Source organism: Sphaerisporangium sp. NPDC005288 (assembly GCF_040607475.1).
Taxonomy (GTDB): Bacteria; Actinomycetota; Actinomycetes; order Streptosporangiales; family Streptosporangiaceae; genus Sphaerisporangium; species Sphaerisporangium rhizosphaerae.
On the sequence record NZ_JBEXGT010000013.1, the window covers coordinates 15,329 to 189,823 of the forward strand.

Annotated in this window: 154 protein-coding genes, 2 tRNA genes and 1 pseudogene; 92 read left to right on the forward strand and 65 right to left on the reverse strand. The window is 70.7% G+C overall.

The features are described from left to right. Nucleotides 1–776: 776 nt before the first annotated feature. From ABZU32_RS14490 to ABZU32_RS14500, 3 genes are all read left to right on the forward strand, one after another. Nucleotides 777–1,802, forward strand: coding sequence for an alcohol dehydrogenase catalytic domain-containing protein (locus ABZU32_RS14490; RefSeq protein ID WP_354921923.1), 1,026 nt, complete (start codon nt 777–779; stop codon nt 1,800–1,802). 140 nt (nt 1,803–1,942) lie between these two features. Continuing rightward, nucleotides 1,943–2,455 (forward strand): DinB family protein, encoded by a 513-nt coding sequence (locus tag ABZU32_RS14495; RefSeq protein WP_354921926.1) that lies wholly within the window; start codon nt 1,943–1,945, stop codon nt 2,453–2,455. 71 nt (nt 2,456–2,526) lie between these two features. Continuing rightward, nucleotides 2,527–3,345, forward strand: coding sequence for a MerR family transcriptional regulator (locus ABZU32_RS14500; protein ID WP_354921928.1), 819 nt, complete (start codon nt 2,527–2,529; stop codon nt 3,343–3,345). A 103-nt stretch (nt 3,346–3,448) separates the two neighbouring features. Here the strand turns inward: ABZU32_RS14500 and ABZU32_RS14505 are convergent, their stop codons facing one another. After that, nucleotides 3,449–3,718: a type B 50S ribosomal protein L31 gene (locus ABZU32_RS14505; protein ID WP_354921931.1), complete on the reverse strand. Its 270-nt coding sequence runs from the start codon at nt 3,716–3,718 to the stop codon at nt 3,449–3,451. Nucleotides 3,719–3,968: 250 nt separating this feature from the next. On the opposite strand from ABZU32_RS14505, the gene ABZU32_RS14510 reads away from it, so the two are divergent. The 4 genes from ABZU32_RS14510 to ABZU32_RS14525 all read left to right on the forward strand — a co-directional run bounded on the left by ABZU32_RS14510 (nt 3,969) and on the right by ABZU32_RS14525 (nt 6,730). Beyond that, nucleotides 3,969–5,027, forward strand: coding sequence for an LLM class flavin-dependent oxidoreductase (locus ABZU32_RS14510; RefSeq protein ID WP_354921934.1), 1,059 nt, complete (start codon nt 3,969–3,971; stop codon nt 5,025–5,027). Between the two features lie 70 nt (nt 5,028–5,097). After that, a complete protein-coding gene (locus ABZU32_RS14515; protein ID WP_354921937.1) occupies nt 5,098–5,502 on the forward strand; it encodes a metalloregulator ArsR/SmtB family transcription factor in 405 nt (134 codons plus the stop codon). Further along, the gene (locus ABZU32_RS14520; RefSeq protein WP_354921941.1) at nt 5,499–5,957 is read left to right on the forward strand and encodes an SRPBCC domain-containing protein; all 459 of its coding nucleotides are present in this window, start codon (nt 5,499–5,501) and stop codon (nt 5,955–5,957) included. Before ABZU32_RS14515 ends, ABZU32_RS14520 begins: the two co-directional genes overlap by 4 nt. Then, entirely contained in the window at nt 5,948–6,730 is a 783-nt protein-coding gene (locus ABZU32_RS14525; protein ID WP_354921945.1) for an alpha/beta hydrolase, read from the forward strand. The genes ABZU32_RS14520 and ABZU32_RS14525 overlap by 10 nt, the downstream gene beginning before the upstream one ends. A 95-nt stretch (nt 6,731–6,825) precedes the next feature. On the opposite strand, the gene ABZU32_RS14530 is transcribed toward ABZU32_RS14525, so the two are convergent. Continuing rightward, entirely contained in the window at nt 6,826–7,503 is a 678-nt protein-coding gene (locus ABZU32_RS14530) for an NAD(P)-binding domain-containing protein (protein ID WP_354838602.1), read from the reverse strand. 197 nt (nt 7,504–7,700) lie between these two features. Between ABZU32_RS14530 and ABZU32_RS14535 the strand changes: the two genes are divergently transcribed. After that, the gene (locus ABZU32_RS14535) at nt 7,701–7,985 is read left to right on the forward strand and encodes a hypothetical protein (RefSeq protein ID WP_354838605.1); all 285 of its coding nucleotides are present in this window, start codon (nt 7,701–7,703) and stop codon (nt 7,983–7,985) included. 173 nt (nt 7,986–8,158) lie between these two features. On the opposite strand, the gene ABZU32_RS14540 is transcribed toward ABZU32_RS14535, so the two are convergent. Then, a complete protein-coding gene (locus ABZU32_RS14540) occupies nt 8,159–9,385 on the reverse strand; it encodes a family 16 glycosylhydrolase (RefSeq protein ID WP_354921948.1) in 1,227 nt (408 codons plus the stop codon). Between the two features lie 503 nt (nt 9,386–9,888). Between ABZU32_RS14540 and ABZU32_RS14545 the strand changes: the two genes are divergently transcribed. Together ABZU32_RS14545 and ABZU32_RS14550 are read left to right on the forward strand one after the other, a co-directional pair. Then, a complete protein-coding gene (locus ABZU32_RS14545) occupies nt 9,889–10,485 on the forward strand; it encodes a dihydrofolate reductase family protein (protein ID WP_354921951.1) in 597 nt (198 codons plus the stop codon). Nucleotides 10,486–10,625: 140 nt separating this feature from the next. Next, complete coding sequence (locus ABZU32_RS14550) at nt 10,626–11,378, forward strand: NAD(P)H-binding protein (RefSeq protein WP_354921954.1); 753 nt, start codon at nt 10,626–10,628, stop codon at nt 11,376–11,378. 281 nt (nt 11,379–11,659) lie between these two features. Here ABZU32_RS14550 and ABZU32_RS14555 read toward each other — a convergent pair whose 3' ends face one another. Continuing rightward, nucleotides 11,660–11,887: a hypothetical protein gene (locus ABZU32_RS14555; RefSeq protein WP_354838617.1), complete on the reverse strand. Its 228-nt coding sequence runs from the start codon at nt 11,885–11,887 to the stop codon at nt 11,660–11,662. A gap of 272 nt (nt 11,888–12,159) precedes the next feature. Between ABZU32_RS14555 and ABZU32_RS14560 the strand changes: the two genes are divergently transcribed. Next, nucleotides 12,160–12,447: a hypothetical protein gene (locus ABZU32_RS14560; RefSeq protein ID WP_354921957.1), complete on the forward strand. Its 288-nt coding sequence runs from the start codon at nt 12,160–12,162 to the stop codon at nt 12,445–12,447. 157 nt (nt 12,448–12,604) lie between these two features. Here ABZU32_RS14560 and ABZU32_RS14565 read toward each other — a convergent pair whose 3' ends face one another. Continuing rightward, on the reverse strand, nt 12,605–15,895 hold the full coding sequence (locus ABZU32_RS14565) for a S8 family serine peptidase (RefSeq protein WP_354921960.1): 3,291 nt from the start codon (nt 15,893–15,895) through the stop codon (nt 12,605–12,607). A 99-nt stretch (nt 15,896–15,994) separates the two neighbouring features. On the opposite strand from ABZU32_RS14565, the gene ABZU32_RS14570 reads away from it, so the two are divergent. Continuing rightward, nucleotides 15,995–17,107: a helix-turn-helix domain-containing protein gene (locus tag ABZU32_RS14570; RefSeq protein ID WP_354921963.1), complete on the forward strand. Its 1,113-nt coding sequence runs from the start codon at nt 15,995–15,997 to the stop codon at nt 17,105–17,107. A 76-nt stretch (nt 17,108–17,183) separates the two neighbouring features. Here the strand turns inward: ABZU32_RS14570 and ABZU32_RS14575 are convergent, their stop codons facing one another. Continuing rightward, nucleotides 17,184–17,753: a WHG domain-containing protein gene (locus ABZU32_RS14575; protein ID WP_354921966.1), complete on the reverse strand. Its 570-nt coding sequence runs from the start codon at nt 17,751–17,753 to the stop codon at nt 17,184–17,186. A 74-nt stretch (nt 17,754–17,827) separates the two neighbouring features. Here ABZU32_RS14575 and ABZU32_RS14580 point away from each other — a divergent pair, with 74 nt between their 5' ends. Next, nucleotides 17,828–18,325 carry an FBP domain-containing protein gene (locus ABZU32_RS14580; protein WP_354921969.1) on the forward strand — a complete coding sequence of 166 codons (498 nt, stop codon included), beginning with the start codon at nt 17,828–17,830 and terminating at the stop codon, nt 18,323–18,325. A 37-nt stretch (nt 18,326–18,362) separates the two neighbouring features. On the opposite strand, the gene ABZU32_RS14585 is transcribed toward ABZU32_RS14580, so the two are convergent. After that, nucleotides 18,363–18,671, reverse strand: coding sequence for a muconolactone Delta-isomerase family protein (locus tag ABZU32_RS14585; RefSeq protein WP_354838641.1), 309 nt, complete (start codon nt 18,669–18,671; stop codon nt 18,363–18,365). A gap of 528 nt (nt 18,672–19,199) precedes the next feature. After that, nucleotides 19,200–19,484: a hypothetical protein gene (locus ABZU32_RS14590; RefSeq protein WP_354921972.1), complete on the reverse strand. Its 285-nt coding sequence runs from the start codon at nt 19,482–19,484 to the stop codon at nt 19,200–19,202. Nucleotides 19,485–19,745: 261 nt separating this feature from the next. Here ABZU32_RS14590 and ABZU32_RS14595 point away from each other — a divergent pair, with 261 nt between their 5' ends. Beyond that, nucleotides 19,746–20,972 (forward strand): hypothetical protein, encoded by a 1,227-nt coding sequence (locus tag ABZU32_RS14595; RefSeq protein ID WP_354921974.1) that lies wholly within the window; start codon nt 19,746–19,748, stop codon nt 20,970–20,972. Nucleotides 20,973–21,051: 79 nt separating this feature from the next. Here the strand turns inward: ABZU32_RS14595 and ABZU32_RS14600 are convergent, their stop codons facing one another. Continuing rightward, nucleotides 21,052–22,377 carry an aminotransferase class V-fold PLP-dependent enzyme gene (locus ABZU32_RS14600; RefSeq protein ID WP_354921977.1) on the reverse strand — a complete coding sequence of 442 codons (1,326 nt, stop codon included), beginning with the start codon at nt 22,375–22,377 and terminating at the stop codon, nt 21,052–21,054. A 265-nt stretch (nt 22,378–22,642) separates the two neighbouring features. Between ABZU32_RS14600 and ABZU32_RS14605 the strand changes: the two genes are divergently transcribed. From ABZU32_RS14605 to ABZU32_RS14615, 3 genes are all read left to right on the forward strand, one after another. Further along, the gene (locus tag ABZU32_RS14605; RefSeq protein ID WP_354921980.1) at nt 22,643–23,062 is read left to right on the forward strand and encodes a hypothetical protein; all 420 of its coding nucleotides are present in this window, start codon (nt 22,643–22,645) and stop codon (nt 23,060–23,062) included. A 93-nt stretch (nt 23,063–23,155) separates the two neighbouring features. Next, entirely contained in the window at nt 23,156–24,253 is a 1,098-nt protein-coding gene (locus ABZU32_RS14610; RefSeq protein WP_354921983.1) for a PLP-dependent cysteine synthase family protein, read from the forward strand. Beyond that, nucleotides 24,250–25,506 (forward strand): MFS transporter, encoded by a 1,257-nt coding sequence (locus ABZU32_RS14615; protein ID WP_354921986.1) that lies wholly within the window; start codon nt 24,250–24,252, stop codon nt 25,504–25,506. Before ABZU32_RS14610 ends, ABZU32_RS14615 begins: the two co-directional genes overlap by 4 nt. Before the next feature lie 17 nt (nt 25,507–25,523). Here the strand turns inward: ABZU32_RS14615 and ABZU32_RS14620 are convergent, their stop codons facing one another. The 4 genes from ABZU32_RS14620 to ABZU32_RS14635 all read right to left on the reverse strand — a co-directional run bounded on the left by ABZU32_RS14620 (nt 25,524) and on the right by ABZU32_RS14635 (nt 30,670). Beyond that, on the reverse strand, nt 25,524–27,140 hold the full coding sequence (locus tag ABZU32_RS14620) for a glycosyltransferase family 39 protein (RefSeq protein ID WP_354921989.1): 1,617 nt from the start codon (nt 27,138–27,140) through the stop codon (nt 25,524–25,526). Between the two features lie 333 nt (nt 27,141–27,473). Further along, a complete protein-coding gene (locus tag ABZU32_RS14625) occupies nt 27,474–28,826 on the reverse strand; it encodes a nitrilase-related carbon-nitrogen hydrolase (RefSeq protein ID WP_354921991.1) in 1,353 nt (450 codons plus the stop codon). A 36-nt stretch (nt 28,827–28,862) separates the two neighbouring features. Further along, nucleotides 28,863–29,549, reverse strand: coding sequence for a response regulator transcription factor (locus tag ABZU32_RS14630; protein ID WP_354921994.1), 687 nt, complete (start codon nt 29,547–29,549; stop codon nt 28,863–28,865). 5 nt (nt 29,550–29,554) lie between these two features. Next, on the reverse strand, nt 29,555–30,670 hold the full coding sequence (locus tag ABZU32_RS14635; protein ID WP_354921997.1) for a sensor histidine kinase: 1,116 nt from the start codon (nt 30,668–30,670) through the stop codon (nt 29,555–29,557). A gap of 120 nt (nt 30,671–30,790) precedes the next feature. On the opposite strand from ABZU32_RS14635, the gene ABZU32_RS14640 reads away from it, so the two are divergent. Continuing rightward, nucleotides 30,791–31,870 carry a hypothetical protein gene (locus tag ABZU32_RS14640; protein ID WP_354922000.1) on the forward strand — a complete coding sequence of 360 codons (1,080 nt, stop codon included), beginning with the start codon at nt 30,791–30,793 and terminating at the stop codon, nt 31,868–31,870. 6 nt (nt 31,871–31,876) lie between these two features. On the opposite strand, the gene ABZU32_RS14645 is transcribed toward ABZU32_RS14640, so the two are convergent. Beyond that, on the reverse strand, nt 31,877–32,284 hold the full coding sequence (locus ABZU32_RS14645) for a DUF6010 family protein (protein WP_354922002.1): 408 nt from the start codon (nt 32,282–32,284) through the stop codon (nt 31,877–31,879). A 293-nt stretch (nt 32,285–32,577) separates the two neighbouring features. Between ABZU32_RS14645 and ABZU32_RS14650 the strand changes: the two genes are divergently transcribed. The 3 genes from ABZU32_RS14650 (at nt 32,578) to ABZU32_RS14660 (ending at nt 35,531) form a co-directional block, all read left to right on the forward strand. Further along, a complete protein-coding gene (locus tag ABZU32_RS14650) occupies nt 32,578–33,516 on the forward strand; it encodes an AraC family transcriptional regulator (RefSeq protein WP_354922005.1) in 939 nt (312 codons plus the stop codon). A 113-nt stretch (nt 33,517–33,629) separates the two neighbouring features. Next, a complete protein-coding gene (locus tag ABZU32_RS14655) occupies nt 33,630–34,292 on the forward strand; it encodes a hypothetical protein (protein ID WP_354922008.1) in 663 nt (220 codons plus the stop codon). 438 nt (nt 34,293–34,730) lie between these two features. Further along, entirely contained in the window at nt 34,731–35,531 is an 801-nt protein-coding gene (locus ABZU32_RS14660; RefSeq protein ID WP_354922011.1) for a phosphotransferase, read from the forward strand. Between the two features lie 299 nt (nt 35,532–35,830). Here the strand turns inward: ABZU32_RS14660 and ABZU32_RS14665 are convergent, their stop codons facing one another. From ABZU32_RS14665 to ABZU32_RS14675, 3 genes are all read right to left on the reverse strand, one after another. Then, a complete protein-coding gene (locus tag ABZU32_RS14665; protein WP_354922014.1) occupies nt 35,831–36,304 on the reverse strand; it encodes a DUF5990 family protein in 474 nt (157 codons plus the stop codon). 183 nt (nt 36,305–36,487) lie between these two features. Further along, the gene (locus tag ABZU32_RS14670; protein ID WP_354922017.1) at nt 36,488–37,600 is read right to left on the reverse strand and encodes a hypothetical protein; all 1,113 of its coding nucleotides are present in this window, start codon (nt 37,598–37,600) and stop codon (nt 36,488–36,490) included. Continuing rightward, nucleotides 37,597–38,166 (reverse strand): sigma-70 family RNA polymerase sigma factor, encoded by a 570-nt coding sequence (locus ABZU32_RS14675; RefSeq protein WP_354922020.1) that lies wholly within the window; start codon nt 38,164–38,166, stop codon nt 37,597–37,599. Before ABZU32_RS14675 ends, ABZU32_RS14670 begins: the two co-directional genes overlap by 4 nt. Nucleotides 38,167–39,042: 876 nt before the next feature. Here ABZU32_RS14675 and ABZU32_RS14680 point away from each other — a divergent pair. The 10 genes and pseudogenes from ABZU32_RS14680 to ABZU32_RS14725 all read left to right on the forward strand — a co-directional run bounded on the left by ABZU32_RS14680 (nt 39,043) and on the right by ABZU32_RS14725 (nt 52,119). Beyond that, nucleotides 39,043–39,273 (forward strand): HIT family protein, encoded by a 231-nt coding sequence (locus ABZU32_RS14680; protein ID WP_354922023.1) that lies wholly within the window; start codon nt 39,043–39,045, stop codon nt 39,271–39,273. An 814-nt stretch (nt 39,274–40,087) separates the two neighbouring features. Further along, nucleotides 40,088–40,393, forward strand: coding sequence for a hypothetical protein (locus tag ABZU32_RS14685; RefSeq protein ID WP_354922026.1), 306 nt, complete (start codon nt 40,088–40,090; stop codon nt 40,391–40,393). A gap of 458 nt (nt 40,394–40,851) precedes the next feature. Continuing rightward, nucleotides 40,852–43,005, forward strand: coding sequence for a SpoIIE family protein phosphatase (locus ABZU32_RS14690; protein WP_354922029.1), 2,154 nt, complete (start codon nt 40,852–40,854; stop codon nt 43,003–43,005). A 345-nt stretch (nt 43,006–43,350) separates the two neighbouring features. Beyond that, the gene (locus tag ABZU32_RS14695; RefSeq protein WP_354922032.1) at nt 43,351–43,779 is read left to right on the forward strand and encodes a hypothetical protein; all 429 of its coding nucleotides are present in this window, start codon (nt 43,351–43,353) and stop codon (nt 43,777–43,779) included. A gap of 516 nt (nt 43,780–44,295) precedes the next feature. Then, nucleotides 44,296–44,466: pseudogene (locus ABZU32_RS14700) on the forward strand (IS481 family transposase); the annotation flags it as partial. A 329-nt stretch (nt 44,467–44,795) separates the two neighbouring features. Continuing rightward, nucleotides 44,796–45,161 carry a helix-turn-helix domain-containing protein gene (locus ABZU32_RS14705; RefSeq protein WP_354922035.1) on the forward strand — a complete coding sequence of 122 codons (366 nt, stop codon included), beginning with the start codon at nt 44,796–44,798 and terminating at the stop codon, nt 45,159–45,161. A 209-nt stretch (nt 45,162–45,370) separates the two neighbouring features. Continuing rightward, the gene (locus ABZU32_RS14710) at nt 45,371–49,228 is read left to right on the forward strand and encodes a ThuA domain-containing protein (RefSeq protein ID WP_354922038.1); all 3,858 of its coding nucleotides are present in this window, start codon (nt 45,371–45,373) and stop codon (nt 49,226–49,228) included. 37 nt (nt 49,229–49,265) lie between these two features. Then, nucleotides 49,266–51,302 carry a ThuA domain-containing protein gene (locus ABZU32_RS14715; RefSeq protein ID WP_354922041.1) on the forward strand — a complete coding sequence of 679 codons (2,037 nt, stop codon included), beginning with the start codon at nt 49,266–49,268 and terminating at the stop codon, nt 51,300–51,302. A 176-nt stretch (nt 51,303–51,478) separates the two neighbouring features. Continuing rightward, nucleotides 51,479–51,991, forward strand: a complete 513-nt coding sequence (locus tag ABZU32_RS14720) for an ROK family protein (RefSeq protein ID WP_354922228.1) — start codon at nt 51,479–51,481, stop codon at nt 51,989–51,991. Next, the gene (locus ABZU32_RS14725) at nt 51,970–52,119 is read left to right on the forward strand and encodes a helix-turn-helix transcriptional regulator (protein ID WP_354922231.1); all 150 of its coding nucleotides are present in this window, start codon (nt 51,970–51,972) and stop codon (nt 52,117–52,119) included. The genes ABZU32_RS14720 and ABZU32_RS14725 overlap by 22 nt, the downstream gene beginning before the upstream one ends. A 216-nt stretch (nt 52,120–52,335) precedes the next feature. Here the strand turns inward: ABZU32_RS14725 and ABZU32_RS14730 are convergent, their stop codons facing one another. Next, nucleotides 52,336–52,848, reverse strand: a complete 513-nt coding sequence (locus tag ABZU32_RS14730) for a hypothetical protein (RefSeq protein ID WP_354922044.1) — start codon at nt 52,846–52,848, stop codon at nt 52,336–52,338. Nucleotides 52,849–54,570: 1,722 nt separating this feature from the next. Between ABZU32_RS14730 and ABZU32_RS14735 the strand changes: the two genes are divergently transcribed. Beyond that, nucleotides 54,571–55,209 carry a hypothetical protein gene (locus ABZU32_RS14735; protein WP_354922047.1) on the forward strand — a complete coding sequence of 213 codons (639 nt, stop codon included), beginning with the start codon at nt 54,571–54,573 and terminating at the stop codon, nt 55,207–55,209. Between the two features lie 339 nt (nt 55,210–55,548). Further along, nucleotides 55,549–56,049 carry a tyrosine-type recombinase/integrase gene (locus ABZU32_RS14740; RefSeq protein ID WP_354922050.1) on the forward strand — a complete coding sequence of 167 codons (501 nt, stop codon included), beginning with the start codon at nt 55,549–55,551 and terminating at the stop codon, nt 56,047–56,049. A gap of 251 nt (nt 56,050–56,300) precedes the next feature. Here ABZU32_RS14740 and ABZU32_RS14745 read toward each other — a convergent pair whose 3' ends face one another. From ABZU32_RS14745 to ABZU32_RS14755, 3 genes are all read right to left on the reverse strand, one after another. After that, nucleotides 56,301–56,546, reverse strand: a complete 246-nt coding sequence (locus tag ABZU32_RS14745) for a hypothetical protein (protein WP_354922053.1) — start codon at nt 56,544–56,546, stop codon at nt 56,301–56,303. After that, the gene (locus ABZU32_RS14750; protein WP_354922056.1) at nt 56,547–56,834 is read right to left on the reverse strand and encodes a DUF6247 family protein; all 288 of its coding nucleotides are present in this window, start codon (nt 56,832–56,834) and stop codon (nt 56,547–56,549) included. A gap of 131 nt (nt 56,835–56,965) precedes the next feature. After that, nucleotides 56,966–57,039 (reverse strand) — tRNA-Gly (locus ABZU32_RS14755). A 124-nt stretch (nt 57,040–57,163) separates the two neighbouring features. Here ABZU32_RS14755 and dcd point away from each other — a divergent pair. The 3 genes from dcd to ABZU32_RS14770 all read left to right on the forward strand — a co-directional run bounded on the left by dcd (nt 57,164) and on the right by ABZU32_RS14770 (nt 59,708). Beyond that, complete coding sequence (dcd, locus tag ABZU32_RS14760) at nt 57,164–57,739, forward strand: dCTP deaminase (protein WP_354852249.1); 576 nt, start codon at nt 57,164–57,166, stop codon at nt 57,737–57,739. Between the two features lie 352 nt (nt 57,740–58,091). Further along, nucleotides 58,092–58,709 (forward strand): DUF47 family protein, encoded by a 618-nt coding sequence (locus ABZU32_RS14765; protein WP_354852251.1) that lies wholly within the window; start codon nt 58,092–58,094, stop codon nt 58,707–58,709. After that, the gene (locus ABZU32_RS14770) at nt 58,710–59,708 is read left to right on the forward strand and encodes an inorganic phosphate transporter (protein WP_354922058.1); all 999 of its coding nucleotides are present in this window, start codon (nt 58,710–58,712) and stop codon (nt 59,706–59,708) included. A 16-nt stretch (nt 59,709–59,724) separates the two neighbouring features. Here ABZU32_RS14770 and ABZU32_RS14775 read toward each other — a convergent pair whose 3' ends face one another. Together ABZU32_RS14775 and mshD are read right to left on the reverse strand one after the other, a co-directional pair. Then, nucleotides 59,725–63,477 (reverse strand): tetratricopeptide repeat protein, encoded by a 3,753-nt coding sequence (locus tag ABZU32_RS14775; protein ID WP_354922061.1) that lies wholly within the window; start codon nt 63,475–63,477, stop codon nt 59,725–59,727. Between the two features lie 168 nt (nt 63,478–63,645). Beyond that, nucleotides 63,646–64,659: a mycothiol synthase gene (gene mshD / locus ABZU32_RS14780; RefSeq protein WP_354922064.1), complete on the reverse strand. Its 1,014-nt coding sequence runs from the start codon at nt 64,657–64,659 to the stop codon at nt 63,646–63,648. Between the two features lie 100 nt (nt 64,660–64,759). On the opposite strand from mshD, the gene ABZU32_RS14785 reads away from it, so the two are divergent. Continuing rightward, a complete protein-coding gene (locus ABZU32_RS14785; RefSeq protein ID WP_354852258.1) occupies nt 64,760–66,472 on the forward strand; it encodes a bifunctional metallophosphatase/5'-nucleotidase in 1,713 nt (570 codons plus the stop codon). 219 nt (nt 66,473–66,691) lie between these two features. Here ABZU32_RS14785 and ABZU32_RS14790 read toward each other — a convergent pair whose 3' ends face one another. After that, nucleotides 66,692–67,411: a response regulator transcription factor gene (locus tag ABZU32_RS14790; protein WP_354852260.1), complete on the reverse strand. Its 720-nt coding sequence runs from the start codon at nt 67,409–67,411 to the stop codon at nt 66,692–66,694. A gap of 295 nt (nt 67,412–67,706) precedes the next feature. Here ABZU32_RS14790 and ABZU32_RS14795 point away from each other — a divergent pair, with 295 nt between their 5' ends. The 10 genes from ABZU32_RS14795 (at nt 67,707) to ABZU32_RS14840 (ending at nt 74,247) form a co-directional block, all read left to right on the forward strand. Then, nucleotides 67,707–67,964 carry a MoaD/ThiS family protein gene (locus ABZU32_RS14795; RefSeq protein ID WP_354852262.1) on the forward strand — a complete coding sequence of 86 codons (258 nt, stop codon included), beginning with the start codon at nt 67,707–67,709 and terminating at the stop codon, nt 67,962–67,964. Nucleotides 67,965–68,180: 216 nt separating this feature from the next. Further along, nucleotides 68,181–68,858 carry a DUF2993 domain-containing protein gene (locus tag ABZU32_RS14800; protein WP_354922067.1) on the forward strand — a complete coding sequence of 226 codons (678 nt, stop codon included), beginning with the start codon at nt 68,181–68,183 and terminating at the stop codon, nt 68,856–68,858. A gap of 31 nt (nt 68,859–68,889) precedes the next feature. Next, nucleotides 68,890–69,402 (forward strand): sigma-70 family RNA polymerase sigma factor, encoded by a 513-nt coding sequence (locus tag ABZU32_RS14805; RefSeq protein WP_354852265.1) that lies wholly within the window; start codon nt 68,890–68,892, stop codon nt 69,400–69,402. Beyond that, complete coding sequence (locus ABZU32_RS14810; RefSeq protein WP_354922070.1) at nt 69,399–70,217, forward strand: zf-HC2 domain-containing protein; 819 nt, start codon at nt 69,399–69,401, stop codon at nt 70,215–70,217. Before ABZU32_RS14805 ends, ABZU32_RS14810 begins: the two co-directional genes overlap by 4 nt. Before the next feature lie 384 nt (nt 70,218–70,601). Next, nucleotides 70,602–70,931, forward strand: a complete 330-nt coding sequence (locus ABZU32_RS14815) for a thioredoxin family protein (RefSeq protein ID WP_354852414.1) — start codon at nt 70,602–70,604, stop codon at nt 70,929–70,931. Nucleotides 70,932–70,963: 32 nt separating this feature from the next. Then, on the forward strand, nt 70,964–71,047 hold the full coding sequence (locus ABZU32_RS14820; RefSeq protein WP_352231756.1) for a putative leader peptide: 84 nt from the start codon (nt 70,964–70,966) through the stop codon (nt 71,045–71,047). Nucleotides 71,048–71,133: 86 nt separating this feature from the next. Continuing rightward, the gene (locus ABZU32_RS14825) at nt 71,134–71,544 is read left to right on the forward strand and encodes a DUF4395 domain-containing protein (protein ID WP_354852268.1); all 411 of its coding nucleotides are present in this window, start codon (nt 71,134–71,136) and stop codon (nt 71,542–71,544) included. 15 nt (nt 71,545–71,559) lie between these two features. After that, nucleotides 71,560–72,399 carry a sulfurtransferase gene (locus ABZU32_RS14830; RefSeq protein WP_354852270.1) on the forward strand — a complete coding sequence of 280 codons (840 nt, stop codon included), beginning with the start codon at nt 71,560–71,562 and terminating at the stop codon, nt 72,397–72,399. After that, nucleotides 72,396–72,698: a DUF1416 domain-containing protein gene (locus ABZU32_RS14835; protein ID WP_354852272.1), complete on the forward strand. Its 303-nt coding sequence runs from the start codon at nt 72,396–72,398 to the stop codon at nt 72,696–72,698. Before ABZU32_RS14830 ends, ABZU32_RS14835 begins: the two co-directional genes overlap by 4 nt. 211 nt (nt 72,699–72,909) lie before the next feature. Further along, nucleotides 72,910–74,247, forward strand: coding sequence for a hypothetical protein (locus ABZU32_RS14840; RefSeq protein WP_354922073.1), 1,338 nt, complete (start codon nt 72,910–72,912; stop codon nt 74,245–74,247). On the opposite strand, the gene ABZU32_RS14845 is transcribed toward ABZU32_RS14840, so the two are convergent. The 3 genes from ABZU32_RS14845 to ABZU32_RS14855 form a co-directional block, all read right to left on the reverse strand. Further along, a complete protein-coding gene (locus ABZU32_RS14845; protein ID WP_354922076.1) occupies nt 74,192–75,127 on the reverse strand; it encodes a hypothetical protein in 936 nt (311 codons plus the stop codon). The two genes, ABZU32_RS14840 and ABZU32_RS14845, sit on opposite strands and share 56 nt — an antisense overlap. Continuing rightward, nucleotides 75,124–75,684: a hypothetical protein gene (locus ABZU32_RS14850; protein ID WP_354922078.1), complete on the reverse strand. Its 561-nt coding sequence runs from the start codon at nt 75,682–75,684 to the stop codon at nt 75,124–75,126. Before ABZU32_RS14850 ends, ABZU32_RS14845 begins: the two co-directional genes overlap by 4 nt. Nucleotides 75,685–75,788: 104 nt before the next feature. Continuing rightward, nucleotides 75,789–76,514, reverse strand: coding sequence for a hypothetical protein (locus ABZU32_RS14855; RefSeq protein ID WP_354922081.1), 726 nt, complete (start codon nt 76,512–76,514; stop codon nt 75,789–75,791). Nucleotides 76,515–76,743: 229 nt separating this feature from the next. Between ABZU32_RS14855 and ABZU32_RS14860 the strand changes: the two genes are divergently transcribed. After that, nucleotides 76,744–78,099, forward strand: a complete 1,356-nt coding sequence (locus ABZU32_RS14860) for a hypothetical protein (protein WP_354922084.1) — start codon at nt 76,744–76,746, stop codon at nt 78,097–78,099. Here ABZU32_RS14860 and ABZU32_RS14865 read toward each other — a convergent pair. Genes ABZU32_RS14865 through ABZU32_RS14875 form a run of 3 tightly spaced genes read right to left on the reverse strand, consistent with a single transcriptional unit; the run spans nt 78,066 to nt 80,631 of the window. Beyond that, nucleotides 78,066–79,220, reverse strand: a complete 1,155-nt coding sequence (locus tag ABZU32_RS14865) for a hypothetical protein (RefSeq protein WP_354922087.1) — start codon at nt 79,218–79,220, stop codon at nt 78,066–78,068. The two genes, ABZU32_RS14860 and ABZU32_RS14865, sit on opposite strands and share 34 nt — an antisense overlap. Continuing rightward, the gene (locus ABZU32_RS14870) at nt 79,217–79,963 is read right to left on the reverse strand and encodes a hypothetical protein (protein WP_354922090.1); all 747 of its coding nucleotides are present in this window, start codon (nt 79,961–79,963) and stop codon (nt 79,217–79,219) included. Before ABZU32_RS14870 ends, ABZU32_RS14865 begins: the two co-directional genes overlap by 4 nt. After that, a complete protein-coding gene (locus tag ABZU32_RS14875; RefSeq protein WP_354922093.1) occupies nt 79,963–80,631 on the reverse strand; it encodes a hypothetical protein in 669 nt (222 codons plus the stop codon). The genes ABZU32_RS14870 and ABZU32_RS14875 overlap by 1 nt, the downstream gene beginning before the upstream one ends. Before the next feature lie 204 nt (nt 80,632–80,835). Between ABZU32_RS14875 and ABZU32_RS14880 the strand changes: the two genes are divergently transcribed. The 4 genes from ABZU32_RS14880 to ABZU32_RS14895 all read left to right on the forward strand — a co-directional run bounded on the left by ABZU32_RS14880 (nt 80,836) and on the right by ABZU32_RS14895 (nt 87,965). Then, on the forward strand, nt 80,836–82,779 hold the full coding sequence (locus ABZU32_RS14880; RefSeq protein WP_354922096.1) for a hypothetical protein: 1,944 nt from the start codon (nt 80,836–80,838) through the stop codon (nt 82,777–82,779). 93 nt (nt 82,780–82,872) lie between these two features. Beyond that, the gene (locus ABZU32_RS14885) at nt 82,873–85,956 is read left to right on the forward strand and encodes an ATP-binding protein (protein WP_354922099.1); all 3,084 of its coding nucleotides are present in this window, start codon (nt 82,873–82,875) and stop codon (nt 85,954–85,956) included. A 76-nt stretch (nt 85,957–86,032) separates the two neighbouring features. Continuing rightward, nucleotides 86,033–87,262 carry a MurT ligase domain-containing protein gene (locus tag ABZU32_RS14890; RefSeq protein ID WP_354852291.1) on the forward strand — a complete coding sequence of 410 codons (1,230 nt, stop codon included), beginning with the start codon at nt 86,033–86,035 and terminating at the stop codon, nt 87,260–87,262. Further along, nucleotides 87,252–87,965, forward strand: a complete 714-nt coding sequence (locus tag ABZU32_RS14895; RefSeq protein WP_354852292.1) for a glutamine amidotransferase — start codon at nt 87,252–87,254, stop codon at nt 87,963–87,965. Before ABZU32_RS14890 ends, ABZU32_RS14895 begins: the two co-directional genes overlap by 11 nt. A gap of 11 nt (nt 87,966–87,976) precedes the next feature. Here ABZU32_RS14895 and ABZU32_RS14900 read toward each other — a convergent pair whose 3' ends face one another. Continuing rightward, on the reverse strand, nt 87,977–88,339 hold the full coding sequence (locus ABZU32_RS14900; RefSeq protein WP_354852294.1) for a DsrE family protein: 363 nt from the start codon (nt 88,337–88,339) through the stop codon (nt 87,977–87,979). Between the two features lie 100 nt (nt 88,340–88,439). Here ABZU32_RS14900 and ABZU32_RS14905 point away from each other — a divergent pair, with 100 nt between their 5' ends. From ABZU32_RS14905 to ABZU32_RS14925, 5 genes are all read left to right on the forward strand, one after another. Beyond that, nucleotides 88,440–88,928 (forward strand): FABP family protein, encoded by a 489-nt coding sequence (locus ABZU32_RS14905; protein WP_354852295.1) that lies wholly within the window; start codon nt 88,440–88,442, stop codon nt 88,926–88,928. A gap of 415 nt (nt 88,929–89,343) precedes the next feature. After that, nucleotides 89,344–89,757 carry a Fur family transcriptional regulator gene (locus ABZU32_RS14910; protein WP_354852296.1) on the forward strand — a complete coding sequence of 138 codons (414 nt, stop codon included), beginning with the start codon at nt 89,344–89,346 and terminating at the stop codon, nt 89,755–89,757. Between the two features lie 38 nt (nt 89,758–89,795). Then, nucleotides 89,796–90,860: a folate-binding protein gene (locus ABZU32_RS14915; protein WP_354852298.1), complete on the forward strand. Its 1,065-nt coding sequence runs from the start codon at nt 89,796–89,798 to the stop codon at nt 90,858–90,860. Between the two features lie 450 nt (nt 90,861–91,310). Then, nucleotides 91,311–91,874 (forward strand): DUF3887 domain-containing protein, encoded by a 564-nt coding sequence (locus tag ABZU32_RS14920; protein WP_354922102.1) that lies wholly within the window; start codon nt 91,311–91,313, stop codon nt 91,872–91,874. Nucleotides 91,875–91,927: 53 nt separating this feature from the next. Then, the gene (locus ABZU32_RS14925; protein WP_354922233.1) at nt 91,928–92,866 is read left to right on the forward strand and encodes a CPBP family intramembrane glutamic endopeptidase; all 939 of its coding nucleotides are present in this window, start codon (nt 91,928–91,930) and stop codon (nt 92,864–92,866) included. A 167-nt stretch (nt 92,867–93,033) separates the two neighbouring features. On the opposite strand, the gene dtd is transcribed toward ABZU32_RS14925, so the two are convergent. Further along, complete coding sequence (gene dtd / locus ABZU32_RS14930) at nt 93,034–93,459, reverse strand: D-aminoacyl-tRNA deacylase (protein ID WP_354852300.1); 426 nt, start codon at nt 93,457–93,459, stop codon at nt 93,034–93,036. Between the two features lie 277 nt (nt 93,460–93,736). On the opposite strand from dtd, the gene ABZU32_RS14935 reads away from it, so the two are divergent. After that, entirely contained in the window at nt 93,737–94,693 is a 957-nt protein-coding gene (locus ABZU32_RS14935) for an asparaginase (RefSeq protein ID WP_354922105.1), read from the forward strand. Nucleotides 94,694–94,751: 58 nt separating this feature from the next. On the opposite strand, the gene ABZU32_RS14940 is transcribed toward ABZU32_RS14935, so the two are convergent. The 7 genes from ABZU32_RS14940 to ABZU32_RS14970 all read right to left on the reverse strand — a co-directional run bounded on the left by ABZU32_RS14940 (nt 94,752) and on the right by ABZU32_RS14970 (nt 101,525). Beyond that, nucleotides 94,752–96,380, reverse strand: coding sequence for a DUF2207 domain-containing protein (locus ABZU32_RS14940; protein WP_354922108.1), 1,629 nt, complete (start codon nt 96,378–96,380; stop codon nt 94,752–94,754). Nucleotides 96,381–96,482: 102 nt separating this feature from the next. Next, complete coding sequence (locus ABZU32_RS14945; RefSeq protein WP_354852305.1) at nt 96,483–96,824, reverse strand: DUF2516 family protein; 342 nt, start codon at nt 96,822–96,824, stop codon at nt 96,483–96,485. A gap of 132 nt (nt 96,825–96,956) precedes the next feature. Then, on the reverse strand, nt 96,957–97,403 hold the full coding sequence (locus ABZU32_RS14950; RefSeq protein ID WP_354852307.1) for a hypothetical protein: 447 nt from the start codon (nt 97,401–97,403) through the stop codon (nt 96,957–96,959). 3 nt (nt 97,404–97,406) lie between these two features. Then, complete coding sequence (locus ABZU32_RS14955; RefSeq protein ID WP_354922111.1) at nt 97,407–97,889, reverse strand: helix-turn-helix domain-containing protein; 483 nt, start codon at nt 97,887–97,889, stop codon at nt 97,407–97,409. 69 nt (nt 97,890–97,958) lie between these two features. Next, the gene (locus tag ABZU32_RS14960) at nt 97,959–98,885 is read right to left on the reverse strand and encodes a M56 family metallopeptidase (protein WP_354852311.1); all 927 of its coding nucleotides are present in this window, start codon (nt 98,883–98,885) and stop codon (nt 97,959–97,961) included. Continuing rightward, nucleotides 98,882–99,241, reverse strand: coding sequence for a BlaI/MecI/CopY family transcriptional regulator (locus tag ABZU32_RS14965; protein ID WP_354852313.1), 360 nt, complete (start codon nt 99,239–99,241; stop codon nt 98,882–98,884). Before ABZU32_RS14965 ends, ABZU32_RS14960 begins: the two co-directional genes overlap by 4 nt. Nucleotides 99,242–99,314: 73 nt before the next feature. Continuing rightward, on the reverse strand, nt 99,315–101,525 hold the full coding sequence (locus tag ABZU32_RS14970) for a transglycosylase domain-containing protein (protein WP_354922114.1): 2,211 nt from the start codon (nt 101,523–101,525) through the stop codon (nt 99,315–99,317). Between the two features lie 142 nt (nt 101,526–101,667). Here ABZU32_RS14970 and ABZU32_RS14975 point away from each other — a divergent pair, with 142 nt between their 5' ends. Then, on the forward strand, nt 101,668–102,186 hold the full coding sequence (locus ABZU32_RS14975) for an O-acetyl-ADP-ribose deacetylase (RefSeq protein WP_354852317.1): 519 nt from the start codon (nt 101,668–101,670) through the stop codon (nt 102,184–102,186). A 66-nt stretch (nt 102,187–102,252) separates the two neighbouring features. Here the strand turns inward: ABZU32_RS14975 and ABZU32_RS14980 are convergent, their stop codons facing one another. Continuing rightward, nucleotides 102,253–103,095 (reverse strand): class I SAM-dependent methyltransferase, encoded by an 843-nt coding sequence (locus tag ABZU32_RS14980; RefSeq protein ID WP_354922117.1) that lies wholly within the window; start codon nt 103,093–103,095, stop codon nt 102,253–102,255. 330 nt (nt 103,096–103,425) lie between these two features. Then, complete coding sequence (locus ABZU32_RS14985) at nt 103,426–104,166, reverse strand: SDR family NAD(P)-dependent oxidoreductase (RefSeq protein WP_354852321.1); 741 nt, start codon at nt 104,164–104,166, stop codon at nt 103,426–103,428. 194 nt (nt 104,167–104,360) lie between these two features. Between ABZU32_RS14985 and mshA the strand changes: the two genes are divergently transcribed. The 3 genes from mshA (at nt 104,361) to ABZU32_RS15000 (ending at nt 107,168) form a co-directional block, all read left to right on the forward strand. After that, entirely contained in the window at nt 104,361–105,650 is a 1,290-nt protein-coding gene (mshA, locus tag ABZU32_RS14990; protein ID WP_354922120.1) for a D-inositol-3-phosphate glycosyltransferase, read from the forward strand. A gap of 84 nt (nt 105,651–105,734) precedes the next feature. Further along, nucleotides 105,735–106,259 carry a YbjN domain-containing protein gene (locus ABZU32_RS14995; RefSeq protein ID WP_354852325.1) on the forward strand — a complete coding sequence of 175 codons (525 nt, stop codon included), beginning with the start codon at nt 105,735–105,737 and terminating at the stop codon, nt 106,257–106,259. 159 nt (nt 106,260–106,418) lie between these two features. Continuing rightward, on the forward strand, nt 106,419–107,168 hold the full coding sequence (locus tag ABZU32_RS15000; protein ID WP_354922123.1) for a phosphoglyceromutase: 750 nt from the start codon (nt 106,419–106,421) through the stop codon (nt 107,166–107,168). Nucleotides 107,169–107,373: 205 nt separating this feature from the next. Here ABZU32_RS15000 and phoU read toward each other — a convergent pair whose 3' ends face one another. Continuing rightward, the gene (gene phoU, locus ABZU32_RS15005) at nt 107,374–108,033 is read right to left on the reverse strand and encodes a phosphate signaling complex protein PhoU (protein WP_354852329.1); all 660 of its coding nucleotides are present in this window, start codon (nt 108,031–108,033) and stop codon (nt 107,374–107,376) included. 106 nt (nt 108,034–108,139) lie between these two features. Here phoU and ABZU32_RS15010 point away from each other — a divergent pair, with 106 nt between their 5' ends. Next, a complete protein-coding gene (locus tag ABZU32_RS15010) occupies nt 108,140–109,321 on the forward strand; it encodes an ATP-binding protein (RefSeq protein ID WP_354852419.1) in 1,182 nt (393 codons plus the stop codon). Next, nucleotides 109,318–110,007, forward strand: a complete 690-nt coding sequence (locus ABZU32_RS15015; RefSeq protein ID WP_354852330.1) for a response regulator transcription factor — start codon at nt 109,318–109,320, stop codon at nt 110,005–110,007. Before ABZU32_RS15010 ends, ABZU32_RS15015 begins: the two co-directional genes overlap by 4 nt. Before the next feature lie 63 nt (nt 110,008–110,070). On the opposite strand, the gene ABZU32_RS15020 is transcribed toward ABZU32_RS15015, so the two are convergent. Next, nucleotides 110,071–110,697 (reverse strand): copper chaperone PCu(A)C, encoded by a 627-nt coding sequence (locus ABZU32_RS15020; RefSeq protein ID WP_354852332.1) that lies wholly within the window; start codon nt 110,695–110,697, stop codon nt 110,071–110,073. Nucleotides 110,698–110,960: 263 nt separating this feature from the next. Here ABZU32_RS15020 and ABZU32_RS15025 point away from each other — a divergent pair, with 263 nt between their 5' ends. From ABZU32_RS15025 to ABZU32_RS15035, 3 genes are all read left to right on the forward strand, one after another. Beyond that, a complete protein-coding gene (locus tag ABZU32_RS15025) occupies nt 110,961–111,443 on the forward strand; it encodes a CarD family transcriptional regulator (RefSeq protein WP_184978896.1) in 483 nt (160 codons plus the stop codon). Nucleotides 111,444–111,460: 17 nt separating this feature from the next. Continuing rightward, the gene (gene ispF, locus ABZU32_RS15030; protein WP_354922127.1) at nt 111,461–111,919 is read left to right on the forward strand and encodes a 2-C-methyl-D-erythritol 2,4-cyclodiphosphate synthase; all 459 of its coding nucleotides are present in this window, start codon (nt 111,461–111,463) and stop codon (nt 111,917–111,919) included. A 252-nt stretch (nt 111,920–112,171) separates the two neighbouring features. Then, a complete protein-coding gene (locus ABZU32_RS15035; RefSeq protein WP_354852336.1) occupies nt 112,172–112,441 on the forward strand; it encodes a GlsB/YeaQ/YmgE family stress response membrane protein in 270 nt (89 codons plus the stop codon). A gap of 715 nt (nt 112,442–113,156) precedes the next feature. Here the strand turns inward: ABZU32_RS15035 and ABZU32_RS15040 are convergent. Further along, a complete protein-coding gene (locus ABZU32_RS15040) occupies nt 113,157–114,917 on the reverse strand; it encodes a DUF2637 domain-containing protein (RefSeq protein ID WP_354922130.1) in 1,761 nt (586 codons plus the stop codon). A 515-nt stretch (nt 114,918–115,432) separates the two neighbouring features. Between ABZU32_RS15040 and cysS the strand changes: the two genes are divergently transcribed. From cysS to ABZU32_RS15060, 4 genes are all read left to right on the forward strand, one after another. Then, complete coding sequence (cysS, locus tag ABZU32_RS15045) at nt 115,433–116,830, forward strand: cysteine--tRNA ligase (RefSeq protein ID WP_354922133.1); 1,398 nt, start codon at nt 115,433–115,435, stop codon at nt 116,828–116,830. 21 nt (nt 116,831–116,851) lie between these two features. Next, nucleotides 116,852–117,832 carry a 23S rRNA (guanosine(2251)-2'-O)-methyltransferase RlmB gene (gene rlmB, locus ABZU32_RS15050; RefSeq protein WP_354922136.1) on the forward strand — a complete coding sequence of 327 codons (981 nt, stop codon included), beginning with the start codon at nt 116,852–116,854 and terminating at the stop codon, nt 117,830–117,832. Between the two features lie 86 nt (nt 117,833–117,918). Continuing rightward, a tRNA-Thr gene (locus ABZU32_RS15055) sits at nt 117,919–117,991 on the forward strand. Nucleotides 117,992–118,865: 874 nt separating this feature from the next. Beyond that, on the forward strand, nt 118,866–121,598 hold the full coding sequence (locus ABZU32_RS15060) for an RICIN domain-containing protein (protein ID WP_354922139.1): 2,733 nt from the start codon (nt 118,866–118,868) through the stop codon (nt 121,596–121,598). Between the two features lie 774 nt (nt 121,599–122,372). Here the strand turns inward: ABZU32_RS15060 and ABZU32_RS15065 are convergent. The 7 genes from ABZU32_RS15065 to ABZU32_RS15095 form a co-directional block, all read right to left on the reverse strand. After that, complete coding sequence (locus ABZU32_RS15065; RefSeq protein ID WP_354922142.1) at nt 122,373–122,984, reverse strand: hypothetical protein; 612 nt, start codon at nt 122,982–122,984, stop codon at nt 122,373–122,375. A 166-nt stretch (nt 122,985–123,150) separates the two neighbouring features. Continuing rightward, nucleotides 123,151–127,500 (reverse strand): AAA family ATPase, encoded by a 4,350-nt coding sequence (locus ABZU32_RS15070; protein ID WP_354922145.1) that lies wholly within the window; start codon nt 127,498–127,500, stop codon nt 123,151–123,153. After that, the gene (locus ABZU32_RS15075; RefSeq protein WP_354922148.1) at nt 127,497–127,904 is read right to left on the reverse strand and encodes a hypothetical protein; all 408 of its coding nucleotides are present in this window, start codon (nt 127,902–127,904) and stop codon (nt 127,497–127,499) included. The genes ABZU32_RS15070 and ABZU32_RS15075 overlap by 4 nt, the downstream gene beginning before the upstream one ends. A gap of 242 nt (nt 127,905–128,146) precedes the next feature. Beyond that, nucleotides 128,147–128,587 carry an ATP-binding protein gene (locus ABZU32_RS15080; RefSeq protein ID WP_354922151.1) on the reverse strand — a complete coding sequence of 147 codons (441 nt, stop codon included), beginning with the start codon at nt 128,585–128,587 and terminating at the stop codon, nt 128,147–128,149. A 118-nt stretch (nt 128,588–128,705) separates the two neighbouring features. Continuing rightward, nucleotides 128,706–129,554 (reverse strand): helix-turn-helix transcriptional regulator, encoded by an 849-nt coding sequence (locus tag ABZU32_RS15085; protein WP_354922154.1) that lies wholly within the window; start codon nt 129,552–129,554, stop codon nt 128,706–128,708. Nucleotides 129,555–129,567: 13 nt separating this feature from the next. Beyond that, nucleotides 129,568–130,077 (reverse strand): DUF6879 family protein, encoded by a 510-nt coding sequence (locus ABZU32_RS15090; protein ID WP_354852359.1) that lies wholly within the window; start codon nt 130,075–130,077, stop codon nt 129,568–129,570. Further along, nucleotides 130,055–130,297, reverse strand: a complete 243-nt coding sequence (locus ABZU32_RS15095; protein ID WP_354852361.1) for a hypothetical protein — start codon at nt 130,295–130,297, stop codon at nt 130,055–130,057. Before ABZU32_RS15095 ends, ABZU32_RS15090 begins: the two co-directional genes overlap by 23 nt. 194 nt (nt 130,298–130,491) lie before the next feature. Between ABZU32_RS15095 and ABZU32_RS15100 the strand changes: the two genes are divergently transcribed. Both ABZU32_RS15100 and rph read left to right on the forward strand, forming a co-directional pair. Then, nucleotides 130,492–131,748 (forward strand): glycosyltransferase 87 family protein, encoded by a 1,257-nt coding sequence (locus ABZU32_RS15100; protein ID WP_354922157.1) that lies wholly within the window; start codon nt 130,492–130,494, stop codon nt 131,746–131,748. A gap of 316 nt (nt 131,749–132,064) precedes the next feature. After that, on the forward strand, nt 132,065–134,665 hold the full coding sequence (rph, locus tag ABZU32_RS15105; protein WP_354922160.1) for a rifamycin-inactivating phosphotransferase: 2,601 nt from the start codon (nt 132,065–132,067) through the stop codon (nt 134,663–134,665). Nucleotides 134,666–134,700: 35 nt separating this feature from the next. Here rph and ABZU32_RS15110 read toward each other — a convergent pair whose 3' ends face one another. Beyond that, nucleotides 134,701–136,572 carry an AfsR/SARP family transcriptional regulator gene (locus tag ABZU32_RS15110; protein ID WP_354922163.1) on the reverse strand — a complete coding sequence of 624 codons (1,872 nt, stop codon included), beginning with the start codon at nt 136,570–136,572 and terminating at the stop codon, nt 134,701–134,703. Between the two features lie 712 nt (nt 136,573–137,284). Here ABZU32_RS15110 and ABZU32_RS15115 point away from each other — a divergent pair. Continuing rightward, nucleotides 137,285–137,545, forward strand: a complete 261-nt coding sequence (locus tag ABZU32_RS15115) for a GlsB/YeaQ/YmgE family stress response membrane protein (protein ID WP_354922166.1) — start codon at nt 137,285–137,287, stop codon at nt 137,543–137,545. A gap of 179 nt (nt 137,546–137,724) precedes the next feature. Here the strand turns inward: ABZU32_RS15115 and ABZU32_RS15120 are convergent, their stop codons facing one another. Then, nucleotides 137,725–138,963 (reverse strand): YbfB/YjiJ family MFS transporter, encoded by a 1,239-nt coding sequence (locus ABZU32_RS15120; protein ID WP_354922170.1) that lies wholly within the window; start codon nt 138,961–138,963, stop codon nt 137,725–137,727. 322 nt (nt 138,964–139,285) lie between these two features. Here ABZU32_RS15120 and ABZU32_RS15125 point away from each other — a divergent pair, with 322 nt between their 5' ends. Both ABZU32_RS15125 and ABZU32_RS15130 read left to right on the forward strand, forming a co-directional pair. Further along, nucleotides 139,286–140,212 carry a LysR family transcriptional regulator gene (locus ABZU32_RS15125; protein WP_354922173.1) on the forward strand — a complete coding sequence of 309 codons (927 nt, stop codon included), beginning with the start codon at nt 139,286–139,288 and terminating at the stop codon, nt 140,210–140,212. 127 nt (nt 140,213–140,339) lie between these two features. Next, nucleotides 140,340–140,711 (forward strand): SgcJ/EcaC family oxidoreductase, encoded by a 372-nt coding sequence (locus ABZU32_RS15130; protein ID WP_354922176.1) that lies wholly within the window; start codon nt 140,340–140,342, stop codon nt 140,709–140,711. 59 nt (nt 140,712–140,770) lie between these two features. Here the strand turns inward: ABZU32_RS15130 and ABZU32_RS15135 are convergent, their stop codons facing one another. Then, nucleotides 140,771–141,760, reverse strand: a complete 990-nt coding sequence (locus tag ABZU32_RS15135; protein WP_354922179.1) for a S66 peptidase family protein — start codon at nt 141,758–141,760, stop codon at nt 140,771–140,773. Nucleotides 141,761–141,879: 119 nt separating this feature from the next. Between ABZU32_RS15135 and ABZU32_RS15140 the strand changes: the two genes are divergently transcribed. Continuing rightward, nucleotides 141,880–142,671 carry a maleylpyruvate isomerase family mycothiol-dependent enzyme gene (locus ABZU32_RS15140; RefSeq protein WP_354922182.1) on the forward strand — a complete coding sequence of 264 codons (792 nt, stop codon included), beginning with the start codon at nt 141,880–141,882 and terminating at the stop codon, nt 142,669–142,671. A 113-nt stretch (nt 142,672–142,784) separates the two neighbouring features. On the opposite strand, the gene ABZU32_RS15145 is transcribed toward ABZU32_RS15140, so the two are convergent. Together ABZU32_RS15145 and ABZU32_RS15150 are read right to left on the reverse strand one after the other, a co-directional pair. Next, a complete protein-coding gene (locus ABZU32_RS15145) occupies nt 142,785–145,082 on the reverse strand; it encodes an ATP-binding domain-containing protein (protein ID WP_354922185.1) in 2,298 nt (765 codons plus the stop codon). A gap of 156 nt (nt 145,083–145,238) precedes the next feature. Continuing rightward, nucleotides 145,239–145,613 (reverse strand): STAS domain-containing protein, encoded by a 375-nt coding sequence (locus ABZU32_RS15150; protein WP_354852378.1) that lies wholly within the window; start codon nt 145,611–145,613, stop codon nt 145,239–145,241. A 169-nt stretch (nt 145,614–145,782) separates the two neighbouring features. On the opposite strand from ABZU32_RS15150, the gene ABZU32_RS15155 reads away from it, so the two are divergent. From ABZU32_RS15155 to ABZU32_RS15195, 9 genes are all read left to right on the forward strand, one after another. Further along, nucleotides 145,783–147,564: a glycosyltransferase family 2 protein gene (locus tag ABZU32_RS15155; RefSeq protein ID WP_354922188.1), complete on the forward strand. Its 1,782-nt coding sequence runs from the start codon at nt 145,783–145,785 to the stop codon at nt 147,562–147,564. 272 nt (nt 147,565–147,836) lie between these two features. Next, nucleotides 147,837–148,895: an energy-coupling factor ABC transporter permease gene (locus ABZU32_RS15160; protein WP_354922190.1), complete on the forward strand. Its 1,059-nt coding sequence runs from the start codon at nt 147,837–147,839 to the stop codon at nt 148,893–148,895. Continuing rightward, a complete protein-coding gene (gene cbiQ, locus ABZU32_RS15165) occupies nt 148,895–149,659 on the forward strand; it encodes a cobalt ECF transporter T component CbiQ (protein ID WP_354852384.1) in 765 nt (254 codons plus the stop codon). The genes ABZU32_RS15160 and cbiQ overlap by 1 nt, the downstream gene beginning before the upstream one ends. Next, nucleotides 149,656–150,408: an ABC transporter ATP-binding protein gene (locus ABZU32_RS15170; RefSeq protein ID WP_354922193.1), complete on the forward strand. Its 753-nt coding sequence runs from the start codon at nt 149,656–149,658 to the stop codon at nt 150,406–150,408. Before cbiQ ends, ABZU32_RS15170 begins: the two co-directional genes overlap by 4 nt. Before the next feature lie 85 nt (nt 150,409–150,493). Continuing rightward, the gene (locus ABZU32_RS15175) at nt 150,494–150,835 is read left to right on the forward strand and encodes an STAS domain-containing protein (protein WP_354852388.1); all 342 of its coding nucleotides are present in this window, start codon (nt 150,494–150,496) and stop codon (nt 150,833–150,835) included. Nucleotides 150,836–150,883: 48 nt separating this feature from the next. Beyond that, nucleotides 150,884–151,657 (forward strand): SDR family NAD(P)-dependent oxidoreductase, encoded by a 774-nt coding sequence (locus ABZU32_RS15180; RefSeq protein ID WP_354922196.1) that lies wholly within the window; start codon nt 150,884–150,886, stop codon nt 151,655–151,657. Nucleotides 151,658–151,688: 31 nt separating this feature from the next. Beyond that, a complete protein-coding gene (locus tag ABZU32_RS15185; protein WP_354852390.1) occupies nt 151,689–152,453 on the forward strand; it encodes a crotonase/enoyl-CoA hydratase family protein in 765 nt (254 codons plus the stop codon). A gap of 180 nt (nt 152,454–152,633) precedes the next feature. Further along, nucleotides 152,634–153,275, forward strand: coding sequence for a rhomboid family intramembrane serine protease (locus tag ABZU32_RS15190; RefSeq protein WP_354852392.1), 642 nt, complete (start codon nt 152,634–152,636; stop codon nt 153,273–153,275). A 105-nt stretch (nt 153,276–153,380) separates the two neighbouring features. Then, entirely contained in the window at nt 153,381–153,791 is a 411-nt protein-coding gene (locus tag ABZU32_RS15195) for a BlaI/MecI/CopY family transcriptional regulator (RefSeq protein ID WP_354852394.1), read from the forward strand. 21 nt (nt 153,792–153,812) lie between these two features. On the opposite strand, the gene serC is transcribed toward ABZU32_RS15195, so the two are convergent. Continuing rightward, nucleotides 153,813–154,931, reverse strand: coding sequence for a phosphoserine transaminase (gene serC / locus ABZU32_RS15200; protein ID WP_354852396.1), 1,119 nt, complete (start codon nt 154,929–154,931; stop codon nt 153,813–153,815). Between the two features lie 210 nt (nt 154,932–155,141). After that, nucleotides 155,142–156,248 (reverse strand): citrate synthase 2, encoded by a 1,107-nt coding sequence (locus tag ABZU32_RS15205; protein WP_354852398.1) that lies wholly within the window; start codon nt 156,246–156,248, stop codon nt 155,142–155,144. Between the two features lie 170 nt (nt 156,249–156,418). On the opposite strand from ABZU32_RS15205, the gene pdxH reads away from it, so the two are divergent. The 4 genes from pdxH to ABZU32_RS15225 all read left to right on the forward strand — a co-directional run bounded on the left by pdxH (nt 156,419) and on the right by ABZU32_RS15225 (nt 161,856). Then, nucleotides 156,419–157,075 carry a pyridoxamine 5'-phosphate oxidase gene (gene pdxH / locus ABZU32_RS15210; RefSeq protein WP_354922199.1) on the forward strand — a complete coding sequence of 219 codons (657 nt, stop codon included), beginning with the start codon at nt 156,419–156,421 and terminating at the stop codon, nt 157,073–157,075. Between the two features lie 96 nt (nt 157,076–157,171). Then, on the forward strand, nt 157,172–158,434 hold the full coding sequence (locus ABZU32_RS15215) for an MFS transporter (protein WP_354922202.1): 1,263 nt from the start codon (nt 157,172–157,174) through the stop codon (nt 158,432–158,434). A gap of 320 nt (nt 158,435–158,754) precedes the next feature. Further along, nucleotides 158,755–159,459, forward strand: a complete 705-nt coding sequence (locus ABZU32_RS15220; RefSeq protein ID WP_354852403.1) for a metal-dependent transcriptional regulator — start codon at nt 158,755–158,757, stop codon at nt 159,457–159,459. A gap of 168 nt (nt 159,460–159,627) precedes the next feature. After that, the gene (locus tag ABZU32_RS15225; protein WP_354852404.1) at nt 159,628–161,856 is read left to right on the forward strand and encodes a SpoIIE family protein phosphatase; all 2,229 of its coding nucleotides are present in this window, start codon (nt 159,628–159,630) and stop codon (nt 161,854–161,856) included. A gap of 90 nt (nt 161,857–161,946) precedes the next feature. Here ABZU32_RS15225 and ABZU32_RS15230 read toward each other — a convergent pair whose 3' ends face one another. Both ABZU32_RS15230 and ABZU32_RS15235 read right to left on the reverse strand, forming a co-directional pair. Then, nucleotides 161,947–163,011: a mannosyltransferase family protein gene (locus ABZU32_RS15230; protein ID WP_354922205.1), complete on the reverse strand. Its 1,065-nt coding sequence runs from the start codon at nt 163,009–163,011 to the stop codon at nt 161,947–161,949. 341 nt (nt 163,012–163,352) lie between these two features. Further along, a complete protein-coding gene (locus ABZU32_RS15235; protein ID WP_354922208.1) occupies nt 163,353–164,009 on the reverse strand; it encodes a TMEM175 family protein in 657 nt (218 codons plus the stop codon). Between the two features lie 166 nt (nt 164,010–164,175). Between ABZU32_RS15235 and ABZU32_RS15240 the strand changes: the two genes are divergently transcribed. Together ABZU32_RS15240 and ABZU32_RS15245 are read left to right on the forward strand one after the other, a co-directional pair. Continuing rightward, entirely contained in the window at nt 164,176–164,346 is a 171-nt protein-coding gene (locus ABZU32_RS15240) for a hypothetical protein (protein ID WP_354852421.1), read from the forward strand. Nucleotides 164,347–164,551: 205 nt separating this feature from the next. Continuing rightward, the gene (locus tag ABZU32_RS15245) at nt 164,552–167,725 is read left to right on the forward strand and encodes a tetratricopeptide repeat protein (protein ID WP_354922211.1); all 3,174 of its coding nucleotides are present in this window, start codon (nt 164,552–164,554) and stop codon (nt 167,723–167,725) included. A 149-nt stretch (nt 167,726–167,874) separates the two neighbouring features. On the opposite strand, the gene ABZU32_RS15250 is transcribed toward ABZU32_RS15245, so the two are convergent. From ABZU32_RS15250 to kdpB, 5 genes are all read right to left on the reverse strand, one after another. Next, nucleotides 167,875–168,651 (reverse strand): alpha/beta fold hydrolase, encoded by a 777-nt coding sequence (locus ABZU32_RS15250; protein ID WP_354922214.1) that lies wholly within the window; start codon nt 168,649–168,651, stop codon nt 167,875–167,877. Between the two features lie 48 nt (nt 168,652–168,699). After that, a complete protein-coding gene (locus ABZU32_RS15255) occupies nt 168,700–169,368 on the reverse strand; it encodes a response regulator (protein WP_354852408.1) in 669 nt (222 codons plus the stop codon). Next, a complete protein-coding gene (locus ABZU32_RS15260; RefSeq protein ID WP_354922217.1) occupies nt 169,365–171,938 on the reverse strand; it encodes a DUF4118 domain-containing protein in 2,574 nt (857 codons plus the stop codon). Before ABZU32_RS15260 ends, ABZU32_RS15255 begins: the two co-directional genes overlap by 4 nt. 13 nt (nt 171,939–171,951) lie before the next feature. Beyond that, on the reverse strand, nt 171,952–172,809 hold the full coding sequence (locus ABZU32_RS15265) for a potassium-transporting ATPase subunit C (protein WP_354922220.1): 858 nt from the start codon (nt 172,807–172,809) through the stop codon (nt 171,952–171,954). After that, nucleotides 172,810–174,495, reverse strand: a 1,686-nt coding sequence (kdpB, locus tag ABZU32_RS15270; protein WP_354922222.1) for a potassium-transporting ATPase subunit KdpB, incomplete at its 5' end; no start/stop codon positions are given.

The following is a 174,495-nucleotide window of genomic DNA, read 5'->3' on the forward strand; positions in this document are numbered from 1 at the left end:
ACGTTGGTACCGCTTACTCGTCACTGCCTGACTGCTGTGGCAGCGCGTCCACGGCCGGGACCCTTCTACCGCTCGGCCCTGGCACGTCCGACCTTCTGCCCTTTCACTACCGCAGCTGCGCCGCCCACGGCCGGGACCCTTCACCTGCTGCTGGCCCTAGCACGTCCGACGTTGGTACCGCTTACTCGTCACTGCCTGACTGCTGTGGCAGCGCGTCCACGGCCGGGACCCTTCTACCGCTCGGCCCTGGCACGTCCGACCTTCTGCCCGTCTTTACTGCGTCGTCTTCGTCATCCAGCTATCCACGCCCGTCCGGGCAGCTCGTCGTGATGCCTACGTCCTGCTCTGCCCTCGTGGATCCGTTCCTTGCGATGCCAAGAACTTACCGCCACCGGCCACGGATGTCTACTTCAGCCACTACAGATTTTCGGTGCCGGGGATGTGAGCCTTCACGTCGCCAGGAGCTCGGCGACGGCCGGCTCGACGCTGTCACGCAGCTCAAAGTGGTCCAGCAGGCCGATGCGGCGCACCAACTGCCGCAGACCGTGGGGGACGCCCACCAACACCAGTTGGCCGGTGGCGGTGTCGAGGACGCGTTGGCGGGTGAGGACCAGTACCGATCTACGCCGACGGTTACCGCTCCCCCGGCGGTGCCGTCGACCAGGCCGCCCGGATCCTCGCCGAGGCCCGTGAGTTGCCGGCCCTGGCGGGACGGTTGACGCGGTTAAGACGACCGGTCATATTGGAACGGCACACCCTTCGAGAGGAATCACGACATGTCCACTTACCGTGCGGTTCAGGTGTCCGGAGCAGGGAACGGCGACTGGGCCCTGGTCGAGCGTGAGCTGACCGATCCGCTGCCAGGGCAGGTGCGTCTGCGGGTCGAGGCCTGCGGCATCTGCCACTCCGACGCCCTCGCGTTCACCGGCGTCATGCGGCCGGACCCCTCGGCCCCGATCGTGCCGGGCCACGAGGTCGTCGGCGTCATCGACGCCGTCGGCGCGGGAGTGACCAGGTGGCACGCCGGCGACCGGGTCGGCGTCGGCTTCCTGAACGGCCACTGCGGCGAGTGCGACTTCTGCCGCCGCGGTGACTTCGTCAACTGCGCCGACCAGCCCCTGACCGGGACCTCCGTGGACGGCGGGTACGCCGAGGTCGCCTACGCCAGGGCGAGCGGGCTCGTGCGCATCCCCGACGGGATGGCCCCCGCCGACGCGGCTCCGCTCCTGTGCGCCGGCCTCACCGTCTACCAGGGCCTGCGGCAGGCGGGCGCCCGCCCCGGCGCGCTGGTGGCGGTCTTCGGCATCGGTGGCCTCGGGCACCTGGGCCTCCAGTACGCCGACAAGCTCGGTTACCGCACCGTCGCCATCGCCCGTGGCACCGACAGGGCCGAGCTGGCGGCGCGGCTGGGCGCCCGGCACTACATCGACGCCACCGCCGAGGACCCCGCCGAGGCGCTGCGCGGGCTGGGCGGCGCGGCGGCCATCATCGCGACCGTGCCCGACGGCCGTGCGATGTCGCCGCTGGTCACCGGGCTGGCGCCGCATGGGCGACTGGTCGTCCTCGGCGCCGGGATGGAGGCGATGTCCGTGCTGCCCGGCGACCTGCTCTTCGGTCAGCGGTCGATCGTCGGAAGCCTCGTCGGCACCCCGATCGAGAACGAGGACAACCTGGCCTTCGTCCGGGAGCACGGCATCGCTTCCATGAACGAGGTCATGCCGCTGTCGGAGGCGCCCAAGGCCTTCGAGCGCATGATGTCGGGAAAGGCGCGCTTCCGCGTCGTGCTGGACACGCGGGCGTAGGCACGCCCTGGACGCGCGGGCGTAGGCACGCCGGCTGAGGCACGCCGGTGCGCGGCCTGCGCATCGCCGGCGGGGTCGCCCGCGAGCCCCTCCGAATATGCGATGCGGCCGTGGTGAGGCGTCGGGTAGCGTCGGCGGGCGTGACTCCTCCCCGCGTTCGCCCTCCGTTCGTCGCCGACGAGCGCACGCAGCTCGTCGGCTGGCTCGACCTGCAGCGTGCCATCGTCCACTACAAGTGCGAAGGGCTGTCCGAGGCCGACGCCCACCGCCAGGTCCTGCCGTCCTCGCCGCTGATGACGGTGGCGGGCCTGGTGTCCCACCTGCGGTGGACCGAGCACTGCTGGTTCGAGGTGCTGTTCCTCGGCGGTCCCGCCGAGGGGCCGCAGATGGCCGGCGAGCAGGAGGACGCCGACATGATGGTCGAGGGGGTGCCCCTCGCGCGGCTGCTGGACGACTACGCCCGCCAGTGCGCGCGGTCGAACGAGATCATCGCCGCGCACTCCCTGGACGAGCCCGGCCGGCACCCCGACTTCACCTCGGCCGCCGCGAGCCTGCGCTGGATGGTCATCCACATGGTCGAGGAGACCGCCCGGCACGCCGGCCATCTGGACACCATCCGCGAGATCCTCGACGGCGAGACCGGCTACTACTGACCTTCGTCCGCTCGTCCCGCCAGGCGTCCCGTTGACCCTGACACGGTGTGAGGCCATAGACCGGAGGGGTCATGTACACCATCGGAGACTTCGCCCGTCTCGGCCGGGTGTCGGTACGGATGCTTCGGCACTATGACGTGCTCGGACTGCTCCGGCCGGCGCGGGTCGACCAGGTCACCGGCTACCGCTACTACGAGGCGGGGCAGCTGTCGCGGCTCAACCGGCTGATCGCGCTCAAGGATCTCGGCCTCACCCTGCACGAGGTGGGGCGGATCCTCGCGGAGAAGGTCGGCACCGACGAACTGCACGGCATGCTGCGGCTGCGCCGCGCGCAGTTGGAGGCCCAGGTGGCCGACGACATGGCGCGGCTGGTCAGGGTCGAGGCGAGGCTCCGGATGATCGAAACGGAGGGCGTCATGCCCGCAGACATCGTGATCAAGAGTGTGCCCGCGGTCCGCGTCGCCGAGCTGAGCGCCACGGCCGACGGCTTCGAGTCCGACAAGATCGGCTCGGTGGTCCAGCCGCTGTACCGCGACCTGTGCGACCGGGTGGAGGCGGCCGGGCTGGTCTTCACCGGTCCGGCGATCGCCTACTACGAGCCGGTGCCCGAGGGGGTGCGCGTGCATGCCGGAGTCCAGGTGAACCTCCAGCCGGGCGGGACCTACGACTTCGACGTCGTCGACCTGCCGGCGCTCGAGCGGGCGGCCACCCTGATCCACGAGGGCGGCATGGAGAGCGTCGACGTCTCCTACCAGCAGCTCGCCCGGTGGATCGAGGACAGCGGCCACCGCGGCTCCGGCGTCGCGCGCGAGGTGTACCTCAACTACGGCGAGGGCGACCCGGCCGGCTGGGTGACCGAGCTCCAGGAGGCCGTGACCCGTGCCGAGTAGCCACCGCCCCCTCGCGGCGTCCCCTTCGGACGCCGCGAGGAGGTACGGCGGCGAGCGGTGGCCTCGGCATGGCGGCCCGTGAGGCCGGGGCCGTCGCAGGTCCTCACGCGGCGGGCTGCCCGGCCCTGGAGGACCTGCCGTAGCGCTGGTTGAAGCGCTCGACGCGGCCGGCGGTGTCCAGGATGCGGCCGCGGCCGGTGTAGAAGGGGTGGCTGGCGGAGGAGACGTCGACGTCGACCACCGGGTAGGTGGCGCCGTCCTCCCACGTGACGGTCTTGTCGCTCGCCGCGGTGGACCGGGTGAGGAACAAGTAGTTCGCGCTCGCGTCGCGGAACACGACGGGGCGGTAAACGGGGTGGATGCCCTTCTTCACGGGGTCATCGCTCCTCTCGGCGCAGGTCGTGCTCGCGCGCGACCGGCTCGTACTTGGTCGGGGTGAGGGGTCTTCGCCCTCACGAGTATGAAAACCATTGCCAATACCCCGATATTCCCGCCCATCCGACCGGCCCGCCCGAGCGGGACCGCGTCCACGGTGCCCACGGTGCCGCCGTGGCCGCGCGCCGGAATGCCCGGAGCCGGCCCACGGTTCGGCCTACTGCTCACGCAGTGGAGGAAGGCAAGGGATGTCCGAACAACTTGAGTTCGCCGTCGACACGTTCGGGGACGTGACCGCCGACGCGGACGGGAACCGGCTGCCGTACGCGCAGGTGATCCGCAACCTCGTCGAGGAGGCCGTGCTCGCCGACGGCGTCGGGATCGACGCGATCGGCATCGGGGAGCACCATCGCGACGACTTCGCCGTCTCGGCGCCCGAGATCGTGCTGGCGACGATCGCCGGCCGGACCGAGCGCATCCGCCTCGGCACCGCGGTGACCGTGCTCAGCTCAGACGATCCGGTGCGGGTGTTCGAGAGGTTCGCCACCCTTGACGCGGTGTCCCGCGGCCGAGCCGAGATCATCCTCGGCCGCGGGTCCTTCACCGAGTCCTTCCCGCTGTTCGGCTACGACCTCGCGCAGTACGAGGAACTGTTCGAGGAGAAGCTCGACCTGCTCTCCCACCTGCTGGAAGAGGGCCCGGTCACCTGGCGGGGCCGGCTGCGGGCGGGGCTCGAGAACCAGCACGTGTACCCGAAGACGGAGTCCGGCCGGCTGCGCACCTGGATCGGCGTCGGCGGCAGCCCCGAGTCGGTGATCCGCGCCGCGCGCTACCGGATGCCGCTCATGCTCGCGATCATCGGTGGCCCGCCCGCCCGCTTCGCGCCGTTCACCGACCTGTACCAGCGCGCCCTCGACCAGCTCAAGGCGCCGAAGTCGCCGATCGGGGTGCACTCGCCCGGCCATATCGCCGAGACCGACCGGCAGGCGCGCGACGAACTGTGGCCCCACTACCAGCGCATGCACGACCGCATCGGCCGTGAGCGCGGCTGGGGACCGACCACCCGCGCACGGTTCGAGTCCGAGGCCGACGAGGGCTCGCTGTACGTCGGATCGCCCGACACGGTGGCGGCGAAGATCGCCGGCACCGTGCGCACGCTGGGCGTCGACCGCTTCGAGCTCAAGTACAGCTCCGGGACGCTCCCGCACGAGAAGCTGATGACCACTCTTCGCCTCTACGGCGAGGAGGTCGTGCCCCGGGTGCGCGCGCTCCTTTCCGACACCCCCGCCGCCACGCCCGCCGGGTGAGGTCGGCTCCGCCGCGAACTCTGACAACCAGAAGGTTGTAAAACTTTCTGGTTGTGAGTAGGGTCGGGGCATGACAGTCGTCGAAGACGAGATGAGCCTGGTGTTCGCGGCCCTGGCCGATCCCACCAGGCGTGCCATCCTGGAGCGCCTGGCCCATGGTGAGGCGGCCGTGAACCAGCTGGCCGAGCCGTTCGCGATGTCGCAGCAGGCGATCTCCAAGCATCTGAAGGTGCTCGAACGCGCGCGCCTGATCTCGCGCACCCGCAGCGCGCAGTCGCGGCCGTGCGTCCTTCGGACCGAGCACCTGGACGCGGCGGCCGGCTGGATCGCGCGTCACCGGCAGATCTGGGCCGACCGCCACGACCGCCTCGGCGACCACCTCGCCGCCCTGCGGGACGCACGCCGCGATGGCGAGGAGACCGCGCGGGCCGTCCCGCTGGACGCGCGGAGCGACGGCGAGGGGACGGCGCGGTGAGCGAGACCGGTGAGCTGACCTACCGGCGTGTGCACCACGCGACGCCGGAACTGCTGTTCGACTGCATGACCACGCCCGAGCACCTCACCCACTTCTGGGGTCCGGCCGGGACGACGACCCCCATCGACGGCATCGTCGCCGATCCGCGCCCCGGTGGGATCTTCCAGACCACCATGGTCAACGACGCCGACGGCGGCACGTACACGATGCGCGCCGTCTACGTCGAAGTCCGCCGCCCCGACCTGCTGGAGTGGGTGGAACCCGGAGTCGAGGGCGGCATGCGCACCACCATCACCTTCGTCGACCTGCACGACGGGCGCACCGAGGTGATCACCCACCAGACCAACGTGCCGGCCGCCTACCTCGACGCCGCGGCGCGGGCCGGGTTCGCCACCAGCCTCGACCGGTTCGACGCCTACCTGGCCGGGCTCGGAAGGAGCACGGAATGCCGGTAGTCACCTCCGCCGACGGGACCGAGATCGTCTACGAGCGCGCCGGCGAGGGGCCCGCGCTGGTCCTGGTCGACGGCGCCATGTGCCACCGCGCCGCCGGGCCGATGCGGCCGCTCGCCGCGCTGCTGCGCGACCGCTTCACCGTCCACGCCTACGACCGCCGTGGCCGTGGCGAGAGCTCCGACACCCCGCCCTACGCCGTCGCCCGCGAGGTCGAGGACCTCCAGGCCGTCATCGCGCGGGCCGGCGGCCGGGCGTTCGTCTACGGCATCTCCTCCGGCGCGGCCCTCGCCCTGGCCGCCGCCGCGGCCGGCTCCGGCATCGCCAGGCTGGCGCTGTACGAGCCACCGTTCATGGCCGAGGTCGAGACCGGCCCCCACTCCAAGGAGTACACCGAACGGCTGCGCGAACTGCTCGACGCGGGCCGCCGGGGCGACGCCGTCGCGCTGTTCATGACGCGGGTCGGCGTGCCCGCCGCCGTCGTCGCGGGCATGCGGGAGCAGTCGTCCTGGGCCGCGTTCGAGGCGATCGCCCCGACGCTGGCCTACGACGACGCGGTGCTCACCGGCGGCGTCGTTCCCCGCGACCTGGCCCGGGCGATCGCCGTTCCGTCCCTGGTGCTCGCCGGGGACGCCGGCCCCGCGCCGCTGCGGCAGGCGGCGCGGGCCACGGCGGAGGCGCTGCCGAACGCGGAGTACCGCACCCTCCCCGGTCAGACCCACGATGTCGCGCCAGAGGCGCTCACGCCGGTGCTGACGGCGTTCTTCGGCGGGTGATCCCACGCGGTCGGCACCTGGCGGCACCTGGCGGCACCTGGCGGCACCTGGCGGCACCTGGCGGCACCTGGCGGCACCTGGCGGCGCGGCGCTGGTCAGCGCCGGGCGGCGGCCACGGCCTCGCGCAGGGTGGCCGCGGTGACCCGCACGCCCGGACCGCTGAAGTCGTGGCTCTCCCCGGCGTAGGGCACGCCGTAGGCGGGGGTGCCGGGCTGCAGGCGCCAGCTCTCGGCCAGCGTCCCCGCGTCCAGGGTGTCGTACCCGATGCGGTCGAGGAACGCGGCGACCTCGTCCTTGGCCGCCTGGTCGTCGCCCGCGATCGCCAGGGCGCTGCGGTCGGCCGCGCCGGCGGGCCGGGCGAGCTCGCCCAGGTGCCGGAAGCTGATGTTGTTGAACGTCTTGACCACCCGTGACGCGGGCAGATGCCGCTGCAGCAGCTCGCTGGAGGTGGCCGACGCGTCGTCCAGCTCGGGGATGTTCCCGTCCCGCTGGGGATAGTAGTTGTCGGTGTCCATGACGGTCTTGCCGGCGAGCGGCTCGACCGGGACGTCGAGATAGGCCCGCAGCGGGACGCTGACGACCACCAGGTCGCCGGCCGCCGCCGCCTCGGCGGGGGTCGCCGCCCTGGCCTTCGGTCCCAGTTCGGCGACCAGGTCCTTCAACGTCTCCGGCCCCCGCGAGTTGCTCAGCACCACGTCGTAGCCGGCCGCCACCGAAAGCCGGGCGACCGTGCCGCCGATGTATCCGCTGCCGATGAATCCGATAGTCGTCATGTGCGACTGCAACCCCCGCTCCCCACCGGGCATTCCTCGTCGCCACGGCGCCGCTTCGCCGCCATGCCGTGGCTCGGAGGAGTCCTGGGGCCGCTCGCGTCAGTGGCGTGAGCCGAGCTCATATCGGGTGCTGCGCGGAGTCCGGTGTATGGGACAGTTGGCCGCAATGATCCTCACGCGGATTCTGGAGCGTAGCCATGGCGGCGGAGTTCGAGCTCGGCGATCACATCCTGGTGCTGGACGGCCGCGTCCTGGAGATCTTCCGCAGGGACGCGTCCGAGAGCATGCGCTACCACGTGGCGTTCGTCGGCGTGGACGCCCAGCCGAAGGGGGAGGGGTTCAAGGTCCGGCTCGGCGCCCGGCGGCATGACGACACGATTCTCGGCGGACTGAGCCTGAAGATGGACCGGGAGCAGTTCCAGCGTTTCAGCGCCTTCATGGCCTTGGCCATCGCTGCCCGCGACCAGGTGGACGCCCCCTGAGCGATCCGGCGCGGCCGCGTCGCGGCACACCGGTGTCCGGGCGCGACAAGGGGGTGCCGACCGGACCGAGGCGGACGGCGCCCCAGACGTCGGGCGCGTGAACGGCGCGGCAAAGGCCGGCAGCGGGGTGCTGCCGGCCTTTCCGTGCTCGGTCTGCGTTCCGGGTGGGAGGGTCAGGCGCGGGTCCACTTCTGGTTGGAGGCGCCGGTGCAGTCCCACAGCTGGAGCAGCGCGCCGTTGGCGGTGTTGCGGTCGACGACGTCCACGCATCTGCCGGAGGCCGGGTTGACCAGGTCGCCGGCCGAGTTGAGCGTGAAGCGCTGGGCGGCGGTGCCGTTGCAGGTGTAGAGCTGAATGCGGGTGCCGTTGGCGGTCCCGGCCGCCGCCGCGTCCATGCACTTGCCCATCGCGCGCATCGTGCCGTCGCCGTTGGCCGACCACTGCTGGGCGGCCGTGCCGTTGCAGTCGTAGGTCTGCAGCGCGGCGGCGTCGACCGGGTTGGCGCCGGGGATGTCGATGCATCGGCCGCTCAGGCCGGACTTCAGCGCGGTGCCGGTCCCGGGGTTGTCGTTGGTCCACGCGGAGACGCGGACGTAGTCGACCAGCATCGTCTGCGGGAAGCTGGTGCTGCCGTCCGGGTTGCCCGGCCAGTAGCCGCCCACCGCCACGTTGAGGATCATGAAGAAGGGGTGGTCGTAGACCCACCGGTTGCCGTTGAGGTTGGCCGGGGTGACGCGGAAGTACTCCGAGCCGTCGAGGTACCAGACGATCAGGTTGGGCGACCAGTCGACGCGGTAGTTGTGGAAGGCGTCGCCGAGCGGGGCGCCGATCGTGCGGCCGCCTCCGATGCCGCCGCTGCCGGAGTAGCCGGGGCCGTGGACGGTGCCGTGGACGGTGTTCGGCTCCTTGCCGATGTTCTCCATGATGTCGATCTCGCCGGTGTTCGGCCAGTCGCCGCCGCCGAGCATCCAGAACGCCGGCCAGATGCCCTGGCCCTTGGGAATCTTGATGCTGGCCTCGAAGCGGCCGTACGCCTGACTGAACTTGTCGGCGGTCAGGATGCGGCCCGAGGTGTACTGGCAGGTGCCGTAATGGCACTGCAGGTTGGACGGGTTCTCCTTGCGGGCGGTGATGGCGAGGTGGCCCTGCCCGTCCTGGTACACGTTGCGGGTGGAGTTGGTGTAGTACTCCAGCTCGTTGTTGCCCCAGCCGCCGCCGCCGGTGTCGAACTTCCACTTGGAGCCGTCGATGGACGACCCCGAGGCGCCGTTGAACTCGTCGGACCAGGTGACAGGGCCGATGGCGGCTTCGGCCCTTCCGCTGCCCGTGACGGTGACCAGGCCGCTGGTCAGGGTGACCAGCACGGCTGCGGCCATGAGGAGAAGCCGGGGTTTGCGCATGGAGACCTCCGGTCGTGTGGTCCTTGCCAGGCACGGACTTCCGGTCGCGCGGGGGCACGGCGCGGGGGAGCGCGATGGGGCTCCCCGGTCTTGCCGGAAGTTCTTTTAGACCTTGAATCAAGAGGATGTAACACCGCTGTCACAACCCTTGTCAATAGGAAAGTTTATTTCTGGTTTATGATCGCGCCGCCGCCCGGCCCGCCCGCCGGACGGCTCATCGCGCACTGCCTGAACCGCCGCGTACCGCCTCAGCCGTGCGCCACACCGACAAATTAGACTTCCTTGACAAGAATATTTGTCGCGCGTAGCGTGCGGGCCATGTGGGACAGCACCGTGAACGGGAGACCGGCCGCAGCCGAGGTCGGCCGCGATCCCGTCATGGTCCGGCCGTCGGCCGGGGGAGAAGAGCTCGGCGCGGCGGCCATGCCGCCCGCCGCGGCCGGCCCGTCCCGGCACGAGACCGACCACCACCTCGGCACCGTACCCACGAAGGAGCGAGTCCCATGCGCATCGTGATCATCGAGTTCATGAGCCTGGACGGCGTCGTGCAGGCGCCGGGCGGCCCCGAGGAGGACACCGACGGCGGTTTCGCCCACGGTGGCTGGTCGCATCCGTTCTTCGACAACGACGTGGTGGGCGGCGCCTTCGACGAGACCCTGGGCAGGGCCGAGGCCCTGCTGTACGGGCGGCGGACGTGGCAGTCGATGGCCGCCGCCTGGCCCGAGCGGGCTGGTGACCCCTTCGCCGACCGGATGAACGCCATCCCCAAGTACGTTGTGTCGGAGACGCTGGGCGACGACAAGCTGACCTGGGACAACACCACGCGCATCCCCGGCGGCGAGGCCGTCGCCCGCATCCGCGAGCTGCGCGGCACCGACGGCGGCGACCTGCTGGTCATGGGGAGCCCCACGCTCGCGCGCACTCTCATGCACGAGGGCCTGGTCGACGAGCTCCGCCTGGTGATCATGCCGGTGCTCCTCGGCGGCGGCAAGACGATCTTCCCGGACGACGGTGGCAAGCGCACGCTGGAGCTGGTCACGACGACCACCAGCCGCACCGGCGTCCAGGTGTGCACCTACCGCGCGCTCGCCGAGGCCTAGCCCCGCGCCCGCCCTCGACCGACGAGACGAAGGACCCATCCCGCGGCCGGTGTGCCGCGGGCCGGCGGGGCGGAAAAGCAGTGGCATCGTGGCACGGGCGGGGAGTTCACTTGGGGCCACCGTTTCCCAGAAGGAGTCCCATGATCGCCGTTTCGGCCGCCTCCGGTGCGCTCGGCCGCCTCGTCATCGACCATCTGCGGCCTCGGTCGGAGGTGACGGCGGTGGTGCGCGACCCTGGCAGGGCTCCCGAAGGCGTCCCGGTGCGGCGCGGCGACTACGACGACCCGGCGAGCCTGCGCGAGGCGTTCAAGGGAGTCACGCGCCTGCTCCTGATCTCCTCCCCGGAACTGGACCCCGCCCGCAGGATCAGGCAGCACCTAGCCGCCGTGGCCGCCGCCGAGGAGGCGGGCGTCGACGCCGTCGCCTTCACCAGCTTCCTCGGGGCGGGCACCGTCGCCACCGGCATGACCGAGGCCTACCATGCCACCGAGCAGGCCATACGCGCGAGCGGGCTGGCGTACACGATCTTGCGACACCCCTTCTACAGCGATGCCTTCGTCCCGCGCGTCACCAACGGGGAGATCACCGGCAGCACCGGTGGGCGCGGCCTGAACACGGCCTTCCGGTCCGACCTCGCGGAGGCGGCGGCGAACGTCCTGACCGGCGAGGGACATCTGGGCCGGGCCTACGACTTCACCGGTCCTTTGTGGACTCATCCCGAGGTGGCCGAGGCGGCCGGAGTGCCCTACCGCGAGGTGCCCGACGCCGGCCCGGGCCCGATGAGCTGGATCAACGCCCAGGTGCGGGCGGGCGCGCTGGAACTGCAGACCGCCGACCTCGAACGGGTGCTCGGGCGGCCCGCCGAGACGGTCCTTTCCCGCGTCCTGTCCTGACGGTGACCGCGGGGTTCGGCCTGCCGCGGTCCGCCGTCTCCAGGAGACCGGCCAGGGGACCGCGAGCAGGACGACGGCGATGAGCGGATCGGCAGTGAGCACATGGTGCGGATGAGCACCACTGCGGGCATGACGGCGGGCATCGTGCCGACGGCATGCTGGCGCCTGCTCGTGGCCCCGCGCCGCTACGACCGGGACCGAGGAAGGCAGGACCGGGCCGGGACCGCCGGCGTGGACGCATCCGCATCGTGATGCTTCCCCGCCCGCGGCGGCCTCAGGACTCAGAGTTTGTACAGCTTGTTGAAGGGTGTGGTAATTCGTTCCTGCCGTGATCCGAAATCGACGATCACGGCGACCTCGTCTTCCACACCGATGACGACGCCAAGACCATAGCGATCATGGGTCACCCGGTCGTTCACGCTGAACCGCTCGACCGGTGGCGTGGGAGGCGGGGGCTTGAAGGGACTGGTGGGCAGGTGGCGACGGGGCACGCCGCTAGCTTGGTTCATCTCCTCCAGTATGTGCCGCCTGGGGGAACGCTCGCGACCGAAGAGCCACAAGTACCTCAAACGATCAAGATGCGGATGGCGGCCAGGGGCCCGGTTCGCGGGCCGGAACGACAGCGCCACGATCGTCGCCGACCGAGGTGGCGTCCGTGATCACGATCTGACATCGGCCGGTCCGCGCCCCACCGGCGCGGCATCGCGCCGCTTCCGACGCGCGTCCCCCGGTCCGTTCGCGTCTCCGCCCGCGGGCCGCCGAAATAGTTGACACGACATACATGTCGTTGTCGCTGCTGGTCCGGGTCCCCGGGCAGCCGCCGCTGCTCATGGTCGGCGATCTCACCTACGACGATCACCTGCTGCACGAAGGGCAGGTGCCGGGCGTCGGAAGCAGGCGGGAGAACGGCACGTGGCTGCTGCGGCCGCGAGCAGAGGGCGGCACCGTGGTGACCCACGGGTTCCAGCACCAGGGGCCCCTCGCGCGCGCTCTGAGCAGGGCGTATCGCGGTGTCGCCGAGCTACGGCTCGACCGCCTCTCCCAGCGGGCCGAACACCCGGGCCGCTGACGACCTCGGTGCCGGGGCCACGCGGACCTCCGGCCGGGGGAGACGGCATGTCTCCACCCGGCCGGAGATTCTCCTGGTGATGGGCGTCCACCTCGGCGCGTGGCCGGCCTGGTGATCGGCTACCTGCCTCCAGGCGGCACGGCGAGGTGTCCGGGGGTCACTTGATCTCGTAGGCCCGCACGACGGTCTCGCTGAAGGCGTTGCCGCCGGTGTCGGCGGCCTTGACCCGCAGGGAGGCGAACCCGCCCCGCGCTCCGGACGGAGTCCAGGTCTCGGCCGACCAGCCGTCCTTGCCCGAGGGGTGCACCAGCGTCGGCAGCCAGGTGCGGCCGTCGTCGTAGGAGACCTCCACGGTCAGGGTGCTCACCTTCAGGTCGGCCGAGCCGGCCTGGCGCTGTACTTGCAGCGGGATGCGCGTGTGCCCCACGGCCGCGCGGTTGCGCTCGTCCAGCTCGGGGTTGATCTTGACGGCCAGCAGCGGCAGCAGATCCCGCTCGCCCGCCTCGGGCGTCTTGGACCTGAACCGCCACTCGGCGCTGACCCGCGTGGACACCTTGGTCATGGCCGGGTCGCGGTCGGCGGTCATCGTGAGGCGGTAGTCGGCCTTCTTCCCGTCGGCGGGCAGTTCGACGTTCCCGGGCAGGTAGTCGGAGGCGAAGATCTCCTTGCCGTCGCGGTAGAGCTTGGCCCGCGGGGCGATGTAGCTGCCGTAGGAGTGGCGTTCGGGCACGCCGTCCTCGAACAGCGCGGCGGAGACCTGCAGCAGGTCGCCCTCGCGCCAGGAGTAGTCCCCGTCGGGGTTCAGGGAGGCCCCGAAGACGCCGGTGTTCCAGCGGTCGGTGGTCTTCTGGCCGGCGCGGTAGACGGTGGTCCGGCCGAAGAAGAACTGGTCGAGGTTGTCCCAGCCGTCGTCGGCCGGCTTGTACTGGACGAAGGAGGGGTACCAGCCGGTGTCGCCGGGCGTGTAGTACTCGGTCCGGCGGAACGGGAGCGGGAACCGGGAGACCTCGCCGTACGGCATCCAGGCCAGCGTGGTCCCGTACACCGCGGGCAGGGCGAAGTGCTCGCCGAACTTGCCGTCCCGCTGGGCGGCGTAGGTGGAGGTGACCTCCGCGAGGTCGCGGCGGCGCGGTCGGTAGCCGGGATCGGCGGGGATGCGCGGCTCGGCCTTCATCAGGTGGTAGAAGTACGGGCTGTCGTCGTAGCTCCCGTCGCCCTTCGGCCTGGCCCACTGGGTCCAGCGGTAGTAGGCGAACTTCTTGCTCGCCGTGCGCGTGGTGGGGATGGCCTTGACGCCTTCGACGTGGTCGGCTCCCCACAGGCCGCCGAGGTCGACGTCCACGCCGAAGGGCTGCAGGCCGTCGACGAGCTGGAGCATGCCGAGCATGCCGATCGCGAGCCGTGCCGTCGGCTCGTCGGTGCGCACGTCCACCGGCTTGGATTTGCGGGCGTCGGAGGCGAACGTGCGGTCGCCGTCGAGGGTGAACTCCGGGTCCGCGGCCATCACCACGGCGCCGTCCTGGTCGGCCATGAGGGTGACGACCGTGTACCGGTGCCCCTTCTCCAGCCTCAGGTCCAGCGCGCCGGTGGAGACGTCGTAGTTGCGCTGCTCCTTGGCGTCGATGTCGATGACGCCGGCCAGGGCGATGCCGGCGGGCTCGCCGTCGGAGCCGGTGAAGGTGAGCTTGAGCCCGCGCTTCTCCGGTTCGACCTGCACGCCGATGCCGGTGCGCACCGAGGTCCCGGCGCCGGTGGCGATGACCGTGCCGCTGAACATGCCGGTCGCGCCCGGTTCGGCGGTCACCTGGACCTGCGCGGTGCCGTGCGCGGGGACGTTCACGGTGGTGGCGCCGAGCTCGAACGGCGTGACCGCCTTGCCGTGGCCGTCCTTGGCCGTCACGGCGAGGTCGAGCCGGACGTCGGCGTCGCCGTCGTTGCGGTAGGTGAGCGTGCGCCGGACGGGGCCGGCGTGGGGCAGCTCGATCAGGCCCATGCTCAGCGAGGCGGGCTCGGTGGTGATCCGCTGGTCCACGGCGCGGGCGACGTCCACCCGGCCGGAGCCCTGGACGTAGGCGCCGAGCTCGTCGCCGGGAGCGGTGGAGGCCATCAGCGCGGCCTTGATCTGGTCGGCCTTCCAGTCCGGGTGCATGCCGGCGACGATCGCCGCCGCGCCCGTGACGTGCGGAGTGGCCATGGACGTGCCGCTCATCTCGGCGTACGACTCGTTGTCGACCGGGGCGCCGGTGTAGGTGTCCGCGGCCCGGGCGGCGACGATGCCGACGCCGGGCGCGATCAGATCGGGCTTGACGGCGGCGTCGCCGGGCCGGGGGCCGGTGCTGCTGAACTGCGCGACGGTGTCGTCGTCGCGGAAGGAGGCGCCGACCGACAGCGCGCGGTCGGCGCTGCTGGGCGAGCCGAGCGTCTGGGGGCCGTCGTTGCCGGTCGCGATGACGAACAGCGTGCCGTACTTCTCCGACAGCGCGTTGACGGCCTGCTCCGCCGGGTCCAGCCCGGGAGCGTCGGGTTCGCCCAGGCTGAGGTTGACGACGCGGGCGCCCTTCTCGGCCGCCCAGGTCATGCCCTCGATGATGCCCGAGTCCGGGCAGTTGCCGGTCTGGTCGCAGACCTTGCCGATCAGCAGCTTCGCGTCGGGGGCGACGCCCTTGTACCTGCCGCCCGAGGCGGCGCCGGAACCGGCGATCGTGGAGGCGACGTGGGTGCCGTGGCCGTGCAGGTCGCGGACGTCGGGCTCGGCGGTGAAGTTCTCGGTCCCGGCGACCAGGCCCGAGAGGTCGGCGTGGCCGGGGTCGTAGCCGGTGTCCAGCACCGCGACGGTGACGTCCTTGCCGGTGTGGCCGGCCGCCCATGCCTGGGGCGCGCCGATGTGCGGGACGCTGACGTCCAGGGACACCTTGGCCTTGCCGTCCAGCCAGATCTTCTCCGGCGCCGCCGCCGTCCTGGCCTGGGCGGTCAGGGACTTCCACAACGCGCCGGCGGCGGCGTGCGGTTCGCTCTGCGCCATGCCGTTGATGGCCGGGAGCGGGCGCCCGCCCGCGACGCGCAGCGCGGCAGCGTCACCGGCGTAGGTCACGATGAGCGGCAGGGCCTGGCTGGCGGCGTCGTCGTAGCCGAACTCGGCGAGCCGGGTGACGTTGAACAGCCGGGGGTCCAGCCGGCCGGCGGCCAGCAGGGGCATCGCGTCCATGGGGACGACGCTGAGCCCGTCCTGGCTCCGGCGCCGGGTGAAGGTGATCTTCTCCCTGCCGGGGCCCGGCTTGACGCTGAGCTGCTCCTGCTTGTCGGGCAGGGTGCGCAGCGTGATCTTGTCGCCGGTGAGGAGGGTGATCGTCTTGGGCGGGCCGGCCTTGGCGGCGGCCTGCGTCTTGGGGGAGGCGGCGGGGGCGGGCGTCGGGGTGGGGGCGGCCTGGGCCGGCGATGCGGCCGTCACCAGGGCCGTTATCACAACGCCGAGAAAGGCGGTTCTTTGAAGCACGACCCGATTTCTAACTGTTTGAGAATTTTGGTGACAAGGTGATCCTCTGGCCTATTGCGGCAGCCGCCGGAACTGGCCAAGATCGGACGCGTGCTCGATGACGGCCCGGCGCTGGAGGTTGTGGGGATCAGCGCGTTCGATGAGCGGATCTACCACGGCGTGCTCGCCTCGCCCGGCATCACGGTGCAGGAGCTGGTCATGCGCAGCGGCGAGAGCTCCAGCCGCATCCAGTCCTCGCTGCGAAGGCTGCGCGCCAAGGGCATGGTCAGCCGCCTGTGGGGGCGCTCGCCCCGCTGGACGGCGACCAATCCCGGGACGGCGATCCGCTCGCTGGTGCGCGGCCTGCAGAGCGAGCTGGACCGGCTCACCGACACGGCCGACACGCTGGAGGCCGCCTTCCGCACCGTCGGCCAGGACCCGGCCGAAGGCGGCCAGTTCGAGGTCCTCGCCGGTCCCGAGGAGACCGCCCGGTGGTACGTCCGGCTGCAGCAGGAGGCCAAGCAGGAGGTGCTGACCTTCGACCGGCCGCCCTACGTGCTGGACTACCGCAACACCCTGGAGGGCGAGCGCCTGCGCGCCGGCGTCCGCTACCGGGCCGTCTACGCGCGGGAGGCGTTCCTGCACGCCGGAGCGCTCGACGAGCTGGACGAGCAGCTCAGGGCGGGCGAGGACGCGCGCATTCTGCCCGAGCTGCCGTTCAAGATGGTGCTCGTCGACCGCCGGGCGGCGATCATGCCGTTGCACCTGGACCCGCCGCTGAGCCGCAGCGTGCTGATCAGGGGCTCCACCATGGTCGTGGCCCTGGTCGAGCTGTTCGAGCGCGTGTGGCGCGAGGCGGTCCCGGTGTACCCGCGGCCCGCGGCCCGCGACCGCGCCGCCGAATCGACCGGCGGCCCCGAGTCGCCCGGCGGCCCCGAATCGACCGGCGCTCGCGAGTCGGCCCGCGCCACCGGCCCGGAAGAGGAGCTGGAGGGGGAGGAGCTCGGCCTCGCGGACCGCCGGCTGCTGGCGCTGCTGTCGGCCGGGCTCAAGGACGACGCCATCGCCCGCCAGCTCGGCACCAGCCCGCGCAGCCTCCGCCGCCGTCTGCGCCACCTGTTCGACGAGCTGGACGCCGAGACCCGCTTCCAGGCCGGCGCCCAGGCCGGCCGCCGCGGCCTGGTCTGACCTCCCCGGCGACGGCGTCCCTCGGGGACGCCGGCCGCGGGGCACCCGGAGCCGCGGACGATGGGCCCGGCGGTCGTCAGGCGGGGGGCCAGTTCCTGAGGACGGCGTCGAGGGCGTCGAGCGTCCTTGCCCACGAGGCGTCCGCCGCGCGCGGACTGTGGCGGAACCCGCCCGCGGTCTCCAGGCTCACGTACCCGTGGAAGGTGCTGTGCAGCATGCGCACCGCGTCCGTCTGGTCGGGTTCCGGCAGGTCGTACCCGCGCAGGATCGCCCGGGTCATGTCCGAGTGCCGGCCCGCGGCGCTGGTGACCGCGGTCTCCCAGTCGAGCTCGATCTGGGCGGCGGCGTACCGTCCGGGATGTTCTTTGGCGTAGCTTCGGTAGGCGTTGGCGAAGGCCACCAGCGCCTCCTTGCCCGCGCGGCCGGCCAGCGCGCGTGCGGCCCTTTCCGCGAGCTCGCCGAGGGCCAGCAACGCCACCCTGACCCGCAGGTCCTGGGCGTCCTTGACGTGCGCGTACAGGGCCGCGGGCTTGACGCCGAACCCGCGCGCGAGCGCCGAGACGGTCACGTTGTGGAAGCCGATCTCGTCGGCCAGGTCCGCCGCCGCGCGTGTCAGGCGTTCCGCGGTCACTCCCGCGCGTGCCATGCGCCACCCTTCTCGCTTACTTACAACCTTTAAGCATTTGCCTACCTCTACAAGGAAAGCTAGCCTCACCTCTCATGAGACCGGTAACCGAAGACGACATCCGCGCGTCGTTCGTCAACTGCTCCAAGGGAGAGGCCAAGCGCGCCAACCTTCCCAAGGATCTCGCGGACCTGCCCTGGGAAGACCTCGACTTCCTGGGATGGCGAGATCCGGGCGCGCCCGAACGCGCCTACGTGGTCGCCGAACGCGACGGCGGACTCGTGGGCATCGCGCTGCGGGTGACCTCCGGCGGGCTTCGCAACTTCACCCAGCGCAGCATGTGCTCGCTGTGCCTGACCACGCAGACCGGCGGCGGCGTCGGGCTGATGACCGCGCGCCGGACCGGCGAGGCGGGGCGCCAGGGCAACTCGGTGGGGCAGTACCTGTGCGGCGACCTGGCCTGCTCCCTCTACACGCGGGGCAAGAAGCAGACCGCGGGGAGCGGGGTCATCGAGGAGTCCCTGACCGTGGAGGAGAAGGTCGCCCGCACGCGGGCCAACCTGCACTCCTTCCTGGACAAGGTGGTCGCGTGACGGCGGCCGGAGACTCGTCCGCACGGCCCGCCGAAGCTCACACCCGGTAGCCCTTCTTCACGTCCTCGACGAAGCCGAGGTAGTCCCGCAGGGGCCAGACCTGCTCGTACTCCAGGTACTCCCGCATCGGGAGCCGCCCGAGCGCGGTCCGGTCCAGCTCCTCGGCGTCGGGAGAGTCGACGATCGCGATCAGCCGTTTCTGCGCGGCGACCTTCCAGATGCCCACGCAGAACCCGGACTCGATCGACTTCAGGACGTGTTCTGCCTCGTCGACCTCGATGTCCCACAGTTCGTCGAGGTGGATCCTGCCTTCGTGGTTCCACTTCATCTGGACGTAGAAGAGCATGGAGTCTCCTGTCACTCGGGAGCATGACGGTGGCCCCGGTGCCGGGCCGGTCGGCCGCGCGGCGGGACGCCCGCGCCGGGACCTCCCGCCGCGAGCGATTCGGCGAGGTCGGTCATGCCCGAAGGCCGGTAGGGCGCCGGCGCCGGGCGAGGACTCCGGCGACGTGCTCATGGCCATGCCACAGTGCGTCGTACGGTGGGCGATCGTTGGTGAGCCCGCAGGGTGCCGAGCCGTGGAACCTTCCTGCCGCCAGTCTTGCCGCGGCCCCGCCCAGGGCACAAAGCTTCGCCCCACATCAGTCCCGATTACGTTATGTCCGGATATGTCTCACTGTGCGACGCGCCACCGGTTACCACGCCACCAGACCTCCGGTCGGGCCCTCCACGACCGGAAGAAGCCGTTCGCCGTGCCACGACCCGCTCGAGCGATGCCCGTGGACCAGGCCGGCGGGCACCTTCCCGTCGGCCGGCCACCAAGCCCTCTGGGTGGGCGTCGTCGGACGAACCGGCCTGACCCCGGGGTCGCCGTTCAGCGGTGGTCGGGTCGTTCGAACGTCTCGAACTGGAGATCCGCCTGCTGCGTGAACTCCAGGTACCGCTTGGCCTTGTCCACGCAGTCAGGGCAGATCGGTTCCTTGACCGACCTGGCCGTCGCCTCCGGCGTCGGTTCGCGAAAGCTCCCCAGAACCGTCATACCGGGAGGGAGCCCGGTATCAGGGTCGATCATCACCGTCATGACCCTCGCGGGGTGGAAACCGAAGGTGCGCTTGCACGCGTAGCACCTGCCGATCGTCGAGAGCCCCTCGTCCGCCATATGCCCTCCCTCCCCAGCACCGTACATGCCTGAGATGCCGGTCTTCCTGTGGATCAGCACACCCGCTGGACGGCCCTGGACCTGGGTGAGCAAACGCATGCTTGACGATCAGCGTGATCCGCGATCTCTTAGGTGGAGCGGCCGGGTCTGACGGAGATCTTGACGCCGTCGGCACGGCATGTTGTGATGCGAATGCCCGTCATTTCATGCTGGTTTAATGGGAAATGGGGAGTTGTGAGGGTTCTCCGGCGTGTGGCAGCCATGGCCGCGCTCCTGATCGGCACGGTCGGCATCCAGGTGATCAATGGCGGAACGGCGCAGGCGGCTCTGCCCACCGCCGCCGTCGCGCTCGGCGACAGCTTCATCAGCGGGGAGGGCGCGGGGAACTACCAGCCCGTCGCCGACGCCTCCGGGACGGCACAGGGCTTCCCCGGCTGGTCGGCCGCCAACAGCAACGCCTACTTCTGTCACCGGTCGGCGAACGCCTCGCTGTTCAAGGCGTCACTCTCCGGCATCCAGGACCGCTTCAACCTCGCGTGCTCCGGGGGACAGCCCGCCGACATCGCCAATCCCGGAAGCGCCCGCGCCAAGGGCCGTTCCGTCGCCTCGCAACTCGACCAGTTGCGCGCCGTCGCCCAGACCCACGACATCGACGTCGTCCTCATCGGCCTCGGCTCCAACAACAGCCAGTTCACCTTCGGCGACGTGGCGGAGCTGTGCGCCAACCGCTTCATCGCCGACGCCTGGACGGGCTGGTGGGAGTTCTGGGCGTACCTGAACGGCGACGTGCCGCAGGAGCCCTGCACCGTCTCGGACCTGGCCACCGACGCCGAGGTCGCGGCCGCGACCACCGAGACCACCGCCGCCCTGCGCCAGGTCCTCGACACCCTCGACCAGGTCGACGCCGACGGCGTCCACCAGGTGGTCCTGCAGACCTACACCAACCCGCTGCCGCTCGACGTGGCCTCGCAGTACTGGGACGAGGACGACCGCACCGACACCCGCGACAAGTTCCGCGCCCTCGGCGCCGAGCGGTACGCCGCCGGCTGCCCGATCCACCGCGCGAGCCTCGCCCCCGGGCACGTGTTCTCCCAGAACCTCGCCTCTCTGGTCAAGAACGCCTACACCACGCTGGCCGCCGAGCGCCCGGCGGCCGACCTGCGCGTGCTGGACGTCCAGAAGGCCTTCGACGGGGCCCGGCTCTGCGAGAACCCCGGCAGCCCCACCGGCGCGCTCGCCACGCCGCTCCGCGTGCAGGACGGGCCGTCCGGCACGCCCGTCACCAGCCTGTCCGGCTGGGACAAGATCGGCATCCAGCGGCTGGCGAACACCTGCGTCACCTACTTCCAGACCTGCCAGGAGTCGTGGCATCCCAACGCCGCGGGCCACGTGGTCCTCGGCCAGTGCCTGACCGGTGCCCTCACCGCCGCCCCCCGCACGGTCGTCACCTGCGCCCGCAACTCCAACGGCACGCTCACCATCTCCTGACGTCTCCTCGGCCTCCTGACGTCCCCTCGACGGCGCGCGTCCCCTCTGCGGGGGTGCGCGCCGTCCTGCGCGCGGCCTGTCACGGAGGCCGGCGCACGGCCGGCGGAAGGCGGTGCAGGGCCGCGGCGAGGCGGTCGAGGTGGCCGGGGGTGGTGAACAGGGCGGGAGTGACGCGCACGCAGGCGCCCGCCGTCACGCCGCCGCGCTGCACGGTGAAGATCCGGTGCCTGCTCATGAGGTGGTCGGCGATGGCCGTGTTGTCGCCGGCGCGGGTACGTCCGGCGAGGCGGAAGGCGGTGATCGCGCCGTACATGCCGGGCTCGTCGGGGGTGAGGATCTGCATGTCCGGAATGTCGCGCACCTGGCGCACCCAGCGGTCGCGCAGGTACCTCAACCGGGCCTGCTTGTTGGCCCCGCCCAGGGCGTCGTGGAAGTCCAGGGCGGCGCCGACGGTGAGGATCGGCGCGACGTCCATGGTGCCGGAGTGGACGCGCGAGCGGAGGTCGCCGGCGGGGTAGGTCTCGTCGGCGAAGGCGAGGTCGATGTCGGCAAGGCGGTGCCCGCGGACGTACATGAAGCCCGACCCGAGAGGGGCGCCCATCCATTTGTGCAGCGAGAACACCGCGAAGTCGGCGTCGAGGTCGTCGACGGTGAACTCGAGCTGGCCGAAGGAGTGGGCGGCGTCGACGATCACGTCGATGCCGCGCCGGCGGGCCATGCCACAGATCTCGCGCACCGGCACGACCAGGCCGGTGCGGTTGTTCATGTGGCTGAGCAGCAGCAGCCGCACCTTGGGACGCTCACTGAGCGCCCGCTCGTAGGCGTCCAGCACCGCCCCACGGGTCGCCGGTTCGGGGATGACGATGCGCTCGACGCGCACGCCGCGCCGGTCGGCCAGCCAGTTCATGGCGTACTGGGCGCTGTGGTAGTCGAGGTCGGCGTACATGACGGCGTCTCCCGGCCGCAGCCGGTTGTACCCCGCGATGAGGTTCTGCAGGGCCTCGGTGCCCCCGCGGGTCAGGGCGATCTCTTCGGGCGCGGCGCCCACGGCCTGGGCGACGCGCTGCCGGACCTGGTCGGCCTGTGCCTTGTAGGCGGTGCGCAGCAGGTGGGAGTTGCGCTCGTTGAGCAGATCGACGTTGCGGTGGTAGGCCAGCCGTACCGGCTCGGGCATGATCCCGTAGTAGCCGTTCTCCAGGTTGACGAACTCGGTGCTCACCCGGAACTGGGCCGCGACGCCTCCCCAGAACGCCTCATCGGTGGCCAACTCGTCGGGCGTCACTCCGGCGGGCACGGCCGGGAGCCCGACAGCGGCCGGCCGGTCCATGCGAGTCGCGCGGTGGACCGGCGGGGTGGCGGCCAGGGCGCCGAGTCCCGCGACCATCTCACGCCGGGAAAGGATCATCGACTTCTCCACGCGCGTCAGCGGCCGGCGGCCGTCCGGCGAATCCCGCCGCGGGTGCGGATAGGCCTTTTCAGTCTGCGTGAGGCCGTTCACCGAGGGCGGCATTCGACACCGCGTCGGCGTGGCGAGTCCATATGAGCCGTGCCGCCACAAACAGCCGAGAGTGATGTGAGGGTAACAGGCGCTGCGGCGGAAAATCCGTTTTGCGAAAGGCGGTGAATCGTCTGGGCGCGGCCTGCCCCGCAGGCGGGCATCATCGGCGGTGATGTTCGCGATACCAGTGAGGCGTGGTGACAGACCGGCCGCGGCGGGAGCCGGCCGGCTGGTGATGAGCGCGGCGCTCATGCTCGTCATGATCACCTCCCTGGTGTTCGCCCATGGCGGGGCCTGCGCGGCCGTGATCATGTCGGAGTCCGACGGGCACGTCCTGCACGAGACCGTCACGGTGCTGGAGATGTCCCCGGACGCCGACTGCCGGCATCACGACCTGCCACCCGGACATCGCCACGGCACCGAGCAAGAATGCTCGGCCACGGATCCTCCCAGCGTCCAGGTGCCCTCCGCCGCCCAGGCGGTGCTCGCGATCGCCGCCCATCGCCGCGGCCGGCGCGTGAACCTGACGCGGTGCGCCACCGCACCGCTTCCGACCCCCGATCGGGTGAATATCCGCGTGATGCGCATATAGACGGCGCACCTGCCTCACCGCCGTCGGTTCAGCCGGGTGTGGCGGAATGCCGCCATGCCCCCGAAGTCGCATCGATTCACATCGGGGATTCACATGTCATCGCAGACGACCATCGCACGTCGAAACAGCGCGCCGTCCTCGGCGTATTCGTCACTCGGTCTGGCCGTGGGGAACACCCCGCTGACCTTCGTTCCGAACCCCTCCGACCCCGGCACGGGGTTCTGGGCCAAGCTGGAGGGCTTCAACCCTGGCGGGATCAAGGACCGGCCGGCGCTGCACATGATCCGTCGTGCGCGGGCTCGGGGCGAGCTGCGGCCGGGCGCGACGATCGTGGAGTCGACCAGCGGAACGCTGGGGCTGGGCCTGGCCCTGGCCGGCATCGTCTACTCCCACCCGGTCGTCCTGGTGGGCGACCCGGGCATGGAGCCGCTCATGCGGCGCCTGCTGGCCTCCTACGGCGTCCGGCTGGAGATCGTGGCCGAGCCGCATCCCACCGGCGGCTGGCAGCAGGCGCGCCGCGACCACGTCACCCGCCTGCTGGAACGAATCCCGCACGCCTGGTGTCCCGACCAGTACGGCAACCCGGACAACGTCGACGCCTACGCGGGGCTGGCGCACGAACTGCTCGCCCAACTGCCCCACATCGACGCGCTGGTGTGCTCGGTGGGCACCGGCGGCCACAGCGCCGGGATCTCCAAGGTGCTGCGCCGGCACTTCCCCGAACTCGACCTGGTCGGCGTCGACACGGTCGGCTCGACCATCTTCGGCCAGCCCGCCCGCCCGCGCCTGATGCGGGGCCTTGGGTCGAGCATCCACCCGCGCAACGTCGCCTACGACTCCTTCAGCGAGGTGCACTGGGTGAACGCCGCCGAAGCGGTGTGGAGCTGCCGCGCGCTGGCCGCCGGCCACTACGTCTCGGGCGGGTGGAGCACCGGCGCGGTCGCGCTGGTGGCGCGCTGGCTGGCGGCCACCCGGCCCGCCGACACCGTAGTGGCGATCTTCCCGGACGGGCCGTGGCGCTATTGGGACACCGTCTTCGACGACGACTTCTGCGCCGCCCGGGGCCTGCTGGACGCCCCGCCGGCCGACCGGCCCGACCGGATCGCGCTGCCCGCCGAGCGGGAGGTCACGCGCTGGACCCGCTGCACCACCGTCATCGATCCGCTCGGCACGGCAGGACGCGGGCGATGACCTCGACCTGGCGCCGGTTCCGTTCCTTCCCCCGTCCGATCCAGTTGCTGCAGCTCAACCAGGCCGGTATCAACCTGGGCTTCTTCATGCTCATGCCCTACCTGGCCCAGCACCTGACCGGCCAGGCACACCTGGCCGTGTGGACCGTCGGGCTGATCCTGGGGCTGCGCAACGCCAGTCAGCAGGGCATGTTCCTGGTCGGCGGCACCCTGGCCGACCGGCTCGGGTACAAGCCCATGATCATGGCGGGCTGCGTCCTGCGCACCGTCGGATTCGCGCTGTTCGGCCTGTCCACCTCGCTGGCGGTCCTGCTCGTCGCCGCGGTGCTGAGCGGGCTGGCCGGCGCGCTGTTCAACCCGGCCGCCCGCGCCTACCTCGCCCACGAGGCCGGTGATCGCAAGGTCGAGGCATTCGCGGTGTTCAACGTGTTCTACCAGGCCGGCATCCTCGCCGGGCCGCTGCTCGGCCTCGCGCTCCTCGGCGCGGGATTCCGTACGGTATGCCTGTCGGCGGCGGCCATCTTCGCCGTCCTGGCCGTCCTGCAGTGGAGGTGCCTTCCCGCCCGCGCGGGCGCCGAGGCGGACGCCGACCGGCCGGTCCTGTACGACTGGCGGGAGGCGTTCACCAACCGGCCCTTCCTCGCCTTCGCCACCGCCATGATCGCCTCGTACGCGCTGTCCTACCAGATGTATCTGGGGCTGCCGCTGGAAGTGCAGCGGGTCGGCGGCGGCGCGGGAGGCGTGATGGCGCTGTACGCGATCTCCGCGCTGCTGGGGATCGCCGCCCAGGTGCCGGTGACCGCGTGGTGCACGGCACGGTGGAGACCCGGGCAGACCATCACCCGAGGGCTGACGCTGATGACACTGGCCTTCGCGCCGCTGGCGGTCACGGCGCGGTTCCACCCGCCGCCGCACCTGGCCCTGGTCCCGGTCATCGCCTGCACGCTCCTGCTCACCGCGGGCACGCTGATGGCCTTCCCGTTCGAGATGGCGACGATCGCCGACATCGGTGGCGGCCGCCTGGTCGGCACGTACTACGGCCTGTACAACCTGCTGTCCGGCGCCGGCATCCTGGCCGGCAACCTGGCCGGCGGCGCCGCGATCGACCTGGCCGCGCATTGGAACCTGCCCGGCCTGCCGTGGCTGCTGCTGGTCTGCGCCGGCCTCGCCTCCACCCTCGCCCTCGCCCACCTCGACCGCACCGGCCGCCTGGCGCCCCCCGGGCCGTCCCGCCCCGCCGTCCTGACCGGATGACGCGGCGTGCCGGGGCTCTAGTCCGAGGTCCTCGTCCAGACCTGGTAGGAGCCGTCGCCGAAGGTCGTGGAGAACGGCAGCTCCGCGGAGAGGCGGTACCTGCCGCTGCTCGGCAGGGCCTTCGCGATGGCCGGGTCGAACTTCGAGACTCCGGGTTTCTGCAGCACCACCAGGTCGTAGCGGCCGTCGCCGATGGCCGCCGTGTAGGCGTTCGCACCGGTGTGCTCGACGCCCTCGGCGTCGGTGTAGCCGAGGTGGTAGGTGCCCGTCCACTGGCTCCAGTCGGTGACGTCCTGGAAGTAGTAGGTGGGCACCTGCGCGATGTCCGCCAGGTACCGGCCCTCGCCGTTCACCTGCGGACGGAGCAGGTCGACGAGCCGCGTCGAGTCCGGCCAGGTCGCATACCGCCACTGCGACTGCGCCACGCCTGAGGAGAAGGCGAACCCGATGATGCCCAGGCCGATCGCGGCGCGGACGACGAGGAGGCCGATCGGTGTGCGGCGGAACGGCGGGCCGACGATCGTGGACAGACCCAGCCCGGCCAGCGGCGCGAAGAAGAACAGGCCGAACCCGACGTGCTTGTGCAGGGACACGGAGGTCGACAGGTGGATCTGGTAGGCCGGGGCCAGCAGGCCCGTCCCGCAGAGCAGCAGGCCCAGCGTCGCGCGCCACACCCTGCCCGGCACCTCGCCGGCGGCCTTGCGGCCCGCGGAGGCGACCTCGCCGATCCGGCCGCGCCACACGTACGCCAGCGCTCCCAGGCACGCCAGGACGAAGGCCAACCCCATCCACTCGACGGACACATCGATCAGCGAGCTCGCGGAGTTGGTGCCGTGAGGCCGGGAGGTGGTGGTGAACCGGATGCCCGCCAGGATGGAGCTGCCGTACAGCACGGCACCACCGACGGCTCCCACGGCGCCCGACAGCAGCACCCCGCGCCAGAGCGCGCGGACGCCCTGATGGGGCCAGGCGACGATGACGGCCAGTCCGACCACCGTGGGGATGAACAGTCCGGCGGCGTACTTGGTGCAGAAGGCGAGGACCAGGACCGGCGCGGCGAACAGGACCGCGAACGGGCCGGCCCGGGCGGTGCGCACCACGAGCCACGCGGCGAAAGCCAGCAGGAACAGGGCCGCGGAGTCGAAGGTCGCGAACCAGCCCAGCACGATCGTCGACTGGGAGGCCGCGAAGACGACGGCCGCGAACAGGCCCACGCGCTCGCTGAACAGACGGCGGGTCAGCGAATAGAGCAGGCCCGTGCAGCCGAGCATGAACACAAGGCTCAGGGCGCGTGCCCCGGTCAGCCCGCCCACAACGTCCATGGCCCCCGCGAGCAGGGGATACAGCATGGGGGAACCCGAGAAGGTGCTGCTGTACGAGGGGTTCACCGCGGCCCCGTGGAGGAGGTGGGCGAACTCCATGCGGCCGGCGTGGATGTACAGCGCCTCGTCCATGAAGGCGGAGTTGTGCAGCCGCGTCGACAGCAGTGCCTGCACGACCATGACCAGGGCGAGGACGGCCCGGTGCGGCCACGCGCGCCGGCGACCGGCCCGAGCGGACGCCTTTGCGGGGGCGACCTCGGGCACACCGCCGGCGGGCGTGCCGCCGAGCGGCGCCCTCATGCCTTCCGGCACGCGCGAGGCCTCTCGGACCGGCGAACGGGTCACAGGAAGTTCCTCCCTGGACCGCCGCGGGGGAGTCCCTCCGGCGCCGAAGGCCGGGCCGGTGATCTCAGGCTCCATCAGGGTGCCCTGTCTTCATCAACGGGTGCTCCATGGTGAGTCCGGCGAGCGTGCGTGACCGCGGAACGGAAGCCCGACCGCCTGCCGAGGGCGATCTCCCGGTCAGGTCCGGTCCTTCATTCCTGCCCTCGAAAGGTAGCCGAACCGGACGAAGCCGACGACATCGCGCCGCGCCACGCCGGTCAGGATGCGGCCGGTACATGGAGGGCTTGCCGGCCCGCCCACCTAGCTCGGCGTCGACAGGCTCATCACGGTGTCGCCGGCCGGGCTTTCACTCACCGAGCCGGAGGGTTTCGTACGGGTCAGCGCACCGAGCGCGAGCAACAGCAACCCTGCCGAGGCCCACGCGGCCCAGTCCCCCAGGGCGGTGTAGAGGGTGGCCGAGCCCTGCCGGGGCAGGGCGGCCGTGACCGTGGTCATGCCGGTCATGTCCGTCTTGGCGCTGTGGCCTTCGGCCAGGATCCGGCCGCGGTCGTCGCTGACCGTCAGCAGTCCCTCGCGCGCGGCGCGGGCCACCGCCAGGCCGTTCTCCACGCCGCGCACCACCGCCATGCGGCTGTGCAGCCACGCGTCCTGGTCGAAGTCCCAGGCCGGCGCGAGCAGGGCGGCGGCGCCGGCCTTGCCGTACTGCCTGACCAGGCCGGGGAAGTCCAGGTCCTTGCAGATGATGAGGCCGAGCCGATGACCGTCGAGGAAGGCCAGGCCGGTGCCGGGCCGGAACCTGCCCTCCACTCCCGGGATCATGTGGTGCTTGTCGTAGCGCACGCCGGAGGGGTAGCTCACCGCGCTGTTGGTCTCCATGGCGATCCCCGCGACCACCTCCACGCCCGGGCGGGCGAACGGCAGGTCGGTGGTCCTGAAGACCTTCTCGGGCAGCACCACGACCTCCGCGCCGTGGGCCGCCGCGTCGTCCACCGCCTCGCCGTACCGGTGGAGGACATCCTTGGAATCGTCCGTCGCGACCAGTGCGACCTTCCGTCCTGCGGTGTCGGCGGGCGTCGCGAGGCGTAGGAGACCATGGCCGAGCGTGAGCGCGACCAGCACACCCGAGACCACCGCCGCGCGTGGCCGCAGGACCGCGATGGAGGCGGGCACGAACAGCAGGAGGAAGGTGATGCCCCAGACCCCGGTGACCGAGGCGGTCTGCAGCACGGGCAGGAGGTCGGCCTGCGTGTACGCCAGGCTCCACCAGGCCCCGTGCGGTCCGGCGAGGTTCATGACGTACTCGGTGGTGACCCAGACGGCCGGTAGGGCCGACGCCGCCAGCAGCCCCCGGCCGCGCACGAGCAGGGTGCGGAAGAGCAGCACGCCCGCGCCGTAGCAGAGCGCGGGGCCGGCGATGAGGGCGGCGGCCAGCGCGGGCGGCATTTCCAGGGATCCGGTGAAGTACGGCCACATCTGCGCCTGACCGGCGAGCCAGACGAGCGTCCCGGCGGCGAAAGCCGTGCCCCTCCCCGCATGGCGAGCCAGGAACAGGACAGGGAGCGGCGCGAGCCAGGTGAGCCACCAGACGGGGTGGAGACCGGTGCCGAAGTGCATGAGGATCGCGGAGGCGAGGGTGAGGAGGATGCGTCGCATGCCGACGATCGTGCTTTCCCCCACCCCGCGGGCGCGTCACTCGCGGGTGTGATCTCCGTCGTCACTCCTGCCGGGGACCACCAGCCCGGACTCGTAGGCGAGCACCACGGCCTGGACCCGGTCCCGCAGGTCGAGCTTGGTGAGCATGCGGCTGACGTGCGTCTTGACCGTGTGCTCGGTGACCACGAGCGCGGCGGCGATCTCCGCGTTCGACAGGCCCTGCGCGACCAGCTTCAGCGTCTCGCGCTCGCGTTCGGTCAGTGCGCCGAGCCTGGCCGTCAGCCGGGGGGCGACGCCGTGGGCGGGCCGGCGCACCAGGTCCTCCAGCAGCCTCCTGGTCGCCGCCGGGGCCAGCAGGGCCTCACCCGAGGCGACGGTGCGCACGGCGTGAGCCAGTTCGTCGCGCCGGATGTCCTTCAGCAGGAAGCCGCTCGCTCCCGCCCGGACAGCGTCGTAGACGTACTCGTCGAGGTCGAACATGGTCAACACCAGTACCTTGGCGGCGGTGGTGGCGCAGATCCGCCTGGTCGCCTCGATGCCGTTCATTCCCGGCATGCGCACGTCCATCAGGACCACGTCCGGCCGGAGCCGCCTGGCCGCGGCGACCGCCTCCGCACCGTCGGCGGCCTCACCGACCACCTCCATGTCCGGCTGCGCCCCGAGGATCAGCCCGAACCCCGCGCGGAAGAGATCCTGATCGTCGGCGATGAGCACCCGTAACATGCCGGCTATCCAAGCGGAAATTCGGCCGTCACCACGAATCCCCCGTTACGCCCCGCCTCGGCCCTGAGCGTCCCGCCGCATGCCGCCGCCCGTTCTCGCATCCCGGCCAGCCCGTACCCGCCGCGCTCACCCGGCCCTCGCCCGTCGTCGGCGATCTCCACCGTCAGGCGCTCCCCCCAGGTCAGAGCCAGGCGGACGGCACGCGTACCGGCGTGTTTGCGCACGTTGGTGAGCGCTTCCTGAACGATGCGGTACACGGCGGCCTCAACGCTCTCCGCCACGGGGCGCGGGGTGCCGGCGGTCGTGCTCACCACGTCCAGGCCGCTGCGGTCGAGCAGCGCGGGGAGGTTGGCCAGACGTGGCTGGAACAGGGACTCGCCCGGGCGCTCGTCGGCGTGGCCGCACACCGGTCCGCCGCCCTCGCCCGGGGTCCGCAGCGCGGTGAGCACCCCCCGGAGCTCGGCCAGCGCACCCCTTCCCATGTCGGCGATCGCATCGAACACCGCCTCGGCCTTGTCCGGAGCGCTGCGCATCACCACCGGACCGGTTTCGGCCTGGACCACCATCAGCCCCACGGAATGGGTGATGATGTCATGCATGTCGCGCGCGATCCGGGTGCGTTCCTCGGCCGCCGCCGCGATGTGCTCCTGCTCCTGCCGCCGGGCCCGTTCGGTCAGCTCGGCGGCCCGCGAGCGGCTCGCCCTGACGCTGGTGCCCAGCGCGTAGGCGGCGACGAAGGCGGTCCCCACCAGCCGGTAGGTCTCGTCGTTCTCCCCGGGCAGCACCAACGAGGCGCCCACCGCCACCACGATCAGCGGAATCGCCGCCAGCCTCTTCCACCTGGGGCTCAGGTCGGCGATCGTGTAGACGGCCAGCAGCGGCCCGAAGGGCAGCAACGGCTTCTCCCATGTCACCAGCACCGACATCGCCGCGCCGACCAGCACCGCGACCACCATTGGCGCCCGCCTGCGCCACCCCACCGGCGCCGACGCCAGCAGCCCCAGCCCGATGATCCACCAGGGATTGGGAGCGGGCAGCAGAAGCGGGATCACCGTGGCCAGGACCACGCCCACCGCGAGCGCCCCGTCAACGGCTCCCTCGGTCCGGCCCGCTGCGAACATCCGCCCATTATCTGGATTCCTCCGCCCGCCGCCCTCACTCTCAGGAGTGATATGCGGCAGCGAAGCCGTCACCGATCGCCGAAGTTGCCGACCTCGGGGCCGGCGGCTTCGATGGACCCCGTGTCCCGTCCGTTCTCCATGCCCGCGCGCCGATATCGACCGGTCGTCCGCACGACTCTCACGGCACTGCTGATCATGATCGCTCCGCTCGCGCTGTCCGGCTGCACCGGGCCGGACGAGCCGCCGTCGCTGCCGCCCGCCGGCGTCTACGAGCACGACGCGGCGGGTGAGGACTCGCGGGCCGAGCCGATCCCGGCCGACGGCACGGCAGGGGCTCTCACTCGGCCGTTGAGGCAGGCCGGTTGGTTCTGTGCGCAGGTCCGAGCCAATGCCGACGGCCGTGCCCTGTGGTGCCGCATCGGGCTCCGCGACGAGGCGGACACGGTCTATCCGCAGGTGGCGCAGTTCCTGCTCGACCGCGACGACCGGCTCGCCTGGGCGTGGTTCCCCTCCCCGCAGGGGAACCACGAGGACGACCAGGTCGCCGAGGCCGCGGCACCGGCGCTGACCGCGATCTGGCCCGAAGCCGGTGACCGCGTGCGGCAGGAGATCGACGACTTCGACCGCGATCTCCATACCCACGGGACGCGGCCGAGCGACGGCGTCCCCCGGACGGGGTGGTCGGACACGCACGCGGACTACGGCTACGACCGGCACAACGGACTGGTCGTCACCGCCCGGGACACCTCCGTGCGACGCTGGCCGTTCGGCTCAGCGCACTACGCGACCTCGATGAGCTCCGCTGTCGATGATCTCCTGGCCGGTGGTTACGACTGCTTCTACCCACCCCAGCAGAGCTGCGACCGCACCCGGTCGAACGGCTACTTCCGTGTCACCCTCCGCGGTGACCAGATCGTCTCGGCCTGGTTCGGCATCGGCAGCGTGATCGAGTCGGGGCGGCAACGGCACCTGCTCGGCGAGGAGTTCCCGCATGGCCTCACCTTCCTCGCCGAGGCGGTCCGGCCCCAGGTCACCGAGCGAATCGAACAGTGCCGCCGATCCGGCACCGGCTTCACCGGCATCGTGGCCGGAACGGTCGTGATCATCGATGCGCGCCGGGGCGCCGTCGACGGAGACGATCTGGTGGCGTACCTCGACATCCAGATCGGCGCACCGCTGGCCGCGACCCTGCCCACCTGATCAGCCTCAACCGGCGCGGGACCGAACCAGACGCAACCGGAGCAGGCCGATGACCGAGGGACCGCCCGAGAAGCACCACACGGCGATCACCGGATCGCAGATCGCGCATCCCAGGGAAGAGTGGTCCGCGAACGGGATGATCGGGTTGCCGTGCAGGTGGTGCAGCAGATCCCAGCCGGTGTGCAGCAGCCACCCGATGCCGACGAACGTCCACGACTCCAGGCCGCGGTAGGCGCAGTAGGTCATGACGGCCGTGAAGGCGAACTCCCACGGGCCGAAACCGCCGCCGCTGAGGTAGGCGGCCCCGGCTCCGGCCACCATGATCGCGTTGAACCGGCGCCGGTGCGGTTCGCGGATCAGGGACATCAGGCACACGTACCCCACGCCGATCATGATCGGGACGACGACGCTCATCGTCGGGGGGTTTCCTGCCGGCGGCCGCCCGGCGCGGCGGAGGCACCCGCGCCGCCGTCCGCACAGCGGGACTCAGAAGCCGTGCCGGCATCGAATCGGACGATCATGAAGGTGTCCGTTCCGTTGAGAGGTGTGGTGGACGTGGTCGAGGCTAACCGGCGACGTCCCGGGCTCCTAGTGGCAGGAACGACAATGTCCAACGGGATATCGCCAACGGCTGGCGCGCGTGGTGAGCTGACGAAGAGCAGTAAGAAGCCATTGGCGAGGACCCGGTGCAGGCATATGTTCTCGCCATGCACACCGTCGTCGTCCTCGCGCTGGATCAGGTGATCCCCTTCGACCTGTCCACACCCATCGAGGTGTTCACCCGCACCCGAATGCCCGACGGCCGCCCCGCCTACCGGGTGCGGGTCTGCGCCGAGCGGCCCGACGTGGACGCCGGCCTGTTCACCCTGCGCGCCCGGTGGGGACTGGACGCACTCGCGGACGCGGACACGGTCATCGTGCCCGGCACCGCCGACCCCGCCAGACCTCTGCCGCCGGCCGTCCATGACGCGCTCTCCAGGGCCGCCGCCGACGGCACCCGGATCGCCTCCATCTGCTCGGGCACCTTCATCCTCGCCGCCGCCGGACTGCTCGGCGGGCTGCGCGTCACCACCCACTGGCTGGCCGCCGCCCAACTCGCCGCCGCCTACCCGGACATCGACGTCGACCCTGACGTGCTCTACGTCGACAACGGGCGGATCCTCACCTCGGCCGGTGCCGCGGCGGGACTGGACCTGTGCCTGCACATGATCCGCCGGGACTATGGCTCCGCCGTCGCCGCCGACGCCGCACGACTGTCGGTCATGCCGCTGGAACGCGAGGGCGGCCAGGCCCAGTTCATCGTGCGGCAGTACCCGCCCACCCCTCGCGGCTCGGCCATCGAACCCCTCCTGCGCTGGATCGAGGACAATCTCGCCCGAGATCTCACCCTCGCCGACATCGCCGTTCACGCAGGCATGAGCACCCGCACCCTGATACGGCGCTTCCGCGAGCAAACCGGCACCACACCATTGCAGTGGCTCCACCGGGCCCGTGTCCGCCAAGCCCAGCACCTGCTGGAGACCACCCGGCACTCGATGGAACGCATCGCGGCCCAGGCGGGCTTCGGCTCGCCCACCGCCTTCCGCGACCGCTTCAAACGCGTCGTCGGCGTCACCCCCCACGCCTACCGGAGCAGCTTCAGCTGAAGCCCGGCCACCAAACCAACGACAGCTGCGACAAATCGTCGACAATGGCACGAGGGCTCCGCCGGCCCGTCCGGAGCCTGAACCGTGTCCTCACCTCCACAGACAGGTTGGCAATGCATCTCCACGCAGGCGAGACCGAGGCCGTTGGCTGGCGAGTGGTGACCGTGCTCGACGCCGTCCGGCAGCTCCGGGAGGCATCACCCGACGTCACCGGACGTCCACGGGTGATCGCGATCGACGGCCGGGGCGGCGCGGGCAAGACGACCCTGGCCGAGCGGCTCCGCAGGACGGTGCCCAACTCCGCCATCGTGCACACCGACGACATCGCCTGGAACCACGCCTACTTCGACTGGGGCACCGTGCTCGCCGAGAACATCCTGCGGCCCCTGCACCGGGGTGAGGCGGTGGACTTCCGCCCTGATGCCTGGACCCTCCACGACCGGCCCGGATCGATCACCGTCCCCGCCGGTGCCGACTTCGTCTGGGTCGAGGGCACCGGCATCATCCGCGAGGAGCTCGCCCTGTGGCTGGACGCCTCGGTGTGGATGCAGGGTGACCTCGATGAGCAAGAGCGCCTGTTGGTCGCTCGCGACGGTGACTCTCCCGAGCAACAGGAGCACGTGGCGAACTGGCTGCTGGAGGAACTGCCGTTCCTGGTGCGAGAGCGGCCATGGGCCCGAGCCACCATGATCGTCGCCGGTCCTCCGCACATCGACCACGCCCCGGACACCGAACTGGTCGTCGCCCCGCCGACCAACCCTCAGATCAGCGGGTGACCGGTTCGAGATCAGGAAGGCCAGGGCGGCGCGTCGGGGGCAACGCCCCGTGCCGGCAGGGACCCTATAGAGGACTACCAACGGAGGCGTTGCGCCTGCCAGTCGAAGCTCTTGAGCCGGTGGCGATGCACGGCGCCCACCTCGGGCCGGCGGAAAACTCGGTGGTGCGGTCGGCCACTGCGAGATAGCCTCGATTGTGTCCGGCTGATCAGGGAGGTCGACATGACGTGCATGGTCCTCAGCGAGGTAGCCGCCGCCGCTGCGACGCGTGAGTTCGCCGCGATCTGACCTTCGCCCCTTTCAAGGGCTGTAGCTCGGTCAGACCACGAATTCCTCGCTGCGTGGCGGCCGCCGTCGGCTGCGGATTCCGTCCGCGCCGCCGGCTGTAGCGCCCTCATCGGCGCTGTCACCGCTTACCGCGCTACACGAGGAGAATTCGTGGATTCCGCATCATCCTTCGAGCCGCTGACGGCGGCCGAAGGCGGACCCAGTCACGTCATCCGTTCAGGCCACACCGTCAGGCGTCCTGCCCGCCCCTGGACCGGAACCGTCCATGCGCTGCTGCGCCACCTGGCCGACGCCGGGTTCACCGGCTGCCCGCAGGTGGTCGGCGATGGCTTCGACGCCGACGGCAACGAGGTCCTGACCTACATCGAAGGCACCATCGTCCACCCACAGGGCTGGTCGGATGAGGCCATCTGGCAGGTCGGCAGGCTGCTGCGCGACCTGCACAACGCCACCGCCGGCTTCCGGCCGCCGCCGGACGCCGCGTGGCAGCCATGGTGGATGCACCGAGCCGGCACTGACTCGGTGATCGGACACTGCGACGCCGGACCGTGGCACACCGTGGTGCGCGACGGTCGGCCCGTGGCGTTCATCGACTGGACGCTGGCCGGGCCGGTCGACCGTCTCGACGAGGTCGTCGCCGCCGCCTGGTGGCACGCCCAACTGCACGACGACGATGTCGCCGAACGCAACAACCTGCCGGATGCGGCCACCCGCGCCCGGCAGCTCCGGCTGTTCCTCGACGGTTACGAACTACCCACCGCCGAGCGAGACGGCCTGGTCGTCCGGATGATCGAGTTCGCGATCCGGGATTGCGCCGCCGAAGCGGCCCAAGCCCAGATCACTCCGGACTCGACGAACCCGGCACCGCTGTGGGCCCTGGCCTGGCGGGCTCGCGCCGCCGGCTGGATGATCCACCACCGGACCCTGCTGGAAGGCGCCATACAGGCGTAGGGGCAGGACTCCGGCGGCCGGGGGCGCCGACCATCACATCGATGCCCCCGGTCGATCAGAAGCAGTGAGGGCCCGGGTCAGCGATCATCTTCTGACCCGGGCCTTCGTGTGTGGAGTGGGGGTGACGGTAATCGAACCCGCGCTGCCGGCTCGGGAAGCGCATCGAGTACGGCCGGTACGGGCGTTGACCTCGATGTAGGCCGTCCGCCGTTCGTGCTCTTGGCCGCGGCTGTGGCTGTACAGCCGAGCTTTCCGGACCGCGTCGACAGACCCGCCTTGGCATGCACGGTCGGCCGGCGTCAGCCCGCGGGGGCCGACCACTCCACCAGCGGCGGGCGCACCGACGCGCACAACGGCTGACGCTTGGCGTCCGTCAACCCCAGCCGCGCCAGCAGGGCGCCACCGGCCACGGCCCTCTCCAGCACGTCCGCGGGAATGGCCTCCAGCCACAGCTTCGCCCGCCGGAACATCGAGAACGCTCCGGCCTCATCGACCGTCCCCCACGACAGGTAGACGAACCGGCCGCCCGGCCGGCCTTGCACGAACGGGCCGCGCAGATCCCAGCCGGACTCCGTGCGGATCGCGGTCACCTCCAGCTCCCACACCGCCGAGGAGACGTCCGCAGCGGTCACGCCGAGCAGTTCACCGGTACGCTCCCGCCGCTGCACGCCGACATGAATGTTGGAGTAGCCAGGAAACCCCGGTGCAGGTCCACACTCCCGGCCCGGCAGCTCGGATGCTTCGATACAGATCAGCACCCCATCATCATGCACGCCCTCGCGATGGCCCGACCAGATCGAAACGGCCCGCGGTATGCGGAGTGAAAGATCCGGTTCGAGTCGTTCCAGATCGTTCCGGACGGTGCTGAGCGGCCCTGGTATCGCGGTGGTCGTGCGGGCAGTCCTGCCCCGGCAAGGACGGCCCGCACGTCAAGCCCGGCTGAGTGCCGAGTGTGGTCAGAACCTGCCGGCCGCGATATCGGCCAGCGTCACCCGGGAGACCTCGAAGACGCTCACGGACGATGGCTTGCGTCCCGGCGCGCCGACCTCGGAGCGGATCGGCATCCCGGTCCTGGCGTCGATCGTCAGCACCTGTTCGTCGCTGCCTCCGAACAGTGCCGGTCCCGCCGTGAGGGTCAGCGTAGGCCGGCCGCCGGTCGTCGAATCCTTGACGGTGACCTCAGGAATGGTGGAAATCAGCTTGAGCACGCCCGCCCGGATCTCCGGGTTGGCCGCCCCCCGGGCCAGCGCGTCGACGCTGCCGGTCCACAGATGGTTGTCGATGAGGTTCTGCAGAGCCTTGCCGGTGGGCCGCTTCGGCGGAGCGATCCCCTTCTGCTGGTAGATGCTTCGATCCTTGGCCATGGCCTTCTCCCATGCCTTCTCCTGCTCGGCAGGGCTGAGGCCCAGCCCGAACGCGTTGGGCATGGCGTTGACCATCTGCTTCCGGGCGGTGTCGAGGTCGCCGGTCGCCGCGTAGCGCGCCGCCTCCACCTCGCGGGCGTTCACGTCCTCGGCGAGGTTGTCATGACCCGAGATCGCCGCTGGGAGGGCACTCTCGGTGTCTGTCACGTAGTAATCGCCGTTGTCGGTGTACAGGTTGTACGTGACGTCCGGCGGTCGGCTGTCAATGGTCTGGGTTCGGACGACCAGCGACGCGTCTCCCTGCAGGGAGTCGTCGCTCGCCTTGATCTCGGTCACCAGGGACACCAGCTTGATATCGGCCGCGGGTGCCTGGGCCGCGGGTGCCTGAGAGGTCGCCCAAGCCGGCGCCGCGGGTCGGGGCGCCGACGGGGCGACGACCACGATCGCCGCCGTCGCCGCGACCGCGCCGATGCCGGCGCCGATGGCGACTTTGCCCAGAATGCCCAAGCGGCGGTCGCGCGCCCATGAAGACCTCTCTGTCCGCATCGGAGCCGCCTCAGGCACCGGAGCGATCTCCGACGCTCGAGCGGCTTCGGACTCGGCCATCGCCCCCCGCAGCGCCGTCCGCGCTCGCTCGTACGCCTCGGATCGCAGGGGTGCGGCGTTCTTCAGCTGACCGACAAGATCCATCTCGTCCATGATCACTGGCTTTCCTTCACGCTGTTGAGATCGGTCAGTAGCACGACCACTTCAGGGGCGTTCCGCAGCGCCGTCCGGGCCTGGTGCAGCAGGCGGCGTGCCGTCCCGGCGGGCATGCGGAGCGCCCGCGCGGCATCGGCGACGGTCAGGTCCTCCCAGGCGACCAGGGTCAGCACTTCTCGTTCCTCCGGCCTGAGCCTGTCCAGGGCCAGCCGGAGCGCCGCCTGGGTATCGACGCGCGCGTCCACCGCCGGCCAGGGATCCCACCCGTTCGCCATGCCCGTCAGATCGGGTACGAGATCCTCGGCCGGCCGGGACCGCCAGTAGTGCCGCAGCTTGTTCAGGGCCACCCCGTACAGCCACGGCAGCGCTTCGGGGAACGACCGGTCATAGTTCCTACGGGACTCGAAGGCCGCCACCCACACATCGCCGAGGAGGTCCTCGGCCGCCTCGCGCCCCACTCGCCGCACGAGGTAGGCCCCGACAGCACCCTCGTGGCGGCAGATCACCTCCATGAAGGCTTCGGTGTCTCCGGCCAGCGATCTGCCGATCAGTTCTGCGTCTGTCGTCATGACCTTCCTCGACTCTGCTCGCCTTCCACCCTGTACTTGTCGACTCGCCTCCCAAAGCGTTCAGAACCGAGAAGAGCGAGCCGCGGGCCGGGCCAGTCGGGCGGCTGCCGAAAGCAGGGAAACCGCGCCTCCGGTCGCTCGACCAGCCCAACCCGCACCCCGCCCGCCCATGGCGCAAGGACGAGCACCAAAGGCCCACGTGGCCGTGTATCCACAGCCGGCAAGCATTTCCGCAGGTGGTGACGGGTGTAGAGCTCGACCCAACGTAGCGCCGGAACGGGTACGGCGCGGACCTCGATGCAGGGCTTCACAGGACGGCGTCTGATGACAGGCCGGTGGCGTGTCCCTGGCCGGGGATGAGGCTTGGCATGGCGAGTGCTGCGTGAGGCGGGCGGCTCTCAGTCCCGCCGCGCTCGATCTGTCTGCACGCGGAGGGTGAGCGGGAACGGGTGATCGCGGCCGGCATTGGGAAGCTCGTCGAAGCGGCCTTCCCGAGCGAAGATCACGGCGCAGGGGCACGTACGGGCACGGAAGATCGAATACCTTCCGCAGAAACGATCAAAGCCAGATCGGGAAACGATCCCTGAACCGGCTTCTCGTCATGAGAGCGGGCCGTACAGCCGATCCATCAGATATCTAGGTGGACGCGCTAGTCCGAAGTGGCCGAGAATCTAGCGGATGAGTTCATGCCCCTTCTGTCCCATCGGTGCCGGTGACGTAGACAGTGAGCTTGTCGCTTATCGCACCGCCAACGTCTTCGTTCTGCCCATCCCCTGGCAGCGAGCAAAGAACCTTGGCCACTGTCTGGTACTTCCGGCTGCGCACGTGACGAGTCTCCATGCTGTCCCTGGCGACCTTTTGGCCTAGCTGTTCGATGTGGTCGCCCAAATAACCGCTGCCGTTCGGGAGGCGTTTGGAGCACCCGGGAGCATGGTTCTCCAGAACGACAACATCCCAGGCCAGACACTGTTTCATCTGCACGTCCATGTGATCCCCCGTTCTCCCGACGACGGATTCATTCTCGCGGACCCCGACAAGCTCGAGATTCCCTTCGAAGTTCGAGCGCAGCAGGCTGTACAACTCCGCAAGGCGCTCACCAGGCGATAGCCCGGGATACCCGAAGAGCTGACGTCTCCGACTCGGTGGAGTTCGATGGGCCGGGGCTGAGGAGCGAAGTCCCGGACCGGCGGTCGCCCCCAGCCCTGTAAGGAGATCAGCCACCGCCAGGCGATCGTCAGGGTAGTAGTCCAGCGGACTAGATATGGAGATCGCCTTCTCGACGTGCGACCATCGGCTCATGACGTTGACCAGAAAGGCCCATGCCGCGTAGGCGCCCTTCCGAGGTACGCGCACAAGGATCGGAGTGCGCGACTCACAAAGCTTCGATTCATCAGGTTCCCTGTCTTGGGCGTCGCCCCATGGCTGCGGTGATCGCACTGGAGCACACCCGGATGCGGCCGGGAACAGTGGCCAGGGCACTACTGGCCTGGACGCAGGCGGTCGTTCCCGGCAGCGTCGACCGAATCGGCCCCAGGTGCATGTGTCCCGAGTGCTCCGGAGACGCACCACGCCGGCGACTCGAACAGGCACTCATCGCCTTGCCATGCTGGGCCAAGCCATACCTGTACGCCTTGGTCCTCCCCATTGACAGGCGGTTCCTTACCCGGACATCGCCGGACCCGCATGCCTCGCCCGAGTGGCCGTGGTGGCAGCAACGGCGTTGAACGTCGGGAACGGATCAAGGCGGCGGCGCGGACCTGGTGCGGCGACCGGTGGTCGGGTACGGCGAGGCGTGGTGCGGCGGGCGGCCCTGAGTCCCGCCGCCGTTCGGGACAGGCGCCCACGCCGCACGCCCGGACCGCGGAGCGGGGCGACGGGCCGTAATCGCACGCTAATTGCACGACGATCAAGAGGGAACCCTATGGAGGAATACCAACGGGCGTTCATCGGACGGATGGTCGAGCGCCTCGATGCCTACGCGGCGAGTGAGGTGACCTTGCCCAAGTTGGTGCAGGATCTCCGAGGCTTGTTCGAGGTCGCCGACCCTCGGGAGTGGGCCATCCGGGACGAGTTCGAAGATCTGTGGGTGGATCTCGACGCTGAGTGCGACCTGATGACACAGCCCTGGGCGCCACCGGGGTTGGCCGACGATGCTCGCCTGCGCCGGACTATTGACGCGATCCGTTCGTGGGCCTCGCGGACAGCGGACGGACTACCTGCTGCGTGAGGACCTGCGGGCCCGTGTAGTTGACCTGCCTGCGTGGTCTGGAGCGGGCGACGGGCATCGAAGCCGCGCTGTCAGGATCGGTGACCTGGATGATCTTTGGTAGCGGCGCAGTAGCTTGGGGTGCTCGCTGTCGGGCCACTGCCGAGCGCGGTAGTCGTCCACCCGGATGAAGGCCGGCTCTACATCGCTCTACCTTGCCGAACTCCTCGAACCCTAGAGGCTACGGTTGATCATCCTCTCTTTCAGGATCTTGCGCCCGCGCCCTCGCGATGGGCATGCTCGGTCCTCTGGGTGGCGATGAACGCGGTCGGCTTCACCGGGTCGTGTTGCCAGGGGGGGCGCACACCACGCGGCAGAGTGTCGCGGACCCCGCAGGTGCCGCGTATGGCGGTGAAAGCTAGTGTGGACGTACATAAGTAGTGACTTGCCCCATTGTCGCGCTTGTGCCGGGAGGTGAGGTGGCGGCCCGGAAAGTTAGGTCCGAGGGCCACGCCGAGCAGCCGCAGGCGGAGCAGTTCGGCGTTGTGGGGACCTTGGACGAAGGGCAGTGGAGCGCGCAGACGCTGACGCTGGCTCTCCAGCAGGCGACGACGGGCCTGGGCGGCCTGGGCGCCCTCGTGCACAGGTGCGATTCCGCTACCGGTTGCCTGCGGCTGGCGGCGGCCGGCGGGCTTCGCCCGGAGACCGCCGAGGCGTGGGCGGTTCTTCGCACCGTGCAGGACGTGGCGCCCACACGCGCCGTGCGGTGTGGTGGCTACGTCTGGGTGGGCGGAGACAGCTTGGGGATTGGGGCAGCCGGCACGGCGGCATTGCCCCTCCTGGGTGCCGATGGGCCGGTCGGGGTGTTGTCCGTGCTCACGGCAGGGCCCGCCGAGCCGGATGACGAGCAGCGGTCCTTTCTCGGTGCGGTAGCGGCATGGGCGGCTGCACGCCTGGAAGGCTTGCCCGGCACGGCGCCGGGCCTTACTTCGGCGGCCGGGTCCGAGCGGACGGTCCGGATGGGCGAGCTGACCGTGGCGCTCGCCGAGGCCGTCACCACCCGGGACGTCGTACAGGCCGTCGCGGACCATGTCCTGCCTCCGTTCCGTGCCGACGGGCTCGTGGTCTGGCTGATCGAAGGCGGCCGACTGGATGTGGTCGGCGCCACCGGGTATCCCCAGGAATTCCTCACTCTTATCGACCGGCTCCCGCTCACCGAGACCACCCCGGTGACCGATGTGTTGGGGACCGGTACTCCCCGGTTCATCGGATCACTCGCGGAGTATGGCCGGAGCTATCCAACGATGAGGCACGTGGCGGAGGCGTCACCGAGGAACGCCTGGGCGTTCCTGCCCATGATCGCCTCTGGGCGGTCCGTCGGCTCGTGTGTGGTGTCGTTCACCCGGGAGCGTGTCTTCAGCGACGAGGAGCGCACCCTGCTGACGGCGTTGAGCGGTCTGGTCGGCCAGGCGCTGGAACGGGCACGGTTGTACGACGTGGAACACGCCCGCGCACAGGAACTGCAGCGCGGCTTGCTCCCCCGAAAGCTTCCCCGTCTCCCCGTCGCCTGCGCCGCCGCGCGCTACCTGCCCGCGGGCCGGGGCGAGGAGGTGGGCGGCGATTGGTACGACCTGATCCCGCTGTCCGGCGACCGGGTCGCCATGGTGATCGGCGATGTCATGGGACACGGCATCACCGAAGCGGCCACCATGGGACGCCTGCGCACCGCTGTCCGCACCCTCGCCGACCTCGACCTGCCGCCTGACGAACTGATCGGCCACCTCAACGACCTGGTCAGCGACCTCGGTGACGACTTCTACGCCACCTGCCTTTACGCCGTCTTCGATCCCACCACCCGGACCTGTACGTTCTGCCTGGCCGGCCATCCCCCACCGGTCATCGTCCACCCCGACGGCACCGTGCTGTGCCCCCACCTGGCCGCCGACCCGCCGCTGGGCGCCGCGGAACCGCCCTTCGAGATCCACGAATTACATCTGCCTGAGGAGAGCCTGGTGGTGCTCTGCACCGACGGCCTGGTCGAATCCGCCACCCGCGACGTCGACAAGGGCTTGGCCCAGCTCCGCCAGATCCTGGCCCAGGCCGTGCCCTGCATCCCCCACCTCTGGTCAGGACGCCAGGACGACGACGTCGGGCGCCTGGAGGATCTCTGCGACACGGTCGTCTCGGCGCTGCTGCCCGCCCGTGACCAGACCGACGATGACGCCGCTCTGTTCATCGCCCACACCCGCGGTACCGCCGCCGACGATGTCGCCACCTGCAGTCTTCCCGACGATCCCAGAGCAGCCGGACAGGCCCGCAAATATGTCCGCACACAATTGGCCATCTGGGGACTAGACGATCTGACGGTCACCACCGAACTTCTGGTCAGCGAGCTCGTCGGCAACGTGATCCGGCACGCGAAGGGCCCCATGCGCCTGCGCCTGCTGCGCAGCCGCTCCCTGATCTGCGAGGTCTACGACGGCAGCCTCAGCACCCCACGCATCCGCCATGCCTCCTACACCGACGAAGGCGGCCGGGGCCTGCAACTGGTGGCCGCCCTCTCTCGGCGCTGGGGTGCCCGTTACCTCCATGACGGCAAATGCATCTGGACCGAGCAATCCCTTCCCTGCTGACGACAACGCGAAAGGATCCTCGGGTGGGATGGACTCTCTTGGTGACCGGGGCCGAGGCCGAGGCCGAACGAAGCCAAGCAAGATCAAAAGTGGGATACAGGTCAGGGTCGGTCGAGCGACCGTGAGTCCCCGCGATTCACCACTGATCGCCGTCCGTTCTGGCACGCATCGGGCACGGACGCTGGCTCTCCCCGTCGGTGCCAAAGCATGCTCGTATGAGCTTGACGTCCTCACGCCAATTCCCGGAATGATCATCAGATGTTCGACTTCGGGATCAGTGGATACAGGCCCGCGTGGTTGAGCGGGAGCTCAGCGGTCGTCGCCGCACATGGTCGGAGACTGGCCATGCTGCAAGGACGGAGGCTGACGCGTGCGCTGCTGGTATGGGACTTCGACGAGGATGTTTGGTTCTCCGATGGCCCGGTTCTGCTGGATTTCGAGGGCGAGCAGGTCGAGATCGTCCATCAGAAGTTCGATGAAATCTCGATCACATGGAACACGGTCGATCCAGCCCTGCCGCTGGACTGGGCGGGGGAGGGATTACGGTTGGGATGGCGAGGGGGCGTGCCTGACAAGCTGGCGAGATTACAGGGGCAGAGGCTACAGGCCGTGGAGCTTTTGACGTGGGTAGATGAGGACATGGCGCAAGGGATGGTGGGTGTCGGATTCCTCTTCCCGCACGGCCAGGTGACGATTTATAACGCTCTCGATAAGAACGGCATGGAGTTCAAAGACCCTGACCAGCGGTATGCACGCCAGAGGGTCAGTGCGTAGTGCTCGTGATCCGCTGGCGCGGCTTATCGTCCCCGGAGATTGGAGCAGGTGACGGGAATCGAACCCGCGCTGTCAGCTTGGGAATTGCATGGACCTTGGCTTGTAGGAGCGTTGACCTGCGACGGAGGCCGGTCGTGAGTGACCGCGGTTGACCCCTTTTCGCCGGACTCAATGGCACAACGATCATGCGCTAGGGCGGGCTCTGTAGACAGCTCTGAGTCGCAGCATCACGTTCGAAGCCGATCCTCCTGAGGGTCATAGCATTTCAGCCCCAGTTGGGTCGCGACCTGGACCACGTACGCCGAGGCTTCCTCTGCCCGGCGATACCCCATAGGAGAGTAGATGTACGGCCCTGCTGCCTCTCCGATCAGTGGAGATGTGGACCAGGGGATGTCTTCGTACTCGTCGTCATCCTCGTCTACGCCGTCCAGATCCGGCCGGCGCTGCAAGAGCTGCTCAACGAACTTTGCAATCAAAGGAGTCGGCGGGATTTTGATCAGGAGGCCGGGATTGGCTCTGGTCGATGCCGGCCACGAGGCCAAGGTCGTCACCGGGATCGACGACCATTCCCAGTCTTGCGTGATCGCCTCGGTGGTGGCCCGTCCCACCGGCCGGGCGGTGTGTCTTGCCTTCGCCGGCGCGTTGCGTGTGTTCGGGGTGCCAGAGGAGGTGCTCACCGACAACGGCAGCAGTTCAGCCGGATCGAGGAGCACACCCTGATGTTCTTCGAGCCGGCGACCCGCGAGCTGCTGCGCACCCGGCCCAACCCGATCAGCCGGGACCGGCTGCGTCACCTTCGCGAGGCCCGGCCCGCCGGGCCGCCACCCCGCTCGTCGGTCGAGCCGATCACGGTGCAGCGGGTCGCCGGCAACGGAACCAGAGCGAGAAGGGCGGCTGAACTGCACAGATGCGAGGGATGCCAACTCGTTACGGAGTTGAGGGGTGCACGGTCGGACATTGCCGTGTTACAACTCCTAATTAGTTGATCTCGGGGACAAAGAGGGCAGGTGGTGCGGATGGCGTACAAACCGCCCTTCACTCGAGCCCCGGGCGGCGCTCCGTCGGCGGGTCCCGCCACGCTGCGCCGGGCGAACCCCTCGCTGGTGCTGCGCGAGCTGCGCGAGCACGCATCCCTGTCCCGTGCCGACATCGCCCAGGCGACCGGGCTGCATCGGGCCACCGTCTCCAATCTCATGGCCGAGCTCCTGGAACGGCGACTGGTGCGGGAGGTCGGTGTCAAACTCCAGCCGCCCAGTGCCGATTCGTCGCCTTCACGCTCGACTTCGGCGCCGCCTCCCGTGGGCGCGGCGAGCATGGTGATCAACCACGTCATCGACGACCCGACCACGATCATGGATTTACCCAGGCCGGCACCTTACTGACGGCCCCACAGACCTGGAGACGGCAACCTCCAGCAACCGCAATATCCGCTACCACCAAGTGGCAATAAGCGCGGCGGCGCGCGCCTTGCCTGACATCCCCCCAGTCAGGAAGGCCTTTCATGTCACCACGTCATCGAACGTGGGCCAGGCTGCTCGACGCAGCCCTGCCAGAGAACGGACGACGCCCGAGACGTCGCACCGCGACCGCGATGGCCTTAGCGCTCATCGCCCCTTTCATCACGCTCCTCGCGACACCGGTGAGCGGCGAGGCCGCCACGGCGGCTGAGCCCGCTTTCAAGGTGCTCGTGGTGCGCAGCACCCAGGACGCGGTGTCGTCGGCCGGCCTGGCCGCGATCCGGGACGCGGCCAGACCCGGTCATTTCACGGTCGTGGCGCCCGGGCCCGCTGACGTGGGCGACCATTTCACGGAGAAGAAGCTGGAGCAGTACCGCGCGGTCGTGTTCTTGGACACGGGTCACGCGAGCCCGCTCACGGACGCGCAACGCGCGAACTTCGAGAGCTACTTCCGCGACGGCGGCGGCTTCGTCGGCGTCGGCTCGGCGGTCGAGACCGACGAGTCCTGGTCGTTCCTGACCGACGTCCTGGGGACGCGTGCGTCCGGCAGGACCGACGTGCAATCGGGTGACGTGAAGGTCGCCGACCGCGTCCACGACGCGAGCAAGGATCTGCCGCAGTTCTGGTCGCGGACCGACAACTGGTACAACTTCACGAAGAACGTCCGCGGTCTGTCACACGTCCTCGCCACCGTCGTCGAGGACCCGTTCGGGCCGCAGCCGCAGGGCGCCGACCTCGACGGGATCGCCGGGGGCACGATGGGCGCCGATCACCCGGTCTCGTGGTGTAAGGACTTCCAGGGCGGCCGCTCGTTCTACACCGGCCTGGGCAACACGGCCGCGAGCTTCGACGCCGGCCTCACCAAGCACCTCAAGGGCGCTATCGGCTGGGCCGCGGGCCAGGCCGACCCGGTCTACAGCGATTGCGGCGCGACCGTGCTGGCCAACTACCAGCAGACGAAGATCGGTTCGCCGCCGAACCTGCAGGAGCCGATCGGCTTCGACCAGCTGCCGGACGGCCGCGTTCTGCAGACGGACCGCCTCGGCTCGCTGCGCATGCACGACTCGACCACGGGCGTCACCACGGTCGTCGCCAACTTCGCCGATCCGAGCCTGCCGATGACGCAGCAGATCTACTCGGCGGGCGAGGACGGGCTCTATGGCCCGGCGGTCGACGCCAACTTCGCGACCAACAAGTGGGTCTACCTCTACTACTCGGCGAAGGAGGTCACCGACGTCAAGCTGAGCGACGGATCGGTCGTCACCCAGATCACGCCGAACACCACCCCGCCGAACGTGGCGGCGTCCAAGACCGCGTGGGATCCGTACGTGGGCTATTTCCAGCTCAGCCGCTTCAAGTTCGTCGACGCCACCGACAGCACGCCGGCGCACCTCGACATGGGCTCCGAGCAGCAGATCATGCGCGTGCCGGTCAACCGCCAGGAGTGCTGCCACGTCGGGGGCGACGTCGACTTCGACAAGCACGGCAACCTCTGGATGGTCACCGGCGATGACACGCCCGCGGGCGGCATCAACGCCGGCGGCTACGGGCCGTACAACTCGCAGAAGACCGACGAGCAGCAGACCGTGCGCGTCACCAACGCGACGGGCGGCACGTTCACGCTGACCTTCGAGGGCCAGACGACGGAGCCGATCGCGTGGAACGCGGATCGCGATGCGATCGACGCGGCGCTCGAGGCGCTCTCGAACATCGAGGCGGATGAGATCCAGACCAGCGGCGGCCCGGTCAGCACGTCGAACGTCAACGTGTTCTTCCGCCGCGGCAAGCAGCAGTCCGATCAGCCGCAGATCACCGCCGACGGCGCCGGCCTGACCGGCACCGCCACGCCGGCGATCGCCACCAACACGGCGCAGGCGGGCGGCTGGTATCAGCGGCTCACCGGTGACTCGCGCCGCAGCGCGCTGAACACCAACGACCTGCGCGGCAAGGTGCTGCGGATCAAGGTCAAGGACGGCGACATCTCCGCCGCCGACGCCAACAAGGTCGACTTCGGCTCCGGCACGGGCGCCTACTCGATCCCGTCGGGCAACCTGTTCCCGCTGGCCGCGGGCGCGCCGCAGGACAAGACGCGGCCGGAGGTCTACGCGATGGGTTTCCGCAACCCGTTCCGGATCCAGGTCGACGAGAACGACGTGGCCTACATCGGTGACTACTCGCCCGACGCCCAGACACCGCAGCGCTCGCACGGCCCGTCGGGCACCGGCCGCTACGAGATCGTGCGCAAGCCGTCCAACTACGGCTGGCCGACGTGCTACAAGCGCGACCTCCCGCACTACGAGTGGAACTTCCACGAGTTCGCGCCCGGCACCACCACCGCGGGCACGCCGCTGAACGACCCGCCTCAGAAGTTCGACTGCGACGGGCCGACGCAGCGCAACGACTCGCTGTGGAACATTGAGGGCGGTCCGACGGTCGAGCCGGGGCTGAGGGACGTCCCGCCGGTCACCGACCCGGACATCTGGTACTCCTACCGCGACAACAACACGAACGCGCCGCTCGGCACCCCGTGCGAGGCCTACTACGCGCCGACCCCGGGCCCGATCGCGCCCGGCTCGACGAGCGAATGCCCGCGGCTGTTCCCCGAGCTCTACACCGGCGGCGTCGGTCCGCACGGGGTCACGAAGTACCACTACGACGCAAAAAACCCGAATCCTAACAAGTTCCCGCCGTACTACGACGACTCGGTGATCATCAGCGAGTGGACGCAGGACACGCTGCGCGAGGTCAAGCTCGACAAGCAGAACAACCACGTGCAGAAGATCAACAACTTCCTCGATTGCGGCAGCCGTGCGAACGCCGGGGCAGGCAGGTTCCGGTTCGAGTGCGACAATCCGATGGACTTGCAGTTCGGTTCTGACGGCGCGTTCTACCTGCTGACCTACGGCAACGGGTTCAACGTCATCAGCCCCGACGCGGGCATGTACAAGTGGGAGTACGTCAAGGGCAAGCGCGCGCCGAAGGCCGTGCTCACCACGGACCGCACCGACGGCTCAACGCCGCTGACCGTGAACTTCTCCAGCGCCGGCTCGCTGGATGAGGATCCCGGCGACTCGATCCGCTACGAGTGGAACTTCGGCGACGGCTCGGCGATCACGACGGACCCGAACCCGGCACACACCTACACGCGGTCCGGCCGCTACACGGCCGTGCTGACGGTGTTCGACTCGTCCGGCAAGAAGACCTCGACCAGCACCGTGATCACCGTGGGCAACACGAGCCCGACGGTGGTCGTCAATACGCCGGTGGAGGGCGGGACGTTCGCGTTCGGCGACGACATCCCGTTCTCGGTCACGGTCACCGACCCCGAGGACGGGACGGTGAATTGCTCCGAGGTGGAGGTGACGTTCGTGCTCGGCCACGACGCGCACGGCCACGCCGAGGAGTCCGTCAACGGCTGCTCGGGCGTGCTCCACACGGACGCCGACGACGTCTCACACGGCGGCAACGTCTCCGGCGTGGTCCAGGCGCGCTACGCCGACCACGGCGGTCCGGGCGGCGTCCCACAGCTGACCACGACCGGCCAGCACCAGATCCGCCAGAAGCACCAGGAGGTGGAGTTCGTCGTCAACCAGTCCGGCACCAACACGGCGACCAACACCGACGGCGGCGCCGGCGTGCACCGCGGCAGCCTGGGCTCGGGCGACTGGCTCCAGCTCAACGGCCCATTCAACCTGACCAACATCGATTCGATCGCTCTCCGCGTGGCGGACGCGGCGACCGGCCGCACGCCCGGGTCGCCGCTGGCGGCAATCGAGGTCCGTCAGGACTCGATCACCGGGCCGATCCTGACGACGGCCAACCTCGTGTCCACCGGCGGGACGGGAACCTGGACGAGCCAGACGTTCCCGGTCTCGATGTCCGGGACGCATGAGCTGTTCCTGGTGTTCCGCTCGGTCACGGGTGGCGCCACGGGCGGCAACCTGTTCAACCTCAACTGGGCCGAGTTCGTCGGCACGGGCATCGGCGCCTAGCGACCGCTCGTATAGCGGCAAGAAAGAGAAGAAACTCATGCGAAGAAGATTTCGCGCATCGGCAGTGGCCGTCTGCGTGACGGCGGCCGTACTCATCCCCGCGGCACCGTCGTGGGCACAGGAAACGACACCGCCGACGATCAACGTGGCGACGCTGTCGCCCTCCGCGCCGACCGGCCAGAACAACTGGTACCGCGGCTCGGTGACGCTGAACATGTCGGCGACCGACGACGTCGGCATCGCCAAGTTCCAGTACTCACTCAACGGCGGCGCCGCCTACATCGACGTGCCCGTCGAGGAGGCGCCGGCGTCGGCCACGGCGTCGGCGGTGATCACGCAGGAGGGCAACACCAGCGTCCGGTACCGCGCGGTCGACACGTCCGGAAACGTCGCGGCGTTCCGCTCGATCGCGGTCCGGATCGACACGCGCGCGCCGGCCGCATCGTACCCGGCGATCACCGACGGTCACGTCGGTCACGTCGCCACACTCATCCCGACGCGCACGGACCCCGCCCCCGGCTCGGGCGGAGTGGCTGTGCTGAACATGTACCTCGACGGCAAGCTGGTCCCGCCGTTGCCGGTGCAGACCTCCGACCTGTCGCTCGGCGTGCACACGCTCGCGGTGCATCTCTCTGACGCTGCTTCCAACAGCGCGAAGTACACCCAGAAGTTCATCGTGACGACATCTTTCGCGGACGTCGGCACGCTGATCGGCCGGTTCGTGACCGCCGGCAGCGTCCCGGCGGAGGCCGGCGCGGCGCTCCAAGCCAAGCTCGACGAGGCGAAGGCGCTCGCCGACGCCGGTTCGGCCAAGCAGGCGAGCCAGGTCCTGAACGAGTTCGTCTCGATCGCCAACAGCCAGATCAAGCCCGGCTCGGTCCGCAGCACACTCGTGGGCGATGCGCGTTATCTGATCGACCAGCTCAAAGGCCGGCTCGCGCCGGAGCCCGCGACGGGCCTCGAGTCTGAACCCGCGGAGGGCCCGAAGTTCATCCCGGACCCGGTGCTCGCACCGCTCCCGCACAACCCGGACGCCGACTACAACGTCCTGGTCTTCTCCAAGACGACGGGCTTCCGGCACGACCACATCCCGCACACCGTGGCCGCGATCCAGAAGCTCGGCATCGCGAACAACTTCAACGTCGACGTCTACGACCCGCAACTTTCGACCGTCACGCTGCCCACGAGCCCGTTCCTGAGCCTCGACACGCTCAAGAAGTACGACACGATCGTCTTCGAGTCCAATGTCGGGCACCCGGGCCCGCTCGATCCGATCACCGAGCAGCCGACCTTCGAGGCCTACATGAACCAGGGCGGCGGCTATGTCGGCATCCACGGCGCCGCCGACTCGTTCGAGCTCCGCACCTGGCCGTGGTACGGCAACCTCGTCGGTGGGTTCTTCACCAACCACCCGAACGGCCAGAACGGCTTCGGCCAGTGCGGCAGCTGCATCCACGCCGAGGTGGTGACCGAGGACAACTCGCACCCGGCGACCGCGCATCTCCCTGCCAAGTGGATGACGGTCGACGAGCTCTACAACTTCGACCGCAACATGCGGGCCGACGTGCACACGCTGCTGAGCCTCAACGAGGACAGCTACCAGCGCAGCCTCAACAGCGGCAACGCGGCCACCAACCCGCTGCGGCTGATGAACGGCGACCACCCGATCGCGTGGTGCCAGAACTGGGACGGTGGCAAGGCGTTCTCGCTCATCCTCGGCCACTTCCGGACGCAGTACTACGACGACTCGTTCATGCGGATCATCCTCGGCGGGATCGAGACGACCGCCGACCGCAGGGACGCCAACTGCTCGTCCTACCGCGAGACCAGCCTGCTGATCGAGGCCGACCGAGCGGCCGGGCTGCTGACCGCGGCCGCCGCGGACGCCGCCGGTGCCGCCCTGGGCATCGCGCGGGACAGTTACCTGGCAACCAACTACACCACCGCCATCCCGGCGCTGAACTCGATCGTCGACCTGGCGCACGACAAGGCCTCCGGCGACGCTGCGGCGCGTTCCGAGCTCGCGCGGCAGGCGCGCGCGCTGCGGGAGTGGATGCAGAACCTCAACCGCTGACCCGTTCACGCGGCGGGGGCGGTGGATCGCCGCTCCCGTCGCGCTGACGCTGTAGCGCACCACTATGGCGGATTCATGCACGACCTTCTCATGATCATCGACGAGACATCGGTAGGTGCCGCACGTGACCCATCCTCCGAAGGGAGCGGTGATGCGGTCGGGTCGGCGCCTTGGGCATGGAGATCAACGTCGACTACATCGCGGTCCACGGCACAGACCTCAGCGGCCGGGGGCCTGGTCGAGCGCCGGTTGGTCTACGACGCCATGGGCAGTGGCCCGGACAGGGCTGTGCGCGCCGGGTCGGGCTCGTGGCCAAGGAGGCCGTGGAGGCGATTCGGCGAGCCGGAGCGGTCCCCGCCGGCATTGCGATGGCCGTCCCCGGACTCGTGGACGTGACACGTGGCGTCGTGACACTCGCGCCGAACCTCTACTGGCGCGCCCTGCCCCTGGCCGAGCTGCTGAGCTCCCTGCTCGGCCCGCTGAGCGTGCCGGTGGGGGTGGACAAAGACGCGGAATGCGGCTGTGGCCGCATCGGCTGCTGGGAGCCCAAGGTCGGCTTGGCCGCGCTCGTACGTGCGGCCATGCCCGAGCAGGCGTACGGGTTGCCCGGCATGCCGGTGCCCGACCCCGGCGAACGCGTGAGCAGCTCGGGCTCACCCAGGCAGAGCTGGCCGAACGCACAGGGCTGAAGCAGCCGGCGGTGGCGCGGTTCGAAGCGGGCGGGACGATGCCCACCATCCCGAGGCTGAAGCGACTGGCGGAAGCTCTGGAGATGCGGTTGAGCGTCCAGTTCCAGCCGCTACGGGAGGCGAGCTGATCTCACCGGAGCGGTATTCGACCTCGCACGATCCGAAGCCGCACCAGAAACGATCGAGGTCCGGGTCGGAGATTCATACTGACCGGGACCTCGGTGTATGGAGCGGGTGGCGGGACTCGAACCCGCGCTGTCAGCTTGGGAATCGTACGGATCCGACCACGTGGGGCCGCTGACCTGGGCGTGGGGCGGTCGTGAGTGGCCGTGGTTGACCCCTCTTCACCCCCCCACCCGGAGCCGGAGCGCCCCCGCCGGAGGCTTGGCTTCTATGCCTCGTCCTGGGCAGCGGTTCCATAGAGATGCTGTTTTGACTGTGGTGTCGTTCTCCAGGATGTGGTCGATGGTCTCCCAGTAGTCAGAAACCCAGGGGTGTGTCAGGGCTTCATCGCGGGTCAGTTTGCGTCCGTAGAAGGGCGTGTCAGATGCGACCGCGGCGCCCGCGACCAGGGAGCAGGCGGGAGCGGATTGGCCTTCCACGGGGCCGACGCGGCATCCGAAGGTGACGCGATTGGGGCCGGGACGGCTGACGGGTTCATCGGAAGCCCAGGCGTCGTCGATGATGACGTCGATCCATGCTTCGTGGATACCGTGGTGGTGGTAGCACGATGCGTAGTAGATCGCGTAGGCGCCGTCATCGTTGTTGATGAAGCCGGTGACGCGTTCGAAGGGTGTCCGGCAGCAGTCGCAGGTGCCATTTTGGACGTCACGCTCCGGGTCGATTCGCAGTCTCACGGTCGAATTATGGGGCGGCGTGCCGGTGGCCGGTGAATTGTTTGGGCGCGGTGGGTTGGCGGTGCGCTTGCTCGGGAGCCATCAGCGCTAGGGGTGCGAGGAAGGGCCAGTTCTAGATCCATCCCGGAGCTAAGGCCTCCGCCGGAGGCATATGTTCTTCGCGGGAAGTGCTCGCCCGTTGAAGGCTATGTGAGGGGATCAGTGGGTGTGCAGGTAGACAGAGGAATCGTTTATGGGCCGAGCGGCAAGGCCCTTGACGTCTATCGTTGTCACGGCGCTGTTCTGCGGCCGATCGTGTTGCTCTGGCACGGCAGGGGACCTGATGAACGGGACGTGCTCGAACCGTTGGCCCGTGCGGTCGCGGAGCGGGATGTCGTGGTGTTCGTTCCAGACTGGCGTTCCGATGCACTGGACGGTGGGCGAGGTCATCTGTGGGAGTCAATCGTCTTCGTCCGAGATAACGCGGCTGACTTCGCTGGTGACGCTGAACAGGTCGTGCTGGCGGGGTGGTCTTTGGGTGGGAAGGCCGCGGCAGGGGTCGGGGTCAGTGGGGCGACCTCTGATCACTGGAGGCCCTCTGGGGTGGTCAGCATCGCTTCTGGGTTCGACCGGCCCGCGCCTTCAACGGGAACTGTCCCGCTCGACGAACTTGCGACGACGGCGGTAGATCCCGTTCCGTTCTGGCTGGTTCATGGGAGCAAGGACCACATCGTTGATGTGGAGCAGTCCCGTCGGTTCGCAGCCGGCCTGCGAAGGCGTGGGTGGCAGGTGACCGTGATCGAAGCGGAGACCGATCACGCTGGCATCGTGATGACGGAGTATGACCCCGAGCTGGGGCGTTGCATGGGGACCCAGGCTAGGCATGCGGTCGAAGCGGGTCGCCGCACGGCTGACGTTCTCGCTGGCGCGGCTTTGGGTTCGGGGAGATAGACAAGCCACGAAAGCCGGCGCCGAGGGCCGGCACGCCTGTGGGCGGCGGCGCGTCCCTGGTCGGCGGCTGCGGGTCGGTGCGGCGAGTGCTGGGTGCGGCGGGCGGCGGGCCGTGCGGCGGCGGGCCGCGTTGATCTACCTGCACACCGAGAGCGAGCGAGACAAGCTGATCGCTGACGCATGGGCAAGCTCGCCGGGGGATCACGAGGAAAGGTGAAGATCAAGAGGGCACGCAACGGGCACGGACGGTCCGAAAGGCCGCAGAGATCATAAGGGCCCGGGTCGGGATCATGTCCCTGACCGGGGCCTTCGCGTTGGAGCGGGTGACGGGAATCGAACCCGCGCTGTCAGCTTGGGAATTGCAGGGATCTTGCCTCGTAGGGGCGTTGGCCTGCGGCTGAGGCCGGTCCCGAGCGACCGTGGCTGACCCCTCGTTACCCCGGTTGATGGCACGCTAATGGCACGTCGATCAGAGCCGTGAACAGGAATTCGTTCTGTGAGTCCTCTGCTCTACGGTGTGCCGTTACGACGTTCTCTGTTGTGATCGGAGTGGTGAGCATGGGGTTGACGACACCCTCGGAGCCGTTCGATGTAGCGGCGGTCTTCCCTGAACTGGCAGGTCAACGCAGGACCACAGTTCGGCTGCATCCGCGTCGAGGAATGCCGGCCATCACGGACAGCTCCATAGGTGGGCCGTTGTTGTGGCCTGCGGATGAGCCTTGGCCAATCTGCCCCGAGCCGCAGACTCACGACCCTTCAGAAGGGTGGGATCCGCTTCCACTGGTCCCCGTCATGCAGCTCTTCGCTCGAGATGTTCCCGAACTGCCCTTCCCCGATGTCGCCGACACCCTCCAAGTGCTGTGGTGCCCGCTCGATCACGAACCGTACTTCCAGCCTCACACGACTGTGCGTTGGCGGAGGGCGGAAGCGGTCGGCAGTCTCCTCGTCGAGGCCCCCGCGCCAGATCCTGACAGCGACGAATCGTATCTCCCCATGGCTTGCGTGCTGTCGCCGGAGCGGGTGGAAGAGTATCCGGCGGGCTGGGGACTTCCCGCTGAGCTCAGGAATCGGATCTGGGCATACGAGGATGAATTCCCGAACTCTGACGGCTGGCGCTATTTCTCGCACCTCTCGAGTGCTCCAGGCAGCAAGGTCGGGGGCTGGGTGCGCTGGATCCAGGATCCTGAGCAAGTCGAATGCAGTGAAGGCCATGAGATGGCGCATCTGCTGACGATTGCCAGTCGGGAGTTCGACATCGAGAGTGGGAAGCGTTGGGCTCCCATCGAGGAGCGTTCTCTGCTCGCTCCGCATGCTCCTCTGGAAATACAGGAGCCCACGGATCTCATGATCCAGGGTGCTGGATCACTCTACCTGTTCGTGTGCCTGCAATGCCCCGAGCGCCCGGTGGACTCTCTCAGTCAAGGGTCATGAACATGGCCCGGGATCGTGCATACCGCCGCATGCCTGCGCCTGCTGATCAGAGGTCAGCCACGTTGCTCGGTAATACAGAGTGAGGAACGAACCCTGGATCACCGAGTGCCCCCAGCCATGCATGGCGGCCTGCCACACCGTGGCGATCGTAAGGGCCGCATCGGTACGGCGGCGCGGCAAACCCTGACCGGAGCGTTCGGTTCGTACGGCGGTGTTGTCGTGCGGTGTCCGGCCCGGTGTTCCGCCGCCGTCCGGGACCGGTCCCCAGGCCGCACGCCGGACGGCGTGCGGACGGAGGGCCGGGGGTACGGCGGCGCGCCGGTCCGCCGCCTTGACCCGGTGACCGTCCGCGCGCCCTACGTCGAATGGTCAACGGGGCCGCTCGTGCTCGGGCCGCCGAAGTCCAAGGCTGGCCGTCGCGTCGTCGGCATCCCGCAAGCGATCATTCCGGTGCTCCGGGAACACATGGCGACGTTCGTGAAGGCGGAGCCTGACGCGTTGGCCTTCTCCGGGATCAAGGGCGGTCCGCTGCGGCGTAGTGGGTTCAACCGGCTTGCCTCCTGGTGGGAAGCCGTGCGGGTCGTAGGGGCCGAATGTCTGCACGTTCACGATCTTCGGCACACCGGAAACATGATCGCGGCGGAGTCCGGCGCGGGGCTCAAGGATCTGATGGCCAGGATGGGCCACGACAACGTCCGGGCAGCGACGATCTATCAGCACGTCGTGCGAGGGCCGACAAAACGATCACAGATGCTATCGACAAGCACATCAGCGGTCAGGATGACGAGGGTGAGGACGGGCCGGCCGGGTGCTCGCGCCCGTGGGCTGATTGCACGCTGATTGCACGGAAGATCGAAAAGGCCTCAGAAACAGTCGTCAAGGCCCGGGTCGGGAATCACGCTCTGGCCTGCGCCTTAGGGGGTGGAGCGGGTGACGGGAATCGGACCCGCGCTGTCAGCTTGGGAATCGGCTACTGATCTTGCTGTCCTGAGCGGGGAAAGTGGGATACAGGTCAGGTCGGTCGTGTGACTGTGAGTCTCCGCGAGTGACCGCAGTTTCCCGCCTGTTCTGGCACGCATCTGACACGTGGATCATGGCCACTCGACGCGGATGAGATACACCTCGCGTTGTTCCTCCATGACCACGTAGGTCGCGAGACCGCGCTCGCCGAAGGTGTGGGTGAGCATGTTGGCCTTTGGGTTGGCCACGTTGTATGGCTGGCCGCTCCATGGCGCGGTCTCCAGCAGCGTGAACAGTTCGGCGAGCGGACGCAGGGCCTCCTCGGGAACCATGGCGATCTGGTCCTCGGCGACCGGGTCGAGTAGGAGCTGGTACACCTACAGCTCGACTCCGCGAGCGGTGAGGACCTCACGCCATGGCCTTCCCCCGGGAGGCTCGCCGGCAAGGATCTGCTCGGCCTTGACATGCATCTGCCGGCGTCCTCCGGGATCTTTCACCGTGTCGCACGCGGAGATCCACCAGCGGTGAACGAAGTTGTTCAGTGCGCTGAGATCCAGACTTACTCGAACCTCATCGAGGACTGCCTTGAGCCCTGCGTCGAACGCTTCGCGGTCCTGGGGCACGACCAAGGCCGCGCGGATGGCCCGCAGGTTCTTCTCCGGCATAGACGGACTGGTTGGTGCGTAGTCCTGTGGGTCCGCTGTCATGCTGATGTCCCCTCTCCCGTCACAGAGCCTACAGAGCTCAGCTGACAAGGTTGGGGAGTTGAAGCATGCGGGAAGCGCAGAGACCTGTATGGAGCGGGTGACGGGAATCGAACCCGCGCTGTCAGCTTGGGAAGCTGATGTTCTGCCATTGAACTACACCCGCGTCGATCAGTAGCTGACGACGGACCTAACTCTAGCGGAACTTGGGGCGTGCCACCTCCCCTCGTGTGGGGTGAGTTGGTGTGGAGGGGCCTTGGGGGTGGCGGGCGGGTTGGTAGGTTGCTGAGGTGCTGCTATCCGATCGTGATATCCGGGGCGAGATCGAGTCAGGGCGGGTCAAGATCGATCCGCTGGACATGGTGATGATCCAGCCGTCGAGCATCGACGTGCGCCTCGATCGGTACTTCCGGGTGTTCGAGAACCACCGTTATCCCCATATCGATCCCGCGGTCGAGCAGCCGGAGCTGACGCGGCTCGTGGAGCCGGACGGGGAGGAGCCGTTCATCCTGCATCCGGGGGAGTTCGTCCTGGCGTCGACCTATGAGGTGATCGGCCTGCCGGACGACATCGCGAGCCGGCTGGAGGGGAAGTCGAGTCTGGGGCGCCTTGGGCTTTTGACGCACTCGACGGCGGGGTTCATCGACCCGGGGTTCGAGGGGCATGTCACCTTGGAGCTGTCGAACGTGGCCACGCTGCCGATCAAGCTGTGGCCGGGGATGAAGATCGGTCAGCTGTGCATGTTCCGGCTCAGCTCCCCGGCGGAGCACCCGTACGGCAGTGCCAAGTACGGGTCGCGCTATCAGGGGCAGCGGGGTCCGACACCGAGCAGGTCGTTCATGAACTTCCACCGGACGAGGGTGTGATCGGACCCTTCCCGGTAGGCGGAGGTCTGATCGGACCCTTCCCGGTAGGCGGAGGTCTGATGGGACCCTTCCCAGTAGGCGGAGGTCTGATGGGATCTTCCGCCGGACCCGGACGGAAGGTGTGATCGATCTTTCGCGGAGAAGGGGCGATCGGTCTTTCGCGGAGGGGAAGGCGGGGGCCGGTGGAACGTTCTGGGGGGAAGTTGCGATCTATCGGTGTGAACGGGCGAACGGAGGGCAACGCCCAGGGGAAGGGAAGGTTACAACGGGGAGTGCATGTCACGAACTTCGCATTTCAGCCGGTACCCCTTACTCTTCTCTGCGGACCGTCCCCGCACATCTGGAGAACGACGTGCGCCTGCGTCTCACGCCTCGTGAGGACAGCTACTACGACTTGTTCGCCGACTCGGCGAACAATCTCGTCACCGCATCCCGTCTGCTGGTGGAGATCATCAGCGACGGCTCGGACCGGGAGACCCTGGCCGAGAAGATGCGTGCCTGCGAGCACGCGGGCGACGAGCGTACTCACGCGATCATGAACCGTCTCAACGAGAGCTTCATCACGCCGTTCGACCGCGAGGACATCTATCGTCTCGCGTCGAATCTCGACGACGTGATGGACTACATGGAGGCCGCCGCCGATCTGATCGGCCTCTACCAGATCGACCACCTGCCCAAGGAGGTCGTCCGCCAGGTCGAGGTGCTCGAACGCGCGGCCGAGCTCACCGCCGAGGCCATGCCCCGCCTGCGCGGCATGAACAACCTCAACGAGTACTGGATCGAGATCAACCGGCTGGAGAACCAGGCGGACCAGGTCTATCGACGCCTGCTCGCCAAGCTCTTCGGCGGTGAGTACGACGCGCTCACCGTCATGAAGATGAAGGAGGTCATCGACCAGTTGGAAATGGCCGCCGACGCCTTCGAGCACGTGGCGAACACGATCGAGTCGATCGCGGTCAAGGAAAGCTAAGTGGAGCTAGCACTTGTCATCGGCGTCATCGTCATCGCGCTGGTGTTCGACTACACCAACGGGTTCCATGACGCCGCGAACGCGATCGCGACCTCGGTCTCGACCCGCGCTCTGACCCCCCGGGCCGCGCTGTTCATGGCCGCCGCCATGAACTTCGTCGGCGCCCACATCAGTACGGAAGTGGCGAGAACCGTCGGGACGGGCATCATCGAGCCGCCGTCGGGGACGCACGGTCTGGTCGTCGTCGGCGCCGGCCTGATCGGCGCGATCACCTGGAACCTCATCACCTGGTACTTCGGCCTGCCCTCGTCGAGCAGCCACGGCCTGATCGGCGGGCTGGTGGGCTCGGCGCTCGCGGCCTCCAGCGTGGTCCACTGGGACGGCGTGGTGCAGAAGGTCGTCATCCCGATGATCCTGTCGCCGTTCGTCGGGTTCCTCCTGGGCGCGATCATCATGATCGCCATCCTGTGGATCTTCCGCCGGTCCAACCCGCACCGGACGAGCAAGGGGTTCCGGTACGCCCAGACGGTGTCGGCGGCCGCCATGGCGCTCGGCCACGGCCTTCAGGACGCGCAGAAGACGATGGGCGTCATCTTCCTCGCCCTCTACACCGGCGGTTTCCTGGCGATCAACGACCCGATTCCGCAGTGGGTGATCCTGGCCGCCGCCGCCGCGATCTCGCTCGGCACCTACTCGGGCGGCTGGCGCATCATGCGGACGCTGGGCCGCCGCATCATCCACCTGACCCCGGCGCAGGGGTTCGCGGCCGAGTCCGCGGCCTCGGTCGTGCTCTACACGATGGCCATCGCCGCCAAGGCGCCCATCTCCACCACCCACACGATCACCAGCGCCATCATGGGCGTCGGCGCGACCAAGCGCCTGTCGGCCGTGCGGTGGGGCGTCGCCGGCAACATCGTCACGGCGTGGGTGCTGACGATCCCCGCCGCCGCGTTCGTGGCCGCGTTGTCGTACTTCCTCCTCCACTGGGTCGTCGAGTAGCGCGGGCGGGCGTGGATCACGCGCCGCCGAGCCAGCGCTGGATGTTCTGGATGCGCTGGTCGCACTCCTCCACCTCGCGGACGTTGCCGATGGCCTGGTGGGACAGGCGCAGCGCGCGCAGGGCCTCCACCTGGCCCGAGTGGTTGCCGGTCTCGCGGTGCAGGCGCAGGTTCTCCGCGAGGTCGCGCAGCGCCTCGGCGTGGTCGCCGCGGCGCTGCGCGACCAGTCCGAGGGTGTGCCGGCAGGCGGCCTGTTCCCACAGGTCTCCCACCTCCTTGACGATGTCGAGCGCCTGCCTGGCGTAGGTCTCGGCCTCGTCGGCCCGGCCGAGGGCGAGGAAGACGCGCGCCAGGTTGTTGACCGCGGCCCCCTCGTACTGCCGGTCGCCGGTCTCGCGGATCTCCCTGATGGCCCGCACGGCCTTGTCCAGGGCCTGCTCGGGCTGGCCGGTGCGCAGCAGGACGCGGGCCATGGTGTCCAGGCCGAGCCCCGTGCCGTTCCCGTCGCGCTGGCGGATGGACAGCGACGCCTCGGCGGTCCGCAGCGCCTCCTGGGAGCGGCCGAGCCGGACGTAGGTGCGCGCCAGGCCGCCGAGCGCGCGCGCCTCGCCGGTGCGGACGTCGAGCTCGCGCCACAGGTGCAGCGCGTGCAGGCCGTTCTGCACGGCGTCCTCGTACCGGGCCAGCCTGCGCAGGGTGCGGTTGAGGTTCTCCAGGTCCTGCGCCTCCCCGGCGCGGTCGGCGATCTCCCTGCGGATCTCCAGGGCGAGGTTGAGGTGCTCACGCGACTCGGCGTAGCGGCCGAGCTTGAAGTACACCAGCCCGATGGCGGCCCGGGCCTCGGCCTCGCCGCGCCGGTGGCCGATCTCCTGGGCGAGCCGCACGGCGTACCAGAGGCGTGACAGCGCCTCGGCGTGGGCGCCCTCGTCGCGCAGGAGCTTGCCCAGGACGATGAGCGCCTCGCCCTCGCCGTGGCGGTCTCCGCTGGCCCGGCAGATGCGCAGGGCCTGGGCGGCGTCGTGGCGGGCGATGCCGCGCAGGCCGAGCTGGCGGTGGATGCGGGCCAGCTCGCGGTAGGCGTCGGCGCACTGCGGCTCGTCGCCCAGGTCGACGCGCAGGGCGAGGGACTCAAGGCCGTGGAGGGCGGCCTGGCGCGGCGCGCCCCAGTAGTAGTACAGGCGGGCCAGGTTGAGCAGCGTCTCGGCCTCGCCGGCCCGGTCCTCGATGGCCTTCCTGATGGCCAGGGCCCGCAGCGCGTACTCCTCGGCGCCGGCGTACTCGCCGAGCCGGCGCAGGTTCTGCGAGATGGTGTCCAGCGCCTCGGCCTCGCCGCCGCTGTTGTCGGCGACGCGGTGCAGGCGCAGGGCCTCCTCGGAGTGCTCGATGGCCAGGCGGTAGCGGCCGAGCACGCCGCGCACGTCGGCGAGGTTGTCCAGGGCGTTCGCCTCGCCGAGGCTGTCGCCGAGCCGTTTGAACCCCCACCGCGCGTCCTCGCCGTAGCTGAGCGCCTTGACGTTCTGGCCGATGGTGCGGTGGGCGATGGCCAGGTGGTGGAGCATCTGGGCGGTCGCGGGCCACTCGTCCACGGCCTGGGCCGATGCGAACCCGGCCTTGTGCACGTCGATGAGGTCGCGGACGTAGCCGCGCGAGGTCATGAAGTCGAACACCGCGTCGGCGAGGTTGAAGGCGTAGGAGTGCAGGCCGTGCTTGACGGCCTGGTGGACGGCGGCGACGAGGTTGGAGCGTTCGATCTCGAACCAGCGCAGGTGCGGCTCGCGTTCGGTGTCGGAGGTGGCCGGGGGCGGGACGGCGCGGTCGTGCAGGACGCGCCGCGGCCGGCCGAGCGCGTCTCCGGCGCGCATGGCGGAGGCGAGGTAGTGGGTGAGCAGCCGCCGGACGGCGCCGGCGCGTTCGGTCTCGCCGTCCTCCAGCAGGACGCGTTCCCTCGCGAAGGCCCGCAGCAGCTCGTGGACGACGAACCGCTCGCCGCCCGGGCGCTCGGCGCCGGTCGCGGTGATCAGGTGGAGGCGGGTGAGAGCCCTCAGGCGGCGCCGGGTGTCGGGCACCGCGTCGTCCAGCAGGGAGGCGCAGGCCTCGGCGCCGACGTCCGGGCCGGTCATGAGGCCCAGGTAGCGGAAGGTGCGCCGCAGTTCGGGGGAGAGCGCCCGGTAGGACACCTCGAACGCCGGCCGCACGGCGGCGCGCGGCTCGTCCTCGCGGGCCAGCTTGGACAGCCGGTCCTGCCCGTCCAGGTCGCGGACGGTGTCGGCGATCTGCTCCCGGGGGTTCTCCACCAGCTTGGCGGCGGTGATGCGCAGCGCGAGGGGGAGCATGGCGCACTGCCGGACGAGCCGGGTGGCGTCGGAGGGGTTCTCGCGGACCCGGGAGTCGCCGGGGCCGAGGACGGCGGCGACGAGCTGGATCGCCTCGTCCTCGGGCAGGACGTCCAGCTGGAGCGGCTCGACGCCGTCGGCGGGGGTGAGGCCGGGACGGCCGGCGAGTCCGGCCTGGGTGGTGACGAGCATGAGGCAGCGGTTGGAGGGCGGGATGAGCGCGCGGACCACCTCGGGGTCCTCGCCGGCGTTGTCCAGGACGATCAGCAGCCGCCGGTCGGCCAGGCGCCGGTGGTAGGCGGCCAGCAGCTCGGTCTCTTCCACGGGCATCTGGCGGCCGCCGAGGCCGAGGCCGCGCAGGAGCTGCCCGGCGGCCTCGGCGACGGTGAGCGGCCGCGCGGCGGTGCCGTGCAGGTCCAGGTACAGCTGCCCGCCGCTGAAGTGCTCGTCTTTGACCGAGTGGCCCCAGGAGGTGGCCAGGGCGGACTTGCCGACCCCCGCCATGCCCTCGACGATGACCGCCCGCGGGCGGTTGGCCTCGGCGACCAGCGTGTGGAGGAACTTCAGCGCGGTCTCCCTGCCGGTGAAGCAGGGCACCTCCGGCGGGAGCTGCGCGGGGCCGCTGCCGGTCGCCGGGATGCGCAGCGCGGGAAGCTGCCGCTTGGACGCCGCGCGGCCGGTGAGGCCGGCGGGAGAGGCCAAGGGGGAGTCCCACTCGGCGGCCCAGGCGCCGGCCGCGCCGCGCAGGGCGTCCATGTCCTTGACGGTGATCGTGGACCCGTGCTGTTCGATGATGTCGGCGTGCGGGTGGGCGCAGGTGGCGCGGGCGCCCTTGGGCCGCCACACGTGGAAGGCGCGGGCGACGGCGATGCGGTCGACGCCGGCGAAGCTGGCCAGGTCGGACTGGGTGAGCGGCGGCCCGATGGCGAGGCCCGCTCCGACCGGCCGCCCGAAGCGCAGCGCCAGCTCGATGAGGTGCAGGGCGATCTTGGCGGGCGCGCGCACGGCGGCGCCGGGGGCCCGGCGCCGGGCGGCCAGGACGCGGCGGTGGCCGAGGCTCTTCATCAGCGCCGCCCCCGCGGACAGCTCCTCGGCCAGGAAGTTGACGAATTTGTCCTTGGGCACGTGCAGCGCGCGCACGGCGGTCAGGGTCTCGATGCGGCCGCGGTGGGGCCAGTCCCACAGGGCCAGCTCGCCCTCCAGGTGGCCGGGGCCGAAGATCTCGATGATGGCCTCGTCGCCGTCGGCGGAGCCGTACAGCTCCTTGGCGTAGCCGTCGAGCAGGACGGTGACGCTGTCGGGCAGGGCGTCGCGGTCGCCGAGGGTCTCGCGGGGGGCCAGTTCCCTGACCCAGCCGATGGCGTGGAGGGATTCGCGCTCGATGCGGCCGAGCAGGGACCAGAACGTGCCGGGCCCTCCGGAGCTGAGACTGTTCACGTCGTTGCCTCGCTGTGCTTGTCGGCGGCGGGGCGGGCACGCGCCGGGGGTGTGCGCGCGCCTTCAAGCGTGACTGTCGGCTCGGCCGCGAGGTGTGTCAAATGACACCTCACAGGATGTTCCGCGGGCCGGTGACCACGTTCGGACACGCCACCGGCCCGGCGGAGGTCAGATGTGGCGGTACATGACGTCGACGTCCCAGCGGGTGAAGCCGAGGGACTCGTACAGGCGGATGGCGGAGGTGTTGTCCTCGTCGACGTAGAGCATCACCTGCGGGAGCCCGCGCGAGCGCAGGTGGGTGAGGCCGGCCAGGGTGAGCGTGCGGCCGAGGCCGCCGCCCTGCTCGGAGGGGTCGACTCCGACGACGTACACCTCGCCGATGGCGTTGTGGCCGTGCGGCGCGTCGTGGTCGTCGTCGCCGTGCACCTTGGTCCAGTGGAACCCGACCAGCCGCGATCCGTCCCCCGTCACGGGCGCGCCGTCCCCCGCGCCCTGCCGGCCGTTCACCCTGTTCTGCGGGTCGCCCGCCGCGCCCTGCCGGTCGTCCGCCGCGTCGCGCACGGCGAGGAAGAAGCCGGCCGGGTCGAACCACGGCTCCTGCTCGCGGCGCCGCAGGTCCTCGATCGTCCACGACCCTTGCTCGGGGTGGTGGGCGAAGGCGCGGGCGTTGACCTCCAGCCACGCCTTCTCGTCCGAGCCGGGCTCGAACGTGCGCAGCCGCACCCCCGGGGGCAGGTCGGCGCAGGGGAGCGGCGCGAACAGCGAACGGCGCATCTGCCACAGCGAACGCACCCGGGTGAAGCCGAGGGAGGTGGCCAGCCGTTCGGCCTCGGGCTGGTCGCCGTGGGCCCACAGGCGCAGCCGGCCGTCGCTCTGGGCCAGGGCGACCTCGGTCAGTTGTCGTCCGAGGCCCTTGCGCCGGTGGGCGGGGTGGACGACCAGCTCGCCGCTCGGCCCCTCGACGGGGTCGGTCGGGTCGATGTGGGCGAAGCCGGCCAGCGTGTCCCCGTCGTACAGGAGCACCGCCTTGGCGCCCGGATCACCGCCGTAGCGCAGGTGGAGCATGACGTGTTCGTTGAGAGGACGGACGGAGTCGGCGTCGGTGGCGGCGTCGACCAGGGCGACCACCGCGGCCACTTCCTGCTCGCCGAGCCGCTCCCGGATGTCCACGCGCGCATTCATGTACCGACTTTAAACGGGAGGGACATGTCACGAAGTCGTAGGGTGAATCGTTACCTCGGCGTCGTTTCGCGCTGAGGTTGCCTCTCTAACCTCGTGACTTATGAGCTCACGATCGTTCACGCGGATCGCGGTCGCCGGCATCGTCGCGGCCACCGGTCTCGCGTTCGCCGCCGGCCCCGCCTCGGCGCACCCCAAGCCCCCGAAGCCCCCGGTCACGGTTCCCGTCCGGCTCATCTCGATCAACGACTTCCACGGCAACATGGAGCCCCCGACCGGCTCCGGCGGCGCCATCGTCAACGAGAGCGGGGTCTCGGTCCCGGCGGGTGGCGCCGCCTACCTGGCGACCCACCTCAAGTCGCTGGTCAACGACCACTCCACGGTCGTCGCCGCCGGCGACCTGATCGGCGCCTCGCCGCTGATCTCCGCCGCCTACCACGACGAGCCGACCGTCGAACTGCTCGGCAAGCTCGGGCTGAAGGTCTCCTCCGTCGGCAACCACGAGTTCGACGAGGGCATCACCGAGCTCAAGCGCATCCAGAACGGCGGCTGCCACCCCACCGACGGCTGCTCCCCGGCCGGCAGGTGGAAGGGCGCCAAGTACGAGTACCTCGCGGCCAACGTCCTGAAGCAGGCCAACGACCGGTACGCCCTGCCGCCGGTCGCCGTCAAGAAGATCAACGGCGTCAAGGTCGGCTTCATCGGCCTGGTCACCCAGACCACGCCGTCGATCGTCACCGCTTCGGGCATCGCGGGCCTGAAGTTCGACGAGGAGGTCGCCTCCGGCAACCGCGCGGCCGCGCTGCTCAAGCGGGCCGGCGTGAAGGCCATCGTGGCGCTGGTCCACGAGGGCGACTCGATCGCCCCGAACCAGAGCCCGGACTCCTGCCCGGTCACCCCGGGCGCCGGCACCCGCATCGCCCAGGGCCTCAGCGCGGACGTCGACCTGGTGGTCATGGGCCACTCGCACCAGGCGTACATCTGCAAGACCAAGGACCCGGCCGGCAACGACCGCTTCTACACCCAGGGCTCGTCGTTCGGCCGTGTGCTGACCACGATCGACTTCAGTGTGGACAAGAAGACCGGCGACGTCGTGCGCTCCTCCGTGGTCGCCGACAACCACGTCGTCACCCGGGACGTCACCGCCGACCCCGAGATCTCGCAGTTCGTGCAGACCTGGAAGGACCGGGTCTCGACGGTCGCGAACAAGGCGATCGGCGGCATCACCGCCGACCTCACCCGGGCCGCCGGGCCGTCCGGTGAGACCGCGCTCGGCGACGTCATCGCCGACGCCCAGCTCGAGGCGACCAAGACGGGCGGCAACGCCGAGATCGCGCTGATGAACCCGGGCGGCGTGCGCGCCGACCTGACCTATGCCCAGAGCGGGTCCGAGGGCAACGGCGTGGTGACCTACGGCGAGGCGTTCACCGTGCAGCCGTTCAACAACCTCATGCAGGTCGTGACGCTGACCGGGGCCAAGCTGGACGCGCTGCTGGAGCAGCAGTGGCAGAGCGGCGGGGCGACGGTGCGCATCCTGCAGCCGTCGGCGTCCCTGACCTACACGATGAACCTCTCGCAGCCGATCGGCTCGCGGGTGTCGGACATCAAGATCAACGGCACGCCGGTGACGGACACCCAGACGATCAGGGTCGCGGCCAACAACTTCCTGGTCGGCGGCGGTGACGGGTTCTCGGTCTTCAAGGACGGCACCGACCTGTGGAGCGGCCCGCTGGACATCGACGCGTTCGTGGCCTACCTGGGCGCGCACTCGCCGATCGCCCCGCCGGCGCTCAACCGCATCACGGTCGCCGGCTGAGCCTCTGGTGACCGGGCACGTCCCCGCGGGTCCGCCCACGGGGACGTGCCCCTCGGGCGTGAAGAGGCGGAACAGGCGTGACATCCCGCTGATCAGGCGTCGCCCAAGGCCGTCACGCCATCGATCAGGCGCCAGGCCGGTGGACGGCGTGACGAACACGGGCGGCGGCGCGTGCCGGCGCGGGGCCGGCGTCGTCGACGGCCCGTCGCGGGAGCGGCGTCAGTGGTGCGCGGGCGCGGGCTCGCGGTCGTCGGCCTGCTCGCCGCCGCGGTCGGGCACGAAGCGGTAGCCGACGTTGCGGACGGTGCCGATCAGCGACTCGTACTCGGCGCCGAGCTTGGCGCGCAGGCGCCGGACGTGGACGTCCACCGTGCGGGTGCCGCCGAAGTAGTCGTACCCCCAGACCTCCTGCAGCAGTTGGGCGCGGGTGAACACCCGGCCGGGGTGCTGAGCGAGGTACTTCAGGAGCTCGAACTCCTTGAAGGTGAGGTCCAGCGCGCGGCTGCGCAGCCGCGCGGTGTAGGTGGCCTCGTCGATCGACAGGTCGCCGCTGCGGATCTCGTCGGGCACCTCGTCGGTGGCGGCGATCGAGAGCCGGCCGACGGCCAGCCTGAGGCGGGCCTCGACCTCCGCGGGACCGGCCGTGTCGAGCAGGACGTCGTCGGCGCCCCATTCGGCGGTCATCGCGGCCAGGCCGCCCTCGGTGACGATCACCATGAGCGGGCAGTCGATGCCGGTCGTGCGCAGGAGGCGGCACAGGCTCTTGGCGTGCACGAGTTCCCTGCGCGCGTCGACCAGCACGGCGTCGGCGGGCGGGGCGTCGATCAGGGCGGACGCCTCTGCGGGGGCGACCCGCACCGAGTGGAGCAGCAACCCCAGCGCGGGCAGGACCTCCGCTGAGGGTTCCAGAGCGTTCGTGAGCAGGAGCAGGTTACTCACAGCACCTCCTAATCCAGAGGCTGATCGGGGGCCGGGCGGCACGGCTTCGCTCACTCACCGCGTTCGCCTCCTCCCCGCGTTGTAACGGCGGTAGCCGTACAAACACGTAAAGGACCCGGGGGCTACGTCGCCCAGGTCCCGTCAGTACGTGAGGATAGCCCACAGGAAAGGAGCGTCCATAGGGCGGTCCATCTGGTGAACGATCCATCACGCGGGAAATAACCGTAACCATTCCCTCGCGGTGAGTGATCGAAGCATCGGCGGTGCGAAGTGGTGAGCAGGGGAGAGAGCGCTGATGGCACGAGGATTGGTGCGCTACTGGGCCGCGGCGAAGGAGGCCGCCGGGGTGGCGGAGGAGCCGTTCGAGGCGGTAACGCTTGGCGACTTGGTGGTGCAAATCACATCAAAACATGAAAATCCCGACCTAACGCGCGTGCTCGGCCGCTCGTCGTTCCTCGTCGACGGCGCTCCGGCGGGCACCCGCGACCCGCACGTGGTCGAGCTCCCCGACGGCGCGACCGTGGAGGTCCTGCCGCCGTTCGCCGGCGGGTAGCCGCGAGAGCGGCCCCGGGCCGATTCCGGGGTTCGCGCGCGGATGGCCGCCCGGCCGGTCACCCACCGTCACCGACGCCCGCCGACGGCGACCGGCCTCATGCGGCCGAGCTGTGGGGGGCGGGCGGTCGTGGTGGTAGGCCGTTTCGCCGGTGAAGGCGGGGGAATGAGGGCGGCGCGCAGATAGTCTGGTGCAGATTGACCCCGAAGGAGCCGGATGCGCAAGCTGATCGTTTTCCTCATCTTCCTGGGGGTCCTGCTCGCCGTGCTCGACCGTGTCGCGGTCGCCGGCGTCGAGAGCGAGGTGGCCCGCCAGGTGGCGGCGAAGTACGACCTCGCCCAGCCCCCGGCCGTCAAGGTGAACGGCATCCCCTTCCTCACCCAGGCCGTCGCCGGCCGGTACGAGGAGGTCACCGTCTCGATCGGCAAGATGACCCTGCCCGACGGGGCGCGCATCGCGCGCATCGACGCCGTTCTGCACGACGTCCGCGCCCCCCTGATGGACCTCATCCAGAACTCCGCCACCGCGAGCGTGACGGCCGACAAGGTCACCGGCACCGTGGTGATCGCCCGGCAGACCCTGGACGAGCGGGCGCCGCGCGGGCTGCGCGTGGCCGGCAACGGCGACGACAGCCTCCAGGTCACCGGCAAGGTCACCGTCGCGGGCATCGCCATCCCGGTCACGGCCAAGATGAAGATCGAGGTGGTCCAGGGCGGCGTCCGGCTCACCCCGGAGAACGTCAACGGCATCCAGGTGCCGAACGCCAGCCGCCTGCTCAGCTTCACCGTGCCCGTCAAGAACCTGCCGCTCAACCTGAAGATCGAGAAGGTGCGCTCGACGCCCGACGGTCTCGCGGTCGAGGGCACGGCGACGGACGTGCCGTTGCGTGGCTGAACCACAGCGGGCCGCCGTACGTCATGAGGATGTGAGTCCCGCCGGAACCGCCGACGAGCAGCTGATTCGAACGCTTTTCGACGAGCACGCCGGGTCACTCTACGGTTACGTGTTGCGGCTGACGGGCGATCCGGGCAAGGCGGAGGACGTGGTACAGGAGACGCTTTTGCGGGCGTGGAAGCACCCTGACGTGCTGGCCGACCGCCCCGTACGGGCGTGGCTGTTCACCGTCGCCCGCAACCTGGTCGTCGACCACGCGCGCGCCCGCCGGTCCCGGCCGCAGGAGACCGGCGACGAGGCCCTCGCCGTCCTGCCGGCCGACGACGAGCTCGAACGCGCCGTGGAGTCGTGGGGGGTGGCCGACGCCATCGCGACCCTGCGGCCCGAGCACCGCGAGGTGCTGCTGGAGACCTACTACCGCGGGCGGTCGGTCAAGGAGGCCGCCGAGGCGCTGGGCATCCCGCCCGGCACCGTCAAGTCGCGCACGTACTACGCGCTGCGCGCCCTGAAGCTCGCGCTCGAAGAACGGGGGCTCGCGCCATGAGCGCCTGTGAGGACGTGAGGATGTCGCTGGCCGCCCACATGCTGGGCGGGCTGGAGCCGGACGAGGCCGTGCTCGTCGAGGCCCATCTGGTGACATGCCCCGAATGTCGCGCGGAGTTCGACGAGCTGAGCGGGGTCACCGCTATGCTCGCCCGCGTCTCGGAGCAGGACATCGAGCAGGCGGCCAGCCCGCCGCAGGCCGTCCTCGACCGCCTGGTCGCCGCCTCCGCCCGGCGCCGCCGCGCCCACCGGCTGCTGCTCGGCCTGGCCGCGTCGCTGGTCGCGGTCGTCGTCGGCGGCACGGCCTGGGTCGTCGTCGGCCAGCCCCACGAAGGGACCGTGACCGCCGCGAGCGCCCCCAGTGTGAGCCGGCCGGCCCCGGACCCCGCCAGGCGCGGGCAGCAGGACGGCGCCGGTCGCATGTTCGCCGCCACGCCCGTCCCCTCCGCGTCCGGGCAACCCATGCTCAAGGACGCCCCGGCCACCCCCGCCGCCCCGAACACGGAGAGCGCGCGCGTCGGCGTCCCCATGGAGGGCGGCACGGACCAGGTGCACGCGAAGATCCTGATGATCCCCGGGAGCGAGGGGACGACGGTCGAGGTGTCCATCACCGGCGTGCCGGACGGCACCTCCTGCCGGGTCAGCGCCCTCGGGTCCGACGGCACCGTCTCCCCGGCGGGGAGCTGGACGATCGGCCAGGCCGACTACCAGGGCGGGCCGGCCACCTTCACCGGCCACACCGAGCTGACCGTGGACCGCATCCGCGGCTTCGAGATCCGCGAGTCCAGCGGCAGGCGCCTGCTGTCGCTTCCCTAGCCTCCCGCTCGGATGCGGGCCGGTTGAGACCGGGTTTGGGGGCGTCCATTACTCCTGCGGACGGGGCGCCGTCCATCCCGTACGGCCCCCTGAGGTGGGGTGCCGCCCCCTGCCCCGGAGCGCGGCGCCCCGACCGGCGGCACCTCCACCCCCTGCGCCGTCCACCCGCGTCCCCCCTGATCGCAGCGCCGGCCGCACGATCCCGGCACGGGCGGCCGATCGCGGGGAAGGCGGGCCGCTGGGGCGGGAATGGCGCACCGAGGGCCGATGTTGGCACCGTCGATGACAGGTCTGCTGGTGCTGTGCGCGACGCTCGCCGCCGGTCTCATCGTCGGGGTGACGATGCGGCGGCGCGGTGGCGCGGTGCGCGCCGTGAGGAGCGACATGGACGTGGTGGCGGCGGGTGACCTCGGCGCCGAGCTGGGCGAACGCGCCACGCTCGTGCAGTTCTCCAGCGCCTTCTGCCAGCCCTGCCGGGCCACCCGGCGCGTGCTGTCGGAGGTCTGCGGCATGGTGCCCGGGGTGCGGCACGTCGAGATCGACGCCGAGTCCCGGCTGGACCTGGTGCGCCGGTTCGACGTCATGCGCACCCCCACGGTGCTCGTCCTCGATCACGAGGGCAGGGTGGTCAAGAAGGCGTCGGGTCAACCTCGCAAGGTGGACGTGATCGCCGCCCTCGGTTTCACCGCGTCTCATGAAACGGACGCGACGTGACAGATGGCGAGACGGCGAGTACTGTCGTGCACATGACACCCACGACAGAGCTGCTGACGAAGCGGCGCGCGGTTGATTTCTGCCGCGTCGCCACCGCGCTCTGTCGCATGGCCTGAGGGCGATCTCGCGGCCTTCCGCCGCACCGATCTGAACAGTGCCCGATCTTAGCGTCTCCGGCACGATCCTTCAGGAGCGTCTCGCCATGCAGGTGGATCCCAGAAGCACGCGGTTCTCCGCGGCCGTCACGACGGTCGTTCTGGCTCTGGTCCTGCTCACGGGCAACGCGTGGCTGCTGCTGGTCCAGGGCCTGCTGTTCGCTCTCGGTCTGGCCGGGGTGTCGCCGTACGGGCTGATCTTCAGACGGTTGGTGCGGCCGAGGCTCGGTCCGCCGGCGGAGATGGAAGATGCCGCCCCGCCCCGCTTCGCGCAAGGGGTCGGGCTGGTCTTCGCGCTCGCCGCGCTGGCCGGGTTCGCCGCGCAGGTCCCGGCGCTCGCGCTCGGCGCGACCGCCGCGGCGCTGCTCGCCGCCTTCCTCAACGCCGCCTTCGGCTTCTGTCTGGGCTGCGAAATGTACTTGATCATCCGCCGTCTAATGCCCGCCGCAACCCGATAAACGGGAGGTTCCCTAATGAGCCGCTCCGCCGTACTGGTGGACGCCGACTGGGTCGAGGCCAACCTCGACACTCCTGGCGTCGTGCTCGTCGAAGTCGACGAGGACGCCAGCGCCTATGACAAGGGCCACATCCGTGGCGCCGTGAAGATCGACTGGAAGAACGACCTGCAGGACCCGGTCCGCCGCGACTTCGTGGACCGTGAGGGCTTCCAGGCCCTTCTGTCGGCTCGGGGCATCGGCAACGACGACACCGTGGTCCTCTACGGTGGCAACAACAACTGGTTCGCCGCGTACGCGTACTGGTACTTCAAGCTCTACGGTCACCAGAACGTCCGCCTGCTCGACGGCGGCCGCAAGAAGTGGGAGCTGGACTCCCGCGAGCTGGTCAAGGACGTGCCCGCGCGTCCCGCGACGCAGTACACCGCCCAGGACCAGGACCTCACGCTGCGCGCCTTCCGCGACGACGTCGTCGCCGCGATCGGCAAGCTCAACCTGGTCGACGTGCGCTCGCCCGACGAGTTCACCGGCAAGCTCCTGGCTCCGGCCCACCTGCCCCAGGAGGCCGCGCAGCGAGGTGGCCACATCCCGACCGCGCGCAACATCCCGTGGTCCAAGGCGGCCAACGACGACGGCACCTTCCGCTCCGACGACGAGCTGCGCACGCTCTACGGCGAGGCCGGCGTCGACTTCGACAAGGACACCATCGCCTACTGCCGCATCGGTGAGCGCTCCGCGCACACCTGGTTCGTGCTGCACGAGATCCTCGGGCAGCCGAACGTGAAGAACTACGACGGTTCGTGGACCGAGTACGGCTCGCTCGTGGGCGTGCCGATCGAGCTAGGGGAGGCCCGATGACCACCGTCCAGGGGTGCGCCGCACCCGAACAGACCATCGCGCTGCCGGCGGGCATCGACCTGTCGACGCAGGCCGTCATCCAGGGTGTGGTCACCGGCACGGGCACCGCGTACGCCCGCCTGCTGGACCACTCCGGCGAGTTCACCGGTGAGGTGGTCGTGTCCGACGAGGGCGTCTTCCGCTTCTTCGCCGCTCCCGGCTCCTGGACCGTCCGCATCATCGCGGGCGGCGGCGTCACCAAGGACATCGCGGTGGAGGCCCGCCTCGGCGAGGTCTCCCAGCTCCAGGTCACCGTCTGACACTCGCGCTCCGCGCATCCAGGGCCGGCGTTCCCCGCGAGGGGGCGCCGGCCCTCGCGCGTTCCAGGGGTGTGCGCCGGGTGTGTGCGGGGCGTCGGCGCCGCGGCGGGCTTCGTGGGGTCGCCGGGCGGGTCCTCCCGGGGCATGGCGCTGGCGGTGAAACGCGCGATGCCGCTGCGGCGAATGGGGCCGCGTCGATAGGATGCACCGGATGTCCGAATCCATCCGTACTCCGTCGGTCTGGTCCCTCCCGCTGCACGCGCTGCGGCTGGCGGGGCGGTGCGTTCTGCCGCTGGTCATGTGGTACTCGGCCGGGCAGCTCGTGCGGTTCGGGCTGATGGTCGGCGGCACCGAGCTGGGCCACGGCTCGATGAAGGACCTGCGCTACGCGCTGACCATGCTGGTGTTCATCATCATGGTCATGGCGGGCCTGGTGGTCAGCGTGGGCATGTTCGCCTCACTGCGGGGCGCGCTGTGGGAGATGCGGGCCAGGCGAGCCGACGGGGATCAGGACGAGGGGTTCGTCTCGACCTTGAGCAGGGTGATCATTCCGTTCGTCGCGCTGTACCTGGCGTGGGGATGGCAACTGGACGACGTCCGCGACTACCTATCCATGGACATCCTGCGCCAGAGCGACGACAAGGGGGCCCTGGGCGCCTTCTACGACCTGGCGACCGGGGAGCAGCCGGACACCGCGCGGATCTTGATCGGCCTGAACTTCACCGCCACGCTGGTGATCATGGCCGTGGCCTTCCTCGCCCGTTACTTCTTCACCCTCTGGTACGAGCGCGACCAGGCCCGCACGGCGGCGCTCGCCGTGGCCTTCTGCGAGCTGTCCTTCTTCTACTACGGCGCGCAGGTCGTCGCCTCCCGGGGCGAGGTGGTGGGCGGCTGGCTGGGCAGCCGGGTGGCCGCGTCCTGGGTGGGGGACCTTTTCGACGGGTTGCAGGTGCACATTCCGGGCCTGGCCGCGCTCGGTGAACTCCTGGACACCGTCAAGCCGTACGCGTGGGACGCGCTGGTGCTGCCCGCCGCGTGGCTGACGGTCGCGATCCTGATGTACGGCGCCTACGCCGAGGACGCCCGCGGCGTGATCAGGGGCACCCGGCTGGAGGGCGTGGCCACCCAGGCGGGCACCATGCTCACCGCGCGCACGCACTCGCTGACCCGCCGCACCCTGCTGCGCTTCTTCGGCCGGTGGGCCGACTGGGTGCCGCTGATGAACACCGTCCGCCTGGCGATCCGCGGCGGCGCGCCGTTGTTCGGGTACTTCGCCCTGTGCTTCGTCGGGCTGCGCGTGGGGGCGGACTACGCCTCGCGCGGCATCGTGTACCTGCTCGGCAGCGACCACCCGATGCTCTACCTGAACGTGCTGCTCGTGCCGGTGGACTTCGTCGTCGACCTGGTGGTCACCGTTCTGACGATCTGCCTGCTGGCCGCGACGTTCGACATCGCCGCCGGTGCCGAGCGTCGCCGCCGGGCCGTCGCCGGCGTCAGCGGGCGAAGCGCAGAGCGGGCCCCCACTCCCGCTCTCCAACATACGAGTTAGGCCACAGCAGCAGCTCGACCTGGCCCGCCACGTCCTTCGGCACCGAGCTGATCAGGGTGAAGCGGCCGGGCACGCCCGGGGTCAGCCGCTCGGGAGCCTTCCACGACAGCGCCATCCAGGTGCGGCCCGCCGCGTCTCCCATGTAGTAGTACGGCGGCGTGGTGGTGAAGTGGGTGCCGTCCTGGTTCAGCGCGGTGCCTTCGAGGTCGATCTGCAGCATGATGGTGCCGGGCGCGAGGTTGTCCGGCTGCTGCGCCATGGGCGCGATCTTGAGCAGCCGCCAGCGGGCGTCGGCCAGGTCGGCCGCCTGGCCGGAGGCGACGTGGCGCACCTGGGCCGCGGGGTTGTCCCGCTCGAACCGGGTCAGCTCGTCGTATCCCTTGACGCCGAGGAGCGCGGCCGTGAGCGCGACGGCGCCGAGAAGCTGCAGGCCGATCTTGACCGGCTTAGGTATCCGGCGGCGGGCCGAGGGCGCGGCCGCGGAGGCGGCGCGATCGGCGGGTGGCGGCGCGGTGGGCGCGGGCGGCGCGGCCGACGGAGAGGACGAGAGGGACATCGGGGGCGCGGCGGCCGGGGCGGACGCGGCGGACGCGGCGCGCTCCGCCGGGGCCTCGCCACGGAACGGCGACGCGGCGGGGCCGGGAGGCGGCGACGCGGCGGGGACCGGGGGCGGCGGCGGCCAGGTCCGGCGGCCGGGAGCCTGCCCGTCCTGCACGGCCGGCATCGGAACCGTCGAGGACCCGCGCGGCTCCTCCTGCTCCGGCGCGGGCGGGGGCCAGACCCGGGCGTCGGGCCGGGGCAGGCGCGGGGCGGGGGTGAACCACGACGGCTCGGCGGCGGGCGGCCGCCACACGCCGGTGTCGTTGGGATTCTGGCTCATATGCCGCTCACCTCGTAGCCGTCCTTGGCGGCGCTCATCGCCTCGCGGGCCTTCGCCTCGTCTAGGCCGAGGTCCATGGAGACCTCGGGGATGTACTGGTCGCCGTACAGGGAGTTGACCGGCTCGGACACCACCACGCGGGCGCCGGCGACCTCGTCGGGCGGGATCTCGAAGAAGCACAGCCCCGAGCGCCACCATCCCGGCTGGATCCACTTGGCGGTGATCGTCGCGTTCTCGTCCACCTTGTCGGTGGCCGCGAAGCGCAGACCGCCCGCCGTGACCAGGTGGGGGACCAGCTTGGTCGGCCGGCGCGGCGAGGTGGCGCCGACCTTGACGACCAGGAAGATCTGGTCGGTCGTCGCCTCGTCGGTGCTGTAGGCCTTCTTCACCCGGATCGAACGGGCGAACTCGATGCGTTCCAGCCGGGCGGAGAAGTGGTCGGTCCGCAGTTCCTCGCGCATGCCGCCCGACACGGTGAGCGGGGCGGTCTTGTCGTTGACGGTCATCACGAAGGTCTGCGCGTACACCGCGCCGATCGCCAGGGCGACACCGGCCACGGCGGAGACGATCCTGCGCCAGGCGGGCCGTCGCGGAGGCGGCGGCTGCGCGGGGGACGGCGACGCCGACGCCGGATGGGGTACGAAATCGGACGAGACGGCCATCACGAGGTCTCCACTCGGACCGGCAGATCGACCTGGGCCGCCACCACGGGCGGAATGCGGGTCTTCGGCTCCGCCAGGCCGAGCCGCGGGGCGTCCGTGCCGGACGGCGAGGGGGCCGGCGTCGCGCTCGCCGCGGGCGACGGCGTCACCGCGGTGTCCTGGAAGATCTGCGACCACGCGCGCTGCCGGCTGAAGAAGTCCTCGTGCAGCTCGAAGGCGCCCAGGTCGATGCTCAGCCTCTTGGGCACGGGCCGGCCCGGCTCCAGCTCGAACGACATGATCACGGTCGTGGGCACGCCCGGATGCAGTTGCGCGTATGAGTGCCCCTGGGAGATGGACCTGATGTAGGGGCCGAGGTCGCCGGGCTTCGGCTTGATCGTGGTCGAGTCGGCGCGCACGGTGGGAAGCGCGTGGTCCATCTCCTGCGCCTGGATGGTGCGGTCGGTCTCGTTGGTGACCTTGAGGACGATCTGGAGGTAGCGCTTGCCGGGGACGCCCATCTCGAACTTGCCGCCCGAGCGCACCACGGCGTCCTGGACGACCGTGAGCATTTTCCCCTGGTCGAATTCTGCGCCCTTGCCCAGCTTCTCGACGGAGGTGTCAGGCGCCTGCGCCAGCCCGCCGAGAGCGGCGCTCACTCCCGCGGTCGCGGCCGCCAGGACGGCGACGGCCGGGATGAGCACCGGCCGTCTGCGTCGGGCGCCGCGAGGAGGGGTGGACGTCATGGCACAGGATGGTAGTCGCTACGTGATCCCCATCCGTCTCGTTAGTCTCATAGATACACACCAGACACCTGTAGAGGGCCACATAAGCCGCAAATCCCCGGAGGGTGACCGGGCCGCCACCCCACGCGTTCGGCGGGGCCGGGCGACACGCGGCTCCGGCACGCCGTTCTGACACCGCATTGTGGCGATGCCCTGCGAGGGTTGTGGCGCCGTGGATACCATGCCCAGGATGTCCGATTCGTTGACCTTGGGGGCTGGGTCACGGCCCGTGTCCGACGCCGTCCGCTGGTGGCGGCGCTCGCCGTACGGGCTGCCACTGCACGCGCTGGCGCTGTGGGCGCGGTGCCTGGTGCCGATGACGCTGTGGTTCGGCGCCGGCGAGCTGGGCCGGTTCGGCCTGCTGGTGGCGGGGTCGGAGTTCTCCCACGGCTCCCACCGCGAGTGGCGCCTGGCCGGCACCATGTTCCTGTTCGTCGTCATGGTCATGCTCGGCATGATCGTGACCGTCGGCATGCTGCACACCGTCCGCGGGGCGCTGACCGAGACCGCCGCCAGGCGAGCCGAGGGGCAGGCGGACGAGCCGCTGTTCACCGCGCTCGGCCGGGCGATCATCGCCTACGTCGCCATCTACCTCGCCTGGGGGTGGCAGGCCGCCGACTGGCGCCAGTTCGCCGACGCGGACATGGAGCGTTACGCCAAGCAGTACGACGATTTCGTGGCCGCGGAGCTCTCGGGCGCCTTCGGCACGACCGGCGGCGCCCAACCGGCGAAGCCCGTGCCGCCCGACGCCGGCACCAACCTCCTGCTCGACATCAAGATCGCACTGATCTTCGCCTGCGTGGCGATCGTGGTGCGTTACGTCCTGGCGGCCCTGCACGAGCGCCGGGGCGGGTCGCGGCTCGCCTTCGGCGTCGCCTTCTCCGAGCTGGCCTACACCTTCTACGGAGCGGCCCTGGTGGTGGCGCTGGTCGGCGAGCGGTCGCAGTGGCTGGGCCGGCGCGTCGTGGTGTCCTGGTGGAACGAGCACTGGGCCGCGCTGGAGCGGGCGGTGCCCGGCTGGCGCGCCACGATGGAGTGGCTCGCCGGAATCCGCCCGGACCTCGGCGGCGCGATCCTCACCCCCCTCATCCTGCTGACCCTGGCCGTCCTGGTGTACGGCGCGTACGCGGAGAGCGGGCGGGAGGCGGTCAGGGGCACCCCGCTGGAGGAGGCCGTCACCCGCGCGGGACGGCGCGCCCACCGCATCACCCGGCGCGGCGCCGGCCTGGTCGCCGTGCGAGCCGGGCTGGACCGGTGGCCGCCCGTGCTGCACGCGCTGCGCCTCACACTGCGGGGCGGCGCGCCGCTGTTCACGCTCATGTGCCTGTGCTACGTGCTGCTCGCCGTGGCCATGGACTACGCCGAACGCGGCGCGTACTACCTGATCGGCACGGCACACCGGCAGCTCGACTGGGAGGTCTACCAGATCCCGGTGCACTTCGCCCGCGGGCTGGTCTTCACCACGCTGACGCTGTGCCTGTTCGCCGCCACCTTCGACATCGCGGCGACCCGTCAGCGGGCGAAGCGCAGCGCCTCGGTGTCGTAGTTCAGCACGAACTCGGCGGTGTCGCGCAGCCGTTCGGGCACGACCGCCACCACCTTCATGCGCACAGGCCGCCCGACCTTGAGATCGTCGCGGATCAGCGTCTGCTCGGCCTGGGCGAGCCACCTGTGCCCGGCCCGGTCGCGCATGCTGAAGTCCGGCGGGAAGGACTTCTGGATCTCCGCGGCCGAGGTGGGCGTCACCAGCACGTCCGCCACCAGGGACGCCGTGCCCGCGTCCTGGCCGGAGGCCGGAGGGCCGGAGGTCACGCTGACCTGCCAGCTCACGCCGTGCAGGGTGGCCTCTTGGCCGTGCCCCACCTCCTTGGCGGTCTCGGGCCTGTACCGTTCGGCCACCCACGCCGACTTGTCCCACCACTGCGCGCCCACGGTGGCCGCGGCCAGCGCCGCCGCCGCGACGAGCAGGCCGGCGCCCCGCGCCGCCCGGACGAGCCGGCCGCGCTCCCGGCGGGCGGAACGTGTGCTGCCGCGAGGGACCGCCGCCGTCTCCGGCGCGGCCTCCGGCGCGCCGGCCGCGGGGATGACCGGCGCGGTGTCCACCGGCCCGGTGGTGGTCCCCGAGTAGCCGAGTGCCGAGGCGGGTACGGCGCCCGCCGTGCTCGGCCTTGATGCCGGTGTGGCGCCGGCCGTGCTCGGCCCTGCACCTGGCGTGGCGAAAGCCGCGTTCGGCCCCGCTCCTGGCGTGGCGCCCGCCGTGCTCAGCCCTACGCCTGGCGTGCTCAGCCCTGCGTTCGCCGTGCTCAGCCCTACGCCTGGCGTGCCCGGCGCCGCCGCCGGTGTGGCGTCCGCGGTGCCCGGTCCCGCTCCTGGCGCGGCCCCGGCCGGATTAGGGGTGCTCCCGCCCGGATGCGGCGCTTCGCCTGGACGCGGCTTCTTGCCCGGATGCGGCGCCTTCCCCGGCGTGCGGCGCGGGAGCGGCGACGGAGTTGGGTCGTCCGGCGAGACCACCGGGATCGGGAAGGTGGTGGGGAACGCCTCCCACGAGCCGGTCGAGGTGACCGCGCTCTCTCCCGGCGGCGGGCTGTTGCGCGGGTTCGGCGCGAAGGCGTCGAACGGCTCCTCCTCCGGCTCGGGCTCCGGGCCGCGCCCGCGGGGCCGGCTCACAGCCGCGCCATCAGTCGCACCGATTCGGCCATCTCGGAGATCAGGCGCCGCGTCGCGGCATCGTCGGCGGTGAGGGACAGGGAGACCTCCGGGAGGAGCTGGTCGTACCGGCCGGGGTAGATGTCGTCGTTGATGCCGTTGGAGGAGGGCGCGGTGACCATGATGGACGCCCCGGGCAGCGCCTCCTTCGGCACCTCGAAGACGTAGTCGAGCTCGGACCACCAGCCGTGCTGGATGGGATGGTCGGCGCGCCGGTAGATGCCGTAGACCCGGTCGCTGACGGCGTAGTCCAGCCCGTCGCGGGTGTGCAGCCAGGCCTCCTTCAGCCACAGCGGGTCGCCGGCGGAGGTGGCCTGGACCGTGGCGACCACGAACACGTCGCCGGTGCCCACGTGCCCGGTCTCCTTGATCACCTGCGCCCCGGTCTCCGGATCGTTCGACGGGGTGGCCAGCCTGATCGTCCGGGTGACGGCGACGCGTTCCAGCCGCATGCCGAACCGCCCGTTCGCGGCCACCGCGCCGGCGGCCGCGTGCGTGGTCAGCGGGGCGTCCAGGTCGTCCTTGTCCATGACGTACGTGTGCGCGTACACCGCCCCGGCGGCGATGGCCAGCGCGACCGTCCCGTTGGCCAGGCGCCGCCCCGCCCGCCGGGCGCGCGACGCGGCGGGGGCCGGTTCGGCGGCGCGGCGCCCGGTCCGGTGGTCGGTGCCGTCCGGGAGCGGCGCGACGGCCGGCCGGACCATCACGCCTCCTCGCGCACGGGGATGGTGACCCGCGCGGCGACCACGGGCTTGAGATCGTCGCCGGTCACCAGCTGGGTCCGGTGGCGTCCGGTGAAGGCGTCCTCGTGGTTCTCATAGCGGCCGAGCTCGACGGTCAGCGAGCCGGGGAAGGCGGGGGGCCGCTCGTCGGCGCCGACGTTCGAGTGGAACCGCATGACCACCAGAGAGGTCCGCTTCGGGGGAAGTGTCCTTCCGGGCAGCCCCTCGCCGGGGATCGAGTCGCCGAACCGCCACTTACCGACGTCCCGGCCGCCCTGGGGGCTTTTCAACGGGTCGCCCTCGGGCGGCGCGATCAGCAGCAGCGACTCGTCGAGGGCCTCCAGCGGCACGCTGTTGCGGGCGTTGTTGTAGACCCGCAGGCTGAGCTCCAGGACCCGCTCCTTCGGTGCGCCGGGATCGTCCGAGCCGGTGGGCGCCGACCGCACGACCGCGTTCTCGATCTTCGTGCGGAACAGGTGCTGGTCGACCTCCTCGCCCGCCCCGCGCTGCGGGGGCTGCTCGGCGGGGGCCTCGCGCAGCCCGCCGAGGGCCGCGGTGGCGCCGAGGCCGGCGGCGGCGAGCAGGACCACGGCCGGCACCAGGATCGGGCGTCGACGACGGCGGCCGCGACGAACGGGGGACGACGTCATGCCACACGATCGTAATCGCTCCCTCTGTCCCGTCCGCCTCGTTCGTCCCAATGTGTAGGGGCAGAGGGCAGATATCTGGTCCGAATGGCGAGAACCGTGCCCGAATGCGGGGCCCACCTCTTACGCTGTCACAGTCGGAGAGCGGACCACGAGAGCGCCGGCGAGCTTTCCGGCAGGCACGACCCTTGATCAGGTGGAGGTCCGGTGGCGGACGTGCACCCCGAGCATGCGCAGCTGCAGGCTGACCGGATCTACCTCGGCTGGCAGTACGCGATGCTGTTCCCCGACCCCGGCCCGCCTCCCAGGCGCCCCTCGCCGGCCGAGGCCCCCGCCGAGCCCGCCGCCGTCGACCCCACCTGGGTCCGCAGGGAACGCCTCCAGGAAGACCTGCTCAACCGCCCCGTGAAGATCGTCGGTGTCTTCATGTCGCTGCTGGCGGTGCTCATCCTCGCCCTCGGCCTCACCGAGATCATGGGCTGGCCGTTCGTCGTCATCGGGCTGGTAGCCACCGGCGGCATCGCCGCCATCTGCGGGTACGCCGTCCACCAGGGCGAGCGCGCCCTGCGCTCACGCATCCGCGAGCAGGAGACGCGGGCGGGCAAGCAGCGCGAGCAGCGCGAACACGAGTTGTTCCTGGCCCAGGAGGAGCACGCCGCCCGCTACCGCGAGTGGGCCGCCAAGAAGGAGCAGTACGACAGGCAGCTCACCTGGTACGCCGTCGCCGTGCCCGACGAGATCGACCGCATCGACGTGGCCGGCGGCACCCTGCCCGGCTGGTCGGCGCTGATCACCCTGCTCGGCGCCACCCGCCTCTACAGCGGCGGCCACCTCACCGTGCTCGACCTGTCCGAGGGCGCCATCGCCAAGGACCTCATCGAGCTGGCCAGGCGCGGCGGCGACGACCCGCTGGTGTGGGTGCTGCCCACCGACCTGCCGCGGCTCGACCTCGGCGCCACGCTGCCGCCCGAGGCCTTCGCCGACGTGCTCGCCCACGTCGTCAGCGTCAGCGAGGAGCACCGCACCACCCGCGACCTGAGCTTCGACAACGCGATCCTCGAACGGGTGCTGGAGGTGCTGGGCGAGAACGCCACGATCAACCAGGTCACCGCCGCGCTGCGCGCCCTGGCCCAGGTGGGCGACCCGCGCGACGACCTGCGGTTCGGCCTGCTCACCGCCACCCAGCTCGAACGCATCGGCACCCTGTTCGGCCGCGGCGTCACCGACCGGGTGGTCATCGAGCGCGCCTGGGCCCTTGAGTCCCAGCTCCGCAAGCTCGAGACGCTCGGCTCCGAGGCGGTGCGGCTGCCGCCGGCGCGCCTGCGCGTGGTCTCCATGGACCGCCAGGCCGGCGTGTTCGGCAACCGCGTGCTCGGCACCTACGTCGCCACGGCGCTGACCCACATCCTGCGCCAGTCCCCGGCCTCCGAGCGGCCCTGGTACCACACGATCATCGTCGCGGGCGCGGACAAGCTGCGCGGGGACGTGCTCGACCGGCTGATGGACGCCTGCGAGACCTCGCAGACCGGACTGGTGCTCACCTACCGCGCGCTCACCCCGACGGTCAGGGAGCGCCTGGGCCGCGGCCACGCCGCCGTCGCGTTCATGCGGCTCGGCAACGCCGAGGACGCCCGCGTGGCCAGCGAGCACATGGGCACCGAGCACCGTCTGGAGCTGGCGCAGCTCACCGAGACCATCGGCACCAGCGTGGACGGCCTGAACGGCTCCTACACCTCGACGGTCGGCGACGGGGCCGGCCGGGCCGGGCCCGAGGAGGAGGACAAGGCCGAGGGGGACCTCAAGGAGGGCATCACCGAGTCCACCGAGTGGGGCCGCAGGGCCAGCAAGGCGATGGGGGAGGAGCGCGTGCTGCACCGCAGCCGCGAGTTCCTGGTCGAGCCGCACCAGCTCCAGCAGCTCCCCACCACCTCGGTGATCGTCACCCACGCGACGGCCGAGGGACGCCAGGTGCGGCTCGCCGACGCCAACCCGGCCATCCTCACCTTCCCCAAGACCACTCTGGGCGAGTTCGAGGAGGTCCGGCGGGTCATGCTCACCCCCGCAGAACCCGAAGGCGAGCCCGAACCCGACCCGTTCCCGCCCAACCTCGGCCCCCCGCCGGAGCGGCTCGACTGGCGGAGAGGCCAGTGATCCGCGCCCGGACGGGAGGAGAAGGCATTGAAGAGGTAATCCCCTGGCAAACGCCGGTGGCGATAAGGATCCGAGCTTGATATGCAGGCAAGCGTGTCCTCCGCAGCGCCTAGCGCGCCGTTCCCGCTGAGTGGTCCGTGGTATCGCATCCAGGCGATCACCGCCCCCTCGCGTAGCTCGTCGGCAGAGTGGGACTTCGTCACCGTCCTGCCCGCCGTGCTGTCCGCCGCCCAGCGCAACCGGCCGTTCGTCATCGGCTGGCTGTCGCGCGGGTCGGGCGCGCCGCTCGAACTGATCACCAACGCCGGGCCGCTCACCCCGCCGCGCCCGCCGCGCCGCGCGTCCAGCGCCACCGTGGAGGAGCCGCCGCACGGCCCCCAGCCGCTGCTGTTCCCCGGCGGCGCGCGGGGCGTCGAGATCGGCGACGACTGGCTCGCCGACCTGGCCGACCTCGCCTGGACGCCCTGCCCCGGCCGCCAGGCGCCGCCGCTCAACGGCCGCAGGGAGCCCGGCCCCGACGACCTGCTGCGTCCCACCCTGTTCGAGTCCACGCTGGTCACGCTCATGTCGCGCCCCTTCGCCTGGCTGGTGGTGGCCGAGCCCACCGACCTGCTCGACGCCGAGGTGGCCCACCTGCGCACCCAGCTCAACGTGCTGCGCCAGTACGGCGACGCCTCCGAGCGCAGCCGGTTCGACGCCGAGCGCGCCGAGCGGCGCATGCAGGAGCTGGACGCCTTCCGCGAGGCCGGGCTGTGGAACGTCCGCGTGCTGGCCGGGGCGGCGGGCCCGGACGAGCTGCGCCAGATCGCCCCGGTGCTCGTCGGGTCGGTCGAGATGAGCCACCACCCCTACCGGCTGCGCAGCGCCCTGTCGCTGCCCATCCTGGCCGGGTTCGGCCGCTCCACCTCCGGTGAGCCGCTGTACGGGTTCGCCGAGGCGCTCGGGGTCACTCTGCAGGACCCGGCCGACGGCGCGGCGGCGCCGTTCGCCGCCACCGCCGGGGCGCTGGCCGCGCTGGCCGGGCTGCCCCGCCGCGAGGTGCCGGGCGTGCGCGTGCTGGACGCCGGGTTCTTCGACGTCACCAGCGAGGCCGACGTGCGCAACACCGGCGAGCCGGTGCTCGACCTGGGCGCCATCATCGACGGCCAGGACCGCGCGGTGGGCTCGTTCCGGGTGCCGCTCGCCACGCTCAACCGGCACGCCTTCGTCACCGGGGCCACCGGCTCGGGCAAGTCGCAGACCGTCCGCCACCTGCTGGAGCAGCTCACCGAGGCCGGCATCCCGTGGCTGGCCATCGAGCCCGCCAAGTCCGAGTACGCGGCCATGGCGGGCCGGGTCGAGCGCCTGTCCCCGCTGACCGTGATCAACCCCTCGGCGCCCGACAACGTGCCGTTCAGCGTCAACCCGCTGGCCCCCGAGCCCGGCTATCCGGTGCAGGCGCACATCGACATGGTCCGCGCGCTGTTCATGGCGGCCTTCGACGCCGAGGAGCCCTTCCCGCAGATCATGTCGCTGGCCTTGCAGCGGGTCTACGAGGCCAACGGCTGGGACGTCGTCACCGGCGGCGGCATCCCCGGCGCCGCGGTCCAGCCGGCCGTGCCGACGCTGGAGCAGTTACAGGCGCAGGCGCTCGAGGTCATCCAGGAGATCGGGTACGGCAAGGAGGTGCAGGCCGACGTCGAGGGCTTCATCAGCCTGCGGCTGCGCAGCCTGCGCGTCGGCTCCGCCGGCCGGTTCTTCGAGGGCGGCCACCCGGCCGACATCGGCGGCCTGCTGCAGCGCAACGTCGTGTTCGCGATCGAGGACGTCGCCAACGACGAGGACAAGGCGTTCCTCATGGGCACGTTGATCATCCGCATCGTCGAGCACCTGCGCATGCGCGCCCGCCAGGAGAAGTCCAAGGGGCTCCAGCACGTCATCGTGATCGAGGAGGCGCACCGGCTGCTGCGCGACCGCGGCTCCCAGCGCGCCAGCACCCACGCCGTCGAGCTGCTCGCCGGCATGCTCGCTGAGATCCGCGCCTACGGCGAGGGCATCGTGGTGGCCGAGCAGATCCCCACCAAGCTCATCGCCGACGTGGTCAAGAACACCGCGCTCAAGGTCGTGCACCGCCTGCCCGCCGAGGACGACCGCCGGCTGGTCGGCGCCGCGATCAACCTCAGCGAGGAGCAGTCGCGGCAGGTCGTCTCGCTCCAGCCCGGCATCGCCGCCGTCTTCGCCGACGGCATGGACCGCCCGCTGCGCATCCAGGTGCCGCTCGGCGAGGACCGCGAGCGCACCGTGCTCGGCCCCATCCCGCCGATCCGCGGCCGCCGCTCGGCCGCCTGCGGGCGCGAGTGCACCAGCGGCAAGGCGTGCACCCTGTTCGAGCTGCGCGAGGCCGACCTGCTCGCCGACGCCCCCGAATGGGCGTGGCTGCGCATCTGGACCGACACGGTGGTGCTCGCCTTCTGCACCAACCGGTCGCTGCCGGGCGTGCCGCGCGTCCTTCGCGAGATCTGGGCCGAGCTGCCGCCCCGGCGCCGCGAATGCCTGCTCGCGACGCTCGTCGAGCGCGCGGTGGCCCGGCGGGCCTGGTCGCTGCGCACCTTCTACGACCCGACGCTGCTCACGGTCAAGGCCGCCGAGGTGGCGGCCGGCCTGCTGGACCCCTCCCAGGATACCAAGCCCTCGGCCGGCGAGCGGCCGGGCGCGGCGTGGGTGATCCCGCAGGTGCGCTGGGTGCACGAGGTCGACCGGCTCTTCCCCTACGGCCGCCCGGCGCCCGACCTGCGCAGCCCCGCGCCCGCGATGGAGTACGCCCTGTTCGGCACCGACCCCACCGGCCGCCCGTACCCGCACCTCGGGGTGAACGGGGCGGCGGGGGCGGAGGCCATGGCCCGCGCCGAACTGCTCGGCCACCGCGCCAAGGCGCTGCGCCACCACCCGCTGTCCATGGAGATGGACCGCAACCGGGCGCTGGCCTGGCGGGTGCTGCTCGGCGACGACGAGCACGAGGGCGTCGGGCGCGACTTCGCCACCGTGGCCATCGGCGTCGAGCCCCGCGACCGGCTGCGGCACGTCGCCCAGACGATGGGCGCGGCCTGGCTGGAGACGGTCCTGTCCTGGCCGCGGCGCTTCGTCCTGCCGTTCGAGGGCGGCGCCGAGAACCGGGCCGAGCTGTCCTTCATGGACTGACCGGCGGCCCGCTCGAGAGGGGCGCTTTGGGTGCTCGTGAGGGACTCTTCGCGCGGGCGGCACTAGGATCTCGGGCATGACCCAGCTACCGCTGCGGGCTCAGCTCGCGAGTGCCCTCGGGCGTACGGCAGCGACCCTCTCCCGGGTCACCGGACGCGGCGACGGATCGGTGATCGGCGGGCGCGTCGGGCTGATCCTCGAGCCTGACCTGCTGCGCAAGCTGGCCGCCGACCGCAAGCTCGTGCTGGTCAGCGCCACCAACGGCAAGACCACCACCACCCGTCTGATCACCTCCGAGCTCCAGGAGCTCGGCGAGGTGGCCACCAACGCCTTCGGCGCGAACATGCCCGCCGGCCACGTGTCGGCGCTGTCGCAGTCCAAGCAGGCGCCGTTCGCCGTGCTGGAGGTCGACGAGAAGTACCTCCCCGAGGTGCTCGACACGACCGGCGCGAGCGTCGTCTGCCTGATGAACCTCAGCCGCGACCAGATGGACCGCGCGGCCGAGATCTGGCTGCTGGCCCAGAAATGGCGGCGCGCCCTGGCCGGGCAGGACGTCCACGTGGTCGCCAACTGCGACGACCCGCTGGTCACCTGGGGCGCCTCCACGGCCGCCCGGGTCACCTGGGTGTCGTGCGGGCAGCCCTGGAAGGAGGACTCCTGGTGCTGCCCCGAGTGCGGCGGCCCCCTCGACCGCAAGGGCGACGACTGGGCCTGCCGCGAGTGCACCTTCCGCCGCCCCGAGCCGGCGTGGGTGCTCGACGACGACGCGGTGATCGACCCGCGCCGGCAGCGCTGGGTGCTCGACCTGAGCCTGCCCGGCCGGGCCAACCGCGCCAACGCCGCCATCGCCCTGGCCGTCGCCGAACTGTTCGGCATGCCCGTCCAGCAGGCCCTGCCGCGGCTGCGCGAGGTGACCTCGGTCGCCGGGCGCTACACCATGGTCGAGCGCGACGGCCGCGCGATGCGGCTGCTGCTCGCCAAGAACCCCGCCGGGTGGCTGGAGGCCTTCGAGGTCTCCGACCCGGCCCTGCCGATCATCCTGTCGGTGAACGCCCAGGGCCCCGACGGCCGCGACACCTCGTGGCTGTGGGACGTCGACTACCGCATCCTCAGCGGCCGCCCGGTCTACGTGACCGGCGAACGCCGCCTGGACCTGGCGCTGCGCCTGGACGTCGCCGGGGTGCCCTTCCAGCTCTGCGAGAGCTTCGCCGAGGCCGTCACCCGGCAGGCGCCGGGCAGGGTGGACGTGATCGCTAACTACACAGCCTTCCAGCAGATCCGAGCGGAGTTCGGCCGTGCCCTCTGACAGCGCCCTGCGCATCGTGTGGATCTACCCCGACCTGCTGAGCACCTACGGCGACCAGGGCAACGTCCTGATCCTGGAGCAGCGGGCCCGCAAGCGGGGCATCCCCGTCGAGACCGTCTACGTCCGCTCCGCCGACCCGGTGCCCGACTCGGGGGACATCTACCTGATCGGCGGCGGGGAGGACCGTCCGCAGATCCTGGCCGCCGAGCGGCTGCGCCGCGACGGCGGCCTGCCCCGGGCGGTCGACCGGGGCGCGTCGCTGCTGGCGGTCTGCGCCGGCTACCAGATCATGGGGTCGGTGTTCGGCGGCGAGGAGGGCCAGCCGGTGGCGGGCATCGGGCTGCTGGACATCGAGAGCGCCCGCGGGCCGGCCCGCGCGGTGGGCGAGCTGGCGGCCGAGGTGGACACCGGCCTCGGCGGTCACATGCTGACCGGCTTCGAGAACCACATGGGCGTCACGCGCCTCGGCCCGGGCGTGCGTCCCCTGTCGCGCACGGTGGTCGGCACGGGCAACGGCGACGGCACCGAGGGCTGCCACGCGGGCAAGATCGTGGGCACCTATCTGCACGGCCCGGCGCTCGCGCGCAACCCCTGGCTGGCCGATGTGTTCCTGAGCTGGGCGGCCGGGCCGCTGGCGCCGATCGACGACGCCTGGTACGACCGCCTGCGCGACGAGCGACTCCGGGCCGTCCTGCCCCGTTAGCGCGCCGGCGGTCAGTAGACGAGCGCCTGCGCGTCCTCGGCGAGGGCCTCCTCGACGAAGGTCGACGCGCCGGCGATGCGGACGCCCTCGATGAGGTCCTGCGGGCCGATGTCCCGGCGCGCCGCGCACTGCGTGCAGACGGTGACCTTCCCGCCGGCCAGCACGACGTCGAGCAGGTCGGCCAGGGGTGTCGCGTGCGGCAGGGCGAACTCCTTGGCCCGGCCGGGCAGGCCGTACCAGGCGGACTCGCCGGTCAGCCACAGCGAGACCGGCACGCCGCTCGCCACGGCCGCCGCCGCGACGGTGAACGCCTGGTTGCACCTCTCGGGGGCATCCGCGCCCGCCGTCACCTTTATCACCATTGATCGTGCCATGGCTCTGAGCCTATTCGCGGACACGGGCGCTTCACCAGGCGATTCCCGGTTCCGATGTCCTGGCACGGGCCCCGTGGGCGGGCATCTAGGCTCAGATGCCATGGACTCCCAGTCAATTCATCCGGACCTCGAGCCGATCGCCTTCCTGCTGGGCAGGTGGGAGGGGGCCGGGGTGGGCGGCTACCCGACGATCGAGAGCTTCCGCTTCGGCCAGGAGATCGTCTTCGAGCACAACGGCAAGCCGTTCCTGAGCTACCAGAGCAAGACGTGGCTGCTGGACGACGAGGGCGCCATGGTCAGGCCCCTGGCCACCGAGTCGGGGCACTGGCGCTCGCTGCCCGAGCGGCAGGTGGAGGTGCTGCTCTCGCACCCCACGGGCATCGTCGAGATCTACGTCGGCGAGGTCGTGTTCCACAAGATCGAGCTGCAGACCGACGTCGTGGCCCGCACGGCCACCGCCAAGGAGTACACCGCGGGACGCCGCCTCTACGGCCTGGTCAACGGCAACCTCATGTACGCCTACGACATGGCCGCCGTGGGCCGGCCGCTGACCTCGCACCTGTCGGCGGAGCTGAAGAAGGTCGGCTGAGACCCCTCCGGGCCCGCGCGGGCCCGGGCGGGGACGCCGTCGCGGCGGTGAGGACCTGGAGGAACGTGAAAACCCCGGGCGCGCTCCGCCTCCGAGGGAGACGGGCCGGCTGGACCATGGGAGGAGAAGACTCCCCCCGCCGACTGCCCGGGGTTCCGGTGTCTGCTTGGATTCGCCGGACGTCGCCGGTGCCCGGGAGGGCACGACATCATCTGGACGAAGGTCCCGATGGGCGATGTCCTAGCGGACAGCCACCTCGCTAGCCCAATAATGACTAACCATTGTTTGGACCACCTCCCTTCTGCGTGCTTCGTACGCTATGCGAGCCTCCGGCGCGGGGGCAAGCGATTATTTACGGCGGGCCGCAACCGGTTACACCGGCGTTGCTTCCCTCCGCTGCTCGTAGACTCATTCCATGACCGGGACATGGCACGAGGAGTTGCGCGCGCGCGGATACCGGGTGACTCCGCAACGGCAGTTGGTGCTGGAGGCGGTGACCCGGCTCGGACACGCCACTCCTGAGGACATCTGCGGGCAGGTGCAGGAGACCGCGAGAGGCGTCAACATCTCCACCGTCTACCGCACGCTGGAACTGCTCGAAGAGCTGGGCATGGTCACCCACACCCATCTCGGCCACGGCGCGCCCACCTACCACCTGGCGAGCAAGGCCGACCACGTCCACCTGGTCTGCCGGGGGTGCGGCCAGATCACCGAGGTCCGTCCCGAGATGGTCGACGGCCTGGTGACCACGCTCAACGACCAGCTCGGCTTCGAGACCGACGTCCACCACCTGACCGTCTTCGGCCGCTGCCGCGACTGCCGGTCCTGAAGGTCCCCGCGACCTGCCCGGCGCAATAACCTTGGGGCATGCGTAGCCCTCTGCTTGACACGCCAGGCGCGGTCGCCGCCGAGTCTCCCGACCACGCCGTGGCCGCCCACTACGGCGAGCCGTACGCCGAGCAACGCGCGCTGGCCGAAGGGCGGGCCCTCGTCGACCGCGGCAACCGCGACGTCCTGCGGATCTCCGGCCCCGACCGGCTCGGCTGGATCAACAGCCTCACCTCGCAGAAGGTCGACACACTCCCGCCGGGCACCCCGTCGCAGACGCTGTTCCTCGACCCGCAGGGCAGGCTGGAGCACCATCTCACCCTGGTCGACGACGGCGAGTCGCTCTGGGCCCACGTGGAGCCCGGCACCTCGGCCGCGCTCATCGCCTTCCTGCTGAAGATGCGGTTCATGATGCGCGTCGAGGTCGACGACCTGACCTCCGCGTACGCGGTCGTCACGGTCCGGGCCCCGGGCGCGGGAGACGAGGGCGCCGCCGTGTCCGCGCCCGAGGGGGCGATCGCCATCGGCGGCGACCTGCTGGTCCCGCGCGAACGGCTGGCCGGGCTCCCGGCCGAGCTCGGCCTGCGCCCGGCGGGCCTGTGGGCCTACGAGGCGCTGCGCGTCGAGGCGCACCTTCCCCGCGAGGGCTTCGAGACCGACCACAAGACGATCCCGCACGAGGTCGGCTGGATCGGCTCGGCCGTCCACCTGTCCAAGGGGTGCTACCGCGGGCAGGAGACCGTCGCACGGGTGCACAACCTCGGCCACCCGCCGCGCCGCCTGGTCTTCCTGCACCTGGACGGCAGCGTCGACACCCTGCCGCCGCACGGGGCGCCGGTGACGTTCGGCGTCGGCTCGCCGCGCGAGGCCGACCCGGAGGCCGCGGTGGAGGGCGCCGCCGAGCCGGGGCAGGTGGGCTTCGTCGGCACCGCCGTCCGCCACCACGAGCTAGGCCCCATCGCGCTGGCCGTGGTGAAGCGCACCGTGCCGGTGGACATCGCGCTGCTGGCCGGCGGGGTCGCCGCCACCCAGGAGGTCGTGGTGCCGCCGGACGCCGGGCGCAACGTCACCATCGACCCCGCTCTGCGCCGCCGCATCCGCTGAAGAGGTCCCAGTAGCGATAGAGAAATTTTCCACGAAGTCGCGTCTGACCTGCGGTAACGAAAGATCCCCCGGCTGACGTCTCCGTTCGGTCACCGTGGTGGGTCAATGCCGGACCGGTTCGCCGTGCCGCTCGCGTTCGGGCGCGGTGACCGGCACCGATCACACCGGCCGGTTCGTCAAGGCCGCGCGCTTGTCGACGTTGCCGCGAGTGCCGACCCCGGCCGACGCCATGCGCGCCGTGGACCCGATGCCCGGTCCGCAGTGAATCCGGGAATCGCCGCGGACCGGGGCATCGCAAGGTCAATGCTCTGAGCTGCTAAAACGCTCGCCAGCGTTCGACTCCAGCCGCATGGTCCCAGCAATCTCTCTTGACGCACAGCCCATTTGTAAAGCTATGGTTTACGAGTGCAAGAGATGTTGACAGAGGCGGTGCGGGCCTTGAAGGCGCGCATGGAGGCGTTCCTCGCCTCGCGTGTCCTGACGAGGAGCGACGACTGGGCCGACTCGATAGGGCGCGCCGTGAGCATGCAGGCGGCCGCCGATGACGTCGTGCGTGCCGTCGTGCAGCAGGCGCGCCAGAACGGCGCCACGTGGCAGGTCATCGGTGATGCGCTCGGCGTGAGCCGGCAGGCGGCGTTTCAGCGCTACGGCAGACCGATCGATCCACGAACAGGAGAATCCATGAACACCACGCCCCTGCCCGGCGTCGCGGAACTGGCCGCCTCGGTGATCGAGGACCTCGCGTCCGGGCGATGGACGCGGGTCACCGAGCAGTTCGATCCGACTATGCGCGATGGCCTGTCGGAGGACGCGCTCGCGGCCGCGTGGGCGCAGATCGTCGGCCTGTCGGGAGCCTTCGAGGGGTTCGGAGAGCCTGAGGTCACCCGGGCCGGCGACGTGACGATCACGAACACGCCGCTCGCGTTGGAGGCGGGCGACTACACGGCACGCATCGCGTTCCGCGACGACCGCACCATCGCCGGTCTGCACATCCTCGAGAGGCGGACGTCGTGACCATCGAATCTCCAGGCGGATCGAAGACGGCCACGCCCCGGGGCGGACCCCGCATGAGCGGCCGCGATCTGCGATCCATCGGTGTGTTCACCACCCTGGCGTTCGCGCTCGCCTGGCTCCTCGCGCTGCCGCTCTGGTTCGGTGACGGACTCGCCGCCCCCTGGTTCACCCTCGTGGCCGTAGCCACGATGATGACCCCCGCGATCGCCGCCCTCGTCGTCGTGTTCTTCGTCGAGCGGCCGCAGCACAAGACGTGGACGCTCGGACTGTGGCCGTTGCGACCGGTCCGGAGCCTGCTCGGCTACGCGGCGCTGGGGATCATCGTGTCCATCGCGCTCGTCCTGGTGGCGCTCCCGGTCGGCGCGCTGCTGGGGGTCTACCCGGCCGATTTCGTGAACTTCTCCGCCTTCCAGCAGGTCCTCGACGAGCAGGCGGGCGCCGCGGGAGTGGCCGAAATCCCGATACCGATCGGCGCGCTCATCGTCATCCAGCTCGCCACACTCCCCTTGGCGGCGTTCATCAACCTCATCCCTGCGCTGGGGGAGGAACTCGGGTGGCGAGGGTGGCTGCTGCCGAAACTGATGCCGCTCGGTACACTCCCAGCCCTCCTGATCTCGGGCGTGATCTGGGGCCTCTGGCACGCTCCGCTCATTCTCCTCGGGTACAACTACCCGGATGCGCCGGGCTGGCTCGGCGTGACCATGATGGTCGGCATGTGCATCCTGGTCGGCGCGGTCTTCGGCTGGCTGCGGCTGCGATCGGGGTTGGTGTGGCCCGCGGCCCTCGCGCATGCCGCGTTCAATGGGGCGGGCGGAACCTACCTCCTGTTCGCCAGGGCCGGCGAGCACGTCGACACCACGCAGGCGACGGTCCTCGGCTGGAGCGGGTGGATCGTGCCGCTCGCGCTCGTCGTGATCCTGATCGCCACGGGACAGTTCGCTCCGCGAAGCACCCATGACCGTGAAGCTCGTCTCACACGAACCACAGGCTGACCAGGAGACCTTTCCTCATTGCCACCGGCCCCCTGAAGCCCCGGCCAAGCCGCCCCCGGCCGGACACCGCCCTCGGCGGGAGGTCGCCTGCGGCGGGAGGTCGCCTGCGGCGGGATGTCGTGCTCGGGCCGACCGGGGTTCCGCCGGCCCGGCCCGGGTGGGCGGTGTCAGATGTCGATGACGAGTGTGATGGGGCCGTCGTTGACCAGCGCGACCTTCATGTCGGCGCCGAACACGCCGGTCTCCACCCGGGCGCCGAGTGCGCGCAACTCGGCCACGACGGCCTCGACCAGCGGCTCGGCCACCGGCCCGGGCGCCGCCGCCTGCCAGGTCGGCCGGCGGCCCTTGCGCGCGTCGCCGTAGAGGGTGAACTGGCTGACCACCAGCAGGGGGGCGCCGATGTCGGAGCAGGACTTCTCGCCGGACAGGATGCGCAGGCCCCACAGCTTGGCGGCGAGCTTGGCCGCATGGGCGGGGCCGTCGTCGTGGGTCACGCCGACCAGCACGAGCAGGCCGGGCTCGTCGATGGCTCCGACGGTCCGCCCGTCGACGACCACGGAGGCGGAACCGACCCTCTGGACAACGGCGCGCATGGTCCCCGATTCTTCCACCGCCTGTGGACCCCCGCGAACCCGCCGCGCCCCCGGCGAGGCGCGCCCGGCCGGTGACCCGCTTCTCGGCGAGGCGCGGACGCCGGTCACTCGCGCTCTTGGCCGGGTGCGGCGGGCCGGTCAGCCGCGTCCCGCCGTCGCGCGTCAAGGTCCACATCGTGGGTACGCCGGGCAAGCCGTCCGCGTGCCGGCGCCGAATGGTCGCCGGATGAACGGCACTGATCGTCCGTCCGTAGACTCATGTGCGAGAGGAGAAGACGTGTCCGTTGCGCCGTTGATCGTGGAAGTCGTTCGTTCGGGGTTCGTCGAGTCGGTCCACCGGGCCTGGGTGTTCGCCGTGGACGCCGAGGGCAAGACCGCCGTCGTCCACGGGGACGTCGCCGCCGCGGCCTCGCCGCGCTCGTCGATGAAGCCCATCCAGGCGGTCGGCATGCTTCGCGCCGGGCTGGAGCTGGACGGTGAGCTGCTGGCGCTGGCGTGCTCCAGCCACTCCGGTGAGGACTTCCACCTGGAGGGCGTGCTGAAGATCCTGGCCGTCGCGGGCTTGGACGAGTCGGCCCTGCAGTGCCCTGAGGACCTCCCGCTCGACGTCGCGACCGCGCACCGCGTGCTGCGCGCGGGCGGCGGCCCGGCCAGGCTCACCATGAACTGCTCGGGCAAGCACGCGGCCATGCTGGCCACCTGCGTGGTCAACGGCTGGCGCACCTCCGACTACCTCCACCCCGCCCACCCGCTGCAGCGGGCCATCCGCGCCACCGCCGAGGAGCTGACCGGCGAGCGGGTCGCCGCCACCGGCGTGGACGGCTGCGGCGCGCCGCTGTTCTTCTCCTCCATGGCCGGCATCGCCCGGGCGTTCCGCGCCCTCGCGCTGGCCGAGCCGGGCGGCCACGAGCGGCGCGTCGCCGACGCGATGCGCGCCCACCCCGAATGGACCTCGGGCACCACCCGCCCGGAGGCCACGCTGATGCGGGCCGTCCCCGGACTCATGGTCAAGTCGGGCGCCGAGGGGTTCGACGCGTTCGCCTTCGACGACGGCCACGCGGCCACCGTCAAGATCGAGGACGGCAACGCGCGCGCCCGGGTCCCGGTGACGGTCGCCACGCTGCGCGCGCTGGGGCTCGGTCTGGAGGCCGCGGAGCTCACCACGCTGGCCACTCCGCCGCAGTTCGGCGGCGGGCGCCCCGTCGGCGAGGTTCGCGTCCGCGGCCCGGTGTGACCGCCCGCACGGCCTCGCCCGCGGCGGCGCACGCCGGGCGGCGCGCACCGGGAGGAGGTCAGATGGCGCGGCGGAACTGGCGGGAGGTGGAGATGGCGCCGGAGGTGGTCAGCGTGAACGTGCGCATGGAGTCGGCGAACTTCGACAGGTCCCACTCGGCCGGGCCGTGGTACCAGTACAGGTGGTCGGCCCGCGTGCCGTTGCCGTTCAGCGAGCCCACCACGCGCGCCCAGCGGTCGACGTTGTCGAAGACCACGGCGTAGGGCAGGTAGCGCGAGAAAAGCTCGATGCGCTGGGCCGGGGGCACCTCGCCGATCTCACCGGAGGCGAGGTAGTCGCGAAAGCCCAGGGTGTGGGCGAGGGCGGAGGAGCCGCGCGCGGTCTTGGCCGGCATGTACTGCCCGCCCACCGACAGCGCCGCCCCGGCGATGATCAGGGCCAGGCCGATCAGGCCGTAGGTGGTGAACCAGGCCAGCAGCACCGTGGCCAGCACGCCGAGCACCGTGACCACCACCCCGACGGTGGTCCAGCGGGTGCGCACGGAGTCGGGCCGCCGGGCGAACCAGCCCTGGGCGACGACGTCGCGGTAGAGCGCGTCGCGCACCTTGCCGAGCCCGGCCGTGAACGAGCCGTGCAGCTCCGACAGCAGCACCGCGTCGCGGCCGTCGAAGATCGCCATGTGCAGTGCCCGCTCGTAGTCGAGCAGGTCGTCCATGGGCGCGCCCGCGACCTTGACCAGCCGCCAGTCGGGCGCGTCGTAGGCGCCGCGCGGCTGCTCCTCGATGTGGACGTAGCCGCGGACGGCGAGGTCGACGATGGTGGCCGTCACGTCGATCACGTCGGCCTGCTCGTCGATCAGCGTGCCGACCTGCCCGGGACGGACGCCGTCGGGCGGGGAGAAGTGGCCGTCGCGCAGCGTGGTGACCGGGGCGCCGGCCTCGTGGTCGATGACGCGGGCGTCCCGGCCGCGGGTCCAGTAGAGCAGCGCGACGCCGCCGAGCAGCAGCACCAGCAGCCCGCCGAGCGCGCCGCCGGTGACCGGGTTGAGGGTGAAGGCGTTGGACAGTTCGAAGCGCCGCTCGAGGATCGGCGTGCCCCCGCTGGCGCCCGCGGGGAAGCCGGCCACCACGGTGAGCGCCTGGCCGGGGCCGAGCCCCTGCTGCTCGAACTCGGCGCGCGTGCCGCTCTCGTCCATGGAGGCGGCGGTGCAGCCGGTGGCCGCGGTGAGGTCGCCGGCGAAGCATGAGAGGGACTGCAGGGGGGCGGGGCCGCTCAGCCGGACCAGGGCCTGCTGGACGGGGGCCGACCAGCCGTTGACGGCGTACCAGCGCAGTTCCTCGCCGCCGCCGACCGGGGTGACGGCGCCGGCCACGTCGTACTCGATGGTGGCCGTGCCCTTGCCGCCGAGGGTGATGGTGTCGCCGGCGAGGGCGCCCTCGCCCTTGAAGCCGGTGACGCGGTAGACGCGGTCGTTGGCGTCGTCGTAGCGGGTGTGGGTGAGCAGCGTGCGCCGGACCTGGCCGGTGTAGGTGATCTGCTCCTTGACGTGCAGGACGCCGCCGGGCCGCAGCTCCACGGTGACGTCGGCCTTGCTCACGCCGTCCGCGGCCTCGGCGTGGGCGGCCGGGGCGGTCACGAGGAGGCCCAGCGCGGCCGCGAGCGCGCATCGACGAAGGAGATCCACCATGGGGCGTCAGCCTAGCGGTCGGCGCCGACAGCCGTTATGGGAACGCCCACGCCTGATCAACGGCCAACAAACCCGGACAACCTCGGTGGCCGGCCGGCGCGGTCACCAGGGGCCGTACGGGCCGTTGTTGCCGCCGCGGCCGCCCCGGCCGATCTCGCCCACGGCCGGCTTGACGTCGGCCAGGTACACCCCGGAGGCGATGACCGAGATGATCGTGAAGAAGCTGATGGCCGTCAGTCCGGCGTACCCGACCACGGCGGCGAAGGTGAACAGGGTCGCCAGGCTAAGGAACAGCAGCCAGAGCTTCTTGCTCAGCTTGCCGGCGATGGCGAACGCGCGGGCGGGAGTGCGGATGGCGTGGAAGAGGGCCCACCCGCACATGCCGAAGGCCGCGATGGCGAGCACCCAGAAAATGAGATCCAGGAAACTGTGAATCTCGAACATCGCCTCTCCCAGGGGGTCATATGAACGGCCGGCTTCAGCCTAGCCCGGCCGGGGGCCTGGCGGACGCCGTCCCGTCCCGTGAACGCACCAAGCCCGCCCCGGAGTTCCGGGACGGGCGCGGAAGCGGGTGGCTCAGGCCTTGGTGCCGGAGCCGGTGGTGCGGGTGGTCCTGCGAGGGCCGGCCGGACGGGAGGCGATCGCCGGCTCGGCGGAGGTGGAGACCTCCTCCAGCTCCAGGGCGGCCTCGCCGGTCACCCGGCTGACGACCTTGCGGCCGCGGTCGGCGAACTGGTCGTAGAGCAGCACGGCCTTGGCGCTGATGGTGTCGGCGTACTCCTTGGCCTTCTCGGGGAAGTCCTTGGCGACGGCCTCGGCCTTGACCTGCACGTCGCTGGCGTACTTCTTGGCCATGGTGGGCAGGTCGCGCGCGACGGCGCCGACCTCGGACCGGCGCGACTGCAGGCGGTGGAGCTGCTCGGGCAGCTCACGGAGCTTCTCGACCGCGAAGTCGCCCGCGCCGGCGACGGCGTAGAACGGCTTGGACTCGGCGAGCTTCTTGACCTCGTCGTTGAGAGGCATGGGTCAACCTTCCTTGGATTCTGGTTGGATGCGGCCGTTCGGCGAGGAGGTCGCGGCCTCCTCCACGGGAACCGCGTCGACCTCTCGGGGTTCCGGCTCGGAGCGGGCGGTCTCGGCGGACTGCTCGGCTTCGGGCGGAGCCTCGGCTCGGTTCTCCTTGCGGAACGACTCGTAGATATCGGTCAGCACCTGGCGTTGCCGCTCGGTGAGAGTGCGGTCGACGCGGATGGCGGCCAGCACATCGCTGTCCGGCTCGCGTTCCTCGATGAGACCGGCCTGGACGTACAGCGCCTGCGAAGAGATGCGCAGGCCCTTGGCGATCTGGTTCAGGATCTCCGCGCTCGGCTTGCGCAGCCCGCGTTCGATCTGGCTCAGGTAGGGGTTGGACACCCCGGCCTGCGTGGCGAGCTGGCGCAGCGAGATCTTCGCCTGCGTCCGCTGATCGCGGATGTACTCACCGATCGAGCCGACCTTCGGTAGTTCCATGCCTCCAGTATGCGTCGTGCTGCTTGCAAATGCAAACACTATGGCGAACGCCAGCAAGCGCGTCGGGGGTCAGCCGGGATACATCCAGAGCAGCGGAGCGGAGGCCGACAGCAGCACCGAGAACGTCACCAGGCTGTAGCGGACCCGCCGGGGAAGCGTGGCGCCCGGCTTGACCAGCCGGTTCACCCGGGCCATCACGTGGTCGCTGCCCGCGCCGAGGGCGCCGTCGGGGGCAGGCACCGCCCCGGCCGTGCCGAAACGCAGCAGCGCCGTCGCCAGGCGGCGCGGCGAGCAGTAGCGGCGGGCGCGGTCGTCGGCGGCCATCTCGACCAGCAGGGCGACCGAGGAGTGCGCGTTGCGCACCACGCCGAGCCACGGCAGGGCCCAGCTGAGCGCGGTGAACGGCAGCAGGACCAGGTCGTGCCGCTCGCGGACGTGGGCCGCCTCGTGGGCCAGCACGGCGGTGAGCTCGTCCTGGCTGAGCAGCGACAGCGTGCCCGCGCTGACGACGACCTCCGACCGCAGGCCCGGCAGGCAGTACGCGGCGGCGCCCGGGTGGTCGACGATGCGCACGCCCGGCACTCCCGGGTCGTCGTGGGCGATGAGGGCGAGCAGCACGCGGTGGCGCCGGCGGGCGCGCAGCGTCGTGGCGCCGGCGGCGAGCAGCACCACGACCAGCACGGCCAGCAGGCTCAGGCCCGCGGCGAGCGCGGCCAGGCGCGGCAGGTCCGCGGGACGGAGCAGGCCGTGGCCCATGCCGAGGGAGATCGCCGAGTCGGCGAAGGTGTGCAGCCCGTACAGCACCCCCGCGCCGTAAGGCTCCAGCGCGTAGGCCAGCAACGCGCCGACGCTGGCCAGACCCCATGTCACGCCGAGCGACTGCCAGAGCAGGATGGCCGACCGGGGGGCCCGCCACGGCCACCGGGCGAACGTGAGCCGCCATGCCCCGAGCGCGCACGCCGTGGCGAGCGCGGCAAGGACGGCGGCTGCGATCACTCTTCCTCTTCCAGCTCCGTGAGTGCTCTGCGGAGGATGTCGGCCTCGGAGCCCGAGACCGTCTGGGCGAAGCGCGTGAGCGCCGCCGAGCGGTCACCGGTCATGTCGAGGGCTTCCAGCATAAGCTCCGCCACGTACGCGTCGCGGCCGGCCGCCGGAGCGTACCGCCAGGCGCGCCCGTCGCGGGTGCGGTTGAGGAAGCCCTTGCGGGTCAGCCGGTCGAGCACCGTCATCACGGTCGTCGGGGCGAGGTCGCGGTCGGCGATCAGACGGCCGACCTCCCTGGCGGTCAACGGGACGTCCTCCGCCCACAGAATGTCCATGATGCTGCGTTCAAGCTCGCCGAGACCCTTCACGCGGACAAGCCTACCCCGAGTAGTACTACGTCGCGTAGAGGGCCGGACGGTGAGCCTGGCCTACCCGCCGGGGTCAGCGGCTTTCGGTCACGCCAGGGGTGACGACCACGGCGTCGCCCGGCGGGGTGTCGTCGTCCGGGGTGGGCCGGTCGGGCAGGCACTCGGCGCCGCAGCCGCCGAACCGGGCGGTGTCGAGCGGCGCGAACGGCGTCGGGTCCACGCCCTTCAGCGCGGCCAGGAAGGTGTCCTTCCAGATCGGGCCGGGGATGGTCGCCCCGAACACCGCGCCGAAGTACCGCCCGCCGATGGTGACCCCGTTCAGCTTGTGCGCGATCGCGCCCCGCGGGTCGCCGAGGCTGACCGCGGCGGCGAGGTCGGGGGTGAAGCCGGCGAACCAGGCGCTCGCCTGATCGTCGTTGGTGCCGGTCTTGCCGGCGGCGTCGCGGCCGATGCCGCCCACGGCCCGCATCGTCCCCTTGGTCAGCACCCCGGACAGGATGTGCGCCGTGGCGTCGGCGATCGCGGGCTCCAGCGCCTGGCGGCACCGGGGGGAGTGGTCGGTGACCTTGCCGGCCTGGTCGGTGACCTGCGTGATCACCATGGGAGCGCAGTACTTCCCGTGGGCGGCGATCGCGGCGTAGGCGTTGGCGACGGTCACCGGGTCCATCTCGTTGATGCCGAGGGTGAAGGTCTCGAACTCCTTCAGCGGGGCCCCGTCGGCGCGCTTGATGCCCAGCGACTTGGCGGTCTGGACGGTGGGGCACAGGCCGACCCGGCGCTCCAGCTCCAGGAAGAAGGTGTTGACGGAGTTCCAGGTGCCGGTCTGCAGCGTCTTGAAGCCGCCGCCGCCCTCGTCGTTGGTGATGGTGTGCGTCGGGTCGCCGATGCGGCCGCCGGCGCAGTTCTTGAAGTCGCCGTACCCCGACGCGCGGAAGCCGCTGCCGACGGTGAAGCCGTCGTTGATCTTCATGCCCTGCTTCAGCGCCGTGATCAGCGTGAAGGTCTTGAAGGTCGAGCCCGCCTGGAGGCCCCCGATGCCGCCGTGCGCCGTGTCCGCCACGATGTTGTACGACATCTCGCCCTTGCGGGCCGAGGTGCCGTACGGCCGGCTGGCCGCCATCGCCTTGATCGCTCCGGTGCCCGGCTGGAGCAGCGCCTCGGAGGCGACCGGGCCGTCGGTGGCGTAGACGTGCTTCTCGATGGCCTTCTCGGCCGCGGCCTGCATGCGCGGGTCGAGAGTGGACTTGATCGTCAGGCCGCCGCGGTAGAGCAGCCGGGCGCGGTCCTCCTCGGTCTTGCCGAAGGCCGGGTTGCGCAGGAACTCCTCGCGCAGGTACACGCAGAAGTACGGGTAGGGGCTGGCCGTGCAGTTGCCGGGCAGCGGGGTGCCCTTGTAGCCGAGCTTCTTGGACTTGGCCTCGGCGGCCTGCGCCGGGGTGATCTTGCCGAGCTGGGCCATGCGGTCGAGCACGGTGTTGCGCCGCTCGAGCAGCCTCTGCCGGTTCTTCTTGCCGCCCTCGGGGTCGGTGGCGGTGGGCAGTTGCACCGCGCCGGCCAGCGTCGCCGCCTGCCACAGGTTGAGGTGGGAGGCGTGCACGCCGAAGAACCGCTTGGCCGCGGCCTCCACCCCGTTGGCGCCCGCCCCGAAGTAGGCGATGTTCAGGTACTTCTCGAGGATCTCGTCCTTGGTGTACTTCTGCTCGACGGCCATGGCGAACCGCAGTTCGTTCAGCTTGCGCGCGTAGCTGGCCTCCAGCGCCTTCTTCTTCTCCTTGTCGGTGACGGCCGCGTTGAGCAGCACCTGCTTGACGTACTGCTGGGTGATGCTCGAGCCGCCCTGGCTCACCCCGCCCGACTGCAGGTTGCGGGCCAGGGCGCGGGCCGTGCCCTCCAGGTCGATGGCGCCGTGCTGGTAGAAGCGGTAGTCCTCGATGGAGACGATCGCCGTCTTCATCACCTCGGCCACCGCGTCGAGCGACACGACCTCGCGGTAGACGTCCCAGAACTGGGCGATGGGCTTGCCCTTGGCGTCCAGGACGGTGGTCTTCTCCGCCAGCGGCGGCTCCATCAGGTCGGCCGGCTTGAGGTTCAGCTCGTCCGACGCCTGCACCACGGCCGCGCCCCCGCCGCCCACCACGGGCAGCGCCAGGCCCGCGACCAGCACCCCCGCGGCCACCGCGGCGGCGGCGAGGCGGGCGACGCCGGTCAGCGCGCGTCGCGCGGGCGTGCCCTCGTACCGCTCGCCGAGCTCGTGGTCCGGGCCCTGCTCCCCGAGGCTGAACATCAACCCTCCCCTATCGACATTAGGGTTTAACCTAAACCGTAGAGGAGACAATGATTGCCCGTCGGTCCGTCCGTCGCCGGTGAGGAGCCCTTTCGAGGCATCCCGGCTCCAGGACTTCGGCCCGATCACGAAAGGCGGGCGCATGGAGCTGACCCTCGTCCAGGGTGACATCACCGAGCAGAGCGTGGACGCGATCGTCAACGCCGCGAACTCCTCGCTGCTCGGCGGGGGAGGGGTGGACGGCGCCATCCACCGGCGCGGCGGCCCCGACATCCTGCGCGAGTGCCGCGCGCTGCGCGCGTCCCGGTACGAGAAGGGCCTGCCGACGGGGCAGGCGGTGGCCACCACGGCGGGCAGGCTGCCGGCCCGGTGGGTGATCCACACGGTGGGGCCGGTGTACGCCAGGTCGCAGGACCGCTCCCACCTGCTCGCCTCCTGCTACGCCGAGTCCCTGCGCGTCGCCGACGAGCTGGAGGCCGAGACCGTCGCCTTCCCCGCCGTGTCGGCGGGCATCTACGGCTGGCCGATGGACGACGCCGCCCGCATCGCCCTGTCCACGGTGCTGCGGGCGTCGACCTCGGTGGTGGAGGCGCGGTTCGTGCTGTTCGGCGCCCCGGCGTACGCGGCGTTCGAGACGGCGCTCGCCGGCCTGCGCGCGTAGCACGCGGCGGCGCCCTCGAGCGGGCGCGCTCGTGCGTGGGCTCGGTGAGGACGCGCGGGCTCGGGGTCAGGCCGAGGGGCGGGCGTCCGGGGCCAGCGCCGTCCAGGGGAGGGTGACCTCGCCCAGTCGCCGGCGCCGCCTGCCGCCGAGCGGCGGTGTGGTCGCCACGGGCCAGGTCTCGGCCAGCCGTTCCACCGCGGCCGTCCACCGAGGGCGGGCGCCGTAGGCCCCGTACGGCGCCGCGAGGGCCCACGCGTGGTCGAAGTCGCGCAGGAAGGCGTGGACGCGCTCCCCGGGCACGTTGCGGTGGATGAGCGTCTTCGGCAGCCGCTCGGCCAGGTCGGAGGGGCGCTCGAAGCCCGCGAGCCGGGCCGAGAGCGTCACCGTGCGCGGCCCCCGCGCGTCCAGCGCCACCCACGCGGCCCGGTGGCCGATCTCCGAGCAGGTGCCCTCGATGATCACGCCATCGGCGGCCAGGCGTGAGCGCAGCAGGTCCCACGCCTGCCAGGCCTGCGCCTCGTCGTACTGCCTGAGCACGTTGAACGCCCGGACGATCAGCGGCCGCCGCTCGACGGGGAGCTCGAACCCGCCCCGGACGAAGCTCAGCCCCGGCCGCTCGAACGGTCTGGCCGCGGCGACGCGGGCCGGGTCGATCTCGATGCCCACCACCTGCACGTCGGGGCGGACGCGCCGCAGGCGGGTGAACAGCTCGGAGGTGGTGACGTGCGAGGCCCCGTACCCGAGGTCGACCACCAGCGGGCGGTCCGCGGAGACCAGCAGACGGCCGTAGACGGCACAGGTCCAGCGGTCGGCGCGGCGCAGGCGGTTGTGTCCCGTGGTGCCCCGGGTGATCTCGCCGACCGGCCTGCTCGGCGCCGTCCCGCCGCCTCGCGGACGCCCGGCGTTCACAAGGCGCCCACCGGGCGCGGGAAGGCGGACGGGTGGCGCTCAGGACGGGGCGGCATGCCGTGGCCTGGGGGTGGAGGTGTGGAGAAGGCGGACGATACCGGAGCGATGCCGGGCCCGGAAACCATGGGAGCCGCGACGGGGGAACAGCCGCGGGATGTAACCGACATTGTGGGCAAGGCAGGCAAGTAGGACGTGACGCTCAAGACAGGCACAATGGGGAACGCGAGGGCGTTGGATCGCGTCCATGGGAAGGCACGCCCCCGCATCCGGACATGTCCATGCATGGCAGGCAAGCACGCGGATGTCACCATGCTCAGCGGATCGTCACTTTCAGGAGACCCGGTGCACCTTGTGCTGCGCTGCCTGCGCGCGCGGACGGATGACCAGCCGGTCGACGTTCACGTGAGCGGGCCTGGTGACGCACCAGGCGATCGCGTCGGCCACGTCGTCGGCCGTCAACGGGTTCGGCACTCCCTGGTAGACCTGCTGGGCCCGCTCGGCGTCGCCGCGGAACCGGGTGAGCGCGAACTCCTCGGTCTGCACCATGCCGGGAGCGATCTCGACGACGCGCACCGGCTCGCCGCACAGCTCGAGCCTCAGCGTCTCGGTCATGGCGGTCTGGCCGTGCTTGGCCGCGGTGTACCCGCCGCCGCCCTCATAGGAGGTGAAGCCGGCCGTGGAGGTCAGCATCACCAGCACGCCGTCCCCCGACTCGACGAGTTTCGGCAGCAGGGCCTTGGTCACGCGCAGCGAGCCCAGCACGTTGACCTCGTACATCTGGCGCCAGTCGTCCACCAGCCCCTGCGCCACCGGCTCCAGGCCGACGGCTCCGCCGGCGTTGTTGACCAGCACGTCGCAGCGGTCCAGCGAGGCGGCCAGCTCGGCCACCGACTCCTCGGAGGTCACGTCCAGAGTCACCGGGCGGACGGCCGGCACCTCGGCGGCCAGCTTGTCCAGCCGGTCACGGCGCCGCGCGGCGGCCACGACGTCGTAGCCCTCCGCCGCCAGCCGGCGGGCGGTCGCCTCCCCGATGCCGCTGCTCGCCCCCGTCACCACAGCCGTTCTCGTCATATGCGGTCCTCATGGTCGGATTCGGTTTCTCCATACCCGGCGCCCCGGACGGGCTCGCGCTCGGTCCGGCGGTGTTCGCGCGCCGCCCGTCCGTCATCTTGCCAGCGCGAGCCCGGCAGGCCGCGCGCGGGACCGAGGCCGCCGGGAATCTCGCGAACTTTCCGACAGTTAGTAACCTCCTGGAGGTGGTATCGGTGCCGCGAGTGCCGGTCGCACGCCGGATCAACCGGGTCGCGACGATCAGCATGCACACGTCCCCGCTTGACCAGCCGGGCACGGGCGACGCGGGGGGCATGAACGTCTACATCGTCGAGGCCGCCAAACGGCTCGCGGCCCTCGGGATCGAGGTCGAGATCTTCACGCGCCAGACGGCCCGCGACCTGCCTCCCGCCGTCGAGCTCGTGCCGGGCGTGACGGTGCGGCACGTGACCGCCGGGCCGTACGAGGAACTGGACAAAGGCGACCTTCCCGGCCAGCTCTGCGGCTTCCTGTCCGGCGTGCTGCGCACCGAGGCGATGTTCGAGCCGGGGCACTACGACGTCATCCACTCCCACTACTGGCTGTCCGGCCAGGTCGGCTGGCTGGCCAAGGAACGCTGGGGCGTGCCGCTCGTGCACACCATGCACACCATGGCCAAGGTCAAGAACCTGCTGCTGGCCAACGGCGACAAGCCCGAGCCGGTGGCCCGCGTGCTCGGCGAGGAGCAGGTCGTGGAGGTCGCCGACCGCCTGGTCGCCAACACCGCCGCCGAGGCCCGCGAGCTGATCGACCTGTACCACGCGCCGAAGGAGCGCGTCGCGGTGGTGAACCCCGGGGTCAACCTCCAGGTGTTCCGGCCCGCCTCCAAGGGCGCGGCGCGGCACCGGCTCGGGCTTCCGCAGGACGCCCACGTCATGCTCTTCGTCGGCCGCATCCAGCCCCTCAAGGCCCCCGATGTGCTGCTCAGGGCCGCCGCCCGGATGATCGCCGACGACCCGTCCCTGCGCGCGCGCCTGGTCGTCGCGTGCGTCGGCGGGCCGAGCGGCAACGGCCTGGCCCGCCCCTCCTACCTGACCGACCTGGCCGCCGAACTGGGCATCTCCGACGTCCTGCGGCTCGCGCCGCCCGCGGCGCAACCCGAGCTGGCCGACTGGTACCGCGCCGCCGACGTCACCGTCGTCCCCTCGCACAACGAGTCGTTCGGCCTGGTCGCGCTGGAGTCGCAGGCGTGCGGCACCCCCGTGGCCGCCGCCGCGGTGGGCGGCCTGCGCACGGCCGTCCGCGACGGCGTGTCCGGGCTGCTGGTCGACGGGCACGAGACGCACGCCTGGGCCAAGGCGCTGCGCGCGTTCGTCGAACGCCCGCTGTGGCGCGACACGCTCGCCGCCGGGGCCACCGAGCACGCGGCGGCCTTCGGCTGGTCGGCCACCGCCACGCGCCTGCTGGAGGTGTACTCGGGCGCGATGGCCCGGTTGCGGCGCACGCCCGTCGGCGTGCACCTCTGAGCGCGGACGGGGCAGTACTGTCCTTGCGACAGTACGCGACCGGCGAGACCGGCGCCCGGCACGACGAACGCGGGAGTGTGCACGGTGACAGATCACGAGGCGGCCGTCGAGTCCGCGCTCAAGGCGGCCGAGGTGTCCTACGAGCGGCCGCAGCCGGGGGCGTTCCTGGTGCGCCTGCCCGGCCAGCACAAGCTGGCGACCATGACCTGGCTCACCGTCTCCGACCAGGCGCTGCACGTCGAGGCGTTCTTCTGCAGGCGCCCCGACGAGAACCACCTGGAGTTCTACCGCTGGCTGCTGGGCAAGAACGGCTCCATGTACGGGGTGCACTTCGCCCTGGACCAGGTCGGGGACGTCCACCTCGTCGGGCGGCTGCCGCTCGCGGCGGTGTCGGACCAGGAGATCGACCGCCTGCTGGGCTGCGTCCTCACCTACGCCGACGAGTGGTTCGACCGCGCGCTGGAGCTGGGGTTCGCCTCCTCCATCCGCCGCGAGTGGGACTGGCGGGTCAAGCGCGGGGAGTCCCTCGCCAACCTGCGCGCTTTCGAGGGCATCGTCGAGCGCGGCCGGCGGGAGAACCCCGAAGCCGGTGAGAACCCCGGGGGCTGACAGGAGCCTCGGCAGCATGCCGAGAAACCCCGGGCCGGTGAGAAGCCCGGGTGGCGCGTCCCGGGGCCGCCGCGGGGGCGGCCGAGCCCAGGTGAAGGGGGCCCCGCCCAGGGGGCGGCGCGGCGCCGGGTAAAGCGGGCACGGCCTAAGCTTGGGCGCATGGCTACTTTGGTGCTATTGCGGCATGGCGAGAGCGAGTGGAACGCGAAGGGCCTGTTCACAGGCTGGGTCGACGTGTCCCTCTCGCCGGTGGGCGAGGAAGAGGCGCGGCGCGGCGGCAGGCTGCTGGTCGAGGCGCAGGTGCGGCCCGACGTGGTGCACACCTCGGTGCTGACCCGCGCCATCCACACCGCCAACCTGGCGCTCGGCGCGGCCGACCTGCTCTGGCTGCCGGTGACGCGCTCGTGGCGGCTCAACGAGCGCCACTACGGCGCGCTCCAGGGCAAGAACAAGGCGCAGACCCGCGAGGAGTTCGGCGACGAGCAGTTCATGCTCTGGCGCCGCTCCTACGACGTGCCGCCGCCGCCGATCGCCGACGACGACGAGTTCTCCCAGGCCGGCGACGCCCGGTACGGCACGCTGCCCTCGGAGCTGCTGCCGCGCACCGAGTGCCTGAAGGACGTCGTCGACCGCATGCTGCCCTACTGGTACGACAACATCGTCCCCGACCTCGCGGCGGGACGCACCACCCTCGTCGTCGCCCACGGCAACTCCCTGCGCGCCCTGGTCAAGCACCTCGACGGCATCGGAGACGAGGAGATCGCCGGTCTGAACATCCCCACCGGCATCCCGCTGCGCTATGAGCTGGACGAGGACTTCCGGCCGGTCAAGCCCGGAGGGGAGTACCTCGACCCCGAGGCGGCCAAGGCGGCCATCGAGGCCGTGGCCAACCAGGGCAAGGCCAAGTAGCGAGCACCCCGGACGGGCGCGGCCGTCCGTCCCCGATCACGGTGAAGCCCCGGACCCGCCAAGGGCCCGGGGCTTTCGCATGCGCCCTGTTCCCGCATGCGTTCAAGTTCTCATGGCGCGGCGCCGATCAGGCCGGCCTGCGGCGCGGGTCGTCGGACACGGCGCCGGACACGCTGAGGCGCGCGGGGCCCGCGCGCCCGCGTGCTCAGGAGGCCGAGGAGCTGTCCGGCCGGTCGCCGGTCACCAGGTAGACGACGTCGCGGGCGACGCGCACGGCGTGGTCGGCGTACCGCTCGTAGTAGCGGCCGGTGAGGGTGATGTCGATCGCCGGCTCGATGCCGTGCGCCCAGTCCTTGGACAGCAGCACGCGGAACAGCCTGCGGTGCAGCCGGTCCATCGCGTCATCGTCGTCGTCCAGCTCCTTGGCCAGCTCGACGTCCTGGGTGGCGATGCAGCTGCCGGTCTTGGTGACCAGGCGCTCGGCGATCTGCCCCATCTCCAGGATCGTGTCGCGCACCTCGGCCGGGATCGCCGACTCGGGGTGGCGCATCCGCGCGATCTTCGCCACGTGCTCGGCCAGGTCGCCCATGCGCTCGAGGTCGCCGCCCATCCGCAGCGCCGTGATGGCGGTGCGCAGGTCCACGGCCACCGGCTGCTGGGTGGCCATGAGCTCGAAGATCGAGGTCTCGACCTCCTTGTAGAGGCGGTTGACCTCGGCGTCCTGGGAGATCACGCTCTCGGCGAGCTGCAGGTCGGCGTCCAGCAGGGCCGTCGTGGCCCGGGAGATGGCCGACCGGACCAGATGCGTCATCTGCACCAGGCGGTCGGTGAGAGCGTTGAGTTCTTCGTGGAAGGCGTCGCGCATGCGGTTCACGCTACGCGCGCGTTCATGAACGAACTTCGTCCAAGAGATGAACTCTCCAGGAAACAGGCGGTATGAGGGGCCTGGCCAGCGGCGGAGGCCGCCTACCATCGAAGGCGTGAGTGAGATCGTGGCAAGCCTGGCCGCTCTGGCGGGTTTTGTCGTCGGGGCGATCGCGATGATGGCGGTGCGGTCCCGGGACAAGAATCTCCCTGATCCCGTCGACAACCCCGACACCGTCCTGCCGCAGGGAGTGGCATCGGTTCTCGCCGTGCTGCCCTCCTCCGCCGTCGTGCTCGGCCGGGACGACCGCGTGCTGCGCGCCAGCTCGGCCGCGCGGGCCTTCGGCCTGGTCAAGGGCGATCACCTGATGGCAGCCGAGCTGCTCGCCCTGGCCCGCCAGGTGCGCAGGGACGGCGAGATCCGCGAGAGCGAGTTCGAGGTGGCCCGCCACAAGTTCGGCATGGAGGTCACCACCTTCGCCGTGCGGGTCGCCCCGCTCGGCACCCACGGCCAGGTGCTGGTGCTCGCCGAGGACCAGACCGAGCGGCGGCGCGTCGAGGCCGTGCGCCGCGACTTCGTCGCCAACGTCAGCCACGAGCTCAAGACCCCCGTCGGCGCGCTCAGCCTGCTCGCCGAGACCATCCAGGACGCCTCCGACGACCCCGTCGCGGTCGACCGCTTCGCCGGGCGCATGCAGCACGAGGCCGCCAGGCTCACCTACCTCGTCCAGGACCTCATCACCCTCTCCCGCATCCAGGGCGGCGAGCCGATCCCCACCCCCGGCTGCGTGCCCGTCGACGAGGTCGTCCACGAGGCCATCGACCGCTGCAACACCAAGGCCGCCGCCAAGGAGATCGCCCTGGTCGCGGGCGGCACCGAGGGCCTGCGCGTCTGGGGCGACGACGAGCTGCTGGTGACCGCGCTGCGCAACCTGATCGACAACGCCGTCGCCTACAGCCCTGAGAGCACCCGCGTCGTCGTCAGCGCCCGCCCGGCCGGCGACACCGTCGAGGTCAGCGTCAGCGACCAGGGCATCGGCATCCCCGAAAGCTCCCAAGAACGCATCTTCGAGAGGTTCTTCCGCGTCGACGCCGCCCGCTCACGGGCGACCGGCGGCACGGGGCTGGGCCTCGCGATCGTCAAACACGTCGCCGTCGCGCACGGCGGTGAGGTGAACGTGTGGAGCAAGGAAGGCTCGGGCTCCACCTTCACGCTTCGTCTGCCGGCCTTCGGCGGCACGGCGATAGCCGTACCAAGCACAACGAACTCTCTGGAGGCCGCGAAGTGACCCGCGTGCTCGTCGTCGAGGACGAGGAGTCGTTCTCCGACGCCCTGTCCTACATGTTGCGCAAGGAAGGGTTCGAGGTGGCGGTGGCCGCCACCGGCCCGGAGGCGCTGGACGCCTTCGACCGCAACGGCGCCGACCTGGTGCTGCTCGACCTCATGCTCCCTGGCCTGCCGGGCACCGAGGTGTGCCGCTCGCTGCGCCAGCGCTCCAAGGTGCCGGTGATCATGCTCACCGCCAAGGACAGCGAGATCGACAAGGTCGTGGGGCTGGAGCTCGGCGCCGACGACTACGTCACCAAGCCGTTCTCCTCGCGCGAGCTGGTCGCGCGCATCCGCGCCGTCCTGCGCAGGCAGGGCGACGCCGAGGAGATCGAGCAGGCCGTGCTGGCCGCCGGTCCGGTGCGCATGGACGTCGACCGCCACATCGTCGCGGTACGGGGCCGTCAGGTGCAGCTCCCGCTGAAGGAGTTCGAGCTGCTGGAGGTCCTGCTGCGCAACGCCGGCCGGGTGCTCACCCGCGGCCAGCTCATCGACCGGGTGTGGGGGGCCGACTACGTGGGCGACACCAAGACGCTGGACGTCCACGTCAAGCGTCTGCGGGCGAAGGTCGAGGCCGACCCGTCCGACCCGCGGTGCATTCTCACCGTCCGCGGCCTGGGGTACAAGTTCGACCCCGCCGAGGGCTGACGGACACGCGAAGGCCCGGTGGCGCGAGGTCGCGCCACCGGGCCTTGTCGCGTGCTACGCGCTTCAGCTGTTGGCGGACGGGTCCGGCGTCGGCGTGGCGCTCTCGGAGGTCGCGGGGGCCGGCGTGGCCGAGGCCGACGGCGCGGCGCTCGGCGCGGCCGGCAGGCCGGCGTACTCGCGGCTGCGCGTGACCACCGGGACGTTCATCGGGATGTCGCCGGCGTTGGCGAACTTCAGGGTCAGCTGGATCGTCTCGCCGCCGTACAGAGGCTTCTGGGTGCCCTCCAGGATGACCTGGGCGGGCTTGCCGCTGTTGACGAGCTGACCGGGGGGCACCGAGATCGGGCCGGGCGCCTTGACGGACGAGGCCACCTGGGGCGCCACGGCGACGCCTTCGAGCCGGTCGGCCGCCGTGCCGTAGTTCGCCATCGACAGGTAGAGCGGAAGCGAGCCGCCCGCCGCGATCTGGGCGCCGGACTCGGGGCCGAGGAGGAACGCCTGGGCGATCTTGATGCCGTTCCTGCCGTAGGTCTTGGCGGAGCCGTTGCTGTCGATGAGCACGTTCGCCTCGGTCGGCGCGTAGGCATTGCTCGTGTTGGCGTCGGTGCCCGCGCCACACGCGGCCAGCGCCGGAGCGGCTGCGAGCAGCGCGGTGATCATGATCACCCTGCGACGGCTGGTGCTGGTCACAGTCTGGGGTCTCCTTGGTACACATGGGTATGGCCAGTCGCAACCTTATCCGTGCGCAGGAGCCGTCGCTCAGGGGGGCCGGTGACGGCGCGGAGGCGGCAAGCGTCGCAGGTCATGGGGCCTTTTCGGACCCGGAATTCACACTGTGGAGCGGTTGTCAAGTCCCAAATCGAGGCTTTGACCTGCAGTTATGATGATTTCACTGTTCCGGGAGGGGACTGACGCGTGGTATCCTGGAGTACAGCGGAAGGGGTACTTGTCACATGACTTTCCAGGTCGGCGACACTGTCGTCTACCCCCACCACGGGGCTGCTCGGATCGAAGCCATCACGACCCGCACGATTAAGGGCGAGGACAGAACCTATCTGGTGCTGAAGGTCGACAAGGGCGACCTTACCGTACAGGTGCCGGCGGACAACGCCGAGCTCGTCGGTGTGCGTGACGTCGTGGGCCAAGAAGGCCTTGAGCGCGTCTTCGACGTCCTGCGCATGCCCCACACCGAAGAGCCCACCAACTGGTCCCGCCGGTACAAGGCGAACCTTGAGAAGCTGGCGTCCGGCGACGTCAACAAGGTTGCCGAGGTCGTGCGCGACCTGTGGCGGCGCGACAAGGAGCGCGGTCTGTCCGCCGGTGAGAAGCGCATGCTCGCGAAGGCCAGGCAGATACTGGTCAGCGAACTGGCTCTCGCCGAGAAGACCAACGAGGACAAGGCCGAGGCGCTTCTCGACGAGGTTCTCAACTCCTGAACACGACACGGCCAAGGGTGGGCGTCGGAGTCGACGTCCACCCTTTCGCATCCGGCCGCGAGCTTCGTCTGGCCGGCCTCCACTGGCCGGGCGAGACCGGGCTCGCGGGTCACTCCGACGGCGACGCCGCCGCACACGCCTGCTGCGACGCGCTGCTGTCCGCGGCCGGGCTCGGTGACATCGGCGGGCTGTTCGGCACCTCCGACCCACGCTGGGCGGGCGCGTCCGGCCTCACCCTGCTCGAGGAGACTGCGCGTCACCTGCGGGCCGCCGGGTTCGAGATCGGCAACATCGCCGTGCAGATCATCGGCAACCGTCCCAAGCTGGCGCCGCGCCGCGCCGAGGCCGAGAAGGTCCTCGGCGAGGCCGCGTCGGCCCTGGTCAGCGTCACCGCCACCACGACCGACGGCCTGGGCCTGACCGGCCGAGGTGAAGGCATCGCCGCCATGGCCACCGCCCTCGTCTTCGCCCCCTGACCCCTCCTCTGTTCCGCGGATGGCGGGTGGGCTTTCGCGCGCGCCTGTGCCGTGACGAGTCTCCCGTTGCCTCCGCGTGCTTCTGGGACGGGTGTGGAGCCCGTCCGAACCCCTCCATGGCGGTGCCGAGAGGACTGCATGGCGTCTATATGGCGGTCTGATCAGGGTTTTCTTACTTTCTAGGATTAGTACGCGATGTGGGGGTAGCCATCTTGTCAGCGTGAAGGTGCGACCCTCAATCGGAGGCTCAATATGTCCATTCAGACCATCCTCGGCGCCATCGTCATCGGTGCGATCATCGGCGCGCTCGGCCGGCTCGTGCTGCCGGGCCGGCAGCCCATCGGGTGGCTTCTGACCATCATCGTCGGCATCGTCGCCGCGCTGATCGGTACGGCCATCGCCCAGGTAATCGGTGTCGCGACCACCGACGGCATCGACTGGATCGAACTGGTCCTCCAGGTCGTCCTCGCCGTGGTGGGTGTCGGCGCCGTCGCCGCCATCAAGGGCCGGGAAAGGGTTTGATCTCTGGCGGAGCGCGCCACCCGGTGACCTTCGCCTGATCTTCGCCGCCTTTTCCCCGAGGGAACTGGCCTCTCGGCCCTAGGGCCCTGAGACACGACGGTCCAAGAACACGGTGTCGCGCCTTCGACACCTTCGAGATCCGCCTGGTCCACCCGGACCAGGCGGATCTTCGTCGTACCACCACCCCGGACGGCCCAGCCGTCTCCCCCGGGCGGTCCCGCCTGGCCCTCTCGGACGGGTCCCGCTTGGCCTTCCCGGGCGGTCCCGCTTGGCCTTCCCGGACGGGTCCCGCTTGGCCTTCCCGGGCGGTCCCGCCCGGACTTCCCGGGCGGTCCAGTCCCGACCACCGGGACGATCCAGCCCGGACCCTGGCAGATCGCGCGGACGCCGGGGCGGCCCGAGGACGAGACCGACGTGCCCTGGGCCCACAACTCCAGGCCGCGACCATACGACCGACGCGTGCACTCGCCAGGGCCCCTAAGTTGACGGGGGCGTGTGAGGCGAGGCCGAAGCGCCATATCAGGCCGGCGCCCGCATCCATCGAGAGACGCCGAACCCGGACCGAGACGGGCCAGGTGACCAGGAGCCGGGCACTCGGCGGGCACAGGTGACGGGGCGCGCAGAGATCGGAAGCGCACGGCAGAGGCCGGCGTCCGGCCTCCGGGGTCGAAGTGCCGGACTCGGCCGATCGAGCGGCCGGTTCAGGTCGGGCCGGTCACTCTTCGGGCGGCAGGGGGGTGCTGCGCATCCGGCCGGAGGGCGGGGCCGCGGTCTGAGGCGTGTACGGCGGACGCCCGCTCTGGAGCGCCTCGTCCTCGTCCGCGCTGTCGGCGCCATCGTGGGCGGGGTCGGGCGCCGCGTCGCCCTCCCACGCCTCCCCGGACTCCCACCCCGCGACGTCCTGCGCCGCGACGTCCTGCGGTGGGGTGTCGTGGGAGGGGAGGTCGTGCGGAGGAGCGTCCTGGGGCGACGCCTGTTCCTGCGGCGCCACATCGTGGGGCGCCCGGTCGGACAGCGGGCTGGCCTCCTCGCGGAGGTGCGGGTACGGCTGGGTGTCGGCGGACTCCTCTTCCGGCTCCGTGTCCGCGGCCGTGTCCGGCGAGGACGGTCCGGACGCGGGATGGGTGACATTCGGATAAGGCTGGGTGTCACCGAGCGCGCGCGCCGGTTTGGGCAGCGGATGGACCAGCACGTCACCGGCGCTGGGACGGACCAGGTCGCCCCAGCGAAGCGGCCGGCCCGGGTCCCTCTCGGCTCGCGGGCCCGCGGCCTGCTCGCGCGGCTTGGGCACCAGTCGCTGCTCGGGTTCCGGCGCCGACGCCTCATGCGCGGCCTCCGGCAGCGGCGGAGCGGCCTCGGACAGCGGTGGAGCGGCCTCGGGCACCCGGCGCCCGGCACCCTCCGACGCCGGCTCCCCGGCACCCTCCGACACCGGCTCCCCGGCACCCTCCGACACCGGCTCCCCGGCACTTTGCACCGGCCGCTCGGCACTTTGCACCGGCTGCCCCGCACCTTGTACCGGCTCTCCGGCATCCTGAACCGGCTGCGTGACCCCTGAGGCCGGCCGTGCCGCGGCCCGCGCTTCCGGCGCGGCCGCAGGCGTGGCGGGAGCGGCCTGCGGTGCGGTCTGCGGCGGGGTGTGTGCGCCGGCGGTCGCCGCGCCAGCGTTCGGCCCGTCGGCCTGCGCTCCGTCCGCCTCCTCCGCCTCGTACGCGGTGTCGCCGCTACCGGCGGGATCGGTCGTGGCCGTGCCGGGGGCGCCGGCTCTGGACGGGGCGGGCCGGGGGGTGGGTTCCCTGCGAGGCGCGCGGAAGCCGTCGTCGCTCCGCAACGGCGGCAGTTCGTCCACGGTAGGCGTCTCGGGAGCGGGGGTGGGCGGCACCACCGGCACCACGTCCGGTTCGAGGTCGTCCGGCGAGGCGAGGTGCGGGACGATCTCGCGATCATGGCCGATCGTGTGGACGGCCGTCTCCAGCGGAGGGGCGAGGCCCGGGTCGCGCTCCTCCCGTCCGAACGGAAGGATGTCGTGCCCCGCGCCCTGGCCGGTGGGCCCCTCGGACGGCTCGTCATCGGCGGCCCCGGCCTGGAGGTGCCCGGCGGGGAGCAGGAACAGCCACAGCCCGACCAGCAGCATCACCCATGGCGCCACGGCGACGCCCACCGCGAGCTGCCGGCCTTCCACGGTCGTGTGCGTGGCCGCCAAGACGTTCGCCGCGCCCGCGGCCACGATGAGGACGGCCAGGATCAGCCAGGCCTGCAGGCGCATCAGCAGCCGGGCGGACCCCAGCAGCAGCACGGCGATCAGGGCGATCACCAGCAGCGCGTCGAAGCCCGCCGGGTACAGGTAGGCGAGGTCGGCGCGCGCCCCGCCGGACAGGGCGATGGCGCGGATCGCGTCGAAGGACAGCACGCAGGCGACGCCGGCGAGCGCCACCAGGGCCAGGCCGGCGACGGCGGTCGCGATGCGGCGCAGCACCAGTGCCATTCGGGACGGGCGGGCGGAGGCGGGCGGAGGACCGGGCCGGCGGGCGGACTGACCTGCCGCCAAGGGGGGTGTGACTTCCATGGCGCTTCGAGCCTACAGAATCGGCGTTGCCGTACCGGGAACGCCGCGCGGCGTCCCCCGAACCAGGACACGACCACAGGCCCACGATGTGCCCCGGGCGCCGGCGCGACCCGTGCCATCGGGCGCGAACCGCCACGGGCCGCGAGTACGGCCACCGGGACGCTTCCTCGAGACGCAGGTGTGAACGGCCGGAGGGTCCCCGGCGACCATGCCTCGTGGATGTACCGGAGGGGGCGAGACGGGAGCTTTAGGTATAAGCGGGGAGGCCATTGGACAAATCTTCAGGGACAAGCAGTCATGAAATGGAAGAATCCGGTCAAGCGTGTGCCTGGCAGGAAAGGCCGGCGGATTCACATTGCTTTTGCGCGTGTGTGAGGTCGGGCAACCCGTCCTGTCACGGCCTGCGAGGCATTAGCCTTGCGTTCGTGAGTCTGCGCCTATACGACACCAGCACCCGTGCGGTCCGCGACTTCGTCCCCGTCCAGCCTGGCCGGGTCTCGATTTACCTGTGCGGGGCCACTGTGCAGGCTCCGCCGCATATCGGGCACATCCGGTCGGGCGTCAACTTCGACGTCATCCGCCGGTGGCTGACCCGGTCGGGGTACGAGGTCTCGTTCTGCCGCAACGTCACCGACCTCGACGACAAGATCATACGTGTCGCCGCCGAAGAGGGCGTCCCCTGGTTCGTGATCGCCGAGCGCAACCAGCGCGCGTTCACGTGGGCCTACGACGCCCTCGGCTGCATCCCGCCCACCGTCGAGCCCCGGGCCATGGGCCACATCCCCGAGATGATCGAGCTGATCCAGCAGCTGATCGACAAGGGCCACGCCTACGCCGCCGGCGGCGACGTCTACTTCGACGTCATGTCCTACGCCGAGCGTTACGGCCGCCTCTCCAACCAGCGTCCCGAGAACATGCGGGCCGCCGGGGACACCGACACCGACTCCGCCAAGCGCGACGGCCGCGACTTCGCGCTGTGGAAGGGCGCCAAGCCCGGCGAGCCCACCTGGCAGACCCCGTGGGGCGCCGGCCGCCCCGGCTGGCACCTCGAGTGCTCGGCCATGGCCACCAAGTACCTCGGCGAGACCTTCGACATCCACGGCGGCGGCGTCGACCTGATCTTCCCGCACCACGAGAACGAGGTCGCGCAGTCGCAAGCGGCCGGCGACGGGTTCGCCCGCTACTGGCTGCACAACGGCATGCTCAAGATCGGCGCCGAGAAGATGAGCAAGTCCCTCGGCAACTCCCTGCTGGTCCCGGCCATGCTCACCAAGGTGCGCGCCGTCGAACTGCGCTACTACCTGGTCGCGGCGCACTACCGCTCCGCCATCGACTACTCCGAGGAGGCCCTGGCCGAGGCCGCCACCGGATACCAGCGCATCGAGGGCTTCGTCACCCGCGCCGCGGAGGTCATTCACGACGTCGACGCGGCGGCCCCGCTCCCGCAGGCGTTCGTGGACGCCATGGACGACGATCTCGGCGTGCCGCAGGCGCTCGCCGTGGTCCACGAGATCGTCCGCGAGGGCAACGTGGCGCTCGCCAACGGCAACAAGGAGCAGGTCGCCCGGCTCCTCGCCGAGACGCAGAACATGCTCGACGTCCTCGGCCTCGACCCGCGAAGCGCGCAGTGGCGCGTGTCCGGCGCCGACAGCGGCCTGCGCGACACGGTGGACGACCTGGTCAAGGTGGCTCTGGAGCAGCGCCAGGCCGCCCGCGCCCGCAAGGACTACGCCGCCGCCGACGCCATCCGCGACCAGCTCGCCGCCGCGGGCGTCATGGTCGAGGACACCCCCCAGGGCCCTCGTTGGGAACTGGCCCGCTGATCGCGCCGGTAGGCTGACAGCATGGCAGGTGGCGGTAAAGGGTCGGGCAGGCCCGGCAAGAGGCAGGGTGCCACGCGTGGCACCGGTGGGCAGGGCCGCAAGACCCTGCAGGGCAAGGGCGCGACTCCGCCTGCGCACGAGAGGCACTGGTACAAGGACAAGCAGCGGGCCGCCAGGGCCGCCGTGGCCGCGGCCGGCGCCCCGCCCAGCTCCGCCGACCGGCCGGCGCGTCCGGCCCGCGGCGGCAAGCGGGAGGACGGCCCCGAGTTCATCGGCGGGCGCAACCCGGTGCTCGAGGCGCTCCGCGCCGAGGTGCCCGCCACGGCGCTCTACGTCGCCCAGCGCGTCGACAACGACGACCGCATCCGCGAGGCGATCAAGATCGTTTCCAACCGCGGCATCGCCCTGCTCGAGGCCGGCCGCGACAAGCTCGACAGGCTGACCGAGGGCACGATCCACCAGGGTCTCGTCCTCCAGCTTCCGCCCTACGAGTACGCCCACCCCGAAGACCTGGTCGAGCGGGCCCACGAAGCCGCCGAGGTCCCGCTGATCATTGCCCTCGACGGGGTCACCGACCCGCGCAACCTCGGAGCCATCGCCCGCTCCGCCACGGCCTTCGGCGCCCACGGCATCCTGGTGCCCTCGCGCCGTTCGGCGGGCGTGACCGCGGGCGCGTGGAAGACCTCCGCGGGCACCCTTGCCCACCTGCCGGTCGCCCGGGCCGCCAACCTCACCAGCACCCTGCGCGAGTATCGCGACCAGGGCCTGTTCGTGGTCGGCCTGGACGGCGAGGCCTCCGCCGACATCGGCGACGTCGAACTCGCCACCGAGCCCCTGGTCGTCGTGGTCGGCTCGGAGGGCAAGGGCCTGTCCCGGCTGGTCCGCGAGTCCTGCGACGTCGTGGCCCGCATCCCCATGAACGCCGCCGCCGAGTCACTCAACGCGGGCGTGGCCGCGGGCATCGCCCTCTACGAGATCAACCGCCACCGCCGCCGCCGCTGACCTCCCGCCCCCTCGTACGCTCTCGCCACACCAACATCGGTGACGGTGCCCGCGCCATACGACTAAACTCGTAACGCGCCACCCCCGCCGACGTAGCTCAATCGGCAGAGCAACGGTCTTGTAAACCGTAGGTCAGGGGTTCGATTCCCCTCGTCGGCTCCCACGTCAGAGGCCCCCCGCGAAGATCGCGAGGGGCCTTTTGCTAACACCTTTGCTAACACGAGCTACGCGGCAGCATCCTTGATCGCCGTCGCGAAGACGTCTGCCGCCGCCGCCATCTGCTCATTGATCACGTGTGCGTACACGCGGAGGGTGATCGCGGGGTCGGCGTGGCCGAGCCGAGCGGCGACCACATCTAGTCTTCGACGGTCCCTCACCGGCATAGCCCGGCGGTGCGGTCGAACTCCGCATGCCGTAGGCGGGAGCCCTGCCTGGCAGGCGAGCAGGAAAACTGGTCGCCGACGTGTTGTGGACGCAACGGTCGCCCGAGTTCGGCGGTGAAGACGCAACCGCTGTCGCCGCTGTTGTAGCGGTGCAGGAAGTCTCCGAGGGCATCGGTCCGTTCGTCATTGCTGGCGTAGGGCCGTAGGGGGGCCTGTTCCTCTACCAGGCGCCCGACGGCATCGAATCGATCCGTTTAACTGTGAAAGTTCGACACAGGTCTGGATGGTCCTGAGCATGCCGATTCTCGATCTTGGACCCGTGTTCGAGGCGTCCAACGCGGCCTGAAACTTACATGACGTCTAGGACCGCGTGATCTCATCGGGCGTGATGGGAGCCAGACGGCCGAAGTGATCCAGTCTCTGGGAACCCTGAGCATTGACGGGTGGGAGCCTGGGTCTTATGTGTGATGTCGGCCATGCTGTCGAATCGATACGACGATCCCTTACGAGGAGACAGGATGCCCCCCCTCAGGCCGTCGGCTTTCGCCGACGAACGGCGACGGCTTGAACGTCCGGGCGGTGGCGCCCGTGGAGGGGCGGCCGGACCCGGGATGTGCCTCACAAACAGGATTCACCCGAAAGGATTGCCGATGAAGCGGAGCGACCCCTCCTCCCGTTTTCGACGTACGGCGAGCAGGTGGCCGGCTGTGGTGGCGGCCTTGCTGGTCGCGACGATCGGGGTTCAGCCGGCTGTGGCGGCACAGCGGTCCGCGCCGTCGGAGTCCGCCGCGACGGAGTCCACCGCGACGGAGTCCACCGCGACGGTTGTCGCCGCCGCTGGGGACATCGACGGTTTCACCGCGGGCAATGCCGCGGTCGCTTCGGTCGATCTCGCCGGGACGTGGAGTTTCACGCCGGCGGGCCGGTCGGCGACCTCGATCAAGGTGCCCGGAGGCGGCTGGTACAAGCAGGGGTTCACCGATGTGTCCCAGGCGGTGTACTCGCGGACGGTGACGGTGCCGGACTCGGGACAGCCGCAGTCGGCGTGGATCGAGTTCGGCGCCGTGAACCACCAGGCGACCTTGTCGGTGGACGGCCGCGTGGTCGCGACGCAGACCACGGCCTTCACCCCGTCGAAGTTCGACATCAGCGCCTACGCCGCCCCGGGGACCACTCATACGATCAGCGTCGACGTGAAGGGCCGCGGCGCGTTGAAGGCATCCAACGGCCGGTACCTGGTGCCCGACGCCGCCGAGTGGTCCGAGGCGGTCCCCCAGGGGATCTACCGTTCGGCGTTCCTGCGGGTGTACCCGGCGGTGTACGTCAGCGACACATTCGTGCGTACGTCGGTGGCGAACAAGACGTTGAGCTACGACGTGTCGGTGCGTAACACCTCGGACAGTTCCCGGTCGGTGACGTTGACCGGGTCACTGTCGTCCAACAACGGAACGGCTTTCAGCTACCCGGAACTGCCCAGCCGTACGGTCACCGTGGCGGCCCACTCGACCGGGACCGTGACCGTCGGGGCGGTCGCGTGGAACCTCGACAGCACCTCGTACTGGTGGCCCAACGTGCCGTACCGGTCGGGGTACCGGGCGCAGCTGCACCGGCTGACGGTGCATGCCGCCACCGACGACGGGCACACCAGCGACGCCACGTACCGGTTCGGGTTCCGGGAGGCCACCCAGAACGGCGAGTACTACTACCTCAACGGCGTGCGCGCGAACTTCCGCGGCGACAACCTCCAGGGTGCCGACTACGACCGGATCAACAACGGCGGCAAGGGCGACGCCTACGACACCCTGCCCGGATTCCTTCCGCCTTCGTCGGGCAACGGCGGCTGGCCGCAGGCCGTGGACAACTACCAGCGGCTCAACTACAACGTGGTGCGCGTCCACCAGGAGCCGGCCAGCCCGTACATGTTGGATGTCGCCGACGAGATGGGCCTGATGCTCATCGACGAGGTCGCGATCCGCGGCTCCCAGTCCGGGCAGGATTGGATCACCGGGCACGACAACATGGTCAACCACGCCCGTGCGCTGGTCCTGCGCGACCGCAACCACCCCGCGGTCATCCGCTGGAGTCAGAACAACGAGCCGAACCAGAGCGGCCAGGATTCCGAACAGTTCGAGAAGGACCTGTACGCGGCGATGAACGGCGCCGACGGCACCCGGCCGATCATTGCCGAGCTGGGCGTCGGCGCGAATCTCAACATGTATCCCGGGATGACGTACGCCAACTTCGCGGTGATCTCGCACTACGTCGACGGCTTCGGCAGGTACGGGGAGGGCCTGATCACCGTGAATGGGCGGCCCGAGGGCGAGGGCGAGTTCATCTGGCCGGCATGCAACACCAAGCAGGGCTTCGAGTGGTTCGCCACGGCGACCCTGGCCAAGCGCGGCAAGGGCGCCGCCGATCTGCGTCCGTACACGCTGCTGTCCGCGTGGGCCGGTTTCGTGCCCGGCGTGCGTTCCACGGACTTCACCCCGGAGGAGGGCGGTCATCCGCTCTACGGCGCGGACAACCTCTCCGACCCCTGGAGCAACCCGCAGATCCAGCGCGTGCAGGCGGCGTTCAACCCGGTGGCGGCGGTCGACCTGCCGTTCTGGTCGGCCTCGGGCGCATCGGACTCCAACGGCACCTTCCCTCTGCCGCAGGCCGTGCCCACCTACGCCCGGAACGCCACGGTCACCCGCAACATCACCGTCTTCAACGACGACTTCGCCGACACTTCGGTGGGATTCAACTGGACGGCGCGGCTCGACGCGCCGGACGGCGCGGTCGTCGCGTCCGGAAGCACGACCCTGACCGTCCCGCTCGGCTCGCGGGTCACCCAGCCGGTGTCCTTCACGACCCCGGCCACCGGCAACCGCGTGTACCTGCAGCTGTCGACCACGAAGTCCGGTAGCCCCGTCTTCACCGACGCGGTGGAGTACTTCAACCTCGGCGGAAGCGGCGGAAGCGGACCCGCACCGGGCACCTACCGCATCGTCAACCGCAACAGCGGCAAGCCGCTCGCTGTCGCGGGCAACTCCACCGCCGACGGTGCCAAGGTGGTCCAGCAGAGCGGCACCGCCACCTGGACCATCGCCACAACCTCCGACGGCTCCTACACCCTCAAGTACGTCCCGAGTGGAAAGATGCTCGACGTCAACGCCGGCAGCAGCACGGCCGGGCTGCAACTGCAGCAGTGGACGGCCAACGGCGGCACCAACCAGATGTGGTATCTGCGATCCACCGGCAACGGCTACTACACCATCGTCAGCCACGACAGCGGACTGGTGGCGGACGTCTCCGGTGCGGCGACGAGCGACGGGGCACAGGTCGTGCAGTGGGCCGCCAACGGCGGGGCCAACCAGCAATGGCAATTCAACCAGACCTGACCGGACGACCCGGTTCTCGCCTGCTGCCGCGGCGTCGACCGCTACCCCTGGCCGCTCCGCCCTGCGGCCAGGGGTAGCGGCGAGATGTCAACTCCGAACGTCGGCAAGCGACCACCACCGAGCACCTTGTCTCCGCTCCCATCGGTACGGGCCGGCAGACCACCGCAGTGAACGCATCGAACCGCCTCGCTCGCGAGCGGTAGGCGCTCGTCATTGATCGAACCCCCATGGGGGTTCGATCAATGACGGTCAATGGACCCCACGCTGATGGAAGTTCCGCAACCGTCGGCCAGCTCCTACAACCATGAGGAGATCCACATGGCTTGTTCGCACAGCTCGGGGGGCCGCAGCGTTCGACGGTCCACGGTGATGGGCGCCACGGCCGTCGTGTTGGTTCAATCACCGCCGCCATCCCTATGAGGGGCGTTATGGAATCGCAGTCCGAGCAAGAACGCCAGAGGGGGAAGCATGTTGGCCATCGCCTTCATCGCGCATCCCCGTGGGGGCGATAAGCCGCCTCCGGTGCGCCGGGTGATGATCTTGCTAACGCGGATGCTAACTGCGTCCCGAGACGGCCGTAGACGTCGACAGAAGACGATCAAGCCAATCAGCCCGCTGAGCAGGCAGGAAGAGACGCTGAGGGACAGGAGTAGACGATCTTCTTCCGGCTTGTGAACCGTAGGTCAGGGGTTCGATTCCCCTCGTCGGCTCCCACGTCAAAGGCCCCTTGCGATCTTCACAAGGGGCCTTTGTCGACAGGTTCGCTAGCAGCGGCTATGCGGCGGGGCTGGGCTGGCAGACGCCGGGCAACCTACACACCTTGGCGGCCATCTTCCTGGCGTTCTTGGTCAGTCGGCCGGGGGCGTAGATTCCCTCGTCGGTCGTGTAGATCATCAGTGCCCGGCCCCGGCGCGCGGTGATGCCGGTCATCGTCACGTTCACGCTGCCGTCCTGCCAGGTCTGGTAACCCATGCCCATGGCCTCGTCTCCCGCCTTGGCCTTGCTCATCCGCCATTGGATCTTGAGTTGGGGCGCCGACGGGTCGCCCTTACGTGCGCACCGCTTGACCTCGGCGCGCAGACGGGTGAGCGCGGAATGGGCGCTCCGGGGGCTGTTGTAGATGACGAGTTGTTCGGAGGAGCTGCTAGGGCCGCTGGTCCAGTGCGTGATCGTGCGGGCGGCCACCCGGCCGCGGTCGACGGCGTGCCGGTGCCGGCACGGGTTCAGCTCCAACGGCTTGGTGAGCTTGTCGCTGATCTCGTAGCCCTGTTCGTCCGCCTCATGGGGGTCCTGGACCCTGCGCGCGTCGCGTTCGGTGAGCAGGAAGTTCTTCGGAATCTCGGTCACGGTCGCCGGGGACAGGGCCAGCAGCAAGGAGAGCGTCACGCTGATCATGAAGAGTTGGACGACGGCGGGAACGGCTTGGTTCTCGGTCCTCTCGCCGGATCGGCTCAGGGAGGCCGGGGTTGAACCGCCTGCGTCCCTTTCCGGCCTCGCGTCTGTGGCCCTGGCATCCCTCGTCGGCTCCCACGTCAAAGACCCCTTGCGATCATCACGAGGAGCCTTTTGCCCGGTTGCCCATGCTGTCGCAGGAGCGCTCGTAGGGCAGTTGGGGGATGAGGTTCTTCCAGCCGTCGGGAGTGATGTCAGGTTTGCTGAGCCGCCCGCATATCTGCTCGGCGACCCGTCGAGGGTCGATGCTCCACGCCAGTGGCGGGCCGATCCCGGTGGCGACCACGGTCCGGTTCCGCGCGTCGTAGGCCACAGCGACGATCTTGTGGTCGGCGGGCAGGCTGGCCAGCAGGGTCTTGTCGCGTATCTTCCAGATGCGCACGGTCATGTCATCGCTCGCGCTGATGAGGGTCGCGCCGTCCGGGGCGTAGACCAGGTCGTTGATCTGGGCGGTGTGCGCGTGCAGAGTGGCGGACACCTTCCTGGTGGCGAGATCGTAGAGGCGGATGAGGGTGTCACCGCCTCCGCCCGTGGCGAGCGTGCGGCCGTCGGGGCTGAAGGCGAGCGCCGGCACGCTCCCGGGTTGCGAGAGCCGGTCGCCGACCAGTGAGTTCCGGCGCGTGTCCCAGAGACGGACGATGCCTTCGAAGCTTCCGACGGCCAGGGTCCGCCCGTCCGGGCTGTAGGCCAGCGACTGGACGCCCTGTGTCAGGGCCGTCGCCCGGGTGAAGGCGGGGTCGCCGCCGTTGCCCTCGAGCGTCGCGCGAAGTGAGCCGTCGGCCGGGTTCCACAGGCGGACCGTGGGGTCGTAGATGGCGGAGGTGGCCAGCGTGCGGCCGTCCGGGCTGAAGGCGATCGCGTTCATCACGCCGTGGTGGTGGGTGGTGATGGTCCTGAGCAACTTCTGACGGGGGACGTCCCACAGGCGCACGGTGCCGTACCGGTCGGACCGGTCGCCGGACGCGACGGCCAGCAGCGTCCCGTCCCGGCTGAACGCGACGGCCATGGGGGTATGGCCCAGACCGGGGAATGTCGCCACGCGCCGGCGCGCGGGCATCGAGTACAGGACGACGTCGGACATCTCGGCCACCGCCAGTAGGTTCCGGGCGGGCGAGAAGGCCACCGTGATACCTGGGCTGAAGCGGCCGTTGAGGAAGTTGCCGCGCGTGCTCCACAACTGGACGACGCCGTCGGAGCCGGCGCTGGCCAGTGTCGCGCCGTCAGGGCTGAATTCGACGCTGTTCACCTGGGCGATGTGACCGGTCAGATCGGCGAGCGGCCTGTCGCCCGCCGCGTGGTCCCATATCCGCACATGAGAGTCGTAGCCACCTGCGGCGAGGAGACTGCCGTCCGGGCTGAACGCCAGGCTGGAGACACTCCTGCCGGCGTCGTCACCCGCGATGGTCTTCATCTGCCTGCGCCGGGGGAGGTCCCAGAGCAGCACTCCGCCGTCCTCGGCCGACACGGCCAGGGTGCGGCCGTCCCGGCTGATCGCCAGCCTGGTGTTCAGTTTCGCGGCGTGGCGGGTCAGCGAACGGGTGAACCGGCGGTGACGTACGTCCCAGAGTCGCACGGTGCCGTCGGAGGAGGCGATGACCAGAGTCCGTGTGTCCGGAGTGAAGCCCGCGTGGCTTCCCTGGCCGACCTCGAACGGCGCGACGACCAGGCGGCGGCGGACGACATCCCAGAGGCGCAGCTCGCCCCCGGCGCTGATGCCGGTCAGCAGCCTGCCATCGCGACTGAAAGCACCGAAGGTGACTTGTTCGTCGTCACCTGTCTCCAGCGCCGGCAGAGCCTTCGGATGACCACGGTCGGTCACCTCCCACAGGCGGATCATCCCCCTCATCGTGGCGGCCAAGGTCGTGCCGTCGGGACTGAAGGCGACGGTCGTGATGTTCATGGTCGTGCCCGGTTCGGCGGGGTTGGGGATCGTGGTGATCTGCCGATGGGTCGTGGCATCCCACAACTCCACCTCTCCGTTCTTGCCTCCTGTGGCGATCGTCTTCCCGTCAGGGCTGTAGACCGCCTTCCAGAGAAGCGGCGTGACGTTCCTCGGATCGAGCGTGTCGTCGAAGTGCTGGTTCTGGGTGCCGAGCAGCGCGCTGATCGCCTGGACGCTGTCCGGGGCCAGGCGGTAGGCCTCCACCGCCAGTTTGTGCGAGCCGAGGGGATTACCGGTCGCGTACTCGGACGCCACCTGGGGGGCGATCTGGCCGGACACCGCCACGCGATGCTGTTGCTCGGCGGCGGCCCTGCTCTCCCGGATCGTGACACCACCCGCCACGGCCACCATCAGGATCAGGACACCCAGCGCGGCGGCGAGGCGCGTCCTGATCCTCCCCCTTCTCCGGGTACGTCGGCTCTGGCGGAGGAAGTCCTGTTCCAGTGCGCCGAGTTCGTGGTCGTGCCCGGCCGCCCACGACTCCGCGGACTCCAGTGACGCGCCGCGCAACAGCAGGTAGGGATCACGATTCTGCTCGTGCCAGGCCGTCGCCGCCGTCGCCAGCCGTTGACGCAGACGTAGCTCGTCGCGGTCCTCGGCGATCCACTCACGCAGCCGTGGCCAGGCGCGCAGGAGCGCCTCGTGGGATATCTCCGCGCCCTTCTCCGTCACGCTGATCAGACGGGCTTTGACCAGCGCGTCCCGCGCCGCGATGACAGGGGCGGGGGTGACGCCGGCCCTCGCGAGAAGCCCCGGCAGGTCGATCTCGCGTCGTGTGTCCTCCGTCTCCTCGCCGATCTGGACACCGGCGAGGAGGATCCTCCGGATGGCCTCGCGCCCCTCGTCGTCCAGGCCGTCGTGCACCTTCTCCGCGCTCGTGGTGACCGACCGCCAGATCCCTCCCGCGGCGCGGTAGCCGGACATGGTGAGGGTCTTGCCCTCCCTGTTCCGCCAGGTGGCCAGGAGCGCGTGGGAGAGCAGGGGAAGCGCGCTGAGCACATCATCCTCGCCGGGCCGTAGATCGTGGAGCAGGAGGTCCACGAGTCCCGGCTCCAGTGACAGCCCGGCCGTCTCGGCGGGGCCCTCGATCGCCCGGCGCACCTGCGGCTCGGTCATGGGCCCGACCGGCACGTGCCCCGCGCCCAGGGCGGTGAGCAGGCCCGGATACGCCAGGCAGTAACCGTAGAAGTCGGCTCTGACGGCCGGTACGACCAGTGCGCGGGCAGGGTCGGCCGTGCACAGGGCGTGGATGAAGGCGTTTCGCTCGGCGGGGTCCTGGCAGCGGGTGAACACCTCCTCGAACTGGTCGACGACCAGGATCAGGCGGTCGGTGGGCCGGCCCTGGTCCTGCAAGGTCCTTTCGATGAGGCGGTTCACTGCGTGCGGGGCGTCGAAGAGTTCGTCGGCCGCGTCGTCGCCGGCTTCCTCAGGGGACATCGCCCGGACCAGCGCGGTCAGAGGGCTGTCGCCGGGGGTGAGGATGAGGGGCAGCCATCCGTCCTCGGCGCCGGCCAGTGCCGGCAACAGTCCCGCGCGCAGTACCGAGGACTTTCCCGAACCCGACGGGCCGATCACGAACAGGGGACCCGTTCGCCGGACGCCGACGGTCCGCACGAGTTCCCCGATCAGTTCCTCTCTGCCGAAGAAGAGACGGGCGTCGTCGGCGGTGAACTCGAACGGCTCCAGTCCCCGGTAGGGACAGGGCCCCTCCGCCGGAGGGATTCTGGTCTCGGGGCCGGGAAAGGTGTAGGCCCGGTTCTGGGTGAGGGCGATTTCCCCCGCCCGTCCGAAATGCTGGGGAAAGTGCTGCGGAAATCCCCGCCTGGGCAGTTCCCGGTCGAGATAGCGGCTGATGTCGTCCAGGCTCAGCATGCGTGGTCCGAGTTCGTCGCCCTCGCGCAGGACGGTCAGCAGACATCCGGTGTACGCGGTGTGCCGCGCGCCCATGGGAGCCAGGGCCTGCTCGTCCCGGGCGGCGGCCGCCAGCAGGTGGCTGCGCCGCACCCGCATCCGTCCGAAGGCGTCACTGATGGCGCTAGCCGCCGCGCCGTTCGCCCGTCCGGCGAAGCAGCAGTCCAGGACGACGATGATCGTTTCCGCCGGGCTGGCGATGAGCGCCTCACGCACCGCGGAGTACGGCAGCGCCTTGTACGTGAGTCCCGTGCTCGGCCCGTCGGTGGCGGAGGTGGCGAGGTAGAGCTCACCGTGCGCGTCGAGGAGCCCGTGTCCCACGAAGGAGAACAGAAACGTGCCGCGCGCCTGCGAGGCCGCCCTGGCCAGCGTGCTTCCCAGCTCCGCCGGGTTCGCCGGATCCACGAGCGTTTCCAGGCGGCCGGGGGCGAGCCCACAGCACTCCACCAGGGCGAGCCCCAGGTCCCGCGCCGTCGTGGCGGCCGCCTCGACGTCCGGCAGGGCGGAACCCCGGACATGGCGGGCGGTGCCGGCCACGAGCGCCCGGCTTCCCGGGCGTTCCAGCGCTCGGCCGGCCGATTGCGTTTTGAGGGTCACCCGCGCTCCGAGGGCCCTGGTAACTCCTGGTCCTGAGGTCGGCGAGTTCCTTCGTCTTCGCCCATGGCGCCTTCGAGCCGGCGGGTCAGTTCCGTGAGTTGTCCCGAGTCGAGCCTTCGGACGTTCCTGGCGGTGAGCGTGATCTCCCCGCCGTCCGGCCGGCGGACGGTGATCTCGACGTCTCCCACCCGCCGCCGCAGCCACGCCACCAGTGCGCTCGCCAGTGCGGTCGCGATTCCCCCCTGGCCGACGGCGGCGACGAGCACCTCAAGTGTCCCCAATCGCCCTGGACCGGGCGGGGTTCCCTGATTCTGGACGTTTCCCAACAAGTCGGGATCGTCGTCCAGCCAACGACGCAGAGCGTCGACGCTTTCCTCGCCCGTGACGGCGATCTGCACATCCATGGCGTCCACCCTATAGAAATTCGCCTATTGGCGGCATGCGCCACGAAAGCATCTCCGAACATCAAGGCCGATCTTGATCTTCAATGTAGCCCTGAAGATGGGGATTTCGCGTTCTTCGACTAATAATTCAGCTTTGTGCGAGATTGAACCGTTTTATGGGCTGGCTAACCAATGTCGGCAGCGCCGGCGGCGACCGGTTGGACGTGAGAACGGCGATCGAAGGGTGAGTAGGTCAGGTCATCTCACAGGCTGCCGGGGTGTGCGCGCTCATCTCTGACGTCGGGCGAAGGCGGGCGCTCGTAGGCCACTTCGAACCATACGGTCCGCCCCGCCTCGTCCTCGTAGACCGACCAGGTCTTCGACATCAGATCGACGAGCATCAGGCCTCGCCCGCCCTCGGCATACGGGTCGTGGCAGACCTGCGGGGTGCTCTCCCCGCCGGCGTCCACCACGTCGACGTGGACGAAGTCCTGGCAGTCGGCCAGCGCCAGCGTCACCGTCCCCCCGTCTCTGGAGTCGGAATGGACGACGGAGTTGGTCACGACCTCGGAGACCAGGAGTGTCACCTCGTCGAGCGCGGGATGGCCGGCGCCGAGCTTTCGCCGTACGTACTCACGAGCCAGAGCGACCGATTCGGGGACGCAGACGAGATCGACAACGCCCAACAGGTGTCCAGTCACCATGCGCTCGCCTTCGTTCGCGGAAGTCCGCGTCGAAACTCACGGAGTCACGCGGGGGGCACGCTGGGACACTAGGAGCGGGTGATCGATCGGCTCAACCAACTTGCACGGACTTGCACGATCAGCTGAGAGCTCCGAGCGCCTTGGTGATCAGAGCACGGGCCTTGCCGCCGTAGACCGCGTGCGCGGCCAGTTCCGTGAACCCTTTGACGTAGAGCGCGATCTCGCGAGGTTGGGTCACCGTCACGGCCGCCGACAGCATCTCCACGAACACCCGCTGGTCGTCGTAGATCGAGAAGGTCTCCATGGTCCACAACTTCCGGCGAGCCGCGAATGGAATGATTCCCAGGGACACCGACGGCAGCGACATGCCTTCGAGCAGCTGCCCGAGCTGGCCGGCCATCACGTCATCGTCCGCGACACGGTCGTACAGGACCGACTCCTCCACGACCATCGCGAACCGGTGATCCCCCTCGTAGAGGAGCCGGGTACGTGCCGCGCGCGCCTCCACGGCCTCGTCGATGTCCCGCGGAGCCTCGTGGAACTCGGCGAACGATGTCAGCACCGCGCGCATGTAGCCGGGCGTCTGGAGGGGCCAGGGCATGAAGCTGGAGCAGTAGAACCGGAACAGGCGGGTCTGTTCGTACAGCGACACCCGCGTCTCCTGTAGCCGCTTCATGCCGCTGCGCTGTAGCCGCCGCCACTCCACGTACATGCTGTCGGCGTCACGAGTGGCGGCGATCAGGTCTGCGGCCTCGCCCTCGGCGTCGCAGATCCGGCACCAGGTGCGGATGTCCTCGTCCGAGGGAAGGGTGCGCCCGCGGATGAGGCGCGAGCACTTGGATTCGTCCCAGCCCGCGGTCTGGGCCAGGGCGCGGGCGGTCAGCCCTGCGTCCCGCAGGAGGTCGCGGAGGCGGTTTCCGATGGCGCGGCGGGCCTGCTCGGCGCTGGAGGAGGGGGAGGCGGACACGTGCGGCAGATGGTCAGAGCGGCTTGTACTCGGCGTGGTCGATGCCACGTTCCCACACGCGCTCGAAGGCCGTCAGGCAGAGCTTGACCACAGAGGGATCGTCGCACAGCTCGTGGCCGGCGGGCTCACCGGACCCGGAGTGGAAGTGGAAGAGGACCACGCGCTCGTCGAAGAGCCAGAAGTCGTTCCCCGGGAGCGCGAGGTCGGAAGCTCGTCGTCGTGACAGCCAGCGGACCTGCTCGCCGCCCGCGAGGTTCGCGAACGGCGTCGCGGAGTGCTCGTACCGGATGTAGTCGCTGACCGGCTCGGAGACCAGCCGCGCACGACGGATGACCACACCCCGGGCGACGGTCCTGCGGACCAGGTTCACCCACGGAGCGTCGAAGGCGGTGCGGTCGAAGGGAACGCCGTCCCGCCATGCCCGGAAGCCGGGGCTCGCGGTGCCATAGCCGTCGCGCATCTCCAGGTGCAGCGCGGAGCGCCGGCACTGAGCGAACAGGTCATCCCATGTCGCGGTCGCCATCACGGCACGCCTCCAGCAAGTAGTCACGCATCCGCGCGGGAAGCCTAATGATCATCTCGTCCGGTGCGAGAGGACTCCTGGCGACCACTTGGGCCACGTCCACAGGATCATCGACCACGATGCCCTGGATCACCACGCTGCCGTCCGCCTCGTCCACCCAGATGGAAGGGCAGCCGCCGTGCTCGCTGTCCGTGTCGATGCCGATGAACCGTAGCGCCATGACTGCCTCCCGTGCTTCGGATGTGTGCAGACTTGCGACATCACGACACTGACCGGCGTCTCCACCCTCAGTCAATAGCACCCGTTCCAGCGGGCTCGCCGCCGCCCGGCGGAACGGCCGGCACAGGCAGGGCGTGACAAGCTTTGGACAAGCCGGCGTGACTAGCGTTCACCGCAGCCAAGCCGGGAGTCGCCATGCCTTCTTCGGTGTCCGCAGGGCCGCGCATTCGTGTGGGCAAGAAAGATGGCGCCTGTTTTCCCATGGCATGCGGAGTACTGATCGCGTTGTGCGGCGCGCTGACGGCCTTCGCGTTCAACGCGGTCTACGCGAAGGGCTGGATCGATCTGGAGGTCTACCGGGAAGGCGGGGCGGCGGTACTGCGGGGCACCTCTGTCTATGACCTGATCGTCGGTGGAAGGTCGCTGCAGTTCACCTATTCGCCGTTCGCGGCGATGCTGTTCACGCCGCTCGCCCTGGTCGAGATGGAGACCGCCTCCGGCATCTGGGTGCTGATCTCCATACTCGCCCTTGAGGCGGTGATATGGATCCTGGTCGGCCTTACTACGGTGAAGCGCCGTGGCCGCCGGGCGACTCACGCATTGCTGGTCGTGATCGCGGCGCTCCCCTTGTATCCGGTGGCGCTGACGCTGTGGAACGGGCAGATAGGCATCATCCTGCTACTGGTGATCGTGGCAGATCTGACGCACGGCAAAGAGAAGTGGCGTGGCATAGGAACGGGCATCGCCGCCGGCATCAAACTCACTCCGCTGATATTCATCCCCTATCTCCTCCTCACGCGTCGTTACCGGGCCGCCCTGATGGCCTGCCTCGGTTTCCTCGGCACGGTGATCCTCGGATTCCTGCTGCTGCCGGCCGATTCGCGTGACTACTGGGGTGGCGCGTTCTTCGACACACACCGGGTGGTCGCCGGGCAGGGCGTGGACTTCTTCAACCAGTCGCTTCGCGGCGTGCTCGCGCTCGTGCCCGGCTCGTGGCCCATCATGCCCGTCTGGCTCGCCCTGTGCGCGGTCGTCGGCACGGGCGGACTTCTGGTCGCCGCACGGACCTGGAAGAAGGCGGGCGAGCTCGCCGGAATCACCGTCACCGGGATCGTGGGGCTGCTGGTCTCGCCCGTTTCCTGGCCGCACCATTGGGTCTGGTGCATACCGCTCCTGATGGTGTGGGCACAGCGCGCTCAGCGTGTGAACGCTCCGCTGGAGAAGGTGGGCGTGGGGTTCCTGTGGTCGATATTCCTGCTGCCGGGATATGTCGCCCTGGCGACACTTCTCGTCTATCCATCCCACGCTGGAATGTGGTTGATGTCGCTGACGGGCAGTTATGTGCTCAGCGGATTGTCGACGTTGCTGGCGCTCGCGGTCCATTTCGGCCGGAGCGAACGGCGGCGGGGGAAGCGCGCGTCAGGCGATCCGTTCGCCGTCGTTCCGGGATAGCCGCCACGCATGGCGATCTTCCGGCCCGCCAGTGGGGGTGCGACGATCTACCGCACGACATCGAAGGGTGACAGGGTGCGTGATCTCGCCTACGCGACGATGGCACTTCCTTCCATTTCCAACGTATAGCGCACCGGGGGGCTTGCGGCAAGACCCGGGTCTTGCCGCAGAATCGACGGCCGGACACAGCACCGACGAGAGATATGGGGGAAAACGTGGGTGTGTCGTCGATGTACGGGGGGCGCGACGCTCGGGAGCCGGTGAGTCGGCCGGCGATCGCCGTGCGGTGGAGCACGGTCGCCTCGGAGGTGTCGCGATGATCGAGCAGTACGTGGTGGACCTTCGAGAGGTCGACGAGACGCAGGTCGCGGTCGTCGGCGGCAAGGCCGCGCACCTGGGCGCGCTGTCGCGGATTGAAGGCATCCGCGTGCCGGCCGGGTTCTGCGTGACGACGGCGGCCTTCCGGCAGATCATGGCCGAAGCGCCGTCCATGGATGATCGGCTCGATCGGCTGTCGCGCCTGAAGTCGGACGACCGGGAGGCGATCCGCACGCTCAGCGCGGAGATCCGCCGGACCATCGAAGGGACCGTCGTCCCGGGCGATCTGGCGGCGGTGATCGCCGGCGCGCTCGCCGGGCCCGGCGAGCAAGCCGCCTACGCCGTGCGATCCAGCGCGACGGCGGAGGACATGCCGACGGCCTCCTTCGCGGGCCAGCAGGACACGTATCTGAACGTCATGGGGCCGGCGGCGATCCTGGAGCACGTCAGCCGGTGCTGGGCGTCGCTGTTCACCGAGCGGGCCGTGACCTACCGCCTGCGGAACGGCTTCGACCACCGCAAGGTCCACATGGCCGTGGTCGTGCAGCGGATGGTCTTCCCGGACGCGGCCGGGATCCTGTTCACCGCCGACCCCGTCACCGGCGACCGGAAGGTCGCCACCGTGGACGCCGGGTTCGGCCTCGGCGAGGCCCTGGTCTCCGGCCTGGTGAACCCGGACGTGTACAAGGTGCGCGACGGCGAGGTCGTCGCCAGGGCGGTCGCCGCCAAACAGCGTGCCCTTCACGCCCTGCCGGCCGGCGGGACGCAGGAGGTGGCGATCGACCCGCGGCGGCAGGATCAGCCAGCGCTGACGGACGCGCAGGTCGTGCGGCTCGTGCGACTCGGACGACGGATCGAAGCGCATTTCGCTCGCCCGCAGGACATCGAATGGTGCCTGGTCGACGACGACTTCCAGATCGTGCAGAGCCGGCCGATCACCACGCTGTTCCCCGTCCCGGCGGCCCGCGACGGGGAGAACCGCGTCTACCTCTCCGTCGGCCATCAGCAGATGATGACCGACGCCATGAAGCCCCTGGGGTCGTCCATGTGGCGACTGACGGCCATGACGCCGATGTACGAGGCAGGTGGGAGGCTTTTCGTCGACGCCACCCGGCAGCTGGCCTCGCCCGCGGGCCGTGCCGCCTTCCTGAGAATGGCCGGCAGGTCGGATCCGCTGACCAAGGACGCGCTGGAGACCCTCTTCGATCGCCACGACTTCGTCCTGACGCCCCCGGACGGCGCTCCCGGCGGGCCGCCGGCCGGCGGCGCGCCCGCCCCGATCGCGACCGATCCGGCCATCGTCACCGAACTGGTCGAGCGCAGCCAGGCGTCCATCGACGCCCTGCGGCGCGACGTCCGGGCGAAGACCGGACCGGCGCTGTTCGACTACCTGCTGCTGAAGGCCTTCCCGGAGCACAAGCGGATGGTCGGTGATCCGCTGAACATGCAGGTGATCATGGCGGGCATGGAGGCCACCTGGTGGCTCAACGACCGGCTGGAGGAGTGGCTGGACGAGAGGAACGCGGCCGACACCCTCACGCTGTCCGCCCCCGGCAACGTCACCTCGGAGATGGGACTGGCGCTGCTCGACGTCGCGGACGTGATCCGCCCGCATCCGGAGGTGGTGGCGTTCCTGCGGGGCGTCCAGGACGACGGGTTCCTGGACGAGCTGCCGAAGTTCTCGGGCGGGACCGAGGCGCGCGACGCCATCGAGGCATACCTCGACCGGTACGGCATGCGCTGCGTCGGCGAGATCGACATCACCAGGCCGCGCTGGCGTGAACGCCCTTCGACGCTCGTGCCCCTGATCCTCGACCACGTCAGGAACTTCGAGCCGGGCGCCGCCGGGCGCCGCTTCGAGGAGGGACGGCAGGCTGCCCGGAACAAGACGCGGGAGGTGCTCGAACGCCTGCGGGCCCTGCCGGACGGGGAGCGCAAGGCCGAGGAGACCGAGCGGATGATCGAGCGCGTTCGCACCTTCATCGGCTACCGGGAATATCCGAAGTACGGCATCATCAGCCGCTACTTCGTCTACAAGCAGGCCCTGCTGGAAGAGGCCGAGCGCCTCGTGCGGGCCGGGGTGCTCCCTGAGAAGGAGGACATCTTCTTCCTCACCTTCCAGGAGTTCCACGACGCGGTGCGTTCGAACCAGGTGGACGACGAGCTGATCCGGCGGCGCAAGGACGAGTTCCGCGCCCACCAGGCGCTCACACCGCCCCGGGTGCTGACCTCGGACGGCGAGGCCATCACCGGGGCGTACCGGCGCGACGACGTGCCGGCCGGCGCCCTGATCGGCCTGCCGGTCTCCGCTGGGACCGTCGAAGGGCGCGCCCGCGTCATCCTGGACATGGCCGAGGCCGATCTCGAACCGGGCGACATCCTCGTCACCTCCCACACCGACCCGAGCTGGACGCCTCTCTTCGTCGCCATCGCCGGCCTGGTCACGGAGGTCGGAGGACAGATGACCCACGGAGCGGTGATCGCACGGGAGTACGGCCTGCCGGCCGTCGTCAGCGTGCTGGACGCCACTCGGCTGATCACCGACGGGCAGCGGATCCGCGTGCACGGAAGCGACGGGTACGTCGAGCTACTGCCCTGACCGGCCGGCCACCGGCAGGTCTTCCCCCGGCGTGATCACGGGGAGGTGACGCAGACGTCACCGGGAAGGGTGCAGGGCCTCCGCTGGTCACTTCTCTCCCGGATGTACGAGCGCAGCAGGTGATGCAGGGTGTAGCGCTGCGGGGTGTGCTCGATGAGGAGGTGGGCGGAGGTCAGCTCGGTGAGCCGGGCCTGGGCGGCGTACCTCGGCAGTCCGGTGATCGCGGCCACCCCGGCGACGTCGACCTCGTCGCCGGGGTGCACCGCGAGGAGGTGGAACAACCGCCTGGCCTCCGGGCTCAGCGGCTCGAAGGAGCGGGAGAACGCGACGCGCAGATCGGTGGCGTCGTCATCGGTGCCGGTGAAGTAGTCGAGAGTGCCATGTGCCGAACGGATCTCGGCGGCGATGGCGGCGAGGGAGAAACCGGGCCGCCCGGCGACCCGGGCCGCCACCGCCGCGAGGGCCAGCGGCAGTCCGGCGCACTCGGTCGTGATCTCCTGGACGGCCGCCGGTTCGGCGGCGACCCTGGCGACGCCGACACGCGCGGCGAGGAGCGCTTCGGCGTCGCCAGAGCCCATCGGCCCGACGGAGATGGGATGCGCGCCCTCCGAGGCGATCAGCCCGGACAGCTCGTTGCGGCTGGTGATGATCGCCAGGCATTCCGGGTGTCCGGGGAGCAGGGGCCGCACATGCTCGGCGTCGCGAACGTCGTCCAGGACGATCACCATGCGGCGCCCGGCGAGAAGGCTGCGGAACAGTCCGGTCTGCGCCTGCAGGCCCTCGGGGATGTGGTGCGCCGGCACGCCCAGAGCATGCAGGAAGGAACGGAGGGCCTGGCCGGGTTCCACGCTCACACCCGTGGGATCGAATCCGGCCAGATCCATATAGAGCTGGCCATCCGGGAAACGGTCCGCGATAGCGTGCGCCCATCGCAGTGCGAGGGCGGTCTTGCCGATGCCGGCCATGCCCCTGATCGCGACCACGGGAGCGGGCACGGCTTCCAGCGCGTCCAGTTCCCGCCGGCGTCCGACGAAGACCGGCAGAGACGCCGGCAGCTGCTCGGGCTTCGGGCGGGTCGCACCGAGTGGCGGGGGATCACCGTGTCCCCATTGCAGGGCCGGGTCGGCCCGCAGGATGCGACGGTGCAGGCTCCGCAGATCAGGGCCGGGGTCGGCTCCGAGCTCCTCGCCCAGCGACCGCCGGAACTCCTCGTAGGCGAGCAGGGCCTCGGCCTGTCGCCCTGATCGGTACAGGGCCATCATCAGGAATTCCCGAAGCCGTTCCCGCATGGGCTCGGCCGTCACCGCGGCGGCCAGTTCCTCCAGCACCTCGCGATGCCGGCCGAGTTCGATCTGTACGCCGAACAGTTCCTCCAGGGCCGCGACGCGCCGCTGCTCCAGCCGGACGCGCTGCCTGTCGACCAGGTCGCTGTGCACGTCCGCCATCGGGACGTCTCTCCACAGCGCCAGTGCGCCGCGGAGGTGATGGGCCGCCGCCGGGAGATCACCCCGCGATCGCGCCGATTCCGCGGCGTCCACGCCGATGATGAACCGTCCGGCGTCGACCTGCCGAGGATCGAGCCGCAAGGCGTATCCGCCGGAGGTGGAACTGATCAGCTCTGCCTCGCCGTGGCGGGCGAACAGATGCCGCAGCCGGTAGATATAGGTCCGAATAGTGCCGCCGGCCGCCCGTGGAGCCGCATCCCCCCAGAGGACGTCCGTGATCGCGTCCGCGTGGAGAGGCCTGCCCTCGTTCAGCAGGAGAAGCAGCAGCGTGAGCCGCTGCTGCCGCGAACCGAGCGGAAGCTCGACGCCGTCCCGCCTAACCCTTACCGGCCCGAGGATCTCGAAGCGGAGGCCCTGGTGTGTCTCCGAACCCGCCTTCCGGCCACCAGCGGACTCCTCCACTGCGTGATCCCAAGGCGCGGGCCGGACCGGGCACCCGATTTCAGCTCGGGATCCCACGGGATCCTCCTCATGCGTACCGATGGCAGGACGTCGGCATGACGCGGGACACCACGGGTGAGTCCGGCCGGGCGAGTGTGGGGCCGATCACACGGTCCACCTTTCCCCGGGCCGGCCGCGCCGACCGCACCGAAGCGTCATCACTTTGCCACGTCAGCGGCCGGACCGAACCGTATCGTCCAGAAGCAATGTCTGGACGAGCGGGTCGTGCCCCTTCGCGGATCACTCATCCCCGCCCGTTCGGCGTGCTCCAGCCCTGCGAGGGCGCCGGGTGCGGCGGAAGGCCCCCTGGTCTCTGTCGGTGACTGGCGCCGTTGACGCGCCATCGACGATCTGTCGACGATCCGTCGACACGGCGCTGTTAGGAATCTCCGTGAAGAGCGCGGCTGCCGGACCGGGGGCGGTGGGACCGGTGGCGCGCTCTCGCCGTAGCGGCGAACGGGTCCCCGCTCACCGCGCCTGGATCCATCACCGGGGAAGCTCCGCCGCGGAGATCACCGGCCCCGGACCGCGTCCAGGCCGGCCCTCGGCGTGAAGAGATCTTCACCCGTGGGGCCTCCGCCGTGAACCGGACATCCGTTCCAGGCCGGCGGCCGGCCATGCTCGTCGCTCCTCCCACATCCGCAGATCGAAATGCTCGTACAAGGAGACTGAAATGCTCACCCTTCTGATCGCCGCCGTGGTCACCGGCACCATCGTCGGCGGCCTCGGCCGTCTGGTCCTGCCCGGACGCCAGAACATCGGCTGGCCGGCGACCATCCTCGCGGGCGTTGTCGCGGCCCTGGTCGGCGGCGGCATCGCCTATCTGTTCCACTTCGACGACAAGATCCTCCTCGTGCTTCTCGTGGAGGTCGCCCTGGCGGCCATCTGCGTGTCCGTCATCGCCAAGGCGCAGGCCGGCAAGGGCGGGGCCTGACGCGCCGGCGGTGGGTGAGCGCCGTCGACGCGGTCACGCGGCCGTCGGCGCCGTCCAGCACGGCCCTCGCCGGAGCCATGGGCTCCGGCGAGGGCCGCCGTCGTTGTGCGCGGGCCCGGCGGCTCTTGCTCCCGGCGGGTGTGCGTGTTGGCCGGTGGATCCGGCCCTGCGGTCGCGGGCTATGCCGACGCCGGTGAGGCGGAGGTCGCCGGCGCCGCCGAGGGGCGTTGGCGGGGGAAGCCGACGCGGAGGACGGCGGCGGCCACGGCGGCCGTGAGGACGACGACGGCGGCCAGGATCAGCGCCCGCTGGTAGCCGTGGTGGAGCAGCGGGGTGACGACCAGCGGACCGAGGATCTGGCCGACGGAGTATCCGGCGGTCAGCAGCGCGACCGAGCGGGGGAAGCGCAGGTGGGCGCCCGCGGCGAGGGCGAGGGTGCTGACGCCGACGAACGTCGCGCCGAACAGGACCGCGGAGACCAGTGCCGCCGCCACGCCGTGGACCAGGGCCGGCAGGGCGATGCCGACCGCCTGGATGACGAGCGCGGCGAGCAGCAGGCCGGGGCGGGACCAGCGGCGTCCGAGCCGGGCCCACAGCGCGGAGGACGGCACGGCGGCCACCCCGACCAGGACCCAGGCGCCGCTGCCCAGCCCGCCGGGGGAGTTCTGCTCGATCGCCGCCACCAGGAAGGTGCCGGCGACGATGTAGCCGACGCCTTCCAGGGTGTAGGAGGCGAACAGCGCGGTGAACCAGCGGTGCGGGCGCGTCCTCGGCCCGTCGCCCGCGGCCCCGGCGGGTTCCGCGCGCGCCGTCGGCGCGGCTTCGGGGCGAAGGTTCCACGAGGCCATGGTGAGGACCTCGGCGAGTACGGCCGCGGCGAACCAGGCCGTCCGCCAGTCGGCGAACGGGCGCAGCACCAGGACGATCAGGCCGGACAGCGCGATGCCGCCGCCGATCCCGCCGAACGCCCAGCCGGCCAGGTGCGCGGGGTGCTCGCGCAGGTGGCTCAGGAGAGAGGCGGCCGTGATGACGAAGACCAGGGCACTGGCCACCCCGGCCAGCAGGCGCAGCGCGATCCACACGGCCGGGCTCTCGGTGACGGGCATCGCGGCCAGGCTGCAGGTGAGCACCACCAGCGCGGCGCGCAGCAGGGTGGACGAGCGGACCAGCGCCGGGGACAGGATGCCGGCGAGCGCGCCGATGAGGTATCCGACGTAGTTGGCCGTGGCCAGGTTCGCGCCGGTCGCCGCGGACATCCCGGTCTGATCGTGCATCAGCGGAAGGATCGGGGTGTAGACGAACCGGCCGACCCCCATGCCCGCGGCGAGCGCCACGGCGGCCTGGGCGACGTGGAGCCAGGGCGACCGGAGCGCGCCTTCTCCTCCGGCGGGGGAGGCGAGCAGGGGTCGTTCGGTCATGAGGAGGTCCTTGCGCGGTCGATCGAGGTCTGCGGGCTGAGCCTGCCGTTCGCCGCCCTGGCCCGCCGTCCGGTGGCGCCGGGTACGAAGGCGAGCGTTCGCCGCCTTGGACCGCCCGTCCGGCGGTGGCGGGTACGAACGTGAGCCGTCATCGTGCGATGGCGGCGCGCCCCGGTCGTGGGGGGGTCCCGCGCGGTGACGCACGGGTTCGCTCCACTCACGCGGACGTTGGGCGACGTGCTCCATCGTCGGCCATTCGCCGGGGTGATCGCCACGACCGGCTTCCTCCCTGCTGGTAGGCGAGGCCTATCACCGACGTAGCATGACAAGGGTGGAACTGCGCCAGCTGCGGTACTTCGTGGCGGTGGCCGAGGAACTGAACTTCGGCCGGGCCGCGGAGCGCCTGCTGATCGCGGGTCCGTCCCTGTCCCAGCAGATCAAGGCGCTGGAACGCGACCTGGGCGTGCGCCTGTTCGACCGCGACCGCCGCTCGGTGTCGCTCACCCCGTCCGGGGCGGCCCTGCTCCCGCACATCCGCGACCTGCTGGAGCGCGCCGACGACGTCAGGCACCGCGCCCGCCGGCCGTGCGGGTCGGAGCCGGTCCTGCTCGGCTACGTCAACTGGCTTCCGCCGGACCTGACCGCCCGCACCGCCGCGGTGGCCCGCGTCCACGTCGACGCCTGGGTCGGCCCCTCGCACACCCAGGCCTCCCGGGTGGCGGACGGCGGCCTCGATCTCGCGGTGTGCTGGCTGCGCGCCGGTGACCTGGAGCGGCACGGCCTGAACTGCCGGCTCATCGGCGCCGACCGTCTGCACGCCGTCGCCGCCGGCGACGACACCAGCGAGGTGCCCGCCTCGGACACCGCCGTCCTGCTGGGCGACGACGCCTCCTGGTCGTCCTGGAACGCCTACGCCGCAGAACTGGCCGAAAGGACCGGCGCCCGCCCGGTGCGCGTCTCCGACGGCGGCATCACCGGCCCGGCGTTCTTCGACCACGTGCGCCGCAGCGGCCGTCCGGTCGTCAACTCGCCCAAGGGCCAGACCGCGTCACTGCCGCCGGACCTGGTGCGACGCCCGGTCGTCACGCCACAGCCCTACTGGACCTGGTCGCTGGTGTGGCGCCGGAGCGAGGTCCGCGCCGCGGTCCTCGCCGTCGTCGAGGCCCTGGGCGACGGCGGCGACGCCGGCGACTTCGGCGTTCACGGCCCGGACGCCTGGCTGCCCGAGGACGACCCGCACCGGCGGTAGGCGGGCGCCGCCTACGGTGATACGTCGCCTACGGTGACACGACACGTCGAGGAGCCGGCCGGTCGTTCACCGCGGCTCACCGGTGCCCGTCGATGTGGGTCTTGATCTCGTCAACAGGAGAACGCCGATGAACGGCAACACAGATAACGAAGCGATCCTCCGGGGGGTCCTGGACCGGTGGAAGGCCGCGGTCGACGGCCACGAGCCCGAGCAGGTCGCGGCCCTGTTCACCGAGGACGCGATCTTCCAGGGGCTGCATCCCTACAGCGTCGGCAGGCCCGGCGTGGCGGCCTACTACGCCTCCCAGCCGCTCGGGCTGACCGCCGAGTACCGCGTCCTCGAGACCCGGGCGCTCGCCGACGGCCTGGTCCTCGGCTACCTGGCCGTCGACTTCTCCTTCACCGACCGCCCACCCATCGCCGTCAACCTCAGCGTCCTGGTGAGGCGGACGGAAGAGGGCTGGTCCCTCGCCCACTACCAGGTCTCCCGCCTCGGCTAGCCGATGACGCCGCCCCCGGGTCCCAGGCGAAACGCCTGCCCCGGGGCGATGGCGCCGCGTCAATGGTCGAGCAGGGTGAGGGCGGGGGCGCCGGGAGTGGCGTCGAGGCGGGCGCGGCCGCCGATGGGGAAGGTCGCGAACGGATAGGTGTGGCCGACGTCGATGTTGCCCAGGACCGGGATGCCGGCGAGGGAAGGCTGGGCGGCGATGAGCTGTTCCAGCAGGGAACGCGTCATGCCGCTCGACCTCTGGAAGCGTCCGATCGCCACTCCGCGCACCGACTCCGCGCCGGGTACCTGGAGCAGCGAGGTCAGATCGCGCGCGAAGGTCGCCGGGTGCGACTCGTAGTCGTCTTCGAGGATCAGCAGCGCGTCGTCGAGCGGGGGCATGTACGGGGTGCCCTGCAGCAGGTTGAGGGTGCACAGGTTGCCGCCCACGACGCGCCCCTCGGCGGTGCCCGGGTGGATCGGCCACCAGCCCTCGTTGGGCGCCGGCTCGCGCTTGTCCTGGTCCAGCCACCACAGATCGTCGTTCCACTGCTCCGAGGGGGTGAGCGTGACCGGCGCGCTGTCGAACACCGCCGCGGTGAACCACCCCAAGATCTGCTCGAAGTGGTCGCGCATGCCGAACGTCGCCCAGTGCGGCCCCGAATAGGTGACCAGGCCGGTGCGGGCGAGGACGGCGTTCTGCAGGGCCGTGATGTCGGAGTAGCCGCACAGGATCTTCGGGTTGGCGCCGATCAGCTCCCAGTCCAGGAAGGGCAGAAGCTGGTTGGAGCTGTAGCCGCCGATCACCGTCAGAATCGCCGCGACCGAAGGGTCGGCGAAGGCCTCGTGCAGGTCGGTGACCCGCGAGGCGACAGAGGAGGAGTCGAAAGCGTCCCGCTCGTCCACATGCCGCCCGTAGGTAAGCGTCAGGCCGAGTTCGGCGAACCGGCGCTCGGTGATGGCGCTGTGGTCGTTCTCCAGCACCATCGCACGCGACGAGGCGGGCGCCACCACCCGCACGGTGTCGCCCCTGCGCAGCTTCCGGGGGAATGTCACGTTCATTTCGCGAGGGTAGCGGCCCGCCGTCGGCCGGCGAACCTCATTTTCCAAGCGAGGAAGATTCTCGCGGGTGCCGGTGTTCGTCCGTTCGGACTGCCCCGAAGATGTGACAGGAGAGACGAATGACCGATCGAGCGGATGAGATGATCAAGGCGTTGCGCTCCGGCCTCGACGACCTGGCCGGGCTGGTGCGCGGCTTCACCGCCGACGACCTCGCCCGCCGGTCCGGCGCCTCGGAGTGGGACGTCTCGCAGGTGCTCAGCCACCTCGGCAGCGGCGCCGAGATCTTCCTCGCGACCATCGACGGGGCCCTGAGCGGCGCCGGAGCCCCGGACGGGGATTTCATCAAGAGCATCTGGGCCCGGTGGGACGGGTGGTCGCGCGCCGAGCGCGCGGAGCACGTCGTGGGCGCGAACGAGGCGCTGGTGAGCCGGCTGGAGGGGCTGGACCGGCAGACCAAGGACGAACTGCGCATCCCGCTCTGGTTCCCCGCCCCGCCGAGGGACGTGGCCGGCCTGACCGGCATGCGGCTCACCGAGTTCGCCTACCACACCTGGGACGTCAAGGTCGCCTTCGACCAGGCGGCGACGCTGGAGCCGTGGGCGGTCGCGCTGCTGCTCGACGAGGCCGGCGTGCTGCTCGGCTTCACAGGCAGCGCCGGCGAGCTGGACGGCCAGGCGGCCATCGCGGTGCGGTTGACCTCCCCGGAGCGGTCCTTCGGCCTCGGCATCGACGACGCGGTGTCCCTGACCGACGTCCCCGGCGCGCCGGACGGCGTGCTTTCCGCCCCGGCGGAGTGGTGGCTGCGCCTGGTCGCCGGCCGTCACGCCCCCGAGCACACGCCCGCCGAAGTGAGCCTGGACTCCGAGAAGATAACCCTGGACGACCTGCGCCGCGTCTTCCCGGGCTTCTGACCGGCCGCCCTCAGCCGCCCCACCCCTCGCCGCTCTCAGCCGCCCCACCCCTCGCCGTCCTCGCCACCCGTCAGTGCCCGGCCGGCCGCCGTCGCTCGCTTCTCACCGGGCGGTCACCCGGCGCCCAGCCGGGACAGGACGGGCGGCAGGCCGTCCTGATGGACGACGGTCAGCCGCCGGGTGGCCCGGGTGATCGCGACGTAGAGATCTTGGCCGCCCTTCGGGGACTGGGCCAGGATCTCGCCGGGCTCGACGATCACCACCGCGTCGAACTCCAGCCCCTTGGCCTGGGTGACGGTCAGCACGACCGACGGCGAGTCCAGGGCGTCCGCCGTCAGCGCGGACGCCGCCTCGGGGAGCGTCGCGGCGATCTCGCCGTGCCGGGCGTCGGCGGTGAGGACGGCCAGCCGTCCCTCGCCGATCTCGGCCAGCTCCGACCGCACCAGCTCCGGGAGGAGGCGGCGCAGCTCCGCGCGGGGCACCCGCAGGGCGCGCGGCGGCGCCCCGCCGTCGCGGACGGAGATCGGCGGCTCCTGGTCCGGGGCCACCGACCTGAGCACGTCCACGGCGACCTCCATGATCTCCGCCGGGGTGCGGTAGTTGACCAGCAGCCGCGCCTCGCGCCAGCGGTCCTTGAGGTGCGGGTCGAGCATCGCGCCCCATGACCGGGCGCCCGCTGCCGCGCCGGTCTGGGCGACGTCGCCCACGATGGTCAGCGACCGCGCCGGCACCCGCCGCATGATCGTGCGCCAGGCCATCGCCGACAGCTCCTGCGCCTCGTCCACGATGACGTGGCCGTAGGCCCAGAGCCGGTCGCGCTCGGCCCGCTGCGCGGTGGTGAGCGCGTCGCCGCCGTCGTCGTGCCGGTCGGCCAGGGCGCCGGCGTCCATGATCTCCATCTCGGCGACCCCGCTGATGTGCAGCACCTCGCGCGCGTACAGCTCGGCCTCATCGCGTTCGCGCGCCGCGGCGCGCTCGGCCGCCCTGGCCTCGGCGTCGTCCTCGCCGAGCAGGTCGGCCGCCTCGTCCAGCAGCGGGACGTCCTCGACCGTCCAGGGTGAGCCCGCCGGCCGGGCGAGCGCCTCGCGCTCGGCGGGCGAAAGGGACGCGGCGGCCGAGCGCAGCGCCGCGTCGTCGGCGAACAGCTCCGACAGCAGCCGCTGCGGCGTGAGATACGGCCACAGCAGGTCCAGCGCCTCGCGCACCTCCCGCGTCTGCCACAGGGCCTGGCGGGCGTAGTGCAGGTCCCCCTCCTCCAGCGGCCGGTCAAGGCGCCGCGCCTCGTCCAGGGCGAGCGCGCTCAGGACCGAGTCGACGAACAGCTTGCGCGCCACGTTGTGCGGGCCGCGCACGGCCCGCGCGCGGTCGCGGGCGCGCTCGCAGGCGGCGTGGCCGACGCTCAGCTCCATGCGCTCGACGACGACCTCGACCCCGCCGCGCACCGACGTCTTGGTGGGGACCCGGACGGAGAGGTCGCCGTCGGGGACGCGCTGGCGGTCGCGCACGGCGGCCCGGACCACCTCGACCATGCGGGTGTCGCCCTTGACCAGCGCCGTCCGCGGCTCGTCGGCCGCCGTGGCGCGCACGCCGGGGTACAGCTCGCCGACGGTGGTCAGCACGACGTCGGTCTCGCCGAGCGAGGGCAGCACCTGGCCGATGTAGCGCAGGAACATGGCATTGGGCCCGACCACCAGCACCCCGCGCCGCTCCAGCGTCCGCCGGTGCGCGTACAGCAGATAGGCCGCGCGGTGCAGGGCGGCCACGGTCTTGCCCGTGCCGGGGCCGCCCTGGACGACGAGCGCGCCGGCCAGGCCGGAGCGGATCACCTGGTCCTGCTCGGCCTGGATGGTGGCGACGACGTCGCCCATGCGGCCGGTGCGCCCGCGCCGCAGCGCCGCCATCAGAGCGGCCTCGCCGACCAGGGTGCGGCGGTCGGGCTCGCTTATCCGCGCGAGGTCGAACACCTCGTCGTCCAGGCCGACGACGGTGCGGCCGCGGGTGTGCAGGTGCCGGCGGCGCACCAGGGGCCCCGGGTCGCTCGGGGTGGCGGTGTAGAACGGGCGGGCCGCGGGGGCGCGCCAGTCGATCAGGACCAGTTCGTCGCGGGCGTCCCGCAGCCCCACGCGACCGATGTAGTAGGTGTCGCCCTCGACGTCGTCGACGCGGCCGAAGCACAGGCCGCGCTCCACGCCGGACAGCTGGGCCAGCCGCCGGGCGTGCTCGTGGGCGGACACGTCGCGTTCGAGCCGCGCCTGGTGGGTGCCGCCGGGCCCGCCGCGCCCGTGTTCGTGGCGCAGCGCCGTCTCGGCGCGCTCGCGTACGGCGTCGAGGCGCTCGTACAGCATGGAGACGTAGGACTGTTCGGCGCGCAGGGCTTCGGTCCGGGCGCTGGAGGATGCGCGACGCTCCATAGGTGTGGTATACTCCTTACGGGCAGGGTGTATGGCATCTTGATGAAGACATGTCAAGTGCACGAGCGTAACAGCTCGCGCCCACCCTCGCATCCGTCCGACGCGGCCCGTGCGGGCCGCGCGTCCATCACCCGGTCGTCGCCCGTAGGCGGCGCGTCATGCCGCCTGCACCGTCGCCACGGCGTCCGCCGTGCTCTGGTAGGTGTCGAAGTGGTGGTCCAGATGGGTGATGGTCAGCAACCTCGAGACCATCATGCCGGGCGTCACCGCCAGCGCCAGTCTCCCGCCCATCTCGCGAACCCGGTTGTAGGTGTTGACCAGCAGCCCCAACCCCAGGGAGTCGCAGAAGCTCGTGCGCGTCAGGTCGAGCACGAGGCAAGGAGGGCGCACCCCCTCTATGGCGTGGTCGAGCTCCGCGCGCAGGCGCGGCACGGCACTCATGTCGAGTTCCCCGTCGATCTGAACGATGACGCATTGTCCGTCGAGTCGTTCACTGATGTGCAATCCCGTTTCGTGCGCCGGATATGCCATCTCGTCACCTCCGTCGGGGCCGGGCTACCCCGACAAACGGGTAATAAGCCCGCGCGGCCAAATGAGCAGGTAAAACGGGTGATGCCAACGCGGTGATTGCGCCGCCAGGCGCGGGTCATCGGTTACATAATGAATCGCAATGGAGACGGAAAGTAGTCGGCGTGTCGACGTGAGCATCGTGGTGCCCGTCCACAACTGCCGCCCCTACCTCGACCGGTGCCTCACGTCGTTGCTCACCCAGGCCGTGAGCAAGGAGATCGTCGTCGTGGACGACGGCTCCACCGACGGCAGCCGCGAGCTGCTCGCCGACTATGCCGAGAAGTTCCCCGAGATACGGGTCTGGCACCAGCAGCCGTCCGGCGGCGCGGCCCGGCCGCGTAACCGCGCGATCGCGCACTCCAGCGGGCGCTACGTCTTCTTCTGCGACGCCGACGACCACCTCGGTCCCGAGGCGCTCCAGCGCATGGTGGCCATGGCCGAGCGCAACGGCTCCGACATCGTGCTCGGCAAGATGGTGGGGCACGGCCGCACGGTGCCCACCTCCATGTTCCGGGAGAACCGCGACCACGCGCCGCTCGGCGAGAGCACCGTCTACAACACCCTCACCTGCTTCAAGCTCTTCCGGCGCGAGCTGCTGACCCGCCACCGGATCCGGTTCGACGAGTCGCTGCGCGTGGGGGAGGACATCGTCTTCTCCGTGCACGCCTACTGCCACGCGCGCACGATCTCCGTGGTCGCCGACCACGACTGCTACCACCTGACGGCCCGCCCGGACGGCACCAGCATCATGCAGGAGCCCGGCAGCCGAGACCCGCTCGCCTGGCTGCGCATGATCCGCACGCCCATCGAGCTGATGACGCGCCACATCCCCGAAGGGCCGCTGCGCGACCACCTCATGCGCCGGCACTTCCGTTTCGACATCCTGGCCCAGCTCGGCGCGCCGTTCCTGGACGCGGACGCCGCGCGGCGCCGTGCCATCGCCGGGGAGGTGTCCGACATGTGCGCGGCGTGGCTGACCGACGGCGTGCTCGAACGGCTGCGCCCCATCGACCGGCTTCGCGCCGCCTCCCTGGGGGACGCCGCGCGGCTCGAACGGCTCGCCCGGGTCGAGACCGCCGTGCTGCGCCGCCGCCTGACCGCCCTCGAATGGAGGGGGCACCGCCTGGAGATCTCGGGCCGCGCGTCGTTGTCGGACTCCTGGAACGGCGTGGCGGTCGGTCTGCTGCTCAGGGAACGCTCCACGGGAGCCGAGCGGCGGGTGCCGGTGACCTCGGTGGCGGACGTCTTCGCCGCCGGGGTCGAGGTCTCGCACCTGCCCCCCGGAGTGTGGGACATGTACGTCGTGCTGGCGTGCGAGGGAGTGCGCCGGGTGGCGCGGTTCGGCGCCGACCGCGACTCCGGGGTCGCCTGTCCCGCCGTCCGGCTGACCGGCGCGATAGCGGTGCCCTACTTCACCCGCCCGCACGGCAACCTCACCATCGACATCGGCGGCCATGTGGCGGCGGTCCCCGGGGCGGCGCGGCTGACCCGCGCCGCGTGGGGTGGCAAGGGGTCGCTGACCATCGAGGGCACGGTGACCGTCGGGGAGGGGTGCGCGGTCGCCGGCCGCGCCCGCCAGGTGGTCTGGCGCGAACGCTCCTCCGGCAGCGAGCGGCGGGTCCCGGTGACCGCCGCCGGCGCGGCGGGGTTCACCGCCACCTCCTCGCTCGACGCCACGGGCGTCTGGGAGGCCGAGCTGGAGCTCGACCTCGGCGGGCCGCCGCTGCGCTACCCCGTGCAGGTCGGCGAGATCGAGGTCGCCGGGCTCGGGCCGGGGATGGCCTGGTGGCGGGGGCGCAGGCGCTGGACGGCCACCGCGCGGGCGTCCAAGATCCGCCGCAGGCTCGTGGTCACCGTCTCGGCCCGCGGCCCGCGAGCGGTCGTGCGCCGCACCATCCGCATCGGCCGCTGACTCGCCCGCTGACCCCGGCCGCCGACCGCGGCGGAGCCCGCGACGGCGAGGTGGTTTCCGGCCGGCCGAACCTCGGCCGAGCCCGCACCGAGTAGGGGGCTTCACTTGGGGGCGGCCACGGATATGTACCTCTGGGGCCACATAAGGGGTGGCGCCCACCCCTACCAGTGAGAGGGCGACGCCCCAGCATTTAGGTCGTTCTTGCCAGTCTCTTGCAGCTACGAGGTAATGGCTTAGAGTTGGCACGACTCGATCCCACCTCGGAGGCTCTGGTGCACGTACCAGACGGTTTCTTCAACGCGGCGGTCTCCATCGGCGCGGGGGCCTTCGCCGCCGCCGGCCTGGCCGTCTGCCTGCGCGGCGCGCGCCGCGAACTCGACGACCGCACCGCCCCGATGGCGGGCCTCGTCGCGGCGTTCATCTTCGCCGTCCAGATGCTCAACTTCCCCGTGGCGGCCGGCACCAGCGGCCACCTTCTCGGCGGCACACTGGCCGCGGTGCTCGTAGGGCCGTACACGGCCGTGTTGTGCGTGGCGGTGGTGCTGCTCGTCCAGGGGTTCTTCTTCGCGGACGGCGGCCTCACCGCGCTCGGCGTCAACATCACCCTGATGGCCATCGTCACCTCCGTCGTCGGCTGGGCGGTGTTCCGCCTGATCGTCCGCAGCGCCCCCCGCAGCCGCGCGGCCATCCCGGTCGCGGCCTTCATCGGCGCCGCCGTCTCGGTGCCGGTCGCGGCGATGGGCTTCACCCTGCTGTTCTGGATCGGCGGCACCGCGCCGATCGACGTGTCCTCGGTCGCGATCGCGATGGGCGGCGTGCACGTCCTCATCGGTCTCGGCGAGGGCCTGATCACCGCGCTCACCGTGAGCAGCGTGCTGGCCGTGCGCCCCGACCTGGTCTACGGCGCGAAGGGGTTGAAGGCCAAGCTGGTGCTGCGCACCGCCGACGGCGCCAGCACCGAGGTCGCCGGCGGGCCCGCGCCCGCGCCGTCCCGCAGCCTGCGGCCGCTGCTCATCGGCGGCGCCCTGGTCACCGTCCTGCTGGCCGGCGTGGTCTCCTTCTACGCCTCCAGCAGCCCCGACGGGCTGGAGAAGGTCGCCGGCGACAAGGGGCTGAACGTCAACGAGCGCGGCCACTCCCTCGGCGGCGGGCCGCTGTCGGACTACAGCGTCAAGGGCGTGCAGGACGAGCGGCTGTCGGTGGGCGTCGCCGGCGTCGCCGGCGTCGGCATCACGGTGCTGGCCGGCGGTGCGATCTTCTACGTGGTGCGGCGCCGCAACCGCCAGGGCGAGGCCGAGGGCCGGCTCGACGGTGACAAAGTGAGCGCCTGATGGGCGCCGGGCACACCCACCAGCTCTACCGGCCGGGCGACACGGTGATCCACCGCCTGCCGCCCCAGTGCAAGCTCCCCGCGGTCGCGGCGTTCGCCGTGGTGGTGGTCGCCACGCCGCGGGAGGCGTTCTGGGCCTTCGGGGTCTACGCCCTGCTGCTCGCCGCGGTCGCCGCGGTGGCCAGGGTGCCGGCGAGGTTCCTGCTGCGCCGCATGGTCATCGAGGTGCCGTTCGTGATCTTCGCGGTGGCACTGCCGATCATCGGCCTGGGTGAGCGCGTGGAGGTGCTCGGCCTGTCGCTCAGCTCCGCGGGCCTGTGGTCGGCCTGGAACATCCTGGCCAAGGCCACCCTCGGCGTCGTGGCCAGCATCCTGCTGGCCGCGACCACCGAGCCCCGCACGATGCTGCTCGGCGCGCAGCGGCTGCGCCTGCCGCAGACCCTCGTGCAGATCGCCATGTTCATGCTGCGCTACATGGACGTGATCCTGGACGAGATGCGCCGCATGCGCGTCGCCCGCGAGGCGCGGGGCTTCGTGGCCCGCGACGTGCGCCACCTGCCGGTCATCGCCAAGTCGGCCGGCGCGCTGTTCATCCGCTCCTACGAGCGCGGCGAGCGCGTGCACCTGGCGATGCTGAGCAGGGGCTACACGGGGTCCATGCCCGTCATCGACAACCTGCGCGCCTCGGCGCGCAGCTGGGCGACCGCCTCCCTGCTTCCCATGGCCGCTCTGGCGACGGCCGTACTGTCCTGGAGTCTCACGTGAGCAATCCGCCACCTTCCCTGCGCGTCAGCGAACTGGCCTACGCCTACCCCGACGGCACCCAGGCGCTCTACGGCGTCGACCTCACCATCGGGCGCGGCGAGCGGGTCGCGCTGCTCGGCCCGAACGGCGCGGGCAAGACGACCCTGGTCATGCACCTCAACGGCATCCTGACCGCCGGGCACGGCGAGGTCGAGGTGGCCGGTCTGCCCGTGCGCAAGGACAACCTGGGAGAGATCCGCCGCCGCGTCGGCCTGGTCTTCCAGGACCCCGACGACCAGCTGTTCATGCCCACGGTCCGCGAGGACGTCGCGTTCGGCCCGGCCAACATGGGCGTGCGCGGCTTCGAGCTGGAGCTGCGGGTGAACGAGGCGCTCGCGCAGGTCGGGCTGCCCGACATCGCCGACCGGCCGCCGCACCACCTGTCGTTCGGGCAGCGCCGCAGGGTCGCGGTCGCCACGGTGCTGGCCATGCAGCCGGAGATCCTCGTGCTGGACGAGCCGTCGTCCAACCTCGACCCGGCCTCGCGGCGCGAGCTGGCCGAGATCCTGCGCTCCCTGGACGTCACCGTGCTGATGGTCACCCACGACCTGCCCTACGCCCTCGAACTGTGCGAGCGCTCGCTGATCCTGTCGGACGGGGTCATCGCGGCCGACGCGCCGACCCGTGAGATCCTCGCCGACCCCGACCTGCTCGCCGCCCATCGCCTGGAGCTCCCGTTCGGCTTCGCGGTGGCTCCTCAGCCGCTCTGATCCGCTTTCAAGCGGCGATGCTGTGGCGTACTGAGCCCGTCGCCGCGCCGTCAGGACTAAAGTGGGCCCCGCAAGGAGGTTCCACATGAAGTTGCGGCTGGCGCGGCGCGCGTTCGGAGACGCCGTCGTCGTCGCTGTCGAGGGCGAGCTCGATCTGTTCACCGCGCCCTTCCTGCGCGACGAGGTGCGTGATGCGATCAAGCAGGACAGCAGCCGCCTGGTGCTCGATCTCGCCTCGCTGTCCTTCATGGACTCAAGCGGCCTGTCGGTGCTCATCGAGGCGTGGCGCCTGGCGACCGGCGAGGGCGGCGGGGTGTCGCTCGCGGCCCCGCAGGCGCCGGTGGCGCGCATCCTGCGCACGACCGGTCTCGACCGGCGCATCAAGGTTTATCCTGACGTCGACGCCGCCATCTCGGCCGAGATTTGAGCCACCCCCAGTAGAACTTCATTCGGTTGCCACGTTAAGGTCCGGGATATGGACCTGAACGGAGCAGCAGCAATCATCTCAGGCGCCGCCAGCGGCCTCGGCGAGGCCACGGCGCGCGAGCTCGCGGCGGCGGGCGCGACCGTCGTGCTGGCCGACCTGAACACCGAGCGCGGCAAGGCGATCGCCGACGAGCTCGGCGGCGTCTTCGTGCAGACCGATGTCTCCGACGAGGCCTCGGTCCAGGCGGCCGTGGACGCCGCCGTGGCGACCGGCAAGCCCCTGCGCGCGGTGGTCAACAGCGCCGGCATCGGCTGGGCGTCGCGCACCGTGGGCCGGGACGGCTCGCCGCACGACCTGGCGAGCTACCGCAAGGTGATCGACGTCAACCTGATCGGCACCTTCAACCTCATGCGCATCGGCGCGGCGGCCATGGCCAGGACCGAGCCGGCCGACGCCGACGGCGCGCGCGGCGTGGTGATCAACACCGCGTCGGTCGCCGGCCTGGAGGGCCAGACCGGCCAGGTGGCCTACTCCGCGTCCAAGGGCGGCATCATCGGCATGACGCTGCCGGCCGCCCGCGACCTGGCCGCGATCGGCGTGCGGGTGCTGACGATCTGCCCGGGCATCATCGACACGCCCATCTACGGGTCGGGCCCGGAGGCCGAGGCGTTCAAGGCCAAGCTGTACGCGCCGGTGCCCTTCCCCAAGCGCATGGGCCGGGCCTCGGAGTTCGCCCACCTGGTGCGGTCGCTGGTCGAGAACGACTACATGAACGGCGAGGTCATCCGCTTCGACGGCGGGATCCGCTTCCAGCCCAAGTGAGCCCGCTCGTATCCGCGAACCGGAGGTAAGGGTGTCTGACGAGGTTCTCGTCGAGGTCGACGGCGGCATCGCCGTCATCACGATCAACAGGCCGCAGGCCAGGAACGCCATCAACGGCGCCGTCGCGCGCGGCGTGGTGGCCGCCCTGGACGAACTGGAGGACCGCAAGGACGTCTCGGTGTACGTCCTGACCGGCGCCGGCGGCAACTTCTCCGCGGGCATGGACCTCAAGGGGTTCCTGAGCGGAGACTTCCCGGCGGTCGAGGGGCGCGGGTTCGGCGGCCTGGTCGAGGCGCCGCCGAAGAAGCCGATCATCGCGGCGGTGGAGGGGTACGCGCTGGCCGGGGGGTTCGAGCTGGTGCTGTCCTGCGACATCGTCATCGCCTCCGAGGAGGCGAAGTTCGGCCTGCCCGAGCCCAAGCGCGGCCTGGTGGCGGGCGCGGGAGGCGTGATGCGCCTGCCGCGCCGCATCCCCTACCACATCGCCATGGAGATCGCCCTCACCGGTGACTTCTACCCGGCCGCGCGGCTGGCCGAGCTCGGCCTGGTGAACCGGGTGACCCCGCCCGGCGGCGCGCTCGCCGCGGCCAAGGAGTTCGCCGCCAAGATCGCCGCCAACGCCCCGTTGTCGCTGCTGGCGACCAAGCGCATCCTGGTCGAGTCGGCCGACTGGTCGCTGGACGAGATGTTCGCCCACCAGTCGGCGATCATGAACCCGGTCTTCGGGTCCAAGGACGCCATGGAGGGCGCCGCGGCGTTCGCCGAGAAGCGCGCGCCCAATTGGACGGGCGAGTGATCGTCTCAGGGAAATGATCGTCACGCCGCCGGCGATCAGCGCCGGCGGCGCGGAAGGCGCATGATCCGATACCCGGAACATGCGCCTTTTTCGCGTGCATCGGAAATCGCGGGTTAAACACGGTCCGCGTACGGTAAAGGGAGGACAAAAAGCGTTCCAGGTCCCGCTGCGAGGAGAACGATGAGCGACTACGCGACCAGAGTGAGAGCTCCGGGCGCCACCTCGGGCGAGAAGGTACGCCGGCGTGTGGTCGACCTGGTCACCGGCGCTCTCGGCGCCGCCATCGTCATCGCGCTCCTGGTGTGCGTCGAGTGGGCGGTCGAGGTGGTCGATTACGTCCTGCCGGAGAACCTGGACCAGTACGGCATCCGCCCGCACCAGGTGGACGGCCTGAGCGGCATCCTGTTCGCGCCGTTCCTGCACGCGGGTTTCGGCCATCTGATGGCCAACACCGTGCCGCTGGCCATCCTCGGCTTCCTCGCCGCGCTGCGCGGCCTCGGGCGTTTCGTCCTCGCCAGCGTCATCATCATCGTGGTCAGCGGCCTGGGGGTGTGGCTGGTCAGCCCGCCCGGGGTGACGCTGGGGGCGAGCGGGCTGGTGTTCGGCTACTTCGGGTACGTCGTGACGCGGGGCCTGTTCGACCGGCACCTGCTGGACATCGCGCTCGGCATCGGCGTCGCCGCGCTGTACTACTCGCTCATCTGGGGCGTGCTGCCGGGCCAGCCCGGCATCTCCTGGCAGGCCCACCTGTTCGGGCTGGTCGGCGGGGTGATCGCGGCCTGGACGCTGCGCCGCAGGAGGCGCGCGGCGGCGCTCGCGTGAACACCGAAGACCGACGGCGGAACGGCGCCGGTCGCCACCGCGGAGAAAACGCGGGATGAACGATGGCAACTGACATGGCGGGTGCCCGTGGGCCACAATGTCGGCGTGAATAGCCTGGGCTCACTGGAGCGCGCCATCATGGAGGTGCTCTGGGACGCGGCCCACCCCCTGCTCGTCCGCGAGGTGCAGGGAAAGCTCAACGCGGACGCCGAACGGCCGCTCGCGTACACCACCGTGCAGACCGTCGCCGAACGGCTCGTCAGGAAGGGCCTGCTGAGCCGCACCGCCGAGCGCAAGGCCTTTCGCTACTCCGCCCGGCGCAGCCGCGACGAGCACGTCACGGCGGTCATGCTGGCCGCCCTGGCCGAGACCGACGACCGTGCCCCGGTGCTGTCGTGCTTCGCGCAGAGCGTCGAACTGGACGACGCCCTGCGCCTGCTGGAGGAGCTGGCGCGCCGCACCGGCGCGCCGCCCCCCATCACCGGGCCCGGCTGGGTGCCCCCGCCCTCGTCCTGACGGGCGGTGAGTGGGCGCCTGTCAGCCCTGGAGCCGCTCGACCACGTGGTCCACGCAGGCCGTCAGCGCCTCGATGTCGGCCGGGTCGATGGCCGGGAACATCGCGACGCGCAACTGGTTGCGGCCGAGCTTGCGGTAGGGCTCGGTGTCGACGATGCCGTTGGCCCGCAGCACCTTGGCGACCTCGGCGGCGTCCACTTCGGGCGCGAAGTCGATGGTGCCGACGACGCTGGACCGCTGGGCGGGGTCGGCGACGAACGGCGTGGTGTAGGAGGTCTTCTCGGCCCAGGTGTACAGCCGCCCGGCCGAGTCGGCGGTGCGCGCGGTGGTCCAGGCCAGGCCGCCGTTGCGGTTCATCCACTCGATCTGGTCGGCGAGCAGGAACAGCGTGGCCACGGCCGGGGTGTTGTAGGTCTGGTCCTTGACCGAGTTGTCGATCGCGGTCGGCAGGCTGAAGAACTCGGGCACGAACCGGTCGGTCGCGGCGATCTCCTCCACCCGGGCCAGGGCGCGGGGGGAGAACAGGGCGATCCACAGGCCGCCGTCGGAGGCGAAGCTCTTCTGCGGCGCGAAGTAGTAGACGTCGAACTCCCCGGCCTCGACGGGCAGGCCGCCGGCCCCGGAGGTGGCGTCGACGAGCACGAGCGACTCGTCGTCGGCCACGCGCTTGATCGGCATGGCCACGCCGGTGGAGGTCTCGTTGTGGGTGAGCGCGTAGACGTCCACGCCGGCCTCGGGCGTGGCCCGCGGGTGGCTGCCCACCTCGGACTTGATCACGGTCGGCTCGGCGAGCCAGGGCGCCTTGGCGGCGACGGCCGCGAACTTCGACGAGAACTCGCCGAAGTGGAGGTGCTGGGACTTCTCCCTGATGAGCCCGAAGGCCGCGATGTCCCAGAACGCCGTGGTGCCTCCGTTGCCGAGCACCACCTCATACCCCTCGGGCAGCGAGAACAGGTCGGTGAGGCCCTCGCGCACCCGGCGGACGAGGTTCTTGACCGGCTTCTGGCGATGGGAGGTGCCCATGACGCTCGCGCCGGCGGAGGCCAGGGCGGCCAGCTGCTCGGGGCGTACCTTGGAAGGCCCGCAGCCGAAACGGCCGTCAGCGGGCTTCAGTTCAGCGGGAATCTCGATGTCAGCCACCTAACCAGGGTAGTGAGCCGCCCCGGTGCTCACGTCGCCGGTCCGGATCCTGAGACCCGGTGGGCGTGTCGCCTGAGACTCGGCGGGCGGGCCGCCGGGGCGGCGGGCACGCGAAAGGCCCGCAACCTGCGGCTGCGGGCCCTGTGCGGGCGCGGCGTCGGTGGCCGGCTTCGCCGGAGGGCGTGACCGGTTCCCGTGCGGACGGCGGGGTCAGTTCTTGCCGGCGACCTCGTCGGCTCCGGGAACGTCGTCGATCGAGCGCTGCGGGGGGCCGACGTACTTGGCGCTTGGGCGGACCAGCCTGCCCGTGCGCTTCTGCTCCAGGATGTGCGCCGCCCACCCGGCGGTGCGGGCGCAGGTGAACATGGAGGTGAACATGTGCGGGGGCACCTCGGCGAAGTCCAGCATGATCGCGGCCCAGAACTCCACGTTGGTGGCCAGGACGCGGTCGGGCTTGCGGGCGTGCAGCTCGGCCAGGGCGGCCTTCTCCAGTGCGCAGGCGACCTCGTAGCGGGGGGCGTTGAGCTCCTGCGCGGTGCGGCGCAGCACGCGGGCGCGGGGGTCCTCGGCGCGGTACACGCGGTGGCCGAAGCCCATCAGACGCTCGCCGGAGTCCAGCGCGCGCTTGACGTAGGTCTCGGCGTCGCCGATGCGCTCGACCTCCTCGATCATGTGCAGCACGCGGGCGGGGGCGCCACCGTGCAGCGGGCCCGACATCGCGCCCACCGCGCCCGACAGGGCGGCGGCGACGTCCGCGCCGGTGGAGGCGATCACGCGGGCGGTGAAGGTGGAGGCGTTCATGCCGTGCTCGGCGGCGGAGGTCCAGTAGGCGTCGATGGCCTTGACGTGCTTGGGGTCGGGCTCACCGCGCCAGCGGATCATGAAGCGCTCGACGATGGTGTCGGCCTCGTCGACGCGCGACTGCGGGACCATCGGCAGGCCCAGGCCGCGGGCCGACTGGGCGACGAACGACAGCGCGGTGACCGAGGCGCGTGCGAGATCGTCGCGGGCCTGGTCTTCGTCGATGTCGAGGAGCTGGCGGAAGCCGTAGGCGGGGGCCAGCATGGCCAGGGCGCTCTGGACGTCGACGCGGATGTCACCGGAGTGGACAGGGATGGGGTACGGCTCGGCCGGAGGAAGGCCGGGCTTGAACTTGTTGTCGACGAGCAGGCCCCACACATTGCCGTAGGAGACGCGGCCGACCAGCTCTTCGATGTCGACGCCCCGGTAACGCAGGGCGCCCCCTTCTTTGTCCGGTTCCGCGATCTCGGTCTCGAACGCTACTACGCCTTCGAGCCCGGGTTTGAAGTCGGACATTCTCGGCCGCCTCCCTTTCTTGAAGTCAAAGCCTTGATGTCGAGATACCGGCGGGTCATATTCAACCCCCTCGGCGTGGGTGCTCTGCCGCAGGGCCCACCGAAACGCGATCCGCCCTGGTGGGGGGTGCGACTTCGGCTGTGGCGCCGGACGCGGAAGAATACCGGTCTGTGGATGCCGCATCGAGCCCGCCGCCGCCGTTCGCGGCGCTGCGCCGTACGTACGAGGGCCTGCCGCTCAGCGAGGCCGATCTCGCCGCCGACCCTGTGACGCAGTTCGCGTCATGGTTCGCCGACGCCGTGGACGCGGGGTTCCCCGAGCCGAACGCCATGGTGCTCGCCACCTCCTCCGCCGGGGGCCGCCCGGCCGCGAGGACCGTCCTGCTCAAGGGATACGACCAGGAAGGCTTCGTCTTCTACACCAACTACGAGTCGCGCAAGGGCCGCGACCTGGCGGAGAACCCCCGGGCCTGCCTGGTGTTCCCCTGGCACCCCATGCGCCGCCAGGTGCGCGTGGAGGGCACCGTGGTGCGCCTGCCGCGGGAGGATTCCGCCGCCTACTTCCATTCTCGCCCGTACGGCTCTCGCATAGGCGCCTGGGCCTCCCGGCAGTCGGCGGTCGTGCGGTCGCGGGAGGAGCTGGACGACCGCTACCGCCAGCTCGCCGAGCGCTGGCCGGAGGAGCCGCCGATGCCCGAGTTCTGGGGCGGGTTCCGCGTGGTCCCGGCGGAGGTCGAGTTCTGGCAGGGGCAGGTCGACCGCATGCACGACCGGTTGCGCTACCGCCGCGCGGGCGGGGTGTGGCTGGTGGAGCGGCTGGCCCCCTGACCTCCGGTCGGCACCCCCTCCCTCTGAACCGCTCACCCCCACAACCTGGGTAATGTGTCCGGAGATTTCTCAAATGTCCGGGTTGGTGAGGTGGAAATGGCGCTCGTCCTTCAGTCGGCGCTGAAGCGTGTCGCCGTCGACACCCGCCCGCTGGGCGTCGCCCCGTACCGGCGGCTGCTGCTCGGGCAGGGTGTCTCGTTCATCGGCTTCCAGCTCACCTCGGTGGCCGTCAGCGCCCAGGTGTACGACATCACCCACTCCTCCCTGTGGGTGGGCCTGCTCGGGCCGGCCAACCTCATCCCGCTGGTCGTCTTCGGCCTGTGGGGCGGCGCCGTCGCCGACGCCGTCGACCGCCGCAAGCTGTTGCTCATGGGCTCGGTGGTCGCCTGGCTGGCGACGGCCGCCCTGCTGTTGCACGCCTGGGCGGGGCTGAACAACGTGTACCTGATGCTCGCCATCGTCGCCGTCCAGTCCACCGGCTTCGCCGTCACCTCGCCGACGCGCAGCGCGATCATCCCGAGGCTGGTGGCCGCCGAGCGCGTCGCCGCGGCCAACACCCTGAACTTCCTGGTCAGCAGCGTCGGGACGGTGCTCGGCCCGCTGCTCGCCGGCATCGTCCTGGCCAGGTCCGGATACGCCGCGGCCTACCTCATCGACGCCCTGCTGTTCGGCGCCGGGTTCTACGCCGCCGTCCGGCTGCCCCGCCTGGCCCCTGTCGGCGAGGTGTCCCGGCCGGGCCTGCGGTCGGTCGTGGACGGCCTGCGGTACATCGCCACCCGGCCGATCGTGATGATGTCCTTCGTCGTGGACATCATCGCCATGGCCTTCGCCCTGCCCCGCGCCCTGTACCCGGAATTGACGGCCGAGCGCTTCGGCGGGTCGCCGGTCGCGTTCGGCTGGCTGTCGGCGAGCCTGGCGATCGGCGCCGTCGCGGCCGGACTGGTGTCCGGCTGGGTCGGCAGGGTGCGCCGCCAGGGCGTGGCGCTGACAATCGTGATCGCGCTGTGGGGGCTCACCGTCGCGGCGGCGGCGTTGGCGCAGCCGCTGTGGCTGATCGTGGCGCTGCTCGCCGTCGGCGGAGCCATCGACCTGGTCTCCTCGGTCTGGCGGCAGACGATCTTGCAGACCTACGCCCCCGACGAGATGCGCGGGCGCATGCAGGGCGTGTTCATGGTCGTGGTCGCCGGCGGTCCCCGCCTTGGTGACCTGCGGGCCGGCGCGACGGCCGGCGCCTTCGGGCTCGTGCCGGCCTGGGCGGGCGGCGGGCTGCTGTGCGCCGCGATCGTGCTGGTCGCCGGGCTCTCGATCCCGGCGTTCCGCAACTACGACGCGGTGCGCGACGGGCTCGCGCGGCGCTGATCCCGGCGCGGCCGGCCGGGACGGGCGGCGCCGCCGGGGGCGCGCGGCCGTCGAGGGAGCCGGCGCGGACCTGTCCTGCGAGATCAGGTTCCGTGGGTTCAGGCGACGCGCTTGGCGAAGGATGCGATCCTAGAGAAGGAGTCACATGTTGCCGCCGCCGCGGTCGTCGTTCCCCGTCTCGCACCGTTGTGTCGGTAGGTCTGCGTAAGCTCTGTCCGGACGCCGATCCGTTCCCGGGAGACAGCGCCATCGGCCTGTGCGGACACGGCCGTGGCCCACGGGAGCCCGACGTAGCATCGATACTTGGGAGGGGAGGAGCCTTGACCGCACACGGCCTGATCGACACCACCGAGATGTACCTCCGTACGATCTTCGAGTTGGAGGAGGAGGGGATCACCCCTCTGCGCGCCCGCATCGCCGAGCGGCTGCAGCAGAGCGGCCCCACCGTCAGCCAGACGGTGGCCCGCATGGAGCGTGACGGCCTGGTCCGCGTCGAGGGCGACCGTCACCTGACCATGACCGACCTCGGGCGCACGCTCGCCACGCGGGTGATGCGCAAGCACCGCCTGGCCGAGTGCCTGCTCACCCAGGTCATCGGCCTTCCCTGGGAAGAGGTGCACGTCGAGGCCTGCCGCTGGGAGCACGTCATGTCCGAGTCGGTGGAGTCCCGCCTGGTCACCCTGCTCGACAACCCGGTGGTCTGCCCCCACGGCAACCCCATCCCAGGTCTGGACGAACTGGGCGTCAAAGAGTCCGACTCGTCCGCCGATGAGGTGATCTCGGCCATGGCCGATCTCGCCGGGCCCAGAGGCATACCCGTAGTCGTGCGGCGAATTAGCGAACAAGTGCAAAGTGATCCTGCTGTGATGCTTAAACTCAAGCAAGTTGGGATACAACCCGGACGCGAGGTGACGCTCGCGGCGAGCGACGACGGTGTACGGGTGACAGGTGACGATGAAGCGCACAACACGCCCGCGGAGTTCCCGCGCGATGTCGCCGCGCACGTCTTCGTCTCCCGGCGCTGACCGGTCAGAGCGTGATCGCTTGCATCTCAGTGGGGGGTCTCCCTTTCCCTTGTCCCTCAGCCCCGCCTTCCCCGAGCCTCCGGCCGGTCGTCGCCTGACCGCCGAGGCTGTTGCAGGAGCGCACGTGGTCGCCTTCGCCCATGCCCCTCTCCGAGGGGCGGCCGCCCGATGAAGCGATGGGGGGACCTCTCGCAGGACGCGGCCGACCATCTGACGCCCGAGTCGGTCCTCGACCACGCCGAGATGGCCGTGGTCGTCACCGACCGGTTCAGCAACGTGCTCTACTGGAACCCGTTCGCCGAACGCCTGTTCGGCAGCCCCGACAGGCCAGGCGCCGCCGACCCGACCGTCCTGTCCCTGGGCATCATGGAGAAGGACCACCCCCTGGCCGTCGAGCTGGCCAAGCACGTCCTCAAGGGCGGCGTGTGGGAGGGCACCTTCGACGTGGTGCGCGGCGACGGCACCATCATCTACGTCCGTGCGCAGGCCGTCCCCCTGCGGCACCCCTCCGGCTCGGTCACCGGCATCGTCATCACCGCCCGCGAGGCGATGCGCAGCAACGAACGCGAGAAAGACCGCTTCGGCCTGCTCGAACGCATCGGCGAGCGCCTGGCCGGCTCCCTGTACGTCGAAGAGACGCTCAACCGCGTCGCCGAGATGCTGGTGCCCCAGTTCGCCGACCACTGCTTCATCGAGCTGTCCGAGGGCGACCGGCTGGTCCGCAAGGTCTCCACCCACGTCAAGGGGTGGACGCCCCCGCCGGGCACCTGGCGCCCCATCGGGTCCGAGATCCGCTACCCCGCCGGCCACTACGCCGAGATCGCGCTGCGCCGGCAGGAGACCATCATCGTCGAGGACTTCGCGACGATGAGCTACCCCTCGCCCAGCGAGGAGGCCACCAGGCTCTGCAGCGAGATCGGCATGACCTCCGCCATCGTCGCGCCGCTGTGCGCGCGGGGCGAGACGCTCGGCCTGATGTACCTCGGCATGTCCAACCTCACCGACCGGCGCTCGCCGCACTACGACGCCTTCGACCGCGACTTCGTCGGCGCCATCGCCACCCGGGTCGCCATCGCCGTCGACAACGCGCTGCTGTTCGAGGAAGAGCGCCACACCGCCGAGTCCTTCCAGAAGTACCTGCTGCCCCGCGAGCTGCCGCAGCTCGACGGCCTGGAGATCGCGGTCCGCTACTACCCCGCCGCCCCGCTCGCCTCGCACGGCCAGGGCATCCAGACCCAGGTGGGCGGCGACTGGTACGACGTGATCCCGCTGTCGGCGGGGCGGGTCGGCATCGTCATCGGCGACGTCGAGGGCCGCGGCGCCAAGGCCGCGGCCGTCATGGGCCAGTTGCGCGCCGCGCTGCGCGCCTTCGCCCAGGACGACAAGTCCCCGGCCGACATCCTGGCGCGGCTCAACGAGTGGACCCGCATCATCGCCGCGCCCGAGCGCGACGACTACGGCACCGACGTCAGCACCCCGCCGATCGTCACCTGCCAGTACCTGGTGTACGACGCGTGGTCGCGCCAGTTGTCCTTCGCCAACGCCGGGCACTCCCCGCCGCTGCTCATCGTCGACGGCGTGGTCACCGAGCTCGACATCTCCGAGGTCGGCCAGCCGCTCGGCGTCAACGCCAAGGGCATGCACGCCGACCTGGTCTACAAGGAGGAGACGCGGGTGCTGCCGCCCGGCGCCGCCCTCCTGCTCTACACCGATGGCCTGGTCGACCGCCGCCCGGCCCGCGAGTCCGGCGAGGCGCCGCTCAGCGACGAAGAGACGCTGCGCATCCTGTGCGAGAAGGTCGCCAAGGCCTCGGCCGAGTCGGTCGAGCGCGTCGCCGACGCCGCCACCGTCGCGGTCCCCGGCGAGATCGACGACGACATGGCCATCCTGGTGATCCGCTCCGCGGGCAAGGAGCTCAAGTTCGAGGAGCGCACCTTCCCCGCCCAGCCGATCATGGTTGGCGAGGCCCGGCGCATGGCCTCGGAGGCGTTCGCGAGCTGGGACGTCCCCGAAGACCGGGTCGAGCTGGCCTGCCTGCTGGTCTCCGAGGTCGTCACCAACGTCGTGCTGCACGCCGCCAGCGCCAGCGTCCCGCGCCGCGAGCTGGTGCTGGACGGCCCGCCGCTGCCGTTCGACGAGTCCTGGGACGTTCCGGGGCTGGACAACGACATCGTCAACGAGAAGGAGTTCACGCTGCGGCTGCGCCGGGGCGAGGAGTCCATCTGGGTGGAGGTCTTCGACCAGGATCTCCGCCTGCCGCGCATCCGCAGCGCCGGCGAGAACGACGAGGGCGGCCGCGGCCTGTACCTGGTCGACCAGCTCGCCCGCCGCTGGGGCTCGCGTCCCACCAAGGAGGGCAAGGCCGTCTGGTTCGAGATCCCCACCAAGGGCCGCTGAGCGGCCCGCGGGTCCATCGAGGGCCGCTCACCGGGGTCGGCGCGCGGCGCGCGGCGCCTGCGGGGAGCGCGCCGGGCCGCCGTGACATGGTCACCCCGCCCAGGCCCCGCTGAGGAAGAGCGCGGAGTGCAGCAGCATGAGGGGGCCGAGGATCAGGGCGTAGAGCGTCATCACCCACGCCCTCCCGGTGGCGATCTTGGCCACCAGGACCCACACCGGGAAGTACAGCAGCAGCGAGCGCGGGATCGACAGGTAGTACGCCGACGTCAGCAGGGCCACGGCCTGGCCTCCGGTGTAGACGGCCTCGCTCCACCTGCGCAGCACGAGCAGCCAGACCAGCACGCAGACGGTTACCACCGCCCCGGCGATCTCCATCTTGAACGAGGCCGCGAAGTCGCCCGATCCCGTGGCCTCGCGCCAGGAGATCCGCCATGCCTCCCATGGCCAGGCGAAGTCGCGTCCCCACCCGGCCTCCTGGGCGTGCTTCCAGGCCAGCCAGTCTCCCGACCTGCCGTACTGGTAGGCCGAGTACGCCACCAGCGGAGCCAGGGGCAGCACCAGCCACCCCGCCCGCCGGGGCGACTTCCGGCGCGTACAGAACTCCACCATGAGCGCGAGCGCGAGGAACAACCCCGTGACGCGCACGCAGGAGGCTCCGGCGGCCAGCATGGCGGCCTGCGGCCAGCGGGCCCGCTTGGCGGCCAGCCAGGCGGGGATCGCGAAGGCGAGGAAGAGCGACTCGCTGTAGCCCGCCGCCAGGAACACCGCCGTCGGGAAGAGCAGCAGCGCCAGCACCGCCATCCAGCCGTGGGCGCCCTCGGCTTCGGCCAGCCGGGCCAGCGCCATCATGGCCACCGCGCCGGCGGCCAGCGAGATCAGCATCCCGGTCGCCGTCCAGTCGGGGACGACGAGGTGGACCATGCGCATCAGCAGCGGCAGCCCGGGGAAGAACGCGGGCAGCCCGGGGTCGTGCGGCTTGGCAGGATCGCCGTCGTAGCCGTATTGGGCGATCGTGGTGAACAGGACGACGTCCCACTTCTGCCACTTGTTCACGTACTCGCCGAGCGTCACGCCGAGCAGCGTGGACACCAGGATCCCCACGCGTGAACCGAGCCACAGCAGCAGCGCGTCCCGCCTGGCGGAGCGAGTGATCATCGCGGCGCGGGGGGCCGGGGCGATCCGGTCGCGTACGCCCGTGACGCCCGGCCCACCGCCGTCACATGGGCGGGCCCCCGCCCGCCGGTTCACGGCCGCACGTTTCCATCCGGCCCGCTTGTTGGTCATGTGCCTGTACCGGCCCACTGTCACCACTGATCCCCGAAAGCCGCAGGTGACGACTTTTGTCGCGGGAGACAGTAGAGGTGATGACGGGTCGGACCTTCCGCGGAGAAATCCACTCCCACCGCGTGATCAGTGCCACACGCCGCCGTAGTGGGGATTCACCGGAGATCCGCTCATCGTCGACGAGCGCCGGCCAGGACCACGCCTGACCGGGGTCAGGGGTACCGGCGGTCGACGACGCGGCGGGTGACGTTCGAGGCGACGATCGTCAGCAGCCAGAAGTACCTTCCTCGCGACGGGTCGGCGAAGCTCACCGGGATCGACAGCAGGAACACCGACGCCGCCGTGCCGGCGCCCACCAGCAACCTCCGCAGCGCGTGCGGGGCCGTCCCCGGACGCAGCAGGCCGGCGCGGGTCGCGTGCCGGGCCATCAGCACCATGAGCAGCGCGATGGCGCTGATGACGACGGCGTACAGCACCGGGCCCAGCACGAGGCCGCCCTCGCTGTTCACCCGGGTGGCGAACGGCACCACCACGATCAGGAACAGCCAGCCGAGGTTGTAGCGCAGCAGCGCGGTGTCCACCACGTGGATCTTGCGGAAGAACTGGTGGTGGGCCAGCCAGAACGCGGCGATGACCCCGAAGCTGATCACGAAGTTCAGATACTCCCCGAGAAGCAGCTCCACGAACGAGCGCCAGACCTCGGCGTTGGTCTCCCCGGACGGCACGGGCAGCTCCAGCGCGAGCAGCGTCATCGCGATGGCGATCACCGCGTCGGAGAAGAAGATCAGGCGGTCGCGGACGTGCCGCCGGTCCTCTTCGTCGGTGAAGTGGGGGCTCTCCTGGACGTGCGTCCTGTTCAGATCCGGCACGGGGTGAAGTGTGCCACGGACGCGACACCTGTGGGGAGGGCAGGCAAGAGTGCCGCCGGGGGCGGCCTGATCGCGGCTAGAGTGGCGTGCGGGCCCTTCCCGGGCGAGGTGCCGCGTGGCGCCGCCGGGCGGGCGGGCCCGGCGCGCACGGGCGATCCGGAGGGCGGTGGCGATGGAGAACGGCGGGCTGATCCTGCTGGTCTTCCTGGCGTTCCTTTTCGCCTGGGGGCTGAACCGCTTCCGCAAGATGATCAGACTCGGCCCGGTGGCCTACGCCGGAGTGATGATCACCTTCGTCATCGTGATCCTCGCCCTCTACACCCAGACCCAGCGCTGACCCGCGTCATACTCCGCACTTGATCGCTATTTCACCCGTGATCATCATCGGGAAGATCAACCTTCGTTGCCAGGTGGCCGACATTCGATCCGACGCCCGGCGGCCCCCGTGATCGCTACTACAAGGACGCGCTGGATGGCGCGACGCTAGAGTTGTCGCGGTCATGAGGTCGCGACGCCCGCCGATCCGCCGGCGATCCGCACCGATGCGTTTGGTGCTGATCGTCCTTGCGGTGCTGCTCGCCGGTGGCGGCACGGTGCTCACCCGGATCCAGGTGCCGCTGGTTTGGTCGCTGATCCTTTTGGCGGCCAGCGGGGCGTGCGTCACGGTGCTCCTCCCGCTCGTGCTCGATCAAGCCAAGGCACTGAGGGACGAGCGGACCGGCGTCCGAGCATTGAAGGCCGAGGCCGACGTGTGGTGCCGGGTCAGCGACATGACCGACCCTGTCCGGCTGGGGGTGCACCCGGCGCTCACCCTTCGTGACAAGCCCGGAGGCCGGCCGCGCCGGATGCCCGCCTACGTCGGGCGTGACATCGACGGCGAGCTGGACGAGGCTCTGCGTGACGAGCGTCTGGTCATCGTGCTCGGGGAGTCGGCCACGGGTAAGTCTCGAGTCGCGTTCGAGGCGTTGCACAGAAACCTGGCGGATCATTGGATTCTCATCCCCCGCTCCACCAAGTTGCTTCGCGAGCTGGTCGATACGGGGCACCGACTGCGGAATACGGTGATCTGGCTGGACGAGCTGGAACACTATCTCGGCACGAACGGTCTCGATCCGGCGACGCTCGACGGTCTTACCACCTCCGGGAACGGAGTGGTGGTGCTGGCGACGATGCGCACCGCAGCGTACGCCGAACATGGTTCCGAGCGGCGGCGCGGCTCTTCCACGGGCGACGATCCGCGAACCGTCGCCAACCTGCTGGACTTCGCGCGAATCCTGCGGCTGGGCCGGTGGCCGCTGTCGGCGGCCGAGGAGCGTCGGGCGGCCGAGCTGGCCCGTCGGGACCCGAGCATCGCGGCGGCGTTGAACGCGACGGCGACGGGGATCGGGTTCGCGGAGTTCCTGGCCGCCGCGCCGAGGCTGTGGGATCGATGGCGCGACGGTCACGCCATCGATGTCCAGCCCGTGGGCGCGGCGATCGTGTCCGCGGCCATCGACTGCCGGCGCGCCGGGATGGCAGGGGCGGTCCCCGAGGAGCTACTGCGCGGGCTGTACCGCCTCTACCTCGACGAGCGGACCGTGGTGAGGCTCGATCCGGACGCCTTCGAGACGGGGCTCGCATGGGCGACCGAGCCGGTTCACGCCACCAGTGCGCTGCTCACGCGGCTGAGTGACGGCTACCGCGTCTTCGGCTACCTCGTCGACCGTATGCAGCGGGCTCCTGCGCCGCCCGCCGTGCCCGAGGCGGTGTGGGACAGGCTTGTGGAGCATCTCCCTCCCGGTGACGTGTGGCAGGTGGGAGTCCCCGCCTATCACGAAGGCCGCGAGGCTGTCGCGAGGAGGGCGTTCGAGAAGGGTGTCGAGGCCGGCGGTCCGGTTGCGGCGCTGGCGGTCCACGGGTTGGGCCTGCTGGCCTGGCGGGAGGGCGAGGTGGGCGAGGCCGAGGAGCGCTTCCGTCAGGCCCTTAACCTGGTCGAAAGCGACGGCCTCGCCATGGCCGCGATCGCGAACAGTCTCGGTCACCTGTTGCGAGAGCGAGGCTCGATCGACGATGCGCGGACCCTGCTGCGACAGGCCGCCGACCTCGGCTACGTGCCCGCCATCGTCGCTCTCGGACATCTGCTGTACGAACAAGGTGATCAGGAGGCCGCCGAGGCCGTCTTTCGCCGGGCCATGGAGGCGGGGAGCAGTCATGCCACGGTCGTCCTCGGCTGGTTGCTGGCCCAGCGCGAGGACTGGGAGGAGGCCGCGCGGATCTATCGCCGGGCGATGGGCCGGGGATCGGTGGACGCGGCCGCCCGGTTGGGCAAGTTGCTCCGCAACCGCGGGGAAGTGGTCGGCGCCGGTGAGTGCCTGGAGATCGCCGCGAAGGCCGGTGACCTGGACGCGGCCAACGATCTAGGGCAACTGCTGCTGGCCGGCGGCCACACGGCGGAGGGGAGGAGATGGCTCGCGCACGCCGCGGACTTCGGTGATGCCGCGGCCGCCTACAACCTGGGCATGTTCTTGCTCGGCCACGGCGAACAGGAGGAGGCTGAACGGCGCCTGCGCCAGTCCGCCCGCAGCGGTGGCCTGATCGCGGCGTTCGCCCTCGCCGCCCTGCTCGTTGATCGTGATGACCTTGTCGAAGCCGCGCACTGGTATCGGCAGGTGGCACAGGCGCCCGAACATGAGCTCAGACAGCATGAGTCGGAGCTCGGACCCGATGCCAAGGATCTCCGAACCGTGGCGATTATGAACCTTGGTCATCTCGCGTCCCGGGCGGGCGAGATGGCCAAGGCCGAGCAGTGGTTCGAGGAGGCCGCCGCGACCGGTCATCCAGAAGCCGTGACCACGCTGTCGGAGTTCCGGCAGTGGGGGAGCGAACTGACCGAGCAGATGCGGGAGATCCGGCGGGCCGCCGAGCGAGGTGACCCCGCCGCGGCCTACAACTACGCGACGTGGCACATCATGTGCGGCCGGTTGGCCGAGGCCGACCGCTGGCTACGGCCGTTGATGGAGGCGGGCGACGAACCGGCCCGGCTGGCCCTGGCCGAGAACCACCACAGCCGAGGCGACCTCGCGGAAGCCGGAGAGCTGATCGGGGAGCTCGTGAACACCCGATCGCCGGCCGTCGCGCTCGGAGTCGCCACGCTGGCGGCACGGATCGGCCTGGCCGAGGTGGCGAAGCAGGCTTTGTCCGGCCACGACCCGGCGGAGACGGCTGACGGCGCCTATCTCGTCGCGTCGCTGCTCAAGCTGCACGACCAGGACCACAGCGGTCAGTGGTTCCTCGAGCGGGCGGCCGAGGGCGGCCATCTCGGCGCCATGACCGAGTGCGCCGTTCGGCTCATGCGGCAGGGGCGGCATGAGGAAGCCGAACCGCTGCTGCGCCGGGCCGCGGAAGGCGGACATCACGACGCGCAGTACAACCTGGGTTACCTGTTCAGGCTTCTCGGCCGGCTCGATGAGGCCGAGCACTGGTACCGGCGGGCTGCCGACGCCGGTCATCTGTACGCCTTGAACAATCTCGGAGTCCTGCTGTTCGCACTGAAACGATGGAACGAGGCTGAACCATTTCTGCGCCGGTCCGCCGCCACCGGCGATCATGATGCCGAGACCAACCTCGGCATTCTGCTGCTCCGTCAGAACAAGCGGGCCGAGGCGGTGAGGTGGCTGCGTCGAGCGAGCGACGCGGGGCATCAGATCGCCCGTCTCTACCTCCGTGGGTCTTCATAGGCGCCGACGGCCGCCACAACGATCCGCGCAGCCCCTAGGAGCAGGTGTGAAAGCAACGATCAACGCATGTCGCCTCGCTGGTAAGTGGGCACGTCGTTCGGTTCGGAACGAGGGGGATGCCCTCCACGATCACCCCTGGCCGTCTCCTCTCACAGGAAGCTGCCCTCCAGAAGGACGCGGGCGACCAGTTCGGGGTCGTCGCTCATGGGGACGTGGCCGCAGTCGCGCAGGAGCTTCACGCGCCGCCCGGACCACTTGGCGGCGCGCACGGCCTGGCGGGGCGGCAGCAGCCGGTCGTGGTCGCCCCACGCGATCGTGATCGGCGCCTTCGGCCGGGCCGGGGGCACGACCGCGTCGAACGAGGCCAGCGTCCGGTCGAAGCCGGGCGCGTCGCGCAGGGCCTTCCCGCCCGCGATCACCGCCTCCGGGCTCATGCGCCCTGGCCGGGCGACGACGAGCCCGACCGACGCCGCCCGTCCCACCTCGGACCCGGCGAGGGCCCGCATGCCCTCCGCGGGCAGCGCCCGGCACAGGCGGCGCAGGCCGAGCAGCAGCATTCTGGCGCGGAACCGCTCCGCTCCGGCCCAGAAGCCGGCGGGGGACAGCGCCGTCGCCGTGCGGACGACGCCGCGCGCGGCCAGGGTCAGCGCCACGTAGCCGCCGAGGGAGTTGCCGGCCACGTGGGGCCGCTCCACGCCGAGCCGCGCGCAGAACGCCTCCACCGCGTCGGCGAGGGTCTCGGGGTTGTAGGGCGTCCCCGCGGGCAGAGGCGGCGAGGCGCCGAAGCCGGGGAAGTCGACCGCGATGACGTCGCGAAAGGGGGCAAGCAGGTCGAGGACCGGCTCCCACGCCTGCCAGTGGTGGCCTATGCCGTGCAGGAGCACCAGCGGCGGCCCGTCGCCGCGCCGTTCGTACGCCAGTTCCATCCCGCCGAGTCAAACACCGATCGCCTCGCCTGTCACCCGCCGGGGAGGTCAGGGCGTGAAGCGGTAGCCCATGCCGGGCTCGGTGATCAGGTGGACGGGGCGGGCGGGGTCGCGTTCGAGCTTCTTGCGGAGCTGGGCCATGTACTGGCGCAGGTAGTGGGTCTCCTTGGCGTAGGCCGCGCCCCACACCTCGCCGAGCATCTGGCGCTGGCTGACCAGCCGGCCGGGGTTGCGCAGCAGCAGCTCCAGCATGCGCCACTCGGTGCGGGTGAGCCGGACGTCTCCGGAGACGGTCTTGGTGGCCAGGTCGACCGTGTGGTCGCCGACGCGGACCTGCGTGCTCTCGGCCTCCTGCGTGGACACCCGGCGGGTGACGGCCCGGATGCGGGCGAACAGCTCCTCGATGTCGAACGGCTTGGTGACGTAGTCGTCGGCCCCCGCGTCCAGGGCGTCGATCTTGTCCTGGTTGCCGGCCCGGCCGGACAGCACGACGATCGGCACGCGCGTCCAGCCGCGCAGCCCGTGGATGACCTCGACCCCGTCCATGTCGGGAAGTCCGAGGTCGAGCAGGATCAGGTCGGGGTGGAACTGGGCGGCCTCGCGCAGCGCGGCGCCTCCGTCGGCGGCCACGGCGACCTCGTAGTGGCGGGCGACCAGGTTGATGCGCAGGGCGCGCAGCAGTTGCGGCTCGTCGTCGACGACCAGGACCCGGGTCATCGGTGCTCTCCGACGGGCATAGAGATGATCATGGTGAGCCCTCCTCCGGGGGTCTCGTCGGGCGTCAGGGTGCCGTTCATCGCCTCGGCCAGCCCTCGGGAGAGCGCCAGGCCCAGGCCGACGCCGGTGTGGCCGGCCCGGTCGCCCAGGCGCTGGAACGGCAGGAAGACCTGGTCGTGGGCGTCCGGCGGGATGCCGGGGCCGCGGTCGATGACCCGGATCTCCACCCGGTCGCCGTAGTGGCTGCCGGTGACCAGTACTCGGTGCTCGGGCGGGCTGTAGCGGACGGCGTTGGACATCAGGTTGACCAGGATGCGCTCGAGCAGCGCCGGATCGGCCATGATCTCGGGCAGGTCGCCGGGGATGTCGTCCTGGACGCGCTCGCCGAGCGGCCCGAGGTCGTCGATGGCGCGCGGCATGACGTCCTCCAGCGCGACGGGGTGCAGGGTGAGCCCCAGCACGCCGGCCTGCAGGCGGCTCATGTCGAGCAGGTTGGCGACCAGGCGGTCCAGCCTGGCCAGCGACTCCTCGGCCGTGGCGAGCAGTTCGGCCCGGTCCTGCGGCGTCCACTCGATGGTCGTGTTGCGCAGACTGTCCACGGCGGCCTTGGCCGAGGCGAGCGGCGTGCGCAGGTCGTGGCTGACGGCGGCGAGCAGGGCCGTGCGCATCCGGTCGGCCTCGGCCAGCGGCCGCGCGGCCTCGGCCTCCTGCCGCAGACGCTCCTGGCGCAGGGCGACGGCGGCCTCGGCGGCGAACGCCTCCAGCACCCGGCGGTCGGAGGCGTCCAGCAGGTGGCCGCGGACGGCGAGCACGAGCCGGTCGTCGACCTGCACGTCGGTGTCGGAGTCGTCGGGGCTCGCGCAGGGTGGCCCGCCGGAGGTGGCCACGATCCGCCACGACTGCGGTGCGGACCGGTGGTCGGGGCCGGCCGGGCCGACGCGTTCGAGCAGCGTCACCGACGTCAGGGTGAAGGTCTCGCGCAGCCGGGCCAGCAGGGACGGCAGCGCGGCCTCGCCGCGCAGTACGTGCCCGGCCAGCGTGGACAGCACCTCGGCCTCGGCTCCGGCGCGGGCGGCCTCGCGGGTGCGCCGCGCCGCCAGGTCGACCACCGTGCTGACCGTGGCCGCGACCAGCACGAACACGAACAGCGCCAGCAGGTTCTCCGGCTCGGCCACCGTGAGCGTGTTCAGCGGCGGGGTGAAGTACCAGTTGAGCAGCCCGAACGCGCCCACCGCGGCGACGACCGCCGGCGAACGGCCGCCGACCAGGGCGACGACGACGACCGTCAGCAGGAACAGCAGGATCTCCCCGGGCAGCGCCAGCGTGCCGCGCAGCGGGACCAGCGCCGCGGTCAGCGCGGGAAGGCCGGCGACGGCCAGCGCCCACCCGGCCAGACGCCGGCGGCGGGTGAGCACGGCGCGGGAACGCGACGCCCTCCGCAGTCCCTTGCTGACCTCCTCGTGGGTGATCATGTGGACGTCGATGGGCCCCGAGCGTGCGGTCGTGGTCACCCCGACGCCGGGGGAGAGCACCTGCGCGAAGCGCCCGCGCCGGGAGGCGCCGAGCACGAGCTGGGTGGCGTTGACGCCGCGGGCGAAATCGAGCAGGGCGCGCGGGATGTCGTCGCCGACGACCTGGTGGTAGGTGCCGCCCATGCTCTCGACCAGCGTCCGCTGACGGGCCAGGTGGGCCGGGTCGGCGCCGGCCAGGCCGTCGGGGGCGGTGACATGGACGGCCAGCAGGTCGGCGCCCTGGGTACGGGCCGCGATGCGCGCGGCGCGGCGCACGAGGGTGTCGCCCTCGGGACCGCCGGTCAGCGCGACGACGACCCGTTCGCGCGCCTCCCAGGTGCCGGCGATGCCGTGGTCGGCGCGGTAGCGTTCGAGCTGCTCGTCCACCTTCCCCGCGACCCAGAGCAGGGCCAGCTCGCGCAGCGCGGTCAGGTTGCCCTCCCGGAAGTAGTTGGACAGGGCCGCGTCGATCTTCTCCGGCGGGTAGACGTTGCCGTGCGCGAGCCTGCGGCGCAGCGCCTCGGGCGACATGTCGACCAGCTCCACCTGGTCGGCCCGGCGCACGACCTCGTCGGGGACGGTCTCGCGCTGCGGCACGCCCGCGATCTGCTCCACGACGTCGTTGAGCGACTCCAGGTGCTGGATGTTGACGGTGGAGATGACGTCGATGCCGGCGTCTAGGATCTCCTCGATGTCCTGCCAGCGCTTGGCGTTGCGCGACCCCGGCACGTTGGTGTGCGCGAGCTCGTCGATCAGTGCGATCTTGGGCTTGCGCGCGATGACGGCGTCGACGTCCAACTCGGTGAAGGTCGCGCCCCGGTAGGTGAGGGTTCTGCGGGGCAGCGTCTCCAGCCCGTCGATCAGTTCGGCCGTGCGGGCGCGGCCGTGCGTCTCCACCAGGCCGACCACCACGTCCCTGCCGCGCGTGAGCGCCCGGCGGCCCTGCGCGAGCATCGCGTAGGTCTTGCCGACGCCGGGGGCGGCCCCCAGGTAGACGCGCAGCCGCCCGCGTGCCGCGCCGGGCGCGCGCGCCGCGTCCGCCTCCCGTGCCGTGCTCACCGCTCGCCTTCCGTCATCCCGCGTCCAGTGCCAGGTTGAGCGCCAGGACGTTGACCGCGGGTTCCCCCATGAACCCCAAGCTACGACCGCTGGTGTGCCGCTCGATGAGGGCCTTGACCCGGGCGAGGGGCAGGCCGCGTTGCCGGGCGACGCGGGGCGCCTGGAGTGCGGCGTAGGCCGGGCTGATGTCGGGGTCGAGGCCGGAGCCGCCGGCGGTGACGGCGTCGGGGGGGACGAGGGCGGTCGCGGTGCCGCGGACGGTGACGGTGCGGCCGGTGGCGTAGTTCTGGCCTGGTGTGCCGCATTGGACGGTGATGCCCTGGTAGGTGGTGATGAAGGGGGTGGTGGGGCAGGGCTGGTTGACGCTGACGGCGCGGGTGGGGGCGCCGGTGGCGGGGAAGACCTCAAGGACGGCGCCGACGCCGTCGGGGGTGCAGTACGGGCGGGCGCCGCTGACCCCTTCCAGCTCACCGACGGCCTTGCTCCGCGCGCAGACCTGGCTCAACAGGGACCGCCGGCCATGGCCCCGCATGCCGGATGCCCCGGGGACGGGCAACACGTCCAGGACGTCCGCAGGGCCCAGGTTGCTCGCCGCGCTCGCCATGGGGTCGTATCCCGCGGCCGACGGGCGGGACTGGAAGTACTTCTTCACCGGGTTGCCGCCGGCGTCGGTGAAGTTCTGCCCGATGAGCACGCTGCCCGCGTCCTCGCCGTGGATCCGCACGATGGAGCCATTGGCCTCGCCGTTGAACAGCGCCTGCGCCACTCCCGTGACCACCAGCGGATAGACGACTCCGGTGATCACGGTGAGCACCAGCAGGGCGCGCAGACCGGCCAGGTACCGGTTCATCCAGCTTGGCAGATGGCGCATCTATGACATCCCCGGAAGGAACCGAACGAGCAGGTCGATGAGTTTGATGCCGATGAACGGGACGATGATGCCGCCCAGGCCGTAGATGTAGAGGTTGCGGGACAGGAGTTGGGAGGCGCTGGAGGGGCGGTAGCGGACTCCGCGTAGTGCCAGCGGGATGAGCGCGATGATGATGATGGCGTTGAAGATGACGGCGGAGAGGATGGCCGATTGGGGGCTGGCCAGGCGCATGATGTTGAGGGTGTCCAGGCCGGGGTACACGGCGGTGAACATGGCGGGGATGATGGCGAAGTATTTGGCGATGTCGTTGGCGATGGAGAAGGTGGTCAGGGCGCCGCGGGTGATGAGGAGTTGTTTGCCGATCTCGACGATTTCGATGAGTTTGGTGGGGTTGGAGTCGAGGTCGACCATGTTGCCGGCTTCTTTGGCGGCGGAGGTGCCGGTGTTCATGGCGACGCCGACGTCGGCTTGGGCCAGGGCGGGGGCGTCGTTGGTGCCGTCGCCGGTCATGGCGAGGAGTCGGCCGCCTTGTTGTTCGCGTCGGATGAGGGCGAGTTTGTCTTGGGGGGTGGCTTCGGCGAGGTAGTCGTCGACTCCGGCTTCGTCGGCGATGGCTTTGGCGGTGAGGGGGTTGTCGCCGGTGATCATGATGGTGCGGATGCCCATGGCGCGCATGTGGTCGAAGCGTTCGCGCATGCCTTGTTTGACGACGTCTTTGAGGTGGATGACGCCGAGCACGCGGGCGGTGCCGGTCGTGGTGATCTCGCCGACGACCAGGGGGGTGCCGCCGGAGGCGGAGATGCCGTCGACCAGCGGGCCGACTTCGCTGGTGGGGTGGCCGCCGTGGTCGCGCACCCACTTCATCACCGAACTCGCCGCGCCCTTGCGCACCTGGCGGCCGTCCACCTCCACGCCGGACATGCGGGTTTGGGCGGTGAAGGCCACCCACGAGGCGTGGTCCAGCTCGCCGGGCGTGTGCTCCCGCAAGCCGTAACGCCGCTTGGCGTGCACGACGATGGAGCGGCCTTCGGGGGTCTCGTCGGCCAGGCTGGCGAGCTGCGCGGCCTCGGCCAGCTCGCGCTCCGGCACCCCCTCCACCGGGAGGAACGCCGAGGCTTGGCGGTTGCCCAGGGTGATGGTGCCGGTCTTGTCCAGGAGCAGGGTGCTGACGTCGCCGGCGGCTTCGACGGCGCGGCCGGACATGGCCAGGACGTTGCGTTGCACGAGGCGGTCCATGCCGGCGATGCCGATGGCCGACAGCAGGGCGCCGATGGTGGTGGGGATGAGGCAGACCACCAGGGCGACGAGCACGATGCCGGTGACGCCGTCGCCGGTGAGCGCCAGAGAGTCGGGGACGCCGGGGTTGGCGGTTTTGGAGTAGATGGCCAGGGGTTGCATGGTGGCGGTGGCGATCAGGAAGATGATGGTGAGTGCGGCCAGCAGGATGTTCAGGGCGATCTCGTTGGGGGTCTTCTGCCGGTTGGCGCCTTCGACCAGGGCGATCATCCGGTCGATGAAGCTGTCGCCGGGTTTTTGGGTGATGGTGACGATGATGCGGTCGGACAGGACTTTGGTGCCGCCGGTGACGGCGGAGCGGTCGCCGCCGGACTCGCGGATCACCGGGGCGGATTCTCCGGTGATGGCTGATTCGTCGACGCTGGCGATGCCTTGGGTCACGTCGCCGTC

Coding starts and splice junctions, on each gene's coding strand:
- ABZU32_RS14490 (WP_354921923.1), top strand. CDS start 777: ATGTCCACTTACCGTGCGGTTCAGGTGTCCGGAGCAGGGAACGGCGAC.
- ABZU32_RS14500 (WP_354921928.1), top strand. CDS start 2,527: ATGTACACCATCGGAGACTTCGCCCGTCTCGGCCGGGTGTCGGTACGG.
- ABZU32_RS14510 (WP_354921934.1), top strand. CDS start 3,969: ATGTCCGAACAACTTGAGTTCGCCGTCGACACGTTCGGGGACGTGACC.
- ABZU32_RS14515 (WP_354921937.1), top strand. CDS start 5,098: ATGACAGTCGTCGAAGACGAGATGAGCCTGGTGTTCGCGGCCCTGGCC.
- ABZU32_RS14525 (WP_354921945.1), top strand. CDS start 5,948: ATGCCGGTAGTCACCTCCGCCGACGGGACCGAGATCGTCTACGAGCGC.
- ABZU32_RS14530 (WP_354838602.1), bottom strand. CDS start 7,503: ATGACGACTATCGGATTCATCGGCAGCGGATACATCGGCGGCACGGTC.
- ABZU32_RS14535 (WP_354838605.1), top strand. CDS start 7,701: ATGGCGGCGGAGTTCGAGCTCGGCGATCACATCCTGGTGCTGGACGGC.
- ABZU32_RS14540 (WP_354921948.1), bottom strand. CDS start 9,385: ATGCGCAAACCCCGGCTTCTCCTCATGGCCGCAGCCGTGCTGGTCACC.
- ABZU32_RS14545 (WP_354921951.1), top strand. CDS start 9,889: ATGCGCATCGTGATCATCGAGTTCATGAGCCTGGACGGCGTCGTGCAG.
- ABZU32_RS14550 (WP_354921954.1), top strand. CDS start 10,626: ATGATCGCCGTTTCGGCCGCCTCCGGTGCGCTCGGCCGCCTCGTCATC.
- ABZU32_RS14555 (WP_354838617.1), bottom strand. CDS start 11,887: ATGAACCAAGCTAGCGGCGTGCCCCGTCGCCACCTGCCCACCAGTCCC.
- ABZU32_RS14560 (WP_354921957.1), top strand. CDS start 12,160: ATGTCGTTGTCGCTGCTGGTCCGGGTCCCCGGGCAGCCGCCGCTGCTC.
- ABZU32_RS14575 (WP_354921966.1), bottom strand. CDS start 17,753: ATGGCACGCGCGGGAGTGACCGCGGAACGCCTGACACGCGCGGCGGCG.
- ABZU32_RS14580 (WP_354921969.1), top strand. CDS start 17,828: ATGAGACCGGTAACCGAAGACGACATCCGCGCGTCGTTCGTCAACTGC.
- ABZU32_RS14585 (WP_354838641.1), bottom strand. CDS start 18,671: ATGCTCTTCTACGTCCAGATGAAGTGGAACCACGAAGGCAGGATCCAC.
- ABZU32_RS14590 (WP_354921972.1), bottom strand. CDS start 19,484: ATGGCGGACGAGGGGCTCTCGACGATCGGCAGGTGCTACGCGTGCAAG.
- ABZU32_RS14595 (WP_354921974.1), top strand. CDS start 19,746: ATGGCCGCGCTCCTGATCGGCACGGTCGGCATCCAGGTGATCAATGGC.
- ABZU32_RS14600 (WP_354921977.1), bottom strand. CDS start 22,377: ATGATCCTTTCCCGGCGTGAGATGGTCGCGGGACTCGGCGCCCTGGCC.
- ABZU32_RS14605 (WP_354921980.1), top strand. CDS start 22,643: ATGTTCGCGATACCAGTGAGGCGTGGTGACAGACCGGCCGCGGCGGGA.
- ABZU32_RS14610 (WP_354921983.1), top strand. CDS start 23,156: ATGTCATCGCAGACGACCATCGCACGTCGAAACAGCGCGCCGTCCTCG.
- ABZU32_RS14615 (WP_354921986.1), top strand. CDS start 24,250: ATGACCTCGACCTGGCGCCGGTTCCGTTCCTTCCCCCGTCCGATCCAG.
- ABZU32_RS14625 (WP_354921991.1), bottom strand. CDS start 28,826: ATGCGACGCATCCTCCTCACCCTCGCCTCCGCGATCCTCATGCACTTC.
- ABZU32_RS14630 (WP_354921994.1), bottom strand. CDS start 29,549: ATGTTACGGGTGCTCATCGCCGACGATCAGGATCTCTTCCGCGCGGGG.
- ABZU32_RS14635 (WP_354921997.1), bottom strand. CDS start 30,670: ATGTTCGCAGCGGGCCGGACCGAGGGAGCCGTTGACGGGGCGCTCGCG.
- ABZU32_RS14645 (WP_354922002.1), bottom strand. CDS start 32,284: ATGAGCGTCGTCGTCCCGATCATGATCGGCGTGGGGTACGTGTGCCTG.
- ABZU32_RS14650 (WP_354922005.1), top strand. CDS start 32,578: ATGCACACCGTCGTCGTCCTCGCGCTGGATCAGGTGATCCCCTTCGAC.
- ABZU32_RS14655 (WP_354922008.1), top strand. CDS start 33,630: ATGCATCTCCACGCAGGCGAGACCGAGGCCGTTGGCTGGCGAGTGGTG.
- ABZU32_RS14675 (WP_354922020.1), bottom strand. CDS start 38,166: ATGACGACAGACGCAGAACTGATCGGCAGATCGCTGGCCGGAGACACC.
- ABZU32_RS14685 (WP_354922026.1), top strand. CDS start 40,088: ATGGAGGAATACCAACGGGCGTTCATCGGACGGATGGTCGAGCGCCTC.
- ABZU32_RS14695 (WP_354922032.1), top strand. CDS start 43,351: ATGCTGCAAGGACGGAGGCTGACGCGTGCGCTGCTGGTATGGGACTTC.
- ABZU32_RS14705 (WP_354922035.1), top strand. CDS start 44,796: ATGGCGTACAAACCGCCCTTCACTCGAGCCCCGGGCGGCGCTCCGTCG.
- ABZU32_RS14710 (WP_354922038.1), top strand. CDS start 45,371: ATGGCCTTAGCGCTCATCGCCCCTTTCATCACGCTCCTCGCGACACCG.
- ABZU32_RS14715 (WP_354922041.1), top strand. CDS start 49,266: ATGCGAAGAAGATTTCGCGCATCGGCAGTGGCCGTCTGCGTGACGGCG.
- ABZU32_RS14720 (WP_354922228.1), top strand. CDS start 51,479: ATGGAGATCAACGTCGACTACATCGCGGTCCACGGCACAGACCTCAGC.
- ABZU32_RS14735 (WP_354922047.1), top strand. CDS start 54,571: ATGCAGCTCTTCGCTCGAGATGTTCCCGAACTGCCCTTCCCCGATGTC.
- ABZU32_RS14750 (WP_354922056.1), bottom strand. CDS start 56,834: ATGCCGGAGAAGAACCTGCGGGCCATCCGCGCGGCCTTGGTCGTGCCC.
- mshD (WP_354922064.1), bottom strand. CDS start 64,659: ATGAATGCGCGCGTGGACATCCGGGAGCGGCTCGGCGAGCAGGAAGTG.
- ABZU32_RS14785 (WP_354852258.1), top strand. CDS start 64,760: ATGAGCTCACGATCGTTCACGCGGATCGCGGTCGCCGGCATCGTCGCG.
- ABZU32_RS14795 (WP_354852262.1), top strand. CDS start 67,707: ATGGCACGAGGATTGGTGCGCTACTGGGCCGCGGCGAAGGAGGCCGCC.
- ABZU32_RS14800 (WP_354922067.1), top strand. CDS start 68,181: ATGCGCAAGCTGATCGTTTTCCTCATCTTCCTGGGGGTCCTGCTCGCC.
- ABZU32_RS14810 (WP_354922070.1), top strand. CDS start 69,399: ATGAGCGCCTGTGAGGACGTGAGGATGTCGCTGGCCGCCCACATGCTG.
- ABZU32_RS14815 (WP_354852414.1), top strand. CDS start 70,602: ATGGACGTGGTGGCGGCGGGTGACCTCGGCGCCGAGCTGGGCGAACGC.
- ABZU32_RS14820 (WP_352231756.1), top strand. CDS start 70,964: ATGACACCCACGACAGAGCTGCTGACGAAGCGGCGCGCGGTTGATTTC.
- ABZU32_RS14825 (WP_354852268.1), top strand. CDS start 71,134: ATGCAGGTGGATCCCAGAAGCACGCGGTTCTCCGCGGCCGTCACGACG.
- ABZU32_RS14830 (WP_354852270.1), top strand. CDS start 71,560: ATGAGCCGCTCCGCCGTACTGGTGGACGCCGACTGGGTCGAGGCCAAC.
- ABZU32_RS14835 (WP_354852272.1), top strand. CDS start 72,396: ATGACCACCGTCCAGGGGTGCGCCGCACCCGAACAGACCATCGCGCTG.
- ABZU32_RS14840 (WP_354922073.1), top strand. CDS start 72,910: ATGTCCGAATCCATCCGTACTCCGTCGGTCTGGTCCCTCCCGCTGCAC.
- ABZU32_RS14845 (WP_354922076.1), bottom strand. CDS start 75,127: ATGAGCCAGAATCCCAACGACACCGGCGTGTGGCGGCCGCCCGCCGCC.
- ABZU32_RS14855 (WP_354922081.1), bottom strand. CDS start 76,514: ATGACGTCCACCCCTCCTCGCGGCGCCCGACGCAGACGGCCGGTGCTC.
- ABZU32_RS14860 (WP_354922084.1), top strand. CDS start 76,744: ATGTCCGATTCGTTGACCTTGGGGGCTGGGTCACGGCCCGTGTCCGAC.
- ABZU32_RS14870 (WP_354922090.1), bottom strand. CDS start 79,963: ATGGTCCGGCCGGCCGTCGCGCCGCTCCCGGACGGCACCGACCACCGG.
- ABZU32_RS14875 (WP_354922093.1), bottom strand. CDS start 80,631: ATGACGTCGTCCCCCGTTCGTCGCGGCCGCCGTCGTCGACGCCCGATC.
- ABZU32_RS14890 (WP_354852291.1), top strand. CDS start 86,033: ATGACCCAGCTACCGCTGCGGGCTCAGCTCGCGAGTGCCCTCGGGCGT.
- ABZU32_RS14900 (WP_354852294.1), bottom strand. CDS start 88,339: ATGGCACGATCAATGGTGATAAAGGTGACGGCGGGCGCGGATGCCCCC.
- ABZU32_RS14905 (WP_354852295.1), top strand. CDS start 88,440: ATGGACTCCCAGTCAATTCATCCGGACCTCGAGCCGATCGCCTTCCTG.
- ABZU32_RS14910 (WP_354852296.1), top strand. CDS start 89,344: ATGACCGGGACATGGCACGAGGAGTTGCGCGCGCGCGGATACCGGGTG.
- ABZU32_RS14915 (WP_354852298.1), top strand. CDS start 89,796: ATGCGTAGCCCTCTGCTTGACACGCCAGGCGCGGTCGCCGCCGAGTCT.
- ABZU32_RS14920 (WP_354922102.1), top strand. CDS start 91,311: ATGGAGGCGTTCCTCGCCTCGCGTGTCCTGACGAGGAGCGACGACTGG.
- ABZU32_RS14925 (WP_354922233.1), top strand. CDS start 91,928: ATGAGCGGCCGCGATCTGCGATCCATCGGTGTGTTCACCACCCTGGCG.
- dtd (WP_354852300.1), bottom strand. CDS start 93,459: ATGCGCGCCGTTGTCCAGAGGGTCGGTTCCGCCTCCGTGGTCGTCGAC.
- ABZU32_RS14940 (WP_354922108.1), bottom strand. CDS start 96,380: ATGGTGGATCTCCTTCGTCGATGCGCGCTCGCGGCCGCGCTGGGCCTC.
- ABZU32_RS14945 (WP_354852305.1), bottom strand. CDS start 96,824: ATGTTCGAGATTCACAGTTTCCTGGATCTCATTTTCTGGGTGCTCGCC.
- ABZU32_RS14950 (WP_354852307.1), bottom strand. CDS start 97,403: ATGCCTCTCAACGACGAGGTCAAGAAGCTCGCCGAGTCCAAGCCGTTC.
- ABZU32_RS14955 (WP_354922111.1), bottom strand. CDS start 97,889: ATGGAACTACCGAAGGTCGGCTCGATCGGTGAGTACATCCGCGATCAG.
- ABZU32_RS14970 (WP_354922114.1), bottom strand. CDS start 101,525: ATGTTCAGCCTCGGGGAGCAGGGCCCGGACCACGAGCTCGGCGAGCGG.
- ABZU32_RS14975 (WP_354852317.1), top strand. CDS start 101,668: ATGGAGCTGACCCTCGTCCAGGGTGACATCACCGAGCAGAGCGTGGAC.
- ABZU32_RS14985 (WP_354852321.1), bottom strand. CDS start 104,166: ATGACGAGAACGGCTGTGGTGACGGGGGCGAGCAGCGGCATCGGGGAG.
- ABZU32_RS15000 (WP_354922123.1), top strand. CDS start 106,419: ATGGCTACTTTGGTGCTATTGCGGCATGGCGAGAGCGAGTGGAACGCG.
- phoU (WP_354852329.1), bottom strand. CDS start 108,033: ATGCGCGACGCCTTCCACGAAGAACTCAACGCTCTCACCGACCGCCTG.
- ABZU32_RS15025 (WP_184978896.1), top strand. CDS start 110,961: ATGACTTTCCAGGTCGGCGACACTGTCGTCTACCCCCACCACGGGGCT.
- ABZU32_RS15035 (WP_354852336.1), top strand. CDS start 112,172: ATGTCCATTCAGACCATCCTCGGCGCCATCGTCATCGGTGCGATCATC.
- rlmB (WP_354922136.1), top strand. CDS start 116,852: ATGGCAGGTGGCGGTAAAGGGTCGGGCAGGCCCGGCAAGAGGCAGGGT.
- ABZU32_RS15060 (WP_354922139.1), top strand. CDS start 118,866: ATGAAGCGGAGCGACCCCTCCTCCCGTTTTCGACGTACGGCGAGCAGG.
- ABZU32_RS15075 (WP_354922148.1), bottom strand. CDS start 127,904: ATGGATGTGCAGATCGCCGTCACGGGCGAGGAAAGCGTCGACGCTCTG.
- ABZU32_RS15080 (WP_354922151.1), bottom strand. CDS start 128,587: ATGGTGACTGGACACCTGTTGGGCGTTGTCGATCTCGTCTGCGTCCCC.
- ABZU32_RS15090 (WP_354852359.1), bottom strand. CDS start 130,077: ATGGCGACCGCGACATGGGATGACCTGTTCGCTCAGTGCCGGCGCTCC.
- ABZU32_RS15095 (WP_354852361.1), bottom strand. CDS start 130,297: ATGGCGCTACGGTTCATCGGCATCGACACGGACAGCGAGCACGGCGGC.
- ABZU32_RS15100 (WP_354922157.1), top strand. CDS start 130,492: ATGCCTTCTTCGGTGTCCGCAGGGCCGCGCATTCGTGTGGGCAAGAAA.
- rph (WP_354922160.1), top strand. CDS start 132,065: ATGATCGAGCAGTACGTGGTGGACCTTCGAGAGGTCGACGAGACGCAG.
- ABZU32_RS15115 (WP_354922166.1), top strand. CDS start 137,285: ATGCTCACCCTTCTGATCGCCGCCGTGGTCACCGGCACCATCGTCGGC.
- ABZU32_RS15120 (WP_354922170.1), bottom strand. CDS start 138,963: ATGACCGAACGACCCCTGCTCGCCTCCCCCGCCGGAGGAGAAGGCGCG.
- ABZU32_RS15125 (WP_354922173.1), top strand. CDS start 139,286: ATGACAAGGGTGGAACTGCGCCAGCTGCGGTACTTCGTGGCGGTGGCC.
- ABZU32_RS15130 (WP_354922176.1), top strand. CDS start 140,340: ATGAACGGCAACACAGATAACGAAGCGATCCTCCGGGGGGTCCTGGAC.
- ABZU32_RS15135 (WP_354922179.1), bottom strand. CDS start 141,760: ATGAACGTGACATTCCCCCGGAAGCTGCGCAGGGGCGACACCGTGCGG.
- ABZU32_RS15140 (WP_354922182.1), top strand. CDS start 141,880: ATGACCGATCGAGCGGATGAGATGATCAAGGCGTTGCGCTCCGGCCTC.
- ABZU32_RS15145 (WP_354922185.1), bottom strand. CDS start 145,082: ATGGAGCGTCGCGCATCCTCCAGCGCCCGGACCGAAGCCCTGCGCGCC.
- ABZU32_RS15150 (WP_354852378.1), bottom strand. CDS start 145,613: ATGGCATATCCGGCGCACGAAACGGGATTGCACATCAGTGAACGACTC.
- cbiQ (WP_354852384.1), top strand. CDS start 148,895: ATGGGCGCCGGGCACACCCACCAGCTCTACCGGCCGGGCGACACGGTG.
- ABZU32_RS15175 (WP_354852388.1), top strand. CDS start 150,494: ATGAAGTTGCGGCTGGCGCGGCGCGCGTTCGGAGACGCCGTCGTCGTC.
- ABZU32_RS15180 (WP_354922196.1), top strand. CDS start 150,884: ATGGACCTGAACGGAGCAGCAGCAATCATCTCAGGCGCCGCCAGCGGC.
- ABZU32_RS15190 (WP_354852392.1), top strand. CDS start 152,634: ATGAGCGACTACGCGACCAGAGTGAGAGCTCCGGGCGCCACCTCGGGC.
- ABZU32_RS15205 (WP_354852398.1), bottom strand. CDS start 156,248: ATGTCCGACTTCAAACCCGGGCTCGAAGGCGTAGTAGCGTTCGAGACC.
- ABZU32_RS15215 (WP_354922202.1), top strand. CDS start 157,172: ATGGCGCTCGTCCTTCAGTCGGCGCTGAAGCGTGTCGCCGTCGACACC.
- ABZU32_RS15225 (WP_354852404.1), top strand. CDS start 159,628: ATGAAGCGATGGGGGGACCTCTCGCAGGACGCGGCCGACCATCTGACG.
- ABZU32_RS15230 (WP_354922205.1), bottom strand. CDS start 163,011: ATGATCACTCGCTCCGCCAGGCGGGACGCGCTGCTGCTGTGGCTCGGT.
- ABZU32_RS15245 (WP_354922211.1), top strand. CDS start 164,552: ATGCGTTTGGTGCTGATCGTCCTTGCGGTGCTGCTCGCCGGTGGCGGC.
- ABZU32_RS15250 (WP_354922214.1), bottom strand. CDS start 168,651: ATGGAACTGGCGTACGAACGGCGCGGCGACGGGCCGCCGCTGGTGCTC.
- ABZU32_RS15255 (WP_354852408.1), bottom strand. CDS start 169,368: ATGACCCGGGTCCTGGTCGTCGACGACGAGCCGCAACTGCTGCGCGCC.
- ABZU32_RS15265 (WP_354922220.1), bottom strand. CDS start 172,809: ATGCGCCATCTGCCAAGCTGGATGAACCGGTACCTGGCCGGTCTGCGC.